Origin of the sequence: Robinsoniella sp. KNHs210, assembly GCF_000686105.1 — a bacterium.
Taxonomy (GTDB): Bacteria; Bacillota; Clostridia; order Lachnospirales; family Lachnospiraceae; genus Robinsoniella; species Robinsoniella peoriensis.
Genome location: NZ_JMLZ01000002.1, coordinates 4,957,501 through 5,188,186, shown reverse-complemented (window position 1 = coordinate 5,188,186; position 230,686 = coordinate 4,957,501). Strand labels below are relative to the sequence as shown.

Below are 230,686 nucleotides of genomic sequence, written 5' to 3'. Positions count from 1 at the left end.
CCCGATTTATAAATACCTGGATCTAAATTCATTTGATTTAAATTATCATAAATACTCTCAGGAATTCAAACTTTAATTATGGTAGCTTTATCTCTATTAATAGACCTATTTGCAAAATCAAAAATATTTCCAAACTCTTTTGCCTGATGTGTAGTACTATCCATTATACCCCTAAAGCTGTTATTTGAAAAAATATCATTAAATTCTTCAGGACTCACCGCCCTATACTGTATTTGTTCCCGCGATGTATCTTTTTTCACTCTGTGTAGATTCACTCATATCCTTTAATTTTTCCATAGATTTTAGCTAATTCTATAAGTTCTAGTCCCAAATTATCTGAATAATCCCATGAATCTATAATTATTCTAGGATATTTTAGAGTTATATTTTTTTGTTTTTCAATTTTCTCTAATTCTTCTAAAATTGTATTTAATTGAAAAATATTTTTACTTGATGCTCTTTTTTTACTACTTAATATCTCATCTTTAACTTTTTGTTGCAATTCTAAATTTTTATTATAAAATATTTCTTCTATCGACATTTTATTAAATCCTCCAAATTATTTATAAACCATTGATTGGCTCCTCCTATATATTGAGAGCCAAAATGCTCTTGTGCGGCTGCTTGACCGGTAATCATGGTCTCGTCCCATATTTCACTTGAAACTGTTGAATTCCTGTCATACTATTCCATTCGTACGGCAAAGCTAAATTTTGTCTATTAGTCAATGGTGAAAACGTTTCAAATAAATATCTTCCTACAGAATTAGCATTTCCTCCATAAAATCTTAAACCATATGTACTTTCTCCAGCTTTTTCTAGCTTTATAGTCCCTACATCAAACGATTCCAAGATCTGTTTTCTAAACAATCTAGGAACATTTTGAGACTTCAAATAATCAGAAGCTTGATTCCCCCCATCATATTTATGTGGTATATTTACCCCTCTTGTTCCTCTAGTCAGCAACCACCAGTTCAACTGGTGCTTTGATATTAGCCCTCATAAGGGCTATGTTACTGCGCGCCCAAAAGGGCGGTATCGCAAGCACATCTACTGGTCCGCTATAAAGCGGTACTTCTAGAATCTTCTTTTCTTGATTCTTCTGCTTGCTCTTTTATATATTTTTGTACCGCTTCATCTGTTATATTACCAATTGTCTCAACGTAATATCCTATCGCCCAAAAGGCTTTATCCCATTTACTCTGCAATTCTGGATGTCTGTCATAACCTCCCAGCGCTATTCCGCCTGCTAAACCAGCTGTTGCTGCTCCTGTTGCTAATGTAGCTATCCCAGCTATGGCAATTAACGAGACGCCATCTGCCACTTTTCCACCAGGTGTAGACGCAAATTCCTTAATCTTTTTTTGCAGATGAAGCTGCACTTCCAACTGAGTTAAAAAACTTTTGGCTCCCGAAATGAATTTTTTACCTGTATTTTTTATATCCTGCCATGCTTCACTATAAAGCCCGCTGGGATCGTGATACAGAACAGGATTTCCTTCTTACCTATATAGACAAATAATCATAAAAACTACCCCGTTACATAGAACAGGGTAGTTAACGTTCGTCGGGAACTATCTTATTAAGGGTAACTACTACTTGTGTTTCATTTTATTTCAGCAATCCCATGCTCTTCACTGACTTTATAAACCAATTATAAAAATAATTACATGCTTCATCCTCTGTCTGAAAAGTTCTTAGATTGCTTTTGATTCCTCTTTCACTATAGTATACCTCCCATATGTTACCTTTCTCTCCCAAGCAATAAAGTTCATTTGGAAGCCCCCCTCCAAAGAAAAGAAATTGTTTAATTGTTTTTGGTCTAATATTTGTTTCAATTCATATCGTTTCATAATTACGGACCTACCCTTCTTATTATTTCATTATCTAATAATTGACTTATTGACTGGTTAAATTCATATTGCATGCCACCACCGGGTTCACCGAACAATGGAGCAATTTTTCCAGCCTGAACTTCTATTGGCTTTATTATTTCATAAATATTGTAAGGCTTTAGATTTGTTCCAGGTGCTAAAGCTCTACTAGCATATGATAATCCTTCAGGTGACGCAAAAGTACCACCCTCAAACCCATATCTATCAATCCTTGTACCAATGTCCAATATCTTTTTTACAGACTCTCCATCAAACCCCCTATTAGGTGGCCATTGTATATTTCCCGCATCATCAATCCATTTTTCAGCACCCGTTATTCCTTCATTTACAACACTGTTAGGATTTATCATTCGCCCCATCAAAGCGCTAGATCCATAGCTTGCTGCGCCTACAGGCATTCCAAGAAATCCACCCGTTAGCGCTCCTGATTGGAAACCTGAAGCTGCTCCATCCATTGCGGCTGAAAAGGACCCATCCCAGCTGCCGGTTTTTTCGCGATTGGCAACAACTGCCGAATACGCACCTGATCCGGCGCCGATTGCCCCGGCTTTTCCACCAGCATAGGCATACCAGTTCGACCCTGCTTCGCCGGGTCAGCATTCAAAAACCGTCCCAGTTTGGCATCATAATATCTCGCCCTCAGATAAATGTATCCCGTTTCTTCATCCCGGTATTCCCCAGCATAGCGGTATGGGCTTCGATCGGATTTGCTGTTGTTGCTCTGCCTGTCTGCCTGTTTTTCTGCTGTTTTCTTCTTCTGGCTATTACCACGCGCCAAAAATCATTACTCTACGATACCCAAACCACATTCAGGTTAGCTATCTGCTGTATCAGATAGCTTTTCCTGCTCAAACCTAGTACTACAGCGAATTCATTGAGTGAGGACTGTGTCTCTCGTCAAATCTATTGCCACCATGGCCACGCCGCTACCCGGTATTAACATGCGTTTCTTCCGTTAACTGGTTCATCTACTCTTAAACAATACAATTTGAACATCTACGCAAACCATTTGCTATTTTTAAAAATGCTTGTAAAAAATAGATCCATATTCTCCTTTTCCATATTAACTTCTTTTTGTAAATTAACCAAAGCCTCCAATAACAATTCTGTTAAATTGGCATAAAATTCTTGACTAGATCCTACTTCACAATTTGTAGCTATTGCAAAATCTATTTTTCCAGCTGGTATATTATTATTAATGTTTATATATCTGCTTACACTATCAAAAATAATTTGTTCGAATTCTTTAGGTAAACCCGCATATATATATTCACTACTTTTATTAATTTTACTATCTTCAAATTTGGATTTGTTTCTATCAATATATTTAATCTTTACTTTTACAGCATTTTTTACATTAGTATTTGGTTGATATTTAATTCCTAATAAGCCGTAATTGTTAGCGTTTTTATGAAGATATAACTCAACAGCTACGCTACATTCCTTAAATCTTTTTTCGCATTGGGTTTCTATATTATATGATTTTGTAAAAGCATCGTAAACTAATATATCTGGAAGTTCATCAACCCAATATCTCATTTCTGCATTTGTATATTTTATTATATTATTCATTTTATCACTCCTTAACCTTAAGAAAGTACTATTTCAACAATATTTACATATATTTTATTTAAGAGTATTCTACTATAATAATGTGTAATCTACACGGCATATAATATTTTATTAATAATCTCAACAATTTTATTTCTTATAACCACCAAAATGTTCTCCATGCAGACCCCCATGCTTTCGGATTATTCATAATAATTTCTGGATGATATACACTAAAAGGTGAAACTTCAAAAAATTTTAGAGCATTTGCATGAGCATTTGCGTATTCCATCCCCGCTTTCATAAGCGTACCTTCTTTTAATTCATGCATATAGAAACTAGCATCAGCACCAGTAATTTTGTTTCCATTCATTAGAGCATTTTTTAATCTTCCAATCATTGCCGTATTTTCTGGAGCATCAAAACCATTACTTGAAATATGGTTTGAAACTTTATCAATACCTTTTTGGGTTACATTTAAAGATTTTCCTGACAGTTTTCCAAATCCCTCTCCACTAGAAATATCCCCATTGTAACCGCCTTTTCCTGTAACAGGACTTTTTGCTATATTTCCCGCCAAGGCATTGGTCCCATAACGAATACCTCCTGATACAGCCCCTCCTACAGCTCCGCCAATACTTCCCTGCATAAACCCGGATGCTGCACCATCTACCAGTGCCTGCCCGGATCCTTCCCAGCTTCCAGTACTAATACGGTTGGTGATTACTCCGGAAACACCACCTATTGCTGCCCCTGATGCCGCTCCTGCTACTGCCCCGGTTAATGCTCCGGATGCTACTGCCCCTGCAAGCCCTGCAGCTGCTCCTCCTGTTACCACTGTGGCTACTGCCGCTACTGCAATAACGGTTGCACCTACCACCACTTTCCCTACTGTCGTAGATGTAAATTCCTTTATCTTCTTTCCCGCCGCTGAAGCCGCACTTCCAATTGCCCGCCCCACAGACTTTACTCCTGATATCAGGTTTCTGCCTGTATTCTTTATTCCTTCCCATGCTTCACTAAAAAACAAGCCGCTGGGATCGTGATACAGAACAGGATTACCACCAGCATAGGCATACCAGTTTGTCCCCTGCTTCGCCGGGTCCGCATTCAAAAACCGTCCCAGTTTGGCATCATAATATCTTGCTCTCAGATAAATGTATCCTGTTTCTTCATCCCGGTATTCCCCAGCATAGCGGTATGGGTTTCGATCGGAATTGCTGTTGTTGCTCTGCCTGTCTTCCTGTTTTTCTGCTGTTTTCTTCTCCTGGTTCTTTTCTTCTTTGGGATTTCCATAAGCATCATAATCATAACGTTCCACTACCTGGTCATCTTTGACCAGCTGTACAACATCCCCATGGGCATTATACAGGTATGTTCCATAATCCGACCAGATCAGACGGTGTCCATGTATATAATTTACCGTCTTTCCTTCCGTGATGTCAACCTGTATTTCACCGCCTGACCAGATATGCCTGGTTATAACTCCATCCACATTCTTTGAGGCACGGTTATTATCCGGATAATAGGAATATTCTGCTGTTTTGCTGCCATCTGTCCAGGAAATCAGGCGGTTCAATGCATCATATGTCTGGATTTCCTCCTTCTCATCTTCCGATTTGGTAAGCTGGTTGCCATTCCGGTCATAGGTGTATGCAATTATTCCATCCGGGGTGGATTTCGTTAATATACGGTCCAGCTGGTCATAAGTATATTCTTCCCATTTAAGCCCATTGCCGGTTCTCTTCTCCATCCGGGTACGGTTTCCATTTTCATCATATTCATAGCTGGTTGTTTCCACTTCCCCGGTATTGGCATGTGTTTCTTCGGTTAACCGGTTCAATCCGTCATATTGATAGGATGTGGTTCCGCCTGCGTCCGTTTTGCTGAGCTGGTTTCCATCTACCGCATATGTATATTTATATTCTGAAATCATCTTTCCGAAAATATCTTTATTTACGACGGATTTGGGCAGACCGGCATCATTATAGACATTTGTTTCTGTAATTCCATTTTCATACTTTGTGGTCAGAAGACGAGACATCTTATCATAGGTATAGGATGCCTTCAACTTCCCGTTTTCACTTACGCTGGTCAGACGGCCCAGAAGATCATAAGTATTTTTGGTATGCCGGAGATTTCCACTGCTGTTAGAAATCTTCATGGACAACACTGCGCCTGTATGGTCATACATATATTCCTTGTCCGTAAAGCTGTCTTTCTCCTGTAGCATCTGTCCCAGGCCATTATAAACAAAGGTGACCGTTTCCTCATTCTCCGTTGTGGAAACCAGCCGTCCCATATTGTCATAGGAAAATGTCTTGGCTATCGTTGTTTTGCCCGGAAACGACTTTGATTCCTTTGTTTTCAGTCCTAAAATATCGTAAACAGCCTGATAGGTTCCTCCATCCTGCTCCTGTGTCTGTACCAGATTCCCCGCATTGTCATAGGTACTGCTTTCCATCTGGCCGGCACCGTCAATCATTTGTACCACTTTATCCTGATAATTATAGTCATATTTCGTGACGGTATATTCGTCATCCCCGTTTTGGTGTACCTCATCCAGCCCGCTTATGGCCAGCGGTACAGACAGCCCCTTGTATTCTCTTAACAGGCGCCCTCTAAAGTCATAGTATCCCTGGACATAGCTTACCGGATTGTCACCGTCATACTGTATGGTTGTTATCCGGTTATTCCATGCATCATATTCATAAGCAGTTTTCCTTGACGAGGGGGCAGAACTGCCTGCGGGGTTACTATAAACCACCTCGGTCAGCATGTTGCCTGCTTTATCATAGGTATATTCCGTCTTTGCAAAAGAATTTCCCTCAAACGGAGTTGTCTGGCTGCTCAGATTTCCTAATGCATCATATGTATAGGTGGTTCGTTTCCCATACGGATCTGTCTCCGTGGCCACCTTTCCATCCCCGGTATAGGTTCTGCTGGTCGAATTTCCGGCAGCATCGGTGGCTCTTATCACTCTTCCTGCAAAGTCCGTGATCTGCGTAGTGACCGCAGTACGTTCCGGATCCAGATAAACCGTGGTAGTGGTAAGCAGGTTTTTTCCGGACTGGCTGTAGCTTAGTTCCTCCATACGTATTCTTTTTGATGCGGTGCTGTCATAAAAAACAGTACTTGTTTTCCGGTCCAGCGCATCATAGGTATATGCGGTATAGGAACCGTCCGGATAACACTCCTTTAATGTATTCCCATACAAATCGTATTCATAAGCCGTCGTATTGCCCATGGCATCTGTTTTTGCAGTCACCTGCCCAGCTTTATTATAGGTAAAACGGGTTCCGGGTCCTTTATAAACATCGTTTTTCAGATCATCCAAAGACGAATCATAGGAAAGTGGTCCCGCCTCAGCTTCTTTATTTCCCATTTCATCATAAGAGAACCGCTCATATGTCCGCTGTTTTCCATCTTCACTGATGATAGCCTTACGGATGATTTCATTATATTTATTATAGACATATTTTGTAACAACGCCGTCCGGGGCAGTTTCTTCTATCGGAAGCCACTTGTCATTGTACTCATAAGCAGTTGTAAATGCATCCCCATTCATATAGACATTCCTGGCAAGGATCTGCCCCTTCTGGTTACGGATATATTCTGTATAATTCTTTTCATCTCCCAGAGGACCGGTTTCAGTCAGTACAACGCCTTTGATCACATGGTCCATGTCGTAGGTGTAAGACGTCACGGCAAAGCCTTCCTCATCAGCGCCTTCCCGGTATACACTTTTTCCATCCAGCGGCGTTGCTTTTTTTAGAAGGTATTTTCCGGAATCGTCATACAGGTAATAAGTGGACGTTCCATTTTTATCCGTACTTTTTGTTATATTATTCTGTTCATCATACTCGGTCAGTTCCGCAGAGCCGTCAGGGTATGCCACTTTTATTACCCGCCCTTTTGCGTCACGGGTATAGGTAGTTACATTTCCATAAGCATCGGTTTCCGATTCCACTTCTCCATACTTGTTTGTTCCATTTGTCAGAGCATACTTTGTCCGGACGGTTTCACCAAGGGCATTCGTAGATGCGGTAAGATTGTAGTGAAAGTCAAACTCCTTCGTAACCGTCCGCCCATTGGAATCTGTTATGACCGTATTACGAAAAACATCATCGTATTTGTACGTATCCACGTTTCCAGCCATGTTTTTAACAGTGTTCACCTTTTTATCGTGTTTTCCGCCTTTTATATAGGTAATTTTTTCAAAAACACTTCCGTCATGGTTTATGATTTTAGAGAGCAGTCCTTCTGAATTATATTGGTATCCTGTAGATTTTCCGTTTGCATCGATAAATTTAGTCAGTTTTCCATCTGTATACTCAAACCGGGCACTTTCCCCAGTCTCCTCATTTTGAATCCTTTTTAGCAGTTTGTCTTTATAATGAAAAGAAACATCGGTACCGGAATCATCCTGTATCCCCACGGTATTTCCACTATCATCCACGCTGTAGGCCATGCGGTTACCTGTTTTGTCTTCCATATACTGGATATGCCCTTTTTCATCAAAGGCAAATACCGCCTGATCCTGTGTTTTCAAAAGAAAGCTTCCGTTTTCCTCTGTCAGTTCACTTCTGGAATCCTGTGCTTCATAATTACCACTGCTGTTTTTCAAAAACGTACACCGGGACCCGTCCGGCATAAAAATAGTTTTCTGATCCGTATCCAGAATAGTCTCCGATTTCATTTTGATATTCTGGCTGAATATAAATCCTTTTCCCAGTACTCCGTCTTCTTCGCTCATAGAATTATAGGAATGAGTAATTTCAAAGGGTCCCATAGCACTTTGTACCGTGATATCCGAAAAGCCCTGTGAATAGTTTCCGGTTGCAGGATTGGCTCCTGATTTGCCAAAGTACCTGGATGCAATCCGTTCTGTGATATGTCCTGTTTCCATTGCCTGAAAGAGGTTTGTCCAGATGGGCTGTCTGGTAAAAGTATAATCCAGACCGGCATCCACTCCAAGGTTGTAAAACCAGACGTATGCCAGTTCCGGAAATTCCACGTTGTGGTGGCCGGCACCGCTGATCTGCATGAACGCATTCTGGCTGGTTGTAAATCTTCGGGTGGTATTTTGAATGAAATCTCCTTTTACATCCAAAAGTCCTCTTGCTATAGTTTGGTCTGTTTGGGAATTATTGTATAAGGTTCCATTGATGATGATAAGGTCATTGTCATCTGACATGGATATCCGGCCATTTTTCTCCAGATACAGGTTTCCATTGACATTCAATACTCCTTTTTCGTTAGATATGTTGCCGGAAACAGTCAGATTGCCATTACATTTCAAGGCACCGCCCATCAGCCTGGCACTTCCAGTGAGATTTGCAGAATCTTTAAGCTCAATTGTATGACCATTTAGTTCCAGGTAGTGAAGATTTGCAAAATCATTTGAAATAATGTCACTAGCCAGACTGATTGTTCCTGCTGTACAATTAAATACAAGTCCTGGACATGATTCAGTTTGTTCGATATTCCTTATATATCCCAGGTTGCTATCCATAATTATATGTTGAAATGAATCTCCTGCAAACACTACTTTTCCATCAGCCGGCCATGAAACATTAAATATACTATTTCCCGTTTGATAGAAATCTCCATACAGTTCCAGAATTCCGCCTTTACAAATCATATTTTCTCTATTATTACTTTCTGTATAAAAATCTCCTTTCACTATGATTTTCAGTTCTCCGGATGTCTTCAGATATGCTGAAGTTTCTGTATAGCTTCCGTCCGACTGCTTTTTTTGTATTCGGAAATCTTCGTCTACTACGATCTGCGCTGAGTCACTCCCAATAACTATCGTACAATCCCGTCCCTCTATTTCCTGAATCCGGTACTCTCCTTTTACATGCAGGGCAGAACCATTGTTCAGGGTAAACTGCGTCCCCAGGTAGTCTCCTTCTATGGTCAGTTTATACCCATTTCCATAACCCTGCACGGCTACTTCTTCCCCTGCAATAATCGTGTCCTGGGTTAGTTCCACTCCCCACAGCGGTGTATCTGCATAGATCTTTCCTGCACGATTAGCTACTACGATACTTTTCAGCCGTCCCCGCATCGTTCCCATCGATACATGCTGTTCTTTTTCTCCTGCAAAGACTATTGTCCCATTAGCCGGCCATACTCCATTAAAAGAGCTGTCACCTATATGATGGAAACCCCCATGCAGCTCCAGGATGGCTCCTGCACAAAGTATATTTTCTCCTTTGCTTTCTGTATAAAAATCTCCCTTCACTATGATTTTTAGTTCTCCGGATGTCTTCAGATATGCTGAAGTTTCTGTATAGCTTCCGTCCGACTGCTTTTTTTGTATTCGGAAATCTTCGTCTACTACGATCTGGGCTGACTCACTCCCAATAACTATCGTACAATCCCGTCCCTCTATTTCCTGAATCCGGTACTCTCCTTTTACATGCAGGGCAGAACCATTGTTCAGGGTAAACTGCGTCCCCAGGTAGTCTCCTTCTATGGTCAGTTTATACCCATTTCCATAACCCTGCACGGCTACTTCTTCCCCTGCAATAATCGTGTCCTGGGTTAGTTCCACTCCCCACAGCGGTGTATCTGCATAGATCTTTCCTGCACGATTAGCTACTACGATACTTTTCAGCCGTCCCCGCATCGTTCCCATCGATACATGCTGTTCTTTTTCTCCTGCAAAGACTATTGTCCCATTAGCTGGCCATACTCCATTAAAAGAGCTGTCACCTATATGATGGAAACCCCCATGCAGCTCCAGGATGGCTCCTGCACAAAGTATATTTTCTCCTTTGCTTTCTGTATAAAAATCTCCCTTCACTATGATTTTTAGTTCTCCGGATGTCTTCAGATATGCTGAAGTTTCTGTATAGCTTCCGTTCGACTGCTTTTTTTGTATTCGGAAATCTTCGTCTACTACGATCTGGGCTGACTCACTCCCAATAACTATCGTACAATCCCGTCCCTCTATTTCCTGAATCCGGTACTCTCCTTTTACATGCAGGGCAGAACCATTGTTCAGGGTAAACTGCGTCCCCAGGTAGTCTCCTTCTATGGTCAGTTTATACCCATTTCCATAACCCTGCACGGCTACTTCTTCCCCTGCAATAATCGTGTCCTGGGTTAGTTCCACTCCCCACAGCGGTGTATCTGCATAGATCTTTCCTGCACGATTAGCTACTACTATACTTTTCAGCCGTCCCCGCATCGTTCCCATAGATACATGCTGTTCTTTTTCTCCTGCAAAGACTATTGTCCCATTAGCCGGCCATACTCCATTAAAAGAGCTGTCACCTATATGATGGAAATCCCCATAAAGTTCAAGAATTACCCCCTTATTTATTAGATTATTCCCATTTATACTCTGAGTATAAAAATCCCCTCTAACCACTATACAAGCATTATTGCCACCAGTTAGATAAGCCGCCGTATCTTCATATTTCCCCTTCTCACTCTCTGACTGAATTCTAAAGGTGCCATCTACCCAAACGATAGAGTTCTGTGCGTTTAAAGATCCAGACTGCATTAAGGCATTACCTGTTATCCTAATTGTGCAATTAGAAAACTGAACATTACTATCAACAATTACATCACCTTGATACAATATTTTTTTATCCCTTATCACTCCACCTGAAGAAAGCACAGTATCTCCATCTATTATTTCGTCATAAATAATATCTTCTGGAATAACTGTTTTAACATACTCTGAAACCTTTTTTACAGAATAATTATTTTCACCAACAGGTTCCGTACTTTCAACCACTGTTTCGGATTCCTTGAGTTGTTCTTGCTCATCAGCCATTTCTGTTTCAAATAATTCTGTTTCTATATTTACACTTGAATATGTACTATTAGATTCTGTTTCTTCTTTTACATTTTCAATTTCAGTAATTTCTTCTGTGTCATATTCAGAAGTTGTATCACTTTCTCGATTAGTATATTCTTCTTTATCAACCCTATCTGTTTCTGATTCTATTTCTGCTTTTGCATCCACCCGCCCATCTACAACTGCCAGTTGATTGGGCTTCGGATTAGCCATCACTTTTAATACAAGCCCCAAATCAGGCACATCTGTAATAAATATCAATACAGCGAGAGCCATACAAATAAATGACTTAAAAATACTTTTTGTCTTTTGTTTTTTCCACATCTCTTTTTCTCCCATATTTATAATATATTTTCTTAATGTAAAATTAAGATATTATATTATAATATAAATACTGAAATCTGCGGCACAGAATGTACTGAAATGCAGCATAAATGTTATGAAAATTAATTGAACCAAATTCTTAAATAAATAAAAATTTGTAGCTTTACCAAGTAGGCTTCTTATGCTTTGTCAGTTTTCGTTTCCAGTTTTCTGCAATCACACATCTGACTTTTTCCATGCCTTCAATCACAAACATTCCTGCATCTCCAAGGTCGCATTTCGGTCCATATCCGTTTTCGCATAACATTGCATTGTCTATGGTGTCCAACAGACCAACAAGATGATAGTTGATGCTCCCACGCCAGACAAACGTATACCGGTTGGCATTTGCTTCTATTTTTGTACCATCAATATAAAGTTCTTTCAGCGTGATCAGCCCTTCCTTTTTCAATCAGCGCAGAAACTGGTAATTCAATTTATCCAACACTTTCACAGTCAATTTTTTACCCTTAAAATCATAAAAGGCATCCCTTCTTGGTTTCTGCTTTTTGGTCAGCCAGATAAAGGCAAGGTTTCTTTCACATAATTCCTCAATACGGTCAACAGCCCTCACCCCCCCGCATGTTTGCATAGGTAACCACAGCATACAGCATGATTGGATTATACCCGGTTCTTCCCTTATCTGAATAACAGGCAAGCAATCCCGAAAAATCTAATTCCTCCATTACTTTTTTCAGGGTATAGACTGGATCGTCATCGGGTAAATGCAATTCGAAGAAACTTTCGTTAGCAATATCAATTAGTTAAGACATTAAGAACCATCTTTTTAAGACAGGGTATGTTTTTATTCATATTCTGTATTTTTTTCTTGAAATCTATTGACATTTCTATAAAAATTTGCGGCTAAGCCACTTAATTGAATTCATTTTAAATTAGGAGGTTGCGCTGATGAACTATTCAACTTCTGTAAAAGATACGCTAATAAAAAAATCCATGACATGGATAAGTATCGATGGCTCTTTGTACAGAATCCCAAAAAAGATTTTACAAGAAAACGGAAACTTGATTTTAAGACGATGTTACAGCTTTTCTTAACAATGGAAAGTAGAAGCTTAAATACTGAATTACTAAAGTTTTTTCACTATTCTCTTGATTCTGCCACAGTTTCGACTTTTAACCAGCAACGTAAAAAATTATTACCAGATGCTCTTTTGTTTCTGTTTCACGAATTTAATCAGGCTTTTCAAGATTATCAGACTTTTGAAGGATTTTGCCTTGCTGCCTGTGACGCTCACTACATATATTCCTATAATGATCTTCCATAAAAAACGATGCAATGCTTATTTTACTAACTAAATGACATTGTTGTCGTTAGCCATCTTTTTCTTTTTTAAATATTTCAGGGGGCAGGTGTGACTCATTCGAGTCACACCTGCCCCCTGTTTAAGACTATCTATTTTCCGACAGACTATCTATTTTCCGACAGACAATCATGAGAGAATCTCACCACAATAAAGCTAACTTGAAAAAGTAAATTCCAGTGCAGAAGTAAATTCCACACCCATTTAAAAGTTATTGATTTTCTAGGAGTTTTATAGGCTGGAAACACATATTTCTGTTATAATAAGAACAACTTCTTAGAAAAAAGTTGATTTCAGGACATGACAAACGGACCACTGGAAGGTAGTGTGCTAGACTAAATTCCACCGGTCACATTGAAAAAATGGGAACGTTTAATTTCTAGTCCGACAGCAGATTTCTAGGTGGTTGTTAACGGTTAAAGCGAATCAGCTTAGGTGTTAGATTGACCTCATCAGGCTCAATGCGCCTAAGCTGAAATGCGTTTAAGGCTTCTTCTCCAAGTGTCTCTACTGCAGCATCATAGGGGGTTCTGCCATTTAGACTTTTTCTCGGAGTTGAGTTAATGTGATTCACAATCAGATTCACATCCCACTGAGTCAGAAATTCAAAGCTGGTCCCTTTGGGGAGTACCATACGAAGCATCGTGTGTGCCTGTTCCAGTCCACCCTTCTGTCCACTACGCATGGGATCACAATAGTAGATGCTGGTTCGCTGGAATTCGTCTATTCCTGTTTCTAGAGCAACAGGATCTCCGAATTCTGAGCCCCTGTCGGTCAAGATATGCTGGAAGACAGATAAAAATTCATAAGTTCCCATCCGCTTTTCTAAACGGTCGAAGACGAGCCGGACAGCTCCTTTTGTGCAACGATTTAGGAGAAAGGCAAGAAAGAGCTTGTCCTTGGTGAAGAAGAAGGTCAACAGGGTCTTGCTGGATTCTCTGGACGAGTGAACCGTATCCATTTCAACATAAGAGGGTAACTGTAGCTCGCAAAAATCACTGTATAATCTTTTCTCAAATACAGCTCTGTTTGTGATCTGTGTTTTGTGGCATTTTCGAGGCTTAAATCCAGGCTTACGTTTCAAATCAATATTTCTGGCTGTGAATAGGCCCTGATCAAGGTAGGTATATAAGGACCGGACAGACATGTCCAGTTCGGGATGATTCGTAATAATCTGGTATGGCGATTGTCCATGCTCGATTAAAGGAGATATAATTTTATCCTTTTTGTGCATTTCATGTTTTGTCATGTTCACACCAGTTCTGGAACCGGAAAGTTTTTCTCTGTATTTTCTATCAGAAAAACGTGCATCATATCTATATTTATGGGCAATCGTACAACGATTGATTTTCTTTGTGCAGCCATTACAGACATAGGGCGCTCTATCTAATCGTATGCACTGTTCCTTTGTAAAATCCCTGCAGGTTTGATTACAGGTAGGACAGGAGGTACATTTTACACCACAAATTATGATCTTCCCGCAGGCATTCGTTTTTTTACATTGGAAACGTTTGACACAAAAGTTACGGGAATTATAGAAGGTACCTTTGTGATACCAGTCTGATAGACGGTGAGCCTTTACTTCTTTGGAAATGGTCGTTGGATCCTTGCAAAGAAAGCGGGCAATGTTCGTAAATGATTCTCCTTTGTTCAGTTCATTTTCGATATAAATGCGGTCTTCAAGGGAAAGGTGTTTCTGGTTTCCTGGAATATATTTACTCATAGATATCCTTCTTTCTACTGCTGTCAGAAAGAAAGATAACCTTATCATTTATATATGAAATAGTAAACCTTTACGGTGCAGGACTAAATTCCACCTCCAAATGTGGGTATGGAATTTAAAATTTCATTTTAGGTCACCACAATAAATGAAAACTGGATATTGGCTTTGCTCTATATCGTGGTATACTAAAGGTGCCGATAAAGTTGTAAGGGGACTGGTGCTATCAAGCCCGTGCGACAGACTGATTTTCAACCTCTTAGTGTACCACTTATTGTTTCCATCGCTTTTTGATGAGGACGCAGGACAGCCAACATTTATGGAAGAGGTTGCATCGGCTTATACTATATCGAGGAGGTATATTTATGGAAGTACTGTATAAGCGGTGTTGTGGAATTGACATTCATAAAAATATGTTAGTAGCCTGTGTTTTTATAAGTGTCAGAAAAAAAGAAATTCGTCAGTTTGGTACAATGACTGATGATATTTTACAGTTAACGCAGTGGTTAAAAGAAGTTGATTGTGAAATGGCTGCTATGGAAAGTACAGGTAGTTACTGGAAGCCTGTATATAACATCTTTGAAGAGGAGCACATTCCAGTTATTGTTGTGAATGCCCAGCATATAAAAGGCGTTCCAGGTCGCAAGACAGATGTGAAAGATGCTGAATGGATTGCTGATTTAGTCCGTCATGGTTTAGTGAAAGCAAGTTTCATTCCAAACCGGGAGCAACGAGAACTCCGTGAAATAACACGCTATCGTCAAGAATTGATTGAAGAGCGTGCACGAGAACTGAACCGAATCCAAACCGTTTTAGAAGGATGTAATTTAAAGTTAAGCTCTGTACTTACGGATGTCAGTGGAAAAAGTAGCATTGCTATCTTAAAAGCTATTGTTTCTGGGGAGACAGATCCTTATGTCCTAAGTCAGTTAGCAGAAGGAAAGGCACGCAACAAATGTACAGAACTACAACGGGCACTACGTGGCAGCATCCATTCACACCAGCAGTTGATGCTGAAACACCAGTTAGAGCATATAGAAACTTTGTCTAAAATAATTGAAGATATAGATTCTGACATAGAGGAAAAAACAAAACCAATGAATAAGCAGATTCAATTATTAGATGAGATACCTGGAGTAGGCAAAAAAAGTGCGGAACGGTTGCTTGCGGAAACAGGAATCGAAATGAATCAGTTTAAAAGTCAATCCAACTTTAGTTCTTGGGCGGGTTTAGTGCCTGAATGTAAAGAAAGTGCAGGAAAAAAGATGAGCACTCGGTTACGTAAGGGGAACCAACATGTAAAATCAGTACTTGTTGAATGCGCACGATCTGCAATTCGAAATAAAAAGAGTTATTTCTACTCACGTTATCAACGAATTGCCTCACGTCGAGGAGGAAAAAGAGCTCTAATTGCAATTGCCCATTCTATGCTCGTTGCAATCTATCATATATTAAAAGACTTACAGCCTTACAGGGAACTTGGATGCGGTTATTATGACACTTGTAATCATGAGAAAATAATACAAAGAAATGTCCGTTCGTTAGAGCGGCTGGGAGTAAAGGTCGTAATTGAATAAGGTATTTGACTCTACAAAGGTAAAAGCCCACCAGAATCGGTAGGCTTTATTGTAATGCTTGTTATGGAACTGTCAGGAGTTACGTTTTCAGGACAGCCCCCATTTTACGACTATTATACAATTCCCTGTGCGTTCATAGCAAAAGCACAATGTCCCTGATGTTTGCTATTAAAAATGAAAATTTGTCTCCCACCTGAATCCAATTATTATCTGACAATTTATTTTTATGCCTGTTATTTCCTTTTCATATTTTTTAGTTGTTATCTAACATCCTATTGTGGTCTCTCACCGGAGTGCTTGACAGACACACCGCCTTTAAGCTTTCTGACCTTTTCATTCAAAAAACAGAAATATTATGGAGTGCACAGTATCATTAAACAAGTAGTGTATGTACACTTGAATTACTTCTTTTCTAAATCACTCTCTTTATTATCATTTAGAGCTTCATCAATACCCACCTGCGCCTTTTCCGCTGCATTTTCGGGAGTATTAGATTTCGTAATAACTTCATTCACTGCTAATGAGATAGCATCTGAAATTTCTGGCCACTTTGCATGTACATCTCTGGCTCTTGCAAAGTTCATCTGCTGGGCAAAAAATTCCATCTGCCCGTCACCTATACACTGCTTTTCAGCCACATCCCTTCGTGCAGATATATAACCAAATTCAGACATATAACTTTTCACTTCTTCTTTCTGCGTCAGAAACTCTACAACCTGTAATGACGCATTTTCATTATTATTATCTATTACACCTAGAATTTCTCCTCCAAGCACAGTAACATGGTCTGCATCTTTAGGAATTGGTGCGACATCCCATTTTAATTCGGGTGCCTGTTTTCTGATCGTAGGTATTTGCCATGATCCATTAATCATCATAGCTATATTTCCGGAAACAAACTGGCTTAGAACATCACCCTGCGTCCAATTAATAACTTCCTTGTTCATAGAGCCATCATTTACTAAATCACTAATTAATGTCAACGCTTTTATTCCAGCTGCATTATTTAAATGAAATGAATCTCCTCCTGCTGACCATAGCCATGGTAAAAAATTAAATGTTCCCTCTTCATTTTGTAAACTGCAAAATGCAATACCAGATATATTCTCATGAGATAGCTCTTTTGCTGCGATCCTTAAATCTTCCCATGTTTCCGGTACAGCAATGCCTGCATTCTGCAGCATCTCTTTATTATAGTACAGTCCCAGACAATTACTCCCAAAGGGTATTCCATATAGCCTGCCATCCAACGTACAAGAAGCCAGCGGTTCTTCATAATATTGCGTTGTATCAAGTTTTCCTGACAAGTCAGCGAAGATACCCATTTGTGCATATGCGGCAAAATCAGAAGTATCAATCAAAATAATATCTGGTAGTTCTGAAGCAACGGTACTCATCGATAATTGCTTCTTAAAATTATCAAAAGGTATATACTTTGAAGTTGCTTCAATCACATCTTGTGTCTGGTTGAATTTATGTAATTCCGTATTTAGTATATCCTGATGCCTTTCATTTTCAAAGTAATACCATACGGATACCATCGTTTTTTCTTTCATTTGAATTTCACTTTCCACCATTTGATCTGAATTATTCTTACATCCTGACACAATCACTGAAGTAAGGGCCGCAGTTATCATCAGCAACATCAATTTTCTTTGCATTTAAATCCCCAAACTTTCTCTATACTATTAATCATATAAGATATATTTAAAAGTATCCGTAATTTCCCCTATTATATCATTTTATCAGACTATTTCCAAGCCATAACATTCCAAAAAAATGCAAAATAAATTGCATTATACCTATGTCTTTAAATAATCATTAATAGGAAAAAGGCCCAATAACAGGGCCTTTTTCGTGCTAAAACTTTAGTATGCTTTTATTTTCATGCTGTCTTTCCATCCCATGTTCTTCAACAGTTTTTTATAAGATGAAATCTTTTTCTCCGGAACCCTGATTACTGCTTTGCTGTAAATTCCTTTTATTGCATTGTCTCCAGCTTTTATCCGTCCTGTTGATTGAAACGTTATGGACTTCAATTTCTTATCTCCATAAAATGCTGCTTTTCCTATGCTGCGCACCGTACTTGGTAATGTGATACCCGTCAGGCTTGTACACTTCTTAAATGCTTTCTCTCCTATCTCTGAAAGGCTGGATGGTTTCATCATTCTGACGCTCTTCAGCGATGTACAGTTATAAAATGCATACTTATCAATCACTTTCACATTTTTTCCAATTACGACACTCTTTAATTTTTTATTGTTTTTGAATGCACTTCTCTGTACCCCAGTTACTTTAAAAGTCTTTCCCATTATCTTTACTGTTGAGTGGACGGTTATATCTGTCCTGGACTTCTGGGTTGTTCCGGTCACTTCTGCACTGTCTTTCCCGGTTATCTTATATTTCAGATATCCTGACGTATACGTCTTGCCTATCTGGGGCTGTTCCGGTACAACCGGCGGTTTTACGGCCAGACCTTCCATTGCTCTTTTTAATCCTTCGGTGGACTGACGCACTTCTTCTGCTGTTGCTTCCTCCTTTTCCCGAATCTGCTTTGCTGCCGCCAGGCTGTCTGTGAATGCCTTTACGGTCTGCTCCGTGTACTTGGCAGTATCGGTTTGCAGTGCTCTTTCGATCACACTTTTCAGTTCACTCTTGTCCGGCTTAATCATTAGACCGCCCATTGCAATTCTCAGATTTTCACTTGCATCTGCTACTTCTGTTTCATCTGCCTGGGTATTTCCATTTACTTCTGCCCCCATACGGTAGGCGTCCATAAATGCCTGATGCCCTGCCATAAAGTATTCTGACAGTTTCGGTATTATTTTTTCAGCTTCTGTAAGTCTTAACTGAAGCTCTTCCTTCGCTCCGAGTCTCACCAGCCCTTCAATTGCCGTTTTCAGTGCTTCTTTAGCCTGCTCTTCCTCATCGGATCCGGCCTCTCTGCTGAGTATAAGATCGGCATTCCTTATGGCTGTTTCTAATTCCCTTACTGACTCATAGGTGTAGAATTCAGTAGAAATGCCTTTTGCAACATCTACCGCAACCTGCAGATTTGTAAATCTGTTAATATAATCCAGTCTGTTTATCTGGAACATCAGGTCACTATAATATCCGTCTAATTCCGCCTGACTGATATCCTCGCTGCTGCCCGCGGACTGAGCACGTTCCAGAGCAGCTTCCAGCTCGGACTTTATCGAAGCATCTGTCTGTGCATACCTTTCATCCATCATTATATTTTCTGTGTATGTAATCAAGGCATCCAGATTCGTACGGTCAGCCAGTTCTTTATAGACTGCTGTTACGGTAACCGCATGCTCCGGCATGGTAAAGGTTGTTTCTTCACTATACTGGTCTTCCACCTCCACATCTTCCGTAACCCACCGGTCAAATTTCATTCCCGGCTCTGCTACATCTGCCAAAATGGTAACTACCTCATCCTTCCGGTAAGCCCCGCTTCCAGTTCCATTTACAACTGCAGCTGTATAAGTAGGAACCGGCGATACCTGGATCTCTATCTCCGCCTGGATTCCCTGTTCATTTTTAATGAGCTCTGTCTCCTCCAGTGTCCCTGGGATAACCTGGGTTCCTTCCTGCTGGGGATCATATGCAGATAAATCCCACGTAACATTCAGTTTTTTCTGAATATCCTGCTCCAGCATAACATCTACCGATTCCGGCAGCTGGTCTTCCGTGATTTCCTCCCCGTATTCCACTTCCAACGGTTCCGGTTTCATGACAGATACCACCTGGTTTGGCACGATCTGTATGTTACAGGTGTCTATAAAGTTTCCATCGTAACTTCTAGCTCTGATCTGAACCGTTCCTAAACCATTTGGTGTCACTACACCTTCTTTACTGACTTTTGCTACAGATAGATCTGTAGAAGACCATGCAATCATTTGATTTGTAGCATTTTCTGGAAGGATCTGTGCACTTAATTGTGCTGTCTGATATGCTTTCACCGTTTCTTCTGTCTTTGCCAGTTTAATTCCCTCTACACGCTGTCCATAATTGCCGTATACTTCAAATTCACTGAGTTGAAGTCCTGGTTTGCCTGCCTCATCATTAGCAGTTCCTATAATTTTAACAAATTTTCCTACCGTATCCTTCGATAATCCTACCGTAACGTGATTAATATTTTGCTCAAAAACATAAGTCGCTTTGTCTACTGCTGTCTTGTATATTTCTCCATCAATACTTACCTGAAATTCAATTTCCTGAGATCTTTTTCCCCATTCTGATGGCAGATATAATTCAAACTGCTCTAAACAATATATATCTTGTAAGTCAATAATTATTTCATTCGGGAAATTCTTTGAACCACAATCTATAAAGCTTTTCTTATTTCCATCCACAATATCATGGACTTTACCATAAGAGATTGCACCTGTTTCTATTGGCTTATTTAAAGCAATGTTTTTCCCTTCTATCTCTTCAGTTTGAGTTCCTATAATTTGCAGCTCTCCAATCTGCGCTCCTTTCGGATCCCCTGTATTTCCATATACTTCTAATTTTATATTTTTGGCTATAACAGGTGTAGAATATTTTATTTCTATTCGATTTTTATTTAAATCATTAGAAAAACTATACTCTGTCTTCTTCGAAAGTTCTGAGTACTTTTCTCCATCCTCTGAACGTAAAATTCTAATCTCCTGTTTACGCGGATTCCAGTCTTTTTTTGGAAGTTCTACTATTATCTCACTTATTTCACAGCGTTCTTCCAGATTTACGTCAATCCAATTTGGTGTTTGTTCGGATGGCGTACTGTTAGCCCACCAGAAAGTCTCACTATTTCCATCTACAGCCATCTCCTTTTCCATATTTTTTGTTTCACTTGATGCAGTAACTGTTTTATTTAATGCTAAATTACTTCCATTTACTTCTATTGATTTAGGCATTATACTGTCTATCATAAAGGAGCCAAACTTATTTTCCTTCACAAACTTTAATTGATCCCCGTCAGAAACTGGCACTTTCACAACAATTTCTTTCCATTTTCCATTCGTTTGATAAAGATCTACTTCTTGCAACTTATTATCATTATGATAAAGGCTTAAAGCGGTGTCAGCATCAGCTTTATATAGAATACCAATATTATTACATTCGATCATATTCTTGAATTCAAGGGTCGCACCTTCTTTTTCATTCTCAATATAAACTTTTGAATCTTGCATTTTAATATCTGCATTAGTAATATTGTCTGCTGCTTCTGCCGGATATTCCTCATCTATAATCATATCTTTTTTCTCATTTGGTTCAATTGCAATTTCATTCCATATATTACTTTCCATACCACGACTCACCGCCGTAACCGTACAATATGAATTCTCTGTTATTGGCACAAATGCCCTATCTCCTATAATACCATCTATCTTCTGTGTATATTCCCCAGATTCTGTACCATAATGTATATTATAGGATTCGGCTCCCAACACTGGTTGCCAAATGACTATTGCTCCGTTAGTAATAGGCATGGATGTTTTTACAGTAGGGGCTGCTGGTCTTACTGATGTTGCAAAACTGTAGGTTCCCGATGAACTTTCTTTTCTTTTTCGCTTGTTCATATCAATTTCTTTATCAGTAGCAGTTACTCTCCAATAATATTTGGTATCCGGTTTCAATAGATCTGATTCAAGCGTATACGCTGGCTGTGTAATTGTATCTCGGCTTAATATAATATTTGCAAAATCAGGATCACTGGCTACTTCCAATTCATAAAATGCTGCCCCTGCATTTTTCTCCCATCTCAATGTCTGTCGTTGCTCAATAGTAGCTCCATTTTCTGGTGATTGTAGTTTAAAATCAGCTGGTACACCATCAATTGTAGTTGTTGTGAACTTATGAGGCATTCCATTCATTTTTCGTACATCATTATCATTTACCGCCTCTATTTTTGAATAGTATGTTGTAGCAGGTTTAAGTTCTTCCTCTAAAAAATAATACAAATATTCTACACTTTGCGACAGTACTTGTTTTGGAGGATCCTGTATCTCAATTGATCTTGCATTATTAAAATCTTGATCTTCTGAAAGATACAATATGTATTTTTTTGCATTTCTTGACTCACTCCATGTAAACTTGGGCGTCAGGGACATATCCTTTGCTTCATTAACAACCTGTAATTGTGTGAATCTTCCAGGCGCCCCTTCTTTTTTACAAACTGTAAATTCATAGTACATATTATTGTAAGCACTTCTTTGACCATATTGATTCTGGGCAATTACCGTCCAATAATATGTCTTTCCTTCATCTAATTCCTCGTCTAGTTTTAAATTTTCACCTTCAATATTTTCTTTTCTGTATATTGGATTTGACATATCTTTATTTTCCGATATCACTAACTTATAAGTTTCAGCTCCTTGAGCTTTCTGCCAAGTAAAGTCAGGGTAATTTGTGACTGCCATACCATCATCAGGACCTTGGAGACAAAAGTCTGAAGGAATGCTTTCTTGTTTCTTTACTACAATCATCCATATATCGTTTGACTCGAAAGTAATATCTGTAGACAAATTTTCTGCTGATTTTTTCTCTGCCGAGGAACTTCTAAATTTTACACCATCTTTTTCTTTATCTGGATCAACTTTTACTTCTTTTGCATTAGTTCCTACCAATTGATATTTATCAATTATAATATCTTCTCCCGCAAATGGATTGTTATCTAATGCAATTTCACAAGATCCTAAATCGCGTCCCCCTATTAAAATTTTAGCCTCGCCTTTTTCTTTATCTACTGATGCAATATAAGGTACATCACCAGAATGCACTACGCGTTCTCCACTCATATTGGCATATACAGCCATTAACCACCACTGTATAGTACGGGCACATATATTCTCTTTACTGTTATCTGTAATCATTGTATCTGAATAACCGTTTGGATAAGAAAAAATGCCACGTATTGCTTCATCAATCCCATCCAACTTATCAATCTCAGACAACACCTCCATTTCCTGACCAGGTCGCTCAACATAACCATAATCAGCATATTCTTCATAATAAATTTTAGGTTTTCCCACTAGGGGTTTATCTGCTACGGATTTATTTAATTTGTCAATATACTTATCTAAATCTTTATATGGCCCAAAATGCCACGCAACTACATCCAATGGAATTTCTTCACCCGAGCAAAAATTTATTAAATCTTGCGTAGCGTAATACCAATCAGGATAAGAAGATGGGCCAATTAACTTTGCATCAGGTATGATATCTTTCAGTGCGTACCATGCTTCACCATACATATGGTTAAAAGTATCACAGTTATTGTCAAACCCGATTCCCCAATTCTCATTCCAAACATTAAACTCGTCAATATCAATATTATTATCTTTGAAATATTGTCCAATATCCTTTACCCATTGTTTCCAAACCTCGTAATTCTTTGGAAATTTTGACTGTGGCAAGCCATTTTGTGAAACCCACGACGGAAAATAACCCATAATCGGATAATATGAGATACCCAATTCACTTAAACGTGCAACACCATCCTTTATTCTATCTAATCGGTTAAGTTCATTCGGCAACACATCCATTAAATTCTTTTCATCATTACTATTTCCATTATTTCCAAGTAAATTTTGAGTATCAATATCATCTCTAATAATTCTCTGCTTAAGGGGCACTATTCTACCATCGGGAATATCTTCATTAGGTATTAAAAGTCCTCCAGTTTTAGGTATCATTTCTCCCTTTGTGTTAGATAAATCAATAGCAACTGTTTTACTTGATGCTTTTACTGAAACCATGCTCAATGGTGAAACAGTAACCATACATAAGACTAATATTATAGATAATATACAGTTTAGTCTTTTCATAATCTTACCAGCCTTCATATTTTCTCCTTCTTTTTCATCATTAATAGTTATACTTTAATATCGTTGATTCATAATTTCCACCTCCTATAATCTAATATCAATTTATTAATTCATATTATAATTATAATCTACTAAACTAATATTCCATACTCTAAATAACTTTAATTGGTTAGATAAAACTAAACTTCTCTCTCTTAGGGGTGACTCCATTATGATATCCGATATATTGTTAAAACAATACAAGATGTTAAAATTGAATTTTTGTTAAGTTGGCATACAAGATATAACTACATTTAAATAGAAACTGCTACACAAAATTTGTGTAGCAGCCCTTTCTTAATTAATTTAGTATGCTTTTATTTTCATGCTGTCTTTCCAGCCTTTGTTCTTCAACAGTTTTTTATAAGCTGAGATTTTTTTCTCCGGAACCCTAATTACTGCTTTGCTGTAAATTCCTTTTATTGCATTGTCTCCAGCTTTTATCCGTCCTGTTGATTGAAACGTTATGGACTTCAATTTCTTATCTCCATAAAATGCTGCTTTTCCTATGCTGCGCACCGTACTTGGTAATGTGATACCCGTCAGGCTTGTACACTTCTTAAATGCTTTCTCTCCTATCTCTGAAAGGCTGGATGGTTTCATCATTCTGACGCTCTTCAGCGATGTACAGTTATAAAATGCATACTTATCAATCACTTTCACATTTTTTCCAATTACGACACTCTTTAATTTTTTATTGTTTTTGAATGCACTTCTCTGTACCCCAGTTACTTTAAAAGTCTTTCCCATTATCTTTACTGTTGAGTGGACGGTTATATCTGTCCTGGACTTCTGGGTTGTTCCGGTCACTTCTGCACTGTCTTTCCCGGTTATCTTATATTTCAGATATCCTGACGTATACGTCTTGCCTATCTGGGGCTGTTCCGGTACAACCGGCGGTTTTACGGCCAGACCTTCCATTGCTCTTTTTAATCCTTCGGTGGACTGACGCACTTCTTCTGCTGTTGCTTCCTCCTTTTCCCGAATCTGCTTTGCTGCCGCCAGGCTGTCTGTGAATGCCTTTACGGTCTGCTCCGTGTACTTGGCAGTATCGGTTTGCAGTGCTCTTTCGATCATTTTTTTCAGTTCACTCTTATCCGGCTTAATCATTAGACCGCCCATTGCAATCCTCAGATTTTCACATGCATCTGCTACTTCTGTTTCATCTGCCTGGGTATTTCCATTTACTTCTGCCGCCATACGGTAGGCGTCCATAAATGCCTGATGCCCTGCCATAAAGTATTCTGACAGTTTCGGTATTATTTTTTCAGCTTCTGTAAGTCTTAACTGAAGCTCTTCCTTCGCTCCGAGTCTTACCAGCCCTTCAATTGCCGTTTTCAGTGCTTCTTTAGCCTGCTCTTCCTCATCGGGTCCGGCCTCTCTGCTGAGTATAAGATCGGCATTCCATATGGCTGTTTCTAATTCCCTTACTGACTCATAAGTGTAGAATTCAGTAGAAATGCCTTTTGCAACATCTACCGCAACCTGCAGATTTGTAAAGCTGCTAATATAATCCAGTCTGTTTATCTGGAACATCAGGTCACTATAATATCCGTCTATTTCCGCCTGGCTGATATCCTCGCTGCTGCCCGCGGACTGAGCACGTTCCAGAGCTGCTTCCAGCTCGGTCTTTATCGAAGCATCTGTCTGTGCATACCTTTCATCCTGCATTATATTTTCTGTGTATGCAATCAAGGCATCCAGATTCGTACGGTCAGCCAGTTCTTTATAGACTGCTGTTACGGTAACCGCATGCTGCGGCATGGTAAAGGTTGTTTCTTCACTATACTGGTCTTCCACCTCCACATCTTCCGTAACCCACCGGTCAAATTTCTTACCCGGCTCTGCTTCATCTGCCAAAATGGTAACCACATCATCCTTCTGGTAATCCCCGCTTCCTGTTCCATTTACAACTGTAGCTGTATAAGTAGGAACCGGCGATACCTGGATCTCTATCTCCGCCTGGATTCCCTGTTCATTTTTAATGAGCTCTGTCTCCTTAAGTGTCCCCGGTATAACCTGGGTTCCTTCCTGCTGAGGATCATATGCAGATAAATCCCACGTAACATTCAGGTTTTTCTGAATATCCTGCTCCAGCATAACATCTACCGATTCCGGCAGCTGGTCTTCTGTGATTTCCTCCCCGTATTCTGCTTCCAAAGGATCCGGTTTTATAATAGATATCACCTGGTTTGGCACTACCTGTATATTACAGGTGTCTTTAAAGTTTCCATCGTAGCTTCTGGCTCTGATCTGAACCGTTCCTAAACCATTTGGTGTTACTACGCCTTCTTTACTGACTTTTGCTACAGTAAGATCTGAAGAAGACCATGCAATCATCTTATTTGAGGCACTTTCCGGTAGAATTTCTGCACTTAATTGTACTGTCTGATATGCTTTTACCGTTTCTTCTGTCTTTGCCAGTTTAATGCCCTCTACACGTTGTCCATAATTGCCGTATACTTCAAATTCACCAATCTGTAGACCGGGTTTTCCAACCTCATCATTAGCAGTTCCTATTATTTTGATAAATCTTCCTGCCGTATCTTGTGGCAATGCAATTGTTACATGATTTGTTCCCTGTTCAAAAGCATACTTTGCTTTATCCACAGCCGTTTTGTAAACATCTCCATCGGAACTTACCAGAAATTCAATTTCCTGAGTTCTTTTTCCCCAATTAGATGGCAGATACAGGTCAAACTGCTCTAATAAATAAATGTTTTCTAAATCAACTATGACTTCATTTGGAAAATTCTTAGATCCACAGTCTATAAAGGTTTTCTTGTCTCCATCTACCGCATCCTGCAAATTGCCATGAGAAATCTGATTTAAACTTAACGGTTTTTTCAGTGCCAGATTCTTGCCATCAATATCAGAGGGTTGTGAATCACTTGCTGCCATTACTTCCAGTTCCCCAACCTGCCCATAATGTTTATCTCCCGTATTGGTATAAATTTCAAGCTTTAAATGCTTTGTCGTTACAATATTGGGAAGCTTAATCTTTACTTCATTTTTGTTCTTAGAATTGTCAAACTCATAGAGGGTTCTTGCTACTTGTTCTGTGAAAGTATCTCCGTCATCCGAGGTCAGGATCCGTATCTCCTGACTCCGTGGTCCCCATCCATTGATAGGTAGTTTGACATTCACCGCAGCTATATTCTGCTCTTCTTCCCATTCAAGGGTCAGCCATCCAGGCTTGTCATCTGTTGCCGATACATTTGATTTCCAGAAGGTCTCTCTGTCTCCATCAATTGCATTTTCCTTTACCCCAAATCCAGGAGTAGAAGAGTCAGCCGTTATGACAGCATTTTTCGATATATTAGTAAGATCCGCTCCAGCAGTCGGTGTTAACTCACTGATCTTGAATCCTGCTGCTTTTCCCTCTTTCACAAATTTCAGCGTATCTTTTTCGGACAGATTCACTGTAATCCTGCTCTTATTCCATTGTCCATCCGACTGGTTCAGCTCTAAATCCCCTACTTTTTCGTCATTTTTGTAAACTGCTACCTCCGTATCTGTATCAGCCTTATAGGCAATAACGATATCACTACAGGCAATTACATCCTTATATTCCGCCGTATCACCTTCCTTTTGGAACTCAAGAAATACATCTTGACCCTCCATGGAAATTTTCGCTCCGGAAATAACATCAGCTGCTTCTGCAGGATATGGCTCTTCCAGCGTCATTTCAGATTTAATACAACTTACCGGAATTTCATTCCATATTTCGCTTTCTATACCATTTCTTACAGCAGTTACTGTACAATAACCTTCTCCTTTAAACGGGATATAAGACCTATCCCCTGTGATTCCTGTGATTTCCTGGGTATATACTCCGGACTGGTTACCAAATTTTATGTTGTAGGAATCTGCCCCCAATACAGGCTGATAAATAATAATTGCGCCGGCTGCATTTGGCTGTGACACTTTTACCAGCGGTGCTGCAGGTTTGTTTGAAGTTTTAAATTTGTAGACTCCGGAAGAGCTTTCCGTTCTTATTCTCTTCGCTGGATCTATTTCCTTATTGGTTGCAGCTACACGCCAATAATAGGTTGTATCCGGTTCTAATATGTTAGGCTCCAATGTGTATGCCGGTACCGTGATGGTATCATGCTTCACTACTATATTACTAAATTCCGCATCGGTTGCGATTTCCAGTTCGAAGAAGAATGCACCCGCATTGTCTTCCCATCGAAGTGTTTCTCTCTGCTCCAGAATAACGTCGTTCTCCGGATATGTAATCTCAAATGCGTCCGGAACACCGTCCGCTGAAGTGGTTGTAAATTCATGAACCTTGCCATTCATCTCCCGGGTGCCATTTTCATTTTCTGCCTCCATACGGGTATAATAAGTAGTACCAGGTTTAAGTTCTTCATCCAAAGTATATTCCCAATAGATAAGTTCCTTGGCCCATGGCTGCCTGTCTTTATCCAGTTCAACATATACGGGATCTGTAACCTTTTTTGTTATTACATCTCCTGAAAAGTCTTGATTTTCAGAGATTTCAATTGTATAGCTATCTGCGTTTCGGCATTCAGACCATGTAAACCTCGGCTGAAGCGGTGTTTCATCGGTATAATTAACAGGTTGATAAATGGTGAATGGACCTGGTACCTCTATATTATCCTTCACGGTGAAGGAATAATACATGTTGTTAAATGGTGTGCGATCTCCATTTTTGTTATGTGCGGTAACTGTCCAGTAATACATCTGATCTGCTGCCAGTGGAGTCTGCACCTTATGTATTTCTTCAATTCCTGCCTTTGCTGCCGGAACCTCCGCTGTATAAACCACATCATTCATCTTTTTATCATGAGCCACTGTGAGTGTGTAAGATTCCGCTCCCTGAGATTTTTCCCATTTTAATTCCGGTGTACTGTTTACCACTGTATTGTCATCCGGAGTTCTTAGATAAAAATCAGAGGGTACAGCCTCTTCGGTCTTAATAACAAGCATATACACATCGTGTCCCATAAAGTCCAGGTTCACCTGTGTACTATTATCTCCTTCTTGCGCAATTGATGCCATCTGACTATCCTGATATTTAATACCTTCGTCTTCGTCCCAGATGCTGTCACGATTCATTGCATACTTCGCATTTGCTGCTCCGCCACCTGTGTCCCCGGATATAGAAGATTTGGTTAGCAAATATTTATCAATTTTTACATCTCCTGTGAAGGGAAGATTTTCAAGATTTAAATTAATTGTCATAGGTGAGGTTACAGAACTATTACGGTTTTGAGCATTTTTATTACTAATCAGCACCTTAGCCTCTCCCTTTTCTTCATCTATGGAAGCGATATAAGGCTCAAATGGTTCACTGTCATTCACCACGCTCTGACCTGTCATAGATCCATAAGCTGCCAACTGCCACCACTCGCACAAGCGATAATTGGGGTTTTCTTCGTCTTGAAACGTTTTCAATAATTCACTCATACCATTTGGAAATTCCCATATACCTCGAATAGCTTCATCTACATCCGAACTGTCTGCCTCTGCCATAATGTTAAATGCAAGGGCTCCGTTTTCCCAATCCCATGCATATTCTTCCAGATAATATTTCGGATTTCCAACGATAGGATACTGTGATACCATGTTATTCAAAGCAGCTACGTTATTTTTGGAATCATTATCAAAATGCCAAGCGAGGATGCCTGCCGGTATTTCCCATTCCGCACAGGCCTTGATCAGTCTGGAAGCCCGACCCTCTGGAGACTCCTGCATGGACGGTCCAATGAGTTTTACATCCTGGAAGATCTCATTCAGGGCATAGAAAGAATTCTTATGCATATTGTTATATGTATTCTCACCACCACCCCCATAAAATCCCCAGTCTTCATTCCATACATTAAATTCATCTATTGGAAGATTATTATCCTTCACATATTGGCCAATATCGCGGATCCACTGCTTATAAACCTCCATATTTTTTGGACTATCCTGTGCACGGCCTGTCTTCGATACCCATGATGGAAAATATCCCATGATTGGATAATACTCGATACCCAACTCACTCATGCGCTCTACTCCATCCTTAATCCGATCCAATCGATTCTGTTCGTTAGGGCTCATATCACGTATATGATCCGGACTAGTATCTTTATCATTATTATTCCAGATTAGATTCTGTGTTTCTATATCATCTCTTATAATACGTGCATTCAACGGGAGAATTCGCCCATCCGTTACATTTTCATTTGGAATCAACAAAAAACCTACTTTGGGAATCATTTCTCCCCTGGTTTTACTGAAATCAATCTGAACATCTCTCGCCTCCGCTGCATGTGCTACAGTGGGTGTGATACCTGAAAGACATCCTAATGTTAAAGTTGCACTTAAAAGAATACTGGTCGCTTTTTTTATCTGCTTTCTCATCTTTTTCTTTCCCTCCTTCTCTATCCTTTCACTGCTCCGCTGGTCATTCCGCTGATTATATATTTTTGCATAAAGATAAAGATTAAAGCAACCGGAATAATTGTTACCACAGCAAAAGCAGTTAAATAGCTCCATTTTGTTCCATACTGTCCCATAAAGTTAAAGATTCCCGCCGTGATTGGGCGTTTCTGCTGGTCTAAGATAAATGTCATACCATATGCCAGATCTCCCCATCCATACAGAAATGAAAAAATAGCACAAACCATTACACCCGGCTTTGCAATAGGAATCAGTACCCGGATAAATCCAGTAAATCGGTTACACCCATCAATATACGCCGCTTCTTCTAATTCTTTTGGAATAGATGCAAAATAATTTTTCAAAATTAGTACTGAAAATGGGATTCCAATAGTTGCATCCGCTATCATAGCAGAAAACGGTGTGTTATATAAATGCATGCCTTTAAACATAATGAACATTGGTGTCAACAGAACAGACACTGGCAGCATCTGGGTTACTAAAAAGCTAAGAAGTATTGTATTCTTCCCTTTAAATCGGTATTTGGCTATTCCATAAGAAGCTGGTACGGATAAAATTACAGAGATAATCATAGCTCCAACGGATATCATTAGACTGTTTCCAAATGAGCGGAACATATTAAAATCACCATTTTCAACCTGTGCCAGATAGGACTTGGAATTTAATACATGTGGGAATATCGTAGGCGGAACCTGGAAAATCTCCTTCTCTGTTTTTAGGGAAGTCACTACAATCCAGAACAGTGGAAATAGTAAGATGCATAAAAAAACTATGGATATTACACATAGGACCACATTATTCTTTCCAGAAATTTTTTTATCATCATCCATTATACTTCCTCCTCCTTTGTCATCTTCAAATAAAATACACCGACAATCAACAATATGACTAAAAGAATATTTGCCACAGCAGACCCTTTACTGTATTTAAACATTTCAAATGATAGTTTATAGGAATATGTAGACAACATGTGCGTTGAATTAACAGGACCGCCACCGGTCATAACATAAACCAGATCAAACACTTTAAATGTATAAATAAATCCCAGGATCAATACCGATTCTATTGTTGGTTTTAAAAGCGGTAATGTTATTTTTAAAAATGACTGTACTTTATTTGCACCATCTATGGATGCACTTTCATATAACTCCTGTGGAATCGTTGTCAACCCTGTGGATAGCAGAATCATATTAAAAGGAATTCCAATCCATACATTTGCACAAATAATAGCAAACATTGCAGTACTGGAAGAAGTCAGCCAATCTATATTTTCTTTTATTAATCCGATGCTATGTAAAATATAATTTAAAATTCCTACATCTGTACCAAATATAAACTTGAATATCAATGCTGTTACGGTAATTGGGATCATCCATGGCATCATTAATAGCCCACGGACAGGTTTGGAAAAGCGAAAATTCTGGTTAAAAAATACAGCCAGTACAAAGCCAATTAGAAACTGCAAGATCAAGCAGCAAACAGTAAACAGTAACGTATTCCACAAAGCCTTACAAAATACTGCATCACTGAATATAGCAAGATAATTATCCAGTCCCGCAAACGGCTTATGCGCTGCTGTCAATGTTTTCATTGTAACATCCTGAAAACTAAGAATTATATTATCTACTATCGGATACCCTACAAAGATGACCATATATAGAAATGCAGGTAAAACAAACAGATATCCGATGTTGTCATATTGAAAAAATGTTTTTATTTTTTTCACTAAACTTACTCCTTTATGCAAAGACTATTTATAAAAGTACAGAGTATACAAAATCAACGTATACCCCGCACCAGTAATAACTATATCATTTTATTTCACTACAACGGAGTCTATCGACGCTTGAGCAGACGCAGCAGCATCCTCAGGTTCCATCTCTCCTGTCATAACCTGATTAAATGCAAGCGAAATTGCATTAGATACTTCCGGCCATTCAGCCAGTGGTCCTCTTGCTTTTGCATATTCCATTTCTTCAGTAAATGTCTTCATGGACTCATCATCCGTAAACTGAGTAGCTGCGATATTTTTATCTGCGGATATGTATCCAAACTCGTTCATCAGATATTTTACTTGCTCCTCATTGGTCGCATATTGCAGGAACTTTAACGCACCCTCTTCATTGCCGCCAGAAATCACTGCGTAATTTTCTCCTCCCAATGCTGAAGCATAATTAGAATCTTTAGGTATCAGGGTAACCTTCCAGTTCAGATCCGGTGCTTCTTGTTTCATTGGTGGAATCTGCCATGGGCCGTTTACCATCATTGCAACATTTCCTGACACAAACTGGTTCATAACATCGCCTTGTGTCCAATTGATACATTCTTTACTCATACTGCCAGAATCAACAAGATCTTTTACATAGGTCAAAGCCTTCACACCACCGTCAGTATCGATATGGTAAGAATCTGTCCCCGTAGACCACAGCCATGGAAGGAAATTAAAGGTTCCTTCTTCATTTTGCAGACTGCAGAAAGCTAAGCCTGTTACGTTGTCTTTTGTTAATGCCTGTGCTGTGGTTTTCAGTTCATCCCAAGTCTCCGGTACTTCACAATTTGCTTCTTTTAACATATCCTCATTGTAATAAAGTCCCAGACAGTTAACACCAAACGGCACTCCATATAATGCACCATCTATCGTACAGGAATCTACTGCTCCTTGATAATAATTCTCCACATCAAATTTTCCTGTCAAATCCGAAAAGATATCCATTGATGCATAAGAAGCATGATCAGGCGAGTCCAGGATTGCAATATCCGGCAGCTCATTTGCTGAAGCGCCAATTGATAACTGCTTTTTAAAGTCTGCAAAAGGAACATATTTTGCCGTTACCTGGATTTCATCCTGTGATTCATTATAATCCTGTATTACTTTATCAAGTGCCTTCTGGTGGTTCTCAGCCTCCCAATAATACCAGATACTTACTTCCTCCGCATTTCCGGTAGCATCTGCCTTGTTATCTGTATCCGCATCAGTACCTTCCATTCCTTCCGTTGCTTCCTTTGTTTCCTCATTTTCAGCCTTGGTTTCTTCCGTAGATGCTTCCGTCTTTTTTTCTGTCGCCGCCGTTTCAGCCTTATCCGAAGAACCGCCGCAGCCGGTTAACATGGATGCCGTTACTAAACTCATACAAATAAATGTGCTGATAATCTTTTTCTTCATAAAATATTCTCTCCTTTTTTTCTAATTACAATCTGTAACTGATGATCTCATTGTATATTAAGTTTCTGAAACTGCATACTCTAAAAAACTGTAAAAGGGTAGGTAAAACTAAACCTTTCTCAATTATTTACTTTTTCTATATATTATTTAAAAAATAATACATCTAACGAAAAAAGTAGAGCAAAACACATGGTTTCACTCTACTTTTTTATTCTTCTATATTCTGCCGGCAGATATCCCGTTAACTTTTTAAACACTCTGCTAAAATATTTTGAATCAGTATAACCTACCTTAAGGGCAACCTCATATGTTTTTAATTTTGTTCCCAGCAGTAATTCTTTTGATTTCTGAATACGGTACTCCTTTATGTAATTATTAAAATTAATCCCCTCTTCTCTTCGGAATAATGTTCCCAGATATTCCGGAGTCAGATTGAGCCTTCTAGCTATTTCTTCTAAAGTAATACCATTACTATAGTACTCATGGACTAACCCTTTTACTTTACATATAACGGAACTGCCAGCCACCACTTTTTTATCGTCAATCATACGTAAAACATCTCCAACTACCTGTTCAAGTTCTTTCTTCATAACAGCTCTGCCAATTTTTTCAGTTAAATCCTGTTGGTTTAGGTTTTGAAAGGGAATAAAATCCAATTCTACCGCAACATTTAATATTCCCCATAGAAATCGCATATAATGTTCTTTGATGATCTTTGGTTCGAGTACCTTACCACTATGATAGTATTCCTCAAAATTTCCTGCGTACTGACGGGTTTTCTCCATATCGCGCATACATAAAGCACTTTTTACATTTTCCATTAAGTCCATAGGAAATGTAATCTCCTCTGTCTTGATAGATTCGATTTGGGGATATGATATAATTACATTATCACCCAAAACAATATTCCAATGCATATATCCCCGAATAGTATCCAGACTCTGCTTTAAACTATATACTCCCATCCCCGTAATCCAACCGATACTTACACTATTACTTTTTTTGTAATTCAATAACATACAATTTTGAAACCATCTTTTCAAATCTATATTATCATCAAATTCATAAACCACAAATGCGAACATCTGATACTCAGGCAATTCAATTTCTTTAAGCTTAACTTCTTTTTGTTCCCTCCAAATATAACACAACTCATTTTTAAGCTGCTCATGACAAGATGCATAACTATTCCCAATATAAACTGGCACTAAGATAAATTTATCATGTGCCGCTATTCCATACTGTTCTTTCAAAAACTGTTCCAGTTCCAAATTTATCTCCTGGTTATGAATCATCAATCCAGTAAATATATTTTCCAATGATCCTAAAGTTTTCGTTTGATTTAACCGCTCCTTTTGTTTCCCCTCCAACTTTGAACTAACTTTATCCAACGCTCCTTTTAGTTCTGAAACTGAGATAGGTTTTAAAAGATACTCGCTTACTCCAAGACTTATTGCTGTCTTTGCATATGAAAATTCCGAGTATGCTGTTAGGAAAATAGCCTCATACTCTATTTTCCTGTCCTTTATAATCCCCAACATTTCTAAACCATCCATATCAGGCATACGAATATCCGAAATAATAAGATCTGGTTTTTCACGTAATATCAGCTCCAACCCCTCTTTTCCATTTTCCGCTTCACCACAAATTATATGGCCTGGATCAATTTTTACTATAAGCTTGGAAAGACCCTCACGTATTCGTATCTCATCTTCAACAATTACTATCTTCATAGTTTTCCTCCATTAGGTTCTGGGTATTTCAATAATCACGCAGGTACCAATATTTAATTTACTTTCAATGCAGACCTTTGCCTTCTCAGGATAATACATATAAAGACGATTAATTGCATTTTGAATACCTATGTGATTTCTTTCTTTGCTTTCCACTATTTCTCCGCTCAAAAACCGATCGATCATTTCCTGGCTCATTCCTTTTCCGTTATCCTCTATGTTGATACGCATCACATCTTTTTCACCTAATATTAAAATTTTGAGCACAGGATGCCGTTTAATGCCTTCAAATCCATGTAAAATAGCATTTTCCACAAATGGTTGAAATAGTAATTTATGAATACTGCAATCCAGAATCTCCTCGTCTGCGTCTACCTTACATTCAAAGCTCCCCTTTAACCTGCTTTTTTGCAGCAGAATATACTTTTTCAGCCATTCTAACTCTTGTCTCAAAGGTACAATTCCGGTACTATTGCTAATACCATATCGCAATATATGTCCTAAAGCATTGATCGTATCACTGATTTCATATTCTTCTTTATCTAAAGCCATCCAGTTAATCGTATCCAGCATATTATATAGAAAATGTGGATTAATCTGAGCCTCCAGAACCTGTATTTCTGCATTTTTCTGTTTCTCCACTGCTTTTCGTTCTTTATCAATAGAAAGCTGCAATTCTTTGATCATACGATTAAACTGGTTTGCTATTAACTCCATTTCCAAAGGGAACTGCTGCTTCACTACTTCTACTCTTGCTGACATTTCTCCATTCTCGGCTCTTTTCATTGCCCGGACAATTTCCCTAATGGAAGCCGTAAGCTTTCCGGATAGTATGTAAACAATAAGAATGATACCAATTACGGATAGCACCATAACAGTAACAGTCCATTTTCTTTGCTGCTGAAGTTGTATCAGCATACTCCCCCGGTCCGAGGCAGTATAAAAATACCAGCCTAATTCCTCATCAAAGCTTTTACTGATACTTAGATTTTCACTTGGGATAACATTGCTGTTTTGTAATAATCTTGCTAGCTTGTCATCCTTCTCTTCCTCGGTCTCATTACTGTCAAGTATCTGCCTTCCCAACTGTTTTTCATCAGGAAAAGATATGATTTTCCCAGCATCATCTATAATAAAAGAAACGGTATTGGATGATTCGCTCGTACCTTCTGCCATATTTTCATTACATATTTTATCTAAAAGATTGGCATCAATGCTTATTATTACAATTCCATTTTTTTTATTAATATCACGATAATCAACTAATCTGTGTCCTATATGGAATAAATAAAATGGTCTGGTTAAATAATTTTGCGCAAGATACGTTGGTAAAATAACAGTCTTATTTTCATCTGACACCCTTTGAAACAAATCCGCTACTTCATTATCACTTCCTGACAACCATGAATTTGCTGTTGTTGCGGCAGTAAGTTTATCGTAAAATATCACATCTCCACTGGCTGTAATAATGGTCACCGACTGTATATCTTCTTTTACATTTGCCATTGCTCTCAGCGTTCTTCTCATTTGATTCCTGCTAACAGCTAAATTATCATTCGCATTAATGCGATCCACCAACTCTACAACACTGTCTTCCGAATAGATTTGATATAGTAAATCTTCATATGATTCAAATATGGTTTTCACACTTTTCTGGGTTTTCGATAAATTTACTTTCGTTAACTCTTCAATATTTTTTTCCATGGCATCAACCGCATTATAGTAAGATAACAGCCCGAGAATAATTATAAGCAGCAGCATCGTTGCACCAAAAACCACAATCAGCTTAAATTTAAAACTTTTGGTATATCGTTTAATGTTTAGAATTATATTTTTCATCTGCAAGCCCTCTCATGTACCCTGCTTACTATTATATAAATACTATGAAGTATATTCAATAAATTTTTTTTATATAATTGGGGGTTATTCTAAGAAAAGGTAGGTAAAGCTAAACTTTTTACTGAATTGAAGTGAGATAATATCATCAAGAGAGCAAACTTCAATATTATGTCACTAAGAATCCATATAGAGTCTTTAGCGTTACGGTACATGATACCATTAGGCAAGTCAAAGAGACTGGTATCTTTTCCACATTAGTTCCTGTATTGGAAGGTTTCACACGGCTAGGGGATAACTGTATGGGATGGTCGTTATACATTTGCTTCATTAACAGATAACGCAAACATGATATCCGGTATGTTTAAAAATTATTATGGGGCATTCTATTTCAGACGATGATCGGCTAAATTTTAAAACCCGCACCGGACAAGACATCACAAAAGGCGAATATACCCAGAAAACAATGGAAGAATTACTTTACGAGGTTAATAAGATATAGATTTTGTCGCCCCTGATATCCTTTGAACCTCTTTTTACTTCCATGTTGTGAATATTCAGACAAAAAGAAAACCCGCAAGCATCATACTTGCGGGATATTTTACGACTATTATACAATTCCCTGTGCATTCATAGCATCTACAATTTTTTCAAATCCTGCGATGTTCGCACCTAATACATAGTTGCCTTCCTGTCCATAACGTTTTGCAGCGTCTGACATATTATGGCAGATATTAACCATGATTCCCTGCAACTTGGAATCCACTTCTTCGAATGACCAGCTCAGTCTTTCGCTGTTCTGTGACATTTCAAGTGCGGAAGTAGCAACACCACCAGCATTTGCTGCCTTACCAGGAGCAAAGATTACGCCGTTTTCCTGAAGGTATTTTGTTGCTTCCAGAGTTGTAGGCATGTTTGCACCTTCGCATACTGCGAAGCAGCCGTTAGCTACTAATGTCTTGGCATCTTCTACATCCAGTTCATTCTGTGTCGCACATGGAAGGGCAATATCAACTTTTGCTGTCCATACGCCTTTGCCTTCATGGTATTCTGCATTTGGTCTGTAGTTTTTGTATTCTGTTAATCTTGCACGTTTTACTTCTTTAATCTCTTTTAATACATCAACGTCAATTCCATCCGGATCATAAACCCAACCGGTAGAATCACTTACTGTTACCACTTTAGCGCCCAGCTGATGTGCTTTCTGGGTTGCGTAGATTGCAACATTTCCGGAACCGGATACTGCTACGGTTTTGCCTGCTAATTCTTTTCCGTTGATCTTTAATAATTCTTCTGTTAAATATAATAAACCATATCCGGTAGCTTCTGTTCTTGCTAAAGATCCACCGTAGGATAAACCTTTACCTGTTAATACGCCTTCGTAAACGCCGCGGATTCTCTTATACTGTCCGAACATGTATCCGATTTCTCTTGCACCTGTTCCAATATCTCCTGCCGGCACATCTGTATCAGCGCCAATATATTTGCAAAGCTCTGTCATAAAGCTCTGGCAGAATGCCATAACTTCTCTGTCTGATTTGCCCTTAGGATCAAAATCACATCCACCTTTACCGCCGCCAATCGGAAGACCTGTCAGTGAGTTCTTGAAAATCTGCTCGAATCCCAGGAATTTGATAATACCTATATTTACGGATGGATGAAGACGAAGACCGCCTTTGTAAGGTCCGATTGCGCTGTTAAACTGCACACGATATCCTGTGTTTACCTGTACCTGTCCCTTGTCGTCTACCCAAGGCACGCGGAATTTGAATTGTCTTTCCGGCTCTACTAGTCTTTCAAGCAATGCGTCTTTTCTGAACTTTTCTTCATTTGCTTCTACTACAACGCGTAAAGATTCCAGAACTTCTTTCACTGCCTGATGGAATTCCGGTTCAGCAGGGTTCTTTTTCACTACCAGTTCAATTACCTCATCAACATATGACATTTTAAATCCTCCTTAGCATAAATGTTTTCCAGCAAAAAACAGACACTCCTCATACCATCTGCCCTTTACATTTTAGTTCCATTTTGTATTATATAATGTACAGAAGCTGATGACAAGTAATTTTTGACATTTCTTTACAATATATTTTGGGACCTTTTCACAAATATGACTTAAGAATCCGGATGGTATCTTCTTCGAATCCCAGAAATTCTTCTGCGAGTTCATATACCATATTGTGCACAACCGGATTATGGTCTACTGTTTTCTTGACCTCAGTAAGCCGTTCTTCTTTCTTTTGTATCATCATGTCAGCTATATGGGAAGTACTTACATTAAATACCGTACCTGCCTGCAGGGATGCCCAGCGTTTTGTCCTGTCACCCAGCTTAAGTGCCGTATCTGATATTCCCTTTTCCCGCAGGCTGTCAGCCGCTTTTTCTTCCAGTCTTGAATACCTGGCTGCCTGCAAATTCAAATCGAGTGCCAGCTCATCATCGTACACCTTGCTCAAAATGGTGTGTATATCAAGAAGTGCCGTTTTACTTTCTTTACAGATTCCATAGAGAATCTCTTGTTCTGCATTCGTAATCATGATTTATCACCTCGCTTTTTCATAGCATGCGTATTAAAATCATAAATTATGCAGATTCTTCTTTTCATGCATTATTTTTGCCCTATTCAAAACAGAGAGATGAGGATCCATCTCTCTGTTTCACCAGCCTGCAGGTTTTCTGCATTCAGACATTACGATCCGTCATTAACAAAATTCTGCCGGGTTTCTAAGCTTTAATCTACATGAACTTTTATTATTTTCTTTACCCCGTTACAGGATACGGTGATTTCAGCTCTTCCTTTTTTAAGTGCTTTTACCACACCTTTTTTGCTTACGGTAACGATCTTACTCTTACTGGATTTAAATATGATCTTTCCGTCTGGCTTTGCTTTTGCGGATATTTTGGCAGTTTTTCCTTTTTTCAGGAATATTTCCATACCGCTTTTCACTTTCAGGCTTGGTTTTTTCACCGTTACTTCACATCTTCTTGTGATGCCGTTTGCTTTTGCGGTGATCGTTACCCTGCCTGATTTTTTGGCTGTAACTTTGCCGTTTTTAACTGCTGCGATTTTTTTATTGCTGGTTTTCCACACAATTCGTTTGCTGGAGCCTGTTATCTTTGCGTTTATTTCTGCTGTTGTTTTTCCTTTTGTATACAGTGTAAGTCTGGATCTGCTAAGCTTTAATGCAGGTTTTTTAACAGTTATAAGACATGTCTTCTGAATGCTGTTTGCCTTTGCCGTAATTGTTACTTTACCTGCTTTTTTCGCAGTTACTATACCGTTTTTCACGGTTGCTATTTTCGAATCACTGGATTTCCAGGTTACTTTTTTACTTGGACCTGTCACTTTTGCAGTTAATTTAACTGTCTTGGTTCCTTTGGTATAAATGGTCACTCTGCTCTTGTTCAGCGTCAGCGTCGGTCCCGGTGTTGGTGCTGGTCTGGATTTTACCGTAATCGTACACACTGCAGTGATTGAGCCCAGATTTGCTTTTACTGCAGCTGTTCCGGGTGCAATTGCTTTCACCATTCCCTTTGTGTCAACAGAGACCGCTTTCTCATTGGACGAACTCCAGGTGACTACTGCTTCTGTTTCATTAGTTAACGGGGTAAGCTGCAGCATATCTCCTGCTTCCATTTCTGCCTTGCCAGTATTCAGGGTCAAAGTTACCTTCACCAGCTTCATTGCATCCTGTAAATCCGCTATTGCCGTCCGGATGTCTTCATCACTGCTGTTTTTATTCTCTGCAGTTTCTTTAGCATCTAAAATTGCATTCTGTAAATCTGCATAGCTGCTCTTTGTATATATGCCATTGTCATTTTTAATAGCCTGTGCTTCTATAATTTTTGCATTTAATCCGGAAGCATCTGCCCTTAATGTGGTAAAGCTCACTATTCCGGGTTCTGACCGGTTTCCGGCTGCATCGTGTGCCGTGATGCTGATTGTGTATTCCGTACCTCGTAAGAGATCCTTTAATTCTACTCTGGTTTCCCCTGTTACTTCTGCAAGTATGCTGTCACCATTTTTCACTTCATATCCTGTCACTCCGATATTGTCGTTGGAAGGATTCCAGCTGATCCATGCCGATGTCTGGGCTATGCGCTCTGCTTTTATATTGGCAGGCGTTGAGGGTGCCTCTTCATCTATCAGTTCGGAAGTTGTAAACGTAACGCTTCCCGGATCTGATTCATTTCCCGCAGCATCGTATGCAATTATATCAATTGTATATTCTGTTGCTGCAGCCAATTCCTTTAACTGGAAACTTGTGCCATCGGTTACGTTAGCTAACAGAGTCTCCTGATTCATTACTTTATAGCCGATTACCCCAACATTATCTGCGGAAGCCGACCAGGAAATTTCTGCTGTATCTGATGTAACATTTTCAGCCTTAACATCCGCTGGTACTGACGGTTTTTCCGTATCCGGTTCCGCTGTCTCTCCAAGAGTGGTAAGGGATACGCTTCCCGGAGCTGATTCGTTTCCGGCTGCATCATATGCCACAACATTTATGACATAATCCGTTCCAGGTTCCAGATTAACCAGTTGTACCTTTGTATCGGTTACCTGATCTTTCAGGATTACATTACCATTTTTAACCCGGTATCCTGCTACTGCTTTGTTATCGGCAGAAGCTGTCCATAAGATCATAGCGGTAGTATCGGTGATATCTTCCGCTCTTACATCGGCAGGTACTGTCGGGCTTTCCGTATCCGGTTTCTCTGCTGTTGTAAATGTTGCGGCGGCAGGATCCGAATGGTTGCCTGCTGCATCATATGCCACAATCGTCAAAGCATAATCTGTTTCCGGTGCTAATTCCTGTAAGGTAACTTTGGTATCTGTTACATCTGCTAATTCTTCACTACCATTTAATACTTTATATCCCCGTACCCCAACATTGTCTGCAGACGCATTCCAGGTAATTGTCGCTGAAGTGTCCGTAATATCGGTTACCTTTATATTTGCAGGTGCTGTTGGTTTCTGGGTATCTTCCAGTTGTTTTGTCTCGAAGGTAACACTTCCCGGCTCTGATTTGTTGCCTGCTGCATCAAATGCAGTTACTGTTATGGTATATTCCGTTGAAGGAATCAATCCATCCAGGCTGGCACTTGTACCTTCCGAGATATTTTTTATAATTTCATTTCCATTTTTTACTTCGTATCCTGTAACGCCTACATTGTCGGCAGATGCATCCCAGCTGATGTTAGCTGATGTACTTGTAATATCCTCTGCCTTTATATTATCAGGAGTGGTTGGTGCCTGGGTATCCGTTTCAGCTGCATCTACATAAGTAATGACAGGTGTAACATATGCAGAAGGACGACTTGCATTCTGACTGCCTTCATTGTTGATCTCAAGCCTGATATAATCCCCCTTTGCAACCTGCATAGCGGAAGGAGCAATTTCCACACCGCTTCCATCATTTGGTATCTGAACTTTTTCACCAACCTGCTCACCGTTTTTGGTAATCGTCAGGAATACATTTGATCCCGTATTCGTTGAAGCAGCAGATGCCTGGCGGAGATATGCGTTTTTCTTATCCCCCATGTCTTTAAATGACATGATGATATTTCCTGACACAGGTGAACGATAAGCTGCTGAATAGCCTTGTGCACGCTGGGCAACTGCCAGAGAATCACAGAATAACCCATTCTTATCTGCCGTTGGCTGTCCTTTGTTTCCCTGCAGACCAATGATAGCGTATTCTTTTCCGTTCCAAGTGGCATACGTAGGATCGAATACAGTCATATTGCTATATGTGTCATTTTCTTTCTGCTGGGCAAACCACACATTCCCCTGCTGTTCCTCCACAAAATCCTTTGCCCAATGATACTCATTTTTAGCAGTGATTGTATAGTCTGCTTCGGAACCGTCTTCCGCAATTACTTTTAAGGTCATGCCATCTTTCACATTTCCTTGGGTTACTTCGGCATCATTCTGATAAAGCTTTTTAACTGCCGTATCATGCACGGTAATTCCAGTAAGTATATCCTCCACAGAGACAGCTGCTTTTTCCGTCATTGGTACATAGACTGCATCATCCCTGATCTCAAAAATAGAATCCTTGATACTATTGTCCGTACTTGCCGTTACCACATATTCAACCGTCTCGTTTCCATCAGATAAAGTCAGCTTGCTGCCGCCTGACACAATATCCTTCCCTGTCAGCTCCTGCTCTCCCCTATCAAATACATGTACTTCTAATTTCTTATCGTAAACTAAATTGCCTAAAAATTGCTCTACAGTTGTGTTCATTGCCAACCCGCTAATCTGACGGTCTGCAATAGTATATACGGATGAAAACAAGCCCATGCTGGCAATATCAGATTCATGTGCCCCAATGTCCGGTATTCCTGTTACCTCATTACCGAAGAAATCCTGTTCTCCGTTATCCTGTATAACTTTTCCGGCATTGATGGCAGGTGAATTTTCAGCCAGCTTATATCCGTCAAATACGGTTTTCTGAGACGGGTCTTCATGGGAATTTATCACACCATTAGTAGCTGACGGCGCTTTTCCCGGATCTTCAAACACTTGTGTTCCTGCCGTTACGTTTACCGCATTCTCATCATCTCCAGGAATATTGGCATAGTTATAATAGAGGTTGTTGCTATAGCTTGCTCTGGTTCCGTTTAAGGTCCAGCTTTCTGTTTTTGCCTGATCACCGGCATAATAGATAATATTATTTTCCACATTCATAACACCTCCGGTCATGCCCGGACGAATAAACGGAACACCTTCTTTTACATAGAAGACGTTGTTGTAAATATGGGCATCCGGCTGGGATGGTGCATTAATCACGCCTGACAGATCATTTTGGCTGATATTATAACGGAAAATATTACGGTACGACTGCTGCAGGCAGAACATTACACACCCGCCGCCGTTATTATGACTGTAGTTATACTGGTAGATGGTTCCATCGCCGGAATCAGCATCCCACGCCTGACCATCCCCGTTAAAATAAGTATCAAACGCTTCATTGTACTGGAATACCGCATCCTTACATTTCCACGGCCAAATTCCCGCTGCCACTTTTCCTTGACCCGTTGCAATATAGTCGGCATCATTTATCTGCCTTGCCGCACCATCTGATACGTTATACTCAATCAACGGGCGGTCACAATACATAGTTGTTATGGCATCTCCCCCGGCTTCTTTCACGTAATTATTCCGGATTTCAACATTTCCGTGACCGTATTTTGCAATGACATCGTCCGGAATTGCCGTACCCGCAAACTTATCAAAGTATGCAGTATAACCAATCGCAATCCCCCAACGATTTACATTGTCCAGGTAACAGTTTTCGATTTTAACATCATTATATCTTGAGATCCCTGTTGCCGCTTCATTTTTCGGTTTCAAGACATTCATCTGGATTCCGCCGTTGTCCATGTGCTTATCGTATACATTTCCGATTACATCATGTATGTTCAGCTGATTTAGGTAAATGTGGTCTACAGTACCCTTGTTCTGGGCAATGGCAGCTACTCCCGTACGTTCCATAACTTTCTGATTGTTATATACGGTTTCAATTTTTGGACCCCTGTTAGTTATTTCCAGGTTATTGATCTCAATATATTCCGAATCATACAGGAGTACCGATGACGAAACATACCCTTTAAAGACATGATTTACATTGTCCAGCATTCCTCCATAGTTCTGGTACCAGATCCCCTGCCCGTTTGTATTAATTACTGGATTGTTTCCATCTCCGTATTTGTCTATGACAATCGGTGACTCCGGGGAGCCAGACTGTTCATAGAGATGCAGGTACCCATTTGTAAATTCCGATCCGGATTCCAGCAGTACCCGGTCTCCGGGCTGTAACGCTAATTCATTTATTTTCTGTAAACTGTAGAAAGCATTCGATTCCGATGTTCCATCATTGCTGTCCTTTCCATTTAACGTGCTGACATAATAGGTAGTTCCTGTCGTGGCCTCCTGATCAGCCGCCGCACTTACTGTTATTCCCGGTGCAATACTGGAAACAATGACAGCCAGTGCCGTAATCATTGATAAAAGCTTCTTTTTCATCGTATTTACACCCCCCTATTCTTCATATCCAAGCCGGATTTCTGCTGCCGATGCGAAAACTTTTCCTGCTTCCTGTGATTTGGAATCTTTTGCCCAAAGCTTTACATATCTGGCGTTTACAGATGGAAATTCTGCATATTTAATTTCGGAGTTATTTTCCCAGCTTCCAGTGGCAGCTTTTGTCCAGTCAGTGCCGTTGGTGCTGACGGATACTTCATACTCTGTTATGATACCATTCACACCTCCGGATTTTCTTGGAACATACTTAAGTCTGCCTACCGACTGTTCTTTTCCCATATCTATCTGGATCCAAGCCTCACTTCTGTCACATCCACTCCAGGCAGTATGCCAGATAGTATTCATATTATTGTCTAATACATATGCCGGATTTCCCTCTGTTATATTGTCTGGCTGGAAGCTTCCTGCTGAAGCAGTCATTCCATCTGTTGCATACTCGGCATAAACTTTTACCACATGGATGTTGTAGGTTTTGGTCTCCTGTTCATTGGCTTTATTTACTACCTTCAAAACCATTTCTTCCGTTACAGCAGTATCCGGCGCAATCTGTTCAGAACCTTTCATCACCTTGCAGTCCGCTCCCCGGGATGCTTTTATATTCTTTAAAAGCTCCGCTGCAGTAGTTCCTTTTGGTACATTGCGGATATCCTGATCCTGTACCTGATAATGATCTGAATATACGTTTAGGGAAACAGGTTCCTCCACACTGGTTTCATGAATTCCAATATCCGGTACAATTCCCGTCAGTTCATTGCCGAAGAAATCCGCAGCCGCATTGTTTGGAACATACACTCCTGCATTTACTGCAGGTGAATCATCAGAAATTTTATATCCTGCAAACGCATTTCTGTCATGGATCTTTCCGCCTTCATTCACTGTTACCGGTGCACTTCCCGGATTTTCAAATTCCGGATCCGCAGTGATCGCGTCTGTTTCCGGAAGTTGTGGCATTCCTTCACTATCGTATCCATAATAGATATTGTTTTCGAAGGTTTTATTGTTGCCCGGATTCCATCCATCCGTGCTTACATTTTTATTGGTACTGACATTATAAAAGATGTTATTTGCCAGATATCCCGTACCGCTTCTTTTTCCTGCGTCGGGGTGATGAACCGCTGTTTCCAGGTCTCCCCCAATATAAAATACATTGTTATAAATTTTCGCCAGCGGATTTCCCTGGAATGTTATAAGGCATTTTAAGTCATCCTGGCTTAAATTATACCGGAAGGTACCATTATAGGCTTCGTTGAGACAAATCAGCATTGCACCGCCTCCATTGTTATGGCTGTAGTTATATTGATATACGGTTCCGTCTGACCAGTCAATGTCCCATGCCTGTCCGTCACCATTGCCTTCACCGACCGTGTCAAATGCTTCATTGTATTGGAAAACTGCATCTTTGCATTTCCATGGCCAGATTGCCGCGCAAAAGGACTGCCAGTATCCCGGATATCCGTCATCCAGGTCAACGCCTGCCGTGTCGGATACATTATTCTGTATCACGGGCTGATATGCGTACATGGCAACAATTGCATCATTTCCTGCATTCTGAACATAATTTCCTTCCAGAACAAGATTGGTATGACCATATTTTTTAACAGTTTCATCTGCCAGAGCTGCTCCGTTAAACTTATCGTGCTGATAAGTATAACCCACAACAATACCTGCTCTTGAAACATCTTTCACATAGCAATTACTGATTTTAACATCCTGATATCTGGCGATACCAGTTGCATTCTCATCTGCCGGTTTCAGAACATTCATCTGGATTCCTCCATTGTTCATATGTTTATCCTGAAGATTCCCGGATATATCGTGGATAAAAAGATCATCCAGATAAATATGCTCCATGGTTCCCCCATCTTTTGCAATTCCTGCCACACCGGTACGGTCCATTCTGCCGGATGCTTTATTTACATTTGTTGAAAAATAGTCAAAATCATTTGATTTATTAGTTATTTCCAAATTGCTGATCTCTACATAATCAACATCGTAAAGCAAAATTGCGGAAGAAACATATCCACTGCTTCTGTGACCGCTGTTATCCATTGCTTTTCCGTAATCCTGGTACCAGATTCCCTCACCGTTACAATTGATCACCGGTTTATTTCCTTCGCCGTAGCTGCTGATGGAAATCGGATTTTCCTGTGTACCTCCTACATTCTGCAAATGAATAAAACCGTTAAATATGGATCCGGATTCCAGTAAAACAGAATCTCCCGGCCCAAGGGTAACATTTTCCAACTTGTCTAAAGTCTCCCATGCTTCCCCTTCTGAAGTACCGCTGTTGCCATTGTCTCCATTCCTACTGCTGATATAGTAGGCCGTGCCCACGCCGGCTGTTTCTGCAGCATTTACATAAGGCATTGTACTAAATGCCTGGGTGCTGCAGACTAGCGCAACTGCCAGCATGAATGATAAAAACTTCTTTTTCATCCTCTTACTCCTTTCTTTCCATAAAATTTTTATTGATAACTATCTTTTCCGTAATCATAACTTCTACTTCATACGGAAAAAATGTTTACCGATCCTTAGTTCGTTACTTGCTGCTTTGTATAGTCGTATATGCTTCCCATATTGCCCTGGATTTCATATCCCGCAGCCTTCTTATTTACTATTTTTTCATAATTGGCTTCTCTGAGGCTCTTATTGATATTATCTTTTACGGTGTCTATCGGGTAAAAATCATTCACATTCCTGTCTGCACACTGGATCAGATACAACGCTCCATTTTCATCAATTACCCGGGTTACTTCTCCTTTTTTCAAATCTGCCGCATAATCTAAAACATCCCCAATAATCCTTCCATAAGCACCAATATCACCGGATAATAATTCCTGATGGGTAAAATAAGGCTTAAGCAGATCATCCGCTTGTACCAGGTCTGACAGTGATTTATCCGCGCTTATTTTGCCCTGTAGTTCATTCAGCTTCTCTTTTAAGTCCTGGTACTGTTCCTCTTCCATTTCCGATGACTGATATTCAATTTTAATATAATCCAGTGTAATGTCATCGTTCTGACGAAATATCTTATCCTTCTGCTGATCATAATAGGCTTTTCTGTCTTCATCCGTAATATCCATTCCTTCATTATTCAGATCTGAGCAGTATTGCTTCTGGATGGAGTCTATGGAATATTCTTTGTATAATTTCAATGAGAAGTTGGAAAGTCCATAGACCGGTTCGCCCTTTTTTATTTTATTGGCTCTGGCATCATTTTCATCTTCCATTCTCTTTTTCAACGCCTGATATCCGGTTTCCTCAATGTATCCTTTTTCTTTTGCCAGATCAAAAACCGCCGCTGTATACTTTAGCTGTTCAATCACCTGGTCAGCAAGTACACGATAGGGTATTTCACCATTAATTTCCTTTTCCCAGGCATCCCCTTTCAGTGTTACTCCCGCTTTTTCATAAAAATACTGACTCACCTGATTGATTTGTTCATTGACCGTATCCTGATATTCTTCTTTGTCAATTTTTTCCCCATTGATTTTTAGCTGAAAACCTGTCCGATTATAAATTATAACAATTGCAAATCCTACAATCAGCAATATAATTGGTATCCCTATCCACAATTTCTTCTTCACGCTATATCCTCCTAGTTATATTCCACAATTTCATTGACACATCTTTGTAAATATTATATCATTTGTATAATACCGTTGCTTGTTAAAACCTGTTTATTTTCAGGCATTTTTTGTATAATCCGGAACAAGGAGATTTTTATGTACAACAATACTTACTCGAACACAAAATCCGCCACTGGATCAGAAACACGATTTGTTTTATCCGACCAGGCTATTATCAGCGCTGTAAAACAGCTCAGAGAAAATTATTATACTTTTGCAAAGCACATCCACAAAAGCATAGAAGTATATCAGCTGACCTCTGGAACCTGCAGCATGGAAATCAAGAACCAGGTCATAAACTGTGAAAAAGATGATATCGTTATCATAATGCCAAATATTGTCCATTCCTTTTATCTTACCTGCAAAGCCCCCTGTACCTTTAACCACATCCATTTTGATCCTTCCTATTTCTCGGAATTGTATCTGAATACTGCAGGAGGCAGCAATCCGGAAGATGCGATTGATATGATATCTTCACTTTTCTATTGCTGTAACGTTTTCTACAAAGCTAAGATTACAGAAAGAATGGCTTATCTGATAGAAAAAATAATTGTCAGCACCCGAGAAGACCATTTTTTCTCCCGTTCTTATTCGAATTTATACATAACTGAATTACTGCTCTCCGTTTTAGAAACACTGGAGAAGGATTTCTCTTTTTCCAAACACTATGCCCCAAGGCAAAACCGCTATGTTTCCTTTACGCTCTCCTATATACACAAACATTATGATACCAAAATATTAATCAGGGACATCTCAGATAAATTGGGTATATCAACCCGTTATCTAAGTGAAATCTTTTTCAGACAGATGAATCTGACCATATCCAATTATATTAATATCTACCGGATTAATCAGGCAATTGATTTGATGACAACTACGGATATGTCCCTTACCATGATTGCCAGCCAAATCGGACTGAAAGATTCCCAGCATTTTTCAAAATTATTTAATAGTATTATTGGGATTACTCCTTATAAGTATAAAAAAATGTTGAAACATAATTTTATTGAATGAAAGCACAAAAAAAGGAACGGCAACTGCCGTTCCTTAAATAAATCATTTTTATTGTGCTGCTTCTGTACTACCTGTCTGTTCCGTGAGGAAATCACTCATTACATACCCGGTACCGCCAGCGTAGCGAACTTCTGACCATCCATTATCCAGTTTTTTAACTCTGGTGACTGTTTCTCCTTCGCTTAGAACTCCCAGTATGTCTGCATCTTCCGTAGAATCTGCCCTAACGTTACATTCTGTATTTGCTGCTACTATTTTATTCACTTCCACACCGGCTTCATTACCGCTTGGAATGTTGGATTCTGTCATCGGAGAACCGATTTCATCCACCAAATTTTTCAAATCTTCATTGGAATCCATTGCCTGCTGGTACTTCTGATTTACATCATCAATTAATTTCTTAATATCAGCATCATTTCCCATATCTTCCACATACTTCTTCGTTGCCTCATCTTTTTTGTAATCTGATACATAGAGGCTTCCATCCGTATTCGTCTCTAAATACAGGCGCACCAGACTTGGTACCATAGTTTCGATATTAGTAACCTTACAATCATAAATTACATAAGCAACATAGGAACCATCTACCGGCCCTTTTTTAGAATAACAAGATACATTATTGTAACTTTCAATCAGACTGTCGTTCTGAATGGACTGCTCTTCCTCAGCAGTTAAGCCAGGAACCAATTTCTTTAATGTTGCCATATCTTTATTTCCCATAGCCGCATAATAAGCTTGTACTGTCTCCAGTACTTTTGGGTCATTCTGTACTAAATCGTTACTTTTATTCTCTGTCTCAGCATTCGATTCTACTATAACTTCTTTTTTGGTTTCACTTTCCGTTGTCTTAACAGCATTTGCCCCATCGCTATTTCCAAGTCCACTGACAAGTTTCACCGCAAATACTGCAATCACCAGAATTAAAATAATTGCTAAGCCGAGTAAGATATATCTTAGATTATCAGATAGCCATTCTCTAAAATTACCCACTATACTTACCTCCATTTTTCTACATCCGTGTTACAATTATTCGGCTGCCACAAGAGCAAAAAAAACGCACCCGGAGGGATTCGAACCCCCGACACGTGGTACCGGAAACCACTGCTCTATCCCCTGAGCTACGAGTGCTGATTCATCTGCAAACCTTCAAACAGCTTTTAAATAACACATGCTTTTCCCTATAAACATTGGATTTTCAAGGTTCGTAGATCCCTTTCACCCTAAAACCCACAAATTCTTTTGATTTTTACACAATGCATGTCTACTAAATTATAAGCATTACTTCTGTGCAAAACAAATATATAAGGTGTAAACAAAGTGTAAATCATACAAAGTATCGTTTATAAGGTGTAAATAAGGTTTACTTTTGCTTACATAAGGTGTAAAATATACTGGTTGCTTACCAATATTTTTAGCACTTACGAAAGCACTTATTACATATTATCATAAAAGATGGAAAAAGTAAAGGATTTGTTATTGAATATGTTTTCCAGCACACATTTTGTCTTTTTATGTCTTCTTTTGTATATATAAGAACCGATAAAAAATGCATGTTTTACCGGCTCTTATCAGCATTCGGAACTTACAGCGCTAAGCGGTGTATCTCCCTGGTATACGTATAGACTTCATTGGAAAGAACCTCTTCCGGTATTACCTGGGTTTCATTTATCTCCCTTACCATTTCCTGCAGTTCTTTCTTGGTAGTCCGTATATTCTTAGGAACTACAATACATTCATGTATGCTGCTTGGAAGAATATAGAAATCATCCTGCAGGCGCTCCCCGATCAAGGTCAGGATCGAGTCATACAAGATACATGCTGCTCCCATTGTCTTTTCTTTATTGGAAAGAACATACATTGGTATTCTGTCATCATCACATTCCTGATCCTCCATAACATCTGAAAATTCTTCTTCCAGTTCACCTTCTTCGATCTCATCCATCACTTCCTCCATGCTTTTAAATTCAAACGGAAGCATCGCAGGCGTATTTTTTCTGGCTGTTTCATATAAGATTTCTTTTGTAATCTTCCACATTTTCAAATGACTGTCATGGATTAATATCGTTCCCGTTCCCAAAGTATCACTTTTCAGGAAATAATAAAATACAATTGCCAAATCCAGATATTGCACATGGGGAACCGTTTTTAACAATTCCGTATTTTTCTTATAGTTAATGACTTTGCATGCAATATTATTTTTCACACGCAGGTAATCCGTGTAGAAATCCGTATCCACGGGCACCTTGATCTTGTTGTTTTGATAGATATTTAGTATACTGTCAATAATCTGAGCCATGGCAGTCCCGCACTGATATTCCTGAAAATAATCATTTAAATATATCGTAGGGGAAATACTCTTTGTAGTTTCCACAATTGACAGACCATCCAGCTGAACATCATTATTCTTTGTAATCTGATGCAGTTCAACGCGCACCTCCTTTCCCAATTGTGTCTGTACATTTTTCTGCACAAAGCAAATAAATTCTTCGTAATTCAATCGAACCACCCTTTCTTAAATTAGTATCGTATAAAAATCAAATGGAAAAATTGATGCGAACGCATCGAGAATAAAACATTTAGAATTTTTATATCACTTATGGTATCATATTTTTTGGTAGGATGCAAGTGATATTTTAGTTTTTTTATTATTAAAGCAGGTGTCCTGAGATCACTCCTGACACCTGCTGCTGGATTCTATCTATAAGTCTGAAAAAAGCCATACTGTGGAAAACTCTTATACGTTTTACTCTTTACTTTTTTATTTGCTACAACATAGAAATAATATTTTTTACCTTTTTTCATATTTTTACCTTTAAATTTCTTCAAGGTATAACTCGTTGACTTTGTTGTAGAAATTTTTTTATATCCTTTTTTTTGTTTATCAGAAGCATAAACAGTGTAATTTGTAGCACCGGTAACTTTTGGCCATGATGCAGTTAAGCCGCCTGATACATTACGAACTTTTACTTCCTGCTGGTTTGCTACATACGTGCTTCCCCAATTACCATAAACTTTTTTCCCGTTATTTAACTGGGTATAAGCTCTGACCTTCACTTTATAGAACGATTTCTGATTCATTTTTATAGTATTATAGCTGCTGCTGCTTACGTTTAATGTCTTTCCGGTCTTTTTATTCTTCATTGTGTAGACAGCAATCTGATAACCCTTAGCATTTTCTGCCCGGTTCCATGCCAATGCTACTTTATTAGAATAGGGATAACTATTTGTAACTTTAATCCCGGTAACTGTTCCTGGCAGAGTATTTGCATAGATATAAGCAGAATAATCATTTCTGGCTACATATCCAGATGATGATACACGTTCTGCGTAAACTCTTAAATAGTTGCTCGTTCCCGTTTTCAAATTTCCGATGGTAACAGATGGGCTATTTGTTGTCGCTGCATAAATCTGTGCAGATCCATCCACTCTATAAACCTGATACCTGGTGGCTCCAGTTACCGGACTCCAGTTTAGTGATATGCTGCTTGTCTTTGCTGCACTTTGATTCAAATTTTCTGTCTTTATTCTGTCAGGTACGGTCACAGCTTCAAAAGATGGAGACCATGCACTATAATCATTAGGCTTTCCATAGATGGATTCATACGCTCTGACTCTGAAATAATAGGTACTTCCCGTACTCAGATTACTCTTATAAATTTCCGGGTAAGAGCTATCATATGTAGCTGCATCACTAAAGTTGCGGTTATCCGTAGAATACTGAACATGATACCTGATATTTTTACCCACAACTGCATTCCATACTACCTTAGCAGAATTCGTATATGCCGATGTCTGCCTCAGCCCTGACGGCGCCGCCGGCGCAGCAAATACACTAATTCCCAACATCATTGCCAATAAAAATGACAACACAACAACAGCAAACAATTTCTTTGTTACAAAAAAACTCTTTTTCTCACTCATGAATCTTCCTCCTTGTGTTTTTATTTATTCCAAAAATGAGAAAGGCAACCACCTTTCTCATCTAAGAATTACACAATATAATTATACTCTGGACAGGTAATCCCCTGTTCTGGTATCAATTTTAATTTTATTCCCCTGTTCAACGAACAACGGTACATAGACAATTGCTCCTGTTTCCACAGTTGCCGGCTTCGTAGCTCCCTGTGCTGTATCGCCTTTGAATCCGGGTTCTGTATCTGTTATCTCTAATTCTACAAATAAAGGTGGCTCTACTGCGAATACTTTTCCGTTAACAGAACATATTTTAACCATTTCGTTTTCTTTTACGAACTTTAAGGAATCACCGATGTCTTCCTGTGCTAATGCGATCTGCTCGTAATTTTCAACATTCATGAAATGGAACAAATCTCCATCTGAGTATAAATACTGCATATCTACACGGTCAATCCTTGCCTGTGGGAATTTTTCAGTTGGTCTGAATGTTTTTTCCACAACACCGCCATTGATAATGTCTTTTAATTTTGTTCGAACAAACGCTGCACCTTTACCTGGTTTTACGTGCTGGAATTCGATAATCTGAACGATGTTATTATCTATCTCTAAAGTTACACCGTTTCTAAAATCTCCTGCTGATATCATATTGATATTCCTCCTTCATATTGACAACACAGGAATCTTGCATATTCCCATAGTTTAGTCTATTTTATAATATAATCCATACTTTTTCAACTATTTTTTACAGTTCCAGCAATTCTTTTGTTGAATGAGTCATATTTTGGCAGCCATTTTCTTTCACAATTACGATATCCTCAATGCGTACACCACCAAATCCAGGAATGTAAATTCCCGGTTCTACCGTCTGTATCACGTTCTCTCTCAGTACTTCGTCACACTTTGGGGAAAGCCTTGGCTCTTCATGAATATACAGGCCCACGCTGTGTCCAAGACCGTGACCAAAGTATTCTCCATATCCGGCTTTTTCGATCACGTCCCTGGCAGCCTTGTCCACCTCGCTGCACTTCATCCCTGCTTTAATGACATCCAGCGCAGCAAGCTGTGCCTCCAAAACGATTTGGTAGATTTCCTTTTGTTTCGGACTTGCTTTTCCTATAACTACGGTTCTTGTCATATCAGAGCAATAGCCTTCATAAATGCAGCCGAAATCCATCGTCAGGAAATCACCCGGCTCGATTGCCTTATTGGAAGGCATGGCATGAGGCATTGCAGAGTGGATACCGGAAGCTGCAATTGTATCAAAACTGGTTCCATATGCACCATGGCTTTTCAGATAAAATTCCAGCTCAGCCGCAGCCTGCAGCTCTGTCATTCCAGGCTTGAGAATTCCTATGATATGAGAAAAAGCTCCGTCTGCAATGGATTGTGCTTTTTCCATACAAGTTAATTCCGTTTCATTTTTAACAATACGAAGTCTGTTCAGCGAATCTCCTATCCCTTCCCAGACCAGCTCTTCACTGCATGCTTCCTTTAATTTCATTACGTCCCCATAAATCATATGATCATTTTCAAAACCAATGCAATTGATTTCGTCTGCCCCGGTTAATTCTCCGATTACTGCCCCGTACCCTTTCTGATTAGAAATTTCAACCACCTCAAAATCCGGCGCCTCTTCCCTGGCCTGTGTAGTATATCGGGAATCCGTTATAAGTACCCGGCGTGCCCGCGTAATATAGAGATAACCTGTTGCACCACGGAAACCACTGAGGTAGCGCATATTGTATCCATCAGACACTAAAACTGCCTCTATCATTTTTTCTTTTAATATTGCATATAACTCCTCACGGAACATTTATATACCTCCATTAATATTTCTTAACTGGACATTATTTTAGTTTGCTCTTTTTATAAAAATGTAATACGATTTTTTCCAAATATCTTTTCAAAACAATTTGAATCTCTTCTTTTGGATGGATTGGTTTTACTAAAATACTGGGAATCCCGGTTCTTTTTGCTCCATATACATCCGTAAACAACTGGTCTCCAACAAAAACGGTATTTTTCGTGGTAGTCCCCATCAGCTGCATTGCCTTTTCATAGTTTTTCCTGGACGGTTTATGGGCATTTTCTATAAAAAGCGCCCCTACTTCCTCTGCAAAAGGCTTCACTCTGGGCAGCTGGTTGTTAGAGATCAGGCAGTACTTCATTCCCATATCACGCAAATGGGTAAAAAATTTCTTCACCCGGTCATCTGCCGGCTCACCATGGGGCACCAGGGTATTATCGATATCAAACAACACCCCCCGGCAGCCCTCACGGTACAATTTATCAAAATCTATTTTATAAGTAGAATCCAGATATTCATCTGGGAAGAATTGTTCAAACATCCATGACCTCGCTTTCTATTTTTCCAGGAAACGAAGCAGATCTTCATACTGTGCTTCCATCTGTTCATATCCATGACGGTAGAAATCATTGAGTACTTTCTTGTCGCTCTCTACTCTGGAGACTGTTTTCCCCTGAGGGCGCACAACAAATATTTTTCCTTCTTCCTCCCATTTTTCAACTTGTGCCAAAATCCTGTTATAATGGTAGGGACGAAGGCAGATTGCCCGTACCAGCTCCGGATATTTCTTAAAATATGCCGCATAAAAATGCATGCTTTTCTTAGACATTGTTTTCCGGTAACCTTTATTTCTGGTGAGAATTACAACATTTTTCTTATTTCCGATCTGCAGTGAATGCAAAATGGGAATGGAATCAGCCAGACCACCATCCAGGTACGGCACACCGTCGATCTCTACCATGGGTGAAACGATAGGAAGGCTGCTTGACGCTCTGCATAGCATCATCAGCCTTGCCCCATCTTTCTTTTCACTTAAATATTCCGCCTTGCCTGTGAGACAATTTGTAACGACGATTTCACAAGACATGTCTGATGCAAAGAATGTATCAAAATCAAAGGGATGATACTCAGAAGGATCCTTTTCAAACAAAAGCTCCATATTAAAGAGACTTTTGTTCTTTAAGAACCCCTTGATACTGATCAGTTTTTCATTATCGTTGCTTCTTACAATACAGTCTTTGGTTCGGCCAATCTGCTTTGATACATAATCAACCGCATTGCAGGAACCTGCGGATACACCAATGACGTGGGGAATATAACATTCCTTCTCCATAAGATAATCTAATGCCCCTGAACTAAATACCCCTCTGACAGATCCTCCTTCTAATATAATTGCCGAATTTTTCATTCTTACCTCCATTCACTCGTACGTACTCCCGTTTCCAGTCAAATGTAGGATGACACCCTGCCTGTTCAGGCACAGGTATCATCCCGAAGCACTCTATATCTGCCTGTATGTACTGAGAAACATCTCCAGTTTATTCATTGCATCTTCTAAAATTTCCATTTTAGGCAGATACACTATGCGGAAATGATCCGGCTGCTGCCAGTTAAATCCTCCGCCATGTACCAGGAGTACTTTTTCTTTTCTAAGAAAATCCAGGGCAAATTGTTCATCATCACTGATGTTAAATTTTTTCACATCCAGTTTCGGGAAAATATAGAAAGCTGCTTTTGGCTTTAATGCCGATACTCCGGGTATGTTATTTAAAGCTTTATATATAAACTCTCTCTGTTCATAGATTCTGCCTCCCGGAAGAAGCATCTGGTCAATTCCCTGTGCATTTGTCAGAGCCGTCTCAATGATTGCCTGAGCCGGTACATTAGAGCAAAGACGCATGGAGGACAGCATATTCAGCCCTTCGATATACCCTTTCACTCCTGTTTTATCGCCGCTTAAGCACATCCATCCTGCACGATACCCCGCTACCTTATGGGATTTAGACAAACCGTTCATGGTTATACAGAACAGATCCGGTGCCAGAGAAGCTATGGATACATGTTCCTGTCCATCCATCACCAGTCTGTCATAAATCTCATCTGCAAAAATAATCAGACTGTGTTCTCTTGCAATGTCTACAATCTGCCGGAGTACTTCAACCGGATACAATGCTCCTGTGGGATTATTGGGATTGATTACAACAATGCCCTTGGTTTTGTCTGTAATCTTTTTCCGGATATCTTCCATGTCCGGATACCAGTCCGACTGTTCGTCGCACAGATAATGAACCGGATGCCCTCCTGCCAGGTTCGCTGCTGCTGTCCACAGCGGATAATCCGGTGACGGCATCAGAATTTCATCTCCGTCATTTAAAAGCCCCTGCATTACCATAACGATTAATTCGCTTACGCCATTGCCGGTATATATATCATTCATACCTACATCCGGTATATTTTTCTTTTTACAATAGTCCATAATTGCTTTTCTTGCACTGATAATTCCTTTTGAATCAGAATATCCTTCCGTATTACGCAGATTCGCCATCATATTCTGAATTACATCATCCGGTGCTTCAAATCCGAAGGGTGCCGGATTGCCTATATTTAATTTCAGAATGTCGATGCCCTGTTCCTCCATGCGGCCTGCCTCATCAACAACCGGACCTCTTACATCATAGCATACGTTATCTAATTTACTGGATTTCTCAAATGTTCTCATATGAACTCCCCTTTCTTTGTCATAGTATATACCAAAGTTCCAAAACCTACAACTGAAAATTTATTTTGGTTCCGGATTCCCGTTTCTCAGTTTCTCGCTAAATGTGTGCCCTAAAGTAACTTTGCCAACGTGGCATACATCCCCTGTCATCATAACTCTGCCATCTTCACAGATTTCTATTTCCAGGGTCCCTCCGGGCATATGCACATAACACTTAGGATCAGTCAAACCCATTTTAAATGCCGCTCCCGCTGCCGCACAGCAGCTGCTTCCGGACGCCAGTGTATAACCGGCTCCTCTTTCATAAATCTCGATCGCAATATTGGTCCGATCCATCACTTTCATAATCTGTGTATTTATCCTGTTGGGGAAATATGGCGCCGCTTCGCTGAAACGCCCGATATGGCAGACCAATTCTTTTGAAATCTCTTCCATAAGAATAATACAATGGGGATTCCCGATGGATACGCAGGTTACCAGATAAGGTGTATCCCGGAATGTCATTTCCTCATTGACAACCTCCCGGCGCTCTCCTGCCACTGGTATTTCGTCACTCCAGAACGACAGTGTTCCCATAGAAATTTTAAGACGGCTCCCTTCTTCATTTAAATAGTAAGCCTCAATCTCCCCGCCAATGGTTTTAAAAATCACATGGTTCTTCTGGATATATCCTGCATCCTTTAAGTATTTAGCAAAAATGCGTACACCGTTTCCGCTTTTTTCTGCTTCGCTTCCATCCGGATTAAAAATACGTACCTGAATACTTTTACCGTCAAAAACAGGCCCCATCAATATTCCATCCGATCCTATGCCGAAGTTGCGGTGACAAATCAGTTTTATGTTCTCTTCATTCAGACATAATTCGTTTTTGTTGGGGTCGAAAACCAGATAATCATTACCAAGCCCATGATATTTTTCTAATATAACATTCATTTCTGATACCTCCATTTAAAATTATAATAACTGAAAATTTATCTACTAAATCCATATGCACTCCCAGATTTCCACAGTACCAGAGCGTGTTTGAAAATTGTGCCTCATCTTACTCTCATTATATCCAGCAGGATTTTAAATTAATATAGAGATAATGCTTCCTATATTGCAAAAAATGCTATATAATGTACACCATAAGATAATACAGACCGATACAGTCATCAGAGGATGACAGACGGGAGATTCTATGTCGGATTATGAAAAAAGAGGTTATCTGGATAGCGAATTCCGCCTGTTCCATTTGACAGATAAGAAGGAGCAGGACTTCCAATTCCATTACCATGACTTTGATAAAATTATTATTTTTATTAACGGAAATGTGGATTATATAATAGAGGGTAAATCCTACCACCTGAAACCTTATGATATTATACTAGTTAACCATAGCGAAATTCACAAACCCAATATTGACCATCAGGTTCCTTATGAGCGTATCATTGTTTATCTGTCTCCAGGTTTTATACATTCTTACAAAACAGATGCTTACGATTTAAGCGAATGTTTTCACCGTTCCAGAAAAAGCCACTCCAATGTTTTGCGCATACATTCCCTGGAAAAAAGTATCCTCTTCCATGCCATCATGAATCTGGAAAATGCTTTTTCAGACAGCGGATATGCAAATGAACTTTACCGGCAGGTACTATTTCTGGAATTTATGATTCATTTAAACAGAGCCGTCTGCGAAAATCATCTGGATTACCTTATAACAAATACCTGCAATGAAAAAATTATTGATATTCTGGATTATATTAACGCCCATCTCTCCGAAATTCTAAGCATAGATGCACTGGCAAACCGTTTTTATATCAGCAAATACCATATGATGCGTTTATTTAAGGAACACACCGGTTATTCTGTGGGCAGTTACATTAACCACAAACGCCTTTTATGTGCCAAAGAAATGCTGACTCTCGGCTATCCGGTTACGCAGATATGCTATGACTGCGGCTTCAAAGACTACTCCACTTTTTCCAGAGCTTTTCGAAAACTGTTTGGGTGTTCTCCTTCTGCATTAAAAGAATCTAAGCATTAAAAGAATCTAAGCCTTAATATATCTAATTCTACTGGCAGTCTGAAAACAAATCGTGTATAATATGAAAAAGCCTTTCTTACAGTAAACGTTCAGATATAAGGGGGAAACCATATGCTCAAAGCTTCTTTGTTCAGGATCAAAAATGTTTCCATAAAAAAAATGTTCCTGATATGCCTTCTTACTTTTATCATATGCCCCCTTGTTTTAATTGCATTGCTGATGAACCAAGAGATGTCTCAGATCATCAGCAGCCAAACACATGAAAACCGTTTGGAGATCCTAAAGCAATCTCAAAAAAACATCAGTGGTGTATTAAGCGAAATTGACCGAATCTCTGTTTCTCTTCTTAGCAATGATTCATTGCAGGAATATTGCGGTACCTATTTAAATGCAGAAAACCCCAGAGAGAATTCTGCTGAATTTTCTTTACGGCAGCAGCAATTAAAAGATCATATCATTCGTTTTACCAACGAACTTGCAGTCTCAAAATCTTATATCCATTCTATATCAGTAACAAGCGATAGTGAAATCATCATACAATACGGAGGTTTTGTTGACCCCCAGGATACCCGTTATTTTGAAAATGCCATTGCCCAAAAGGGCAGAGGCTATTGGACACCGGTTTATCAGATCGATTATGGCTATGAAAGTAAGTTTAATGTTCCTGTTGTTTCCTACATACGATGCGTAAACGATTTAAATGCATTCCGTACTCTCGCGATAGAAAAAATCACAATGAAAGAGCAGACACTCCGCTCCATTTATGCGGTCAAAAATGAAAACCATTATGAAGATGATTTACTTTTTATCATAAATGATACCGGCGAAATAATTTCAGCTGATGATAAAGAATTGCTGAATACAAAAATTTCGGATTATACCCAAATGGAAGATAACATGGAGGCGGATAACGGATATTTTAAAATCAGCAGTACAACCGGCAGTAAGTCCATCTTCTATTCCAACATCGAAAATACCCCGTGGAAGCTTATTCAGGTGATTTCCCGCAAAACCATGGACCTGCCAAAGGTTATGATAAACCAGATCATTATCATTTCTATTTTATTATGTATTTTATTCAGTATCCTTTTTACTTTTATCCAAAACAAATATGTCATAAAGCCCATTGTCCGCTTATCGAAAGAAATGAAAAAAATAGAGGGCGGTGATTTTGAGGTATCGCTTCCCATTTTATCAGAAAACGAAACCGGAATGCTTACTGTACAATTTCTAAATATGGCAAAAGAACTAAAATATCTGTTTGAAACTGTTTATCAGGCAGAAATAAAAGAAAGAGAAGCCGAACTGATGGCCCTTCAAATGCAGATTAACCCGCATTTTCTTTACAATACTCTGGATGCGATCTACTGGCTTGCCTACAAAAACAAAGATTATCAGGTTGGCATGCAGATTGAGGCACTTGCAAATATGTTCCGTCACACACTGAACAGCGGCAATGAACTCACTACCATTCAGGAGGAGCTGCTGCATCTGCAAAATTATATGCAGATACAGAAAATCCGGCTGGGCGAACGTATTACGCTGGAAATTCATACCAGACCTGAATTTGAATACTGTCAGACGCTGAAGTTAATACTCCAGCCTCTGGTTGAAAATGCCGTTATTCACGGACTGGAAGCGAAAAAAGAAGGCGGAGTCATAAAAGTTACTGTTGAACGCATTGGTGATAATATGAGGTATACCATCGTGGATAACGGCCTGGGCACCGATGAAAGTGCAATCAGAGATGCATTAAACTCCCCACAGGCCGATACTGTACAATGTCTGGCACTAAAGAATATACATGACAGGCTGAGAATCAAATATGGAGCAGGATACGGCCTGGAGTTCTATAGTACTGTCAGCCAGGGAACCCGGGTTGAGGTTCTCTTCCCTTATAAATAAAATACCTCTCATTTCTTATTAGCGAAAGGGCGGCAGACGCACCCCCATCCCTATTCGTTTATGTCCGCAGGCGTCAGCGGTGAAATGGAGATTTATATGAAATTATTAATAGTAGATGATGAAATTCAAATCAGAGAAGGAATGAAAGACGGGATCGACTGGGCGAAACTGGGTATCCAAAAGGTGGATGACGCAGATGGTTACAATGCCTGGCATCTGTTTCAAAAAGAAAGATACGAAATTGTACTGTTGGATATCCGTATGCCTGGGATGGACGGAATCGAACTCAGCAAACGGATTATGGATCTGCAGCCAGAAACCCGGATAATGATATTAAGTGGTTATTCAGATTTTAAATATGCTCAGTCTGCCATTCAGATAGGCGTTGTAAACTATGAGCTAAAACCGGTGAACGCAGATAAAGTTATTGATTTTGTACGTCAGTCCGTGCAGACATTCGAGCTGAATAATATAAGAAATCTGCAGCACCAGCAATATCAGAAACTTTCCAAAAACAACCTGATTAAAAAGTTACTGTCCGGCAGCGAAAGTCCGGAGGATGCGTTAAAGTTTAAAGAATATTTCGGATTTTCTTTATCTGACCCGGTCTGTTGCATACTGGCTGAAACAGACGGAGACTTTCAGGGTGCCCCGGAGTACCGCCCGGATACCATTGCTTCTTCTGTTTTTAAGGAATGCAGATGTGCCGTATATCAGGGTACAGAGAATGATACCCTGGTCATATACCGGATTGATCTGTCTCCCAAGGGTCTCCGGGAATACACAGAAATCTGGAAAAACCGGATAGCTTCTAAGATACCTGGTAATCTTTTTATCACCGTAAGCCATGCCGGATGTGCAGAAAAACTGTCTGATCTCTATCTGCAGTGTAAAAGTTTACAGTCATGCAGACTGTACCATGCAGCTCTTTCTGTACTTTATTATGATGATATGGAAATAATCCCTGATGTAATGCAGTTTTCCTTTCAAGCTAAAAAAGAATTCTATCACAGCATAGAAGAAAAAAATTATTTTAGTATAGAAAGAATACTTAATCACGCATTTGGCGAAATGCAGGAAAAAAAATGCTATAGCGTACAGGCCGTTCTACAGTTTTGTAGAGAAGCCATCGAAACAGTAAAGCTTGCCATTCCGGATAGTCCGGCAGAATTCAACGGCGCTTTGTTTAGAAAGCTTCCCCAAAAACTGGAGTTCTACAAAGAGCACCTGCTGAAATACTGCAAATGCATGATCGATCATATCACTGCCTCCCCGGAAAATTCCTACCACACTGCAGTACTGCAGGTGATCGATTACTTAAAATGTAATTATGAACAGCCTGTTACGGTTGAGCAGATGGCAAAACTGGCAAATAAAACACCAAATTATTTTTCCGCTCTTTTTAAAAATACAACCGGACAGCCCTTTCATAAATATCTAACCAGCCTGCGGATTGACATGGCAAAAAAATTAATTTGTGAAAGCAGTCTGAAAGTGTATGAAATCAGTGCAAAAGTAGGATTTCAGGATTATAAATATTTTGCCAAAGTTTTCTATGAGCTGGAAGGATGTTCGATTTCCGAATACCGGCGCAGAAAGACACAACCCGCCAAAAACTAAACAATCATTATATTTTAGGATAAAATCATTGTATTTTTGGATATATTAACTATATTTTTCTTGCTACACTTTATTCATAACTAAATAATCACCACAAAGATAAATGAATGGAGGAATTTATTGTGAGAAAAACCAAAAACTTACTTATCTGTATGCTGGGAATTCTTTTGGCTATGACAATGGCTGCTGGCTGTCAGAAGCAGTCGTCGGGCGGTTCGTCAAAGGAAACCAAGGACTCAAAATCCGCTTCTAAAGATACTGCAAAATCCACTGCATCTGCTGAAACTAACAAAGCTTCTGACCAAAAAATAACAAAAATATCTTTTTATGGGAATCGTACCGGCGAGCCATCCTGGGAACAGATGATTAACGAAACCATAAAACTGCATCCTGAACTGGATGTACAGGTTATTGACATTGACTGGGCTAATATTGACAAAATCCTAAAGACCGGAATCGCAGCAGGAACTCCTCCGGATGTGACACATTACTGGCCTATGCTGATTAAGCCTTATGTGGACGCCGGTCAGGCTTTGGATTTAACTCCTTATCTGGAAGCAAATAATAATGAATGGAAGAATACATTTCCTGCCGAACTCTTAGAACTGGGTAATTTCAATGGAAAATATTATGCCGTTCCTTATCAATCTACCTTTCCGACCATGTATGTAAATGCAGATATCTTTAAAGAATGCGGGATCGAAATTCCAAAAGAATGGAACTGGAAGGAATTTATAGACGTATGCCAGACACTGAAAGACAAAAAAGATATCGCACCTTTTACCGTTGCCAGGGATGTGAACTCCTGGCTGAACCGTTTAGGCGCTGCAGGACTGGCACAGGATGACGGTAAACTGGCTGAATTTACAAACGGAGATCTTGACTTTACCCAGAATTATCTGCCAGAAACAATGAAAAATATAAAAGAATTGTATGACAAAAAACTCTGGTATCCGGGAGAAGGCGCATTAAATGTAACCCGGGACGAATCAAAAACGGCTTTTGTACAGGGAAAAGCGGCAATTATTGCTGAAACAAATCTGATCTATCCAGACCTGATGGGTTCCGTTGATTTTGAGGTTGTTCCAGTATTATGGCCGACTATGGGTAAAAACACGGTGATCGTTGGAGGTACAGACGGCTTTATGATTCCTTCTAACGCTGCTCACCCGGAAGAAGCAATTTCTTTTATCAAAACCTTCTTAAGTCCGGAGATACAGAAGATACGAGCCCAAAGCAGTTATCCGGTGGCAATCAATGGTGTGGAAGTTACAGATCCTGTTGTTACGGAACTGATGAAACAGACAAAATATTTAGTAACATCAGATTACTTGAACATATCTGCAAAAGTGCAGGAATATGGCAATGCCCAGCTAAATGCAAATTATATTTTAAGCAGCGGCGACAAAGCTCTTGAAGACCTGGAAAAACTAAGGCTGCAGTCGAAAGAAGAGTAACCCAGGAGATTTGAAACCGCACAGCGATATTAAAAATATAAGAATAATGAAAGGTACTGCCGGATGGCAAGTTACCCGCAGTCCTTTCATTAAAAAGGGGCGATTCGGATGGGCACACACAAAATAAAACAAAAAAGCAAATTAGAAAGTAAGTTAAAGTTTCTTGGAGCGCTGATGGTACTTCCCTGCCTGTTTTTTATATTGGTTGACCAATACATTCCAATTGGATGGAACATCATACTTTCACTGCAGGAATGGGACGGTTTTAAAAAACTGAAATGGGTATATTTTAAAAATTACATAAATTTTTTTCAAGACAGCGACTCCTTAAAAGCATTATATCATTCTGTTCTGCTGGGCTTTATATCAACTGTTTTCGCAATCCTGTTGGGGTTGATTGTTGCATTTATGATTTATAAACTGCGAAAGTCTGAAGGCTCATTTTTAAGGCTGGTGTTCTTCACCCCTATCATGCTGCCCACGGCTATTGTAGGGCTGCTGTTTACCTTTGTTTTTAATAGCGACATGGGTATCCTGAATCAGCTGTTAAGAGCAGTTGGCGCCGGCAGTATGGCAACAGCATGGCTGGAGAACAAGGGAACTGCCATGGTCTGCATTGCCATTGTAAGCGGATGGAAGCTCTTTGGCGTGACCATGATGCTGGGATACACGGCTATTCAGAATATCCCAAGTTCATTAATCGAATCCAGTTATCTGGACGGTGCAGGTTATTTAAAACAAATCCGCTATATCATACTTCCTCTGATCAAGCCTACAATCCAGTTAGCAGCTATCTTTTCTCTGACTACGGCATTTCGTACTTATGATCTTGTCTGGGCAATGACAATGGGGGGACCCGGAAACCTGACCACTACCGTTCCCATAGAAATGATCAAACGGTCCTTTGTATACAATGAATTTGGCTACTCTGCTGCCACCGGCTGCATCCTTACCGTTGTAGTACTGATCTTCATCTTTATTACCAATAAACTTCTGGGGGGTGAAAGTTATGAATACTAATGCCGGACAGTATAAATTCAAACATCCGGACCGGAAGATTAAATGGATATGCAGAATATTTACCTACCTGCTGGTCATGATATCGGTATATCCCGTTATCTTCGTAGTCATTACATCCTTCAAATCAGATGAAGAATTTTATAAAAATATCTGGGGCTTTGCCGCTAACCCACAATTTTCAAATTATTGGACAGCATGGACAGCCGGACATATTGGAGGCGGTCTGCTGACCAGTGCCATAGTAACCGTAATTTCACTGCTGATTATTTTAGTCGCAGGGACACTAGGCGGATACGCACTGGCAAGACTTAAGGTTCCATTTGGGAAAATCATTTTATTACTTTTAATTATCACCTTTATGCTGCCTTCCGAAGCGGTTATCATGCCATTATATCTAATGCTGTCGAAACTGAAATTAAACAGTTATGTGATGCTGATACTCCCCTACATCGGCTGGAACATTCCCATGACCATAACCATCATGCGAAATTTCTTTTTAAGTATGCCGCAGGAATTAATTGAAGCATCCCGTATAGACGGCTGCTCAGAATTGAAATCCCTGCTCCAAATCAGTATTCCGTTAATGAAGCCGGCTATATCGGTATCCGCAATTTTTGCATTTGTTGGAATCTGGGGTGACTTATTCTGGGCTCAGATTGCGCTTTCTACTACTTCCTCCCTGAAAACCCTGACCATGAGTGCACTTAGTTTTCAGGGACAGTATAATACCTCCTGGGGACCTATGAGTGCAGCGATCTGCATAACAATTATACCGCTGATCGTATTCTTCCTTTTCGTACAGAAGTATTTTGTTCAGGGAATAACAGGCGGCGCAGTAAAAGGGTAAGTAAGGAGGCATTATCTCCCAAAAACAGGGAGCCGGCCATCTGCATCTGGACGGAGTCCATCCATCACCGGCAGGACATGAACTCATTTCCCCACAATGGATGAAATATGCTAAGATAAATAACAATATAAATAACAAATAATAAAAAACTTCATGAACCGCCGGCGGGGAGCCGCCATATGGTTCATGAAGTTTTTTCAAATGTATCGAATATTAAAAATCAAACAATGACAACTGGTTGGACTCCGGCAGTTCTCCCATCAGTCCCAGATCATCCATTAGATCAATAACCGTCTTACTGACCTTCGTACGCTGTCTGAAATCATCCTTGGACAGGAACGGACCGTTTTTGGCAGCTTCTACTACCGCATCCGCCGCTTTATCCCCCAGACCTTCTATGGTACTCAGGGAGGGCATCAGTTTGCCGTCTATGATCTGAAAACGGTGCGCCTGTGCCCGGTAAAGATCAACCGGCATAAATTGAAATCCTCTTGCATACATTTCCTGCACATTTTTCATGTCTTTATACGTATCCTGTTCCTTTTTGGACAGTGTGTCGTATTTCTTTTTGTACTCGGACATGTAATGCTCCAGTTTCTCCCTTCCCTGGCACATCAGCTCATAACTGAATGCTGATGCACGGATACTGAAATACGCCGCATAATATGCCAGCGGATAAAACACCTTACAGTAAGCAATTCGATATGCCATCATGACATATGCCGCCGCATGGGCTTTCGGGAACATGTATTTGATCTTCTTACAGGACCAGATATACCAGTCCGGAACATCATGCTTAATCATTTCCTCTTCCATTTCGGGCTTTAGTCCTTTTCCTTTACGCACACTCTCCATGATTGTAAAAGACAGCTCACTTTCCAGTCCCATATTGATCAGATAAGTCATGATATCATCACGGGTACAGATTGCTGTTGAAATCGTTGCTTTCCCTTCCTGGATCAATGCCTGGGCATTCCCCAGCCACACGTCGGTACCATGAGACAGACCGGAAATACGTACCAGGTCAGAGAAGGTCTTCGGCTTCGTATCACAGAGCATCTGGATAACAAAGTCCGTTCCAAACTCGGGAATTCCAAGGGCACCAAGCGGACACCCGCCGATATCTTCCGGTGAAATGCCAAGGGCTCTGGTGCTGCTGAACAGGGACATTACCTCCTGGTCATCCAGCGGAATCTCCTTGGCATCCAGCCCGGTGAGATCTTCCAGCATTCGTATCATGGTGGGATCGTCGTGTCCCAGTATATCCAGTTTCAATAGGTTATGGTCAATGGAATGATAGTCAAAATGGGTAGTAATGATATCTGTTGTCTGGTCATTTGCGGGATGCTGCACCGGGGTAAATGAATAGATCTCTTCACCAAGAGGCAGTACAATGATACCTCCCGGATGCTGTCCCGTGGTTCTCCGAACGCCTACGCATCCCTGCACGATACGTCCGATTTCACAGTTTCTCTTCCTCTGCCCCCGTTCCTCGTAGTAGTTCTTCACATAGCCGAAGGCTGTTTTCTCCGCAAGGGTACCAATTGTTCCGGCTCGAAAAGTCTGTCCTTTTCCAAATATAACCTCCGTGTAACGATGGGCATTTCCCTGATAGTCACCGGAGAAATTAAGGTCAATATCCGGTTCCTTATTACCTTTGAATCCAAGGAATGTCTCAAAAGGAATATCAAATCCTTCTTTCTTTAACATTGCCCCGCATTTCGGGCATACCATATCAGGCATATCACATCCGGCACCACCCACATAAGGCTTCACTGCATCCGAGTCAAAATCGCTGTAATGGCATTCTTCGCAATAGTAATGGGGTCTTAACGGATTTACTTCTGTAATACCCGCCATGGTGGCAACAAAGGATGATCCAACTGACCCCCTTGAACCTACCAGATATCCGTCTTCATTGGATTTCCATACCAGTTTCTGGGCAATGATATACATAACGGCAAATCCATTACTGATAATGGATTTCAGCTCTCTCTCTAACCGCTCGGATACGACTTCCGGCAAGTCTTCCCCATAGATTTCATGTGCTCTGTTATAGCAGATCTCACGCAGGGTTGAATCCGAATCCTCAATAACCGGCGGACATTTATCCGGTCTTACCGGTGCAATCTTTTCACACATATCTGCGATTTTATTTGTATTTGTTATAACTACTTCTTCCGCCTTTTCACTTCCCAGATAAGCGAATTCTTCCAGCATCTCTTCCGTGGTGCGCAGATACAGCGGTGCCTGGTCATCCGCATCTTTGAATCCTTTTCCCGCCATAATGATTCTGCGGTAAACTTCGTCTGCCGGATCCAGAAAGTGTACGTCACAGGTAGCTACTACCAGTTTGTGAAACTGTTCACCTAATTTCACTATACGGCGGTTAATTTCCATTAATTCTTCCTGGGTACTGATATCTACCTTATCACTGTGGATCATAAACTGATTGTTCCCAAGTGGCTGAATCTCCAGATAATCGTAAAATTCCACCAGCCTTGCAATATCTTTCCGGGACTTATTGTTTAAAACCGCCTGATACAGTTCTCCTGCTTCACATGCCGATCCGATCAGCAGCCCTTCCCGGTGCTCGATAAAAGCACTCTTAGGTATTCTGGGCCGGCGGCTGTAATAATCCAGATGGGAATAAGAAATCAGCTTGTACAGATTTACCCTGCCCGTATTATTCGTAGCCAGTATAATCGCATGGTAAGTATTTAGTTTTTTTACCTGGGCCGGCGTTGTCTTGCCAATGGAATTAACTCCGTTTAAGTCATTCAGCCCGCGCTCTCTTAACATTTCCACAAATTTCACAAAAATCTCAGCCGTACAACCTGCATCATCTACCGCTCTGTGATGGTTTTCCAGCGATATATGAAGTGCTTTCGCCACCGTATCCAGTTTGTAACGGTTTAACTGTGGAAGCAGTATTCTCGCAAGGGCTACTGTGTCCACGCTGGTAAATTCTTTCTCAATGCCAAGCCTTCTGCAGTTCTCTTCTATGAAACTCATATCAAAAGAAGCATTGTGGGCAACCATTACCGCATCCTGGACAAATTCCAGAAACTCCGGCAGTATTTCTTCGATCGTCCTTGCAGGAAGCACCATGTTATCATTAATTCCAGTCAGTTCTTCAATCCTAAATGGAATGGGAACCTGAGGATTGACAAATGCAGAAAACCGATCCCTGATGACTCCATCTACAACTTTAACTGCACCTATTTCTATAATCCGGTTGCTCACAGGGCTGAAACCGGTTGTCTCCAGGTCAAAAACCACATAGGTACCATCCAGGCTCTGGCCTTTAGAGTTTACCACCAGTTCCTGCAAATCATCCACCAGATACGCTTCTACTCCATAGATTACTTTAAAGGGGCAGGGTACCCGCTTTAATTCATCTTTGGTAATATCCGGATGGTCTTTCTGATACTGTGCCTTAAATTCACGGTCGATATCTTCAATGACATGATTGGCATCCGGAAAAGCCTGTACATCACCATGGTCTGTAATGGCTATGGCTTTATGTCCCCATTTATAAGCACGTTTTACAATATCTTTTGCTTCAGAAACACCATCCATATCACTCATTTTTGTGTGGCAGTGGAGTTCCACCCTTTTTTCCGGATAGGTATCCATCCGGCTGGTACGGAAATCCGAAATTTTCTTAATTCCCACAATCGATCCGATCGTTAACTGGCTGTCAAAACGGTCTATGGTGGTAACACCTTTCATTTTTACAAATGCACCCTTTTTTACACCTGCTAAAATTTCCGGCACCTGGTCATTGCGTGCAAACATTTTTACTACAATGGTATCCGTATAATCTGTTACTTCTAAAATCAGGATTGTTTTTTCATTACGGATTTCTCTTGTTTCCAGATTCTGAATCTGCCCCCGGATAACAACCTCTCCCATCTCTTCGATAATCTGATCGATGGTAATCGCCTCTTCCTCAAAGTCCCTTCCGTAAATAACATCCGGATTATCCGACTTCTTATAGCCACCCCGGTAACTGTCACCGCCCTTGCTAAATCCGCCTTTTTTAAACTCTCCCGGTTTCTTTGCTCCGCCATTCCCCTGGTTTGCCGAAGTTTTCTCCTGGTTATTTTTCACTTGCCCGTTCTCTTTTTGAGGAGCCTTGGATACAGCATTTGCCTGTTCCGTCTGATCCGGCCCTGCTTCTCCTGCACCTCCCTGGATTTCCTCTTCATCCCCATTCTCCGGCTGCTTTACTGCCACATTTTTCATAATGGCTTCTACTTCCTGCCGGATACGGATTTCACTGTTCTTCCTGGCTTTACTTTCCACAGGGTCTTTCATCTCTGTCTGAATCTTCAGAGACATGCCGCAGCGTTCACAGAATATCTTTTCCAGGACTCTTACCAGTTCCTCTGATTTTCCTTCCGCCACTACAGAGTTTTCCATCGTGAGCTTCATAGTATCTTCCGCCGGAAACTCACAGGATGCCTGCCGGAACAGATTGTATTCAAAAATGCTGTAGTCTTTTAATTCCAGCAGTATGCTGTCCTTATATATAGGCAGCAGCTTCTCCGGTGTATACTGCTGGGACAGATTAAACCGTTCTATAATTTTGATGGTGATGGGCATCGCTAAAAAGAGCTGGCTTTTTATTGCCTGCTCCACTTCGTTAATATATTTTTTATGAATTAATTTTTCACTCTTTAGATAAACCCGCATAAAATCCTTTGCCGAAGTGACAGATACCTTAGGTACTGTCACCTGGGCAAAAAGGCTTTGTATATTTTCACTTATTTCTAAAGATGGAAATACATCAAAAAACAGCTTTTCCACACTATTCACTCCAGTTTACCAATTCTTCTCTCAATGCATGAAGCAGCTGATCTTCCGGAATCTTCCGAATAATTTCACCTTTTTTGATCAGCAGTCCCTCGCCTTTTCCGCCTGCAATTCCGATATCCGCTTCTTTTGCCTCACCCGGTCCGTTTACCACACATCCCATTACTGCAACTTTTATATTCAGCGGAATATCTTCTACCATATTCTCTACTTTATTGGCAAGACCGATCAGATCGATCTGGGTTCTGCCACAGGTAGGACAGGAAACTACTTCGATCCCTCCCTTTTTCAATCCCAGGGTCCTTAAAATCAGTTTCGCAGATTTAATTTCTTCCAATGGATCACCGGTCAAAGATACTCTTATCGTATCGCCGATTCCCTGTGACAAAATAATGCCAAGACCTACTGCGGATTTAATATTTCCGGAAAGCACCGTACCGGATTCCGTAATTCCCACATGAAGAGGATAATTCGTTTCTTTTGCAATAAGCTCATGGGCTTTTGCGCACATCATTACATCAGACGATTTGATACTGATTACCAGGTTGTCGTAACCCAGTTCCTCAATGATACGGACTTTGTCCAGGGCACTCTCTACAATTCCTTCCGCCGTAACACCATGGTATTTTTCGACCAGTTCCTTTTCTAAAGACCCGCTGTTTACCCCTACACGGATGGGAATTCCAAGTTCCTTTGCCTTCTCTACTACGGCGCGGATGCGGTCACCGCCTCCGATATTCCCCGGATTAATCCGAATCTTATCTGCTCCATATTCCATTGCCGCAATGGCGAGCTTGTAATCAAAATGTATGTCTGCCACCAGAGGGATGGTAATTTCTTTTTTTATCTCCGCAAGAGCTTCTGCGGCTTCCATTGTTGGTACGGCACAGCGGATAATATCACACCCTGCTGCGGTTAATTTTTGAATCTGTGCCACGGTAGCTTTCACATCTTCCGTTTTTGTATTTGTCATAGACTGAATTAAAATAGGATTCCCGCCGCCAATAACCCGGTTCCCTATCTGTATTACTTTTGTATGTTCTCTGTGCATCATATCCTCCTATGCCGCATTTTAAACGGCTATGTTATATACACTGTTAAGGTCATTGATGTTAATTATAACTGATATGAAAAGACATGACAAGATGTAAAAGATAGGGTGAGGTAAATCAGTGTAACAGAAAAGTGTCCTAGAGCTACAGCGAACAGATTCTTGAATTTGGGTTTTGCTGATTAAGACGCTTTGTAAATGATAGGTAGTGTACAGAAAGATGGGAGTGGGAAACTGGCATGGGCTCCGTCAGCTGGCCGCAGAACTGGTATTTTCTAACCTTTCCGAAGCGCCTTTTGGCGGCACGCGGGCATTCACCGAGAAATCCTGATGCATTTCTCGGTTCAGTACCCGCTTAGTATCCGATGGGAGCCAGTCGAATACTATCCGCCAAAAAACACTCCGGAAAGGTAAGTAAATACTCAGCTCAGCTCTGCTCTACGCTTCCTCCGCCCATACCAGTTTCCCACTCCCATCTTTCCGAGATTCAGTTTACTGCCACAAAGCTGGTTTTCTCAGCCTGGTGGAGACCCTTGGGCTGTGGCGAGCTGTTCTTTATTGGATGCTGCGCAGTATGGTTCGGCTGTTTGCGTAAAAGAAGATGAAAGTTTGCTCCTTTTTCTGGTTACAGAATTAAAAACAAATTCCGTTCTCAAGATCAGTTGCTTTACGCCAATCGCGTCCGGCATGCCACAACCCCAGGGTTCCATCATGCTGAGAAAACCAGCTTTGTATCAACGAATGCTATCTCGGAAAGAGAAGGGGGCGGACCATGGCAGGCGTTTGGAAGGCGTATAGCAGATCTGAGCATTTACTTACCTTGCCGGAGTGTTTTTTGGCGGATAGTATTCGACTGGCTCCCATCGGATACTAAGCGGGCACTGAGCTGCGAAATGCATCAGGATTTCGGAGCGAATGCCCGCGTGCCGCCAAAAAGCGCTTCGGGAAGGTTAGAAAATGCCAGTTCTGCGGTAAGCCTTCCAACCGCCTGCCATGGTCCGCCCCCTTCTCTTTCCGCGCACTACCTATATCTACAAAGCGTCCCTTACTCACCTCCCCCCCAATTCAATATGAAACTGTTCACTCTAAAGCAGCACTTCCCTGGTCTCATACCCCTCCAGCTGCGCATTCACTACCCCAAACTCCGTGCTGATACTGGTAATCTGACTCTTCTCACTGTTATTGATGATTACCAGTACCTTGCTCTCCGGGTAATACGCACATTCTGTATACGGATTGGCAGTGACATAATCCGGAATCAATTCCTGGTTTGTTCCATAAAGCAGAAGATTTAAGAACAGTCTCGTATTTTCCAGGCTGTAACGGAAGGATGACAGATAGATACCTTTTCCCTTGCCAAAATCACGTATGGTCAGCGCAGGTACTTTATTTTCTTCAGCCAGCACCCTGTTCTTGCCGTCGGTTAAATAAATCTGACTCTCGCCGGGGATATTAAAGCCAGCAGGAAGAAGACCTTCTATCTTTTCTATGTGATACTCCCACTTTCCATGGCATACTCTTGCCCCCTTATCTTTATCCACTCCTAAGATTTCGGACATGCGGAAAAATGTATCGAAACCCTCCACTGCCGACGGTTCCCGGATTCCAATCAGGGTTCCGCCATGATAAACCCATTTTGTGATCTGTTCAACTACTCTTGCGTCTTTCCAGGCATCGCCGCCGCTCCATGCGCTCCCGGCTTTTCCGGCATTGATCAGAACCTGTACGTCGTCTAACGCTCCGTTTTTAATATCTTCAAAATCCAGGAAGGTTACTTCTACCGGCAAACCCGACAGTGCTTCAATCACATGTATGAGATCGTGTTGTTCTGTCTCATGGAAATGCCCGGAAAGTGTCCAGGACCGAAGCCTGCCCCAGCTATGAAGAACTGCCACTGTGCATTTTAAATGATATACCGGTCCTTCTTCATGTAGTTTTCGGATTCTGCGAAACTCTTTTGTTATCTGCTCTACATAGTCACAAAATTCCGGATAGCCTTCTGTTAAATGCAGATATCCGCCCAAACCGATTCTTTCAATTGGTACGCGAAGGAGGGCGCGCCGTATTTGATTCCAGTATTTTTTCGCTTCCAGGGCGGGATCCCCATCTCCGCTAAAAGTCGGAGCTCCCCCAAGCCCTACCGGAAACAGATATGGATGCAGCCGCAGTTCGTGAGTGACTGACTTTACCCCTGCACATAATCTGGCTTCATATCCAGAGAATACACACTTAATCAATCCGTCAAATCCAAATTCATGAAATCTTTTCCCATAGGGCTCCAGGCCAACCCAGCTGTCATCATAAAAAACATATGCCTGTTTGCCATGGCGGTGTACGATATCTACCAGTTCTTTTCCAAAATGAATAACAAAATCATTGATGAAATTCATGTAATCCAGTTTTCTTGCATTTGGCGGCATATGGGTCACCTGATATGCACCTTTGTTCACAAAATCCTCTGCGCACAGTTGATAGCCGTACTTAGATGCAAATTGCTGCAATGCAAGAGGACTGACTGTAAAATCATAAGACCCCCAGTCTGTGAACAGCGAACGGTTTCTCTCACTGCTGCCCCAGATCCATGCAAAATTATAAAACAAAGAGGTAAACCGCACAACGGTAGTATCCGGATGAGCGGCACACCAGTCTTCCATCCATTGCAGCAGGTACTCCCTGGTTTCCACATACCGGGGATCTACAGGCATTAAATGTTCCTTATTCCAGCCATTGGTAACATGATTATACATGGATATTTCTTCCCAAATGCGGTATGCCAGAAAACTAACCGTATATTTATGATAGGGAACCGCATTTTGAATGGTGAGATTCCCGGCTTCTTTCTCATAGGTCCACAGCCTTCTGGAGACTTCCATGTTGGAGGTACGGTCAAAGACCTGCCAAAACTGCATCGATTCCGGACTGTCATTCACCGAAAACTGTCCCTGGGAAAAATCACTCATGAGATGAAAGGTTACAAACGGTTCCACTGCCGTCTTGGGATTTGTGACTAAAAAGGACTGCTGCAGCTTATCCATATGATTTTTTGCCCACTCATTATGGTCACGAATGATACAAATAGTAGAATAGATTCCATAACCGGCATTTAAAATCGTATCCGACAAGGCGGTTCCGTCACTGTCCCTGATCACATCAGCCCCCCATTTCTTTGCCAGCTTCAATGTCAATTCTTCATACCCGGATTCTCCCGGTAAGGTGAAGCCCCCTGTTAATTCTGCTGTCATTATATGTCCTCCTATTCTAATTTCCATGATGATGCAATGACACGTAAAGCCTTTTACATATATCTGCAGCATTTTTTCTGGATATAAGATTATTAAAATCTGCTTCTTCTGCCGCAATTCCAATTTCACAGGCTGCCTGTATCTCTTCTTCTGCCCAGGATGCCACATTGATCCGGTACTTTTTCTGCACAACCGGCAGGTACTTCCTGCATTTATAACCGGTCATTGCGATGCACAGGAATTCCTGCAAGGTGATCTCTTTTGCGGGAAAAATTTTCTTCTCCTTCACCATAGGGTTTGGAATCATTCCATTTTGGGCAGCACATTCCACTGTTCCCGCATACCACTCATGCCCCACTACATCCTCAAACATATCGTTATATACATTAATGGGAAAGAAATTCATTGTCTGAATGACCATATCCATTGCTTCAGCTCTTGTAAGCCACTCTTCCGGTCTTTTCAGATCCCGAAACATAATGGGACATGCGGTGGGATTATCCATTCCATCCATATTTGAGGGTGGAGCCGACAGATTGGTTTTTCTTGATATCTTCCACTCATCTGTATATTCCGGGATGGAATCATGAGCGCTTTGCTGCCCCGGAAGACAAAGCTGTTCCGCTAATTCTGCTGCCACAAAACCAGCCATTTTATATGCCCCGTAATCATTGCTGTGGGTGAAATCACCGGGGAAATAATAAAATTTCGCTCCTTCCAGTCCCTGTCGGATTACAAACTCTTTACTTTTACCGTGTAAATCCAGAACCGGAACATTCAGCGTTTTTCCAATCTCTTTACAGACACACGCATAGGGAAGCAGCATATCATTATAAGTACCATCCGCACCTCTCCAGGAATTTCTTGCCAATGGAGTTACCAAAATGGGATATGCTTCTTTTTCTCTGATCTCTTCGATATACGTAATCAGATTTTCCCGGTAGCCTTCCTCTGCCCTGAGGTGGTTCAGTTTCTGATCATTATGTCCAAACTGGAACAGGCAGTAATCCCCTTTTTGAATGTGATCTAAAATAATCTGATAATGGCCTTCGCTGCGAAAACTTTCTGTTGTCAGTCCGGAATGGGCATGATTGGAAACTGCTGCTTTACCATCTATAAAAGCCGGAAGCATCTGCCCCCATCCACAATAACTGGTACCCGGCGCATAGGGATACTCCGCACTCTGGTCCGTTACAGTAGAATCCCCTGCTATATAAATAACCGGACTTTGTACCGGATATATAGCGACATTTGTCAGTCTTGGCTCTTTTCCTATAATGGTAATAGCTGCACTGTAATCCTGATAAGCCGCCACCTGGCCTCTTGGAATAATATCACTGATATTTAATAGAAATTCTGTTTCCAATACTTCACCCGCCGACAGTCTTCCCCGATAAAAAAGCTTTCTTCTTCCGAGAAAAATAAGCAGTTCCTCTTCTTCCACTGCCGCTGTAAGTTTCAGCCGTACTTTGTAATTTCCGCTTAGGGGAACATCTGCTTTAAAGGAAAGCGGAATCCTTCTGCTGCCATCTGCACAAAGTTCATTTACGATGCATAACGAATCTGCATAACAGCCGGACACATCCTGCGTAATCCGGGTTATATCCTTATCCCGATACCAGGAAAATGTGTCAAATCCAGTATTTAATTCTGGAATCTGCAGCAAAGGATCCTCCCGCCTGTTTGCTTCTGTCAGAAATCCCCATGTTTTCTCCTTCGTATAGAGATCTTCCGGAGTTACCTGCTGTGCTCCCGCCCCGGCTGCTCCCGGTGCAAAGGTAAACTCATTGCACAAACCGTCTTTCTTATTATGATGTCCCGTCTTATAATGCCCCGTCGCTTCGACAATTTTCATAGTCTAACACCCCCGTCAGAAATGCCAGTGCAAGCCCCTGTCCCCAGCCTTGTATCCAGTCTATGGATATATTGCAATAGCCGTCACGGTCTTTCATAACCGCAGTTCCTCCGGATACATTTAATACCCTTCCATCGGGACTGATATTATTTAATACGCCCTGCAGTGCTTTGTTAATATATTTCAGATGCAGTGGATTCCCCTTTTCCAGCATTGCCGATGCAATTCCGCAGGACGCTGAGATTTCTTCATAGGATTCTTCATCATCCAGTATCGTCCTCCACAGACCATTTTCGGTCTGCAAAAGCTTGATTGCTGCCAGCTGTTCATTCAATGAGCCCACAATATCCAGAAACTGCGGATACAGATAACATTCCGGCAGGTATTTTCCTACCTGGGACATGGTATATGCCGCCCATGCATTTGCTCTCCCCCAGTAAAAACCTGACATATGGTCTTTGGTAATATTGTTATATCCGTGATACCAGAGGCCTGTATCCATGTTCTGCAGATATTTAATATGCCAGTAATACTGGTTCAATGCATCTGCAATCGTCTCTTCTTCTTTTAATTTCACCCCTACCCGCAGCAGAAAAAATGCCGCCATAAACAGTGTATCTGCCCATGCCTGCTCCGGAAAATCATTATTTACAGAAACGGTATGCTGTAAAACCCGATCCGCAAACCGTCTGGCATCACTGCGCAGATATTCTGCTCCTCTCATCACCAGATCCCAGTATTTCTCTTCACCGGTTGCTTCATATAAAGTAATCAGGCAATGCCCCATTGCACAGGTATTGACCGTCCATTTAGGTACCCCAAGTTCTATGTATTCATCAATCCGTTCCTTTAATAAATCCAGATATTCTTCCTTTTTTGTGAATTCATATGCTTTGCTGATTCCATAATAAGCAACCCCGCACGGCCAGTCCCAGGGCATATCCATACGCATCGTACGTGCCACAATCTGATCAATTGCCTCTTCCACCTGTTTTTTATCATACACCAATCCTGCCATATCCATCCTTCTTTCTGCTTTAAAAGGCCGCTGCAGGCTTTTACCCTGCAACAGCCATCCATTTTTTCACGCTTTTTTATTTGTAAGACCCTTCATCTAACAGCTCCTGCTTCTCATCCAGAATTTCCTGATATCCTGCATCCAGATATTCTTCACAAGCAGCCTTATATTTCTCATCAAATTCTTCAGGACTTGAAGTAACCATATCTACATAAACTTCCTGCCACAGGGCGCTCAGATCGGATGCATACTCACTGGAGCTCTCTACCGGTTTTGTAAAAATCGTATTGATTAATCCATATTGTTCAATCTTCTTGGTGTAGTCATAAGACTGCTGGATCAGATCTTCATATCCTGCCGGTGCAAGAGTCTTCATATTTGCTTTTAAATTTTTCTGTTCATCGCCATAACTTGCAACTTCTGCAACCAGACACCAGTAATCTTTATTATTATTGTTAGAAAGTTTGGATTCTCCGTTATAATCAGCTGCCGGTACTGCGATACCATCTTCATCCAGCGTATAATTCTGTCCTTCCACACCATTTTGCAGGTAGAACAAATTATCATCCTGAATCATCCAGTCTAAGAACATCCAGATTGCCGCCCTCTGCTCTTCTGTGGTCTTGGAATTCATGCCCATAACCATTCCATAAGACGGATATTCATAATAATATGGTTTGCTGTCTTTAGGTGCAAAAGCTGCCGGATCTAAAACAGCTACTTTTGCATTTGGATCATTGGTTGTTAAACTGTTAATTACGTCTGTTGTATTGGTCATATAGAAGCCATAAGTTCCTGTTTTACCGGAAACAAAATCGCCAACCACGTCGGGCTCTTCTTTTTTCAGATAAAATTCTGCATCAATGAGCCCCGCATTATATTCTTTGTTCAAAGTTCTAAGATAATTTTCAGTTGGCTTCCAGGTTAGTGCAGGCACATTCAGATCGGAGTATAAGGCTAACTCTGTCTGATCAACCGTTTCCCCACGAAATGCATAATCATAAGTAAAGCTCTTATTTACAAGCCTGTCACCCAGGGTTCCAAGTCCTGCATCCTTCCATGCCTGAGCAACTGCCTCCAGTTCTTCACGGTTTGTGGGCATCTCCATCTTTACCTGATCCAGCCAGTCCTGTCGGATGAGGGTTACCCAGTTATAATAGATCGCGTCCCTGTCTGCGAAGAAAAATATATTTTCTCCATTCATTTCTCCGTAGTCCCGGATGGTGTCCCCTAATTTTTCGGAATAGGTGGGCGCATAATAAGCAATTTCGTCCAGATCCAGCGGCTGCATGGCACCTTCATTATAATAGCTGACTGCCTGAGGCATATCGTAGTGGAAAATAATATCCGGTGCGCTGCCAGCTGCTATCATCTGCATATAGTCCGTTACTTCCGTTGTCCGTCCGATTGCCACATATTGCACATCCACATTATATTTGTCCCCAAATTCAGACTGAATCCACTTAGTATAATAGTTATTCGTTGGATCCCAGCCCTCGAATCCCCTGTCATAAACCGGAATCTTAATCGTTACTTTCTCCGGAAATCCTTTGGAATAATCGGTATATTCACCTTTCGCAGCCTCTGAACCGGCATCTGATCCGTTTTCTGATCCTTTTGCCGAATCCTTTTCTGATTCTTTATTTGTATCTGCCTCATTGGAACCGGCTTCGGTCTTCTGATCTGTCTTTGCATCGGTAGCCGCTGTTTTTTCACCGCCGCATCCGGTGATGGTTCCTAATATCATAGTTCCTGCCAATGTTAGCGCTGCCGCTTTTTGCATTTTTCTTTTCATACTCATTCCTCCTGGTTTTTCTTAATTAAATGTTTATATAGTATCGAGTTTCCTCAATGACCTATCCTTTTACGGCTCCGATCATGGTTCCCTGTACGAAATACTTCTGTACGAAGGGATAAATGCAGATAATCGGAATGGTTGCAAACATAATGCAGGCTGCCTGTAATACTTCCGGATTGGTCATTAATCCCGTAGACCCGCCTTCTGATTTGAAGGATTCAGATGCAGATACAATAAGATAATATAATTTTAACTGCAATGGTCTTAAATCCGTTCTCTGTTTAATATAAAATAATGCATCCTGATAAGCATTCCATCTTCCCACTGCATAAAACAGCGCAATGGTTGCATTAATAGGTTTTGACAATGGTACAACAATGCTCCAAAGTATCCTGACATGCCCGGCACCATCCAGTACCGCCGATTCCACCAGGCTGTCCGGTATGGAGGACTGGAAGAAATTCTTCATAATCAAAAGATTATATGCCGAAAAGGACAGCGGCAAAATCATACACCACCAGGTATCCAGCATATGAAGATTATTCATAAGCAGATATTCCGGAATGGTACCTCCTGCAAAATACATGGTGAACATGCACAGGAAACTCATAACCTTTCTTCCCTTCAGTTCCTTTCTGGTCAATGCATACGCGGCGCAGATGGTCAAAAACATTCCGATGACGGTAAATGTGACCGTTACTACCACGGATACGAACAGTGAACGGATAATGGAAGAATCTGCAAACACCTTCGCATATGCATTTAGATTTATTCCTTTAGGAAGAAGAAATATTTTGTTTGCCGATACGTATGCTTCCGCGCTGATGGATTTAGCAAAAATATGTATAAAGGGTAACACACACGTTAATGAAGATATGGCTAAAATAATATAAAATATGGTATTCCAGGTTACATTCGAAACCCTCGTTTTAAGTCCTTCCCTTTTGCGGGGCAGGGCTGCTGCTGTCTGACTCATATAACTTTCCTCCTTTAAATTAATCCGTCTTCACCCAGCCGTTTTGCAATAAAATCTGCCCCGAGAACCAGCAGAAGTCCAATCACCGACTGGAATAAGCCAAGTGCCGTAGCTTCACTGAATTTATTATTCTCGATACCCCATCGGTAAACCAGTACCGGAATTGTAGTTGTGTATTCCGTTACTTTGGCATTGGACATTGCGAAAATACGTTCAAATGATCCTCCCATTACCTTACCCAGATTCATAATCAAAAGTGTTACGATGGTGCCCCGGATACAGGGCAGGGTAACGTGAAGGCATTGTTTAAACCGCCCCGCTCCATCTACTTTTGCTGCCTCATATAACTCCGGACTGACACTGGTAATCGATGCCAGGTAAATAATCGTTCCCCATCCCATGGACTGCCATACCCCGATCGCAATGTAAGTAATGAGCCACTGGGTGTCTTCCTGTAAGAAGGGAATTCTATGAGCACCCACATTTTCTAAAATCGTATTAATGACACCGCTGTTCAGGCTGAATAACTGGTATCCCACCGCTCCAATGATGATCCAGGATAAAAAATGCGGCAGATATAATAAAGTCTGTGTTACTTTTTTGAAATATTTATTTCGGATTTCATTTAAAATCAAAGCAAGTATGATCGGCATTGGAAAGCCAAAAATCAAATCCAGAATATTCAGATACAGCGTATTAAACACTGCTTTTCCAAAATCCCTTTTCGCAAAAATCTTCTGAAAAACTTCCATTCCAACCCATTCACTGCCGGAAAATCCTTTGGCAACTTTGTAATCTTTAAATGCGATAAACAGCCCAAAATAGGAACCAAATTTAAAGATTAGTATGAAAAGCATTGGTAATAACATTAACAAATATAACTGCCAGTCTTTCTTAAAATAGTACAGCATTCCGTTTTTCCTGCCGGGCACCACAAGTGCCGTTTTCTGATTCTTCTGCTTTGCCGCCACACTCATTTGACTCACTCTCCTATTCACAAATTTGTTCTTCTCTACATGGTTATAATTATACAAAAGAACAAAACCATCTTCTCAGCATACAAAAGCCAAATCTATGCATTTTCAACCATTTATTTAAAAATTATGTCTACTTTTGTCTAAACTTATTTAGAATAAATTTCTTTATCATTCTTTTTCCTATAACCAACTATAGATTTTCCATTTAAAATCTAACTTTTTTGTGCATTTATACATTTAAGAAGATTTTTCTTTTTAAATTATGGTTGAAATATTAACTGTTTATAATGTATAATAGTTTTAATTTATCAAGAATAGGAGTGTGCATAATGTCTAAGCAAGCAAAAACAATTATTGAATACCGCAATTATGAACTGCCGGAAAACTTTCCAATTCTGCTGCTGACGGGTGACCGCTGGCATATCTCAGACATCAAGTCAGGAAGGCTTCATTTCCATAATTGCCTGGAGATCGGGCTCTGCCACTCCGAAAGTGGATTTATGGAATTCGAAGATACGCCATTTTCTTTCCAGGCAGATGATGTTACCATTGTGGCATGCGATATTCCCCACACTACATACAGCTCCCCCGGAACTGCCAGCAGATGGTCCTATCTCTTTGTAGATGTGGAAGAATTCCTCCATCCCTTTTTTCCTATCGATGCCCTTCCCCATGCACAGATCTTAACTGACCTGATTCATAATTTCCGCAGAATCATGCACAAAGATGATTATCCCCATATTTTCTATCTCGTCAACAGCATGATTTCTGAAATGCAGGAGAAGAAAATGAATTACCAGGTCAGTGTCCGGGGATTATTTGTTGCTCTTATAACTGAATTAATGCGGCTGCGTTCGGATTCTGCTTCCAGTCAGGAATTTCAGGCACCGGAAAACATGCTGGTGATCGCCCCTGCACTGGACTACATTAAGACAAATTATATGAATTCCTTTTCCATTGACTATCTCGCAGACCTATGCCACCTAAGCCCTACACACTTTCGCCGGCTGTTTCATGCTATTATGGATACCAGCCCGCTTGAATTTATCAATACCACACGAATACTAAAAGCCAGTTCCATGCTGCGTACCACGGAATATTCGATACTGACCATTTCCGAGCGGGTAGGTTTCCACTCTATTTCCAGCTTTAACAGACATTTTTCCGCACTTTTAGGTATTTCTCCGAAAGAATGGCGCAAGAAGATGTCTGTTCTTAAAAATCAGTCGGTTCTGGAATATACGGGATGGATGTAAGATCCTGCAGTCTATATCCTGGTAATAATCATGGCATCCAACCTTGATATTGATTTTGGAGCACAGTTAAAATTCAGCTGTCCATCCGTGACTTCTACTTCATAAGTCCCAACGGTATAGCTGTTTGCACCATTTTCCACCTTTACTGCCACAGTTCCTTCCAGGTCGCCTTTTACCGTACTTTTATATGCTGAACCTCCTACAATATCTACCTGATAGGTTCCATTTGGCACGTCGACACAAAAAGTATTCCCATCAGGCAATGCAAAATCCTGATAGACATCTGCTGGAATTTCCCCCTGATCACAGATATAGTCTTCTGAGCGCCCTGTAATTATATTTGCTCCATCAGCAAATCCAAACTTTTTCTCTTTCGAATAAGTAATCCCCAATTCATCATTGGTCTTGCTGCCTCCTTTGCCATTTACGGTGATTCCAATCCAGCCTTCTGCTGCCTTGTCATTTGAAATCCCAAAATCAAACCGGTAGAGCACTTCAGCAGCTTTTCTTTTTGTTTTCATTTCCAGCGGCTTTGACATATAAGAGGTTTTTCCATCCACGACTGCTGCTGTCTTATAAAAATACATTGTATCCGTTTCTAAATTTTTATCGGTATACGAATAAACTTCCTGATTCCGGTCTGCCGATACAGTGTCGATCAGCTTATATGTTTTGCCATCTTCTGATCTGTAAATTTCATAACCCGCAATTTCATGTCCACGGACACCATCACTTGCAGGCGTAAAGGTAAAGGTAAGGGAATCAGATGCTGTCTTATCTTCCTGTGCCGTTAACTGAGCTGTGATCAGACCTTCCGATAAGAGATAGCTTAAATTAGCCGGCTGGTTGTATGCCACATTCTGCCATGCTACCCCCTGTCTGTATGCCCTGTTTTCCAGGAGGCACGGGACTACATAATCTGTTTGAATTGTGGATGCATAGATGCGGATCCTGTTCTGGTCGCTGCTGCAGCGGGAAATTATTTCTTCCCTCCAGTCGCCTAAGATATCCGCGGTCAAACCGGTATTTCCTTTGGTTCCGTTGTTTGACAAAATTTGCGTTGAATCAAACAGCGTAACTTCCTGATTGTTTTCGTAGTCCCATTTTGTCAGGTTTACGGCAATCGGTTTGTAAGCACCACTGTCAAACCTGTGGTCCTGAATTTCGCTTAACAGATCTCCATCCCAAAAAATGCTTGCATTGGATGCAGGAGACTTCTCAGCCAGTGTAATTAAATTTTCCAAAGTCGACATTGTGGAATATACACCACCATCCCTGGAATCCCAGGAAGGCTCTTCCTCTGCTGACGAATTGGGAGATGCAATAGACCAGAATTCCGCCCCGGATGCGGTTGGATCAATATCAGCAGCTACACCTCTTCCGGTATCCCGTCCAACATGATATCCCATTAAGATTTTGCCGGTCTCAGCATCATGTATTTCTACATGATAAGAAGCATCATCATGTTCATGGACCGCCATAACTTCCAGCCCCTCATTCCAGTTCACCCAGTCGGATACATGCATGGCATCGCCATGTCCCTGGCCGGTTGAATACTTTACGGTTCCATTGTGATCTATGACCAGCGCACCGTAAATAATCTCATCTTTTCCGTCGTTATCGATATCATTCACACTTAAGCCATGATTTCCCTGAGCTTCATACTGGCTTCCTGCTTCATTGGTGTCAAACTTCCAAAAGGTCTTGATTTTATCCCCAACACCGTCGCCATCCGTATCTGCCAGATTATATGCCGTAAGACAGGTTCTCGTATAATAACCCCGACAGAACACTGCACTTGGTGTAGTTCCATTTAAATATGCCACTGCCGACAGGAACCGGTCTACACGGTTGCCATATCCGTCCCCCCAGGCATTTACATTTCCTCTGCCTGGTTCATAGTCCACAGTATCGATCAGAGATGCATCATCGCAGCTAAACATCGTAAAATATTCAGGTCCTTCCAGAATATATCCCGTTCCGTTCCGATAATCATGAGCCTTGCTTATTTGATCCGTTGGAAGGGAAGCTGCATTGCAGGCACCTACATATGCCTTTTCCACAAGTCCGGCATCCGTACCGTCTGTGCTCTGATAAGAAGTCGTTCCATCTGCTGTCTTAACTGCAATCTCTGCTTTTCCATCCCCGTCAAAATCCCACACCTGGAACTGGGTATAATGAGCACCGGAACGGATATTGACACCCATATCAATCCTCCACAGCAGAGACACTTCCCCGGTTGCAAAATTCACATCATATCCATCCAGGAATGTGGTTCCCGTATATCCTTTTGCAGAATTATCCTGGGCATTGGAAGGATACCATTTTACAACTAATTCCAGCTGTCCATCCCCGTCCAGATCCCCTACGGACATATCATTTGCCGAATAAGTACAGGCAGTTCCATCCGGCATTGTCTGATCTGCCGGGCTGTAAAGCTTTAATTCCAGATATTTATCCTGCCACACAGCAGTGTCCAATACCTTTAATCCAAGCTCCTCATCGGAAGATCCTTCTACCCGGTAGATGTCAGAAGCGGTACCTCCCTCATCCACCAGATTGGTAACAGAGAGATTTTCTGCAATTTTCGTTTCATTTCTGTAAATATCAAACGTAGTTCCTTTCGGGTCTTTTTCAAATGACCGCCAGCTTAAATAGACACCGCTGGTATATTCCTTTCCTGCTGCATCAGAAGCAGTTACAACGGTTTCCCCTCCGTCAGCTCCCGCCAGATTTATGGCAATTGCGCCTCGGTCCGTCAATGTTTCCGCAGGCGAAGCAATTAATTCCCCCGTCACTTCTGTCTTGCAGACCTTTGAAAAATCCCCCGCTCCCCCGGCATTTACTGCCTTTATTTTATAATAATACGGTATATTCGCGGTCAAATCGTCTCCCGTATCTGTAAAACCGGGAACCTGGGTTTCTCCAACTTTTATAAACTCTTTAAACCCTTTTTCATCCTCAGACTTATCAGAACGGTAAACCATATATTTAAAAGCGGTATCCGTACTGTCCCAGGAGAGTTTTATCTCTCCATTTTTAGCACTGTCACATTTTATATTTGCGGGAGGTGCCGGTTTTTTAACCCCAGGATCCAGCATATCTATTTCAATGGTATTGCTTGGTGCTGATTCTGTTCCATCCGTTCCCAGTGCAGTAATATAGTACTGGTAAGTTTCTCCCAGCGAGGCCTTCATGGACCGGCAGGACAATTCATCCGCCTGATACTCCTCTGCCGTAAAAGATTTCACCATGGTAAATTTTTCATCTGCCTGTCCCTTCTGGTAAATCCGGTACGCCGCAGCTTCTCCCACTCCGGTAAAACCTATCAGAAAAGAAGCAGAATTTCCTTCAATGCTCATCTCAGAATAATTTAAACCGGATGGCGCTAATAAAACCGGGGTAATTTCAAGCCCATTAATATAGGGATTTGATCCTCCTACGGTAAGGTTGAGCTGCCCATCCATAACACGCACAGAAGCTGCCATGCTCGCCAGTGCCTGTTTGGTGGAAATACCTCCCGCTGCTTTTCCCTCAGCCGTATAAGACGCCTTAATCGTTGAAGTTCCGGGAAGCAGATCGCCTGCATATACTTTAATCTCATAATCACCATTTGGAAGATCTACGGCAAATTCTCCTTCTCCCAGATTGAAATCATCTGCCATAGCCGAAGAATCGGCATTTCCGTTACCTGCGCGGTTACGGCCATTATTGGGTGCTTTAATCCATCCATAACCCGCTTCTTTTGTATACCCCTGGTTCTGGTTTACGCCGGTCCATCCGTCCATGGTAGGTGAATTATTATAATTAAAATCATATTTATACTGGGCGGATTTTGTTGTGACCGTCAAGTTTTCCGACATTTCACCCAGACCTTTATCATTATAACCGCATACGGCATATACATAATTCCTGCCGCCCTCGCATCCATTATCCGTATATCTGGTGCCTGCAGTAACGGAATACTTTTCCGCATTTGTAAAGTCAATCGTATCCGCGGCTGCCCCCTCTGTCAGTTCCTCCCTGAAAATATAGTACATTTCAGCCCCCCGGGATGCATCCCATTGCATCGAAACACTGGAAGCCCCTATGGTAATTGGCATTAACCCCGTAACAGCCTGGGGAACACTGGCTGACTCCTTCAGATTAATTAAAGACTGCAGGCGGCTGATCGTCGGATCTTCCGGCTGGGATATTTCTGAAATCTCTTTTGCTACACACTGAGCGAACTTATAAGCTCCATAATACTGCAAATGGGTACTGTCTGTTGCTCCCCCTGCATAGGCGCCGGTATATTCTCCCGGTTCCACCCAAAGGAACAGAGATTTTGCCCCTTCAATGCCAAAGCTTTCACACAACGCAATGGATGCTGCACTTAAGTCTGCTAACGGTATATTTTCCTGTGCTGCAATGATCCTCATGACATCCCCATATGCTTTAAAATTTTCATTAAAAGTACCGTCTGCATTGTAACTGTACCTTGCTGCCGGAGTTACCAGAATACAAGACGCTCCTCTTTGGCTGGCTCCATCAATATAATATTGAATCCACTTACCAAAATCCTCCGGAGATACATAGCGGTTTGGTCTGGAGGATGTTGCATCATTGTGCCCCCACTGTACCAGCAGATAATCTCCGGGCTTTACATCCTCTAAAAGGTCGTCCAGCTTCCCTTCTTCAATAAAGGATCTGGAACTCCTTCCACCAATTGCCCTGTTCTCTATGATCACCTGATCTGTTTCATAGCTTCTGGACTGACTGTAATTACAGTCATCGCAAGGACCCTCGCCTATATAATTTCCGAAGAAATTGTGCAGTGCCTCTCCCCATCCTGTCTGTGGATCATAGTAATCCTCATAAGTCTGCACCGTAGAATCCGATGCCAGGAATATGGTGGGCTTATCTCCTGCCGCTTTTTCTGCAGATGCCTCAATCTTCATACTTTCCACATAGACAGACTGCTCTGCTGCCTCTTCTGCAGAAACGGCTTTGCTGTCAGCTAAGAATTTCAGATTCAGCACACCATCAATGAGACAGGTATGAAATGTTACGGTTTTTCTGCTGCCTGCCGGCACTGCTACATCCGAAGCTTTCGTAATATCCTCAGATTCCAGACTGGCGGAATAATCCATATCCGTAGGATTTACCAGTTCCACCGTAACATCATAATCCTTAGCTTCCAGTTTTACATCCAATGTAGAAGTATTTTCATATGTATAAACACCATATCCGGTATTCTCCGTCTCTGTCCACACCTGGCTTGCAATCCGCAGATACGATTGCTCATCTGTAACGTAAGCAGCACTCCCGGTGGTTATAGATGCATTTCTTGGATAATACACATTTCCCTGCCAGCCTGCCGCTTCTTCCGGATATGTGAGGTCTGAAAATCCAAAGCCAGTCTCTTCCGAATAAAGATTTTTACTGGTTACTCCATTGACTGGCTTTGTACCAAACAGAAACGTCCCGGTATTCCCATCTTCCGCTGTACGTATGCCTTGCGTTTCCTGTTCCGGTTCCGGTATGGATGCAGGTATTTCACTCAGTTTCTCTTTTGACTCTACTTTTTCTTCATTCGTTTCTACCGCGGAACGTTCCCCGACCTTCTCTGTCTCCGGTATTTTTTCACGATTTACTTCTGTCTGTTCCATAATCAATTGTTCTTCTGCCGCAGCGGTCCCACCACTATTTTCCGCTGCAAAAGCCACTGCCGCCTGCATATTTGTTACCACCATAGATGCAGCCAGACAGAATGCTGCTGCCGAGGATACCCGGCGCCTTTTTTTACGACTTTCTTTCATCTCTCTTTACCTCCTTTTTGTGCAACTTGATTCTTTTTTAGATCTTGTTGCTGATTTATTATAATATTTTAGCATTTTCTATATATTATTTCTGGTTATCTTTTGTTGGATTCTTTGCATTTTTAACCATTTTGATTCTGTATTTGAGCATATTTGTTTATACAAAAGGATACCCGCCATTTCAGCATAAAAACATGATGCAATCTCATGCAAACCCTCTTGACAAAACCGTGTTATAAGTATATAGTGTGTATTACAAGCATACACACCGTATGCAGAAAGTGATTAGTCCAAATGAAAATATTAATCTCCAACACTACAGACAAACCTCTGTACCAGCAAATTGAAGAACAAATCAAAGACGCCATTTTCAAAGGCGAATTAAAAGAGGGGGATGCCCTGCCCTCTATCCGGGGCTTTGCCAACGACTTAAAGGTAAGCGTCCTTACCATACGCCGTGTTTACGATGAATTGGAAGCCGAAGGCTTTGTTACCAGCCAGGTTGGGATCGGAACATTTATCTCTGCCGGTAATCTGGAACTGCTGCGGGACTCCAAGCGGCGTCTGGTAGAACAGAAAATGCAGGATATGATCATGTCGGCAAAAACCCTGGAAATTTCCAAACAGGAACTGATGGATATGATGGATATCCTATATGACGAAGAGTAAGCAGGAGGATTTATACATGGAAAATGTATTAGAAGTAACCGGATTAAATAAGAATTATAAGAACTTTGCATTAGAAGATGTAACTTTCACACTTCCCTGCGACTGCATTACAGGATTTATCGGAATCAACGGCTCCGGCAAAACAACTACCATCCGATCAATCTTAGGCCTTGCCAATAAAGATGCAGGACACATCAAGGTATTTGGGCTTGATATGGCTGAACACAGCCGGGAAATCAAAAACCGATTAGGCATAGTCCTGGACAGCGGATGCTTCTACGAAGATCTCACCATGTCAGAGATGAAAAGCATCCTGGCACCCGCCTACTCAAAGTGGAACGAAAAGACATACCGGGATTATATGGACCGTTTTTCCCTGAATCCGAAGCAGAAAATAGCGACTCTTTCCAAAGGCATGCATATGAAGTTTGCTCTTACGCTGGCACTTTCCCATGAAGCGGAGCTTCTGATCATGGATGAACCAACCAGTGGACTCGACCCTCTGATCCGCAGTCAGTTTATGAATATTTTAACAGACTTTATGAAGGAAGGCGGAAAGAGTGTATTTTTTTCTACCCATATCACTTCCGACCTGGACCGGATCGCAGATATGCTGATTTTGATTGATGAGGGGCGCATTCTATTTGAAGAAGAGAAAGATATGCTTTTAGAGCAATACCGACTGGTAAAAGGCGATGGCACGCATCTGTCTCCATCGGTAAAAGAGCTGTTTTTGAATTTGGAAGAAACGCGTTTTGGTTTCACCGGAATTACAAAACAAATAGCAGAAATACGCCGGAGCATACCGGATATTCTGGTGGAAAAACCGGGAATAGAGGACATTATGCTGGGATGCATAAAAGGAGGAAAATCAAAATGATTCTGAATCTGCTAAAAAAGGATTGTATAATTATTAAAACCAATCTGCTGCTGATGATGGGTTTTACCATCTTTTTTTCAGTCTTTCTGGTATTACGGACACCCGGACTGGCAGGCGCTCCCCTGTTTATCACGCTGAGTATCTTCTTTCCTATGCTCACAACCAGCTTTGTTTCACAGGCAGACTATAAAGCATATAAAGTGATTCCCCTGCTTTGTGCCTCTCCTTACAGCAGAACCGCTATGGTAGTTGCCCGCTATGTATTTTTATACATGATGTTTTTTTACTGCTGTATTGTTTATATCACCGTCATGTCCATTCTGCAAATGGAGCAGATTCATTTCATGTCGGTATTGACATCCTTTTTGATTTTATCCATCCTTTATGGTATCTGTGAGCCGTTGGAGTATAAGATAGGATTCGAGAAAGTACAATATCTATTCATAATGCTTATTATGGTGATTCCTTTTGGAATTGCTTTTATCATAAAACTCGATCTGCTGTCCAACATTCAAATCACAAAAATGCCGCCAAATTCTGTACTCTATATCCTGATGGCAGCCGCCATTATCATAGTCAATGCCGTATCCATAGTGATTTCTTCCCATATCTTCTCCCGCCGGGAACTATGATAACTATGAAGAGATATATGGAAAAGGAGGACCTGAAATGATATTACACCTGATTAAAAAAGATTATTATATGATCCGATTATATTTTATTGTGAGCCTGGCAATTGCTGCTCTTATCCAGGTGCTCATCCACACTGTGTTTCCTGACCTGCCCGGAACAATTGTATTGCTATACATCGTGATTATGGTTTATCTGCTCGTATGCCAGAATCTCTCCCTTAAGGAGTTCAAATTTGAAAAGGCAGAGTCCCTTTTGTGTTCCGCTCCCTATATGAGATGTGATCTGGTTGTCGCCCGTTACCTTTTCCTGATGCTGCCTTTAATATGCTGTATCATCCTGTACCAGTCCATAGCCCTGATACTTCCGGGAACTGCACCGGTCAGTTTGTTTCATTGCTTTCTGGTAACGGCAATTGCACTGGTACTACTATCCATTTACATTCCCGTCCAATATAAGTTTGGATATGCGAAGACAAAATTTATTCTCACCGGCATGATACTCATCATCGCACTGATTCCCAAGGAAATTGCCGGGCTGATCCAGTCTTTCAACCCGGAAAAACTGTCCGCTATGCCGGTTTTTCCAAAATATCTTCTGGTTACTGTATTGATATCAGCCGCAATGGGTATATCCATATTTTTTTCTCTCCAAATCTATAATTCCAGGGAACTGGAATAAAGGTAACACAAAAAGCGTACTGACACAGAAACCCGGCAGTGAAGCCGCTGTCTCCTTTGTCTGTACGCTTAATTATTGTAATGTCTACTTTGAAATTAATTTTTACACTTACCTGGCATTCCCAACTTCCATTGTCCAGCCATGTGTATCTTCTATTTTTCCTAACTGGATTCCGGTTACGGTATCATACAGCCTCTGGCTGATCGCACCAATTCCACCATCTCCAATCTGGAATACGTCATTCACATAACGCAGATGACCTACCGGAGAAATAACCGCTGCGGTTCCGGTTCCCCATACTTCTTCCAATGCACCTGTCCTGGCTGCTTCTTCCAGTTCATCCACACTAATTCTTCTTTCTTCAACCGGTAGTCCCCACTCTTTGCACAGTTCTATACAGGTATTTCTGGTTACACCCGGAAGAATACTGCCGTTTAATACCGGTGTCACAACCGTTCCGTTTATCTTAAAGAAGATATTCATTGCGCCCACTTCTTCAATATACTTTCTTTCAACTCCATCCAGCCAGAGTACCTGGGAATATCCCTCTTCATGTGCCTTTACCTGTGCCGCCATGGAAGCTACGTAATTGCCGCCTGCTTTGGCTTCACCGATACCGCCCCGAACCGCTCTTACATACTCATCTTCAATCCAGATCTTAACCGGATTCAGTCCTTCCGGATAATAAGCACCTACCGGTGATAAAATGATGATGAATTTGTATGTATTAGATGGACGTACTCCCAGGAAAGGATCTGTTGCGATTACAAATGGCCTTACATAAAGGGATGTACCTTCTTTTGTAGGAATCCACGCCTGGTCTATTTCGACAAGTGTTTTGACACCGTTAATAAAGTCCTCCACCGGAATTTCCGGAATCATCAGTCTTTTGTTGGAGTTAACGGCTCTTTCTGCATTTTTGTCCGGGCGGAATAACAGGATTCTTCCATCTTCTGTTTTATAAGCTTTTAAGCCCTCAAACATCTCCTGTCCATAATGAAATACCATAGCGGATGGATCCAATGTAATAGGCTGATAAGGCATAATCGCAGGATCATGCCATCCCTTTTCCGTACTATATTCCATTACATACATATGATCTGTAAAAATGGTACCAAATACCAACGGATTTTCCGGTCCTGGAATTGGTTTCGGATTCATAGTTTTTTCAATTTTGATATCTAACATTTTTCTCATCCTTCCCTGAAAGCTTTTATCATATTTTTACCCCTGCAGTATACAGGTTCCTCCAGCGATACTGCATTAATAAGTAGTTTGAAAGAAACTTTCAAACTTTTTTCTTCCCATTATTCTACTTTTCTTACAGATTGTCAAGACAAAGCCGGAAATTTCTTAATTTAATGCATGAAATTATGAAAGTGACATTATTTCAATGAATCTGTTTAGTTTTTCTTTCGTTCATACCTGATAAAGGTGTACTCCAGGTCAAAATATGTCTGTTCCTCACTTTCACCTGTCACCTCCCACTCTTCCATTTTATCTAAATCCGGAAAACGGGAATCTGCTACATATTCATGGTCAATCTTCGTTACATGGCCTAAACTGCAGTAAGGAAGCATCTGATGATAAATGCTGTCTCCGCCGATGACGTAGATATCGTCACTGTCGTATTTTTTCAATTCTTCCTGAAGTTCCTCCATACTGTGTACAATTACTGCATCCTTAACTTTATAATCCTTATTGCCGGTTAGTACTATATTTGTTCTGTTTTTTAACGGGAGACCGTTTGGAAAACTCTCCAGTGTCTTTCTTCCCATAACAACTACTTTTCCTGAAGTCGTTTCACGGAAAAATTTCATATCCGCCGGAATGCTCACCAAAAGCTTATTCTCATTTCCAATGCCCCAGTTTTTATCTACTGCTACTATAAAATTCATTTTAAACCTCCTGTGCCCGGTACCGCAGCACCCGCTTTTATCTGAGTGCCGCTGTACTGAGAATTAAATTGCAATCGGAATATTCTTAATCTGCGGTCCGGTTACATAGTCTTCCACATGAAGATCATCTACCGTAAATGCATAGAAATCCTTTACGTCCGGATTCAGCCATACTTTCGGAGCTTCAAAAGTTTCCCGCTGTATCAGCTCTTTAATGATTGGAATATGCCTGTCATAAATATGGGCATCTGCAATTACGTGGACAAACTCTCCTGCATTCATATCACATACCTGCGCCAGCATGTGAACCAGCAGTGCATACTGGCATACATTCCAGTTGTTTGCAGCAAGTACATCCTGAGAGCGCTGGTTTAAAATCGCATTCAGGGTCAGCCTGTCTTCATTTTTTTCTTTTGTCACATTAAAAGTCATGCTGTAAGCACAAGGATAGAGGTTCATCTCATGCAGGTCTGCATGTACATAGATATTAGTCATTATCCTGCGGCTGTAGGGATTATTTTTCAGATCATAAATGACACGGTCCACCTGATCCATCATACCTTCCCTGTATTGGTGTTTAACGCTCATCTGATAGCCGTAAGCTTTCCCGATAGATCCATCTTCATCCGCCCAGCTATCCCAGATATGGCTGTTCAGGTTCTGAATATTATTGGACTTTTTCTGCCAGATCCAAAGCAGTTCATCAAATGCACTTTTCAGTCCAGTTCTTCTCAGGGTAAGTGCCGGAAATTCCTTTCTCAGATCATAGCGGTTCACAACGCCAAATCTTTTGATGGTATATGCAGATGTCCCATCCTCCCAGTGAGGGCGGACTTTTTCCCCTTCTGTGCTGACTCCGTTCTCAATAATATCCTGACACATATCTATAAAAATTTTATCTGCGTAACTCATATTCTAACCTCCTTATTCGTTTGGATATTTCACGCCCCACTGTGCACGCAGGCTATCCATTAATTCCATAATACGTATGGTTTCCTTATGCGGCATCTGCGGGCATTCCAGCTCACCTTTCCCCATGGCATCCATACATGCTTCCACTTCATATTCGTATCCGGTAATCTGCTTTGGGGTTTCGTATTCAGCAATCAGTTTGTGACTGGTGTCGAATACGCGGATTCCCTCACAGTTATTAATATTCTGTACTTCAATATACCCCTTATCACCGTAAATCATACCCCGTCTGTCGGTGGCAACCATCATATTGCTGTGAAGCTGGGCCATTTTTCCATCTTCATAGATCAGTGTAATACTGTTAACCGCATCTACTTTTGATTCTGTTAACACTGCAGTAGAGGACACTTCTTTGATTTTATCCCCAAATACCATTGAAGCAAAATTAATCGGATAGACACCCAGATCCAACAGCGCTCCTCCTGCAAGTGCAGGCTCCTGCATTCTGGGCAGATGCCCTACCACATATCCCAGATTTGCCGTAAGTGATGTTATTTCCCCGATTACCTTACTTTCAATGACCTCATCCAGCGTTTTGCGCATTGGCATATAACGTGTCCAGATCGCCTCCGTTAAAAGCAGATTTTTGCTCTTTGCCATCTCACATAATTCCACTGCCTGTTTTGCATTTACCGTGAATGCTTTTTCACACAATACATGTTTTCCATGCTCCAGGCAGAGCTTTACATGTTCGTAATGGTGGGAATGCGGTGTTGCCACATATACCAGTTCCAGCTCCGGATCCGAAAGCATTTCTTCATATGACCCGAATGCTTTTGTAAAATGATACTGTCCGGCAAATGCTTCTGCTCTCGCATAATCTCTTGCTCCCACGGCGTAAGCTTCTACTTTGTCCATCCCAGCTATTGTTCTGGCCATGGCACCACCAATATTTCCTGCTCCTAAAATCCCCATTTTCATAGTCATTACCTCCTGTTTTTATTTTTCTTGTCCCGTCAGGCTCCTTGCCCGCGGGAATGAGTCAATTGCCTAATTTTATTACACTTGGATCTTCCGCAAATCCGGAAGCATTGTATAAGAATAAGATATCCGTGTAATTTCTTGCATTCATATAGTCCTTAAGGCTTTCATTAAAATACCTCAGGTCTATCATATCCACCTCTGAAAAATCATGAAAAGCAAACGGTACAAAACAATGTGCATATGAATCCTTAATCACCAGCAGCTTCCTGCTGCTTCCCGACTCCGTATTGGCTTCAATAACCGGCTGGTTCCCCCCGAAGAATACAGCATACTTATCCTTTTTTTCCAGAAAGGAACGGTCATACAGATCTCTGCGTATTTCCTGGGAATGATTATAATTCAACACATAGGGAACTTCTTTTTTCGGTATAAATGCCTCTATGGAATCACTCTGTACCCTGCAATTCACCTTAGATTCTATGGTACCCAGAAAATCATTTGAAAGAGTTTCGATACGGTAATCATCCTTAGTCAGAGGCGTAATCCCAATTTCCTTTGCCCATGCCTCATACATGTAAAATGCCGCCAGCGTTTTCCAGTGATGGTCCGTGCGGTAATAGATTTCCTCGTCCTTATGTTCCCTTAATACACTTTCACAGTCAAAGTAGGTATCCCCGGGCAATGCCGCCTTTACTTTTTTAAGATACCCTTTTTCCTCTGCCGGACTAGCAAAAGGCGGAAGCTTTTCTCTCAGGATATCCACGGCATTAGGTACAATCATTGCTTTCACATGACCCGAACCATATTTTTGTTCTGCTGTTTCCATAAATCCTTTTAAAGCCTGGATATTCCTGAGAGCAGTATCCGTAGTGAAACTTCCCGTGTGCTTTTCAATTAGATACCCGTCTTTTGCAAAATAAATATCATTGATTTCCTGTTTAAACGTACCGCGTTCCACCTGCGTCTTTAAACCAATCCAGGCATCCCGCAGCACAAACTGGTCTGTGAGATATTTTTCATAGTCTTTTGTATAGCTTCCATTAAAAATGCGTTCCGGAGATATGTCCGGCTTCTGTGCCAGTTCCCTGTTCTCTTTTTCAGAAAATCCGGTGTCTGACTTCAGAAGTGTCGCAATTGTGAATCCGAATATTAGAATTAAGAATAATATAATGATTATCCAATTTTGTTTTTTGCTCATATTTATACCCATTGCAGGCAGACCTGCAATACTGCCGCAATAAAACAGGTTGAAAGAATCGCATCGTGGCTTCCTTTCTACATCATAATTTTCTTTCAACCTCACTTCTGCCATATCTAAAACCTGAAATATAAGAATGGGTTATAGGTTGCATCCACCAGATATGCCACGGATATGATAAATATCCCCACATAAAACACGCTCTTCAGCAACACGCATACCCACTGCGTGTTTTTCAGGCATGCAAGCCATTTCTCCGCTGTCAGTTTGGGTAACATCGTAGCTCCCAGAATCAGAAGCACCAGCAAAACCCCGTTATTATATAGCAGATAAATGCTTTCCTGGTTGAACAATGCCTGTCCGTGACCGCCAAACAAAGCTCCTATGTAGGAAAAACCTTTTGCCAGATCATCAAACGCAAAGATTACCCAGCCAATCATTACAAAGAACATGGAATATAAAATTCGTATCACTCCAGGCAGCTTTTCTAAAAATCTTCCTAACACGAATTTCTCAAGCAGCAGCAGCAAACCGTAATATACGCCCCACATCACAAAGTTCCAGCTGGCTCCATGCCAGATTCCGGTGAGCAGCCATACAACCAGGATATTGCGCACCTGCTTTAAAGCACCCTTGCGGTTGCCGCCAAGGGGAATATAGACGTATTCCCGAAACCAGGAGCTAAGGGAAATATGCCATCTTCTCCAGAATTCCGTAATACTCTTAGATACATACGGATAGTTAAAGTTCTCCAGAAAATGAAACCCAAACATTTTGCCAAGGCCGATTGCCATATCCGAATAGCCGGAAAAATCATAATAGATCTGGAAAGTATATGCCAGAATTCCAAGCCAGGCTGTTGCAACCGGAATGTCCCCTGCCGGCATCGCTGAAATCGTATCCCAAAGCTTTCCTATATTATTAGCTAACAAAACCTTCTTTCCCACACCAATCATGAAGCGGTGTATTCCAACCACAAATTCATCACTGTTCTCTCTGCGGTCCCGCATCTGCTTTGCAATTGTTTTATACTGCACAATCGGACCGGCAATCAGCTGAGGAAACATAGAAACATAAGTACCATAGTTGATCCAGTTTTTCTGTACCCTGGTAACTCCGCGATATACATCAATAGTATAAGACATAGTCTGGAATGTAAAAAATGAAATCCCAATGGGAAGGGGGATTCCCAGAAGCGGTATGCCGGTTCCAAAAACTCCGTTTACAGAATTTATGATAAAATCTGCATATTTAAAAAATCCTAAAATTCCCAGATTGGCAAAAACTGATATTAACAGAAATTGCTTTGCCTTTTTCAGATTGCCTCTTTCCCTGTATTTACCTATCAGCTGGCCGAAGGTAAAATCCATGGTAATGGAAAAAAGCATTAAGAACACGTATTTAGGCTCACCCCAGGCATAAAAAAAGAGACTGAATAAAAATAATATGGTATTTCGTATCTTCCTGGGCGCTATATAATACAGAATAAGCACCGCCGGCAAGAAACGAAACATGAATAATATACTGCTGAAAACCATCTGCTACTCCTTAATTACCTTATTTTCAAATATTATGGACTTATTAACATTTTTTAATTTTCTAAAAAGGTATTTACAATTATCGCATTTATTATATAATAGAGTAGGGCAAAAGACAAACAATTTTTTAATAAGGTGGTTATATATGGGAGAACAGAAGAAAAGACCGGGGATGCGGCGTAAAAAACCGAATAACGGTCTTGTTATTAATGTACTGACGCTAATCGTGATCGTACTTGTCGTCTTTGAGGGCAAGAGTCTGATTAGCCTTTTTTCGAAAGACAGTCTGGCACAGCGTATTAAGACTGAAGTAGATGAAGTATTAGCCCAGGAAGAACTGGCGCAAAACAAGGGAGCATCAGAAGCACAATCTGAATCGCAGAAAAAAACGCCGGTTACTGAAAAAGCACCTGCACAGACCGAAACACAGGCGCAGACAGACAGCACGGTACCTGCAGCATATCGTGATGTTGTGGTTCCCAAAGCGGCAACGCCTGCAGATGATTCTTATTTCGCTGATGCTGTATTTATCGGCGATTCCCGTATGGAAGGATTTAAAAACCAATCCGGCATTACCAAGGGTTCCTTTCTGACCGCTGTAGGCATGGAATTGGAAGATATTTATGACACGCCTTATATTGCTACTGCCTCCGGTAATATTACCGTATTTGACGCGCTGAAGAAGGCTCCTTACAAGAAGGTCTATATGATGATCGGTACAAACGAACTGGGTACCTATGATTTCAACACCTTCAAAGAAACCTATACCAAGGTTCTTGGAGACATCCAGACGATTCAGCCGGATGCAATTATCTATGTCTATTCCGTTGTATACGTAGAAGAAGACCTGACCGAATTTGACTATGTAAATAATAAGAATGTTGACGCGGCAAATGAGAAAATCTTGGAAATCTGTAAGGAAAAAGGATACCATTACCTCAATTTAAACGAGGTGCTGTCCGATGGCAACGGTTCCCTGATAAAGGGTGCTACTTCTGATGGAGTACATATGTATGAAGAATATCTGAAAATGTGGCTTGACTATACAAAATCCCATTATATCAGTGATACAGGCAGCTCCGGTACAACCGGGAACAGCCCGTCCACAGAAGGTACAGAAACAACACCTGCAACAGAAGCAACAGAAGCAACAGAAGCACAAGATCTAAATCAAGTTTAAAGGAGAATACTATGAAATACTTACGTTTAGTTTTAATTACAATTTTTATGATGCTCACACTCACAGCCTGCTCAGGAGGCAAAGATAAAAATATTGATGTAGATATTAACAAACTGGCAGAAGAAATCCAGAGCCAGGCAATCACCTCTGGCGAGCTTAAACAGGCAACTACAGATATCTTTGCTTCCACCTATTTTGTGGACATGGATAAAATCGAAGAAAGCACTGCCTATTTAAGCGCTGCCACCACAGCATGTGAAGTTGCCATTGTAAAATGTAAAGACAGTGCTTATGTTTCTGAGGTAGAAACACTGTTTAAAAACCGTGCAACAAACCAGTCCAAACTGTTTGCTACTTACAATACCACGGAAGCCGCAAAACTGGATTCCGCAATTGTAAAATCTGCCGGTAACTATGTTGTTTTATGTGTCGTAGATGATACAAAAAAAGCAGAATCTGTATTGTCTGAGTATGGATTCTAGTGCCTCCCGGCGTAAATACGTCGATATATAGTGCCTGATATCTGCGTCAGGTGTGCGTCTGTGAATCGACAGCGTAGCGGGCGTGCAGCTGGCGCGGATAGCGGGTGCTATATAGTGGTGTATTTACGCCGGGATGCTCTAGAGCTCCATACAGACAGTAACGACAGTGACAACGCAGCAGTTGGCAAAATAGGCAGTGCTGTTACTATCATTATTATCCGAATGGAGTACAAGTACTGGAGCGTGTTTTAAAATTTCTTTCTGGCAGGTGTGCGTCACAGTTTGTGGGAGATTTGTCCCGGATGAAGGCGCGCAGCGGGCTACGTAACCTGAATTGAGGTAAATATGCCGCAGAGTGGGGTGTGCAGATGGCGGGAATGAATTTTCAAACACGCCCAAAATAAGGATAGCTATTTATATTTCTCATAGAATTTTTCAGCCGAATTATAATCCAGATTAAATCGTTTCTGCAGTTTTTCAACAATTCGTTCCTGAATAACTCCCTCTTCAAGATTATCCTGAATAAAAACTTCTATACCTGTTTCGCGCCCTTTTTCCATACCGCGTTCTATCCCTTTTTCTATCCCTTTTTCTATCCCCTCTTCCATACCTTCCTTTTTTGCCATATATATGAGATGGTTATAGTCCCTGATCGCTTTTTCTCTTGATTCATATTCAATTCTCTTCCTGTCGTCTGCACTGATGTTCTTTAATATTTGATACGCTTCGTTTATATATTCGTTTTTCTCTGCCATTGCTTTGAAATCCTCCTCACGTTTTCCGTTCAAGAATTTCGCCCATTGTAACAGTTCATTTTCCGGTTCGGATCTATCTCCTAATTTGGGTAATTCCAGTACGTGGAATTCCAGTTTTTCTGAATACAGACTCCCTCGCTTATCTTCTCGCAGATGAAAGCAAGAATACCACTCATCTGAATCCTTTAAAAATTTAAAGTCCAATATACTGATATGGATACATTTCACCAAAACATCATAATTATCTCCACTTATGATCTGGTCCGTGTACATTTTGCAAGTATAAAACAGGGTACGTTCTTCCCAGCATCGGAAAGGCAGCACCTGCATTTCTAGGTCAATCTGGGTCCCGTCATGCATTAATACTCTTACGTCCAGAATTCCAAGCTTCTCCTCCTCGCTTTCCTTACGTAAGTTTGTATTCAACAATACCGTTTCCTGAATCTCTTTTGGATTGAGGTTTAGAAATGCCGCTATTAAACCTTTCCTTGCTTTCTCACTACACATCAATTCCTTAAAACAAAAGTCAACGGTAGGATACATAATAAATGGTTCCATTTTTTTATTTTCTGTCTGATTATTACTTATTTTGGGCGAATTTTTCATAGTAAGTCTCCTTTTACTTAAGGCATATATCCTTTGCAGCGCAAGAAGACTTAAGTATATTATAACGACTTACAGCACGCATGGCAACGCCTTATATTAAATTTAGTGTAGTTTGGAAATGACCTGGCAGAACAGCCAGTAATTAGATATTTTCAATATAAATATATTATCACACTTCATTTTTATTCGCAACATATTTATTTCATAAGTTACACTTTAATATTATTTAAAAAGATTTCTAAAAAGGGTTTTTAACAAATCTCTGCAGATTACCTAAAATATACTATACTAATTTTCAAAAAGCACAGCATTCACAATTTCAGGTCGTGATATGCTGCGCTTTTATTGGAAGGCCGCTAAGTTTATTAAAATGAGGTTTAACTGATTATGGGACGCTTTGTATCTGGATGTAGTGTTCACTATGCTGAGAAAGCCAGCTTTAAGCGTTTCTTAATCAGCTAACCAAATTTTAAACAGACTCCAGCACAACCTGCCTTGTACAGACTGCATCCAGCAAAGCCTCACTATGGCTTACTGCAATGAGTCCTATTTTTCTTCGCCTTGTTTCTTCTAACAGAAAGTTCCATATCTGGCTTTGGGTGATTAGATCCAGCATCGTACTGATCTCGTCTGCCAGCAGAAAACGGGTGCTCTTACCAAGAGCCCTGGCGATACAAAAGCGCTGAAGCTCTCCTCCGGATAATTCCGCCGGAAACCGGTTCATCCAATCTTCTTCTATCCCCAACCCCCGGATGATTGCAGCATCTACCTGGTCACCTTCTTTTATCACTTCACCCATCCTCAGCCTTGGATTAACTGCCTGCTCCGGATGCTGCCATATCATCTGTACAGGGCAGCATCCGCGCATATCAAAAAGAGGCTTATCGTCCAGATAAACTGCACCCGTATCGGGCTTCATGTATCCTGCCAATATTTTGCAGAGCGTTGTTTTTCCAAATCCGCTTGGTGCAACCAGGCCTACCACTTCCTCTTCATGCACCTCCAGATTAAAATCCCGGAAGATCTCCCGACCGTTTTTATCATATCGGAAAGAGATATTTTCTGCCTTGAGTACCAAATTTATGCCCCCTCTCCCACTGCTTTTTCATATTTATCTTCTGTCTTTTTATATTGGATCCGTTCTTTTCTTACGCAGCGAACATACCCGTTCCCGGATTTCTGATAGGGGATTTCTCCCTTGCACTTTTCACTGAAATATTCACATCGCGGACCGAATGGACAGCCTTTTGGCATATCCTTCACGTAAGGCTGAACTCCTTTTATAAACTGAAATCCATTTGCCGGAATGGCACGCCAGAGTGCTTTTGAATATGGATGCCGTAAAGTGTCTTCCCCGCGAAAGTCTGATGCCGGTGCATCTTCAATTGTAGTACCTGCATAAAAAACAACGATACGGTCGGCAACTTCCAATGCAAGCTCCAGATCATGGGTGATGAGCAATACCCCTGCTCCCTGATCAGCCAGTTCCCGAAAATGCTCCATTGCCCGTTTTGCTACAGACAAGTGCAGCCCGGGTGTGGGTTCATCTGCTATTACAAGCTTTGGAGTCCCCATCAGGGCAGTGGAAATCAGCGTCCGCCTTGTCATCCCACCCGATAATTCAAATGGATACAGACTGTCTATGGCAGGATCCAGAGAATAGCGTTTAAATATATCTGCCGTTTTCTTTTTTAATACTTTGTCTTTCTTTCCTTTTCTGATCTGGGGCCCAATCTTCATAAGGGGATCCAGATAGGAAGTACTCTGGGGTACCAGAACAATTTCATCCCCCCTGAGCTTTTTCGTTCTCTCGGGGGTTAACGCTTCCCCCTGATACAGCATCTGGCCTTCCATATGGGCATTGTATGGTAGAATGCCCAATACGCCATGGGCAAGCAGACTTTTACCGGATCCGCTGGATCCTACCACTGCTACCATCTCCCCTTCCCGTATCCGTACATTCAAATCCTTTATTACCGGAAGGTCTATCTGATGAAACCCTCTGTCATATTGTGTAAATGAAATAGAGAGGTTTCTAATCTCCAATATTGTTTTCTTCGTTTCTTCCATGGTTTCCACCCCTTTTATTACAGACAGACCTGTAATACTGCCGCAGGTTAAGCAGGTTGAAAGAAGCACAGTGCGGCTTCCTTTCATCATAAAAATTTCTCTCAACCATTTACTTTGTGCATCCACAGGATTTATTTCTGCTATTCCTGTGCACTTGCCGGATCTATTATTTTTCTAAGGCTCTCTCCCGCCACATCAAACAGTACTACTGTTAAGACCAGCATAGCTCCGGGAAACAGAGCAAGCCACCATTTTCCCGTAACCAGATACTTCATACTTTCTGATAAAATAATTCCGATTGCCGGCTGTTCGTTTGACAGTCCAAATCCAAGAAAGGTAATGCTGGATTCATGCAGTATTGCATGTGGAAATAAAAGAATTAATCCTACCAGAAACTGTGGTACCAGGTGCGGCAGCATATGTTTCACTGCGATTTTAAATTTACTGTGTCCCAGTTTTTCAGCTATTTTAATATACTGGCTTTCTTTTAGCTGCATAACCTCCGCACGTATTACCCGGGCTAGGGAAGTCCAGTGGGTCAGGGCCACCCCTACAATTACGCCGGTTAATCCTTTCCCCAGGGCAACGCAGATCAGGATAAGAAGCAGCATATGTGGAATTCCCATGATTAAGTCAATAAACCAGGTGATTACCGCATCTACTTTTCTTCCAAGGGTGGCCGCCGCTATGCCAAGTACCAATGCCACAAAAGCACTTACCGAAGCCGCACAGACACCAATCAGGATACTCATAGACAACCCCTTTATTGTACGGACAAACATATCCCTGCCAAGCCAGTCTGTGCCAAACAGATACTGAAATCCGGGCATCATATTTTTTCTGGAAAAGTCTGTTTCCTGCGCAGCCTCCCCGCAGAAAATTCCTCCCACAGCCACTGCCACCAGAAAAGTTACCGCTGCCACAAAAATAATCAGCGTCATCTTTCTCTGGTTGATTCTCCTCTTACTTCCATAAGTCATTGCTGTCTCCATTATTTTCGACCCCCTTTCCTAATTCTGGGGTCAATCACCGTGTATAGTACATTTGCAATAAAGTTTCCTCCAAACACAAAGAGAGCACTAATCACGGCAATCCCCATCAGAAGGGGAACATCACTTCCAAGTCCCGCCGTAACGGCCGCCTGTCCAAGTCCCGGATAGGAAAATACCTGTTCTACCAGAACAGAACCTCCGAAAATTTCACTGATGGCTGCAAACTGAAGCGTAATTGCCGGCAGTATAACATTGCGGAATCCGTGATATCTGAAGATACTGAAATTGCTTTCTCCTCTGGCTCTTGCAAATAACACATAATCACTTTCACAAACATCGATCATTTTTTCCCTGGTATGCAGAGCTATATTGGAAATACCGGTAATACTTAAAGTAACTGCCGGCAGAATTGCATGCTGTATTCTGTCCAGGAAGGTAACCCCGCTTGCTTCTACTCCAATGGGAACACTTAATCCGATGGGCAGTACTTTCAGCCAGACGCCGAATATCATCAGCAATACCAATGCCAGCCAGAAAGCAGGTGTACTGGCGACAATCAGTGAATATCCTTTGATTATTTTATCCACTGCCTTTCCTCTGTTCATTCCTGCAACAACCCCTAAAAAGAAACCAAGAACACCTGAAATAACCCATGCCATAATCATTAGAAATAAAGAATTTCCCAGCTTCACCCCAATAACATCCGCTACGCTCTGCCGGTATAAAAGAGAGGTTCCCATATCACCTCTGACAAAATCTTTTGCCCAGGAAAGGTACCGTTCTACCGGAGGCTGGCCTACACCCCAGTACTCCTGTAGTTTTGCAATCTGTTCCTGGCTCATGCTTCCAAGTGCCGCCTGCCCTACATTTGCCTGGAGAGGATCAATAGGCGAGGCGCTGATTAACGCAAATGCAACGATGCTTACCGCAACCAGAAGCAAGATCATCCGTATCAAATTTTTACCTATAAATAAACAATTCCCCTTCAAATCTTTAGTCCTTTCAAAATGCACCAAAGGTTGTCCTGTAAATCCGGAAATATTTTCCGGATTGGCAGGCCAACCTTTTAACTGCTTATTTTATTTTTCTGAATTATTGCCAGCTCCACTGGTCAACATTATTTACGATGGACCATCCATGTCCGTGAGGATGAATTTTCTGATCTGCTACCTTTAATCCATCTCTTACAAAGTAAAGGTGATCTACGTTGCATAACCAGATCCACGGTATATCACCTTCCTGGGTAATTCCATCCGTTCCATCCCACTGAGCTTTCTGCCACAGTTCGTAGGAATCTTCCAGACTGGATGCTTCTAAAGCTTCATCCATATACTTGTCTACCTTTTCATTTGCATATGGTGAATACTGTGCAAGTCCGGTATCCGGCATAGAATGGTAGATATTGTAAAGTTCCATCGGCGTATGTGCGCCCCATCCCCATACAAGAGGCTCTGACTGTGCTCTGTCATAAGCGACATCCCAGCCTACTCCTTCGGTAGTTATATCCATGCCCAATTCTTTCAGCTGATTCTTAGTATCCTCTGCTAATGCCTGACGCACGGAATCTCCGGTACTGTACATTAACGTAAATGCAGCACGGACACCATCCTTTTCACGGATTCCGTCACTGCCTTCTTTCCAGCCGGCGTCATCCAGAATTTTCTTTGCACCTTCCAGATCGTACTGCACCTGGGAATCCGCATTATACCATGGCATTTTATCACATACGCTGTATGCCGGTGTACCGTAACCATTTAATACATTCTGAATCATCTCATCCCGGTCAATACCGATATTTATCGCTTTTCTAATTGCAATATCAGATGTCACATCACTTCCGTAAGTTACACCGTCTTTTTCTTCCGGTTTCGTCGTTGGCAGATTAAAACCTCTGTTATCCACGCTTGCCACCGACAACAGATTATATCCGCTGATCTGCTGGTCTGCATAGGAAGCTGCCGTATGAGCCACATCTACCTGTCCCGCCTGAGCTGCTGCAAGTGCTGCTTCTTCTTCCATAAATAAAACCGTTACCTTCTTAATCTTCGGTGCCTCTCCATAGTAATCCGGATTAGCCTCAAAGATCACCTGCTGACCTTTGTCCCACTGCTTCATAATATAGCGTCCGGATCCGATTGGATTCTGTCCGTAATTTTCATTATAAGCATGTTCCGGAACAATTCCCACGATCGCCATGGTGTAAGGCCAGATTGAAAATGGCTTTTCCATATGGAATTCTACCGTTGTATCATCTACCGCAACCGCCTCTTTTAACATGGTAAAATCGTTAACGGAACTTTTTTCTTTAACATTATTATATGTAAATGCAACATCCTTCGCTGTAAGCTTCTCGCCATCTGTAAACTTTACATCATCACGTATTTTTACGGTCCAGGTCAATCCATCTTCACTGGCTGAGTAATCCGTAGCAAGATCTTTGTCTATTTTCAAATCCGTAGTTGTAACCGTCAATGTGCTCTGAATCAATGGCTCATGTACATGTTCGCCTGCTCCCCAGCCATATGCCGGGTCAAAACCAGACTCTGGTTCCGATGTTGTGGGCATGGTCACTACAACTGAATCCTTGCTGTCTGCCACAGTTTCCGCGGCTTCTGATCCCTTTGCTGACTCTGACAGCGCCTTTGTTTCATTTTCAGGCTTTGTTTCATTCTCTGTTTTTGCTTCACTTGAACTTTCTGTTTTGGCACTTATCTGGGCATTGGTTTCATTTCCGTTACCAGATGCACCGCATCCGGCTGTAAGCCCGATTACCATGCAGCATGCACATACGATACTGACAATTCTTTTCTTCATTTTTTTCCTCCCGTTGTGTTTATGTGTAACCGTAACTGTCTTAAAGCGTATTTGATAATTCATTCCCGCAAAAGCGATCATAACCGACAGAAACGACAAAATCTGATACGTATTTTGCATCATGTAACGAGAGTATATCAGTAAAAAATACCCCCCACAAGCCCGTGTGGGGGATATTTATTGTATATTTTTTAACACATAGCAAATCGTATGGGAATTAATCCGTCATCAAAACCCAAAATTCTTATAACATGTTTGAAAATTGCTTTCCAACAGCTGCTCATCACACTTTTAGGTAATTTGTTCTGCAAATACGAGGCGCAGATGGCTGTGCTGACTATTCCCGGAGCAAATCCCACACAAAACGGGGCGTGCAGATGGCTGGAATGAATTTTCAAACACGCTTTAATTTAGAAAGAAAATATAAATAACAGGGATTGTGATTAGAGAACAAACCGTAGTCAAAATCACACCGGACGACGCTGTTTTTACATCTTTTTGATATTGCTCTGAGAACATTACAACCATGGATGCTGTAGGCATACCTATGGACAATATGATACTTGCTGCAATTACCGGATCCGGAAACAAAAAGCGGGCAATGGGCAGGCACAATAGAGGGTAAACCAGCAGTTTTATCAGTACAATTCCGTACAGCTTCTTTTCCGAAAAAATCTCCCTCATAGAATAACCCGCCAGCAGACTTCCCAGAATCATCATCGAGAGTGGTGTGGTAATGGATCCGATGGTGCCTAATGTCTCTCCAATAACCCCCGGTACGGGGATATCCAGGAGAAAAATAACCAATGCCAGGAAACTTGCCACAACCCCGGGATTCAAAATCTTTTTTATATGGAATCCGCCTTTTTTCATCCGTTCTCCTGTAATCAGGCGAATCCCATAGGTATAGATAAGAATATTAAAAAACATATGTACTACGGTGCAGTAAAAAATTGCGCTTTTACCATAAAGCGCATCTAAAATGGGAAATGCCATAAAAGATGTATTGGAAAAAATCAAAAGTGTCCTGAAAATACCTTCTTTTTCCTTCTGCACCCGAAGCAGCTTCACTGCAAAATAAGAAAAAACCGGCAATAGGGCGTATAAGCACGCCCCTGCCAGGAATATTTTAATAACAACCCCTTTATCACCGATCTGTCCGGTACTTACCGAACTAATAATAAGCGCAGGACATGCAAAACGAAGAATCAGTGTTGTCAGCTTCGAGGTTGTCCTCTCGTCCAGAATGTATTTTTTCTTCAGATAATACCCTAATGCAATTAAAATAAATAACTTTACCAGCGCCGTCACAATTCCTGTGTAATCCATAATGTCCTGCCTGTTCCTATTTTATTTTTTACAGAGCTTTACAATGACATCTGCAAAAATTTTCGTACTCATGACCAGCATGTCGATTTCCATAAACTCATCATCCCCATGCATATGGTTATCCACTTCCGGTACCATGCAGCCAAATGCAACACCACGCTCGAGCCCGTGAACGTAAGTACCTCCGCCGATTGCCAATGGTTTTCCTTTTATTCCGGTATAAGTCTCATAGCTCTCAAGCAGCGTCTGAACAAATACGGAATCACCTGGAACATGATGAGGCGGGGTCATCGGTCCCTCTTCCATTGTAAGCCCTGCTTCTTCCATATTCTTTTTCCCAACCCTTGTAACATTTTCTTCTGTACCGCAAATTGGTACACGACTGTCAAACTGTCCGCTTAAGCTTGTTGGAGAATATTGAAATACACCCAGGTTCATGGTGAGCTTTCCGGATATTTCATCTTCCATATCAACTCCCATGCCCTTTCCATAATAGTCATTATGAGGAAAGAGCTCTGCCAAAGCCCTGATTCTGTCAAATCCCTGGCTGGGTGCTGCTTCAAGTCCCGCCAGCAGCTGCAGCAGCGCAGTCAATGCACTGTTTCCAACCTCTGGCGTGGAGGCATGTCCTGCTACACCCTTAGCAGTTATCACAATCTCTTCTTGGTTTTTCGTAACGGTAAACTTAACCTTTGTCTCATTTTCTGCCTTTTTCGCTGCATCTAACGCCGCCTGTTCCTCTAATCCCAATATAACCGCTTTTGCATTTGCAGGAACTACATTTACCTTATCTCCGCCCTGGATTTTCACAATCTTGGGCAAAGCTTCACAGTCTTCAAAGGCAGCATGAAATTTTTTCGAAAAATGCCCTTTCTCAATATTAATTACCGGATAATCTGCATCCGGGGTAAAACTCATGGGTGCCTCTTTTTCAATTCCATAATAGTACACCAGATCAGAAGAACCACACTCCTCATCCGATCCCAGAATCAACCGTACATTATAATCCAGTTCAATCCCAAGATCTTTGATAGCCTTCATGGCATATAAGGCTGCCATTGCCGGTCCCTTATCATCTGCCGTACCTCTTCCGTATATTTTTCCATCTCTGATCACCGGCTTAAACGGTTCTGTAACAGTCCAGTCTTTTGTCACCGGTACCACATCTAAATGTGCCAGAATATCAAGCTGTTTCTCTTTTTCATTAAAATCCCCGGTCACAACACGATTTTCATAATTCCTGACTGCAAATCCATAAGAATCCATCAGTTCTTTTGCAGCTTCCAGTACTTCTGCCGGCCCTTCCCCATATGGTTTTCCCGGTTCCTCCTGTGTTCTCTGGCTGTCAATTCTGACAAGCTTCATCACATCGTCAATCAGTTGTTCCTTATGTGCATCAATATATGCGTCAATTTGTTCTCTGTACATGATGTACCTCCTTGATAATTTGCATTGCTTTTATTGTACTGCTAAGTTGGGGAAACATCAAGGTGCAACTTGGAGCGTACATGATAAATTTGGGTTTAGCTGAGGAATGACGCTTTGTAGATGTAGGTAGTGTACGGAAAGATGGGTGTGGGAAACTGGCATGGGCTCCGTCAGCTGGCCGCAGAACTGGTATTTTCTAACCTTTCCGAAGCGCTTTTTGGCGGCACGCGGGTATTCACCGAGAAATCCTGATGCATTTCTCGGTTCAGTACCCGCTTAGTATCCGATGGGAGCCAGTCGAATACTATCCGCCAAAAAACACTTCGAAAAGGTAAGTAAATACTCAGCTCTGCTCTACGCTTCCTCCGCCCATACCAGTTTCTCACACCCATCTTTCCGAGATCCAGGCTGTTGACACAAAGCTGGTTTTCTCAGCTGGGTGGAGACCCTTGGGTTGTGACGGTCTGTTCGTTTTTGGATGCAGCAGAGTGTGTTACGGCAGTTCAGTGTGAAAGATGTGATAAGACGAAATTTCACCTGCTTTCCTGATCACAGACTTAACTGGATGTAGGTACTATAACCACAAATATACTTTAGTAGAATTTAGAGACAGTACAGAGTGATAACATCCAGCTGGTTTATTGGTTTATTGGTTTTTAAGTGTTCTATGCCAATAGCGTACAGCATGCCACAACCCCGGGGCCCCACCACGCTGAGAAAACCAGCTTTGTATCAATAAACTGCATCCCGGAAAGAGAAGGGGGCGGACCATGGCAGGCGTTTGGTAGGCGTATAGCAGATCTGAGCATTTACTTACCTTACCGGAGTGTTTTTTGGCGGATAGTATTCGACTGGCTCCCATCGGATACTAAGCGGGCAGTGAGCTGCGAAATGCATCAGGATTTCGCAGCGAATGCCCGCGTGCCGCCAAAAAGCGCTTCGGGAAGGTTAGAAAATGCCAGTTCTGCGGTAAGCCTTCCAAACGCCTGCCATGGTCCGCCCCCTTCTCTTTCCGCGCACTACTTCAATCTACAAAGCGTCCCCTTCCTCAGCAAAACCCAAATTTTAGCTTCATCAGTTTATCTTCTCATAAATAAAAGGGAATATCTCCAGGCTCCTCTTCAAGATCCCCTGCACCTGGGCAATAAACATCCCATAGTTTGTAATCGGTACATTGGCATCTTTGGCACATTGTATCCGGTACTTCATCTCCCGTTCATTCAGAGTACAGCCGCCGCAGTGAATAATCAATTTGTATTTCGATAAATCAGAAGGAAATTCCACTCCGCTTGTAAACTCCAGATTAATTGCTGCTTTCGTGTATTCTTTCAGCCAGGCGGGAATCTTAACGGTTCCGATGTCATTGCACTGTCGATGGTGGGTACATCCCTCCGAAATTAATATAGTGTCTCCATCTTTTAGATTCTCTAACGCTGCCACCCCTTCCACCAAAGTCTTCAGATTTCCTTTATGCCTTGCAAAAAGAATGGAAAATGAAGTGAGCAGAATATCCCGGGGTGTTTCTTTGTCAGCCTGTTTGAAGGCCTGGCTGTCAGTTATTACAAGTTTTGGGGGCTGTGCCAGTTTCTTAAGGGTTTTGGCCAGATCCACATCCTGTACCACCAACGCAGATGCCCTTGCCTCCAGGATATCCCGAATTGTCTGCTGCTGCGGCAGAATCAGCCGGCCCTTTGGAGCCGCTTTATCTACAGGTACTACCAGCACTACCATGTCAAGAGGATCCAGCAAATCCTGCACAATAGGAATTTCCGGCTTATCATGAGGTGCCTGGCTTGCGATCAGTTCTTTTAGCTTATAAATATTTTGTCCGGTAACTGCACTGACTGCTATATAATTGGGACGCCCCAGGCATAATTTATTTATCTCGTCTTCCGATAGACTCTCTGACTTATTAAAAACTACTACATAAGCAATCTGTTTCTCTTCGATCTTTTTCACCAGCGCATAATCCTGGCTGGTCATTCCAAGGGATGCATCCACCACCAAAACGGCAATATCTGTTTTGTTCAGGACCTGATAACTTTTTTGTACACGCAAAGCGCCAAGCTCCCCTTCATCATCGATCCCAGGTGTATCAATCATTACTACCGGTCCCAGGGGAAGCAGTTCCATTGCCTTTGACACCGGATCCGTCGTCGTTCCTTTTACATCCGATACTATTGCCAGGCTCTGGCCGGTGATCCCATTAATGACACTGGATTTTCCTGCATTTCTTCTCCCAAAAATCCCAATATGCACCCGGTCAGCCGAAGGTGTACTGTTTAATCCCATATGTGTCCTCCTAACTTTATCTAAATAGCTTAATCCTAATCTTTATCTAACGAGCTTAATCCCAATCTTTATCTAACGAACTTAATCCTAATCTTTATCTAACGAACTTAATCTCATCAAAACCTGAAGTCTCGTTTTCCTTCTTCTATTTCCTCCAGATTCCGGCATAAGATTTCCCGGATCTTTTCCTTTGGAACATTTCCAATTTCATTTTTGATCAGCTCATAACCAATCCTCCTTGTGTCTTCCGATGCATAATCCAGCAGATACTCTTTCAGAGTCATAAGTGCGTTTGGATGACAGCAGTTCAGTATCTGACCACTCTTACACAGGCTCATAAACCTGTCGCCGGTTCTTCCCTCTCTATAACAGGCTGTACAGAAGCTCGGTATGTACCCTAACCTCATAAGCCAGTTTACGACCTCATCCAAAGTACGATTATCACTCACATCAAACTGGGATGAATTATCGTCTTCTTCTTCCGGGTGGTCATAACCGCCTACACTTGTTCTGGATCCGCCGCTGACCTGAGAAATTCCCAGATGCAATACTTTTTCCCTGCATTTCTGGCTCTCTCTGGTGGAGACAATCATGCCGGTATAAGGCACGCTGATCCTAATACAGGCAACTAGTTTGGCAAAGGTTTCGTCATCAATACCATTATCAAATGCATTCGGGTCAATATCATCTGCATGACGGATTCTGGGCACACTGATGGTATGCGGTCCAACCCCATGCACAGCTTCCAGATGTTCCGCATGCATTAACAATCCTACAAACTCATAGCGAAACAGTTCGAGCCCAAAGAGCACACCGATCCCAACGTCATCAATACCGCCCTCCATTGCACGATCCATAGCCTCCGTATGATAAGTATAATTATGTTTTGGACCTGTGGGATGCAGTTTTTCGTAACTTTCTTTATGATAAGTCTCCTGAAATAATATATAAGTTCCAATTCCCGCATCTTTTAATTTCCGGTAATTTTCCACGGTCGTAGCAGCAATGTTAACATTCACACGGCGGATTTCTCCGTTTTTATGTTTGATACTGTAAATTGTTTTAATGCTTTCCAGCACATATTCTATGGGACAGTTTACCGGATCTTCCCCCGTTTCCAATGCCAGACGCTTATGTCCCATATCCTGCAGTGCCACAACTTCTTTCACAATTTCTTCCTGTGACAGCTGTTTTCTAGCAATATGTTTATTCTTCGCATGGTATGGACAGTAAACACAACCATTCACACAATAATTTGACAGATACAGCGGCGCAAACATAACAATACGGTTGCCATAAAAATCTTTTTTAATCTGTTCCGCCAACGCATAAATTTCCTGATTCTTTTCTTCTATATCACAGTCCAGAAGAAGAATGGCTTCCCGATGGGTAAGGCCTTTTCTCAGTTTCGCTTTTTCAATCACTTCGCTTATCAGTTTTTCATTATGCTTATTTGCCTCTGCGTAAGCCAGCGTGTCTAAAATTTCCTGATGGCTGATAAATTCTTCTGCTTTTAAAGATTTTATATCATACATAATTTTACCTTCTCTCGTATTTTCTATGATTTTATTCCATGAAACGTCAAGTTACCTGAAATCCACATTGTCCCCTCTGGATACAACTACTTCATACCCGATAGAACGCATCCTGCGCTCCATGCACTGTCTGCATTCAGCCGCTTCATCTCCGGTACAGATCTTATTGTCATAAAGGAGGTATTTATCCCGAACGCCCTGTGGTGACAGATTCGGCATCACCACATTGGCACCTGCCAGAATGCCCAGTTCCCTGCCTTTTGGATGAATCGTCCCAAGCGCTGTGGTTGAGGGCAGTAATGCCTTTGGCAGCATCAGCCGCAAAAGTCCCAGCATAAAAAGAGTTAATTCCAGCGTTCCGCTTTTTTCTTTGGCAAAAGGTGTATCGTGATGGGAAATAAACGGTCCGATTCCTACCATCTGCGGCTGCAATTCTTTTAGGAATAACAGATCCTCCACCAGATTCCTGGCAGTCTGACAGGGGGATCCTACCATGAATCCACTTCCCACCTGATACCCAATCTTTTTCAGATCATACAGACAATTCTTTCGTGCCGCTCCGGATAACTTTGCCGGGTGCAGTCTGGCATAATGTTCTTCATTTGCCGTCTCATGACGCAGCAGATAACGGTCCGCCCCTGCATCAAAGAACAATTTGTAGGTCTCATAAGATTTTTCTCCCACAGACAGTGTGATGGCACAATCCGGATACTTATCACGTATACTTCTTATGATATCCGCCATCCGTTCATCGGTATAGTAGCCATCTTCACCGCCCTGCAATACAAACGTACGAAATCCCAGCAGATATCCCGTTTCACAGCAGCCTAAAATTTCATCTTTACTCAATCTGTAACGAATGGCCTTCTTATTGCCGCTTCGGATACCGCAGTAATAGCAGTCGTTCCTGCAGTAATTGGTAAATTCAATCAGTCCCCGGATATAGACATCGTGGTTGTAATATCTGGTTCTGACCTGTCTCGCCTTTTCAAAAAGGTAGTCACTGACCTCCTGATCATAATTCAGAATCAGATAGGTGAATTCTTCCGCACTAAGAACCTGACAGACAGCGAGCCGGTCAATATATTCTTTGCAAATTTTTCTATGTTCCATATATTTTTTTAACACCTCCCTAATCAGACTTTTGAGTAAACGGTCTTGGTACTGACACCGCTTAGCATTCCCAGTTTACCAGACAGTGCACTGATCGCATCCTGCGGAGCATCCAGGATAACACTGATAATTGAAACTTCTTTCGGACGGTAAGGTACCCCCATCCTTCCCACCACATATTCTGCATATTGGTGGAGCAGATGATTCACTTCCTCTGCCGCCCGGTTGTCTTCTACTATAATTGCAATTACTGCAATCCTTGTATCCATATTTCACTTCCTTTCCACACAAAAAAGCCGGTACTAATTACAGCACCGGCTATAGAGCATGTTTAACAAATATACACTGCCGGAAACTGCTGTTCCGCCAGTGTTTTCATTTTGCCTAAATTAATGACTTTGTCTTCATGGCCCTTTCCCCTCAGGTGCTGCCCTTTGGAGTTTGGAGATATAATAATTATACCATGGTGCTATATTATTCACAAGATAAAGTTCCTTTTTCTCGCTACTGGCTGGATTGAGTATTAGTTACAAAGTCACAATATCAGAGTCTGTTTGAGAATGCATAACGCTACCTCCACGTAGTCAGAGTCTGTTTGAGGATGCAGAGCGCTACCTCCACGTAGATGGAACAAATAAAATCAGCATCGGCAGCAGTTCCAGTCTTCCCGCCAGCATATCAAAAGACATCACAAGCTTAGACAGATCGGAAAAAGCCGCATAATTTCCGGTAGGACCTACTACACCCAGTCCGGGACCTACATTGTTTAAGGTTGCCGCGATTGCGGTAAAGTTTGTGGTCATATCCATATTATCCAGGGAAATGATCATCAGGGAGATTACAAAAATAACTGCATAGATGACAAGGAATGCATTTACAGAACGTACAACATCATGTTCGACCAGCCTTCCATCTATTTTAACTTTCTTGATGCTCCTTGGATGGGAAATCATTGTAATCTCCTTTTTTACCCCTTTAAATAAAAGGATTATACGGGATACTTTAATTCCCCCTCCGGTACTGCCTGCACAGGCACCAATAAACATTAACAGCACCAGTATCGTCCGTGCTATTTCCGGCCAGGTCTCATAATCTACCGTGGCATAACCGGTGGTGGTGATAATGGATCCTACCTGGAATGCGCTTTGGTGAAATGCCATAAAGAAAGAAGGAAACATATCCCTGACACTAAAAGCAATCACCAGTATGGACGTACCTATGATTCCAAGATATGCCCATAATTCACCGGTCCGCAGCGCTTCCTTCGGCCGCTTAACCAAAAACAGATAGTAAACATGAAAATTAATTCCAAACAAAATCATGAAAACCGTAACAATTCCCTGCAAATAAGTGGAATAACTGCTTATGCTGTCATTTTTAATGGCAAAACCACCGGTACCCGCAGTACCAAAAGCAATGGTAAGGGCATCAAACAATGGCATTCCCCCTATTAAAAGAAATACAATCTCTACGACGGTCATTCCCAGATATATGCCATATAAAATCATTGCGGTTGTCCGAACCTTAGGTACCAGTTTATTAACAGATGGTCCCGGTGATTCCGCTCTCATTAGATGAATGCCCGAATCACTTTTCGTAGGGATAATTGCCAGTATAAATACCAGCACACCCATCCCCCCTACCCAATGGGTAAAGCTTCGCCAGAACAATGCTGTCTGGGACAAACTTTCCACTTCTGTTAATATGCTGGCTCCGGTTGTGGTAAATCCGGAAACGGTTTCAAAAAATGCGTCCGTCATAGAGGGTATTTCCCCTGATATGACGAAAGGCATGGCACCTAAAATACTCAGTATAATCCAGCTTAGGGCAACAATAACCAGACCTTCCTTTGCGAACATGGTCCTGTCTTTCGGTTTCTTAAATGTCATGGTGAAGCCGATAGCCGCACACAACAGCATAATAGCAGCAAAAGAAAATCCGCTTTTCTCTTTGTATATTATAGATACGATGCATGGGAGTGCCAGGAAGACAGCTTCAAAATAACAGATATATCCCAACATGTATCTAATCATTGCGTAATTCATAGTTCCCTCCGGGCCGCCTTTAACAGCGGCTCAAGAGCGTACACGCTCTATACCTTTCTTTAATTTAGTAAAATATCGCTGATATCGTTCAGCCCCATATTTGTAGTAACAATTACAACCGTATCTCCCATTTTTATTACATCTTTTCCTTTGGGGATAATAATCTGTCCGTTTCTATGAATACAGGCAATTAAAAGACCATTTTTCAGTTCCAGCTCTTCTAATGAAATATTCAGAAGCGGCGCGTTATCTTTTATAATAAACTCCAGTGCCTCTACTTTATTTCCAACCAGCCGGTACAGTGTCTCAACATTACTGCCTATGGAATTTTTCATTGCCCGGACGAAACGGATGATACTTTCTGTCGTAACATATTTGGGATAAACAACACTATCCAGATCCAGCCCATCAATGACTTCATCAAAATTAATGCTGTTGATCTTTGTTACCGTCTTCATCTCGCCTTTACTTCTGGCAAACAACGACAATACAATGTTTACTTCATCCAGGTTGGTAAGCGCGATAAATGCATCCATACGGGCAAGTCCCTCTTCCAGCAATAAATTTTGGTTGATTCCATCTCCGTGAATCACCGTTGCTTTCGGAATCAGCTCACTGAGTACTTCACATCTGTCCCTGCTTTTTTCCACAATTTCCACATCAATTCCCATGCGGAGCAGCTGATTTGCCAGATAATAGGCAATGGAACCTCCTCCGACGATCATTGCTGTATGTGCACGGTTTGTTCCAACCTTAATATGTTTAAAGAAACTATTTGACAATTTTGGCGGCGCAACAATCGATACAATATCTTTTTCATGCAGTACAAAGGTACCGGTAGGAATGATGACTTCGTCCTTACGTTCAACCATACATACCAGAACATTACATCGCAGCTTTGATGTAATTTCCCTTACCTCCATATTATGTAAAACAGAACCTTCACGGATCTTGAACTTCAGCAATTCCACCCTGCCTTTTGCAAAGGGCTCAATTTTAATTGCCGATGGAAATCTCATAACCCGTGCAATTTCCATTGCAGCTTCATACTCGGGATTTATAACCATTGCAAGTCCCAATTCTTCCTTAATAAACCGAATCTCATGATTGTATTCCGGATTTCTTACTCTGGCTATAGTCTGGCAGTTACCTGCCTTTTTCGAAATCAAACAGCAAAGCAGGTTCAGTTCATCCGAACCGGTAACCGCGATCATCAGATCCGCTTCTTCAATTCCCGCCTCTACCTGGGTTAAATAACTGGCACCATTCCCCACCAGTCCTATTACGTCAAATTCATTGGATAAACTCTGCACCACATCATATTTGCGGTCAATTACTGTTACACTGTTTTCTTCCTTACTAAGCTGCTCCGCCAGGGTTGCCCCAACTTTTCCGCAGCCTATAATAATAATCTTCATGTTTTCCTCCAAAGTGTCTTAATAAAATCTTTTTTTCTTTTCGCATAATTTTAATATAAAATTATCATGATTATGTAAAATTTTAATGCGAATTTAGTATTATGCCACCAATTTTAATGTGTTCTTAATACGCATAAAGACATTGTACTCAAAGTGGATGAAATAAGCAATAGGGAAAAGGTTTTTTTAGGATAAACTTATGAATCATTACTTAAAATAAAGAATCCTATGTACAAATAAAAATCTTAGACGTGGAAATGAGAATGCGGCTGGCAATAGCCAGCCTCATTCTCACTCTGTTCACCGCTTCTTATCTGCAATACATATTTTCACAGTAACATTCTGCTACTTTGATACCCCCGCCGTTTCAATCACAAATTTAACACTACTCTCTTTATCATCCGCAGTGCCGGCGAAAGTTTTATACTCCTTTCCGGCATCCAGAACTTTATCCAATCTGTCCAGGACACTCTGAATATCCCCGTCAACCGTATCTTTTAATTTGTCCACTGCCTCTTTATCAAACTTTTTCATGCCCTTATTTAATTCTTTGGCACCATCATACAATTCGCCAACACCAGAAGACAGATCCGTGCCTCCTTTTGCCAAGGCGGCAGTTCCTGTTTTTAACTGCGTACTTCCATCTGCAAGCTTTCCGATTCCATCACTGAGTGTGGCTGCTCCTGCTGACAGCCGGCTGCTTCCCTCTGCTAATTGTTTGGTGCCGTCATACAGTTTTGACGCACCGGTATTTAAATCCTGGCTCTTATCTGTCAGAGCTTTCGTCCCTTCTTTTACCGTTTTTCCGGCCTTTTCCAGATCGGAAGCTCCGGATTTTAATTTTTTCCCTTCCTGTTTAATCCGCGCAGCACCGTCTTTCAGGTTTTTATCTGCTTTGTTTAATTCTGCTGCTCCGGTTCTTAAGTCTTTTCCGGCACCCAATACAGCTGAAGCACCGTCTTTCAGGGCTTTATCGTTGCTACCTAATTCCGCTGTTCCTTCTTTTACCGTTTTACTTCCCGCCTGTACGGCTGCTGCACCGTCCTGGAGCTCTTTGTTATTTTTCTGCAGCTCTGAGATTCCGTTCGTTAATTCCTGGTTGTTTGCCGTCAGATTTTTAGCGCCTTCTGTCAGTCCGTTTAGAGCCTGTGGAAGATCTTTTGTCTGCTCAGACAACAATCCACTTAAACCGCCAAGCTGTTCTAATCCCCCTGCCAGAGATTCCGATCCTTCTGATACTTTCTGAATACCGTTTGCCAGTTCTCTGGCACTCTTCGCCAGCTGGCTGACGCCCTGGCCGTTAATATCATTACTCTGGCTTTGGTTTGGCTGATTTGACTGGTTTGTCTCATTTGACCGGTTAGGCTGTTTCTGGTTTTCCGGTTGCTGATTCTGCTGGGCAACCAGGGAATTCAGGACTGATTTTTGTAATTCAATACTATAGTTTATCTCCTGGATACTTGCATCCAATGCCCCTGAATAAGTTTGATAGGCATCACTAAACTGTGACTTTAAAAGTTCAGGAACGGAAGAAATTTTACTTCTGACATCATTTAAGGTTCGCAGGACTTCTTCATTTTGGGCAATCGATGACTGCAGGCTTGTGATAGCACCTGACTGGTCTGTTCCCACGGAATCAGTCCGGCTGCCCGGATTTCCTGAAGCATTCCCAGATCCGCTTACTAATCCGCTTACTGATCCGCTCATAGACTCCAATACCGACGCCAATTGGTCACTTTTTTGATATAAAGTATCCATATTTTCGGATAACTTAGCCGCATTTTCTCCTGCGCTTTTGATTCCGCCGTTAATTCCCGTTATTCCGTCCGGCAGACCGGATGCGTTTTGCCCCAGCTGCTGAACACCTAAAGCAAGGTTTGTTGCACCTGCCACGTATTTTGCCGCACCCTCTTCCACTTTTCCTGCTCCCGCCACATACTGTGCGGTTCCTGCTGCCAGCTGGTCAGCTCCTGTCACATATCCCAAAATTCCGGATGACAGTTTCTTAGAGCCTTCAACATACTGAATTGCTCCTGCTGCCACCTGTTCTGCCCCATCTGCATACTTTGCGGCTCCATCTGTTAATTTTTTAGCTCCATTCACATACCGGGTAGTTCCATCTGCAAGGGCTCCTGCTCCATTTACATATTGTACGGCTCCGTCAGACAGTGTATTGGCACCCTTTATATACTGGCTTAATCCACTGCTAAGTGTACCAACACCACCGGTATACTGACCAATCCCGTTTTTCAGGTCAGATGCTCCGGTGTGCAGAGTTTCGATCCCATCATTTAACGTATTCAGCCCGGTAATCAGTTCTCCCTTTTTACTGTTCAGGGTTCCGATTCCTTCAGCCAGTTCTCCCATTTTTTCATTTACGGTGCCGGTTCCGTCTTTCAGAACTATGCAGGCATCCTTTAACGTCTTTACTCCTTTCAGAAGATCTCCGCTGCCATTTACCAGCTTTTCCGACGCAGATTTCATATCATTCAGAGAATCCTTCAATTCATCAAGGCTGTCTGTCTTATCCAGTCCAAATTCTGACAGAGTATCTGCTGAAGCAACCGTAGCAGTCATAGCCAGTGTAAAATCGGTTGCATCTGCCGTTACATCAAAGGAATCCGGCAAGTCAATATCTTTTCCAAAGTCAGTATCCTTTAGTTTCAGGGAATCTGACAGCCCGGGGAATCCCATACCGATTACGATATTTTTACTTCCATCTGAGATTACCTTTCCGTTTGTGACCTGAACATTGGTAAAATTGGCAGTCGGAAGAATAATACCGGTCACCATCGTAAATGGCGTATACACTTCTCCGTCTTTAGCTTGATTGATATAAGAAAAATGGATTCTGACCTTTCCGCTCTTTCCCGCCAGATCATCCGGGCTGATTTCTTTCTCATCCAGATAATATGTCACTTTCACTTCTACGGGAAGGGGCTTATCCGTCTCTCCCTGGTAGTAAATATCATTGCCGTTCGCTTCCCAGACAAGGCTGCTGCCATTTTGTTTAAATGTTTCATCACCTTTGACATTTTTAATATTCTGCAGATCTGAGGCATCCTGGATTTCCACATCCGTTCCTGAATTTTTCAGCCAGTCGCTGACAATCACCTTATCGGTACTTCCATCTGCTTTAGCTTTTACATAAACCGTTTCTTCTTTATCAACATCCTGCTTTGCCTCTGTCTGGTTTTCCACTTTTTTTGTTTCCTGTTTACCATCTTTTTTTCCGGCATCCTTATCGGAAGCATATACCACTCCTGCGTCCAGACAGCAGGTACTGCCAGCCACCATAACAGCTAGACCGGCAGCCAATGTTTTCTTTAACACTCTATTCTTATTCATGATTCTTATCCTCCTCACCTTATTTTTGCTTTTTAGGTTTAAATCCAATGGATGTGTTTATAATAACTTTGTCAAACACTACAAACATTGCGGGCAGTACCAGGATAACTACCACCGTACTGATTATGGCACCTCTTGAAAGCAGTGTACAAATCGAACTGATCATATCAATCTTAGAATAAAGTCCTACCCCAAATGTTGCTGCGAAGAAACTGAACCCGCTGATTAATATAGATTTCATGGAAGACTGGTGTGCCGTCCGGATCGCTTCCATTTTCCCTGCTCCCCTGCTTCTCTCCCTCTGATACTTACTGGTCATCAATATAGCATAATCAACTGTAGCTCCCAACTGTATGGTACCAATTACAATACTCGCCACAAAAGGAAGCGTAATACCGGCATAATAGGGAATCGCCATATTTACAAAAATTGCAAATTCAATTACTGATACCAGAATTACCGGGAGCGTAATTGATTTAAACACAATCATAATTATTACAAAGATTGCTGCAATGGAAGCAATATTTACATTTTTCAAATCCACATCGGTTACATCCGCCAAATCTTTGGTGAGGGGTGCTTCTCCTATTACCATAGATTCCGGACTATATCTTTTAACAATCTCATTTACATCAGCAATCTGTTTATTAACTTCATCCGTTGCAGTCTTATAATCCGAGCAGATAAACTGGACCTCATAATGACCACTTTTCAGCATGCTCTTAAGGTCATCCGGAATCATATCGTCCGGCACTCCGGCTCCTACAAAGGAATCCATGCCAAGCGCCCATTTAACGCCTGCCACTTTCTCTATCTCATCCAGCATCTCCTGTTTATCTTTGACATCCAGCCCATTCTTCAGCAGCACCATATATACATTATTCATATGAAATTCATCGCCCAGTTTTTCGTTTGCAACAGAACTTGCCAGATCCCGGGGAAGTGATTTATCAATATTGTAATACACTTTCGTATGTGCATTTCCGTAAGCCGCAGGTATAATCAGAATGAGAAACAGTACCATCCAAATCCGATAATGCCTCGTAATAAATGCTGAAATCTTATCCAGGCTTGGAATCAGGGATTTATGCTTTGTCTTTTCAATGGGCTTATCAAATATTAATATCAGGGAAGGCAGCAGTGTAACACAGCAAATAACGCCAATTACAACACCTTTTGACATTACAACCCCAATATCACGTCCGAGGGAAAATGTCATAAAACAAAGTGCCACAAACCCTGCGATCGTAGTAACGGAACTTCCTGCCACAGATTTGAATGTATTGGATATGGCATGTGCCATTGCACGATTCTTATCTCCTTCAAACCGTATCTTGTTTTCCTCATATGTGTTTAACAGGAAAATGGAATAATCCATGGTAACTCCCAACTGTAACACCGCTGTCAGTGCCTGGGTGATATAGGAGATCTGCCCCAGGAACACATTACTGCCCAGGTTATAAACAATCGCTGCTCCGATACTGAATAAAAATAATACCGGTACAACAAAAGATTCCATAGTCAGGCTTAACACCAACAGGGATAAGAGTGCGGCAATTACCACGTAAACCGGCATTTCCTGCAGAGAGAGATTCTTTATGTCTGTAACCACACCGGACATTCCGCTGATAAAACACTGCTTAGAACAGAGGGTACGCATCTCACTTACCGCTTTCATCGTGTTGTCCGCAGAAGTGGTGTCATCAAACAATGCGATCATCATCGTAGCATTACCCTGGTTAAATGCCTCCCGAATACTGTCCGGCAGCATCTCTATGGGAAAGGTAATATCCATAATGCTGTCATACCAGAGTACATCCTTCACATGATCCACATTTTTAATCTCTTCTTTTAGCTTTACCACATCTTTTGGCTCCATATCTTCCACAATCACCATGGAAAATGCACCCATGCCAAACTCATCTACCATAATATCCTGTCCTTTTACTGTCTCCAGGTGGTTTGGCAGATAGCTCAGGATATCATAATTGATTCTTGTGTTCAGATAACCAATCCCTGCCGGTATCAACAGCAGAAGGGATAGTATAAAAATAGGAATACGAAACTTTACAATCTTTTTGCCAATCTTAATCATCATCCTTTTTACATCTCCTTCTTTCATTTAAATGACCACTAGTCATTTACTTTCAAACATGTTATACTATAAAAGTGACCATTAGTCAATCTTTTGAGTGTAAATTTTACAATTCTTTTAGAAATAGAATTTGTCCCATTGACTTTTAGTCATTTCTATAGAATAATGATTGTAACACTTCTATGCGAAGGAGATGATTTTGATGAGTAAATTAGAGAGTAATAAAAAGCAAAAAAAAGATGCCCTGTTAAACACCGCCTTTGACTTGTTCATCACAAAGGGTATTCAAAAGACATCCATTGCCGATATTGTAGAGAAGGCCGGGGTAGCCAAGGGAACCTTTTATTTGTATTTTACGGATAAATATGACCTGCGCAACAAATTAATTTCCCATAAGGCAAATCAATTGTTAAGTTCCTCCTATGAGGAAATGAAGACAAAGAATTTTGAAGCCTTTGAAGAGCAGATGATCTTCATGGTAGACAATATCATTGACCACCTGGTTGCAGACAAATCCCTGCTGTTTTTAATTGCCAAGCATTTAAGCTGGGGTATCTTCAAAAATGCCATGACAAGAATGGATAACGATTACGATAAAAATGTATATGAGCTCTACGAACAGATTCTGGCAGAATCCGGAAGAACTTTTGAGGAGCCTGAAATCATGATCTATATGATCATTGAACTGGTAAGCGGCAGTATATACAGTCCCATACTATATGACCAGCCTGCTCCTATTGAGGTGATAAAACCCTATATTTATGATGACATCCGACACATTATCGGAAAACACAGCAAATAAAAAAGCGATAAACTACGATCGCTTTTTTATTTCTTATATGATTTCCCAGGGCTGCTGCTTAAGGCTGCACCGGCAATTCTGCCTCCCTGCCATCCAGAATTCTCATGAATTCTTCTCCGGTAATGGTTTCCTGATCATAGAGATGTTTTGCAAGTTCATGCAGCTTGCCAATATTCTCTTCTATAATTTTTCTTGCCTTCCCGTGCTGTTCCCGAACTACCTCCACAACTTTTTTGTCCACCACAGCTGCCGTATCACCAGAACACATAAGAGAAGTATCACCGCCCAGATATTGATTCTGGACAGTTTCCAATGCCACCATGTCAAATTCATCAGACATTCCGAATCTGGTGATCATTGCCCTTGCAAGTTTCGTTGCCTGCTCAATATCGTTGGAAGCTCCTGTAGTGACCGAGTGAAATACCAGTTCCTCTGCCACACGCCCGCCTGTAAAAGTTGCAATTTTATTTTCTATTTCCGCTTTCGTCATCAGGTTGTGTTCCCCTTCATCCACCTGCATGGTGTAGCCAAGGGCACCTGATGTTCTCGGAATAATCGTAATCTTGGTAACCGGAGCCGAGTGGTTCTGTTTTGCAGCAACCAGCGCATGTCCGATTTCATGATAAGAGACTATCAGTTTTTCCTTATCCGACAATACCTTGTTCTTCTTCTGATAACCTGCTATTACTACCTCCACGCTTTCCTCTAACTCTCTCTGGCTGACAAACTTTCTGCCATCCCTGACTGCACGGAGTGCTCCTTCATTGATCATATTGGCAAGTTCTGCACCGGATGCTCCCGATGCCATTCTGGCAATTGCATTAAAGTCCACATCATCCGATATCTTTATCTTCCTGGCATGTACCTTCAGGATATCTTCCCTTCCCTTTAAATCAGGAAGTTCCACCGGAACTCTGCGGTCAAATCGTCCCGGTCTTAAAAGTGCCGGATCCAGCGAATCCGGTCTGTTTGTTGCCGCCAGAATAATAACGCCTTTTCTGCCGTCAAAACCATCCATCTCGGTGAGAAGCTGATTTAAGGTCTGTTCTCTTTCATCATTACCACCCATTCCGCCATTATCACGTTTTTTACCAATCGTATCAATCTCATCGATAAATACGATACATGGTGCTTTTTCATTTGCCTGTTTAAAGAGGTCACGAACCTTTGCCGCCCCCATACCTACAAACATTTCCACAAATTCCGAACCGGAAATTGAGAAAAACGGAACACTGGCTTCCCCGGCAACTGCTTTTGCAAGCAGCGTTTTACCAGTACCCGGAGGTCCTACCAGCAGTGCACCTTTTGGCATGGTTGCACCAATCTCGGTATACTTAGCCGGATTATGCAGGAAATCAACGATTTCTGTCAGAATTTCTTTAGCCTCATCCTCACCTGCCACATCTGCAAATTTAATACCCGTTGTGGACTCTACATACACTTTGGCATTGCTTTTCCCAAAGGACATGGCATTTCCCATTCCACCTCCGGCACCAACCTTTCCCATCATCTTTTTGATAAAGAAAGTTCCAATTCCATAGAGCAGAACAATTGGCAGTATCCAGGTAAGCAGAAAACTCAGAATCGGTGACATCTGCTGAACGATTTCCTGGGAAAACTTGGCTCCGGAACTGTACAGTCTGTCAACCAGCTGAGGATCATTCATAGCACCGGTCCGATAATAATTAGGCTTTTCTGCTTTGTCCGAGAATAATATTTCGTCACTGGAGACTTCCACTTCATTAATCTGCTTGTTATTCATCATTTCCAAAAATGTCCCATAATCCACATCCTGAACTTTGGGAGACAGCAGTTTTGGAAATAAAAGCCCATTTAATAAAAATATGACTATCACTGCTGTCACATAATAAAAAATGAGAGGCTTTTTTGACGGTTTTACTTCTTTCATAATCCTTTCCTCCTTATCTGATATAAAAGACCGAACATCAATCTTTTATCTTAGGTTAATTATTAATATAAAGTCTATCTTAGGTGAAGTATTCTGAATTGTCAACGAAGCAAGTGTAAAATATTCATAAATAATTTAGAAAGTCTATCCTCATACATTCTTTTTTAATACACAAAAGGGATGGATGCCTGTCTGATGTGAAGGCTTCCATCCCGCAGATTCGTTTATAATTATTATTTCTCTCCGGCTAACATTTCATTCAATTGTTCTTCGGAAATCACAGGTATTCCCAGGTCCTGTGCTTTCGTCAGCTTGCTTCCGGCATTTTCTCCAGCCAGAACATAGGATGTTTTTTTCGAAACAGAACCGGAGACTTTTCCGCCGTGCTTCTGAATCAGTTCACTTGCCTCTGTCCTTCCAAGTGTAGGGAGTGTCCCCGTTACCACAAAGGTCATGCCCGCAAACAAATCATCCCCATCTTCCTCTTCTGCAGTCATGTTTACGCCGTATTCCCGCAGTCTCTCCATCACTTCCTGATTTACCGGGTCATCAAAGAATCGGCGGATGGATACGGCACTGATTTCTCCAATATCGGAGACTGCAACCAGCTCCTCTAAAGTAGCCTCTTTTAACCGGTCAATGGAACCAAAATGACGCATCAGCTCCCTTGCCGTTGCCTTGCCTACATTTGCAATCCCCAGTCCGGAGAGCAGGCGCTGTGGTTCATTCTTTTTTGCTTCTTCAATCATCGCCAGTAATTTATCCGTATTTTTCTCTTTTCCGATGATTCCGGCTTCTATCATTTCATCTCTGTGATCTTTAAGCACAAAGATATCTGCGACATTTTTCAGATATCCCTGCCGGACAAGTTCCATAATATAACTTTCGCCAAAGCCTTTTATATCCATGGCATCCCTGCCCACAAAATTAATGATGTGCCGTTCCAGCTGTGCCGGGCAGTTGGCGCCGGTACATTTGATATCCGCCGTATCTTTTTCCCGGACAGCCGGAGAGCCACAGACAGGGCATACATCCGGCAGCACATAACGCATGGCACCTTCCGGCCTTTTTTCCTTTACAACATATTTTATCTTTGGAATAATTTCTCCAGATTTATAAACGACAATGGAATCTCCAATCCTTATGTCCAATTCATCAATAAAGTCCTGATTATGCAGCGTCGCTCTTGCCACACTGGTCCCGCATAGCCTGACGGGTTCAAAGATTGCCGTAGGTGTGATTCTTCCGGTTCTTCCTACCGAGAGTTCAATTTCCTGCAGCACGGTTTCTTTTTCTTCCGGAGGGTATTTATAAGCTACTGCCCACCTTGGCACTTTCGATGTGCTGCCAAGGGTTTCCCTGTCAGAAAGACGGTTAATTTTCACTACCGCTCCGTCAATGTCATAAGCCAGAGATCCCCGCAGCTCACCTATTTTCTCAATGGCTGCCCAGACTTCTTCCCCTGTATGGCAGATCGTATATTGGTCAATTACCTTAATGCCATTACTTTTCAGGTATTCGTACCCTTCTGTGTGGGTTTCAAATGTCCTTCCCTGGGTTTCCTGGATGTTAAAGATAAACATAGAAAGATTCCGCTCTTTCGTCACCTTGCTCTCTAACTGACGCAGGGTTCCCGCTGCACAGTTTCTCGGATTGGCAAACGGCTTCTTACCCAGTATTTCCTGCTTCTCATTCACCTCGTCAAAAGCAGCATTGGTCATGTAGACCTCTCCACGGATTTCCAGATAAGGAATCGGATGTTTCAGTTTTTTCTTCACATCTTTGATTACTTTTGCATTTTCCGTTACATCCTCTCCCTGAGTTACCCCATCCCCTCTGGTAATGGCTGTAGTAAGAACACCATCCGTGTAGCGCAGAGCCATGGACAGACCATCAATCTTCGTTTCAACCACAAATTCAGGCTCCTGAAGCTGCTGCCTCATGTCCTCTACAAACTGGATTACATCTTCTTTGGAAAAGACATCCTGAAGGCTTAACATGGGAACCCTGTGTTTCACAAGTATTCCGGCTTCCCTCTTTGCACTCCCACCTACTTTCTGCGTGGGGGAATCCGGAGTCACCAGCTCCGGATTCTCTGCTTCAATCTTCTTTAATTCCTGCATCAGCTGATCATATTCATAGTCGCTAATTTCCGGTGCATCCATGTTGTAATAACGATCTGCGTGGTAATTGATCTGTTCTTTAAGTTCGTCGATTCTCTGTTTCATAATATGGCCTCTCTTTACTGATTCTTAAACTCTACAGCAATGTGCTTATATATTTATAACTCATTCATCCCCTATATACGGCTTGTGTATTCCGGTCCATTACTGGAATCCTGTATCATCTGATAAAGTTCTTCGATTTCCTTATCGGTCAGTTTACGGTATGTTCCTGCTTTCAAATGTCCCAGGCGGATATTCATAATACGTACACGCACTAACCTGGTCACTTTATACCCCAGCGCTTCGCACATCCTTCGAATCTGACGATTGAGTCCCTGGGTCAGAATAATGCGAAATTGCTTTTCTCCGATCTTCTCCACTTTGCATGGTCTGGTCACGGTATTCAAAATGGGAACTCCTTTTGCCATCTGCCGGACAAATTCATCCGTAACGGGCCTGTTCACCCTGACTTCGTATTCCTTTTCATGATAATTTCCCGCACGCATAATTTTATTCAGGATTTCCCCATTATTTGTCATCAACAGCAAACCTTCCGAATCCTTATCCAGTCTTCCAATAGAAAAAATCCGTTTGGGATAATGCAAAAAATCTTCTATATTATTGCTTCCCCATTTCTTCTCTGAGGTACAGATAATACCTACCGGCTTATTGACAGCCAATAATATCATCTCTTCTTCTCTGCTTACTCTTTTTCCATTGACACGGATATCCTGAATGGGCAAAACTTTCAGACCCATGGCAGCCGTCTGCCCATCCACAGTCACCTTACCGCTTTCGATCAGCCTGTCCGCTTCTCTTCTGGAACACACACCAGATTCAGCCAGAAATTTGTTCAGCCGTACCGGTTCATGTTTATCTTTCCCTGAAAATTCTTCCTGCATCCTATTTTTCATAAATATTCTAAAGCCTGCTTTCTTTCACTTTATTACATATCCTCACTATTATATGGTAATTCTAAATGAACTGCAAGTAAGATTTGAGGTTAGATGGGATGTTTTGTTGAGAAGCAGACGCTTTGTAGATGGGGCAGTGTACGAAAAGATGGGGCGTGGAGGAATTGCATGCCCCATCTTTTTTCAGATTCAGGTTGTCGCTACAAAGCTGGTTTTCTCAACTAAATATGTTCAAACTCAATTTTAAGCACATCCTCTTCATATTTTGCACCAGCCACTTCATAACCCCGCAGTTTTGGCGGAAGTATCAGATTACGCCTTTCATTTTTGATCGTAAGTGCCAGTTCCTCTCCTTTTTGTTCCAGTTCCAATTCCCGTTTATCCACAAATGGGATTGCAATTTTTAAGTAGTATTTCTCCTGCTCTTTTTCCAGGACAAATATATGCTGGACCGCCAGAACTGCCGTCGGATCCGTATCTCCGTATACCATATCCGCAGCTGTTCTGAGTCGCTCTGCCGTTCTCAATTCATGCTTTAAAAACTCCATTTCAAATACCGGAATATCAAAAAAACTCTGTCTGATATCCTGCAGGCTGTTCTGCTGGTTTTCTATCCATTGATTAAAGTATCCCGATAAAGATGACCTGGGATACACCTTATTTACAATGATTGCATCTACATTGTAATCATACATGTGGAGATAAGCAAAATTTCTTTTTGCTTCTTTTACCACGATTTTTTCCGGGGTAGTCACGATACGCAGGCTTAGAACATCCTTATCAGACATCAGATCCTGCAGCTGTTCTATTTTGGAACACAAGATCTCTACTTCATCGAAAAGAGTTTCTTTTGGCATGGGAATCTTGGTTGTTTTTTCTACCAGCGGACCTGCTACTTTGATTGCCTTTCTCTTCATCGGCATTATTTTCCCCAGCAAGTCACCAAACATTTCGGGAAATTTTAACAGTGATATTGTCTCACCGGTAGGTGCACAGTCCACAATCAACACATCATAATTTTGCGCTTCGTATATCTCCAGAATTTTAAACAGAGAGAACAGCTCTTCAAATCCTGGAAAAACCAGCAGTTCCTCTGCTTCTATGCTTTCCCCTGATCTGGATGTCAGCAGCTTTTTCAAATAATCCTTTATATTTCCCCAGGCACGTTCGCTTTCCGCTACGGCATCGATTTCCATTGCAAATAAATGCTCCGTTATTTTCACCGGATCATTGCTGAGTTTACAATCAAAGGAGTCACCCAGGCTGTGTGCCTGGTCTGTGCTCATAATCAGAACCCGTTTTCCACTTTCCGCGATTTTACATGCCGTTGCTGCTGCTATGCTGGTCTTCCCTACACCACCTTTACCCGTATATAATAATATTCTCATGTTCCTTCCCCCTACTCAATGATCACTTTTTTGGTGCGTTTCGTTTTTTCTGATTTCTTCGTAAAATTATCTCCGGTGTACCTATCTGCTTTTTCAGACTCGTTTTCCCGACTCCCATCTCTTTCGTCTTTACAAGATTTCGTCTCTTTTTTTCCAGCCAGATAAATTTCAACCGCACATTCCTTTAACCAATCTCCCGCTCCGGTCCTCCAATTTTTCATCCTGTCATTTAGTTCATCCGGCAACAGCTCCTGAAATGCTTCTATTTCTAATTTCTTTGCCTGAACAATTTTTGTTATAAATGTCTTATTCATCCTCTTCCTCCTTAACAAACTGTATGTGCAGGGACTGGTCTTTCATCTTTGCGGACTGTACATAATGTCCCCGCAGAGTAGATGGCATGGGAATTGCTCTTTTAAAGTTCCCGATCTTCACAATAAGGTCCCGGCCCGCTTCATGCATTACGATTTCCTCTTTTTTCACACACGGCAGATATACCTTTAAAAGATAGCCATTCTCTGTTTTTTCATAGACTTCATTCGGTATGATTCTCTTTACTGCAAACAGATCATCTTCCTGCAGCGCATCTTCACACACCCGGTCCAGTGACGTGAGACCGTTTAAATCGATATCATACCATTTAATGGCATACACCGGGACGCTTTGGAATACCTCTTTTAATTCCTTGATATACTGCTGCTGGATCCCCAGCCATTCATCAAAAAAGGGATTATTAATATCCGTCGGCAAAACCCGGTTAATATAGAGTCCATCCACATTAAAATTATAGAGATTCAAATACATATAATTTCTCTTTGTTTCCTCCACTACCATTTTTTCCGGTATTGCCACAAGCCTTATACTGCTGATCTCCCTGTCCTTCATCAGCTCCTGCAATTCAGCCAGTTTCAAATACATTCTTTCGATATCATTCATAGCCTTTTTATCCGGCAATTGAATTTGAAAAAGCTTTTTCGTTACCGGCCGCATCACTTTAACCGCCACTTTTCCCAGTGGGAACAGTTTTTCCATATACCAGGAAAGAAGTTCCGGAAATTTCAGCAGGGAAAGCGTCTCTCCGGTAGGCGCACAGTCCACTATAATCAACTCGTACTCTTTACGATTATATATTTCCTGAATTTTTAACAGGGAAAATAACTCTTCGATTCCCGGTATCATATCCAGGTCATTCATTATATTTTCTTCCCCGCTTCCTGCTGGGAGCATATTTGCAAAAGCATTCATCATAGATGAAAAATCATGCTCCATTTCATAGGCAGGATCTATTTCCAGAGCAAATAAATGCTCAGCTACCTGCATTTCTTCTTTTCCAAGAGGCTGCTCAAATAAATCGCTTAGATTATGTGCCATGTCCGTACTTACAATTAATGTTTTTTTTCCTTCTTTGGATGCTTTTCTGGCGTGTGCCGCTGCAATGCTGGTCTTACCTACGCCTCCTTTTCCTGTAAAAATCATAATTCTATTCATAAATCTCCTTTCCCGGAAAATAGCTCCCCGGCTCAACTTATATTATTTCATTTTGTATATTCTATTTATTTCTTCGTTCGAATTATTCGAAACTCGAACTATTTATTATTTTTAAACAGAGCCGCAAAGCTCTGTTAAAATACAGTTTAACCAACATTCAATTTCAGACTACTCAATTGCAATCTTTCGGACTTTTTTCTCCTTTGGCTTTTCACCAGTTTTTTCCCTCTGGTTCAATACTGCAAAGATCTTATCTGCCATGCCAAAGAGGGTTCTCTTCTCCTCTTCCGAAAATGCAGCCATCACTCTGGTAAAATAATTTCCCAGTTCCATCATTTCGTGATACATGAAATCTGTTCCTTTTTCACTGAGTGAAATGGTTACAACCCGCTTATCCTGATCACTTCTCTCTCTGCGTACCAGATGCTTTTTTTCAAGACGGCTGATGACTCCGGTAACCGTATTAAGCGGAATGTTCATATATTCTGCTATTTCACTCATATTCACCTGTTTCTGGCGGTAAACGAACAGTAAAGCAAAGATTTCATTCTTCGAGCAGTTTAGAAACAGATCAAACCGCTGTTCCGGATAAAAAACAAATTTGCATTTATCCATTATTTCAAATACCATTTCCTCTACGGATGCCGGAAACTCACTCATAGGTAATCACTCCTTTACTTCGTTTCTCGAAGTATATTTTAATTCTACTCTCGAAGTAATAATTTGTCAAGAATTTTATATTCCAAACTTGTTTTCTGTGCTATAGTATACATAACGACGCTAAAGGAGGCCTCTTTATATGAAAGAAACCATATATACCATCCCCTTAATGGATGCATTTAATGCAAACGACGAATGTCCGTTTTGTTTTATAGAGCGAAACCTGGAACAGCATGCAATTTCTTTTATTCTTGGTTCTGCCTATATGGAAGATGACGTCCGCATGGAAACCGACAAGATCGGATTCTGCCGCCATCATTATAAAATGATGTTTGACTATGGCAACCGCCTTGGGAGTGCTTTAATACTAAGTACCCATTTCCACAAATTGAATGAAGAACTGCAGGCACAGATCAAATCATTTGCTCCCGGTAAATCATCCATGCTAAAACGTATCAAAAAAACAACCATCGAACCGGAAATCCGTAAAACAAACATTGGAGCCTGGATTACAGAAAAAGAAAATGATTGCTACGTTTGTAATCATTTTAATGATAATTATAACCGTTATCTGGATACCTTTTTTGAAATGTTAAAAAATAATCCGGAATTTGTAGAAATAGTGAAAAACAGCAAAGGTTTCTGTCTCCATCATTTTGCAGATGTCATCGAAACTGCGGAAGATAAGCTGAATGATAAACAAAAAAATCTTTATTACCCCATGCTTTTCAAACTCATGGAAGATAGTATGAAGCGTCTGGAGGAAGAAGTAACCTGGTTTACTGCGAAATATGATTACCTGAATAAGGACAAGGACTGGGGCAATTCCCGGGACAGTGTTCAAAGATGTATGCAGAAGCTGGGCGGCGGTTATCCTGCGGATCCCGTTTTCCAAAGCGATAAATAATTATAATTTTGTTTTACTAATATTTAGATATTCAAAAGGGTATTCGGAAAACTCTCCAAATACCCTTTTATCAATTTTCATATTCAATTAAAAAGTTACATTTCACAAACTTTACCGCTCAAGCAGATAGCTGCAGTCCATTTTCAAGCATTCCTGTAGATCAGCTTAATAAAACGTGCGAACCTGTTTTGTCCCAAACTTCTTTTACGTATGGCTCATCGTATAATCATAGATTGCCTGGTACGTATCATTATCATAATGAACACCATCTGCCGTGCCAAATCCATTAGTCTTTAAATACGTATAGGTATCAATATAAAGATTTGGAAAAGCTGCCTTTAGCTGCATATTAAATGGTGTAATATGCTTATTTTTTATAAGATATCCTACGGATGATGCAACCTTGTCATTAACTGGATTTACTGACATCATATAGAATTTTGTATTTGGATAACTTGCAATCAATTCCTGATACACATTGATATACTGTAAAACGGTATTGGATGCGCAGTCATTAACCCCCAGGTTAAATACCACTTTTACATATGGGTTAAAGTCCAGCTTCTTCTTAAGCTGCGTAAGCCCTGAAGACATCAGCCAGTTATAACCTTCGCCTACCTTTGCAATATACTGTGCATTTCCATCTTTGGAACCAATTACATTTTCCATTCCTACGGTTCTGGAATCACCTACAAATACATATGTATTATACTGTTTTACTCCGGAACTTCCGGCATTGTCATTGGGACCCTGATTGGTCTGTCCTGAATTACCATTTCCCGGATTCTGGTTTTCCGGCTCCTGTGGTGCCTTTGTTTTCTTTCCGTCAGCTCCTACATAATACTTCCCTGCCTTGCAGTTCACGGCCATCGTACCATCCTTCTGCAGATAACGTCCATTCACCCAGCGCTTTTTAACCATAGCTCCTAAATTAGAGCTCTTTTTATCAAAATAGTACTTTTTACCGCCAATCGTATGCCAGCCGGTGTACATGGCTCCTGTTGTTTTAGACAAATAATAACGCGTTCCATTTATTGTTTTCCAGCCTCTTACCAGTGCGCCTTTTTTACTGCCTGTCTCATTTAAATAATAATAAGACTTCTTATAATACTTCCAGCCTGTTGTTACATATCCACTCTTATCAAAATAGTAAATTTTATTCTTTATCTTTATCCATTTGTTTTTTGGATAAGTGCCGTTCTTATACTGAAACCATCGTCCTATGTAATTTTGTTTCCAGCTTCCTGATGTACTTTTGACTGTTTTAGCCTTTTTCACAACATTTACAGCAGCTTCCGCTTTTATAGAAGTTACACTGCCTGCAAGTCCAAAAATTAATGCCAGTGTGAGTATTACAACTGAGATTTTGATTTTCTTCATTCTTTACCTCTCATGACCAATCAATTACTTGCTACCTGTAACACTATAACACAAAAAAATAGAAGTCTCAACTATTTTTTAAGAGAAACTTCTATTTTCTTACGATAATATTAAGAAATTGTATACTTTATTGCGCTTCTTTTTTGTTTTTGGAAATTAAATAATATGGTATTGCAACAAACACTGCACCGCCAATCATATTACCAATTGTTACTAAAGAAAGGTTGTAGAAATAACCGCCTATTGTAACTGCAGCATCGCCTTTATTCAGTAAACCTACGCCAATAATACTCATATTCGCTATACTATGTTCGCAGCTGCAAATCATAAATACGTAAATGCACCAAAAAACCATAATCAGCTTAGCTACTTCATTTTTTAATTTAATACTGCACCATACCGCCAGACAAACAAGGATATTACACAATATACCTCTTGTCAGCAGTTCTACCGGTCCAAGTCCCACTTTTGTTGCTGCAGTAGAAGCAAACATTTCCCCAACTGCTCCCTTCGGTACACCGGTCAGCTGAAAAACAAAAACTGATGCGATAGACCCCAGGAAGTTACCAATATAACATATAATCCATAGTTTAATTGTATTACCCCATGTTACAACTTTATTAAGAGATGCAGAGGTCATTACAAAATTATTACCAGTAAATAATTCTGCTCCGGCTGCTACCACCAGACTTAAAGCCGCTGCAAATGAGAAAGCCATTACAGCCTTCATCATCGGATCTCCCGCTTCTTTCAGAGGCGTTCCCATAACAAAGGTTACAAAGGAACCAAATGAAATGAACATTCCAGCTACCATTGAGGAAACAAAATATCCAAGAGGATTATTTTTCAACAACCCATATTTTGCTTTTCCTGAATTACAAACTGCTTGAAATTCTTCCTGAAACATAACAAATACCTCCTCTTTCCTTTAGATCCTCTATATGCAGGAAAGGTCCCCACCTTCCCTGCATATTAAATAATTAGAACAATCCGGAAATCTTTCCTGTCTCGTCTACGTCGATTCTTTCTGCTGCCGGTACTTTTGGAAGTCCTGGCATGGTCATGATCTCTCCTGTGAGGGCTACGATAAAGCCTGCTCCTGCGGAGATCTTTAAGTTACGTACTGTTACTTCAAAGTCTGTCGGTGCGCCAAGCTTTGTCTGGTCATCTGTCAGACTGTACTGTGTCTTAGCAACACAGATCGGGCAGTTCCCGAATCCAAGGTTTTCCAGTTCTTTTGCCTGCTTCTGAGCATTTGCTGTGAGAACGGCTTTCTTTCCGCCATATACTTTCTGTACGATTGCATTTAATTTATCTTCGATACTTCCTTCTAATTCATAAGAATAGTGGAATTCGCTTGGCTCTTCTACCAAACGGATTACTTCTTTTGCAAGAGCTTCGCCGCCTTCGCCGCCTTTTGCCCATACTTCAGAAAGTGCTACGTTTACACCAAGTTCTTTACATTTTGCTTCTACCAGGTCTAATTCAGCCTTGGTATCCGTTGGGAATGCATTGATTGCCACTACGCATGGAAGACCGTATACATTTTTGATGTTGCTTACATGTTTCAGTAAGTTTGGCATACCGTTTTCCAGTGCTTCTAAGTTTTCGTTATTCAAGTCAGCCTTTGGAACGCCGCCATTGTATTTTAATGCACGCACGGTTGCTACGATAACAACTGCGGAAGGGGTAAGCCCTGCCATACGGCATTTGATATCCAGGAATTTCTCTGCTCCAAGGTCAGCGCCGAATCCTGCTTCTGTGATTGCGTAATCACCCAGTTTTAATGCCATCTTTGTTGCAATTACAGAGTTACAGCCATGTGCGATATTGGCAAATGGTCCGCCGTGAACGATTGCAGGCACGTGTTCCAGAGTCTGAACCAGGTTTGGTTTCAGAGCATCTTTTAACAGTGCTGTCATAGCGCCCTGTGCATTTAAGTCGCCTGCGGTTACCGGTTTCTGCTCTGCAATTTTTCCATATGTATATCCAACGATAATCTTGGAAAGTCTCTCTTTTAAATCTGTGATATCTTTTGCCAGACATAATACTGCCATAATTTCAGATGCAACGGTGATATCATATCCATCTTCTCTAGGCATTCCGTTTGTCTTTCCGCCCATTCCGTCTACGATGTTACGAAGCTGGCGGTCATTCATATCCACACATCTTCTCCATGTGATCTTTCTAGGGTCGATGTTTAATGCATTGCCCTGGAAGATATGGTTATCCAGCATCGCTGCCAGTAAGTTGTTGGCTGCACCGATTGCATGGAAATCACCTGTAAAGTGAAGGTTGATGTCTTCCATCGGAACTACCTGTGCATAGCCGCCGCCTGCTGCGCCGCCCTTTACACCGAATACCGGTCCTAAAGATGGCTCACGAAGTGCAACCATAACGTTCTTGCCCAGTTTCTGTAAACCATCAGCCAGACCTACCGTAGTTGTCGTTTTTCCTTCACCTGCCGGAGTCGGGTTGATTGCTGTTACAAGAACTAATTTTCCGTTAGGAGCATCACTTTCTTTTAACAGATTGTAATCAATTTTTGCTTTGTATTTCCCGTATTGCTCAAGATATTTCTCGTCAATACCTGCTTTTGCTGCGATTTCTGTAATTGGGGACATAGTAGTCTCCTGTGCAATTTCGATGTCTGATTTGTAACCCATAGTTAAATATCTCCTTTCATATTAACCGCTTTTGCGGTGATTTACGTTATAAATTATACTACGGTCCCCGTAAGGACATGCGTCTGCCTGCCATTCTTAACCCATAAAAAAAGCAGTTGAATCATTTGCCACTCAGCAAATAACACAGCTGCCCAATATCGGGACTGCCTGCTATACTGCACAAAGAAATAGCATCTGACCATACACATTCTAAATAATATAGAAATAACAATACATCTTTTACGCAGTAGCGGGAGCGATCTTATAACGCGGAAGTCTCCTTCGTTCACCAAAAGCCTCCCCCTTTGGTGACACTTTACGTATAACATCTACTCTACTTGAACATTATTCAATTGTTAATATAGAAAGAAATAAGTCAAGCAGATTTCTTTCGGTACCGGATAGAATTCTAACACCTAAAGTGTATTAAAAAAGGGCAACATCATAGATAACAAATGCTGCCCAGACGGTCGACCTTATCATATAATTTTGATTTCCCTGTGGTACTCCACAACTATCCGTCAGTAATCAAAACCTTTGTTACGATATATATACTATAAAACAAAGTTAAAATTTTGTCAAGAATTTTGTGGATATTTCACATAAAAATGTTACAATTGATCTCCTTTATTGTTATATTCCATTTCAGGTTCAAATAGAACCACCCGGTTGCGGCCTTCAGCTTTTGCCCGGTAAAGAGCTATGTCCGCTTTTTGATAGAGACTGGTAAAGGTTGTGCCGTCTTTGGGGTACATAGCTGCCCCGATACTGGCTGATATTTCGATATCCCCATTGACCCAGCGGGCAACTCTTTTACGGAGGGTTTCCAGGCGTTTTTCAAGAGCATGGCTGTTCCCAACGTTTTTCATACAAATGACAAACTCATCTCCGCCAAGTCTTGCTATCACATCATCCGCCTTTCCGGCACTTTTTAACGTATAGGCAATTTCTTTTAAGACCTGGTCTCCGATGATATGCCCGTAAGAATCATTCAGCATTTTAAAATTATCAATGTCTACCATAACAAATCCATGGTTATGGCGTTTTTCACTTTTCACTAACATCTTTGTTACCTTTTTCACAGCCTCTGCCCTGTTCAGAACACCGGTGAGGTCATCATTTTCCAGCCGGTACTGCAGTTGGAATTCTTCTTTCTTTTTCTCATCAATGTCGTTTAAGGCCACAAATGCAATAATATCCTTAGAGTATGGGTCCTGTATCAGCTGTATGTCGCCTTCTACCCAAAAGTAATTTCCTTCCGGATTCAGACGCCGGAACTCACAATGCAGAGTTTTGATCCCTTCGCAATAGCGTTTCATCAAGTTGGCATAAGAGAACATAATCTTGTAATTTTCCTGATCTTCTTTATATATGAAGTGTTCCCATACATATGCGGCCGCTGCCGTAAAGGAAGTACGCGCACTTTTAGGGATTTCTTCTCCCATAGTCCCCTTGATATACTCCACAGTATCTCTGGTAATATTATAACGGTAATTTATTACGTTTCCCGTCAGCTGGCTTTCATAAGAACGTTTCCACCGCTCATGTTCGATCTCTTTTTCATGAGCTTTGGTCATATCTTCCATGGATATCACTGCAAATCGCCCATCATCGGTAATCGTATAGTCATGGCGCAGCCAGACCTGACGGTTCAGTCTGTGGTTGATTTTCACAATGGTATCAGAGGCTGGGATTCCCGCTTTCATCCTTTTGAAAAACTCACGGTATTCTTCCTGGCTTTCTTCTGCCACCATTCCTTCCGTTATGAAGGTCTCCGGCATGTTTTCAATAACCTGGCGGTCAAAAAACTCCGATGATTTTTCATACAAATATAATATTTCTGTATCCAGTTCATAACGGGCTGCCATTTTCTTCGTGTGTTCCCATACAATCAAACGATATGTTTCTTCCTGCCCATACAATCCTTCGACTGCATCTTTGCGAAGGCTAAAATCCAGGCAGATACACATGATTCTGCTGGTCCGTTCACTGTCGCCTTTACATCGCAGCATAAACCAGCCGGTATCTCCATTCTTTTTCTTCATCCGAACCTCCAGCTCCAGAGTTGCAGCCGGATTGCCGGGACAGAAGCCAGCCATATTACACATTTCTTCCCAGTCTTCTTTTAACACCAGTTCCTTCATTTCAGACGGCATTTCCTGCCGTTTTTCATAACCCAGCATTGCATGAAAAGTAGTATTCACATACGTCAAAGACAGCGCCTCGTCTCCCAGAAACTCACAGACTCCTGCAGGAAGTATGTCAAATTGCGCATAATCAACTGTCTCATTCATCATTTTCGTCACATCTACTTTCTCTGTAAAATGATTCTCAGCAGAGCACTCGTTTATTTTACAGTGATTTTTATTACTTTTTTAACACCGTTACATTTTACGGTAATATTTGCCGAACCCCGTCGAAGCCCGGTTACTACACCTTTCCTGTTTACCGCAGCCACTTTGGGCTTTGAGGATTTATAAGTGATTGTTCCTTTCGGAATGGCATTTACTTTTATCGCATATGTTTTATTTTTCTTTACCTGTGCAGAAGTATTCCGCAGGTTAAGGATTGGGTCTTTTACGATTACTTTGCAGGTTTTCTTCACTTTATTTGCTGTCGCCGTAATATATGCAGTACCTTTTCGAACTGCCGTAACCTTACCCTTTTTGTCAACTTTTGCTATCCGCTTATCACTGCTGCTCCAGTTTATTTTATTACTGGCCCCCCGGATATCCGCTTTTAGAATTACAGTCTTTTTCCCAGAGGTGTAAAGCACCGTAGAGGTTCTGTTCAGGCTGACTTTCGGCTTCTTTACCGTTACTTCGCAAACTGCACTTCGCTTTCCTACTTTTGCCTTTATTTCAGCTTTCCCAACTCCCACTGCAGTAATGACACCATTTTTTACAGTAGCTACCTTTTTTTGATTACTGCTCCATGTAATCTTCCTGGAATCTGTTGTATCCGATGGATAAAAAGTTACTTTTAACTTGCTGGTCATCTTGGGTGTAAGCGTTAGTTTTGCTTTTGTCAAAACAATATGATTCAGCGGGGATTTTACTGTAATCCTGCATTGTGCGGTTAGATTCCCCACCCTGGCAGTAATTACCGTACTTCCAGCACGCAGCCCCATCACTTTTCCATTTTTATCCACAGAAGCAATTTTACTGTTTTTACTTGTCCAGGTTACTTTTTTATCAACCGTAGTATCTTCCGGAGAATAAGACACACGAAGCGTAGATGTTCCATTTTTATTTAAGGTCAGATTTGCTTTATTTAAGAAAATTTCCTCAAGCAGTGTGGTACGCGGATTAGGATTCGGAACAGCTGCATTAGCGGTAAATGCTTTGATCCGTACGCTGTAACCTTCATTATCCCCATCATACCATACATTTCCGTTCTTATTACCCACAAAGCTCTGCCCGGCTTCCGTATGGTTTGTTATATGCATATCACTGTATCTCGTATCCGACTTATCAATGTTCAAAAGTACATTTGTGCCGCTCCGATTGGTAAATGTGATAACTACGGAGAATTTTTCTCCTTTATCCAAATGCACTTTTTCTTTCAGTGGAATGGTATAATATCCGGAATAAGACACATTTCCACTTTGCTCACTGGCATAAACCGGCACGCCGCTTGCAGGATTTGTTTTATCCCTGACATTTCGATAGATCTGTATCTTATAAGATAGATTGGGTGTCTCACTCATAAAAGAGACCGCTTCCAGTATCTCTCCGTTTGCTTTCGCTGAAGCCGTTTGATAGATATTTCCGGCGCTGTATCCATTTTGTATCCTTACATAACCATCGTATATGGTACCGTCATACTGGTAAATATAATCGTAATTATCCGCTGCTTCTCCTTCCATTACAAATGCATAAGAGTCGCTTCTGTTCAAATAGTTATCTTCATAAGAAATCCAGAAATATCCCTTGTCTCCCCAGGCACTGCCATAACTGTTTTTTGCCAGCCAGGCTCCGTTATTCTTTGGCTTACAACCCTCCGGAAAATTTTCCCTGCTGTACGTATCATCCCAGCCTACCAGAGTAACGGCATGATTCATGTCATCATATCCCTGATAGTTATAGGCTGCTGTACTGCGGTTAAAAAACTGCGGCTGGTATACCAGTGAAATATATGATGCACCATAATTTAAGATCCATTGCTTTACGGTTGTCCGATCCTTTGTACCAACCCATCTGGCATTTTGCAGATGCACTTTATCCTGATAGGCAATGGCATTATTTAAAGGACGGATGGATGCCGTATTTTTCGGATAAACAGATACCGATTCGTCCGCAGCTCCTGTCCAGCTGCTCATAGCCATCACTGCCCACTGGGCATTCCCGCCAAAATCCAGATACCCCTTGTCCACATTCTGCCTGAGGTAAATCTGAACCTGATCTCCTGCCGTATTCCCAAATAAATCTGCAGCCCTGTAGTATGTAAAATAACCCAGGTGCTGTTCAGATAAATCCAGTCCGGACGCACTCCATCCATCTTTAATTAAAGAAGCTTCCAGCGTTCCCTGAAATGCAAATGCCCAACAGGCTCCCCAGGGATTCTGATCCTTTACCGAAGTAATATATCCGTTATTTCTGGAATCATAAGCTGATGGAAGCGCCATCCTTGCTCTGGGTGCCGCACCCCTCTCACTCTCCGGAATATTGTAGGGCGTCAATTCTTTTAAATCAGGCTCCAACTCCTTTTGAGCCTCGATTTCATCCTCTGTGAGCGGACGTCCCTTTATATAATCCAATCCCTTGTCTACTTCCCGGGATGCATATACCGTAACCGGAAGCTGAAATAACAAAATCAGCATTCCCAAATAAATAATCCATTTCTTTTTTAACATCTCTATCTCCACTATGTTGCTTTTCCATGTATTCTATGCTAAACTTCTGTACATAATATCTATGCCTTTGATTCATAACAATTGATCTTATTAGTGTGTTATAAAATGTTTCTGCAAGCTGTGTGCCACACATTCCATTCGATTCGCTCCAATTCAGATACTCCGCTGTGATCGGCAGGATATCTGACCCTGGCGGCAGTTTCCAGCTGAATCCCCAAGCGCATCCGTTTGGTTCGTTATCCGCAGAAAAGTGACCTGAATTTGCTGCAAATATGCCGTGCAGTGATACGCAGTTTGCAGAAATGATTTTCATAGACGCACTGGAAAGGAGTGTAATCACCATGAACTTTACGTTTCAGAAAAATCAGATTGCCTTACACAATACTACCAGCCAAAAGATGCTGGCAGAAGTTACTTTTCCGGATATAGACGAAAATACCGTTGAGGTAAACCATACCTTCGTAGATGAATCCCTGCAGGGACAGGGAATTGCCGGTCAGCTCATGCTGGCTCTGGCTGAACACCTCCGCTGTGAAAACAAAAAAGCGGTTCTCACCTGCTCCTACGCCCAGCACTGGTTTTCCAAACACCCGGAATATAACAGCCTTATAAAAGAAGAATAGCATCTTATTAAAATCTGTTCTTTCATCATGTATCATTACACGGATTTATACAAGAACCGTTTCTTTCTCTAAAAACTGTTCAAATTCTTCAGGCGGCAGAGGAGTGGAAAAAAAATATCCCTGAATATAATCACAGTCCAGGCGCTTCAATATCTCATATTGATTCCTGCCTTCCACTCCCTCTGCCACAATTTGAAACTGAAGTCCCTTTGCAATCTCAATTACATTTTTCACGATCAAAAGATAAACTTCGGATTCTGCGATCTTATCCACAAAACTTTTGTCTAATTTAATACTTTCTACCGGAAGTGTTCCGATATAACTCAGGCTGGAATATCCCGTTCCAAAATCATCTATGGCAAAAGATACCCCAAACTCGATTAACCTCCGCATAATATTTATGATATAATCAAATGAATTGATAATAATGCTTTCGGTAACCTCCAGTTGGATCAGCGCCGGATCTATATGATACTTTTGAACTACCTGTGTAACGTCATCATAAAAAGTGCTTTTTGAAAATTGTACCGTAGATACATTTACGTTAATCTGTACAGGGTCCAGCCCCATTTTCTCCCTTTCGGCAATCATTCTGCAGGCCTCTTCCAAAACAAAGACCCCAAGCTGATTAATCAATCCGCTCTGTTCTGCAATGGGAATAAATTCTGATGGTGATATCCAGCCTAATTTTTTATCCTTCACCCGTAAAAGTGCTTCGCACTTGGTATATGTACCGGATTCAATCTCATAAATAGGCTGATAATAAACTTCAAAAGATTGTTCTGCTGCCTTTTCGCGAATAATGCCTGCTATCTGGTTTTTTCTCTCCATCTGTATTTGTTCCGTTTTTCTAAAATACAGCACTTCACTGGATTCTGTGTTCTTTGCCTTTGACAGCATGTATTCCGCATTATGTATCACCATTTCAGGATTCGGAGCATATTGTGGGAAATCAATTAAAACTACATCTATGAAAAGCCGAAAATTCTGTCCGTTTTTATGTGACTCATCCTGAATCGCCTTGACAATCTTCTCCCGGATCAGGTTACACTGTTCCTCACAAGATGCCAGAAATGCAAATTTAGCTCCACCCACGCGATATACACGATGCTTTGGATATATCTCTACACATCTCTCCACAATCAATTTCAGTAATGCATCTCCCTGCTGCCTTCCAAAAACAAGATTGTAATTATTAAAATTCTTCATATTTAAGATACATACACAGCCATTTTTTCCATCTTGGAACAGCATAGACAGATCTTCCATAAAAGACGCCCTATTCTTAATCCCGAGCTGCATATCTTTAAATAAGGTGTCTTTCAACTGATTTTCATAAGCAATACGCTTGGATATATCGTAGCCGGTAAAAATCGCAACCGGTTTTGAGTCTGATCCTAATACTCTTACACTGTCTATGCTTAGATATTTATTTAACTTTTCATTATATATCTCCATTTTCCTGCTGGGATTATCCTCATTCAGATGGGGAATCGGGCAATGACTGCAGGGTTTCTGATTATTCCACAGTGCCTGATAACAAAGATCCTTCTCCTGAATATCCGGCAGCATGTTGCGCAGTTCCTGATTAACAAAACTGATCCTGTAATCTTCCATACCCACCGTATAAGCAGCTGCATGAATACCATCCAGAACAGTCTTCGTCATGCGGATAGACTCTTTTACACTGGTAATATCAACACCAATACATACAAAGCAAAACCCCAGTTTTTCATCCTGATATGCACTATAATCCAACTGCAGCCATTGCTGCAGGCTTTCAATCCACATAACAGATCTGACATTATTTTCCCCCTGCCCGCTTCCCATCGGACAATCCTTACAGACCTCATCACTGCAAAAAAACAGTTTATGGCAGGTGATGTCTTTTTGTAATTCAGGAAACTTCTCCCGCATAACTTTATTCGTATATAAAAACTGATGCGTATCATAACGTATCGCATAGACAAATGCATCCATATTATCTATGATACGGTCAGTATTCCACTGATCCATGTATGCCTTCTCCTTTAAGTATCTGCTTTTATAATAGCTTTTTAATCTGTTATTTAATCTGCTTATTAATCTGCTTTTTTAATCTGCCAGAAGCATAAATAATTATAACATACTTGCCTGCGAATAGGACATACTTTTTCATAAAATCTCTTTTTCTATATCCAGTACTTTATCTGCCCAGTCTCTGTAAAATTTTTCCTCATGGGAAACTAATATGACGCTCCCCTCGAATTTTATCAAAGCATTTTTCAGAGCTTCTTTCGCATCCTGATCCAGATGGTTGGTCGGCTCATCCATGATAAGGAAATTACATGGGGATAAAAGAAGCCTGCAAAGCTTCACTTTAGACTGCTCTCCACCGCTTAAAGTTTTAATTCCCCTTAGCACATGCTCTTCTTTTACTCCACACCGCGCCAGGGCCTTACGCGCCTCCTTATTTTTCATTGACGGATAGCAGTCCGATATAATCTGCAGTGGAGTTCTATTTGGATCTTCCCAACGCAGATCCTGCTCATAATATCCAATCTTTACCTGCTCTAAAAACCGGAAACTGCCTGCTAATTTAGGTATTTTCCCGATCAAAGTCTTTAACAGAGTAGATTTTCCTATACCATTAAATCCTGTGACCACGATCTTCTGGCCACCGTTAACAACAAAGCTAATTTTAGACAGCAGTGGATAATAGTATCCGATTTCCAGATTGGTAACTGAAAGTGCCTTTCCCGGCGATATTTCCGTCTCCTGAAACTGTATTACAGGCTTTGTGGTAAAGTTTGGCGGTGCGATCCGCTCCAGACGGTCTAATTGTTTCTGCCGTCCCCTTGCCATTTTTGCATTCACTCCTGCTTTATTTTTTCGTATATATTCTTCTGTTTTTTCAATTTTCCGCTGCTGGGCATGATACTGCCGGATGTAATCTTCCCTGAGATGCACTTTCTGATCCAGGAACTTCAGGTAACTTCCACTGTACTTACGCACTGTTCCAAACTCGATATCCAAAATCCCCGTGGTGATCTTCTCCAGAAATTCAAAATCATGAGATACCACAACAAATGCCCCCTCAAAACAGTTCAGGAATTCAGACAGCCAATCCACATGCTCTTTATCCAGAAAATTAGTAGGTTCATCAAGCAGCAAAACTTCTGGCTTAGATAATAATAATTTTGCAAGAATTACCTTTGCCCGCTGTCCCCCACTCAATTTTTCTAACGGCTGCTCCATCCCAACCGCATCCAGCCCAAGTCCCGTAGCAACTTTGCCAATCTTACTTCCAATCTCATAGAATTCTTCTGTAATCAATTGCTCCTGATACCTGCCTGCCCGTATCAACAGCTCTTCATTTGCCTCTTCGGCCCCCTCCTGATACAGTTTTTCCATTTTTTCTTCCATGGCATAGAGATCTGCAAACGCCGTCTGCAGATATTTCATAATGGTCATTTCCTGTTTAATTACTGCATACTGGTCAAGATGACCAAGCTGAATACCTGACTGCCACTTTACTTCCCCATGGTCAGGTACCACATCACCAAGCAATATTTTGATCAGGGTACTTTTTCCGGCTCCATTCTGACCGACAACTCCAATGTGTTCCCCTTTAAATAAATGAAACTCCGCATTCTGGTACAATGCTTTTTCTGCAAAACTGTGTGTTAATTCTGTAACGTCTAATAAACTCATATCATTTCCTCTTTTCTATTTCATAATCATAAATACAAAAAAACAGAGAGACTGCACCTGTAAGGTACGGACCCTCTGTTTTGTCAACAAACTATTTTTCTGCAAAACAAAAGGCCATGGACAAAGCAACTTGTCCATGGCCATATCTATCATTCATCTCATACGCCGGCAAATAAGTACACAAACCAAGCATAGCCAGCTGCTACACCTTGAATACTTTATCTGCCGATGAAGAACAGGGCCTAAACCCTCTGATTAACCTCTGCACAATGCTTCACCGAATCAATTTCCAGTTGTACAGAGTTAAGTTTCTCGACTAACTTCACGAATTTGTTACATATCGTAATCATAATGAATTCCTTTCACAGATCATGCCCCTTTGGAAAGACGGCTTCTGTTTGTTCTACAGTATATATACCATATGAATTTGGGAGTGTCAATGAGTATTTAAAATTATTCCGATTTTATGAAAAAAATATCTTGACGAATCCTGTCAGATCAGGTTATAATACCAAAGGTTGTTAAGTAATATATTCATAAGCAATATGATCTTAATGATATGCGGATATGGCGGAATTGGCAGACGCGCCAGATTTAGGTTCTGGTGGGAGACCGTGCAGGTTCAAGTCCTGTTATCCGCAGGCTACACATCTTTTTCAAAGCTTGAGAAAGATAAACCATAACTTGGTTTTGATTTTTAAAATAACCCCGGAGTAATTTTCCGGGGTTATTTTAAATTCATATACCCCGTTACACTTTAGATCCCTTCTGTCCATCCGGTGAATCCATTATCCTGTAATCTGTCAAATAAAAAATTTGACAAATTTACCAAATCATAATATACTAAAAGTGTATTATCAACTATGATAATATATTTGACTCATAGCCCAGATCCCACGTCTGGGCTATACCCGACTATATTCAGTATCAAAAGGCATTTTTTACTTCCAAAGATCATGTTTGCAATGCCTGCTCTTTTAATAATCTTATAAAATCACTGCCTCGAATCAGCTATCTGGCATACTTCCAAAAATTGTTAAAATTTTTTTTAAATTTGAATTGCATTATTTGCCAAAATGTGCTAAAGTAACTATTGTATTAGCGAACAGCTAATATATTTCATAACTCACACTTCGCAGCCCCCACACGCTGCGAAGTACTCCCTAATAGCCGGTATTGTTTGCCAGAGCTATTTTTTTTATGCCTTTTTTAGAAAATTTGTATATTGACATTTATTTCACAAAGGACTATATTGAACATGAAATTAATACAGGCGTTTCCCATCGTCGCAGAGACACCTGCAATAAACACGCGACGGAGAAAAGAGGCAGAAATGATGTTAAAATTGATGAGAGCACCAGCAAAATATGTTCAGGGACAGGACGCACTGTCACAGGTATATGAAGAAACTAAGGATCTGGGAAAATCCTTTTTATTTATTTGCAGCAGAAGCGGCCACAGGAACTGCTATGAGAAGATTGAGAAAAGTTTTTCCGGAAAAGATGCAAAAATATTATTTGAAATCTTCGGGGGCGTCAGCTCTATTGGGGAAATTGAAAAAATGCAAAGTATCGTGAAAGACCAGAGAATCGATTGTGTTGTAGGTGTCGGCGGCGGTTCCGCTATCGATACTGCGAAAGCAACTGCATACTACGAAGGTCTTCCTGTTGTGATTATCCCTACCGTAGCAGCAACCGATGCTCCCTGTACAGGACTTTCTGTTATTTATAATAATGACGGTACTTTTGCAAAATATATATTCTATCCTAAAAATCCAGATGCAGTTCTTGTTGATACCGATGTAATTGCACATGCTCCTGTAAATTTCCTGATTGCCGGAATGGGCGATGCTCTTGGAACTTTCTTTGAGGCAAGAGCCTGTGAGAAAGCTAAAGCACCAAGCCTGGAGAACGGCGGCATCACCAAATCTGCAATGGCTCTTTGTAAACTGTGCTACGAAACCCTTTTAGAAGATGGTTATAAAGCACTGCGTGCCTGCGAAAATGGTGTTGTAACCCCTGCTGTAGAATCTATAATTGAAGCAACTACTTATCTGAGCGGTGTCGGGGCAGATAATGGCGGGCTTGCAGTATCTCATTCTGTATATAATGGTTTTACAGCACTGGAAGAATGTGAAAAAACAATGCACGGTTCTATTGTGGCATTTGGAACCATTGCACAGTTAATATTAGAAAACGCACCGATGGATGAATTAGATGAAGTCATCGACTTCTGTGTAAGCGTTGGACTCCCTGTTACACTGAATGAAATCGGAGTAACCGATATGAATCGCGTTCATATCGCTGCTGAAAAAGCCTGCGCTGACGGTGAAAGCATTCACAATATGATCGGTGATGTGACTCCTGCCCAGCTGTACGATGCATTAATTGCAGCCGATGTATTGGGGAAAGAATATCTGGGAGAATAACATACTGCCAAAGGCCAGACAGCTGTCTGGCTTTTGATCTTTTATACTGCAAATTTCTATATCTTACACTTTATCTTTCCATTCTTATCATTCTATGCTAAAATACCTTATACTTTTATACAGTGTCTTTTTACAGTGTCAAACTACAGACAGGAGCATTTCGTCATATGCAGGCAAAATTTAAAATCATCCTATCCATGGCTGTTTTTGGAACGCTGGGTATTTTTATTAAAAATATACCCCTGTCTTCCGGAGAAATAGCCCTTTTCCGTGCTGTCATCGCCGCAATTTCCATTTTACTATATAAATTTGTAAAAAACGAAAAGATCCCCTTTGACGAAATAAAAAAGGATCTTCTTCTTCTGTTCCTCTCCGGAACCGCAATGGGATTTAACTGGATCTTTCTGTTCCAGTCATATCGCTATACCTCCGTATCCATTGCTACTTTGAGTTATTATTTCGCCCCGGTAATCGTTATGGCTGTCTGCCCCATATTATTTCGTGAAAAACTAAATTTGAAGCAGATCATATGTTTTGTGATGTCAAGCCTCGGTCTGGTGCTTGTTATTGATCCCGGGAAAATTTTACCCGGCAGCAATAGTTTTATTGGCATCTGCTTTGGATTAAGCGCCGCAGTGCTCTATGCCACTGTGATTATTTTAAATAAACTCATTAAAAATGTAACCGGAATTGATCGCACACTGATCCAGTTTTTTGCAGCGATTATCATTCTTTTTCCTTATGTTGGCCTTACAGACGGAATACATTTGTCTGCAGCCGGAACCTATGGAATAATTAATTTGCTGGTTGTGGGCATAGTCCATACGGGAATTACTTACTGCCTCTATTTTTCATCTCTTAAAGACTTAAAAGGACAGGAAGCAGCAATTTTAAGCTATACCGATCCGTTGGTAGCAATTATTGTGTCCGTATCATTTCTGGGTGAAACCATTAGTCTGACGCAGATACTGGGCGGCATACTTATTTTAGGTTTTACTTTACTGAACGAGATTAAATCCCATGATACGTAAATACCCACGAACATAGAAACTGGATTGAAAAACCTCCCGGTACCACTTATAAGGACTTATCCCACTATCCGGATATCCTTCCGGGGGGATGGTTTTTCCTTAAACCAGAAACTGCACCAGGCTCACCTCCATTTATCAGGTACTCTTTCCCGGCTTCAAAACAGCTGAAAAACAATAATCTTCCCGATATCCGGGTTCTTCTATCATTTTCAATACAACCTCTGCCGATTTCCTTCCAAAAGATTCCTTCGGATGAATTATGGTGGTGATCTGCTTTCCCATTCCGGCATATTCCGTGTCTTCAAATCCTGTCACTGCAATGTCTTCAGGAACCCGAATTCCTCTTTCCTCCAGAAAACGAATCAGATAAAAAGCAACCCGGTCATCATTGCAGACAATTGCCGTACAATTCCTTACTTTTTCCCAAATTCTTTCTCCATGGGGCTGTGTAAATAGTTCATTTTCCGTTTCATTTGTATACCATATTACCTGCTCATTTTTTACCGGCAGTTTTAAATTCATCGAAGCTCTCATATATCCTTCATAGCGTTTCATTCCGGTCTGCTCATCCATCTTGCAGATTGCCCCAATATTCCGGTGCCCCTTATCAAACAGATGTTTTACCAGAAGCTCCCCGCCGCCTCTGTCATCCACTGTCACTGCTGATGCTGGAAACTGCGTATGCAAAGTCTGGGTAAATACTACCGGTATATTTGCTGTCAGCCTTTCATACAATCCATCATTAATCATAGGAAGTGCTGATTTTACAGGCTCCATGATGATACCCTGAACTCCTCCGTCAAGAACAGATCGCAGAAATTCTTCTTCTAAAGCTACCTGCTGGGATGTAAGAAATAATTGAATCCCATATCCTCTTGGGCATAACTCATCGTGAATCCCCTTTATTACGGCTGGAAACAAATAATCCTCAACTCTGTTCAAAATAACTCCAATGCATCTGCGTTTCTTTTCCTGATTTCGAAAAGGCGGAATCTGAACCTTTCTGCTCACATAAGTCCCGCTGCCCTGTACCTTATACAATAACCCCTCATTTTCCAGCACTTTAATTGCCTGTCGGGCTGTCTGACGGCTTACCGAGAACTTAACACATAATTCTTCTTCCCCCGGTATTTTTACTCCACCGGGAAATTTTCCGGAATAAATTTCATTCTTAAGCCAGTCCGCCACCTGGGAATATTTAAAATTTGCCATAGAAGATCTCCTTGTAACATTTGTACCTCCATTATACTAGGACAAATTCAGGTTTTCAACATTACAATACGTCATTTCTATTTTAATTAATAAGTAAAATATTTTTTAATTCTTTTATGTTTTTAATTCTTTTATGTTTGTATCTATCTATTCGTTCTGTTTATTATCCCTTTATATCCAAATCCGAATAATCTATTTTAGAAAGAATATAATAAATAAAAACAAAATATTTACTCAGAAAGGGAATTTATGCTAAATATCGGCTCTCACCTATCCTCTGCAAAGGGATTTTTAAACCTTGGTAAAGATGCCTTAAAAATTGATGCGAACACATTTCAGTTCTTTCTTCGAAATCCCAGGGGGACACGGGCAAAAGCCTTGAATCAGGAAGATATTGATTCCCTCCGGAATTTCATGATGGAACATCACTTTGGTCCGATCGTTGCCCATGCACCCTATACCTTAAATGCATGTTCCTCCAATGCGCATACCAGGGAACTGGCACAAGAAATGTTTCATGACGACCTTGCCATCATGAAACATCTTCCCGGCAATTATTATAACTTTCATCCCGGCAGCCATCTGGGTCAGGACAAGGATACAGTAATTTCCTTCATTTCTTCCATGCTAAATAAGGAACTAAAGCCGGGTCAGCCTACCATGGTTCTTCTGGAAACCATGGCCGGTAAAGGAACGGAGATCGGCAGGACATTTCAGGAACTGCGCGAAATTATTGATCAGGTTGATCTGCAGGAACATATCGGAATCTGTTTTGATGCCTGCCACCTTTCCGATTCCGGCTATGATATTGTTCATAATCTGGACGGCATCCTGGATGAGTTTGACCGGATCATCGGACTTGGATACCTTCATGCTTTCCATATAAATGACAGTCAGAATCCTCCGGGAAGCCACAAAGACCGACATGCGTTAATCGGAAATGGCTACATTGGATTGGAAACAATCGTACAAATCATAAATCATCCCCTGCTGCGGCATCTTACGTTTATTTTGGAAACGCCTGCCGATCTGGATGGACACGCCGGGGAGATCCGGCTGCTGCGTTCCTTGTTTCAGGATTAATAACATATTTTATTTTTAATATAGATGCCGGCATCCATCCAGATCATCTGAAGATATACAGATGGATGAAATAAATAGGAAAGTGCCCCGAGGTATGCCGGCATCTGCGGATTATCTTATTTATCTTATTACTTTCCTATATTTTACCAAAGAATACGGACCATATATTTTCTTTTTCCCTACTGTTCGGTAGGCACGTACCTTGTAATAATACGTTTTCTTTTTTGTAAGTCTGCTATCCTTATAGGTTAATGTCTTTCCTTTCTTTATCGTGGCAATGCTATGGTAAGTTCCCTTTTTACTTACAGCCCGCCTGATTTCATATCCGCTTGCTCCGCTCACTTTTTTCCACCGGAGCTTCAGATGCTTTCCGGAGAGATTTGTAACCGAAGACAAGATCACTTTTCCGGGTACCGGTTTTTTTGACTTCACTTTTGAATAACCGCTAAGCACCGTCCTGCTTTTTTCTGTGGCATAAGCACGCACCTTATAATAATATTTCTTGCCGGTCGTCAGCTTTTCATTCACATACGTGGTTTTGCTTCTGCCTTTTACCGCGGCAATCTTTTTGTAAGTTCCATTCTTTTTGGTTGAACGGTAAATCCGATAGCCGTCCGCCCCCGTAACCTTAGACCAGGTAATTTTTACTTTATTGTAACTTTTAGCTTCTATTTTCGTAATCACCGGTGATGCAAGATTCGCCGGCTGAGGCGTTGGCTCCGGTGTCGGCTGCGGCATCGGCTCTGGTTTTGGTTCTGGTGTTGGGTCTGGTGTTGGCTCTGGTGTTGGCTCCGGTACCGGGTCCGGTTTCTTCACCAAATCCGCCTTCGCTTTTATAAGTGCTTCCCTGGCTGCATCTACCGCTTCCTGTGAAATCTTCTGATCCTCTTCTGCTTTCCGTGCCTCATGTAATGCATTTTGAAATGTACTCCAGCTTTCCTCCGTATAGTCTCCCTGTTCTGTAACCTTCTCTGCATCTGCTATGGTTTGCCGAAGTGCTGTTTTATCAGTGATTCCGGCTATTTTATCGATATCACTGAGTTTAAACTTGGCCTGTCTGATATAACAGAGATCTGTTGTCACCCCTCCCTGCCAGCTCTCTGAAAAATCTTTATCCCAATGGCCGTAAGAATTCATGATAAAAGTACCGTCCGGCTGTACGATAATCCCTGCATATCCCGTATCTCCCGACTTTGCATTGTTTGCCCAGTCTTCATCAATTAAAATTCGGTATTGTCCTTCATTTTGTTCCATTAAGTCTTCGTATGTGCCGACCCAGGCTGCCCAGTCACCGGCTTTCCAGTCATTGCCGCCGTCAAATTGCTGGTTGCCGTTGAGATCGTAAATAATTTCCCTAAATGTAATCAGAAGCCGGTTGCTCACCGGATCATAAACAGCCTTGTGCCGTTCACCTGCCAGTGATCCCGGCAGATCCATCGGCCTGCTCCAGGTTTCCCCCTCATCGTCAGAATAGATCAGGGTTGCAGGATTATTATGAGACTGGCTTCTGGCGAGACCTGCAATCCGTTTCCCATCGGGAGATCGGAACATACCGATTTCACACATCTGATACGTACTTTCGATGGAACGGTAATCACTTAGATACGGTTCAGGCTCGCTCCACTGTTCCTTTCCGTTTTCATCAAATGTGAGATAGTTTATACTCTGTCCAGGTCTCTCCTCCGTCATCCGAATACGACGTATTCCATCCAGTAGCATTACCTTCCAGATCCTGGCCCCAGCCCGGACAAGCTGTAATCAGCATTAATCTCTGGGTTCCGTCTTTCAGGTGAAGCTTGTACATGGTAGGCGTTTCCTGTGACCCTTTGAAGGATTCCGGTGTCTCTTTTTCTACCCAGGTATCTCCGGCATCATAGCTGATTTTCAAAACCAGAGGTCCTTTTCCGTGTCCAACCGGATAGGAGGTAACCAATGTTTGATTGTCATCCAGCATGACCATATCCGGCTGGCCTAAATACTGACGGGGTCCGCCCGGATCTTTGTCAATATCAGACAGATACTTTTCATCCAGCTCATATACCGGAAGCTGATTTGTAATGTTTAATTTTTTTGAAACAATAACTGTTACCGTATCACGATATCCCGCCGCCTGATTTTCCACGGCAATCGTTACATTCCCCTTTTTATGTGCCGTTACCAGCCCGTTTTCATCTACTGATGCCGTCTCCGGATCACTGGAAGTGTACACAATCGCCTTATCCTCCTGATCACTAATGAGATTTGTCTGTATGGCAAAATGTTCACCCACATTCAGCTCCTTATAGGTCTCCTGAATGTTCAGGCCTTTTATCTGCATGATTGCAGCGATTTCTTCTGCTGACAGCACTCTGTTAAAAATTTTCAGCTCATCAATTTTACCGGTAAATCCACTACCGCCGATGATATCCGCCGGACATGGAAAATCATGGTTTACGGTCCATCCATTTGTCTGTATCAGAGTACCGTTTATATACATGGATAGCCCGTTCACCTTATCCTGTGTCCATGTCACATGCACCCAGGTATCTGCTGGAAATACATAATTAAAGGTCAGTACGTCCCCACTTCCCGTTCCCACATGTACTCCTGCTTTCTCTCTGTTGTCCGCCAGTCGTACGTCAAAAGAATAATTTCTGTCGTTACTCATCAATACGGAACTGCGCACAGGATCTTTCGTGCTGTTGTTCACCCAGTACCCTACCGTCCAGGTATCCGAAAGACCGGAATCGCCCTGTAAACGGACCGACTTTTCTGCCTCTGTAACAGTCAGCGCTTTTTCCGATCTGCCCGGAGAAAGTACCGCCCCCTGGTTGATGCCGTCTCTGGTCCCCCATTCATCCTTCACCACATTGTTGTCCATATGGTCAAAGGAATAGTATGCTGTCTTCGCACTCTCTTCAATAGTGATTCCTGTCACTGTTACGGAAATTTCTGTACTTTTAGAAGTATCCAGCACAGACGCCGCCGTAATGACAGCCTTTCCCATCTGCCTTGCAGTTAAAACCCCCTGTTCGGATACGGATACCACCGCTTCATCTGAGGAAGACCAATTTAATTTTTTATTGATCACATTGGATGGCAGGATCAATCCATGAAGCTGCAGTGTCCTGCCAATGGATAATTCCACACTGCCGCCTTCCTCAATCGTAACAGCTTCCACCTGATCCGTCCCCGCTTCTTTCAAAGCGAGATACTTGCCGGTAAGTTCCGCTACACCTTCTTTGAAAGTATCCATTTCCTCTGACAAAATTGCTATTTTTTCCGGGCTTAGATAAGTTTTCCCGCTGCCCGCCGTGGTGCTGACTGCATTATACAAAGCATCGATATCTTCCTTCAGGGACGGAATCTCCTGCTCCATATATTTTAACTTGTTTACATCCCGCACGCCTTCTGCCATCTTCTCCAGGCGGACGGAACTTTTCCCGACTGGTTCTGCGGCATCTTTATGATCCGGATAGAAAAGGAAGCAGTCTCCCGGTTCAAAAGCGTTGTGGGTGACATCCGTAAGAGGGTCGGCAACCCATGCATCATATGCCCAGCGCAAAAATCCTGCCGTTCCCATTTTCCCCGCATTAATCATTGACCAGTAGCTCTCTGCCGGAGCGCTCAGTGCATAATTTCCGGGCATATGTTCCGTACACGAATACAGTGTTGTCCGAAATCCTTTTGCTTCTCTTTCCTTTAAAAGCTCTGCAAATTCAGCAGCGTTAGCCTGTGCCGCACTGTCGCCAACATTTAAATCCGTGACACGCAGTGCCAGTTCTTTTTTGTCCGCAAAGTGATCCATAGCCCCGGCTGTCTTTAATGATTCACCATGAATGTTTTTCACGGATGCAATCAAATCAAATGCTTCTTTGCTAAACCCTCGCTCATCAATGCCGATATAGGATTCGTCAAACCATCCTTTTTCCATCAGATGTTCCGTCAGTTTTTGCAGAAAATCCCCCCAAACCTGCACATATCGGGTACTCCCAGGAGTAAAAGCTTCATAGGTTAATGTTCCGTTTTCCCAGTAAGTAAATGAATTATGCCAGGGTGCAATACTGTAAAGCACAATTTTATCCCCAATTCCAAGTCCTTTATTAAATGCGATCCACTTGTCAAAATCGGTATAATCATATTGAAAGCTCCCGTCAGAGTTCCTGCTCCATTTGATCATAGAAGGATAATGCACGTCATTAGCACTGTATGTCTGACCGTCCCACGCCTCTTCTACTATAGAAGCCGTGATTGCATGTCCTCCGATTTCCTTATACTTTCCCATAGCAGGTTCCAGGATTTTCAAATGTTCCGGTGAAAAAGGCTCCACTCCATAATATTCAGCACTGGTGTAAGGATACTGCCATAATTCAATATCAAATCCATCCTTAAATTCTTCTGCATCCGGAAGCTGTACATCCTGGACTTCTATTTCATACTGAAATACCAGCGGATTTTCAACCCCATCTGCCGTAACAGACAGCAATCCTGTATAGTTTCCTGCGGCTTGCCCTTTGGGAATATTAAATTCCACCCATACAGGCTGTACGCTATTAAATGGTATATCAACCGGCCCGGTCTGATACAGGATATCCGAAGCCTCACTCCGGTTGGATTCCGTAGCTTCCGGCACAGGCCGGTCTTTACTGCCATAACCCAGATATGCACCGTTATAGGCTAATGTGGATTTCACAAAGACTGCCCTTATCTGGTCTGCCGGAATAATGTCATCTCCATTAGACAGATCACCGGGGGTAACTGCCACGTTTTTCAGACTGCTGCCATTGGTTAGCAAAGCCAGCTCACTGACAGCCTTATCATTTTTCCATGCCGTGAGTTTCCCCGACATTACATGTCTGTCCAGTATTTCTTCGTAACGGTTCTGGGTATACTGGGTATTGGTGTCCACAATTGTTCCCTCCAGCCGTCGTACCCCGGCAGCCACTGTCACGGATATTTCTTTTGAAATACCGGCTTCTTCACTGGTCATGCGGATCATTGTACTTCCTTCTGACCGGGCGGTTATGACCCCGTCTTTCGAAACCTCCGCCACCTGGCTATCCATACTATCGTATACAAAATCGGTAACTTTCGCATATTCCGGTATGACGGTATAACCAATCTGCCTTGTCTCATCTTCTGTCATTTGAAACTCTGTATCGGTTAATTCAATATCCTCTGGCACATAAGGGGCATGGGTAATCTGAGCATATGCCGCCTGATTTACGATCCTGTTCCCTGTCGCTTCATTCAGCGTTACCGCCTTCAGTACATGCCTGCCTTCCAGCAAATCACTTACAGCATATACGGATTGTGCCTCTGTACGTGTCTCATGATATAAATCTGCCGCCACTACATTTTCATCATCAACAGAAAACTGAACCTTTCCATGAATGGGACTCTTGTTCGAGAATATCTCAACCTTATTTCCCACAAATGGAATTTCATAATAGCATTCCTGTGCCCGTTCATCGGAGGCACCCAGATCAATATAGGCTTCGTCCTCAGAAACCGTCCATTCTTTTCCCTTATAAGAAGTAAAAGAAAACTTATTCCAGAAACCCTCCGTCATTTTTGGCTTCACAGTTAATATCTCCACCTCCATGGCAGCATCTGTGGATTCCTGTGCAAAAACCGGTAATACATCAGAAGTAATTACCATCGAAAATACAAGCAGCATACAAAAAAATCTTTTCCATGAAAATCTCATCATAATTCAACTACCTCTCCTTTAAATACGCTCAAATACAGGAGTTTATCTGAAAAAAGCCCGCCTGCCAGAGATGTCTGTATCAAATATTTTCATTTCCACTCCTACTGATTTGATTTACAGTTGTCAATTCTCAAAAATATTCCTTATCTTTTGTTTTCGCAATCCTATAATGCATGATGTAAAACGCTTTTCCCTCTTCACCCCCTCTTTTCAGCACATTCATTCATTATTAAGCTTTAATCTTTCAGCTTATAGCGATATGCTTACTATTATATATAAAAGATATTATTTTTTCAATTATATTAATTAAAAAATATTTTTTCTTTTATTTTTTAACATGAAAAAACTCATTGCAATTTTTACTTTGCAATGAGCCTCTGTTTCATTTGAATTCAAAATACTTATATACAACACTTTTAATTATGGGTCACCACAGCCCCGCTGCCCCCATACATTTCCACTTTTCCTTCTAATTCCACTTTCAGTACAGTAACCTGTTCATGGCAGTCTTTTTCATTCATATAAATCCACGTAATTCCAGGAATGTGGAACCAGGGCACGCCGCCGTGTACGTCATAGGCAAGCTCTTTTCCGGAGTGAAGTACAGTAATTTTCCGTATTTTATTGCACAATCCTTTTATACTTATATTCTCACGGGGTTTATCCTGCACAAATAAATACAGTGTTTCCCCATCCATGGAAACAGTGCTTCCTCCTGGATAATAGCGGATCATAATCCCTTCTTTCGTTCCAAATACAGCCTCTTCGTGCTCACTGATCCATTTTCCGAGTCCCAAAAGAATTTCTTCCTGTCTGGGATCTACTGTTCCGTCTTCCTTTGGCCCTATGTCCAGGAGCATATTTCCGCCCATGCTGATACATTCACAAAACATCCGTATAATCTGGTTCAGGCTTTTGTAGTGATGATCATCCGGGGCATACCCCCAGGAATCATTTATGGTAGTACAGAACTCCCAGGCCCCTTCCGGTCTGGTAATCGGCAATCCCTGCTCCGGCGTTTTATAATCTCCGTAACCGCATAACCTGGAATTAACCACCAGTTCAGGGTTAAAACTTTTCAGATACTCCTTAAATTCCGGCAGTCCCCATTGGGATGCACTTCTTTCCCAGTCCCCATCAAACCAGATAAGATCCGCCGTCCCATAATTTCCAAGTACTTCTGAGAGCTGGTTTTTATTAAAGTCCAGAAAACACTGCCATGCCTCTTCATCCTGGATTCCGTCAACCGGATTGGAAAACGGATTTACCTTAGACAGATCCTCAGGAATAACACCTCCCTCATAGACAGAAGCATAGTCTGGATGTGACCAGTCCAGCAAAGAATAATACATTCCCACACGTATTCCTCTTTTGCGGATTGCTTTGGCATATTCATCCACAATATCCCGTTTCGCCGGTGTTTTCTTTACCACACTTAAATCACTGTATTTTGTATCAAACAGAGCCACGCCGTCATGATGCTTTGTGGTTAGCACTGCATATTTTGCTCTGCTGCCTGCAATTAAATCTGCCCAGTATTCCCCGTCAAATTTTGAAGCCGTAAAACCGTCCAGCTGTTTCATATAATCCTCATAGGAAATCCGTTTATTATAAAATGACCAGGACTCCGCTATACCGTTAACCGCATATATGCCGTAATGAATAAATATTCCAAGCTTTGCATCCCTAAACCATTGTGGAACCATCGTAATATCCTCCTGTTTTCTTTTGCTTAGTGATTCCCCGTCCCGAACTCACGGTGCCTTTACTGCAAACGTGCCACGCTGGAATTACAAAACGAATCCCGGATAATCCTGGTGAGGGTTTTCGTCGAATCACAGCTGTATTCCCAAAACATCATTCCTGCCAGACCATGCTCTTTTACATAATCCGCCTTACAGCTGATGGATTCCCCATCTTCGTAGCTGATAAACGTATCTCCGTTAAACAGCCATGGTGCTTTTGCTTCATCATCCCAATAGCGCTTAAATCCGTTTTTATCAATATACCGGTCAGCAAGCTCCCCGTAATCCGGCCCATATCCGCCGGTAGACTCCGCCATCTGCATCCATCCGTGATTGGCATCCGGAACCCCTTTCCACATCCGGGAATAAAAGGCTGCCCCAATCACCAGCTTCTCCCCTGGTACACCTGCTTTTAGATAAGCCTGCACTGCCCGGTCCGTACTGACATCCATCAGATCTGCCTGATTGTCATACAGGTTCGTGTGGTGTCCAGTCTCAATGGTAAATCCGCCCCTCAGGTCATAAGTCATAATCTGAACATAATCCAGATATGCTGACGCTTCCCCCATATTAGTACACCGCAGGAAATAGTTTCCCCCTCCGCCGGCAATATTCAGAAGACAATGACGGTCTTCTATCTGATCCAGACTGAGCCGAAGCTCTTTTAGCATAAGTGTAAAATTTTCCTTATCCTCTCCGGAAGATTTAATTCCGCTGATTCCGATACAAGGATACTCCCAGTCAATATCAATCCCGTCCAGCTGGTACCGTTCAACCAAATTCCGTGCGGACCGGGCAAATTGTTTTCTTCCGGCATCTGTTGCCATTGTTTCGGAAAAGCCCCCTGCTCCCCATCCGCCAACGGACAGCACCATTTTTAAATCCGGGCTTTCTTTTCTGATCTTTAAGAGACAGTCCCGATATTCTTCCAGATCACAGATTACATTTCCGTTTTCAATCTTTCCAAAAGAGAGGTTTAAAATGGAAAGCATCTTTGCATCTTCAACCGTAAGCCCGGGTAAATGATTTGTATAAATATAGCCTATTATTTGTTTATCCAATTTATCAATCAGTGAATATCATAGACGCTGCGGACGCGCAGACCGCTGGTCCTGCCGCTAATGACAGTCACTCTCCTTTCTCCTGCATTCATGTCAAAATAATTGTCAGACAGAACCAGATCCTCTTCTTCATTCAAAATTTCCACACTCTTTGCATAAGCATCTGCCGTCACAACAATATCATCGCCTTCTGTACGCAGCGTTAGGCCGGGATCCTGAAAGTGAAAATATTTCGGGTAAGTAAACAGGACGGTTCCCTCCGATATCACAACTCCGTTTTCCTCTGCCTCATAGCTTACATACTCATTCATATAATCCAGATCCGGCAATTCCACTTTATCCATCCAGACCGCAGAAAGTGCTGGAACCTTTATGGTTTCCTCCATCAGGCGAAGAATCGCTGCATCTGCATTTCTTAAAGCCCACCGTACTTTTACGGTACGCTCCGTCAATGTCTCATTTGCTGCATTTAACCGGATTGACTTCTCAAAGTGGAAATGCTGGCGGTTCATATCCGCTTCCTGGGTCATCCAGCTTTCTTCCTCACAGGAAATCATAAACGGTGCAAAGAAACGTTTCGCATAATACAAAAGTGCTTTCCATCTACCGCTTGAATCTATGGCTGACCAGGAAATTACCGGCCAGCAATCATTTAACTGCCAGAACACCGTCCCCATACATCTGCCCCGGTTTCTCCGAAAATGCTCCACGCCATATCGGATCCCATCAGCCTGCAAAAGCTGGGATGCATAAATCAAAGTTGAAAAGCTTGTGGGGTATAAATACATCTGCTGCATATATTTCACAATTTTTCCATTTCCCCCATTATTCCGTTCGTGCTTCTCGCAGACATAAGAAAACAGGTTCAAATCTTTCGGATCATCTGTAATTTCTTCCAGCGTCTTTAAAGAAGGGAGGGACTGAAACCCAAACTCAGAAATATAGCGGAAATAATATTTGCGGTATTCCGAAAAAGGTTTATTTCCATGCCAGACTTCCCAGTAATGCACATCCCCTCTGTCCGGGTCATTTGGATAGTCAAAAGATCCCCCTGAGGAGGGGCTTGCCGGCCAGTAAAAGGTATCCGGATCATGTTCCTTTAAAACTTCTGGAATCATTTTCTCGTACATAAACAGATAGTCCCGGACTTCAGTAGGCTTCGTCACCCAACAGCGCTGTTCCACAAACATTTCCATTTCATTATTACCACACCAGAGCCCCAGGGAAGCATGGTGGCGGATCCTTTTGATATTTGTGATAAATTCTTCCCGGATATTAGCTTCGAACTCCGGGGTGAGTTCATAGACAGAACAGGCAAACATGAAGTCCTCCCACACTACAAGCCCCATCTCATCACAGGCATCAAAAAACCAGTCTTCCGGGTAATAACCGCCCCCCCAGATACGGACTGAATTAAAATTAGCCAGTCTGCACTGTTCTAAAAGGCGGTAAGTGCGCTCACGTGAGGTTCGCCCCACCAGATGATCCTCCGGAATATAATCCGCCCCCATGGCAAAGATTGTCTTTCCGTTTATTTCATGGGCAAAGCTCTCTCCCCACTGATCCTTTTCCCTGCGTACCGTCATGGTCCGCAACCCTATTTTACGCTGCCAGATATCTAACACTTCATCCCTATCATACAGTATCACCTTAATCTCATAGAGAGGCTGTTCTCCGATACCATTTGGCCACCATAGCCGGGGATGATCCACGGTAAACCTATCGGTCTCTGACTCTTCACACAAAATCCTGCCGTCGGGATCGGAAATACGAATCGTATAATGCAGCCCCTCTTGATTGGAATGTTCTGCCCGGATCAGATTCTTATCTGCCGTTCTGTTTGTATTACAGCTATGTCCGTCCCTCTTCTTGTTCTGTTCTGCCTCCACAGAAAACGTTAATACTGCCTGCCCGGATTCATGCTCCTGATGAATCCTTACATTATCAATTGTGGCAGAGTGGATCCCCAGCAGCGATACCGGGCGGAAAATCCCTGCATCGGGGAGACACGCACCCCAGTCCCACCCAAACATGTAATGGGCTTTTCTCAGGTGCATAAATCCCTCTACCGTATCTTCATTTCCAATGTTTCCATACTTTTCATAAGCCTCTGCCAAAAATTGAAGCGGTGAGTGGAATACCACCTTTAATTCATTTTCCCCGGCTTTCAATATATCCTGCACCTCATATTCCCAGATCCGGTGCATGCTGAATGCCTCTCCTGTCTTCTGGCTGTTCACATAGATATCCGCCAGTGTATCCAAACCGTCAAAATGCAGCAGTATCCTTTCACAATCTTTAAAATCCTCCGGTTCATACACAAACCGGCACACATATTCATAGTCCTTGTTCATAAGCTTCTTGGCACGGATCTCATTGTCCTTAAAAAACGGATCCTCCATGTTCCCGTTCCTAAGCAGGTCGGTATAGACACTGCCCGGAACCACCGCTTCCTGGAATGCCTCTCCCAGAGGTCTCATTTTCCAGCCATGATTTAATTCCAGTCTTATCACGCTATTCCTCGTTTCTTTGGATTACTTTTTTTCCGGCTTTCCTATTTCATATCCCGTAAGAAATCGGCAAACCAGAATATCACATGGGAAACTCTGTACAATTCAGATTCCCTGCTGATACTTCTCCACATTTTTTTATATTCACAGAACCAGCATTCCAGCTTTTGTGCAATCACTTTTGCCTGATCCGCACATCCGGTCATTCCCTGAAAGCTGCTCTTATAGATTAGTAATCCCATACTGTTCAGCACTGCAATACCTTCCGCCGCTATCAGGAAATCATGAACCGCCTTCTTCTGTCCGGCATTCATCTCTTTTGCACATTTTTTCAGTTCCAGTTCCTCTGACTTAAGAATTTTATTCTCTTCCTCTGCCTTAAGAATTTCTTTTTCCCTTGACTTAATCCGTTCCATACACCAGGTATCTTCTATTCCGGATTCCGTCAATTCCTGGAACCGCACCGCCATCTCCCAGTCAAATACGGCATGTCTGCACATACGGCTGACGACAGACATCAGTCTTTCGGATCTGTCCTGATACTGCAGAACAGAAATCATACGGTTTATATCTTCAAATGATATTTCTTTTCGGTTCCAGGAAAATGCGGCTCCGTAGATCATGCCCGGCATACTGAAATCAGGATGGTTAATGTGCCCGAAATCACCCCAATCCGTATTCAGCATACCGATTGCCCGGTACTTTTCGCCAAATGCGCACATTCTGCTGATATTCATATAGGCAGATTCCATAAGGTTAATAAACTGATTCCAGCCACCTGCACCCGGGCAAACATACTGGGTAGCCCCGGCTTCTGCCAATGCCTTTGTTCCGTCTTCACACTGATTCCATGCATATCCCCAGTTTAAACAAATGGTTTCTTTTGGAAGTTCCTTCATGAGCTCCGGAAATCCGCAGATTACATCCCCCCAGAACATAGGTCGATATCCTTTGTCCACAAGATACCCGCAAAGCTTCTTCACGTAGTCAATGTACATCCGGTCTATGCCTGCTTCCTCTGCGTAAGTTTTACTTTTTCCTTTTCCCAGGTCAAAGGTTTCATCCGCGCCTATGTTAAACTGCTTCGAGGTAAATAACGGCATATATTCTTCAATCATTTTAACTGCAAGTTCATAACTTTCTTCCATGGTGACATTCAGGGTATGATGCATCTGACGTCCCCGGAAACTGAACGGCATCTTCACAGGATCCGCAAGTTCACAAAGGTGTTCATAAGTTCTTGTGCTGAGAAGCTTATACAAATGTCCGAAAGAAGACAGAGACGGTACCAGTTCCACCCCTGCTTTTCTGCAGTGGGCATCCAGTTCCAGAATATCCTCTGGCGTCAGCGGCGTGTCATCTCTCCACATCTCGCTGAGCCCCTCAAACAAAAAGCTGTGTTCAACGTATAGCTGCAGCTGGTTTATCTTATAAAAGCTTAACGTATCAGCCAGCTTTTTCAACGTTTCCAGTTTAGGTATCCTGCCTCTGGTAACATCATGATAAAATCCCCGAAACTCCATTGCCGGTTCATCTTCGATTTCAACAAGCGGCAATACACAGCCTTCCTGGCGGATTATCTGGCGCAGCGTTTGTATTCCGTAAAGAATTCCATGGTATCCTCCTCCGGTAATCTGGATTCCCTCCTCCCGGATTACCAGAACATAGCTTTGTTCCTTTAGTGAATCCTCTAATTTTAAAACAATTTCTGCTCCCCCATTTGTCCCCTTAGTTCCCCGGCTCAAGCTGTAATCCATTCCGGTAAAATCCAGAATCTCTCTTTTTAAAATATCTGCTGCATAAGATACATCCTGTGGACAGGAAGCGTCCATCTCGATCTTTCCATAATGAGGAAGGGCAAAAGCCCCTTCCTTTTTCATAATTTTCTGTGGTGCCGGTAATATATACATAGACTCCATTGATCCCTCCTTAAACTCCTTCCATTATTTTTACTTCAGGCAAAAAACCCTGGCAATCGGCGCTGTTTCTTTACCGTACTCCTGCAGATGAAGAACATAACCGGTATCTTTTCTGGTAAACTCCACCTCTGCCCCGGTATCCTGCATCGTTATGGATGTCACTGTTCCCTCATAAGGAATCCAGACTTCTGCCCTTACCGGATCCGATTCTTTATCAAAAGTTTCAATTGCATAGACTAAGTTTTCTTTCTTTGTAAATGCAATTCCATCTTTTTTATAAGGAGCACATACTCTGGTCCCATAAATGGCATCTCCATAAACCGAAAGCCATTTTCCCATATCTTCAAGGCATTCCACAGCGCCTCTTGGAAGTCTGCCATCCGGCTGGGGTCCCACATTAATAGCCAGATTTCCTCCCTTTGCCACAATGTCCACCAAAAGTGCTATCACTTCCCGGCAGGTTTTATAACGGTCTTCATAAGCAAAGGAAAAGGAAGTGCCAAGGGTGATACAGCTTTCCCATGGTACGTTCAGGGGTTCCTTGGGAACGCACTGTTCCGGTGTAATATAGTTTTCATAAGGTCCACCCATAGTGCGGTCCGCGCAAAGCATTCCGGGCTGGAATTTCCGGATCTCTTCTATAGTCTCTCCTAATCCGATATCACTGACCCAGCCTGCGTCAAACCACATAATGTCCAGTTTTCCATAACTCGTTGCCAGTTCCTTTATCTGATTCTGGGTGAAATCCACAAACTTTTTCCACTGCTCCGGATGCTCCCGGGGTACATATGACGGTCCTCTGTGCATATAGTTACCCCTTGCATATCCATCACTCCAGTAACTGTCCACATGCCAGTCCGCTTTTGAGAAATATGCGGCGATACCGATTCCTCTCTTTCGGAAGGATTCAAACAGGTGGGCACAGATATCCGCGTATTTATGGGTATGGAACGGACAATCCTCTGCCGTTACTTTATAGTCTGAATAAGCACTGTCCCACATGCAGAAGCCATCATGGTGTTTGGTTGTAAAGATCAGATACCGGATACCTGCTCTTTTCGCCAGATCTGCCCATTTCTCCGGTTCAAAGCGAACCGGATTAAAGGTTTTGTTCAGATTAAAATATTCCTTTTTAAACTCTTCGCCTGTAATCTCCCAGTCAACACCACCCCTGGACCACTCTGCATCGGCATCAGACAGTGCCCAGGACTCCACAAGACCAAGCTGGGAATAAGCTCCCCAGTGCATCATCAGCGCCAGCTTCTGATCCTGAAACCACTGGAGTTTTTGAAGAACCTTTGGATCATCCGGCATGACATATTCCTCTTCTGCACTGTAATTATGTACACCGGCAGCGACTTTGTCTTCTACTGTTTCTTCTGTTTCTTCTATTTCTTTTATTACATCTTTTGCATCCTTTATTTCTATTTCCTTTATGTCTTTTGCATCCATTATGTCATTCGCACCCTTTTTCTCTTTCGCCTGTTTAATGTTTTCTGCGTCCTTAATGTCCTCTGCCTTTTTTTCTGATCTTAACATTTCCTGTAAATGCATATTTTCTTCACTCATGGTGCCTCCTTACTGCTTATCTTTCTATTGTGCTGTTTCCGTTGCTGCTTCCTCCGTTGTCTGCAAGGCTTTTTCACGTATTTTTATATACTCCTGCAGCCCCAGTGTATTCAGCTGCTCTAAATAACTGTCCCATTCCTTATCAATATCTGACTGTCCAGCAATCCATTCTGCTGCCTTTTGGGCAATGAAATCCCGAAGGGAAGTCTGAATATCGGAGAATTCAGCAGTATCATCTAAAGAAACCCAGTAAGATGGAATTGCTTCCGTTAAATAAGGCTCATAAACTTCATCTGCTTTATCCTTTTCCTGATACATCGGCACGTCTTCTTTAAATTTAAATCCCTGCGGCAGGTAATGTGGCAAAGACTGCGGAAACAGATTCGCCCATGAATACTTCTTTTCATCTTCTGGTGAAAGGGTTGCCTTATCAATCGCACGGTATCCATCACCATCTTTAAAAATACATATATCTAAAGGACCGGCTGTCTTCTGTGCAGAGTTCTCATATTCAAATAAATCATCCCACCATCTGATAATTGCCCCTACATCCTTCGCTTTATCCGTAATAACAACCTGCGTCTTTATAACAGAGGCTCCATACGAATCTCTAAGCCATACAGGATTATCCGTATCCGGGCTTTTCAACACAGGAAGGGGTTTAAAATCTGGTTCTTCCCCTGCCAGAAATGGTATAATCTCACTGCTGGCATACATCATAGAACAGCCATACCGATCCTGGGAACCTTTAGCCTTCCACTGGCTTAAATCCTGCGTAAATGCTTCCGGATCAATCAGTCCCTGGGAATATAACTTTTTAAGCCATTTAATACCATTCTTATATTCATCGCTATTGGCTCCGAATATCAGTTTTCCATCTTTCATACTCATTCCGTAATCATCTACCGGCATACCGAAATATCCGCACAGATAACCAATATGTTTATTATTGGGATCAAAAGTCATTGGTATCTCATCATTTGGGTCCCCATTTCCATTAGCATCTTTTTCTTTAAACTCCATCAATACTTTTTCGAACTCATCTGTGGTGGTCGGCATTTCCAGCCCCAGATTATTCAGCCATTTTTCATTGATGTAAGGTTCATAATCTACCAGCGGAGCATCTACTACGTATGGTATAGTATAGATGTGTCCATCCGGAGCTGTCATTGCTTCTCTGACTCCTTCTCTTTCCAGAATCTTCATAATATTTGGCGCATATTTCTCAAAATAGTCTTCCAGGGGAATGAAAATCTTCTGGTCAACACCGTATTTCAGGATGTCGCTATCCTGAAACAGCCATCCACCGATACAGTCCGCATAGTCTCCCGAACTTAATGCCAGAGACAACTTTTCCTTTGCCACCTCATTTGGGAAATACTCTAAGTTCACCTTAATATTCGTCTGCCTTTCCATCTCATCCATCATCCAGTACTCACCATTTTCAGAAGAGTCATCACAGAAGATGGAAAAACTATATGTATCTTTATCAACAATCGGAAGCCCTGTTTCGTAAAATACACCATTTACCTTTCCATCTTCATCCACTTTGTCATTAGCCGGACCGGCTGCTTCTAATGAAGCACTGTTTTTGCTGCATCCTCCCATTCCCATTGCAGTAAGGGCTGCTGCACATACTAAAACTGCCAACACTCTTTTTCTTTTCATACTCATACTCCTTTTCTTTTAGATTTTTATTTTGACTGCCACATACACTTAGCATGTTATGTGTTACCCTTTAACTGACCCAATCATAACTCCCTTTACAAAATACTTCTGGACAAAGGGATACATAATCATGACTGGAATACTGGAAATAATAATCAGCGAATATTTCATAAGTTCAACTAACTGCCGCTGTGCTTCCAGTGCTACCTGGGCTGAAACACTTGTCACCTGCTGGGCAAGGGCCGCCTGATTCTGAATCAGAATGGAACGAAGCACTAACTGCAGCGGGAACTTTGCATCATCTTTCAAATAAAGCAATGCGCTGAAATAAGAGTTCCAATGTCCTACACCATAATACAGCACCATAATTGCAATAATTGATTTGGACAGCGGTAAAGCAATTTTAAAGAAAAACTTTGTCTGGGTACAACCATCCACACTGGCTGCCTCCCACAGTTCCTCCGGCAGATTGCTTTGAAAAAACGTTCTGGCAACAATCATATTGTAGACACTGAGTGCCCCCGGAAGAATTAACGACCACATAGTATCCAGCATATGCAGATTTTTGACAACCAGGTAGGTCGGAATCATACCACCGCTGATAAACATCGTAATCATATAGAACCAGGTCACGATTGTCTTTCCGCCGAACCTGCTTCTGGATAAGGCATAGGCGGTAGGAATCGTCACGACCAGATTGACACAGACACCACATGCTGTGTATACGATTGCATTGATAAATCCCGATACGACTAAAGAATTCTTAAACACTTCCCGGTAACCCGCAAAATTAATTCCTACCGGCAGAAATGTTACCATTCCGCTGGCAACTGCCTTGGGGTCGCTGATGGAGGAAATTATAATAAAGTAAAGGGGATAAGCTACAATGATTAAAATAACTGTCAGTATGATAAACAGGGAAATATCAAAGAACTTATCGGTTGCTGACTGTTGTCTGAATTTCTTCATCAATTAATTCCTCCTCTCTAGTACAAACTAATACCCGAAGACTTACGGGCTATTTTATTTACAGTGATCAGCATCACTGCATTGACCGCCGAATTGAACAGACCAATTGCCGCTGAATAGGAAACATTATTTTCAACAAGACCAACCTGATATGTATAGGTAGAAATAATTTCAGATACGCTCTTATTCAAGTCGTTCTGCAGCAGGAATACTTTTTCAAACCCTACTGAAAGAATACTTCCACAGCTCATAATCAATAGGATAATTGCGGTGGGCATAATACTTGGTAAATCAATATGCCGGATAAGCTGGAATTTATTTGCACCATCCATAATTGCTGCTTCATGCAGGTCCGGGCTGACTGCCGAAAGAGCCGCAAAATAAATAACCGAATTCCACCCCATGCTCTGCCAAATACCGGACCATACATAGATGTGTCTCCAGTAAGACTTGTCTCCCATAAAATTTATCGGTGCAATGCCGAAAAAAGAAAGTATCTTGTTGATAATACCGGCATCCGGTGAAAGAAATAACAACAGCATACCGCACATAACAACCACGGAAATAAAGTTCGGTGCATAGGTAACTGTCTGAATTACCTTACGGTATTTCTTATGCTTAAAAGAATTCAGTCCCAAAGCCAGAAGAATCGGAATGGGGAACCCGGCAACCAGAGAATAGATACTGATTAAGAAGGTATTCTTTATTGTAGATGCAAAATAAGGAGATTCAAAAAACCGGATAAAGTATTTAAACCCAACCCATGGACTTCCCAAAAACCCCAGTCTTGGATTAAAATCCCGAAACGCAATCTGTACTCCATACATGGGAATATAACTGAAGATAAATGTCAGAATTAATCCTGGCAGGACAAACATCCACAAAGAGATGTCCCCCCTTACTGCAGATTTACTTCGTACTTTCTTCACTTTAAGGGGTTTGTTGCTAACCTTATCGTTTTTTTTCATTTTCTGTCTCTCCTTTTCTATTTATTGTTCAATATTATTTAACATAGCTTTTTAACAAAATATATAAATATTATACATTTGATAACTGCTATATCTGCTCTTATTTTACATATGCTATATATATTTGTCAATATAAACAATTCATTTTTGTATTTATTTAACATTTTGCACAATTTAGAAAGAGTTTTTTATTATATAATGTATATTGAAAATGATGTTTTTTAACATATTGTTAAAATCGTTTCTTATTAAACATATCTAATTTACGCAGCAGAATATGAAGTATTATTGAGCCACTCATTAGATAAATGCTGCAATCCTTTACTATGAAGCAGAAATATCATACATAACTAAACAGGAAAAACGATGTACAAAAAATAAGAAGCAGAAAAAGATATCGGATTTTTCCTCATACGAATTATCCGCGATCCTTCTGCTTCTTAAATTTACTTCCAAATGCATTAAAACCTTCTGCTTCCAAAATCTTTTTACTTTCATTTCTTTTATTTTCATTTCTTTTACTTTCAATTCTTTTACTTGGAAACAATGATCCGGCTGCTTAGCAAAAATTGTTATACACATTTTCCTATAAATCTTTTTTTACATTTTTTCTTATTTTTAACATCGGTTTTAACATTTTAAACAAAACCTATTGCGTAACCTCCTGTGATTTGGTAGAATAATAAAAAAAGGTATCTGCTAAAGTCGAGTCGTTTCCGTTCTCACGCAGACATCTTATATGATGTGCGAGGTATATAATATGAAAAAACCAACTATGCAGGATATTGCAGAGGCCGCAGGCGTCTCCCGTGTCACCGTCTGGAAGGTACTGAATAATCATCCGGGCGTTTCCGAAGTTAAGAGCAATCTGATTATAAAGGAAGCTGCCCTGCTTGGCTACCCACTGCCGGAACAGTTTACAAATAATACAGTACATGCAAATCCGGCTCTAATGACCAATACCAGTCACGAGAGTGCTACTATATCCGTCGTAGTGTCCAGACCCGATTCTTCTGTGTTCTGGAGCAATATCATACATGAAATTGCGAAAGAGGTCACACAAGCCGGATGCAGCCTTATGTACACCTACGTCCCTACCGAAATCCCGAAGGATTATATTTTGCCGCCACCACTCACTTCCGGTCAGGTACAGGGGATTATTATTCTAAACGTGTACGATGCAAAGCTCCTGTCCATTTTAAACAGACTTCCAATCCCAAAGGTATTTTTGGATGCCGTAACCAATTTTTCTCTGGATACACTGACTGGAGACATGCTTCTGCTGGAGGGCAAAAGCTCCGTAGAAAAAATTACCGACTATCTGTTTGCCTCAGGGCGCCAAAAGATCGGATTTATCGGAGATATCAACTATGCCCTGACTAACAAACTGCGTTACGAAGGCTACACCGCATCCATAACCAGGCATGCGTCCCATATTGATCCTGCTTACTGCAAAACAGGTACCATTGGAATAGAAACTTATGTAGAAGAAATCCATAATTATTTATCCGGTCTGCGGAAGCTGCCGGATGCCTTTGTGTGTGTCAGTGACTTCGTTGCCCATGTAGTTTACCAGGAGCTGATGCTCATGGGTATCCGGGTCCCGGAAGAGGTGAACCTGACAGGCTATGACAATATTGCCGATTATATTGATATGAAGGATTTCTTAACAACCGTTAACATTAATACATCAGCTCTTGGAAAGCGTCTGATCAGGCAGCTTTTTTACCGGATTGAAAATCCGGACACACCTATTGAGGTTATTTATCTGTATTCTGAGATATTGTATCATTGAATGAAACGGCGTTCAGACAGCGCGTTAGTTTATCATTGTTTTCCGAGAGCGTGTTAGAAAATGCTTTCTGACAATTGTGTGTATACTAAAAGCGGTGATGAAAGCAAAAAATTGGAAAGCCTTGTTGATTGGTTTTCCAATTAATTATTTGGTGTAATATCAGGGATTCCAAAAGTGCCCAAATAAAAAAGTCATTTTTGTAACAATATTTGACGACTTCTTAACGTGTCAGATATGACTAACTTGTACCTGAACTAAAATAGCGGAAACACCTGTATTTACAGACATTTCCGCTATTTTATAGTAATGAGACATCGGGGATTCGAACCCCGGACAACTTGATTAAAAGTCAAGTGCTCTACCAACTGAGCTAATATCCCGTATTTAATTTTTAACCATACTATGGGTTTATATTTCTTACGGCTTTCGCCAAACTGGGCTAGTTGGATTTGAACCAACGAATGCAGCAGTCAAAGTGCTGTGCCTTACCGCTTGGCGATAGCCCAATGTGTGGTTAGGGTGGATAAAGGGATTCGAACCCTCGGCCTCCAGAGCCACAATCTGGCGCGCTAACCAACTGCGCTATATCCACCATATTAATTTTGCTTTCTTTGCAGCAGACATATGATCTCTGCAAAGAAAAACGAGCCTGAAGGGATTCGAACCCCCGACCCACGGCTTAGAAGGCCGTTGCTCTATCCAACTGAGCTACAGACTCAAACAGCGGGTGATGGGAATCGAACCCACGTATCTAGCTTGGAAGGCTAGTGTTCTACCATTGAACTACACCCGCATATCTGCGTTATTTTAGGAACAAGTCGGGGTGACAGGATTCGAACCTGCGACCTCCTGGTCCCAAACCAGGCGCTCTAGCCAAGCTGAGCCACACCCCGATGGTGTCTTGTTTGTTTTTGTTGTTTCGTCTGTTCCCTGACGCAAGACATATTATATTATAGCTCACACCAAATGTCAACAACTTTTTTCAAATATTTTTTTATTTTTTTGAAAAAGCCCGAAAGTGTTGAATATTCGGGCTTTTTCGCCAATTTATTTTTTGGATTTATTTCTTCAAATTGGTCAAATCGAGCTCTTCACCCTAAAAAATTTATTGTAAAATGTGCTTCTCCCTTATTATCAAGTTCCATGATAATATAGCTTGGTTTTCTCCCATCCTGTCTGGGATAGGATAAACTGCCCGGATTTAATGCTATAATATCTTCCTGTATCTCTAAAACCGGCCTGTGTGTATGTCCAAACATTACAATGTCAAATCCTCTTGCTTTTGCCTCTTCTTTGATCGAACGTGTATCCAGTGATACATAATAATAATGTCCATGAGTGAGCAGAATTTTATATTTCCCAAGCTGCAATTCTTCTTCACGTGGTAAATCACTGAAGAAGTCATTATTTCCGCTTACAATATGTACCGGGCAGTCAGCAATCTGCCTGATATAGTCCTCACTGCCCTCAGAATCCCCCAGATGGATTAATTTGTCGATCGGGCTAACTTTTAATAAGACCTCTTTTAAATTGGCATCTCTGCGATGCGTATCACTTACAATCAGGATCTTCATCTGGCACCATGCTCCTCTAAATTTTATTTTTTAATTGTTCTTTCATCGCCCGAAGCGCTTTTCCTCTGTGGCTTAATTCATTTTTCAATTCCATATCCAGTTCTGCCGTCGTACATTTATACCGGGGAAGATAAAATATAGGATCATAGCCAAAACCATTGCTTCCTTTTATCTCATATCCAATCATACCTTCAATGGTTCCTTCCGTAGTCAAAATTTCACCATTTGGAAATGCTGCTGCAATGACACATACAAAACGAGCCGTCCTTTTTTCATCAGGCACACCATTCAGACGCCCGATAAGATTATTATTTTTTATATCATAAGAAGTATCTTCTCCCATATATCTTGCCGAATAGATACCCGGCTCTTTATTCAGGTAATCAATTTCTAACCCTGAATCATCTGCCAGTACAATATCGCCGGTCATTTCCATAATAGTCTTAGCCTTAATAACAGCATTTTCTTGAAATGTTGCTCCGTCTTCTACAATATCGGCTTCAATTCCGGCTTCTTTCAATGAGACTACCTGAACATCCAGATCAGCCAGTATCATTTTTATTTCTTTCATTTTTCCCTGATTACCAGTTGCGAAAATAATTCTCTTACTCACTGTTCCACCCTTTTCCTCATGTTAATTTTTCTTATGTAAATTTACCAAAATTATAACACACCGGGATTGCGTCTGTAAACCAATACCGTTACTGCGCATCCCTGGTGTATACCTTCAGACAGACATTGCAGGAATGCTCTGTTTCTGTTCTTGTCCAGGAATATCCGCTCATACTGATATACCCTTCACCATCGGCAATATCCACGTTCTTAGTTGCTTCATCTGCCTGATATTCCGTTGCAACCGGATACTGCAGACCGGGAGATTTTATTTTTATCATAACTGCATAACGCTGGCCTTTAGCCACTTTCACCGGCTCCTCCAGATCTACGGTATAGTACCCTCCGTTGCCAAATTTACCGCTCTGGGCAGGACTCCAGGAAATCAAGGAGGAAGGCCCGTCAAACTCTTCAATGATATGAATGTCATACTCCGTATCTTTCCCCGTAGCATAGAATCCCACTGCACTCAGAGTTTCATCCTGCTTTGCTTCATATACATTTGCAAAATAGCAGGTATCAGAGCCATACCCGATCTGCCCTACCCAGCCGCACAGGTCTGTCTGGTAAATATGGTCATAATTCCCCGTATTTTCGATCCTGGAATAGGCAACACAATTATTTCCAAGATTGGCATCTTCGTATGAGACATAAAAAATGCCGTCTTCCCCGAAGTCTGCCCCCCAGCTGTTCTGGCAGATAAACGCCCCATCCTTCTTAATATCCGCATTAAATTTGTCCGCCGGATAGTGGTCATCCCATCCAATAATTAAAATATCATGATTAGAGCGGGCATTTCCCACATAACAATACGTATTGTTAATCTTATTAAAAAACACCGATGAACTCACTGTATTCTGAAGATCCATATAAAGGGAAGACTGAACAGCACCATGGTCATAAACTGCCCGTTTTATTGCATCATAATCCTTATCCTTAATCATCTGGATCTCCTGTACATGCTTCACCGGTGTCAGCCCATCCGGTGAAACACCATCTCCATAAGGGTCATCCTGTTCCAGTACAGGTCCCTGCCATCCGGCAAGATACGCCATTGCCATGGTATAATCTCCGCCATCGTTCTGATTCTTTGCAAAATGATTCCGAAGTGATATATGGTCCGCAGAAAATACAAGGTGTTCCCTTGGAAGCAGGGAGGATTCCAGCGCCGAGGACGTGGCTACCGCCCAGCAGGTGCCAAGCTCACCCTGATTTTTAATAACAGGAGCCCTTGCTTCATTCCGGCTGTCATATGACTTTGGCAGCCTTACATTTTCATCCTTGCCCGCCGGCTCTGTATTATCTTCCATGCTGCTGTCCCGGGTATTGGAACCACTTTCCGTTTGCCTGTGTTCCTGCTGCTTTTTGCCGTCTAACAGCGCACGTATCTCCGGCTCCATATATTGAAATGCTCCGTATCCAATCAGCAATACAATTAGAATCACAATGAATGTCTGAATTTTTTTAATCAATGTCTACCCCTTATTTTTTAATCTTAGGCGGTCTGGGTCCCAAGAATTGATAAAAATATGTTTTTATCATTCCATTATAAATCTTTCTGTTCTTATCTGCTTTTTTTCCAATATACTTTTCCGCATCTTCATAAGAGGTAATCAGATATTCTGACCAGGAATCCAGCCGCTTAAAGCTCTCTCCTATCTCCCGGTACAATCCCGGCAGGTTTTCTTTATCTTCAATTCTCTCCCCATACGGTGGATTGGTAATTACAAATCCGTATTTTTTTGGATGATTCAGCTGGGAAACGGCTCTTTGCTGAAAATGAATCAGATGATCCACACCTGCCAGCTTTGCATTTTCTCTGGCTGATTTTATCACGTCACCGTCCATATCATATCCCTGTATATCCACTTCTATCTGATCATTTACATTTTCTCTTGCTTCATCCATTGCATTGTACCAGTGTTTCTTCGTTACCAGGTTGTCCCAGTCTTCCGATAAGAAAGAACGGTTCATCCCGGGAGCTATGTTGGCAGCCATTAAAGCTGCTTCTATTGGAAAGGTACCGCTTCCGCAAAAGGGATCAACCAGTATTCTGCTTTTGTTCCAGGGTGTCAGCATAATCAGTGCAGCCGCAAGTGTCTCTGTAATCGGTGCCTTACTTGTAAGCTGACGGTATCCGCGCTTGTGAAGGGAGACTCCGGATGTATCAATACCAATAGTAGCTTCATCTTTCATAAAAAATACACGTACCGGATAAGCCGGACCTGTTTCTTCAAACCACTGTATGCCATATACGCCTTTTAAACGTTCAACCATGGCTTTTTTCATGATCGACTGTATATCCGTAGGGCTAAACAGCTGGCTCTTAATAGAAGTAGCCTTAGTCACCCAGAATTTGCCATCCTTTGGAATGAAATTTTCCCATGGAAGTTCTTTTGTGCACTCAAACAATTCATCAAAAGACTCAGCATGGACTTTCCCGACTTTTAATAATATACGCTCTGCTGACCTTAAAAATACATTGGCATAGCTCACAGCTTCCATATCTCCTAAAAAGGTAACTCGTCCATCTTCTACCTGACTGACTTCATATCCAAGGTCAATGATCTCACGCTTTAAAACGGCTTCCAGCCCAAAGTGGCAAGGTGCTATTAATTCAATTTGTTTCATTTTTTCTCCTATCTGTCTGCATTTGCAGGTTTCTTATAATGCTTTTTTCTTATAATGCCAGTTGTTTCACGGTATTTCCTTCAAAATCTTTAATTGAAAATACTCCATTTTCTAAAATTCCATACGTTGGCACATTTCCCTCTTTTGGCAATGACACGGAACCCGGGTTTAATAAGGTAAAATGCTTATACTTTTGGGCAACGGGTACATGGGTATGTCCATGAATAAAGATATCCCCTTCTGCCAAAGGAGGCAGATTGTCTTTGTGGAAGACATGACCATGACTGGCATAAATTGTGTTATCCCCCTCCATAATAATACAGTAATCTGCCATTACAGGGAATTCCAAAACCATCTGATCCACTTCTGCCTCACAATTGCCCCTTACTGCATAAATCTCATTTTTCAAAGGATTCAACATGGAGATGACCTCTTTGGGAGCATATTCCTTTGGTAGATCATTTCTTGGTCCATGATAAAGAATATCTCCCAGAAGCACCAGGCGTCCTGCCTTTTCTAATCTGTATGCCTCTAACATCTTTTTACAGTAAAAAGATGATCCGTGTATATCTGACGCAAACATAAGTTTCATTTGCATTTCCTCCATTCTTTTCATCTATCTCCTATATTAATGCCAGTGTCTGCCCCTGTCAATATTTTTACTTCCTTAATATTTTCTAAAATACGAACTATAAGGTATGGCGATAGGATTCCAGGTATCTTCCACGGTAAGCGTGGATTCCACCGATCATTGTCTTTACACGATAGCCTTTTTCCGCAAGTTCCCTGGCTGCAGCCATACTGATGGAACCACGTTCACAATATACGATAATCATCATATCCTGGGGCAGTGTATAACAATTGCCCAAACTTTCATATGGGATATTTACAGCTCCTTTTATATGACGTTCTACGAATTCGTCCGGTGTTCTGAGATCTATAATAAATGCGCTTTTATCCCTGACGTACGTATCCAGTTGTTTCGGTGCAATCATCTCAAAATTCATAAATACATACACTCCTTCCTGACTTAATATATGCAGAAATCTGGAAATGTGTGCAAAAAAACAGAGCCCCGGCCGTATTGTGGCCAAGACTCCATCTCTCTTTAAAACCGGTTGATTTTACTTGCTGTCCCTACCTGATGTCAGATATCCGGTTTTAGTAGTTGCAATCGCTGTATTCATCAGATTCGTGGTGACAGTCTGAAGAAGCATTGCGGCTTGCATTTTTGGAAGTATTGTTGCTTGTAGCGTTCTTAGAAGAATTGCTGTTCTTGTAAGAGTTATAGGAATTCTCGGATTCATTAGTACTGTTGTAAGCACTGTTTTTTTCGCTTGCATCCTTATAAGAATTGCTAGCTTTGTTACTTGCTTTGTTCTTTGATTCTACATTAGATTCATAGTTGTTCGTACTATTTTGAGTCTGGTTTTTAGAATTCATATTCTTTGCCATAGTTTCATTCCCTCCTGAATAATAAATATTTTTATTACAAAATTTATTATCTCAAAAATAGTAAAAAATATGTATTGCATTTTTTTCCAATCTATATTATAATTTGAGATGTAAAAAGAATTTACCCTTCAAAAAATTTTTTTTACAAACCCCTTATTAATTATTTATACTCCCCTCGAAAGACCCAAGTAGCTCCCCTGCTTGGGTCTTTCACTGTCTAAATATTCTCCAAAGAACAGTTCCGGTTCCTATTCTGCCTTTATTTTTTTCCACTTCTTATTGCGAATCATATCGAACACAGAGTCCATAATAAATACTGCCAAAGCGATCATTCCTGCTATTTCAATCGTCTGAAGCAGTGAATTCATCGCCTTTTGCTGTTCCCCTAAAAAGATCTGATAAACCGTCCGGTACATACCGGCTCCCGGCACTATAACCAGAATTCCCGGGATTAAGAATACCGTTACCGGAGCTTTAAATATTCTGGCAAACACATGGGAAATCAATGCGATCACAAGTGCTGCGAGAAAGTTCGCCATTACAATTCCCTTACTGTCTGCATTCAGCAGATACACAAGCCACCCTGCCGCTCCGATCAGTCCACAGTACACCAGATATTTTTTCGGTACCTGTATCACCGTTGAAAACGCTAATATTGCAACAAATGCACTCACTACCTGTACAATCATGCCTTTACACCTCCCATAATAATCATTCCGAATGCCACACCAATAACAATTGCAACGGCCTTTACAAATGCCTCCAGGGCTTTTGCACCGCCTGCAACATAATCCCCCTGAAGCGTATCCCGAATAGCATTCGTAATGGCAGCTCCGGGCACCAGGGGCATAATGGTACCAATAATGATCATGTCCATATTCATAACGGTAAATGGTATTCTGGACAGAAGGATCGCACCCACCGCTATTACAGCAGATGCAGCAACATCTTTAAAAAATGGATTAAAACCAATTTTAATTCCCAGCTTTAACACCAGTACCAGCAGTGCACCATCTATTGCCGCACCTAAAGCGTCCATAGCCGTTCCGCCCAATAAAAGCGCAAAGGCCGATGCAACTACAATAGTAGAAAGGTCCAATACTTTCTGGGAATATTCCCGGGATTCCAGGTGTTTCAGATCATGAAATGCTTCTTTCAGGGTAATTTCCCCGGCACAAAATCTTCTGGATATGGTATTTACAAGAGTAATTTTATTAAGATTTGTCTCCCGGTCTGCAATTCTTCGAATAACGGTCAGCGAATCGATCTGGGGATCATCCAGCGTAACAATCATACCGGTAGTTGTAACGTAAGCTTCTGTGGTCTTTAGGCTGGATACTTTTAAGATACGGTGAATGGTGTCTTCCACACGGTAAATCTCGGCGCCGTTTCGCAGCATGATCTGTCCTGCCAGCACCGCCGTATCCAGTAATAGTTTATAGTCTGTAATCTGTTCCATTTTTGCAATTCCTACTCTTTTTATTTTCAACGCTGTTATTCCAATATTTGCTTACATTCTACAATATTTTTCCCATAAAAGAAAGCTGTTATTAAAATAAAATGAAATTGCATTTCAATGCCCGGAAAAAATTCTTTCCATATAGAAAGCGCCGGTAAACTACCGGCGCCTGATAATCCTTATGCTTCAAATAATTCTGTTGAGAGATAACGCTCTCCGGTATCCGGAAGTAGCGCAACAATGGTTTTTCCTGCATTCTCCGGCTTTTTCGCGAATTCAATTGCAGTGTGAAGAGCTGCTCCGGAAGAAATTCCAACCAGAATACCTTCTTTTTTTGCAATCAGCTTTGCAGCCTCAAATGCTTCTGCATTTTCTACTGTTACAATTTCATCATAGACATTCTGATTCAGGTTCTTGGGTACAAAACCGGCACCAATTCCCTGAATTTTATGAGGTCCGCCGGTACCTTTTGATAAAACCGGTGACGCAGCAGGCTCTACAGCAATGACTTTTATTTCCGGTTTCTTGGATTTTAAGAATACGCCGGTTCCGCTTAATGTTCCGCCGGTACCAACTCCGGCAATAAACATATCTACCGCACCTTCCGTATCTGCCCAGATCTCCGGTCCTGTTGTAGCCGCGTGGATTGCCGGATTGGCTGCATTTTCAAACTGCCCGGGAATAAAGGCATTCGGAATATCTTTTGCAAGTTCTTCCGCTTTTGCAATTGCGCCTTTCATTCCCTTAGCACCTTCCGTCAGCACAATTTCCGCACCGTATCCCAGAAGTAATTTTCTTCTTTCAATACTCATCGTCTCCGGCATGGTAAAGATAGCTTTATAGCCTTTTGCCGCTGCTACGCTGGCAAGCCCGATACCGGTGTTTCCGCTGGTTGGTTCAATAATGGTAGCACCCGGTTTTAAGATACCTTTATTCTCAGCATCTTCCACCATAGCCTTTGCCACTCTGTCTTTTACGCTTCCGGCCGGATTGAAGTATTCTAATTTCACTACCACTTTACCCGCCAGCCCTAAAGCACTTTCAATATTTTTTAATTCCACAAGGGGAGTTTTTCCTACCAATTCTGTAATACTTCCATATATTTTAGCCATTTTAAACATCCTTTCTTAAATGCGTCAGGCTCCTGGTTCCCTTACTTAGCAATTGCCTGAAATGCCTGATCCAAATCATAAATAATATCATCAATGTGTTCCGTACCGATTGATAACCGGATTGTATTTGGTTTAATGCCGGAACCTGCAAGTTCATCTTCTGTCATCTGGGAATGTGTAGTACTTGCCGGATGTATTACTAATGATTTTACATCCGCTACATTGGCAAGTAAAGAGAAAATTTCCAGATGGTCTATGAAATCCTGTGCTTCCTGAGATCCGCCCTTGATTTCAAAAGTAAAGATCGAAGCCCCTCCCTTAGGGAAATAACGCTGATACAGCTCATGATACGGGCTGTCAGAAAGCGCCGGATGATTTACTTTTTCTACCTGGGAATGTTTGCTTAAATAATCAACTACCTTTAAGGCATTTTCTACATGACGTTCTACACGCAGCGATAATGTCTCTAATCCCTGTAAGAAGATAAATGCATGAATCGGGGAAAGTGTAGCTCCGGTATCACGCAATAAAATTGCACGGATCTTGGTCACAAATGCTGCCGGACCAACGACTTTCGTAAAGCTTACTCCATGGTAACTTGGGTTTGGTTCGGTAAGTGACGGAAACTTTCCGGATGCTTCCCAGTCAAATTTTCCGCTGTCAACAATTACCCCTCCAATGGTTGTTCCGTGTCCTCCAATAAATTTCGTTGCAGAGTGTACTACGATATCTGCTCCCAAATCAATAGGGCGTACCAGGTAAGGTGTCGCAAAAGTGCTGTCAACCACTAATGGTATTTTATGCGCATGGGCAATTGCCGCCACCTTTTCAATATCAATCAGGCTTGCATTGGGATTGCCGATGGTCTCTATAAAAACTGCTTTGGTATTTTCCTGAATTGCCGCTTCAAAACTGCCTTCCACATCCGGATCTACAAATGTTGCTGTAATTCCGTATTCCGGAAGGGTATGTTCCAGAAGATTATAGGTTCCGCCGTATATTGTCTTGGCTGCTACGATATGATCGCCTGCATGTGCCAGATTCTGAAATGTATATGTAATTGCTGCAGCTCCGGAAGCTACCGCCAGTGCTGCTACTCCGCCTTCCAGCGCTGCTATACGCTGTTCGAAAATGTCTTGTGTGGTGTTGGTAAGCCTTCCATAGATATTACCTGCATCTGTAAGGTTAAAACGTGCTGCGGCATGTGCGCAGTTCTTGAAAACATAAGAAGATGTCTGATAGATCGGTACTGCCCTTGCATCGGTTACCGGATCCGGATTTTCCTGTCCTACGTGTAATTGAAGTGTCTCAAATTTTAATTCTCTCTTTTCACTCATAATATTTCTCCTCACTTTTCACTATATTCTCATTGTCTGAACGAGTTATGCTGGTGCAGCCTTTCATATGCTGCAGCACGTGGCTTTTACCACAAATTTATTTTCATACTGTGCTTATTTTATGCACTTAGTATTCCAATTAACATTATTTACTTAGTAGGAATTATTTCTGAAAGAATATTACGTATTATAATTATTATATATAGTACATATATTCTTCTTCCCCATTTAATTTCTGATACTCTTCTACTAAATCAGCCAGTGTGGTGCTTTCCAGATAATGATTTACCTGCTGGTTGATCTTCTCCCAAACCAGTTCATTAATCGCCATTTGTACTTTATCCTGCTGCTCATTGGGCGCCACTTCATCTATAATACTGAACTTGCCTTCCAAAGCTGTTAATATATCAGATACCTGCATCTCTTCCGGCTTCATTGCAAGCATATATCCACCCTGCGGCCCTTTGATACTTTTTACTAATCCGGCTTTTCGGAGTGTTGCAAAAACCTGTTCCAGATAATTGACGGATATTTTCTGCCTGTTGGCTACGCTTGCCAGTGATACAGCTTCACTTGTAGAATGCGATGCTAAATCAACCAGCGCCCGCAGGCCATATCTTCCTTTTGTTGAGATTTTCATTTCATCACCTTTTTCCTGTTTTATTTCCTACCAAACCGATATGTTAAATAATATATCTATGTTATACAGGATAATTCTGTAAATGTCAATACCTAATTTTAAAAACATTAAAAAAATAGAACTGCTCTTATCCTGCAGCTCTATTTTGTATTAACGCTAACTGGCTTTTTTGAGCAGATCTTCCAATCTGGTCTCTTTCGCAGCATCCTTGATCAGCTCCCACATTTGATTCCAGACACGCCTTGTAGGACATTTCTCACAATCTATTCCACAATCGGTTGACTTAATCAGGCATTCAACCGGCGCCAGGTTTCCTTCCACTGCAGTCAGAATATCATAAACCATAATTTCACCGGCAGGCTTCGCCAGGCAGTATCCGCCTCTTGCCCCCCGGGTACTGCTCACCAGATTTGCTTTCTTAAGCATACTGATAATCCGCTCCAGATATTTTTCTGAAAGATTTCTCCTGCCCGCAATATTCTTAATACTCTCTAAATGCTCTGAATCAGAATGCATTGCCAGATCCACTGCTATTTCTAAGGCATATATGCCTTTCGTAGATATCTTCATCGGCGGCCCCTGCTCTTAAACAGTGCCACAACAAGCACGATTACTATAATCGGAATAAAGAATCTGGAAAGAATTGCAATTGCGGATCCCAAAATGCTGAGCAATACAACTAAGATTACTACAACTCCCGTAATCACCAGCCACTTTGGTATCCCTGTCTGAAGATTAAAAGAATGAAAACTGCCATTTGGACGCCTGTTATCATTCTCATCCTCCTGAAAAGAAGATCCCTGACTCTGTGCCTGATAACCTGTTCCTTTAGCTTTATTACTAGTCTCAATAATTGTTCGTGCAATCAGTAATGGACTCCCGATCTCGTTTAATATCTGGAATTCCGATTTTCCATTTTCGACTGCGTCTCTGATATATTCATCATAATACCGGATATTCTCTTCCACTTCCCGTGAACTGATCTCTCCTGATAATTGTGAACGCAAAGTATTCAAAAACTCTTGTCTATTCATCTTCGAATGTAAATCCTTTCTGCAGGCAGAAACTGCCTCATTACAAAGTTAGTAGTATTCCCACACTTGACAGCATACATATTGTAAGCTTGCTTACGATATGTCCAAATAAACAGTGTAAAAGTGCTTTCTTCCACACTACCTGTCGTAATTGTTGACATTATAGCATAGGTTTCTACTATTTTACAAGGCATTCTCCGCAAAACTTATCAGAGCGGTTTGTTATTTTCATCTTCAAATAATTCTGTGCTATAATAACGTTCCCCTGTATCCGGGAGAATGGTAACCACTCTTTTTCCGGGTCCCAGCTTTTTGGCAAGGCGCATGGCTGCCGCCACATTGGAACCGCTTGAGATTCCGCATAGCAGCCCTTCTTCTCTGGCAAGGCGTTTTGAAACATCCAGCGCTTCTTCATCTGTCACGATACAGATATCCTCATAGATATCCATGTTCAGATTCTCCGGAATCAGTCCGTCCCCGATTCCCATCTGCAAATGTGTTCCGATGCTTCCGCCTGATAAAATTGCCGCATGTTCCGGCTCAACAGCCCAGATCACAATATCGGGGTTTTGCCGTTTCAAAACTTCCCCAATGCCGGACAGTGTGCCGCCCGTACCCACTCCGGAACAGAAACCATGAATTGGTCCTTCTACTTGTTCTAGTATTTCCACGCCTGTATGGTATTTATGCACCAGCGGGTTATCCGGATTAATAAATTGCTGTGGAATATAGACATTGGGATCTTCTGCTCCGATGCGCAGGGCTGTCTGCAGACACTCTTCAATGCAGGCTCCGATGTCTCCCTCATCATGAACCAGTATTACTTCCGCCCCATACTGTGTTACCAGTTTCCTGCGTTCTTCACTTACAGAATCAGGCATCACAATTTTTACCTTATATCCTTTTACAGCCCCAACCAAAGCCAATCCAATTCCCTGATTTCCACTGGTAGGCTCAACGATAACCGAATCTTTGTGAAGCTTTCCTTTTTTCTCTGCCTCCGCAATCATATTATACGCGGTTCTTGTCTTCACGGATCCCCCCACGTTTACACCTTCGTATTTCACCAGAATCTCGGCGCTGTCCGGCTGAGACAGCCTGTTTAAACGAACCATGGGAGTATGTCCGATCGCTTCCAATACATTATTATAGATCATTTCCTGCGGTTTCCTTTCCATTTCTTTATTTTCAACTCTTTAAACTGGCATCGTTTTCGATACTGAAATTTATGCTGATTAATATCATGATAATCTGTAAAGTCCTGTTTTAGACCTACAATTTTCTAATAGGAAGTATAGCATAGACCATTTGGATTGGCAATATGCTCCGTCCTCCAATCCCATATTTTATCACGCATTCCCGTAAACCATCACCCATTTTTTCTTATCGGGAAAAAAAATCAGCTTCACATTTTTCATAATCCCTTCTGCCACCATCTCACATTGATATTCCATGGAAGAAACCCCGGCAAAGTTCTTCTGCTCGGAGCACAGTACACGAATGTTGCCAATCGTGTGAATTTCTCCTTCTTCATCCTGGTATTTCACTAATCGCGGTATGCTGATTCCTGTTCGGGTAAACCAGCAGTAACATGCTATTTCTATCTGCTTTCCCCGAATTCTTCCCGCATCCGGTGAATCCATATTAATCCCTGTACCAAACGCCATGATAATTCCTCCTTACATTTTCGAACATTTGTTCTGTTTTTGTTATTATATCAGAATCTGTTCTTTAATTAAAGTAGTAATTAAAGGAAAACCGTAACCTAATATCAGCAATATTGTATTCTTTCTCTGATTTTTCATATAAAAATCACATTTACCGTATATAATAGACAATCAAAGCATGTCTGAAAATGCCTTCATCAAAGATATATGAATTTAATTTTAGCAGGACAGAGCGTGCCGATTATTGCAATGATTTATCAGACTCAAAAGGAGGTGTGTATCTTGGAACTTTTATTTCAGAATGAAACGTCTTATGATGATGGATTTGAAAAATTATATTATAATACCTTGTTAGAAAATGATACTCCGGCATTTAAAGCAGTGAAACGTTACCAGCTTTGGGGAATTGGCTTTCTGCTCGTAAGTGTTTTGGCTTTAAGCCAGGCTCCGCATTTAAGAAGCTGGAGCCTGGGTGCTGCCGGAATGTGTGCATTGGTTCTTGGAATTATCTTTATTTATTTTGCAAAAGATTTTTACAAAAGATCCTTTGTTCGTAAGCTTCGCAGGTCAAAACAATCCTGCCTTTGCGGCAAAAAGATGACTTTTCAGATTACCCCCAGTACGCTCACCCAGATCACTCCGGAAGAAACAACGGTTGTGGACTGGTCCGGCATTAAAAGCTGGACATTAATTGAAAATTATTATTTTCTGGAGCATGGCAGCAGATATCTGGCTCTGGGAAAAAATAATTTTACAATCGGCTCAGCCGAGCACTTTCAAATCTTTTTAGACAATAAGTTTAGGAAGGAAAAGCTTAATCTGAAACAATGTTCTTGTTCCCAATAAAAAAAGATCGCTGCAGAAATCATTTCTTATACCGGACTGCATTTCATATCTGGTTTGAAATTTGCTCTGCAACGATCCCTTTTTTTCTAAAATATTCTAAAACTGATTTTCAAATTCTTCCGCAGGTATCGGCCTGCTGATCAGATACCCCTGGATATAATCACACCCGAATTCACGTAGAAGCTGCAATTGCTCTTCTGTTTCCACACCCTCAGCCACAACTTTCATATTCAATGCCTTCGCCATGGAGATAATACTGGATATAATAGTCTGATGACGAGGCTCCTTCAGGTTTTCATTACGGAAAAACATCATATCCAGCTTCAGTATGTCTACGGTAATGTCTTTTAGCAGATTCAGGGAAGAATACCCGGAACCAAAATCATCCATAGAGAAGAAAAAACCGCTTACGCGCATGGTACGCATAACCATTTCCAGAAGTTCTGCATTCTCAACCAGCACTGATTCCGTACACTCTAATTCCAGCAGGCCATTCGGTATATTATATTTTTCCTTTAGCCTGATATAATGTCTGGAAAAATCCCGTTGAAATACACTTATTCTGGAGACATTAACCGATATTTTAATGGGCTCCCGTCCTTCATCCAGCCATTTGCGCAGAAAACGGCAGGCTTCTTCAAACATATAACTGTCCAGATCAATAATAAAACCATTTTTTTCAAACAGCGGAATGAATCTGTTGGGCGGAACCACACCATAACCCGGACGTATCCACCTTGCCAGGGTCTCTGCCCCACTTACCCGTATTCCGTCCTGAATCTCAGCGATAGGCTGAAAATAAGCGCAGAATTCCCGGTTCTCCAAAGCTTTATACATAGCCGATTCCATTTCTTTTTCCGATAGAATCTGCCTGCGCATTTCTTCTGTATAGACTGCATATTTACTGCCTTCTAATACTTTTACACTTTTTTGAGCAAGATTGGCACAATCTATCATATCTTCTATCCCTATGGTCTTCCCGTGTTTTTCTACCAGATAGATCCCCGCAACCATTTCCAGCAGCAGTTTTTTTCCGGCCAGTCCTTTGAATTTTGCCAGTAGCCCTGCATTTTTCTGGAACCGCATCTCCAGCTCATCGATACTGTCATACCAAAGGAGGGAAACAAAGTGATCTGCCGACACCCTGGCAAATATTTCTCCTTCGCGCTGGTCCCGGCTGCTGATCTTTGCCCAATACTGCAGTACTCTGTCTCCAAAATCATAGCCATAGACATTGTTTACTAATTTAAAATTACGCAGATCACAATACCACAGCGCATATTTCTTTTCATTTCTGTTTTCCAAAATTTGTTTAGCTTCTATTTTAAACCTGCTGAAATTAGAACAACCGGTTAGATCATCATATTCTGCCCTGTATTCAAGCTCCCGTCTGTTTCTAGTAGCTTCATCTACATCTGTTATTGTAAACAGAGACCGGTTAACAGAACCATCCTCCGCCCTTAACACGGTAAGAACAATATGACACCACATGAATTGACCGTCCGTTTTTTTCAGACGAACGGTAGTTCCTGCATTCATGGCACCATCCATCACTTTTTTAGAAATCATTCTAGCCTGTTCCCAGTCATTGGGGTGAACATCATCCCGGGTAATAAAGCGCTGGTTTCTGTCGCTCCCTACATTTTTGATTAATGTAAACTGTTTTGCCGGAGGCGATGCATAGTAACTGTCATCCTCTCTGTCATATTCCAGTAATATTGTCCCTGACAATTCCATGATTCGTCGGTAACATTCATCTTCAATCTGTCTGCGTACCTGTATCTGGAGAGTACGGTTTTCTTCCTCACGGATTTTAACAGCATGGATATCCTGAATAAAACACAGGTACATTTCATCATCATTTCCACCGTTCATAGGCACCAGAGAAAACGCCTCCCATTTATAGTTGTCTCCCTGCGCTCTTCCTCTGAATTCTCCATACACCGTTGTTTTGCCTTCCTGCATCGCTTTTCTCACCAGGTCCCAGTTCGTAAACTGTTTAAAACGTACCCCGTCTTCGGGATGAATCCGGTCTTTGACTATAACCTCCAGTTCAGCATGGAGATCTCCCTTCTCCCATTTATGCAAATTTTCTGCGCTCTCATTCAGCATCCGCCTGTAATAATTCTTTGAAACATTCATGACGATCATATCTTTAAAAATATGATGAACGGAATTTAAATAACTGTAAATCAGATTACTTTCCTCCAGATGGTGCATGGCATTAATCTCTGCAAGATACTCTTTACTGCCTATACTTTTATGATTCTGACTGCCGGATTGGCTGCCTGTACCGGATTCCCCTTCATCCTTACATCTGTTTCGGTCCTTTTGTTTGTGTTCCATTCCCTGCTGATAGAATACAAACTGATTGCGTCCCATCTCCTTGGCTGTATAAAGTGCGGCATCCGCACGCATATAAAGTTCGTCAAAGCTGGTTCCGTCCTTTGGATAAACTGCCACACCCATACTGCCGGATACACAGATTCCCTCCTCATAATGCTTTGAAAGCTGCATGACGATATTTCCAAGCTTCTGTTCCAAAAGCGTATTCAGGGGGATATCCCTTAAACAAATTACAAATTCATCCCCGCCCAGACGCCCAACAATATCATTTATACGAACGGAAGTCTTTAAAATATTGGCAATCTCTCTTAAAACCTGGTCTCCAAACTGATGTCCCATCTGATCATTCAAAGATTTAAAGAAATCAATGTCCACCATTATAAAAATATGCCTGCTGGACAGCGGACTGTTATCTAACAGTCCCGATACTTCTTCGATAACCGTCCCCCGGTTCAGCAGTCCCGTCAGGGGATCGATTTGAGAACGATTCTCCAGTTCAATGCTTCTTCTTTTTTCTTTGTCAATATTTCGAAACAGTATCATTGCTTTGACTTCATCTGTATCAAGATCCGGAAGTAAAAATGTGCTGATCTCCGTCCAGAAAAGTTTACCCTGGGAATCCAAAAACCTGCAGTCAATTTTAAGGCTGCAGTCTTTTTTATAATACTTTTCAATCAATCTGCTTCTGGTAAAAAAACGCTCAAACATTTGTCTGTCTTCCTCAAAGACCCACTGTTTTGTCACAAATGCAGCCAGTTCATCATAGGTATCTATTTTTTGCGGAAGTTCTTCCGCCATGGGACCGCCGACATGTTCCACCGTATTCTCATTCAGATTACATTCATAGGACACAATCTCCCCTGCAAGCTGGTTCTCATTATACTTCCGCCATTTTTCATAGGCTGCTTCTTTTTCCCGCTGAACCGTATAATCCTCATATATGATAATGCCCCGCAGCACTTCGCCGTTCACACTATAAGTAAGCCGGTATTTCATCCTATACCAGTTGAGACTGCCCTTTCTGTTTTTTAAACGTACTATAATTTCCCCCATCGGAATACCATCCAGCATCGACTGGAAAAAACGGGATACTTCCGCTTTACTATCTTCAATTACCACCTCCGTATTCAAAATTTCATCCGGCATATTTGTAATAACTTCCGGAAGTCCAAAACTTTGAGCTCCCCTTTTTTCTATGTACAGTGTTCTTGTTTTGATATCAAATACATCCATGATTTTACCGGTCATTGCAAAAGCGATTCTGTTTTCTTCTTCTTTTAATGCCAGTGACTCTTCTGCACTCTTTTGGTTCGTAATATCCGTAATAGCGCAGGTAAGTGTACCACCCTGACCCGGATCATAAGCGGATGCTACTCTCATCCACAACAATTTGCCGGATCTGTGGATATAACGGTGCTCACATTCAAAATCATATATATTTTGCGCAATCTTTTTATGCAGCATACGGACAAGTCTCTGATAATCCCCCGGATAGATTATCTTCTTTGCGTTGTTTAATTCTTCCTGCCCAGCTTCTTCTCCTGTATATCCGAACGTTTTATAATAACGGTCATTTGCCCATAAAATAGTAAATACTTTATCGCATTTCATCCTGCACACGCCGCAGGGGATATTGTTCCCGTAGTTCTTGTTATTTTCTGTCTCCATGGTTCCTCCATATACGGACGCTTCAGTCAATAATTCGTTAATTTGGAATGCTTTTATTATACCTTGCTTTTCTGCAAAATTCAATTATATAGCATGCAGAAAAACCATAATTTTCTGCACGCTATCCCTGCTTTTTCATATAATATACAGATACCATAATATAGAAAAGATGTGATACTTTTGGCAATTCGTATCTTTGTAGACCAGGGACACAATCCCAGCGGCTTCAATGCCGGAGCCGAGGGCAACGGTCTTCGGGAGCAGGATATCACCTACACGGTAGGAGCCTATCTTGCAGATCTACTCGCCGCGGATCCCCGTTTCGAGGTTCGTACCTCCCGCAATTCACCTACTGAAGTTCTCGGTACCAGTAATGCCACCAGCCTTCGTGAACGTGTAAATATGGCAAACAGCTGGCCTGCTGACTATTTTATCAGCATCCACGTCAACTCTAATACAAATCCTGCCATCAACGGTACTGAAGTCTACGTCTATCGCCCGGACTCAGCGCCTTATTATCTGGGACAGGAAATAGTGGATGAAATTGTGCGCCGGGTAGGGACAAAGGATAACGGTGTCCGGATCAATCCCGGCCTGTACGTACTGCGCCGCACAAATATGCCGGCGGTTCTGGTAGAACTGGCTTATATCAGTAACACCAGCGATGCACAGCATTTAAGGGATGACCAGTATCAGTTTGCATATGGCATTTACGTGGGACTTTTGAACTACCTGGGACTTCCCCAGCTGTAATTGTAATAACGTTTTTCAGCTGTTTTTTGTAATATCCGTTCCCTCCCGCTCTTTCATCAACAATTTCTGATCAATTTCAACATTTTTTTCTTTCTTGTCATGTTTTTGTATGATATAGTATAAAGAGTTAAAAATAATCATAAAACAGGGAGGGAATTTTCTTGAACGAAAGAAAGATCATTCAAGTTGAGGACAAGGTACCATTTAAACTGCTTGCTCCTCTGAGTATTCAACACATGTTTGCCATGTTTGGCGCATCTGTGCTTGTTCCATTTATTTTTGGAATCAGCCCCGCAATCGTATTGCTTACCAATGGTATCGGTACTCTGCTATTTATCCTTATTACAAAAGGGAAAGCTCCAGCATATCTCGGATCTAGTTTTGCCTTTCTTGCACCCGCTGGTATTGTAATTGCCAAATGGGGGTACTCATACGCCCTGGGCGGTTTTGTTATCGTCGGTTTATGCGGATGTATCCTGTCGTTTATCATTTACAAATTTGGGACAAAGTGGATTGACATCGTTCTGCCGCCGGCAGCCATGGGTCCTGTGGTAGCCCTGATCGGACTGGAACTGGCTGGAACGGCTGCTTCTAACGCCGGAATTTTATCATCTACATCTTATACTCTGGATCAGGCATCCGGCTTGTATGAGCAGACGGTTACTCCGGTAGCAATGAATAACCTGATTGTATTCTTAATCACATTAGGAGTTGCGGTATTCGGAAATGTACTTTTCAAAAAGTTCCTGGCAGTCATACCAATCCTGATCTCCATTATTGCCGGTTATATTTCAGCCGTCATTTTCAATGTAATTGACCTTGGCACTATTAAGGAAGCACTTGCAACACCCTTTATTTCCCTGCCAAGCTTCCAGCTTCCGCACTTTAAGGCTGAAGCTGTTCTGATACTGCTTCCGGTTATACTGGTAATTGCTTCTGAGCATATCGGGCATCAGGTTGTAACCAGCAAGATCATTGGCCGTGACCTGCTAAAGGATCCGGGACTTCACCGTTCTTTATTTGCCGATAACTTCTCTACCATGTTATCCGGTCTTGTAGGCTCCGTACCTACTACTACTTATGGTGAAAATATCGGTGTAATGGCTATGACAAAAGTATACTCCGTTCGCGTAATCGGCGGTGCTGCCGTGCTCTCGATCCTGTGCTCTTTCATCGGACCGATGTCCGCATTAATCAACACCATTCCAGGACCCGTTATCGGCGGTATTTCATTCCTGCTTTACGGTATGATCGGAACTTCCGGTATCCGTATCATGGTAGATGCCGGTGTAGATTACGGCAAAAGCCGTAACCTGACACTGACTTCCGTAGTCTTTGTCACCGGACTCTCTGGGGCGGCACTTACACTTGGTAACGTAGAATTAAAAGGTATGGTACTTGCATGTATCGTTGGTATGATTTTATCCCTTTTATTCTATATCTTTGATAAGCTGAAGCTGACAAACGACAGAGAAGAAGCCTAGAGCGTGTTTTAAAATTGCTTTCTGGCAGCTGTGCGTCACAGTTTGTGGGAGATTTGTCCCGGATGAAGGGCGCGTAGCGGTATATAAAAATCTCTTTTCCAAAAGGTTAGCCCCAACGGAAAGAGATTTTTATTTAACCGGATTTTTTACAAGAAATTTACCATTGACTTTTGAAAACTTTACATCCATTTCCTATAATTTTTATGGCGGCACAAGAATTATCTTATTCCAGAAACTTTCAAGTGAACTTCCAGGGCTATCCGCCCTTACAAACCATAACAGAGAGGTATCTTTCTATGAAATTTAAATTGACTGCCTTAGAAAAGCAATGGATCTTATATGATGTGGGAAACTCTGCATTTATTCTGCTCGTCTCTACCATCATCCCTATATATTTTAACTATCTCGCTGACAACGCCAATATTTCGTCTGTCAATTATCTTGCTTACTGGGGTTATGCTGCATCCATTTCTACCATTTTAGTTGCCCTGATCGGTCCAATTGCAGGAACGATATCAGACACCAGGAGCTATAAGAAAAAATTCTTTATCCTTTCCATTGGCGTCGGAATTGCAGGCTGTATTATTCTTGGTTTCCTTCACTCCTGGATCTGGTTTCTGGGAATTTTTATTATCACTAAAGTTGGTTATTCTTCAGCAAATATTTTTTATGACTCTATGCTCACCGATATTACGGTATCTGAACGTATGGACAGAGTATCTTCCCATGGCTATGCCTGGGGCTATATCGGAAGCTGCATCCCTTTTATTGCAAGTCTCGGTCTGGTACTGGGTGCAGGCAAGCTGGGACTCACCATGACACAGGCAATGGCTATGGCTTTTTGCATTGTGGCAGTCTGGTGGCTGGTTTCTTCCCTGCCTCTGATTAAAAATTACAGACAGATACATTATGTAGAAAAATCAGGCAATGCTGCAAAAGAAAGTTTTGGAAGGCTTTTTAGAACCCTGAAAGATATGAAACGCCAAAAGCATATTTTTATGTTCCTGCTGGCTTTTTTCTTTTATATCGATGGTGTGTACACCATCATCGATATGGCAACAGCGTATGGTACCTCACTGGGTCTTGATACCACCGGTCTCTTACTGGCTCTTTTACTGACACAGATCGTTGCTTTTCCCTGTGTTCTTATCTTTGCACGGATTGCACAAAAGCAGGATACTACCCGGCTCATATCCATCTGTATAGCAGCATATCTGGGCATCACCCTGTTTGCAATGCAGCTGGATTCCCAGTTAGAGTTCTGGATATTAGCTATATGCGTCGGCATGTTTCAGGGAACGGTACAGGCACTGTCCCGCTCCTTCTTTGCCAAGATTATCCCTCCCGATAAATCCGGCGAATACTTTGGTATTCTGGATATCTGCGGAAAAGGAGCCTCTTTTCTTGGAACCACTCTGGTAAGTATCATCAGCCAGATTACCGGTAAGGTAAATCTGGGTGTGGGTGCCCTGGCAATTATGTTTATCCTTGGGTTCGTTTTTTTCAGACGGGCAGTACGACTTACGAAAGAACTGCAGTCATCCCAGTCAGAACCGGATACCATGACTACCACTTCCTGACAGCATCCGTAATTAATTTCTATTTTTTGTACTTTCTCCCAATTCCACCCTCCATGTGGTCTATGGGGGTCTGTACAAATACAGCGCGTTTCAAAGCATCTAATCCGTATCTTTTTCTGATATGATCTACAGCTGCGTCAAGCTTTTCCAACTTTTCAAAATCGATTGGATCAAACAACTGCATTTGACGGATGTAATCCTGTTCATGTATCCTCCCTGTATGAATACCCAGATGCCGTATCGGCACACCATCCCACAATTCATCAAACAGCCTCGCTGCCGCATGGTAAATTTCCAGCGTGATATCTGTGGCCTCCGGCAAAATACACTGATGGGATTCGTAGTGGAGTTCATAATTTTTAATACCCACTGCCACTATTTCTGCTTTCACACCGTCATGGCGAAGCCTTGCCGCCACAGTTTCCGCAAGTGCCAGCAAAACCATCTTTGCCGTTTTTCCATCCACTACATCAAAGGGTATCGTTGTAGAATTTCCGTAACCCTTATTCGGGGGCGGCACCGGTTCTACTACCGATACATCTATTCCATTTGCAAATCCCCAGATAACCTCCCCATGCTTTTTCAGATGGTCTCTTAAAATCTGCAAATCTGTATGCGCCAGTTCTCCAATTGTCCGTATGCCTAACTGTACTAATTTTCTCGTGGTTGCCCTGCCCACAAAAAATAAATCTGACACCGGCAGCGGCCACATTTTCACAGATATCTCTTCGGGAAAAAGCGTATGTACCATATCCGGCTTTTTAAAATCGGATGCCATCTTCGCCAAAACTTTATTTTTAGAAATACCAACATTTACGGTAAACCCTAATTCCCGGAATACCCGGTCTTTTAAGGAACAGGCTGCTTCTATGGGATCTTTCCAAAATCCCTGAGTACCTGTCATATCTAAAAAAGCTTCATCGATACTGTATTGTTCCACAACCGGAGTGAAATCCCTTAAAATTTTCATTAACGCTGCAGATGCTTTTTCATACAATTCAAAATCAGGAGGAACCAACACCAGCTCCGGGCATTTCACCCGGGCCTCTGAAATAGTTTCTCCTGTTTGTATCCGGTATTTCTTTGCAGGAATGGATTTCGCCAATATAATTCCCCTGCGCTTGCTACTGTCCCCGCCCACAGCAGATGGAATTGTACGCAGATCCTGTACAGCTCCCAAATGCTCTAGACGGTATACGGCTTCCCAACTCAAATATGCGCAGTTTACATCTACGTGAAAGATTAGTTTTTCAAACATATGTTCGCCTCCTGTTTTCATCTTATAAGAACATATATAGGATGTAAACAGGTAAATAATGGATTATCTATAAGAAATCCAAGGTCTGCTGAACATATTCCGAACTGCCTTTCAAACGTGCGGGAATCTGATGCAGAAGTTCCTTTGCCCTGTATTCATCAAAGATCCAGTCCCTGAGCTCCTCGCTTTCCAGTATCAGGGGCATCCGGCTGTGTACGGGTTTCATTGTTTCATTCGCATCCGTGGTTAAAATCACAAAACGTTCCTGTCCTTCATACAGATTATAAAATCCTGCAAGAAACAATATTTTTCCATCCTCTCTCTGAAACGTAAACTTATTCTTATGAGCATCCCATTCATAAAAACGTTTCGCAGGAATCACACATCTTCTGACCAATATGCTTTCCCGGAACATTCTCTTTTCCAAAGCCGTCTCGGATCTGGCATTAAAAATTACACCTTTTTTATCGAATCCCGGAAATCCCCAGGTGAATATTTCTTCAGCAAATTCTTCCTCTCTCCCAAGGATAACAGGTGCAGCAGCTGTGGGACAAATATCTCTGGAACTATATTCTTTCCACAGCTTTGCATCTACCTGACGGACTATTTTTTCCATTTCTCTTGCCGTATCATCATCTATATAATATCTTCCACACATAGGGAAGCCTCCTTTTTCTATATTTTCTTAACCCGGACTTTTTCAACCCGCCTTTCCTTCATCTGCAGCACTGTAATTTCCAGATTCTTATAAGAAAAACAGTCCCCTTCTTTTGGAATTCGGTCAAGTTCCTCCATTACCCAGCCACTGACGGATACCACTTCAAATTCCTGTTCCATATCCAGTTCTTCAAACAGCTTTTCAACATTCATACAGCCAATCACAACGTATTCGTCCTGTCCGGTCTGCTCCATTTCATGAACAACCTTGTCGTGTTCATCCCATATTTCACCAACCAGTTCTTCCAATATATCTTCCAGTGTTACAATACCAACCGTTCCTCCAAACTCATCAATCACAACTGCAATATGGGATTTCGCCGCCTGCAGCTCCTTAAGCAGAATACCTATTTTCTTATTTTTAGTGGTATACAAAGCCGGTCGGATAATGGCAGCCAATTCCTGCTCCGTGTGATAAATATGATTGTGGAAATCCTTCTGATACACAATTCCTTCAATGTGGTCAATGTCTTCTTCATAAACCGGAAGCCTTGAATATCCTGTCCTTGCAAAAACACCTGCGATTTCTTCTTTCGCCGCATCCAGAGGTATGCCAACCACATCCACTCTGGGTGTAAAAATATCAATAGCCTCTATTTCCGTAAATTCAATGGCACTTCGTATGAGCGTACTTTCCTGCTCATCGATTCCGCCTTCCTGCTCTGCTTCGTCTACAATTGTCAGCAGTTCTTCTTCTGTAATTGTTCTGTCCTCTGAATTCTTAAACATCTTCGACAACAGTTTCTTCCACTGGCGGAAAAGAAAGTTAAAAGGCGTTAAAATCCAGACAAAACAATTCAATATGGTGGCTGAAAACATAGCGAATTTTTCCGGTGACTCTTTTGCTATACTCTTTGGGGAAACTTCACCAAAAATCAAAACTACTATAGTCGTAACAATTGTAGATATGCTGGCACCCAGGTCCTCTCCCAATAGTTTTACAAAAAGTACGGTAGCAAGCGATGCCGACGCTATATTTACTATATTATTGCCAATTAAAATGGTAGATAACAAACGGTCATAATCCTGGGACAGCTTTAACACCAGAGCCGCCTTTTTATTCCCTTTTTCCGCCATATTTTTGATTCGAATACGGTTCAGAGAAGAAAAAGCTGTTTCTGTAGCCGAAAAATACGCAGACATTATAATACAAATTACAATAATTATAAGTGACACACTGTTACTATCCATCTAATAAAATCCTCCTTCAGATATGTTCCCTGTTTTCATTAGCTTCACTTCCATCATACAGCTTCCGCCCCATTCTTTCTGTCATAATCATATAAAAATACACAAAAAGACATAGCCTGTACTTCACAAATACAGGTTATGTCCATTTTTATTTTCATATTTACTTATAAACCGATTAAAATAATAAAATAAAGGTCGGTCAGCGTCGCTATCGGCGTCGTCCATTTGTTCTTCCCTCTCTTAATACTGCTGTTATTATTTTGTAATTATGTTATATTATATGCTATGCCAATAAAAAAATCAATAGGCTTTGGTGCCTTTGTACAATATTATCCAGGTATTCCAGATCTTCGTAAAGCTGCTCCATTGGGATATCCTATCATTACTGCCATATCAATCCGGCTCTGTTTCAAGCAGCCGCATCTCTGAAAGATGGAGTGTGGGATAATTACATGTTCCATACCAGGCGGCTGAGCTGCGAAAACCATCTGGATTTCACAGCGAATGTCCGCGGGCCGTCAAAAAGTGCTCCACTCCCTGCATTTTTCTATCTTAATAGTTGGATCGAATCCCTGTTCTTTTCCCATATTAGATAATACCTCACATGGGAATTCCGGACAGACACCGCAATGATCATATTTATTTTTCTCACAGCAGCTCTTCACCTCACAGGTTCCGCCCCAGAAAGGTCCTTCCATATTCAAACATCCTTTGCATGCCACTTTGTCCTTTCTTTCACAGGAATTGCAGCAAACGCCGCATCTTGATTCATGCATAAAAATACCTCCTTAAAATTTTTATTCATTTTCCAAATTTTTTTCTCCATCTGCATCTTTGTCCAGGTATTCACTCATGAATTTCAAAATCCACGCTTCCATGGAAGATGCCATCAGATACTGTTGTTCCAATATTGTTTGTCCTGTCATTGGGATATGGGTACGCTTCTGCGAATTTTCCCCAATCACCTCTTTCAGGTCTGAGATTCCTTCCCGGATATGTTCCAGCAATTCTTCTCTTTTTGCAGGCGCTGCGAAATCCAGGTTCATAATAACAGCATTAAAATCCAGGAAAATACTTACCGACTGCATTGCCGTCTTCTCCATAAGTTTCTCGAAATATGCATCGCCTTCCGGCGTAATCATATAAACAGATTTTTCCGGCATTTTTCCATCCTTCATTACATTTCCTTTAATATACCCCTTGTCCTCCATCTGGACCACTTTCTTGTATATCGATGGCGTACTGATTTTTACCCATCTGGAAATATTGCGGTACTCCACACTTTTCTGCAGATCATATGCACTTTGTGGTCTCTGCTTAATCATTCCTAACACAATTAGATCTATTGCTGCCATTTTTCCTTTCCTCTACCTCTCCGCTATATTTTATACTACTATACTTTATATCACGTGTCAATAAAAACATATTACTTTGCTTATGTTCTATAAACAGCGGACACTGTCCCCAATAATCAGCTCTGTATTCACATAGATCTTAACGGATTCTTCCACATCCCCCTGGATTCGCTCCACCAGCCTGCCGATGGACACATAAGCCTTTCTGTCATGCAAGGCACAAATGCAGGTAGGCTGATAATCCATGAGGGCAGTGTCCGGAATCGTATCAAAACCCACAATTGAAATATCATCGGGTATTTTATAACCGTTATTTTCCAAAGCTTTACTGATCCCGATCGTAACCTCATAATTTTCCGAAAAGATAGCCGTTGGGATATGTTTTTTATCTTCTATGTATCGCTGCATGCCTTCAAAAGCTTCCTGGGTTCCCCCTCCGATATCCACAATTCTTTCATTTCTCCGGCTCTGAAGTCCCTTTTTCTCCATAAACCGGTTAAAAGCTTCCCGGCGTTCGTACATATTATAAAAATTATTTGTATTGCGGAAATAGAGGATATCACGATGCCCGTTTTTATAGAGATAATCCAATCCCATTATGACTCCCTGATGGTTATTCAGCATAATATTGTCTGTATGCAGATCATTAAAATCCTGATCGCAGACCACAAAAGGTATTTTAAAATTCAGGAAGCTGGCATAATCATCCTCTTCCATATAGGCTGCATTCACATAGACACCTGCCACATTATCCCGGATACATTCATCCAGAAACGCTCCAATATCATCTTTTCCCCGGATTACATTTACCAGATCCATCTTATATCCGTATTCCCTCGCCCGCCTGGATGCCTGTTCGAACGTTATGTACGTCCTGGTATTCTCAGAACTGTCCCAATATGGCCGGTCTTCCAAAAAAGCAAGCATGCGGATAATTTTTTCATTTCCACCTGCGGACTCATCCTCCGCTGTCTTACTTTCCAGATAATCCAATACCCTTCTCCTGGTATCTTCATTTACACCCGGACGGTTATTAATTGCCAGGGAAACCGTAGCTGTAGAAAGCCCAAGCTCCTTTGCAATATCCTTAGCCTTCACCCTCATAAAAACCTCCTATGACGCACTAATGCGATTTTAATAAAAAGAAATAACATACATTATTTCACAATTGTCCTTTAAATTTTTAAATAAATTTAAATTCTTTTAAATTTATTGTACCTTTGCACATCAGATTTGTCAACACACAAAGCAAAAAAATGGTTTTTTTAAAAAAAGGACACTTTGTAGACAGGGGAGCACTACTACCCTCCTATACAAAGCGTCCTTAATCATCTAAACATTTCTTTATAAAAAGCCGGATGTTTTTTTCTTCTTCTTCTTTATTTTGCGTATCCCTTCCCAACCGGTCACACAGGCCAAGGAGCGCTACTTCCTGCAGATCTGTTCTTTTCTTCATTCCTTCCAGATCTGCATGGGGCAGCCCTTTCACCACAAACAAAATCTGCATGTGATAGCGCACCAGTCCACATACTGCTTCTATAAAATTATTATCTTCATCGAAAAAGGACAGGAATTCCCTTGCCAGCTGCTCACCTGCCTGGTCATGGTTATAGGAAGTGATTCTGCCCTTTTTCATTCTCGTTGTAGAGGGTTTTCCAATATCGTGAAGCAGGGCCGCCCACATAAAAACTCTGGGATCCCTGCTCCGCTTTCTTACTTTTGCCGCTACATCAATAACCTGCATCGTATGAATCCATACATTTCCTTCCGGATGATATATTGGCGACTGCTCTGTATTGCGGAGTTCATAAAGCATTTGAAAGGGGTAGTCCTTAAACAAACCTCTTTCATACATTTCATTTAAATAAGATGACGGGTTTTCATCTTCTATCATATGGGTCTGCATTTCCAGAAATATTTCTCTCTGGTTCATCCCTGCACCTCTCTGTAGATCACAATAACGCTTACCACACTGCCCGGATGAGAAATGTGAAAATTCTTTACTTCCACAAGTTCATCCCTGATCTGCCCAATCAGCCGGATAGGTCACATATAGAAATCTGGCACTCTGAAGCACCGAAAACTGAATTTTGGAGCCTTTGGGAATGAGTATTATTTCACCCGGGCCCGCTGTTACACTTTTCCCATTGGCAATAATCGTAAGGGAACCTTCGATTACGTAATCTATTTCATCATAATTTAATGTCCAGTCAAAAGTAGTTTTCTCCATCTCCATAATTCCGCATCCAAGTCTGGGACTTTCCGGCAATGTAAACAGATCATGTGTATAGACCTGATCTGTTCCTTTCCCGGTATCAAGACGGTCGGAAGGTTCCACTTTTACCGCCGGAACTTTAACCTTTATTATATTACCGGCTGTCTCTTTTTGATTATCTTTTGTCAGCTGCCCCATCTGTCCTAATTTTTCTGCCAGAATCTGGGCAATCATTTGCTCGATTGATTCTTTATTTATATCCATTGACGGCATTCTCCTTCTATAATCATTCTACTTTGCAGAAGCCTGTCCTGAATGATCCTCTTTTAATGTCCTGTTAGAAATAAAAACAGCTACCATTACCGCTGTAATCCCTCCTACCAGTTTTCCAATAATCATTGGAAAAATCATAGTAGAATTAAATCCTGCGGTAAATCCCAGATGATCACCGAAAACAAAGGCTGCCGATACGGCAAACGCCACATTTAATATCTTTCCCCGGTTGTCCATATCTTTCATCATTCCAAACATAGGAATACTGTTTGCCAGACTGGCTACTAATCCTGCTGCTGCAATGTCATTCATCCCAAGTACTTTTCCAAGCTTCATCAGTGGCTTTTTGAATACTTTGGTAATTACATAAACCAGTGGAAACGCACCTGCCAACACAATTGCGATGTCTGCAACTACGGTAAATCCTTCACTTAAAGGATTCATACCTTTGATCAGGACAATTCCCGTCAACTGCTCGATGATTCCCACACCCAGTCCCAAAGTAATAACCGCCACAACAAATTTACCGAAATAAGTAAATCCTTTTACCATGGCATTTTCAAATTTCCAGAGTCCCAGAGCAATCAGAAGGGCAAAGATAATAATTGGAATCAGATTGCGCAGTACCATTCCAATGGAATACCCTGCTACAAGTCCTCCAACGAAGGAACCAATGGGAATGGTGATGACTCCAGCCAGAACACCCGTCGCCAGATATTTCCGGTCAGACTCTTCAATAATTCCCAGTGCAACCGGAATGGTAAATACAATTGTAGGTCCCAGCATAGCCCCTACAATCAAACCACCAAAATTTCCAGCATTGGGATCTAAAGCCAAGGCTTCTGCAAGTGGCGCTCCACCCATATCATTTGCCAGAATCGATCCGGCAAACATAGCCGGGTCAGCGCCCAGAAATCCAAACAGCGGTACGATAACCGGTTTTAACAGATTCGCAATGACCGGTGCCAGCGCAATAATACCCACCATGGATACTGCCAGGGCGCCAATCGCCATAATACCTTCTTCAAATTTTTCCCCCAGGCCAAACCGGTTGCCGATAATCCGGTCCAGGGCGCCTAATGCGGCGAAAAATACCATAATATAGATAATGATCTCATTGATGCCCATTTTGAACACCTCCATTGTTATTTGCAGATTCCTGGATATCCAGAGAATCTATAATTCCTATTACTGCTGCATCTATCGGAGTTTTTCCATCTCCTACTACCATTCGTGCGGGATTTCCCCGGCAAACCAGTACCATATCACCAACTCCTGCTCCGATTACATCGGCTGCAACAATAAATGACTCATCTTCCTGCCTGGATCTTTTCATGATATCAATGACCAAAAGCTTTTGCCCGTTGATCCCTTCATCTTTTTTCGTTGCCCAGACATTTCCTATTACCTTGCCAATTTCCAAACCCTCACCCCTTAATTTCTTATAACCGCCATATTGTGATTCGAAATGTAATCTCTGGCCAGCGGTGTAATAATCGTATTTTGCCCCAGCAATATAGTGATGCTGCCGGTTCCCCGAACCTTTATCAGGTCCGATTCCCGCAAGAGGCGAAGGCCGCTCAGATCCACATAGTCCTCTGTTTCAGGTCTTGGTTGTATGCGGTTTTCTTTTGCTATTTCTGACGTATAGCTGATCAGTTCTATCCCAAATCTTTGAACAGCAGCTTCATATTCCTGATAGAGATGATATAAAGTCTTGTATGCTGTCTCTTTGTATCTCCGGTATTCCAGACCGGACTCCAGGAGATATACCCGTTTTCCTTCCAGCAATGCCCGTAAGATACATGCAGCCTGCGGTTCTGATGGAATTCCAAGAACCAGATCAGCCATTAATTTTATCGGCATCTGTGCCAATACATAGATATCGCAGCTTTCTGCCTCCGAAAACGGGATGATCTGATACGCAGCTTTCAAAGCTTTTTCTTCGCCCTCAGGCAGTACGCCCAATACCATAGCTGACCTTCCGGCTGCATTTCTCATACAGTCCTGGCCAATTTTACGCTTTAATTCCCGAATCACTTCTTCTATTAAAACTTTCTCATCCATAGGCTCTTTCCCTTCCTTTGAGCATATTCAAACATGGCAAAACACACTCTAGAGCGTGTTTGAAAATTGCTTTCTGACAGATGTGTGTCACAGTTTGTGGTAGATTTGTCCCGGATGAAGGGCGCGTAGCGAGCTACGCAACCTGAATTCGGGGCAAATATGCCGCAAAGTGGGGCGTGCAGATGGCGGGAATGAATTTTAAAACACACTCTAGTGTACAATTCTGCAGAAAGTTCCTTTTTCAAACCCACAGGCATTGGCTTCATCATAATCAATGTGAACATACGTGTCAAAATCTTTACTGACTCTGGCTATAGTATCTTCAAATATAACCGGCCTGCTGCCAAATACCTTTATTTTCAACGCCTGTCCATCTTTGACCTGGAAACGGGCGGCATCTTCCGGAGTAATGTGCATATGGCGCTTTGCTACTATTACGCCTTTATCCTTTACTACCTGCCTGTCCCCATTAGAAAAAATGGCTCCCGGCGTACCCGCGATATCTCCGCTTAAGCGCACCGGCGGTTTTATTCCCAATACCAGTGCGTCAGTCATAGAGATCTCAGCCTGGGTCTCTTTCCTCTCAGGCCCCAGAATTACAACATTTTTTAACGTCCCTTTCGGACCTGTCAGCGAAATGCGTTCCTGGCACACAAACTGCCCTGGCTGGGAAAGATCACGTACTCTGGTAAGCTGATAGCCTTTTCCAAATAACGCGTCCACATCCTCCCTGCATAAATGCACGTGCCTCCCGGAAGCCTCAACTTCCACCATCAGTTTCTGGCGAAGTTCCCTGACAACTGCTTCTACGATATTATCTACAAGTTCATTCATAGTGATACCTCCTGCATATCCCAGGCCTGCCTGCGATACTGCCTTAATAAGTAGTTTGAAAGCGCTTTTCTTCCAAACTGCCTCCTTGCATATTACAATCCTGCCTGCGATATGCTTAAATTAGCATTGTGAAAGTGTACCTCTTTCACACTTTACACATTTGCGGATCTGTTTCTTCATATTTTCCCGTTAGGTATTTGAACATCATGATCCAAAACAGAGAAGAAAGCCTGTTTAAGACCCGGATAATATCTTCCCTTTCCACATCCCCTGATTCCATTTTAAAAGCCCGGTATGCCGCCAATTCAGTTTCTCTGGCTTTTGTACGAAGGCGGTTTAAATATGCCACGATTTCGCCATGCTGATAGGTGGGCAGGAAATGTTTCATCCCATAGTACTGGCTTGGATGATGGGAATGTGCCCGCATTTCATCCGTATTCAGACCCTGCATCAATATTTCACCCACCGGCTCTCCCGAGACTTCACACCGGAGAGTCCACCGTATGGTCTTGATAATTTCTTCCAGATCCTGTGTCATCCTGTGAAGCTGCTTTTTCTCGGTCAATGTCTGAAAAAGAATGATTTCAGATTCCAGAGAATCAATTGCCCCTCTGAACGCAATTCGCGGATGGTCCTTGAAGACAAGCTCTTCTCCTCTTAAATGCGTCATATGCTCTGGTTTTCCATTTATTGCCTGACTGACCGCTGCGGTAACGATTCTGCGGATTTTGTCTCTTGATTCTTCCATGGTTATTAAGCCTCTTCGGAAAAGGTACCTGCCGCTCTTTCAACCTGGTGGGGTAAAATTACATCTACTTCTGTATGCGGGCGGGGTATTACATGCACAGATACCAGTTCTCCCACGCGTTCTGCTGCAGCTGCTCCTGCATCGGTAGCTGCTTTAACTGCTCCTACATCGCCTCTGACCATAACGGTTACCAGACCTGCGCCAATGGATTCTTTACCAACCAGCGTTACATTTGCTGCTTTTACCATCGCATCTGCCGCTTCGATAGCTCCAACCAGACCTTTTGTTTCAATCATACCCAATGCATTTGTATTAGCCATTTCCATTACCTCCGTAATTTTAAATTTAAGATTTCATGTTTTATATTTCTTATTATTTATTTCTATCGTATTATTATTCTACAATTGCTCATATTCATTCATCGTTGTTTCACGGGCTTTAGCGCGTGTTTGAAATGCCTGTATCTGAATCAGATAAGCTCCTTCATAATTTTTTCAACGATGGAGTCTATCATCTCCTGGCTTAGTCCCAGGCTGGATGCCGAAGTGCCATGTCCGCCTGCCGTCTGTGCTTCTCTTCTGATCTCTGCTAACTCTTTTGTTCCAAACGCAACTCTTTTAATATTAATCACATCTAACGGACCAATGTTGTTAGAAGTAGAGCTTCCGCCCACGGCTCCGCAGCCAAGAGTCAGCGCAGGAAACAGTCCTGTCGTCGCTCCGATTCCACCCAGGGCTCCGGGTGTATTTACCAGAAATCTGGATGCCGGAATCTGCAGTGCAAATTTACGCACCAGAGCTTCATCCTCTGCATGCATGGAAAACGTATGCCCTGCACCTTCCATATGCAGAATCTCTATACAGCGTTCTAACACCTTATCTGTATTCTCTTCTACATACATCCCCAATACAGGTGCCAGTTTTTCTCTGGAATAAGGCGCACCATCTCCAACCTTTGTCTCTCTTCCCACCAATACTCTTGCTGTGGAAGGAATTCCGGTCAATCCTGCGTACTGTGCAATTGTAGCTGTGCTTTTTCCTACTATCATTGGATTCATCGTTCCGTTTGCTCTTAAGATGAACTGTCCCAGCTGTTTGGTCTGAGCATCATCCATAATATAGGCACCCTGTTCTTTTAATTCCTTTACAACCTTTTCTTCCATGGACTTCTCCACCACGATAGATTGTTCGGAAGCACAGATTGTCCCGTTATCAAATGTTTTAGAATCCAGAATTCTCTGAACGGCTTTTTTTACATCAGCACTTTTATCAATAAATGCGGGGCCGTTTCCTGCCCCCACCCCAATTGCCGGTGTTCCGGAAGAATATGCGGATTTAACCATTGCGCCGCCGCCGGTAGCCAGAATCAGGGAGGTGTTATCATTGCTCATAAGTTCCTTGGTTGCGTCCATCGTAGGTACACTGATGGCGGAAATGGCACCTTTTGGGCATCCTGCTTTCTGTGCGGCATCTGCTATAATTCGAACGGTTTCTAAAATACATTTTTTTGCACCCGGATGCGGTGAAAATACAATAGCATTACCGCCTTTTAGTGCAATCATCGCCTTGTAAATCACAGTGGATGTTGGATTAGTAGAAGGTATAATTCCGGCAATAACCCCTACTGGTACACCAATATCCCAAACTTTTCTTTCTCTGTCTTCGTGAATAATTCCAATAGTCTTTTCATCTTTAATCCCATCGTACACTACTTTTGAAGCGAACAGGTTCTTAATCACCTTGTCCTGCCAAATGCCAAATCCCGTTTCTTCATTTGCCATTTTTGCCAGATGCTCTGCACTGTTTGTACCTGCATCGCTGATAGCCTTTACAATCCGGTCAATCTGCTGCTGATCCATACGTGCCAGCTCCTTCTGGGCCGCTTTCGCTTCTGCTAAAAGATTCCTCGTCTCCTGGACAGATATCAGGTCTTTATCTCTTAATTCCATTCCTTACTTCCTCCTCTTATTCGTATTCCCTTGGCGCATCAGCTACGGACCGTACTGCCTGGGCAAAAGCGGAACACGCAGCCTTGCATGCGGACTGGCTTCCGGTTAAAAGCCCGCCTCCAAAATTCGTCTCAGAAGGTGGTTCATATAAGGTTACCAGTTTTACATCGGCAGCCTTAAGTGCTGCATCCAGTCCATAGATTGCTTCCAGAGGAGGTGCGATCAGGTAAGCCAGGGCTTCTCCTTCCCGGATTCCTGCTATCTTGGATAAATAAGACCCTGTCCTTGATACAGTATGTGCATAATACACAATGGAATCATCTTCATTTGCACTTACAAAGCAGGCTCCATGCTGCATAAAATTAATAATTGAATTTAATCCGCTTCTCACCTCTGCCGGACTTGGTCCGCCGATAATGCCAATTACTTCCCCTGCCAGTTTGGTAGAGGCATTTCCGGCTCCTGCATACATAGATTTGGCATAGACTACATCCACATCTGCATCCTTTGTTGCCTCATCCAGTGCTGTATAAGTGACATCATCCATATCTGCCGTAATAATTCCCAGACTCTTATGCCTTGGATCTAACCCTAAGGATTGAACCAGGTCATCGCTGACATTAGATATAATCCGTATAGCCAGGATATTCGGCCGCAATTCATCATTTTTCATTTTTACACCCACTGCATATAGCAGACTTATCTGCTATAGCTGCCTTTCTCATTTATTTTAAGTCAATGCCGCTGGCCTTCTTTTCCAGCATTTTCATGATCAGTTCTGCTGCATGAGCACCTGCTTCAACTGCTGTAGTTCCGCCTTTGTGTATATTACTGATTACCGTCCGCTTAGCTTCCGCCAAACCATGTCTTGGCTGATATGCAATATACGCTGACATGGATTCTGCCGTTACAAGCCCCGGTCTTTCTCCTACCAGCATACAGATTACATCAGCATCCGTAACTTCACCAACTGCATCCATGGCGCCAACCCTGGCGTATTTAATAAATAAAATCGGCGGCAGGGTAATTCCATGCATCTGCAGCCCCTGACGAATAGCAGGAATCATATCTTCCACATTTGCTTCAATTGCAGACGAAGACAGTCCGTCACCTACAATAACCAGAACTTTGGGATGGCTTCCACAGGTTTTGCGGATAACATCCAGAGCTTCACTTGGAAATCTTCTTCCCAGATCCGGTCGGGTCAGGTATTGATCCTTATCCTGGCACAGCGTCTGTACAAATACAAAGTCACATTTTTTAATAAACTCTTCTGATACATCACTGAACACAGCATCCTGGGCTGCTGCATGATCCGCACGTACCCGAAGCATAGTCGCTGTCCGGTATCTGGCACCTGCCTTTCCTATCCCAAGTCTGGCTGGGGTTTTGGCTTTCATTGCCAGATATCCTGGTGCATCTTTGGGATCCTTTACCAACAGCTGCTTGCGCAGATCCACTTCGGTAATATCCTCCAGACATCCGCCGGTATCTTGCGGCGCCTGTTTTTTCAAATTTTCTGCTGTGGTCTGTATGACCTCAGACCGCTTGGGTTCCGGTGCTTTTCCAGTATTCAGCATCTGCTCCAGAACCTTCTCTACCATAGACCTTATTTCTTCATCTTTCACGCTTGTTTTCCTCCTTGTAGAAACAAATAATAATTTCATTATCCGATACAGTTTTAAACGCTCTAGAGCGTGTTTTATAATTGCTTTCTGACAGATGTGCGTCACAGTTTGTGGTAGATTTGTCCCGGATGAAGGGCGCGTAGCGGGCTACGCAACCTGAATTCGGGGCAAATATGCCACAAAGTGGGGCGTGCAGATGGCAGGAATGAATTTTAAAACACACTCTAGAACAATGTAGAGGCATCTCCCGCTTTCTTCGTAAGTCTTCCCCGCTCATCCACATAACCCATTTTTAAAAGCCATTCATGGAATGGTTTTATCGCAGTCAGTCCATAGATTTCCCGAAGCGCTGCTGTTTCCTGAAAACCGGTTGTCTGATAATTCAGCATAACGTCATCTCCGTGAGGAATACCCATAAAATAGTTACAGCCTGCAGCAGTCAGTAATACGGATAAATCTTCAATGGTATTCTGATCTGCCTTCATGTGGTTGGTATAGCAGGCATCACAGCCCATGGATATTCCTGTCAATTTCCCCATAAAGTGATCTTCCAGTCCGGCGCGGTTTACCTGGCGACCATCATACAGATATTCCGGCCCTATAAATCCCACTACGGTGTTTACCAGGAACGGTGAAAAATGACGCGCAAATCCATAACACCTGGCTTCCATCGTCACCTGGTCAGTATCATGATGCGCTTCCGATGACAGTTCTGAGCCCTGCCCCGTTTCAAAATACATCACATTGGGTCCCTGTGCCGTTCCCTTGGTCAACGCCATCTGGCGTGCCTCTTCAATCGTAGCCGCATTAAATCCAAAGGCCGTATTTCCCAGCTCGGATCCTGCTATAGACTGGAAAATCAGATCGGTCGGCGCTCCCATTTTAATTGCTTCCATCTGAGTTGTAACATGCGCCAGTACACAGGTCTGGGTTGGTATCTGATACTTCTGTTTGATTTCTTCGAAACGCTTCAGTATCCGGGTTACACTTTCAGCTGAATCATCTACCGGATTCAAACCAAGCAGTGCATCTCCGGCTCCAAAGGTCAGCCCTTCCAAAAGAGATGCCATAATTCCGTCGGGATCATCGGTGGGGTGATTTGGCTGAAGTCTGGATGACAATGTTCCCGCTTCCCCGATAGTCGTATTGCAATGTGCAGTTACCCGGATTTTCCTGGCTCCATAGACCAAATCCAGATTCGACATCAGTTTTGCCACAGCAGCTACCATTTCTGAAGTCAGTCCCCTGGAGATACGCCGGATCTGATCTCCCGTAGTCTCTTCATCCAGAATCCATTCCCGAAATTCGGAGACTGTCATACGTTTAATCTCGTTATAAATAGACTCATTTAAATCGTCCTGAATAATTCTGGTAACCTCATCTGTTTCATAAGGTACCGCCGGATTATTCCGCAAATCTTCCAGCGTAATCTGAGACAGTACAACCTTTGCTGCAACACGCTCCTCTGCCGTCTCTGCAGCAAGTCCCGCAAGCTTGTCCCCGGATTTCTCTTCATTGGCTTTCGCCATTACTTCCTTCAGGGATTTGAAGGCATATACATGCCCAAAAAGTTTTGTTTTTAAAATCATATTTATACCCATTGCATATTACAGGCCTGCCTGTAATACTGCCACAATTAAACCGGTTGAAAGAATCACATCGTGGCATCCTTTCTGCATCGTAATTTTCTTTCAACCTTTCTTCCTGTGCCGCACTTGCTGCGGCTTCCTATCTGTAAGTGTGAAACGGTTTTCTTTCACACTTTTCCCTCCTATACTGCATTTACTGCAGCTTTATATCTGAAAGTGTCAAGTAATTTTCTTTCACACTTTTACTGAGTTTTAAATACCAGTGTTTTTACCACCACCGGAAGCACACAGCCCTCCGCAATCGGCCTCCCGATGTCAATATAATCACCTTCCGACAAGTGTATACTGTCCAGACAGATCACCTCTTTATTCCACTCCAGCAGATGGTACATGGTCTGCCCCAATACCTTAGCCATATCACTTTCTACAATCACAATAACAGGAAGCTTTGCTTCAATCAGCGCTTCTGCCCCCATCAAAATATCTTTTGCATAGATCTGTACTCTGGAAAAAGAAGGGTTCCTTTCTCCATCTATAGCTATTGCAACCTGCGCAAGTTTCTCTTCTACCCGAAACCAGTCCAGCTTTCTTTTAATTGCATCTGCAAGCTTCCCCGGCTGTTCCTCTTCCCGGGTGAGCTTCAGGACCGGAAGGTTTTTCACCGGGAATGCATCACTGGTATACGTGATGGTACTTCCACTGATCTCCGTAGTATGGCTGCCAGCTCCGACTACCGTAGCCCGGATCGTCTCATCACTTTCTATGACTTTGAGCTGCCTGACAAGCAGGGAATCTTTAATGGCTTCTCCCAGTAAAATGCCGATATCGCCAAATTGAAATGGATCTGTAAATTTTTCCGGATGATAAATAGCATCCGCCACACCGCCGGAAAAACTGATACATTGAATCTGATCCTTACACTGGATATTCTTATTTGTGATCATCAGATTAAAATACTCATCTTCTTCTTTTAACCCGACACTTTGCTCCAGCACCTTTACCATCATTTGAAGTATGGGCTTCAGGTTCTGTTTATCTGCCACTGTTCCAACAGCCAGAGGCATTTTTTCTTTTTCAATTATCTGCAAAAGCTTAGGTGCTATATAAGTGATCTTGTGGGTTCGTGCCTCCACTTTAATCAACCGGCCACCAATATCCAGGCAGCCTGTATCAATTGTATCCCCTCTTTGAAACACCGCCAGATTACTGGTTCCGCCGCCAATATCCATATTGACCGCCGTCACATGGTGTTCCTTGGAATACAGGTCTGTCCCTGCTCCCTTACCGGAAATCACACTCTCCAGATCCGGTCCCGCCGTTGCTACCACAAAATCTCCGGCAAACCCGCTAAGGGCATTGACTACTTCTTCTGCATTTTCTTTCCGTGCAGTCTCTCCGGTGATGATAACAGCCCCGGTATCAATCTGCTCTTTTTTAACACCTGCTTTTTGATACTCTTTCTCCACAATCCTGCGTACCTCTTCGAAATTAATCCTCGTCTGGTCTACAAGGGGTGTGAAGTAGATATCACTTTTGTACTGAATCTGTTTTTGTGTGATCACCATCCTGGGAACGGTATAGCTGGTTGCCATATTTTCTACGATAAGCTTTGAAAAAATAAGCTGTGTAGTACTGGTTCCAAGGTCAATTCCCACACTCAGCAATTCTTCTTTCAATTTATACCCACCACATATTGCAGGCTTGCCTGCAATACTGCCACAATAAAGCAGGTTGAAAGAATTCGTGGCATGACTTCCTTCCCGTTTCATAATTTTCTTTCAACCTATACCGCCTCCTTTTCCAAATAATTCATCAAATCCGAAATTCCAATCCCATCCGGTGTATCCACTTCGAAAATAGGGGATGCCCCTGCCTTAACCAGTTCCTTCCTGGCTTTCTCAATTTTCTGTGGTTCCGTCTGGTTTATTTTTGTAATGATACCAATTACTTTTTTTCCGAATATTCCGGCAAAGGCAGGCGGAATTGCCCGGTATTCAGAAGTGGGGTCTGCCACCAGCGCTATCACCTTTGCATCCACAGCAGTCATAATCAGAGCATGGTAAAAATGGCGGTTTTCTAAATACTCGCCCGGAGTATCAATCGAATCCCCGTAACGCTCCACTGCCTGGGTTTTTCGATATTTTATCGTCTGCTCATTCAGTTTCTGGCACAAAGTGGTCTTGCCACAGCCTGTCTGACCGATAAAAATAACTTTTTTCATACACTTTCCCCCTGAATATTGCAAGTAATCCTGGAATATGCCTAAATAAGTAGTGTGAATTTATTCACACTTTCCCCTCTGCCATTTTAAATCCCCATTAAGTCCTGGTAATGGGTGCCCTGGTAAATCCCAGATCCTGCTCCATCGTTCTTAAAATGTCCTTGATCGCCGCTTCTACTGAACTGATATCTCCGGTAAAAACTAACGCTCCGCTAAAGCGGTCTATAAAGCCTAAGGTAATATCGGATGCCTTTGTCGCAATATCAGCTGCTATAATCGCTCCTTCACTGGGCGTTATGGTAAGAATGCCTATGGCATCCATTTCCTCTGGCTCCAGACCAAGCTTGGCGTAAATACCCGGATTCGGTCCCGCGATTACATGTGCCAGCGTAATCTGTTTTCCCGGAACAAATTCCTGAATAATCCGCTGTTTTTCTTCTACTTCCATCAAATGCACCTTCTTTTATAAAGCCTGTTTTAAAATATCCAGAATATCTTTTTTCGAAACCACCCTGGGATTCGTAACAATACATCCATCCGCAAGTGCCCCTTCTGCAATCTGCTCCTCCGCCTTATGAAACTCATCCGGTTTTAGTCCGCATTCCTTAAAGCTCACGGGCATTTTCATCAGCTTTTGCATTTTCTGTATCTGGTGAATCAGATTTTTCACAGCCGACCGGATATTCACCCCTCCAATTCCATACAAAGAAGCAATCGCTGCATATTTTTTTGCAGCTGTCTTATATTCCTTTGTATTATAGTCCTGAATTTCCGCATTATAAGCAATTACATAAGGAAGCAGTATGGCATTTGTCCTGCCATGGGCCACCCCAAACTTACCACCTATATTATGGGCAATTGCATGATTTACACCCAGGGAAGTCATATCAAATGCCAGTCCGGCCATGCAGGAAGCATAGTGCATCTGTTCTCTCGCTTCCATATCCACCGGGCTTTCATAAGATTTCACCAGATACTTCAAGACCGTGACAGCTGCCTTTTCCGCCAAAGCATCCGTAAATGCGTTCGCCTTGGTAGACACATATGCCTCCAACGCATGGGTCAGTACATCCATCCCGGTATCAGCCACAATGGAAGGCGGCAGGCTTTTCACAAGTCCCGGATCCAGTACTGCAATATCCGGCAACAGCGATTTATCAACCAGGGGATATTTCACTCCCTTATCTTTATCTGTAATAACCGCAAAAGAAGTTACTTCTGATCCCGTACCGCTGGTAGTTGGAACCGCAATAAATTCCATGTCCGGCAGATCACCGATCTGTTTGGAAAAGTGCATAATTGCCTTTGCCTCATCAATGGCGGAACCACCGCCCAGCGCAATTACCGTATCCGGCTTATAAGCCATTACTTCCCTGACTCCTTCCACTACAAGTTCCAGTGGGGGATCCGGTACCACATTGCTGAAAATCATATATTCTTTTTCTTTCAGCTGTTCCGTTATCCGATCAACCATCTTTGATTCCACCATAAACGGATCCGTTACGATAAAAATCCGTGATGCGGTAAGATTCTTCAGACAATTCAGGGCATCCGCCCCAAAACACACAGCCGTTTGTATTTTAAATTCCTCCATGTTTCACCATCCCTTCAAAAGCTTTCCTTATTTAGCTATCTTTTGTGAAATGAGACAAGATTATACAATAAAAATAAAAATTGTTGGATTTCTGTGCATTTTTATAACTTTCCGACTCATTAATATTTCCAATATTTTAAATTCCAAACTAATCTTTATAAAAAAACAAAAAAAGATCCACTCAAAAGTGGACCCGCATAAACCATATTCATGTTATTTTTTCAAAGACTTTATAATTATTATTCAAAAAACTGCTGAGCTCGCAAATAGCCCAACAGTCCTGATTTTTGCCTCTTATAGCTGCACCGGATGGTGTTCCTTCAGCGACTGTGCCGCCGCATAAGCAATCTTTGTAGATTTTGTACCATCATATACCGTTACATCCGGCTTACGTCCCTCCCGGATACAAGCAATAAATTCTTTCATTTCCAATACATACGCATCCGCGAAGCGCTCCGGAAAAGAGCCCACACACTCCACTACCGCCCCATTCTTATCATAAATCATTGCCAGATTTTTTGCCGGGACAGGGCTGATACGGATTGAACCCTCGGTACCTACAACTTCCGTTTCTACATGATACCCGTGTGCGGCCGTCCTGCCTACGTGTATCTGTCCAATTGCGCCATTTTTGAACCGGAACATGGCGCAGCCAGTTTCACAATCGCCATTCGCTTCAAACTCCGGATGTTTGAAAGTGCATCCTAACGCATACACCTCAGTTACCTCTTCTCCCAAAAACCAGCGCATTAAGTCGATGTCATGACTTGCCATATCAATATAGATTCCACCGCTGGTACTGCAGAATTTGATGGAACCCTCCACCAGACTTTCCGGATCAATTCCTGTCGCCTTTACCAGATAAGGCTTGCCGATTGCACCTTCTTTTATCTTCTGCATGGCATAGGCATAGGACGGATCATAGCGCCGCATAAAGCCTAAAAAGAATATTTTATCCGGATATTTTTCTACCGCTCTTTCTGCCGCTTTACATTCCTCTTCATTAATACCCAGTGGTTTTTCACAAAACACATGCTTTCCCGCTGCCAATGCCGCTTCGATCTGCCAGCAATGTTCACTGCTGGTAGTGACAATCGCTACGGCATCAATATCTGCACTTTTCAGCATTTCCAGGTAGTCTGTATACACATCCGATACACCCAGTTCATTTTTAGCATACTCTAATTCCGCCTCTGCGACTGAGCATGCTGCCGTTAATTTTGCCCCCGGGATTTTATAGCAAATATTGTTTGCATGTACCTTTCCCAGGCGTCCTAATCCGGCAATCCCGACCTTTACTTCATCCATGGTTTTCCCTTCTTTTTCTATATATTTTAATGATGCTTCCTTGTAGTCCATCATTGTGCAATTAACAGTGAATTGAGCACCCGCTATCTATGTCAGAAGCGCGCCTCCGCTTTGCGGCAGTAACAAACCGGTATCCGGTTCAGCAGACAGCGTACAAATCAGGCTTACGCATCATTTGTATTTCCATGAACCGGCCGGTATTACGGGAACGATTCAGCGTATCTGCCGCAACGCAGGCAGCATAACCATCCCACGCACCCGGGCCATTGCAGCTATTGTTTTCTACCGCTCTCACCCACTCATTTAACTCAATGTCATAAGCTTGAATAAACCTTTGGGACCAATCGGTAAGTATAGGAACGCTGCGCCCTGCATCGGACCGAGTCACAACTGCGTAAGGATCCGGTAAACTGACTGTTCCCTTTTCACATACTACCTGACACTGAATATCATAGCCATAACCATCGGACAATTGTACCTCTACGTCAATGCGGCATCCTGTACCGGTCTCCAGAAGCACGATCTGCGGATTGTCATACCCTTTTACTGAGTAAGAAGATTGCCTTACTTTAAGCACTTGTCCATTTTTATACTCATCGCCCAACAGCCATCGGCAGATATCCAGCTCATGGATTGCTATATTTGACACACCCATCTCGCTGGTAAGTCCCTGAGGCTGATGCATGTTGCGGTGACTGGCATGAATCATAAGAGGATTCCCCAGTTCACCGGATTCCACAATGCGTTTCATTTCCCGGTATCCCGGATCATATCTCCTCATAAATCCAACTTGCACCAGGCGTTTACCAAGTGCCAATTCTGCTTCAATAATTTTTTCACAGTCAGCCGATGTCTGGGCAAGTGGTTTTTCACAAAACACCGGCTTTCCCTGCTTCAGACTCTCAAGAACATAGCCCGCGTGTGAAGTATCCGAAGAAGCAATCAGTACCGCATCCACTTCCCCACTTCCAATCAACTCTTCCCCGGTATCAAATATATGGCTGATATCATATTGCTGTGCGGTATTTTCTGCTGATTCCCGGAAATAATCGGAACAGGCCGCTACTGTGGCTCCGGGAACAAGATTGCGCAAACGGCGAATATGGTCACGTCCAATTGCACCGCATCCGATAACCCCGATTTTTAACATATCAATTCTCCTGACTTTATGAATGATTGATGTTTTATTTTGCAGCCATACGTCTGGCCTTTGCTTCCATTCGTTCACGAGTTACGTCAATAAGTACTGCCAGGATGATAACCAGACCAACAACAATATTCTGGATTGCCGTAGAAGCACTGAGCAGCTGCAGACCATTTCTGATCACAGTAATGATAAGCGCACCGATAATAGTACCGCTCATAGTTCCTTTCCCGCCATTAAAAGATGCGCCTCCGATAATACAGGCAGCAATAGCATCTGTGTCATAAGGCTGAATAGCATTGGCTCCATTGGCGATCCCGCCGCGTCCAATCAGTACAATACCTGCCAAAGCACTCATAAATCCGGATAAAGTATAGCAGAATGTGAGTACATTGGAGCTCTTAATACCAGAGAGGCGGGCTGCTTCAAGGTTTCCCCCTACACAATAGATAGAGCGCCCCAGAACCGTCTTGGAAAGAAATACACCCATAACGGCAAACAACACAATTACTAATATAAAACTTACCGGAAAACCACCCAGCAGTGGTATGGAATTAGGCAGCGTTGCCTCTCCCAGCCATGTAACCTGTACCGGAAATCCGGAAACAATCTTAGAACCTACCACCACCAGGGCAAGCCCCCACAAGACATTTTTCATACCGAGGGTCGATACAAAAGGATGTGGTAAGTGCAGGCGGGTCAGCAGTGTACCATTGATGAAGCCAAAAAACGTACCTGCAACTAAACCTGCAATGATAATTAAAACAGGATTTGTAATCCCGTTTTGTAAAAGCATTCCCATCACACAGGTACAAAAGATGGCATTCGCTCCTACAGAAAGATCAATGCCTGCAGTGATGAGGCACACCAACATACCAGTAGAAATCAATGCATTTACCGATGTTTGCTTAAAGATGTTCATGAAATTCGCAAGCGTTAAGAAGCTTGACGTAGCAAAGCTCAAAATTACACATAATACAAACAGGGCAATCAGGGATCCCAGCTTATTGACCAGGCCCGAATTGGATTTTAATTTTACTTTATTCATCTAAGGTTCCTCCCCACGCAGCTCTCATAATATCCTCCTGATTGAAATGATCACTTTCTCTGTCTAAAGTTCCCGTTACCCGACCACCTCTCATTACCACAACCCGGTCAGACATGCCCAAAATTTCCGGCATTTCAGAAGAAATCATAATTACGCACTTTCCTTCTTTCACAAGATTATTCATTACATTATAAACCTCTATTTTGGCACCAACGTCAATACCTCTTGTCGGTTCATCAAAAATATAAATATCCGCATCGGAATTGATCCATTTTCCAATAACAACCTTTTGCTGGTTTCCGCCTGAAAGCTGACCCGCAATTTCATCTAGCGACGGGGTCTTAATGCGTAACGAAGTAATATTATCTTCTCCCGTCTCCTCAATATGTTTCTCATCCAAAAATAAACCTCTTGCAAAATTTTTCATGTTAGCCATAATCAAATTAGCCCGGATACTTTGTGTCAAAACAAGCCCCTGATTTTTGCGGTCTTCTGTCAAAAATGCAATTCCTGCATTGATTGCCTGTCTTGGGTTTGCGATTTTCATTTCTTTATCATGAATATAAATTTTGCCGCCATCGATGGGATCGGCACCAAATACAGCCCGCATTGTTTCGGTTCGCCCAGCCCCGACGAGTCCTGCGAAGCCCAGAATCTGTCCATCGTATGCTTCAAAGCTGACATCGAATAATACACCGTTTTGTCTCAAATTTTCAACTTTCAGAGCACAGCCGCCTTTTACTCCCATTACTTTGGGAAACTTATTGGCAAGGGAACGTCCTACCATCGCTGTAATTAAGTCATCATTATTTACTTCTGTGATAGGCTTTGTCCAGATATGCTCTCCATCACGTATTACTGCAACACGGTCACATAATTCGAAAAGTTCTTCCAGCTTATGGGATACAAACACAATGCTGATGCCACGGCTGCGCAATTCTCGGCAAATATCCATCAGCTGCTGAACCTCCTTTTCTCCTAATGATGAAGTAGGTTCATCCATTATAATCATCTTAGCCCCAACCGAAAGTGCTTTGGCAATTTCAATCATCTGCTGTACTCCCATGCCCATAGTACCTGCTGCTTTGTCAGGATCGATATCCTGCCCAAGAGATAGCATCACCTCCCGCGCTTTTTTATTCATAGCCTGATAATCCAACAGGCCCTTCTTCCCCCGTATCCACTTATTCATAAAAATATTATCTGTAATGCTCAAAAGCTTTTCAATATTTAATTCCTGATAAACACAGGCAATGCCAGCCTCCGCAGAATCATTCGGATTATGGAAATGTTTCTCTTCCCCTTCCACAAATATACTGCCTTCATCTGCCGAATGTACACCTGTCAGTACTTTTATCAGAGTAGATTTTCCGGCACCATTTTCACCAATCAACCCCAGTATCTCCCCTGGCTTTACAGCCAGGTTCATGTTTTTTAAAGCTACAACACCAGGAAAGCGTTTTGTGACATTTTTTAATTCCACAATATATTCACTCACTGCATACCTCCTTATTCTTCATGCTTAATCAATAGATCGATTTATTTACCAAGCTGAGATTTCAAAGTATCCAATTGTTCCTGTGCATTTTCTTTTGTCACAATTTTACTGCCAGAGTCAATAAACTCTTCTATTTTTTCACCATTTATTGCTTTCACACAAGCTTCAACAGCCTTATATCCCATATCGTAAGCATTTTGTGCAACAGACATTGTTTCTTCACCGCCTAAAATAGCATTACATGCAGACTGAATACCATCAAATCCACAGAAAACAGTATTCGCATATGCCTCATTTCCCTTCGCTGCACGAGCAGCTGCTATAGCCATATCATCATTGTTGCAAACGATCATTGCAACACCGTCCGGGTGATTTTGTATAATAGCTTCCATGGAAGCAAATGCCTTGTCAGCAACTGCATCTGCATATTGGATTTCATCCGATAAAAATGTACCGCCTGCTTCTTCGATACCTGCCTTATAGCCGGTCAGACGTGCTTCTGCAGTAGAATCACCCTGAACTCCAGTAATGGCAATGGCATTTAATTCTGTAAATCCTGCCGCTTTCGCCGCCTCAACAGCTGCCAATCCGCCTGCTTTCGCTGCTTCTTCATTACCGGTTCCTACAAAAGATAATACTTCCGGGGCTTCTATTTTCGTATCTACAGAAATAATCGGCTGCTTAGCACCCGCAATTTTGGAGATTACCATATCCGCCTGTAATGGAGCAATAACAAAACCATCAAATTTCCCTGCTGACAGATTAGTTTCAATGATATTCAACTGCTCATCATAGGAAGTTTCCGACGCTGCACCCTGGATCTCAACATTTACATCCGGATTCTTATCGCTGTATGCCTGGGCACCGGCTAATACGTATCCCCAATACTCAGAAGCAGTAGTTTTCAGGATTACGCTAATGTTAAGTTTATCACCGGTTGCCGATGATACATTTTCGCTCCCGGCAAGATCACTGCCGGCAGCCGTCTCATTGTTGCCAGCTGCCCCTTTGTTGTCAGCTGTTTCATTGTTGTTAGTTGTTTCATTCTTGTTAGTCGTTTCATTGTTGTTAGCTGCAGTAGTACCACCACAAGCAGTAAGGGATAATCCCATAAGCCCCACCATAAAGATACTTAAAATTTTTTTCTTCATACAAAAATCCTCCTTATTTTTTATATAGTTTATTTTTTTGCCGTATGGCATTATGTCCCTTACAAAACCCCATTAATATGCATGAGCATAATATGCACAAGTCATTTTCAAAAAACGCTCAAAATATATGCAAAACATTATATTTTTTAGTATTTATCCAGATTATAACACTACATTTTGGTTAAGTCAATAAGTTTTTTCCAAATTTTTGTGTGCATATTGTCCAGTTTTAATCCTATGTTGTGCATTATCTCTATTTCTCCTTCCACTCTGTATGCACATATTTGCATATTATGCATATGGAATTATGCACATTTCTGAATTACTTTGTGAGGAATTTGTTTCAAAAATACGGGGTGAGCTTACACGGAAGAAAAGGTTAAATATGAAAGAATTGATTCCATAGATGTAATATATCTAAGAAGCACGTCAGGAACAGAAAGTCCGGCGTGTAATTTATAAGAAAGATTATTCATACGTTTGTCGTGATTATTCACATTTTAGTTGACTTAAACTTAAAAATGTATTATTCTTCAATATAGTTAAAATACAGAGAGTCGGATAATAATCTGCAAATTCTCTACTAAAAATCATCTGTTTTTAAATAAACGGTATGATATCCCCGACTCATTGTTTATAGGAGACGTATATATGATTACAACCCAAGAACTTGCCAGGTTAGCCGGCGTAAGTCAATCAACGGTATCAAGAAGCCTTCAGAATTCTTCACGAATCTCTTTGGAAACCAGGATTAAGGTTCAGGAATTAGCAGCACAGCACGGATACACAATAAAAAAAAGGGCGGGCATATCTAATATTTCCGGGAACAATGGGGGAATTGCTATTATTCTGGGCGCTGATAAAATGCATTCCCCCCTTGACCTCTATCTGGAATATTTGTCTAATGAGGTTATCAGGCAAATTGAAAAACAAAATTACTACTGCGTAATCTCATCCTACGATGCAAGTGACCATTCCTTTAATTACATTCAATCAATCATTGAAACAGCCGATATTAAAGGCATTGTTATTATTAATGGCAACTATCACTCTGCACTGGAAGATTATTTAAGCCATTTAAATATTCCTCATATTTACACCCAGTATTTTTCACGTCCTATGAAAAAAAGTTTAAATATAATTGATGTTGACCACTTTACCGGCGGTTTCATCGCCACTAATCACTTATTGGCATTAGGGCATCAGCGTATCGGTACCTTTACCTCCGCCGGAAGTGATTTCAAAGAACGAACAGAAGGATATTGTACTGCACTCGTAAATAACAATCTTGAATGCAATCCTGATTGGATAATTCAAACAGGACTAACTTACGATGACGGATACCAAAACATGCAAAGCAGTTGGAACCAGCTGTGTGACTGCACTGCATTTTTTGCTCAGACAGATATTCTTGGCATTGCTATTATTAATTATCTGACCGATCATGGATATAAAGTTCCTCAGCAATATTCCGTAATTGGCTTTGACGGAATTCCTGAAGGCAATTATTGCCGTCCCAGGCTAACCACTGTTATACAGCCCGTTCTCAAAATTGCGGAAAGAAGCATAGAACATCTTACCTATCTGATAAAGCAGAAAAGTACCAGCGCTGCTCATTTATTCGTACAGCCTGAATTGTATCTGCGTAATTCCACATCACATGTGAAGTAATCAAACGTATAAGTAGCACTTTTCAGACAGTGAAAAAGGCTTTACCCTGAAATAACAATTCATTTAACTATAAATGCCATGGCAAAAAGCTACCGAAGTGCTTTTTGTCATGGCATTTTGGGTCTGGAACAGCAGTCACCGGAAGACTTTTCCGGTATCACATTACAAGTCGTGAACTACCCTGTTGGAAAACACTCCCTTTAATCCTACCATCTCAACTTTCTTTTTAATTTTATTTATATCCATCAGATACAAGCCTCTATCTTTCATCCGTTTAAAATAAACAGAGCCTGAAAAGGTATATTTTCGTTCTATTCCTTCTTCCGTCCCCATTTCTTTTTTTACAAATGCAATCATGTCACCAACCGCCAGACTCTCCGGCAGAATTAAAGTCTCCAGGCCTGATGCTTCTCTTACACTGTTATACCCTGCCAGAATCCCCGTCACAATTGCCTCCGTATGACCAACCAGCAGCCCGGCCTTTTCGCCTGCACAATATAAATTCTCTGCTCCCTCTACTTTCAGACTGTTGTCCCGCGGCGACATTGCCATATATCGGATGGAATTCCCCTTGCCGCCCGCATAGGGATCTTCATATCTGGCATCTTCAAATCCCGGAATCCGCCTGAGTTTATCGATTGGAAAATAAGACGTCATCAACTTGGCATGCCCCGTATCCAATAAAATAATATTTTCCGTAAAATCATCAAGTGCATACTGCTGGCAAGCCTTCTCAGACAAATGATTTTCCCTCAGATCCTCTGGTAAAGGTATTACTGCCACTCCTTTTTCTTCTAACTGGTCAATGATTTCTCCGGAGAGAGACTCTTTAAAAAGCTTACAGGAACCACTCATTGCACCTAGTTTTCCATTTGCCCGCTTTCCCTGTATCTCCGGAATCCCCGCCTCTCCCGTCAGACTGATTCTGCCGCCAAAACTGGGGCATCTTAGAATGCACATGGCACATCCGTTACCAAACTTTCTGCAATTATTCATAGGCCCCGCACTCCCGGTAGCATCAATGAACATCTCGCCGCCAAACTTTCTGCCATCATCCGTCTGTACATTTAAGATCCGTTTCCCATCCATCTGCACTTTAGACATACGCGCCTGAAATTCAATTTTCGTTCCTATCTTTTTTAAAAACCGGTAGATAACTCCGGATATTTTACCAACATCATATAAAGAAGCATGCTCATGACCGGGAAACTCAACATTCTTATGCCTTACGTTTTCATCAATAATACAAAAAATCTCTCCTCCGCCCAGAGCGATCATTTCTTCCGTTGCCGTGTACCGTCCGTTATTTCTCATAATTCCGCCAACCAGTCCTGTACCAAGCAGCATATCCGTTTTTTCCAGCAGCGTAACCTTTGCGCCCTGCAAGACTGCCCCATATGCCGCGGCGCATCCCGCCCAGCCTCCTCCTGCTATTACCACTTCTATACTCATGTTGTCTGCCTCCATTCTTCTGATGAACCTAACTTTTTCCATGCAGTGTGTAAACAGTTTCCTTTCACACTTTTCCGCCTGATTTTCACGGGCTATAAACTCTCATACTTTAATGTATGGACATGTTAGCCTGTTTATTCCTGAAATCGGTTAAATTCCATCCGTCTTACATCCCACCCAGAAAATTCATTCCGGTTCTCCAAAGAAATACCCCTAAATAAAAAAATGTAAGTAAACTCCCTGCACCGCATAAAACCTTACTGATCAAGCCATCAGCCCGGCAGAGATCCAGACTGATTCCCCATTTGAGAGGGTAAAGCAGACGAACATTCTTATAATTAAAAATATCTGCAGCGATATGTGAAAGCATAGAAATGATAAAATAGGGAACCAGAATGGGATAGATAATATATAAAATAAAGCTCAAAATCCCAACCGCCGGTAACGAATGCATAAAAGATCTGTGAGGCCTGCTCTTACCAAAGATACATACCCCCAGAAAAGCAGTCATACCCATCACCAGTCTCACCAGGTTACTGTTACGCATAAAACTCGCTGTTATCCCAAGTTTCCACTGATATTCCATAAAAACAGTGGCGATAACCGCTAACAGCGTAATTGCAATTACTTTGTTTACATCTCTTCTGGCTTCCGAAGTGCTTACGTCTATGTCACTGATTACAGAGCCTACAGATGCCGTCCCGATACACAACACAACCTCTCTGATATTTTCCGGCTGTCCAATCAATAATGCCGCCGCTGTTCCTAATGCCACATGTGTTTTTCCTGTCATACGGTTCTTCTCAACTTTCCTCATTTGTCTTGTAAATCTTAAGTTTTCCCCTGGAACGTGTTTGAAAATTGCATTCTGGCAGCTGTGCGTAACAGTTTGTAGAAGATTTGTCCCGGATGAAGGGCGCGTAGCGGACTACGTAACCTGAATTCGGAGCAAATATGCCGCAAAGTGGGGCGTGCAGATGGCGGGAATGAATTTTCAAACACGTTCCAGGCCTACTTGCGTAATTATACAAAAATCTATCCTTAAACGCAAGCTATTTTTCCGTATGTATGTTCTTATAAAAAGGCCGCTGCAAATTCATTCCAAACACTGACATACGAACTAATTACCATGGGATTATATTTCCCAATCCATGTCAAATAAAGAATCATTTTACAACGACCTGCTCTTCATTTCAATTTATTTACATTTATACTTTTCCGATTCTCTTACAACGTTTCCTGCTGATTTTGGGAAACCATCCTTGCAAATACCAAAACAACAAGCATAAGCACGATTCCAAAAGGAAGTGCAATCCAGGCACTTTGTACAAATCCCGCTAATATATAGGTCAGGAAGGATACAACGGCTGCCGTAACCGCATAGGGAAGCTGTGTTGTCACATGATTCACATGGTTACATCTCGCCCCTGCCGATGCCATAATCGTCGTATCCGAAATCGGAGAACAATGATCTCCGCAAACTGCCCCCGCCATACATGCTGAAATAGAAATAATCATTAATTCCGGATTAGATTTTTCAAATACTGCAACCACAATAGGGATGAGAATACCAAATGTACCCCAGGACGTACCGGTTGCAAAGGCCAGCCCGCATCCAACCAGGAAAATGATTGCCGGCAGAAACTTCATTAAGTCTCCTGCACACTGCGCCATAGCTCCTGCCACAAAATCTGCTGCTCCCAGGCTGTCTGTCATGGCTTTTAAAGTCCATGCAAAGGTAAGTATTAAAATAGCCGGTACCATTGCTTTGAATCCATCCGGCAGACATGCCATACAATCATTGAAATTCAATACTTTTCTAATATTATATAGTATTATTGTAATCACCATTCCAAAAAAACTGCCAAGAGCAAGCCCTACAGAAGCATCACTATTAGAGAATGCAGTAATAAAATCTTTTCCTGCGAAAAATCCGCCTGTATAAATCATACCAATTACACAGCAAACAATTAAAGATAATATAGGAATCATTAAATCCAGAACGCTTCCATGGGGATTGGAAATATCATCTTCATCAAAATTTCCTATTTTGTCTCCTGTTGAAAAAAGATCACCTTTCCGTGCATTTTTTTCATGAACCGCCATAGACCCAAAATCTACTTTCAGCAATACAAGTCCCACCATCATAACAATCGTCAGCAAAGCATAAAAGTTATATGGAATTGCTCTGATAAAGATAGAAAACCCATCTTCACCTTCCACAAAACCTGTAACTGCAGCTGCCCAGGATGAAATAGGTGCGATGATACATATCGGTGCTGCCGTAGCATCAATCAGATACGCCAGCTTTGCCCTGGACACCTGATGCTGGTCAGTAACCGGACGCATTACACTGCCTACTGTCAGACAGTTAAAATAATCATCAATAAAAATTAATACCCCTAAAACAATTGTTGCTAGCTGGGCACCAACTCTCGTCTTTATTTTCTTACCAGCCCATCTTCCAAACGCAGCCGAGCCTCCGGCTCTGTTCATCAGACTGACCATACATCCCAGAATAACCAGGAACACCAAAATTCCCACATTATAGCTATCCGATAACACTTTGATGAATCCATCATTAAAAATGTGTGTCACAGTCCCTTCAAATCCAAATCCGGAAAAGAACAGTCCTCCAACCAAAATACCTAAAAATAATGAACTGTAAACTTCCTTAGTAATCAATGCCAGAACAATTGCTACTACCGGTGGTACCAACGCCCAAAAAGTTGCATACATAGCGGGCTTCGCTGCTCCTTCTTCTGCAGCCAGAACCGTCATGGGAATCAATGCCGTGAATATCAGTAACATGCTGATACCCATAAACAACCTTCGTTTTGAAATCCTCATTCCTATATCCTCTCTTTCCCTCCAAGAAAAAACCATGAATGAAAGTCTCCGTGGGGACATACATTCATGGTCATTTAAGGTCAGATTTCCCTATACCACTTCAGATAGCGCTCCACATATCAGTGACAGTCCGCAACATATTCTGCTGCGTCCCAGAGCTAATTCCATGGACCGGAATATAGCTCTTCGGCGATCTTCCCTTTTCTCCAAAACGGCTGTCCTGCCACTTGTCCCGGAGTACTGATGAATATCGCACCTCTATCATTTCATTTTTATTTCTTGTCTAGTTATATGTTTCTATTTTAACATTTTTTCGACAAAAAGCAAAGATTAAAATTTTGTTTTATTCCTGCTTTATTTCAGATAGCTTCCATTCCGCAAGCAATCAAAATTCTTGCCGCAGCTGCAAAATAAAAAATTGAAATTCTTCTGACAGCCTCCAGAAATCATTATTCCCAGCCAGCTTGTCTACCATATCATTGGTAAACCTCTCAGCCATGTAAAATACAATTGAAATTCTAACATCATCCAAAGATTAGCCGAACAAATACTTTTTCATTTATTCCGCTAATCACTTCTTTAGTGAATTAAGCAAAAAAATAAGTCCTCGCAAAATTTTCATTTTACAAGGACAATCACGTGCGTGAGAAGATTCGAACTCCCGGCCTTTTGGTCCGTAGCCAAACGCTCTATCCAGCTGAGCTACACGCACATATTTAATTGATGATTCTGAATGCCGGCGACCGGAATCGAACCGGTACGGGAGATTAGTCCCGCAGGATTTTAAGTCCTGTGCGTCTGCCAGTTCCGCCACGCCGGCATTTCATGGTATCACTACCAAATGGGACCTACAGGGCTCGAACCTGTGACCCTCTGCTTGTAAGGCAGATGCTCTCCCAGCTGAGCTAAGATCCCATGGGATATGTAATTAATAAATCCTACATCTTTCGATGTAACGACCCAGATCGGACTCGAACCGACGACCTTCGCCGTGACAGGGCGACGCTCTAACCAACTGAGCCACTGGGCCAAACATTAATAACAACAGACAAATGGACCTTCGGGGACTCGAACCCAGGACCGACCGGTTATGAGCCGGTTGCTCTAACCAACTGAGCTAAAGGTCCAAAGAGCCGATGATCGGACTCGAACCGATAACCTGCTGATTACAAATCAGCTGCTCTGCCAATTGAGCCACATCGGCATATGACGTATGTTGTTATTAGTGACTCCAAGGGGATTTGAACCCCTGTTACCGCCGTGAAAGGGCGGTGTCTTAACCGCTTGACCATGGAGCCTTGCTTTACTGCCTTTTATCCTTTTAAATACTTAGCCATTTTGTTAAGTACTTAGCTCCCCGAGTTGGGCTCGAACCAACAACCCTTCGGTTAACAGCCGAATGCTCTACCATTGAGCTATCGAGGATTATACTGCTTTTTTGAAAAGCCATATACCTTCAAAACCACATACAGAAATTCATCAAATATCATCCGTTCTTGCATTACCAACTTCGTTGATTATATCAACTTTATTGACATTATCCTAAACCTTATGGATAAGCCTTCGACCTATTAGTATTAGTCAGCTCCATACATTACTGCACTTCCACCTCTAACCTATCTACCTCGTCGTCTTCAAGGGGTCTTACCGCTTATGCGGGGGATATCTCATCTTGAGGGGGGCTTCACGCTTAGATGCCTTCAGCGTTTATCCCTTCCCGACTTGGCTACCCGGCCATGCTCTTGGTAGAACAACCGGTACACCAGAGGTCAGTCCAACCCGGTCCTCTCGTACTAAGGTCAGCTCCTCTCAAATATCCTGCGCCCACGCCGGATAGGGACCGAACTGTCTCACGACGTTCTGAACCCAGCTCGCGTACCGCTTTAATGGGCGAACAGCCCAACCCTTGGGACCTACTACAGCCCCAGGATGCGATGAGCCGACATCGAGGTGCCAAACCACTCCGTCGATGTGAACTCTTGGGAGTGATAAGCCTGTTATCCCCAGGGTAGCTTTTATCCGTTGAGCGATGGCAATCCCACTTTATACCACCGGATCACTAAGTCCTACTTTCGTACCTGCTCCACCCGTCGGTGTCACAGTCAAGCCTTCTTTTGCCTTTGCACTCTGCGAATGGTTTCCAACCATTCTGAGAAGACCTTTGAGCGCCTCCGATACCCTTTCGGAGGCGACCGCCCCAGTCAAACTCCCCGCCTGACATTGTCCCACCACCGGATCACGGTGGCTGGTTAGAAATCCAATACTGCAAGGGTGGTATCCCAACAATGACTCCTTCACAACTGGCGTTGTGAATTCTTAGTCTCCCACCTATCCTGTACATGCAATACCGAATCCCAGTATCAAGCTGGAGTAAAGCTCCATGGGGTCTTTCCGTCCTGGCGCAGGTAACCAGCATCTTCACTGGTATTTCAATTTCACCGGATGCATTGTCGAGACAGTGCTCAAATCATTACGCCTTTCGTGCGGGTCGGAACTTACCCGACAAGGAATTTCGCTACCTTAGGACCGTTATAGTTACGGCCGCCGTTTACTGGGGCTTAAATTCAATGCTTCGCTTGCGCTGACATCTCCTCTTAACCTTCCAGCACCGGGCAGGCGTCAGCCCATATACTTCACCTTGCGGTTTTGCATAGACCTGTGTTTTTGCTAAACAGTTGCTTGAG

The 230,686-nt window shown here is 41.7% G+C and carries 172 protein-coding genes, 16 tRNA genes, 1 rRNA gene, 4 pseudogenes and 3 riboswitches (1 of these 196 cut by a window edge); of the genes and pseudogenes, 37 read left to right on the top strand and 156 right to left on the bottom strand.

The window, feature by feature from the left end; translation table 11 throughout:
- Nucleotides 1–65 precede the first annotated feature (65 nt).
- The 9 genes and pseudogenes from CD03_RS0129125 to CD03_RS39695 form a co-directional block, all read right to left on the bottom strand.
- On the bottom strand, nucleotides 66–260 hold the full coding sequence (locus tag CD03_RS0129125) for a hypothetical protein (protein ID WP_156043057.1): 195 nt from the start codon (nucleotides 258–260) through the stop codon (nucleotides 66–68).
- An 11-nt stretch (nucleotides 261–271) separates the two neighbouring features.
- The gene (locus CD03_RS0129120; protein WP_027296625.1) at nucleotides 272–541 is read right to left on the bottom strand and encodes a hypothetical protein; all 270 of its coding nucleotides are present in this window, start codon (nucleotides 539–541) and stop codon (nucleotides 272–274) included.
- A gap of 94 nt (nucleotides 542–635) precedes the next feature.
- The gene (locus tag CD03_RS38375) at nucleotides 636–977 is read right to left on the bottom strand and encodes a hypothetical protein (protein WP_197041706.1); all 342 of its coding nucleotides are present in this window, start codon (nucleotides 975–977) and stop codon (nucleotides 636–638) included.
- Nucleotides 978–1,060: 83 nt separating this feature from the next.
- Nucleotides 1,061–1,234 (bottom strand): annotated as a pseudogene (locus tag CD03_RS40250) (transposase); the annotation flags it as partial.
- A gap of 620 nt (nucleotides 1,235–1,854) precedes the next feature.
- Nucleotides 1,855–2,349, bottom strand: coding sequence for a TNT domain-containing protein (locus CD03_RS0129100; protein WP_081820411.1), 495 nt, complete (start codon nucleotides 2,347–2,349; stop codon nucleotides 1,855–1,857).
- Nucleotides 2,310–2,672, bottom strand: a complete 363-nt coding sequence (locus CD03_RS0129095; protein ID WP_027296623.1) for an RHS repeat domain-containing protein — start codon at nucleotides 2,670–2,672, stop codon at nucleotides 2,310–2,312. The genes CD03_RS0129100 and CD03_RS0129095 overlap by 40 nt, the downstream gene beginning before the upstream one ends.
- 218 nt (nucleotides 2,673–2,890) lie before the next feature.
- Nucleotides 2,891–3,466, bottom strand: coding sequence for a hypothetical protein (locus CD03_RS0129090; RefSeq protein ID WP_027296622.1), 576 nt, complete (start codon nucleotides 3,464–3,466; stop codon nucleotides 2,891–2,893).
- Between the two features lie 136 nt (nucleotides 3,467–3,602).
- Complete coding sequence (locus CD03_RS0129085) at nucleotides 3,603–11,588, bottom strand: RHS repeat-associated core domain-containing protein (protein ID WP_027296621.1); 7,986 nt, start codon at nucleotides 11,586–11,588, stop codon at nucleotides 3,603–3,605.
- A gap of 175 nt (nucleotides 11,589–11,763) precedes the next feature.
- Nucleotides 11,764–12,388: pseudogene (locus tag CD03_RS39695) on the bottom strand (transposase); the annotation flags it as partial.
- 198 nt (nucleotides 12,389–12,586) lie between these two features.
- Here CD03_RS39695 and CD03_RS0129070 point away from each other — a divergent pair.
- Nucleotides 12,587–12,913, top strand: a complete 327-nt coding sequence (locus tag CD03_RS0129070; RefSeq protein ID WP_027296618.1) for a hypothetical protein — start codon at nucleotides 12,587–12,589, stop codon at nucleotides 12,911–12,913.
- A 445-nt stretch (nucleotides 12,914–13,358) separates the two neighbouring features.
- Here the strand turns inward: CD03_RS0129070 and CD03_RS0129065 are convergent, their stop codons facing one another.
- The gene (locus tag CD03_RS0129065; RefSeq protein ID WP_027296617.1) at nucleotides 13,359–14,672 is read right to left on the bottom strand and encodes an IS30 family transposase; all 1,314 of its coding nucleotides are present in this window, start codon (nucleotides 14,670–14,672) and stop codon (nucleotides 13,359–13,361) included.
- A 362-nt stretch (nucleotides 14,673–15,034) separates the two neighbouring features.
- Between CD03_RS0129065 and CD03_RS0129060 the strand changes: the two genes are divergently transcribed.
- The gene (locus tag CD03_RS0129060; protein ID WP_027296616.1) at nucleotides 15,035–16,246 is read left to right on the top strand and encodes an IS110 family transposase; all 1,212 of its coding nucleotides are present in this window, start codon (nucleotides 15,035–15,037) and stop codon (nucleotides 16,244–16,246) included.
- A 401-nt stretch (nucleotides 16,247–16,647) separates the two neighbouring features.
- Here CD03_RS0129060 and CD03_RS0129055 read toward each other — a convergent pair whose 3' ends face one another.
- The 13 genes from CD03_RS0129055 to CD03_RS0128995 all read right to left on the bottom strand — a co-directional run bounded on the left by CD03_RS0129055 (nucleotide 16,648) and on the right by CD03_RS0128995 (nucleotide 48,885).
- Nucleotides 16,648–17,907 carry a sugar ABC transporter substrate-binding protein gene (locus tag CD03_RS0129055; RefSeq protein ID WP_027296615.1) on the bottom strand — a complete coding sequence of 420 codons (1,260 nt, stop codon included), beginning with the start codon at nucleotides 17,905–17,907 and terminating at the stop codon, nucleotides 16,648–16,650.
- A gap of 207 nt (nucleotides 17,908–18,114) precedes the next feature.
- A complete protein-coding gene (locus CD03_RS0129050; RefSeq protein WP_027296614.1) occupies nucleotides 18,115–24,078 on the bottom strand; it encodes a discoidin domain-containing protein in 5,964 nt (1,987 codons plus the stop codon).
- A gap of 327 nt (nucleotides 24,079–24,405) precedes the next feature.
- Nucleotides 24,406–30,474 (bottom strand): discoidin domain-containing protein, encoded by a 6,069-nt coding sequence (locus CD03_RS0129045; protein ID WP_027296613.1) that lies wholly within the window; start codon nucleotides 30,472–30,474, stop codon nucleotides 24,406–24,408.
- A gap of 20 nt (nucleotides 30,475–30,494) precedes the next feature.
- Complete coding sequence (locus CD03_RS0129040; protein WP_027296612.1) at nucleotides 30,495–31,343, bottom strand: carbohydrate ABC transporter permease; 849 nt, start codon at nucleotides 31,341–31,343, stop codon at nucleotides 30,495–30,497.
- On the bottom strand, nucleotides 31,343–32,239 hold the full coding sequence (locus CD03_RS0129035) for a carbohydrate ABC transporter permease (protein WP_027296611.1): 897 nt from the start codon (nucleotides 32,237–32,239) through the stop codon (nucleotides 31,343–31,345). The genes CD03_RS0129040 and CD03_RS0129035 overlap by 1 nt, the downstream gene beginning before the upstream one ends.
- A 90-nt stretch (nucleotides 32,240–32,329) precedes the next feature.
- A complete protein-coding gene (locus CD03_RS0129030) occupies nucleotides 32,330–33,676 on the bottom strand; it encodes a sugar ABC transporter substrate-binding protein (RefSeq protein WP_044289742.1) in 1,347 nt (448 codons plus the stop codon).
- Between the two features lie 200 nt (nucleotides 33,677–33,876).
- Nucleotides 33,877–35,409: a response regulator transcription factor gene (locus CD03_RS0129025; RefSeq protein ID WP_027296609.1), complete on the bottom strand. Its 1,533-nt coding sequence runs from the start codon at nucleotides 35,407–35,409 to the stop codon at nucleotides 33,877–33,879.
- A 12-nt stretch (nucleotides 35,410–35,421) separates the two neighbouring features.
- The gene (locus tag CD03_RS0129020) at nucleotides 35,422–37,248 is read right to left on the bottom strand and encodes a cache domain-containing sensor histidine kinase (protein WP_052378035.1); all 1,827 of its coding nucleotides are present in this window, start codon (nucleotides 37,246–37,248) and stop codon (nucleotides 35,422–35,424) included.
- Nucleotides 37,249–37,855: 607 nt separating this feature from the next.
- A complete protein-coding gene (gene gdhA, locus CD03_RS0129015) occupies nucleotides 37,856–39,190 on the bottom strand; it encodes an NADP-specific glutamate dehydrogenase (protein ID WP_027296607.1) in 1,335 nt (444 codons plus the stop codon).
- Between the two features lie 157 nt (nucleotides 39,191–39,347).
- The gene (locus CD03_RS0129010) at nucleotides 39,348–39,782 is read right to left on the bottom strand and encodes a hypothetical protein (RefSeq protein WP_027296606.1); all 435 of its coding nucleotides are present in this window, start codon (nucleotides 39,780–39,782) and stop codon (nucleotides 39,348–39,350) included.
- A gap of 194 nt (nucleotides 39,783–39,976) precedes the next feature.
- Entirely contained in the window at nucleotides 39,977–45,280 is a 5,304-nt protein-coding gene (locus CD03_RS36825) for a fibronectin type III domain-containing protein (RefSeq protein ID WP_063837265.1), read from the bottom strand.
- A gap of 15 nt (nucleotides 45,281–45,295) precedes the next feature.
- Nucleotides 45,296–47,734, bottom strand: coding sequence for a discoidin domain-containing protein (locus tag CD03_RS35190; RefSeq protein ID WP_052378034.1), 2,439 nt, complete (start codon nucleotides 47,732–47,734; stop codon nucleotides 45,296–45,298).
- A gap of 95 nt (nucleotides 47,735–47,829) precedes the next feature.
- Nucleotides 47,830–48,885 (bottom strand): peptidyl-prolyl cis-trans isomerase, encoded by a 1,056-nt coding sequence (locus CD03_RS0128995; RefSeq protein WP_027296605.1) that lies wholly within the window; start codon nucleotides 48,883–48,885, stop codon nucleotides 47,830–47,832.
- Between the two features lie 138 nt (nucleotides 48,886–49,023).
- Here CD03_RS0128995 and CD03_RS0128990 point away from each other — a divergent pair, with 138 nt between their 5' ends.
- Nucleotides 49,024–49,941, top strand: a complete 918-nt coding sequence (locus CD03_RS0128990; protein WP_027296604.1) for an AraC family transcriptional regulator — start codon at nucleotides 49,024–49,026, stop codon at nucleotides 49,939–49,941.
- 48 nt (nucleotides 49,942–49,989) lie between these two features.
- Here CD03_RS0128990 and CD03_RS0128985 read toward each other — a convergent pair whose 3' ends face one another.
- The 10 genes from CD03_RS0128985 to dapF form a co-directional block, all read right to left on the bottom strand.
- Complete coding sequence (locus tag CD03_RS0128985) at nucleotides 49,990–50,931, bottom strand: SH3 domain-containing protein (RefSeq protein ID WP_027296603.1); 942 nt, start codon at nucleotides 50,929–50,931, stop codon at nucleotides 49,990–49,992.
- A gap of 65 nt (nucleotides 50,932–50,996) precedes the next feature.
- Nucleotides 50,997–51,069, bottom strand: a tRNA-Arg gene (locus CD03_RS0128980).
- 454 nt (nucleotides 51,070–51,523) lie between these two features.
- Nucleotides 51,524–52,438, bottom strand: a complete 915-nt coding sequence (locus tag CD03_RS0128975; protein ID WP_027296602.1) for a DUF5688 family protein — start codon at nucleotides 52,436–52,438, stop codon at nucleotides 51,524–51,526.
- 197 nt (nucleotides 52,439–52,635) lie between these two features.
- Nucleotides 52,636–53,862 (bottom strand): fibronectin type III domain-containing protein, encoded by a 1,227-nt coding sequence (locus CD03_RS0128970; RefSeq protein ID WP_027296601.1) that lies wholly within the window; start codon nucleotides 53,860–53,862, stop codon nucleotides 52,636–52,638.
- Nucleotides 53,863–53,943: 81 nt separating this feature from the next.
- Complete coding sequence (efp, locus tag CD03_RS0128965; protein WP_027296600.1) at nucleotides 53,944–54,501, bottom strand: elongation factor P; 558 nt, start codon at nucleotides 54,499–54,501, stop codon at nucleotides 53,944–53,946.
- Between the two features lie 97 nt (nucleotides 54,502–54,598).
- Nucleotides 54,599–55,669, bottom strand: a complete 1,071-nt coding sequence (locus tag CD03_RS0128960; protein WP_027296599.1) for a M24 family metallopeptidase — start codon at nucleotides 55,667–55,669, stop codon at nucleotides 54,599–54,601.
- A 34-nt stretch (nucleotides 55,670–55,703) separates the two neighbouring features.
- Complete coding sequence (locus CD03_RS0128955; protein WP_027296598.1) at nucleotides 55,704–56,204, bottom strand: YqeG family HAD IIIA-type phosphatase; 501 nt, start codon at nucleotides 56,202–56,204, stop codon at nucleotides 55,704–55,706.
- Between the two features lie 15 nt (nucleotides 56,205–56,219).
- Nucleotides 56,220–57,071 (bottom strand): patatin-like phospholipase family protein, encoded by an 852-nt coding sequence (locus CD03_RS0128950; RefSeq protein WP_027296597.1) that lies wholly within the window; start codon nucleotides 57,069–57,071, stop codon nucleotides 56,220–56,222.
- Between the two features lie 93 nt (nucleotides 57,072–57,164).
- Entirely contained in the window at nucleotides 57,165–58,382 is a 1,218-nt protein-coding gene (locus tag CD03_RS0128945; protein ID WP_027296596.1) for an aminotransferase class I/II-fold pyridoxal phosphate-dependent enzyme, read from the bottom strand.
- Between the two features lie 60 nt (nucleotides 58,383–58,442).
- On the bottom strand, nucleotides 58,443–59,315 hold the full coding sequence (gene dapF, locus CD03_RS0128940; RefSeq protein WP_027296595.1) for a diaminopimelate epimerase: 873 nt from the start codon (nucleotides 59,313–59,315) through the stop codon (nucleotides 58,443–58,445).
- Between the two features lie 247 nt (nucleotides 59,316–59,562).
- Between dapF and CD03_RS0128935 the strand changes: the two genes are divergently transcribed.
- The 6 genes from CD03_RS0128935 to CD03_RS0128910 all read left to right on the top strand — a co-directional run bounded on the left by CD03_RS0128935 (nucleotide 59,563) and on the right by CD03_RS0128910 (nucleotide 67,257).
- Entirely contained in the window at nucleotides 59,563–60,408 is an 846-nt protein-coding gene (locus CD03_RS0128935; RefSeq protein ID WP_027296594.1) for an AraC family transcriptional regulator, read from the top strand.
- A gap of 111 nt (nucleotides 60,409–60,519) precedes the next feature.
- Entirely contained in the window at nucleotides 60,520–62,313 is a 1,794-nt protein-coding gene (locus tag CD03_RS0128930) for a cache domain-containing sensor histidine kinase (RefSeq protein WP_027296593.1), read from the top strand.
- A 96-nt stretch (nucleotides 62,314–62,409) separates the two neighbouring features.
- Nucleotides 62,410–63,933, top strand: a complete 1,524-nt coding sequence (locus CD03_RS0128925; protein ID WP_197041705.1) for a response regulator transcription factor — start codon at nucleotides 62,410–62,412, stop codon at nucleotides 63,931–63,933.
- A 122-nt stretch (nucleotides 63,934–64,055) separates the two neighbouring features.
- On the top strand, nucleotides 64,056–65,390 hold the full coding sequence (locus CD03_RS0128920; protein ID WP_027296591.1) for an ABC transporter substrate-binding protein: 1,335 nt from the start codon (nucleotides 64,056–64,058) through the stop codon (nucleotides 65,388–65,390).
- Nucleotides 65,391–65,498: 108 nt separating this feature from the next.
- The gene (locus CD03_RS0128915) at nucleotides 65,499–66,410 is read left to right on the top strand and encodes a carbohydrate ABC transporter permease (RefSeq protein WP_044289741.1); all 912 of its coding nucleotides are present in this window, start codon (nucleotides 65,499–65,501) and stop codon (nucleotides 66,408–66,410) included.
- Nucleotides 66,400–67,257: a carbohydrate ABC transporter permease gene (locus tag CD03_RS0128910; RefSeq protein WP_027296589.1), complete on the top strand. Its 858-nt coding sequence runs from the start codon at nucleotides 66,400–66,402 to the stop codon at nucleotides 67,255–67,257. The genes CD03_RS0128915 and CD03_RS0128910 overlap by 11 nt, the downstream gene beginning before the upstream one ends.
- Before the next feature lie 213 nt (nucleotides 67,258–67,470).
- Here the strand turns inward: CD03_RS0128910 and CD03_RS0128905 are convergent, their stop codons facing one another.
- Nucleotides 67,471–72,072, bottom strand: coding sequence for a PolC-type DNA polymerase III (locus tag CD03_RS0128905; RefSeq protein WP_027296588.1), 4,602 nt, complete (start codon nucleotides 72,070–72,072; stop codon nucleotides 67,471–67,473).
- A gap of 1 nt (nucleotide 72,073) precedes the next feature.
- A complete protein-coding gene (ispG, locus tag CD03_RS0128900; RefSeq protein WP_027296587.1) occupies nucleotides 72,074–73,129 on the bottom strand; it encodes a flavodoxin-dependent (E)-4-hydroxy-3-methylbut-2-enyl-diphosphate synthase in 1,056 nt (351 codons plus the stop codon).
- 208 nt (nucleotides 73,130–73,337) lie between these two features.
- On the opposite strand from ispG, the gene CD03_RS39080 reads away from it, so the two are divergent.
- A complete protein-coding gene (locus tag CD03_RS39080) occupies nucleotides 73,338–73,460 on the top strand; it encodes a hypothetical protein (RefSeq protein ID WP_255348121.1) in 123 nt (40 codons plus the stop codon).
- Nucleotides 73,461–74,214: 754 nt separating this feature from the next.
- Here the strand turns inward: CD03_RS39080 and gnpA are convergent.
- From gnpA to CD03_RS0128860, 6 genes are all read right to left on the bottom strand, one after another.
- Nucleotides 74,215–76,371, bottom strand: coding sequence for a 1,3-beta-galactosyl-N-acetylhexosamine phosphorylase (gene gnpA, locus CD03_RS0128885; protein ID WP_027296585.1), 2,157 nt, complete (start codon nucleotides 76,369–76,371; stop codon nucleotides 74,215–74,217).
- A gap of 16 nt (nucleotides 76,372–76,387) precedes the next feature.
- Nucleotides 76,388–78,226, bottom strand: coding sequence for a rhamnogalacturonan acetylesterase (locus tag CD03_RS36610; RefSeq protein WP_052378033.1), 1,839 nt, complete (start codon nucleotides 78,224–78,226; stop codon nucleotides 76,388–76,390).
- On the bottom strand, nucleotides 78,195–79,244 hold the full coding sequence (locus CD03_RS0128875) for a glycoside hydrolase family 88/105 protein (protein WP_027296584.1): 1,050 nt from the start codon (nucleotides 79,242–79,244) through the stop codon (nucleotides 78,195–78,197). The genes CD03_RS36610 and CD03_RS0128875 overlap by 32 nt, the downstream gene beginning before the upstream one ends.
- 76 nt (nucleotides 79,245–79,320) lie before the next feature.
- A complete protein-coding gene (locus tag CD03_RS0128870; protein WP_027296583.1) occupies nucleotides 79,321–81,039 on the bottom strand; it encodes an ABC transporter substrate-binding protein in 1,719 nt (572 codons plus the stop codon).
- A 61-nt stretch (nucleotides 81,040–81,100) separates the two neighbouring features.
- Nucleotides 81,101–82,018, bottom strand: a complete 918-nt coding sequence (locus CD03_RS0128865) for a carbohydrate ABC transporter permease (RefSeq protein ID WP_044289740.1) — start codon at nucleotides 82,016–82,018, stop codon at nucleotides 81,101–81,103.
- A 14-nt stretch (nucleotides 82,019–82,032) separates the two neighbouring features.
- Complete coding sequence (locus CD03_RS0128860; protein ID WP_027296581.1) at nucleotides 82,033–82,995, bottom strand: ABC transporter permease; 963 nt, start codon at nucleotides 82,993–82,995, stop codon at nucleotides 82,033–82,035.
- A gap of 329 nt (nucleotides 82,996–83,324) precedes the next feature.
- Between CD03_RS0128860 and CD03_RS0128855 the strand changes: the two genes are divergently transcribed.
- Complete coding sequence (locus tag CD03_RS0128855; RefSeq protein ID WP_027296580.1) at nucleotides 83,325–84,251, top strand: helix-turn-helix domain-containing protein; 927 nt, start codon at nucleotides 83,325–83,327, stop codon at nucleotides 84,249–84,251.
- A gap of 11 nt (nucleotides 84,252–84,262) precedes the next feature.
- Here CD03_RS0128855 and CD03_RS36605 read toward each other — a convergent pair whose 3' ends face one another.
- Nucleotides 84,263–90,052, bottom strand: a complete 5,790-nt coding sequence (locus tag CD03_RS36605; RefSeq protein ID WP_052378032.1) for a rhamnogalacturonan lyase family protein — start codon at nucleotides 90,050–90,052, stop codon at nucleotides 84,263–84,265.
- A 294-nt stretch (nucleotides 90,053–90,346) separates the two neighbouring features.
- On the opposite strand from CD03_RS36605, the gene CD03_RS0128845 reads away from it, so the two are divergent.
- Genes CD03_RS0128845 through CD03_RS0128830 form a run of 4 tightly spaced genes read left to right on the top strand, consistent with a single transcriptional unit; the run spans nucleotide 90,347 to nucleotide 92,912 of the window.
- Nucleotides 90,347–90,721, top strand: coding sequence for a GntR family transcriptional regulator (locus CD03_RS0128845; RefSeq protein ID WP_027296579.1), 375 nt, complete (start codon nucleotides 90,347–90,349; stop codon nucleotides 90,719–90,721).
- Between the two features lie 16 nt (nucleotides 90,722–90,737).
- The gene (locus CD03_RS0128840) at nucleotides 90,738–91,601 is read left to right on the top strand and encodes an ABC transporter ATP-binding protein (protein WP_027296578.1); all 864 of its coding nucleotides are present in this window, start codon (nucleotides 90,738–90,740) and stop codon (nucleotides 91,599–91,601) included.
- Entirely contained in the window at nucleotides 91,598–92,233 is a 636-nt protein-coding gene (locus CD03_RS0128835; protein ID WP_027296577.1) for an ABC-2 transporter permease, read from the top strand. The genes CD03_RS0128840 and CD03_RS0128835 overlap by 4 nt, the downstream gene beginning before the upstream one ends.
- A gap of 37 nt (nucleotides 92,234–92,270) precedes the next feature.
- Nucleotides 92,271–92,912, top strand: a complete 642-nt coding sequence (locus CD03_RS0128830; protein WP_027296576.1) for an ABC-2 transporter permease — start codon at nucleotides 92,271–92,273, stop codon at nucleotides 92,910–92,912.
- Nucleotides 92,913–93,020: 108 nt separating this feature from the next.
- On the opposite strand, the gene CD03_RS0128825 is transcribed toward CD03_RS0128830, so the two are convergent.
- The 6 genes from CD03_RS0128825 to CD03_RS0128795 all read right to left on the bottom strand — a co-directional run bounded on the left by CD03_RS0128825 (nucleotide 93,021) and on the right by CD03_RS0128795 (nucleotide 99,442).
- On the bottom strand, nucleotides 93,021–94,100 hold the full coding sequence (locus tag CD03_RS0128825; RefSeq protein WP_027296575.1) for a branched-chain amino acid aminotransferase: 1,080 nt from the start codon (nucleotides 94,098–94,100) through the stop codon (nucleotides 93,021–93,023).
- 215 nt (nucleotides 94,101–94,315) lie between these two features.
- Nucleotides 94,316–94,810 (bottom strand): dihydrofolate reductase, encoded by a 495-nt coding sequence (locus CD03_RS0128815; protein WP_027296574.1) that lies wholly within the window; start codon nucleotides 94,808–94,810, stop codon nucleotides 94,316–94,318.
- Nucleotides 94,811–94,873: 63 nt separating this feature from the next.
- Nucleotides 94,874–95,722 carry a thymidylate synthase gene (gene thyA, locus CD03_RS0128810; RefSeq protein ID WP_027296573.1) on the bottom strand — a complete coding sequence of 283 codons (849 nt, stop codon included), beginning with the start codon at nucleotides 95,720–95,722 and terminating at the stop codon, nucleotides 94,874–94,876.
- 12 nt (nucleotides 95,723–95,734) lie between these two features.
- Nucleotides 95,735–96,703 (bottom strand): Gfo/Idh/MocA family protein, encoded by a 969-nt coding sequence (locus tag CD03_RS0128805; RefSeq protein WP_027296572.1) that lies wholly within the window; start codon nucleotides 96,701–96,703, stop codon nucleotides 95,735–95,737.
- Between the two features lie 61 nt (nucleotides 96,704–96,764).
- On the bottom strand, nucleotides 96,765–98,018 hold the full coding sequence (locus CD03_RS0128800; protein WP_052378031.1) for a DHHW family protein: 1,254 nt from the start codon (nucleotides 98,016–98,018) through the stop codon (nucleotides 96,765–96,767).
- 2 nt (nucleotides 98,019–98,020) lie between these two features.
- Entirely contained in the window at nucleotides 98,021–99,442 is a 1,422-nt protein-coding gene (locus tag CD03_RS0128795) for an MBOAT family O-acyltransferase (protein ID WP_027296570.1), read from the bottom strand.
- A gap of 145 nt (nucleotides 99,443–99,587) precedes the next feature.
- On the opposite strand from CD03_RS0128795, the gene CD03_RS0128790 reads away from it, so the two are divergent.
- Genes CD03_RS0128790 through CD03_RS38140 form a run of 3 tightly spaced genes read left to right on the top strand, consistent with a single transcriptional unit; the run spans nucleotide 99,588 to nucleotide 101,356 of the window.
- A complete protein-coding gene (locus tag CD03_RS0128790; protein ID WP_027296569.1) occupies nucleotides 99,588–100,622 on the top strand; it encodes a GDSL-type esterase/lipase family protein in 1,035 nt (344 codons plus the stop codon).
- An 11-nt stretch (nucleotides 100,623–100,633) separates the two neighbouring features.
- Nucleotides 100,634–101,104, top strand: coding sequence for a DUF4358 domain-containing protein (locus CD03_RS0128785; RefSeq protein WP_027296568.1), 471 nt, complete (start codon nucleotides 100,634–100,636; stop codon nucleotides 101,102–101,104).
- A 60-nt stretch (nucleotides 101,105–101,164) separates the two neighbouring features.
- A complete protein-coding gene (locus CD03_RS38140) occupies nucleotides 101,165–101,356 on the top strand; it encodes a hypothetical protein (protein WP_156043056.1) in 192 nt (63 codons plus the stop codon).
- On the opposite strand, the gene CD03_RS39690 is transcribed toward CD03_RS38140, so the two are convergent.
- The 7 genes from CD03_RS39690 to CD03_RS0128755 all read right to left on the bottom strand — a co-directional run bounded on the left by CD03_RS39690 (nucleotide 101,319) and on the right by CD03_RS0128755 (nucleotide 108,341).
- On the bottom strand, nucleotides 101,319–101,408 hold the full coding sequence (locus tag CD03_RS39690; protein WP_334291706.1) for a DUF6783 domain-containing protein: 90 nt from the start codon (nucleotides 101,406–101,408) through the stop codon (nucleotides 101,319–101,321). The genes CD03_RS38140 and CD03_RS39690 overlap by 38 nt on opposite strands.
- 106 nt (nucleotides 101,409–101,514) lie before the next feature.
- Nucleotides 101,515–102,465: an Rpn family recombination-promoting nuclease/putative transposase gene (locus CD03_RS35175; RefSeq protein WP_052378030.1), complete on the bottom strand. Its 951-nt coding sequence runs from the start codon at nucleotides 102,463–102,465 to the stop codon at nucleotides 101,515–101,517.
- 469 nt (nucleotides 102,466–102,934) lie between these two features.
- Nucleotides 102,935–103,543, bottom strand: coding sequence for an ABC transporter ATP-binding protein (locus tag CD03_RS0128775; protein ID WP_027296567.1), 609 nt, complete (start codon nucleotides 103,541–103,543; stop codon nucleotides 102,935–102,937).
- A 2-nt stretch (nucleotides 103,544–103,545) separates the two neighbouring features.
- Nucleotides 103,546–104,535, bottom strand: a complete 990-nt coding sequence (locus CD03_RS35170; RefSeq protein ID WP_044290457.1) for an oligopeptide/dipeptide ABC transporter ATP-binding protein — start codon at nucleotides 104,533–104,535, stop codon at nucleotides 103,546–103,548.
- Between the two features lie 140 nt (nucleotides 104,536–104,675).
- Complete coding sequence (locus CD03_RS0128765) at nucleotides 104,676–105,527, bottom strand: ABC transporter permease (RefSeq protein WP_176731068.1); 852 nt, start codon at nucleotides 105,525–105,527, stop codon at nucleotides 104,676–104,678.
- A complete protein-coding gene (locus CD03_RS0128760) occupies nucleotides 105,527–106,474 on the bottom strand; it encodes an ABC transporter permease (protein WP_156043089.1) in 948 nt (315 codons plus the stop codon). Before CD03_RS0128760 ends, CD03_RS0128765 begins: the two co-directional genes overlap by 1 nt.
- 145 nt (nucleotides 106,475–106,619) lie before the next feature.
- The gene (locus tag CD03_RS0128755; RefSeq protein ID WP_027296564.1) at nucleotides 106,620–108,341 is read right to left on the bottom strand and encodes an ABC transporter substrate-binding protein; all 1,722 of its coding nucleotides are present in this window, start codon (nucleotides 108,339–108,341) and stop codon (nucleotides 106,620–106,622) included.
- A 305-nt stretch (nucleotides 108,342–108,646) separates the two neighbouring features.
- Here CD03_RS0128755 and CD03_RS40245 point away from each other — a divergent pair, with 305 nt between their 5' ends.
- A complete protein-coding gene (locus CD03_RS40245; protein ID WP_395014915.1) occupies nucleotides 108,647–108,772 on the top strand; it encodes a DUF6783 domain-containing protein in 126 nt (41 codons plus the stop codon).
- Here CD03_RS40245 and CD03_RS0128745 read toward each other — a convergent pair.
- Both CD03_RS0128745 and CD03_RS0128740 read right to left on the bottom strand, forming a co-directional pair.
- Complete coding sequence (locus tag CD03_RS0128745; RefSeq protein ID WP_027296562.1) at nucleotides 108,747–109,670, bottom strand: AEC family transporter; 924 nt, start codon at nucleotides 109,668–109,670, stop codon at nucleotides 108,747–108,749. The genes CD03_RS40245 and CD03_RS0128745 overlap by 26 nt on opposite strands.
- 21 nt (nucleotides 109,671–109,691) lie before the next feature.
- Complete coding sequence (locus CD03_RS0128740; RefSeq protein ID WP_027296561.1) at nucleotides 109,692–111,098, bottom strand: Sapep family Mn(2+)-dependent dipeptidase; 1,407 nt, start codon at nucleotides 111,096–111,098, stop codon at nucleotides 109,692–109,694.
- A gap of 129 nt (nucleotides 111,099–111,227) precedes the next feature.
- Between CD03_RS0128740 and CD03_RS39075 the strand changes: the two genes are divergently transcribed.
- Nucleotides 111,228–111,350, top strand: coding sequence for a hypothetical protein (locus CD03_RS39075; protein ID WP_255348045.1), 123 nt, complete (start codon nucleotides 111,228–111,230; stop codon nucleotides 111,348–111,350).
- A gap of 822 nt (nucleotides 111,351–112,172) precedes the next feature.
- Here the strand turns inward: CD03_RS39075 and hydF are convergent.
- From hydF to CD03_RS0128695, 8 genes are all read right to left on the bottom strand, one after another.
- The gene (hydF, locus tag CD03_RS0128730; protein ID WP_027296560.1) at nucleotides 112,173–113,390 is read right to left on the bottom strand and encodes a [FeFe] hydrogenase H-cluster maturation GTPase HydF; all 1,218 of its coding nucleotides are present in this window, start codon (nucleotides 113,388–113,390) and stop codon (nucleotides 112,173–112,175) included.
- A 116-nt stretch (nucleotides 113,391–113,506) separates the two neighbouring features.
- The gene (hydG, locus tag CD03_RS0128725; RefSeq protein WP_044289739.1) at nucleotides 113,507–114,925 is read right to left on the bottom strand and encodes a [FeFe] hydrogenase H-cluster radical SAM maturase HydG; all 1,419 of its coding nucleotides are present in this window, start codon (nucleotides 114,923–114,925) and stop codon (nucleotides 113,507–113,509) included.
- A 51-nt stretch (nucleotides 114,926–114,976) separates the two neighbouring features.
- A complete protein-coding gene (gene hydE / locus CD03_RS0128720) occupies nucleotides 114,977–116,038 on the bottom strand; it encodes a [FeFe] hydrogenase H-cluster radical SAM maturase HydE (protein WP_027296558.1) in 1,062 nt (353 codons plus the stop codon).
- 23 nt (nucleotides 116,039–116,061) lie between these two features.
- Nucleotides 116,062–116,307 carry a TM1266 family iron-only hydrogenase system putative regulator gene (locus CD03_RS0128715; RefSeq protein WP_027296557.1) on the bottom strand — a complete coding sequence of 82 codons (246 nt, stop codon included), beginning with the start codon at nucleotides 116,305–116,307 and terminating at the stop codon, nucleotides 116,062–116,064.
- A 342-nt stretch (nucleotides 116,308–116,649) separates the two neighbouring features.
- Entirely contained in the window at nucleotides 116,650–118,083 is a 1,434-nt protein-coding gene (locus CD03_RS0128710; protein ID WP_027296556.1) for a TrkH family potassium uptake protein, read from the bottom strand.
- Between the two features lie 59 nt (nucleotides 118,084–118,142).
- Entirely contained in the window at nucleotides 118,143–119,501 is a 1,359-nt protein-coding gene (trkA, locus tag CD03_RS0128705; RefSeq protein ID WP_027296555.1) for a Trk system potassium transporter TrkA, read from the bottom strand.
- 345 nt (nucleotides 119,502–119,846) lie between these two features.
- Nucleotides 119,847–122,849 (bottom strand): hypothetical protein, encoded by a 3,003-nt coding sequence (locus tag CD03_RS36600; RefSeq protein WP_052378029.1) that lies wholly within the window; start codon nucleotides 122,847–122,849, stop codon nucleotides 119,847–119,849.
- 19 nt (nucleotides 122,850–122,868) lie between these two features.
- Nucleotides 122,869–124,944, bottom strand: coding sequence for an efflux RND transporter permease subunit (locus CD03_RS0128695; RefSeq protein WP_027296554.1), 2,076 nt, complete (start codon nucleotides 124,942–124,944; stop codon nucleotides 122,869–122,871).
- Nucleotides 124,945–125,146: 202 nt separating this feature from the next.
- Between CD03_RS0128695 and CD03_RS0128690 the strand changes: the two genes are divergently transcribed.
- A complete protein-coding gene (locus tag CD03_RS0128690) occupies nucleotides 125,147–125,746 on the top strand; it encodes a TetR/AcrR family transcriptional regulator (RefSeq protein WP_027296553.1) in 600 nt (199 codons plus the stop codon).
- 58 nt (nucleotides 125,747–125,804) lie between these two features.
- Here CD03_RS0128690 and ftsH read toward each other — a convergent pair whose 3' ends face one another.
- The 7 genes from ftsH to CD03_RS0128655 all read right to left on the bottom strand — a co-directional run bounded on the left by ftsH (nucleotide 125,805) and on the right by CD03_RS0128655 (nucleotide 134,270).
- The gene (ftsH, locus tag CD03_RS0128685) at nucleotides 125,805–127,655 is read right to left on the bottom strand and encodes an ATP-dependent zinc metalloprotease FtsH (protein WP_044289738.1); all 1,851 of its coding nucleotides are present in this window, start codon (nucleotides 127,653–127,655) and stop codon (nucleotides 125,805–125,807) included.
- A 233-nt stretch (nucleotides 127,656–127,888) separates the two neighbouring features.
- Nucleotides 127,889–129,883, bottom strand: a complete 1,995-nt coding sequence (gene ligA, locus CD03_RS0128680) for an NAD-dependent DNA ligase LigA (RefSeq protein ID WP_027296551.1) — start codon at nucleotides 129,881–129,883, stop codon at nucleotides 127,889–127,891.
- 71 nt (nucleotides 129,884–129,954) lie between these two features.
- A complete protein-coding gene (locus CD03_RS0128675; RefSeq protein WP_027296550.1) occupies nucleotides 129,955–130,734 on the bottom strand; it encodes a pseudouridine synthase in 780 nt (259 codons plus the stop codon).
- Nucleotides 130,735–130,955: 221 nt separating this feature from the next.
- Complete coding sequence (locus tag CD03_RS0128670; protein ID WP_027296549.1) at nucleotides 130,956–132,122, bottom strand: ArsA family ATPase; 1,167 nt, start codon at nucleotides 132,120–132,122, stop codon at nucleotides 130,956–130,958.
- A gap of 11 nt (nucleotides 132,123–132,133) precedes the next feature.
- Nucleotides 132,134–132,436, bottom strand: coding sequence for a hypothetical protein (locus tag CD03_RS35160; protein WP_044289736.1), 303 nt, complete (start codon nucleotides 132,434–132,436; stop codon nucleotides 132,134–132,136).
- Nucleotides 132,429–133,610, bottom strand: coding sequence for an ArsA family ATPase (locus tag CD03_RS0128660; RefSeq protein ID WP_027296548.1), 1,182 nt, complete (start codon nucleotides 133,608–133,610; stop codon nucleotides 132,429–132,431). The genes CD03_RS35160 and CD03_RS0128660 overlap by 8 nt, the downstream gene beginning before the upstream one ends.
- A gap of 168 nt (nucleotides 133,611–133,778) precedes the next feature.
- A complete protein-coding gene (locus tag CD03_RS0128655; RefSeq protein ID WP_027296547.1) occupies nucleotides 133,779–134,270 on the bottom strand; it encodes a MarR family winged helix-turn-helix transcriptional regulator in 492 nt (163 codons plus the stop codon).
- Nucleotides 134,271–134,409: 139 nt separating this feature from the next.
- Here CD03_RS0128655 and CD03_RS0128650 point away from each other — a divergent pair, with 139 nt between their 5' ends.
- On the top strand, nucleotides 134,410–135,177 hold the full coding sequence (locus CD03_RS0128650) for a DUF6062 family protein (protein ID WP_027296546.1): 768 nt from the start codon (nucleotides 134,410–134,412) through the stop codon (nucleotides 135,175–135,177).
- Between the two features lie 204 nt (nucleotides 135,178–135,381).
- Here the strand turns inward: CD03_RS0128650 and CD03_RS0128645 are convergent, their stop codons facing one another.
- The 5 genes from CD03_RS0128645 to CD03_RS0128620 all read right to left on the bottom strand — a co-directional run bounded on the left by CD03_RS0128645 (nucleotide 135,382) and on the right by CD03_RS0128620 (nucleotide 144,078).
- Nucleotides 135,382–136,557, bottom strand: coding sequence for a hypothetical protein (locus tag CD03_RS0128645; protein ID WP_027296545.1), 1,176 nt, complete (start codon nucleotides 136,555–136,557; stop codon nucleotides 135,382–135,384).
- A gap of 127 nt (nucleotides 136,558–136,684) precedes the next feature.
- Nucleotides 136,685–137,464 carry a formate/nitrite transporter family protein gene (locus CD03_RS0128640; protein WP_027296544.1) on the bottom strand — a complete coding sequence of 260 codons (780 nt, stop codon included), beginning with the start codon at nucleotides 137,462–137,464 and terminating at the stop codon, nucleotides 136,685–136,687.
- A gap of 73 nt (nucleotides 137,465–137,537) precedes the next feature.
- On the bottom strand, nucleotides 137,538–139,223 hold the full coding sequence (locus tag CD03_RS0128635; protein WP_027296543.1) for a formate--tetrahydrofolate ligase: 1,686 nt from the start codon (nucleotides 139,221–139,223) through the stop codon (nucleotides 137,538–137,540).
- Nucleotides 139,224–139,469: 246 nt separating this feature from the next.
- Nucleotides 139,470–139,562, bottom strand: a riboswitch (THF riboswitch).
- 114 nt (nucleotides 139,563–139,676) lie between these two features.
- Nucleotides 139,677–139,762: riboswitch (ZMP/ZTP riboswitch) on the bottom strand.
- 72 nt (nucleotides 139,763–139,834) lie between these two features.
- Nucleotides 139,835–141,520, bottom strand: coding sequence for a sensor domain-containing diguanylate cyclase (locus CD03_RS0128625; protein WP_027296541.1), 1,686 nt, complete (start codon nucleotides 141,518–141,520; stop codon nucleotides 139,835–139,837).
- A gap of 50 nt (nucleotides 141,521–141,570) precedes the next feature.
- Entirely contained in the window at nucleotides 141,571–144,078 is a 2,508-nt protein-coding gene (locus CD03_RS0128620; protein WP_027296540.1) for an Ig-like domain-containing protein, read from the bottom strand.
- A gap of 341 nt (nucleotides 144,079–144,419) precedes the next feature.
- Between CD03_RS0128620 and CD03_RS0128615 the strand changes: the two genes are divergently transcribed.
- A complete protein-coding gene (locus CD03_RS0128615; RefSeq protein ID WP_027296539.1) occupies nucleotides 144,420–144,701 on the top strand; it encodes a GNAT family N-acetyltransferase in 282 nt (93 codons plus the stop codon).
- A 45-nt stretch (nucleotides 144,702–144,746) separates the two neighbouring features.
- Here CD03_RS0128615 and CD03_RS0128610 read toward each other — a convergent pair whose 3' ends face one another.
- Both CD03_RS0128610 and CD03_RS0128600 read right to left on the bottom strand, forming a co-directional pair.
- Nucleotides 144,747–146,717, bottom strand: coding sequence for a putative bifunctional diguanylate cyclase/phosphodiesterase (locus CD03_RS0128610; protein ID WP_027296538.1), 1,971 nt, complete (start codon nucleotides 146,715–146,717; stop codon nucleotides 144,747–144,749).
- A 138-nt stretch (nucleotides 146,718–146,855) separates the two neighbouring features.
- Nucleotides 146,856–148,394 carry an ABC-F family ATP-binding cassette domain-containing protein gene (locus CD03_RS0128600; protein WP_027296537.1) on the bottom strand — a complete coding sequence of 513 codons (1,539 nt, stop codon included), beginning with the start codon at nucleotides 148,392–148,394 and terminating at the stop codon, nucleotides 146,856–146,858.
- A gap of 561 nt (nucleotides 148,395–148,955) precedes the next feature.
- On the opposite strand from CD03_RS0128600, the gene CD03_RS0128595 reads away from it, so the two are divergent.
- From CD03_RS0128595 to CD03_RS0128585, 3 genes are all read left to right on the top strand, one after another.
- Nucleotides 148,956–149,035 (top strand) — tRNA-Leu (locus CD03_RS0128595).
- A gap of 695 nt (nucleotides 149,036–149,730) precedes the next feature.
- On the top strand, nucleotides 149,731–150,822 hold the full coding sequence (locus CD03_RS0128590) for a glycerol dehydrogenase (RefSeq protein WP_027296536.1): 1,092 nt from the start codon (nucleotides 149,731–149,733) through the stop codon (nucleotides 150,820–150,822).
- A gap of 167 nt (nucleotides 150,823–150,989) precedes the next feature.
- Nucleotides 150,990–151,853, top strand: coding sequence for a DMT family transporter (locus CD03_RS0128585; RefSeq protein ID WP_027296535.1), 864 nt, complete (start codon nucleotides 150,990–150,992; stop codon nucleotides 151,851–151,853).
- Between the two features lie 135 nt (nucleotides 151,854–151,988).
- Here CD03_RS0128585 and CD03_RS0128580 read toward each other — a convergent pair whose 3' ends face one another.
- Nucleotides 151,989–153,065: a GntR family transcriptional regulator gene (locus tag CD03_RS0128580; protein ID WP_027296534.1), complete on the bottom strand. Its 1,077-nt coding sequence runs from the start codon at nucleotides 153,063–153,065 to the stop codon at nucleotides 151,989–151,991.
- A 249-nt stretch (nucleotides 153,066–153,314) separates the two neighbouring features.
- Here CD03_RS0128580 and CD03_RS0128575 point away from each other — a divergent pair, with 249 nt between their 5' ends.
- On the top strand, nucleotides 153,315–154,148 hold the full coding sequence (locus CD03_RS0128575; protein ID WP_027296533.1) for a deoxyribonuclease IV: 834 nt from the start codon (nucleotides 153,315–153,317) through the stop codon (nucleotides 154,146–154,148).
- A 120-nt stretch (nucleotides 154,149–154,268) separates the two neighbouring features.
- Here the strand turns inward: CD03_RS0128575 and CD03_RS38135 are convergent, their stop codons facing one another.
- The 10 genes from CD03_RS38135 to CD03_RS0128525 all read right to left on the bottom strand — a co-directional run bounded on the left by CD03_RS38135 (nucleotide 154,269) and on the right by CD03_RS0128525 (nucleotide 172,249).
- A complete protein-coding gene (locus CD03_RS38135; RefSeq protein ID WP_052378028.1) occupies nucleotides 154,269–155,837 on the bottom strand; it encodes an FIVAR domain-containing protein in 1,569 nt (522 codons plus the stop codon).
- Nucleotides 155,791–159,840, bottom strand: a complete 4,050-nt coding sequence (locus tag CD03_RS35155; RefSeq protein WP_052378027.1) for a glycoside hydrolase domain-containing protein — start codon at nucleotides 159,838–159,840, stop codon at nucleotides 155,791–155,793. Before CD03_RS35155 ends, CD03_RS38135 begins: the two co-directional genes overlap by 47 nt.
- A gap of 416 nt (nucleotides 159,841–160,256) precedes the next feature.
- The gene (locus CD03_RS0128560; protein WP_255348132.1) at nucleotides 160,257–161,552 is read right to left on the bottom strand and encodes an alpha-L-fucosidase; all 1,296 of its coding nucleotides are present in this window, start codon (nucleotides 161,550–161,552) and stop codon (nucleotides 160,257–160,259) included.
- Nucleotides 161,553–161,605: 53 nt separating this feature from the next.
- Nucleotides 161,606–162,646, bottom strand: a complete 1,041-nt coding sequence (locus CD03_RS0128555; protein WP_044289735.1) for a glycoside hydrolase family 18 protein — start codon at nucleotides 162,644–162,646, stop codon at nucleotides 161,606–161,608.
- 8 nt (nucleotides 162,647–162,654) lie between these two features.
- Complete coding sequence (locus CD03_RS0128550) at nucleotides 162,655–165,159, bottom strand: beta-mannosidase (protein ID WP_027296530.1); 2,505 nt, start codon at nucleotides 165,157–165,159, stop codon at nucleotides 162,655–162,657.
- A 41-nt stretch (nucleotides 165,160–165,200) separates the two neighbouring features.
- Nucleotides 165,201–167,075, bottom strand: a complete 1,875-nt coding sequence (locus tag CD03_RS0128545; RefSeq protein WP_242849168.1) for a beta-N-acetylhexosaminidase — start codon at nucleotides 167,073–167,075, stop codon at nucleotides 165,201–165,203.
- 30 nt (nucleotides 167,076–167,105) lie between these two features.
- On the bottom strand, nucleotides 167,106–168,644 hold the full coding sequence (locus tag CD03_RS0128540) for an alpha-L-fucosidase (protein ID WP_242849167.1): 1,539 nt from the start codon (nucleotides 168,642–168,644) through the stop codon (nucleotides 167,106–167,108).
- A 24-nt stretch (nucleotides 168,645–168,668) separates the two neighbouring features.
- Nucleotides 168,669–170,312 carry an extracellular solute-binding protein gene (locus CD03_RS0128535; RefSeq protein ID WP_027296527.1) on the bottom strand — a complete coding sequence of 548 codons (1,644 nt, stop codon included), beginning with the start codon at nucleotides 170,310–170,312 and terminating at the stop codon, nucleotides 168,669–168,671.
- Nucleotides 170,313–170,375: 63 nt separating this feature from the next.
- Nucleotides 170,376–171,281, bottom strand: coding sequence for a carbohydrate ABC transporter permease (locus CD03_RS0128530; RefSeq protein WP_044289734.1), 906 nt, complete (start codon nucleotides 171,279–171,281; stop codon nucleotides 170,376–170,378).
- A gap of 17 nt (nucleotides 171,282–171,298) precedes the next feature.
- Nucleotides 171,299–172,249 (bottom strand): ABC transporter permease, encoded by a 951-nt coding sequence (locus CD03_RS0128525; RefSeq protein ID WP_027296525.1) that lies wholly within the window; start codon nucleotides 172,247–172,249, stop codon nucleotides 171,299–171,301.
- Between the two features lie 760 nt (nucleotides 172,250–173,009).
- Between CD03_RS0128525 and CD03_RS0128515 the strand changes: the two genes are divergently transcribed.
- Nucleotides 173,010–174,044, top strand: a complete 1,035-nt coding sequence (locus CD03_RS0128515; RefSeq protein ID WP_027296523.1) for a LacI family DNA-binding transcriptional regulator — start codon at nucleotides 173,010–173,012, stop codon at nucleotides 174,042–174,044.
- A gap of 307 nt (nucleotides 174,045–174,351) precedes the next feature.
- Here CD03_RS0128515 and CD03_RS0128510 read toward each other — a convergent pair.
- From CD03_RS0128510 to CD03_RS0128405, 22 genes are all read right to left on the bottom strand, one after another.
- Nucleotides 174,352–174,424 (bottom strand) — tRNA-Lys (locus tag CD03_RS0128510).
- 54 nt (nucleotides 174,425–174,478) lie between these two features.
- Nucleotides 174,479–174,550: transfer RNA gene (locus CD03_RS0128505), tRNA-Gln, on the bottom strand.
- Between the two features lie 12 nt (nucleotides 174,551–174,562).
- A tRNA-His gene (locus CD03_RS0128500) sits at nucleotides 174,563–174,636 on the bottom strand.
- Between the two features lie 52 nt (nucleotides 174,637–174,688).
- Nucleotides 174,689–174,762: transfer RNA gene (locus CD03_RS0128495), tRNA-Arg, on the bottom strand.
- 4 nt (nucleotides 174,763–174,766) lie between these two features.
- Nucleotides 174,767–174,837 (bottom strand) — tRNA-Gly (locus CD03_RS0128490).
- A gap of 25 nt (nucleotides 174,838–174,862) precedes the next feature.
- Nucleotides 174,863–174,937, bottom strand: a tRNA-Pro gene (locus tag CD03_RS0128485).
- A 198-nt stretch (nucleotides 174,938–175,135) separates the two neighbouring features.
- Nucleotides 175,136–175,618 carry a metallophosphoesterase family protein gene (locus tag CD03_RS0128480; protein WP_027296522.1) on the bottom strand — a complete coding sequence of 161 codons (483 nt, stop codon included), beginning with the start codon at nucleotides 175,616–175,618 and terminating at the stop codon, nucleotides 175,136–175,138.
- Between the two features lie 16 nt (nucleotides 175,619–175,634).
- Nucleotides 175,635–176,231, bottom strand: a complete 597-nt coding sequence (locus CD03_RS0128475; RefSeq protein WP_027296521.1) for an XTP/dITP diphosphatase — start codon at nucleotides 176,229–176,231, stop codon at nucleotides 175,635–175,637.
- 88 nt (nucleotides 176,232–176,319) lie between these two features.
- Nucleotides 176,320–177,702 (bottom strand): lectin like domain-containing protein, encoded by a 1,383-nt coding sequence (locus tag CD03_RS0128470; protein WP_027296520.1) that lies wholly within the window; start codon nucleotides 177,700–177,702, stop codon nucleotides 176,320–176,322.
- A gap of 10 nt (nucleotides 177,703–177,712) precedes the next feature.
- Nucleotides 177,713–178,861, bottom strand: a complete 1,149-nt coding sequence (locus CD03_RS0128465) for a THUMP domain-containing class I SAM-dependent RNA methyltransferase (RefSeq protein WP_027296519.1) — start codon at nucleotides 178,859–178,861, stop codon at nucleotides 177,713–177,715.
- Nucleotides 178,862–178,910: 49 nt separating this feature from the next.
- On the bottom strand, nucleotides 178,911–179,453 hold the full coding sequence (gene yfcE, locus CD03_RS0128460) for a phosphodiesterase (protein WP_027296518.1): 543 nt from the start codon (nucleotides 179,451–179,453) through the stop codon (nucleotides 178,911–178,913).
- Between the two features lie 97 nt (nucleotides 179,454–179,550).
- Nucleotides 179,551–179,868 (bottom strand): rhodanese-like domain-containing protein, encoded by a 318-nt coding sequence (locus CD03_RS0128455; protein ID WP_044290453.1) that lies wholly within the window; start codon nucleotides 179,866–179,868, stop codon nucleotides 179,551–179,553.
- Nucleotides 179,869–180,022: 154 nt separating this feature from the next.
- A complete protein-coding gene (locus CD03_RS35150; protein WP_052378025.1) occupies nucleotides 180,023–180,316 on the bottom strand; it encodes a hypothetical protein in 294 nt (97 codons plus the stop codon).
- Between the two features lie 248 nt (nucleotides 180,317–180,564).
- Entirely contained in the window at nucleotides 180,565–181,005 is a 441-nt protein-coding gene (locus CD03_RS0128445) for a threonine/serine exporter family protein (protein ID WP_027296516.1), read from the bottom strand.
- Nucleotides 181,002–181,775: a threonine/serine exporter family protein gene (locus tag CD03_RS0128440; protein ID WP_027296515.1), complete on the bottom strand. Its 774-nt coding sequence runs from the start codon at nucleotides 181,773–181,775 to the stop codon at nucleotides 181,002–181,004. The genes CD03_RS0128445 and CD03_RS0128440 overlap by 4 nt, the downstream gene beginning before the upstream one ends.
- A gap of 179 nt (nucleotides 181,776–181,954) precedes the next feature.
- Entirely contained in the window at nucleotides 181,955–182,887 is a 933-nt protein-coding gene (cysK, locus tag CD03_RS0128435; RefSeq protein ID WP_027296514.1) for a cysteine synthase A, read from the bottom strand.
- Between the two features lie 41 nt (nucleotides 182,888–182,928).
- A complete protein-coding gene (locus CD03_RS0128430; protein WP_027296513.1) occupies nucleotides 182,929–184,224 on the bottom strand; it encodes an O-acetylhomoserine aminocarboxypropyltransferase/cysteine synthase family protein in 1,296 nt (431 codons plus the stop codon).
- 196 nt (nucleotides 184,225–184,420) lie between these two features.
- On the bottom strand, nucleotides 184,421–184,864 hold the full coding sequence (locus CD03_RS0128425) for an RrF2 family transcriptional regulator (RefSeq protein WP_027296512.1): 444 nt from the start codon (nucleotides 184,862–184,864) through the stop codon (nucleotides 184,421–184,423).
- Between the two features lie 156 nt (nucleotides 184,865–185,020).
- A complete protein-coding gene (locus CD03_RS0128420) occupies nucleotides 185,021–185,434 on the bottom strand; it encodes an RrF2 family transcriptional regulator (protein ID WP_027296511.1) in 414 nt (137 codons plus the stop codon).
- Complete coding sequence (locus tag CD03_RS0128415; protein ID WP_027296510.1) at nucleotides 185,431–185,898, bottom strand: DUF1700 domain-containing protein; 468 nt, start codon at nucleotides 185,896–185,898, stop codon at nucleotides 185,431–185,433. The genes CD03_RS0128420 and CD03_RS0128415 overlap by 4 nt, the downstream gene beginning before the upstream one ends.
- Before the next feature lie 209 nt (nucleotides 185,899–186,107).
- Nucleotides 186,108–187,055, bottom strand: coding sequence for a cysteine synthase A (gene cysK, locus CD03_RS0128410; RefSeq protein ID WP_027296509.1), 948 nt, complete (start codon nucleotides 187,053–187,055; stop codon nucleotides 186,108–186,110).
- A gap of 192 nt (nucleotides 187,056–187,247) precedes the next feature.
- Complete coding sequence (locus CD03_RS0128405) at nucleotides 187,248–187,565, bottom strand: hypothetical protein (protein WP_027296508.1); 318 nt, start codon at nucleotides 187,563–187,565, stop codon at nucleotides 187,248–187,250.
- 207 nt (nucleotides 187,566–187,772) lie between these two features.
- On the opposite strand from CD03_RS0128405, the gene CD03_RS0128400 reads away from it, so the two are divergent.
- Complete coding sequence (locus CD03_RS0128400; protein WP_156043054.1) at nucleotides 187,773–188,411, top strand: YcxB family protein; 639 nt, start codon at nucleotides 187,773–187,775, stop codon at nucleotides 188,409–188,411.
- A gap of 96 nt (nucleotides 188,412–188,507) precedes the next feature.
- Here CD03_RS0128400 and CD03_RS36590 read toward each other — a convergent pair whose 3' ends face one another.
- On the bottom strand, nucleotides 188,508–192,425 hold the full coding sequence (locus CD03_RS36590; RefSeq protein ID WP_052378023.1) for an EAL domain-containing protein: 3,918 nt from the start codon (nucleotides 192,423–192,425) through the stop codon (nucleotides 188,508–188,510).
- A 171-nt stretch (nucleotides 192,426–192,596) separates the two neighbouring features.
- Between CD03_RS36590 and CD03_RS0128390 the strand changes: the two genes are divergently transcribed.
- Both CD03_RS0128390 and uraA read left to right on the top strand, forming a co-directional pair.
- Entirely contained in the window at nucleotides 192,597–193,178 is a 582-nt protein-coding gene (locus CD03_RS0128390) for an N-acetylmuramoyl-L-alanine amidase family protein (RefSeq protein ID WP_442969731.1), read from the top strand.
- Nucleotides 193,179–193,339: 161 nt separating this feature from the next.
- Nucleotides 193,340–194,593: pseudogene (uraA, locus tag CD03_RS0128380) on the top strand (uracil permease); the annotation flags it as partial.
- On the opposite strand, the gene CD03_RS40240 reads toward uraA, so the two are convergent.
- Nucleotides 194,541–194,726, bottom strand: coding sequence for a DUF6783 domain-containing protein (locus CD03_RS40240; RefSeq protein WP_442969752.1), 186 nt, complete (start codon nucleotides 194,724–194,726; stop codon nucleotides 194,541–194,543). The pseudogene uraA and the gene CD03_RS40240 overlap by 53 nt on opposite strands.
- Here CD03_RS40240 and CD03_RS40235 point away from each other — a divergent pair.
- Both CD03_RS40235 and CD03_RS35135 read left to right on the top strand, forming a co-directional pair.
- Nucleotides 194,676–194,969 carry a DUF6783 domain-containing protein gene (locus CD03_RS40235; RefSeq protein ID WP_442969751.1) on the top strand — a complete coding sequence of 98 codons (294 nt, stop codon included), beginning with the start codon at nucleotides 194,676–194,678 and terminating at the stop codon, nucleotides 194,967–194,969. The two genes, CD03_RS40240 and CD03_RS40235, sit on opposite strands and share 51 nt — an antisense overlap.
- Nucleotides 194,959–196,242 (top strand): MFS transporter, encoded by a 1,284-nt coding sequence (locus tag CD03_RS35135; RefSeq protein ID WP_044289733.1) that lies wholly within the window; start codon nucleotides 194,959–194,961, stop codon nucleotides 196,240–196,242. The genes CD03_RS40235 and CD03_RS35135 overlap by 11 nt, the downstream gene beginning before the upstream one ends.
- Before the next feature lie 19 nt (nucleotides 196,243–196,261).
- On the opposite strand, the gene CD03_RS0128370 is transcribed toward CD03_RS35135, so the two are convergent.
- The 11 genes from CD03_RS0128370 to CD03_RS0128315 all read right to left on the bottom strand — a co-directional run bounded on the left by CD03_RS0128370 (nucleotide 196,262) and on the right by CD03_RS0128315 (nucleotide 205,318).
- Nucleotides 196,262–197,500, bottom strand: coding sequence for a Y-family DNA polymerase (locus tag CD03_RS0128370; RefSeq protein ID WP_027296504.1), 1,239 nt, complete (start codon nucleotides 197,498–197,500; stop codon nucleotides 196,262–196,264).
- A 67-nt stretch (nucleotides 197,501–197,567) separates the two neighbouring features.
- On the bottom strand, nucleotides 197,568–198,158 hold the full coding sequence (locus CD03_RS0128365; protein WP_027296503.1) for an SOS response-associated peptidase: 591 nt from the start codon (nucleotides 198,156–198,158) through the stop codon (nucleotides 197,568–197,570).
- Nucleotides 198,159–198,175: 17 nt separating this feature from the next.
- Nucleotides 198,176–199,408 (bottom strand): HlyC/CorC family transporter, encoded by a 1,233-nt coding sequence (locus CD03_RS0128360; RefSeq protein ID WP_027296502.1) that lies wholly within the window; start codon nucleotides 199,406–199,408, stop codon nucleotides 198,176–198,178.
- A 518-nt stretch (nucleotides 199,409–199,926) separates the two neighbouring features.
- On the bottom strand, nucleotides 199,927–200,184 hold the full coding sequence (locus CD03_RS0128355) for a DUF3795 domain-containing protein (RefSeq protein ID WP_027296501.1): 258 nt from the start codon (nucleotides 200,182–200,184) through the stop codon (nucleotides 199,927–199,929).
- Nucleotides 200,185–200,205: 21 nt separating this feature from the next.
- Nucleotides 200,206–200,763: a PadR family transcriptional regulator gene (locus tag CD03_RS0128350; protein WP_027296500.1), complete on the bottom strand. Its 558-nt coding sequence runs from the start codon at nucleotides 200,761–200,763 to the stop codon at nucleotides 200,206–200,208.
- Between the two features lie 87 nt (nucleotides 200,764–200,850).
- Nucleotides 200,851–201,867: a LacI family DNA-binding transcriptional regulator gene (locus CD03_RS0128345; RefSeq protein WP_027296499.1), complete on the bottom strand. Its 1,017-nt coding sequence runs from the start codon at nucleotides 201,865–201,867 to the stop codon at nucleotides 200,851–200,853.
- Between the two features lie 220 nt (nucleotides 201,868–202,087).
- A complete protein-coding gene (locus tag CD03_RS0128340; RefSeq protein ID WP_027296498.1) occupies nucleotides 202,088–202,696 on the bottom strand; it encodes an HD domain-containing protein in 609 nt (202 codons plus the stop codon).
- Between the two features lie 81 nt (nucleotides 202,697–202,777).
- Nucleotides 202,778–203,242, bottom strand: a complete 465-nt coding sequence (locus tag CD03_RS0128330; RefSeq protein WP_044289732.1) for a cupin domain-containing protein — start codon at nucleotides 203,240–203,242, stop codon at nucleotides 202,778–202,780.
- Nucleotides 203,243–203,269: 27 nt separating this feature from the next.
- Nucleotides 203,270–204,379, bottom strand: a complete 1,110-nt coding sequence (eutH, locus tag CD03_RS0128325; protein ID WP_027296496.1) for an ethanolamine utilization protein EutH — start codon at nucleotides 204,377–204,379, stop codon at nucleotides 203,270–203,272.
- Nucleotides 204,366–204,674: a EutN/CcmL family microcompartment protein gene (locus CD03_RS35130; protein WP_044289731.1), complete on the bottom strand. Its 309-nt coding sequence runs from the start codon at nucleotides 204,672–204,674 to the stop codon at nucleotides 204,366–204,368. Before CD03_RS35130 ends, eutH begins: the two co-directional genes overlap by 14 nt.
- An 11-nt stretch (nucleotides 204,675–204,685) precedes the next feature.
- Nucleotides 204,686–205,318: a hypothetical protein gene (locus CD03_RS0128315; RefSeq protein WP_027296495.1), complete on the bottom strand. Its 633-nt coding sequence runs from the start codon at nucleotides 205,316–205,318 to the stop codon at nucleotides 204,686–204,688.
- An 80-nt stretch (nucleotides 205,319–205,398) separates the two neighbouring features.
- On the opposite strand from CD03_RS0128315, the gene CD03_RS40230 reads away from it, so the two are divergent.
- Nucleotides 205,399–205,464, top strand: coding sequence for a DUF6783 domain-containing protein (locus CD03_RS40230; protein ID WP_442969750.1), 66 nt, complete (start codon nucleotides 205,399–205,401; stop codon nucleotides 205,462–205,464).
- A gap of 64 nt (nucleotides 205,465–205,528) precedes the next feature.
- Here CD03_RS40230 and eutD read toward each other — a convergent pair whose 3' ends face one another.
- The 17 genes from eutD to CD03_RS0128235 all read right to left on the bottom strand — a co-directional run bounded on the left by eutD (nucleotide 205,529) and on the right by CD03_RS0128235 (nucleotide 222,029).
- Nucleotides 205,529–206,152, bottom strand: a complete 624-nt coding sequence (eutD, locus tag CD03_RS0128310) for an ethanolamine utilization phosphate acetyltransferase EutD (RefSeq protein WP_027296494.1) — start codon at nucleotides 206,150–206,152, stop codon at nucleotides 205,529–205,531.
- Nucleotides 206,153–206,297: 145 nt separating this feature from the next.
- Nucleotides 206,298–206,900, bottom strand: a complete 603-nt coding sequence (locus tag CD03_RS35125) for a hypothetical protein (RefSeq protein WP_052378022.1) — start codon at nucleotides 206,898–206,900, stop codon at nucleotides 206,298–206,300.
- 5 nt (nucleotides 206,901–206,905) lie between these two features.
- Entirely contained in the window at nucleotides 206,906–207,220 is a 315-nt protein-coding gene (locus tag CD03_RS0128300; RefSeq protein ID WP_027296493.1) for a BMC domain-containing protein, read from the bottom strand.
- Nucleotides 207,221–207,369: 149 nt separating this feature from the next.
- Nucleotides 207,370–208,848 (bottom strand): acetaldehyde dehydrogenase (acetylating), encoded by a 1,479-nt coding sequence (locus tag CD03_RS0128295; RefSeq protein ID WP_027296492.1) that lies wholly within the window; start codon nucleotides 208,846–208,848, stop codon nucleotides 207,370–207,372.
- Between the two features lie 16 nt (nucleotides 208,849–208,864).
- Nucleotides 208,865–209,521, bottom strand: coding sequence for an ethanolamine utilization microcompartment protein EutL (gene eutL, locus CD03_RS0128290; protein WP_027296491.1), 657 nt, complete (start codon nucleotides 209,519–209,521; stop codon nucleotides 208,865–208,867).
- A 52-nt stretch (nucleotides 209,522–209,573) separates the two neighbouring features.
- Nucleotides 209,574–210,476, bottom strand: coding sequence for an ethanolamine ammonia-lyase subunit EutC (eutC, locus tag CD03_RS0128285; RefSeq protein WP_027296490.1), 903 nt, complete (start codon nucleotides 210,474–210,476; stop codon nucleotides 209,574–209,576).
- Nucleotides 210,466–210,720 (bottom strand): DUF6783 domain-containing protein, encoded by a 255-nt coding sequence (locus CD03_RS39675; protein WP_334291689.1) that lies wholly within the window; start codon nucleotides 210,718–210,720, stop codon nucleotides 210,466–210,468. Before CD03_RS39675 ends, eutC begins: the two co-directional genes overlap by 11 nt.
- Entirely contained in the window at nucleotides 210,701–212,065 is a 1,365-nt protein-coding gene (locus CD03_RS0128280; protein ID WP_027296489.1) for an ethanolamine ammonia-lyase subunit EutB, read from the bottom strand. Before CD03_RS0128280 ends, CD03_RS39675 begins: the two co-directional genes overlap by 20 nt.
- 242 nt (nucleotides 212,066–212,307) lie before the next feature.
- Nucleotides 212,308–213,834, bottom strand: a complete 1,527-nt coding sequence (eutA, locus tag CD03_RS0128275) for an ethanolamine ammonia-lyase reactivating factor EutA (RefSeq protein ID WP_330373738.1) — start codon at nucleotides 213,832–213,834, stop codon at nucleotides 212,308–212,310.
- Nucleotides 213,835–213,848: 14 nt separating this feature from the next.
- Nucleotides 213,849–214,286 carry a EutP/PduV family microcompartment system protein gene (locus CD03_RS0128270; RefSeq protein ID WP_027296487.1) on the bottom strand — a complete coding sequence of 146 codons (438 nt, stop codon included), beginning with the start codon at nucleotides 214,284–214,286 and terminating at the stop codon, nucleotides 213,849–213,851.
- A 97-nt stretch (nucleotides 214,287–214,383) separates the two neighbouring features.
- Nucleotides 214,384–214,734: a BMC domain-containing protein gene (locus CD03_RS0128265; protein WP_044289730.1), complete on the bottom strand. Its 351-nt coding sequence runs from the start codon at nucleotides 214,732–214,734 to the stop codon at nucleotides 214,384–214,386.
- A gap of 15 nt (nucleotides 214,735–214,749) precedes the next feature.
- Nucleotides 214,750–215,880 (bottom strand): 1-propanol dehydrogenase PduQ, encoded by a 1,131-nt coding sequence (locus CD03_RS0128260; RefSeq protein ID WP_027296485.1) that lies wholly within the window; start codon nucleotides 215,878–215,880, stop codon nucleotides 214,750–214,752.
- 294 nt (nucleotides 215,881–216,174) lie between these two features.
- The gene (locus tag CD03_RS0128255) at nucleotides 216,175–217,242 is read right to left on the bottom strand and encodes a Gfo/Idh/MocA family protein (protein ID WP_330377425.1); all 1,068 of its coding nucleotides are present in this window, start codon (nucleotides 217,240–217,242) and stop codon (nucleotides 216,175–216,177) included.
- Between the two features lie 85 nt (nucleotides 217,243–217,327).
- Nucleotides 217,328–218,338 (bottom strand): Gfo/Idh/MocA family oxidoreductase, encoded by a 1,011-nt coding sequence (locus tag CD03_RS0128250; protein WP_044289729.1) that lies wholly within the window; start codon nucleotides 218,336–218,338, stop codon nucleotides 217,328–217,330.
- Between the two features lie 34 nt (nucleotides 218,339–218,372).
- Nucleotides 218,373–219,380 carry an ABC transporter permease gene (locus CD03_RS0128245; RefSeq protein WP_027296482.1) on the bottom strand — a complete coding sequence of 336 codons (1,008 nt, stop codon included), beginning with the start codon at nucleotides 219,378–219,380 and terminating at the stop codon, nucleotides 218,373–218,375.
- Nucleotides 219,373–220,878 (bottom strand): sugar ABC transporter ATP-binding protein, encoded by a 1,506-nt coding sequence (locus tag CD03_RS0128240; protein WP_027296481.1) that lies wholly within the window; start codon nucleotides 220,876–220,878, stop codon nucleotides 219,373–219,375. The genes CD03_RS0128245 and CD03_RS0128240 overlap by 8 nt, the downstream gene beginning before the upstream one ends.
- A gap of 41 nt (nucleotides 220,879–220,919) precedes the next feature.
- Nucleotides 220,920–222,029, bottom strand: a complete 1,110-nt coding sequence (locus CD03_RS0128235) for a sugar ABC transporter substrate-binding protein (RefSeq protein ID WP_027296480.1) — start codon at nucleotides 222,027–222,029, stop codon at nucleotides 220,920–220,922.
- 651 nt (nucleotides 222,030–222,680) lie between these two features.
- Between CD03_RS0128235 and CD03_RS0128230 the strand changes: the two genes are divergently transcribed.
- The gene (locus CD03_RS0128230; protein ID WP_027296479.1) at nucleotides 222,681–223,700 is read left to right on the top strand and encodes a LacI family DNA-binding transcriptional regulator; all 1,020 of its coding nucleotides are present in this window, start codon (nucleotides 222,681–222,683) and stop codon (nucleotides 223,698–223,700) included.
- A 162-nt stretch (nucleotides 223,701–223,862) separates the two neighbouring features.
- Here CD03_RS0128230 and CD03_RS0128225 read toward each other — a convergent pair whose 3' ends face one another.
- Nucleotides 223,863–225,152 carry an FAD-dependent oxidoreductase gene (locus tag CD03_RS0128225; RefSeq protein WP_044289727.1) on the bottom strand — a complete coding sequence of 430 codons (1,290 nt, stop codon included), beginning with the start codon at nucleotides 225,150–225,152 and terminating at the stop codon, nucleotides 223,863–223,865.
- Nucleotides 225,153–225,318: 166 nt separating this feature from the next.
- Complete coding sequence (locus CD03_RS35120; protein ID WP_052378021.1) at nucleotides 225,319–225,945, bottom strand: metal-dependent hydrolase; 627 nt, start codon at nucleotides 225,943–225,945, stop codon at nucleotides 225,319–225,321.
- Here CD03_RS35120 and CD03_RS40225 point away from each other — a divergent pair.
- Nucleotides 225,827–226,093 carry a DUF6783 domain-containing protein gene (locus CD03_RS40225; RefSeq protein WP_395019288.1) on the top strand — a complete coding sequence of 89 codons (267 nt, stop codon included), beginning with the start codon at nucleotides 225,827–225,829 and terminating at the stop codon, nucleotides 226,091–226,093. The two genes, CD03_RS35120 and CD03_RS40225, sit on opposite strands and share 119 nt — an antisense overlap.
- Here CD03_RS40225 and CD03_RS39670 read toward each other — a convergent pair.
- Nucleotides 226,007–226,183: pseudogene (locus CD03_RS39670) on the bottom strand (DUF6783 domain-containing protein); the annotation flags it as partial. The gene CD03_RS40225 and the pseudogene CD03_RS39670 overlap by 87 nt on opposite strands.
- Here CD03_RS39670 and CD03_RS40220 point away from each other — a divergent pair.
- Nucleotides 226,124–226,264, top strand: a complete 141-nt coding sequence (locus tag CD03_RS40220; RefSeq protein ID WP_394910356.1) for a hypothetical protein — start codon at nucleotides 226,124–226,126, stop codon at nucleotides 226,262–226,264. The pseudogene CD03_RS39670 and the gene CD03_RS40220 overlap by 60 nt on opposite strands.
- Nucleotides 226,265–226,379: 115 nt before the next feature.
- Here CD03_RS40220 and CD03_RS0128215 read toward each other — a convergent pair whose 3' ends face one another.
- The 11 genes from CD03_RS0128215 to CD03_RS0128165 form a co-directional block, all read right to left on the bottom strand.
- Nucleotides 226,380–228,002: a Na+/H+ antiporter NhaC family protein gene (locus CD03_RS0128215; RefSeq protein ID WP_027296477.1), complete on the bottom strand. Its 1,623-nt coding sequence runs from the start codon at nucleotides 228,000–228,002 to the stop codon at nucleotides 226,380–226,382.
- A gap of 97 nt (nucleotides 228,003–228,099) precedes the next feature.
- Nucleotides 228,100–228,271, bottom strand: a riboswitch (Lysine riboswitch).
- Between the two features lie 116 nt (nucleotides 228,272–228,387).
- Nucleotides 228,388–228,534 (bottom strand): hypothetical protein, encoded by a 147-nt coding sequence (locus CD03_RS38365; RefSeq protein WP_197041704.1) that lies wholly within the window; start codon nucleotides 228,532–228,534, stop codon nucleotides 228,388–228,390.
- A 106-nt stretch (nucleotides 228,535–228,640) separates the two neighbouring features.
- Nucleotides 228,641–228,714, bottom strand: a tRNA-Arg gene (locus CD03_RS0128205).
- A 22-nt stretch (nucleotides 228,715–228,736) separates the two neighbouring features.
- Nucleotides 228,737–228,822: transfer RNA gene (locus CD03_RS0128200), tRNA-Leu, on the bottom strand.
- A 22-nt stretch (nucleotides 228,823–228,844) separates the two neighbouring features.
- A tRNA-Val gene (locus CD03_RS0128195) sits at nucleotides 228,845–228,917 on the bottom strand.
- A gap of 41 nt (nucleotides 228,918–228,958) precedes the next feature.
- Nucleotides 228,959–229,032, bottom strand: a tRNA-Asp gene (locus CD03_RS0128190).
- A 23-nt stretch (nucleotides 229,033–229,055) separates the two neighbouring features.
- Nucleotides 229,056–229,129, bottom strand: a tRNA-Ile gene (locus CD03_RS0128185).
- Between the two features lie 4 nt (nucleotides 229,130–229,133).
- Nucleotides 229,134–229,206, bottom strand: a tRNA-Thr gene (locus CD03_RS0128180).
- 22 nt (nucleotides 229,207–229,228) lie between these two features.
- A tRNA-Glu gene (locus tag CD03_RS0128175) sits at nucleotides 229,229–229,300 on the bottom strand.
- Nucleotides 229,301–229,355: 55 nt separating this feature from the next.
- Nucleotides 229,356–229,427: transfer RNA gene (locus CD03_RS0128170), tRNA-Asn, on the bottom strand.
- A gap of 126 nt (nucleotides 229,428–229,553) precedes the next feature.
- Nucleotides 229,554–230,686, bottom strand: a 23S ribosomal RNA gene (locus CD03_RS0128165); it runs 1,754 nt beyond the window's last position.

Excerpts from the sequence above, each read along its gene's own strand:
- CD03_RS0129120 (WP_027296625.1), bottom strand. The coding sequence starts at position 541 with ATGTCGATAGAAGAAATATTTTATAATAAAAATTTAGAATTGCAACAA.
- CD03_RS0129100 (WP_081820411.1), bottom strand. The coding sequence starts at position 2,349 with ATGGATGGAGCAGCTTCAGGTTTCCAATCAGGAGCGCTAACGGGTGGA.
- CD03_RS0129090 (WP_027296622.1), bottom strand. The coding sequence starts at position 3,466 with ATGAATAATATAATAAAATATACAAATGCAGAAATGAGATATTGGGTT.
- CD03_RS0129085 (WP_027296621.1), bottom strand. The coding sequence starts at position 11,588 with ATGTGGAAAAAACAAAAGACAAAAAGTATTTTTAAGTCATTTATTTGT.
- CD03_RS0129070 (WP_027296618.1), top strand. The coding sequence starts at position 12,587 with ATGGATAAGTATCGATGGCTCTTTGTACAGAATCCCAAAAAAGATTTT.
- CD03_RS0129065 (WP_027296617.1), bottom strand. The coding sequence starts at position 14,672 with ATGAGTAAATATATTCCAGGAAACCAGAAACACCTTTCCCTTGAAGAC.
- CD03_RS0129060 (WP_027296616.1), top strand. The coding sequence starts at position 15,035 with ATGGAAGTACTGTATAAGCGGTGTTGTGGAATTGACATTCATAAAAAT.
- CD03_RS0129055 (WP_027296615.1), bottom strand. The coding sequence starts at position 17,907 with ATGCAAAGAAAATTGATGTTGCTGATGATAACTGCGGCCCTTACTTCA.
- CD03_RS0129050 (WP_027296614.1), bottom strand. The coding sequence starts at position 24,078 with ATGAAGGCTGGTAAGATTATGAAAAGACTAAACTGTATATTATCTATA.
- CD03_RS0129045 (WP_027296613.1), bottom strand. The coding sequence starts at position 30,474 with ATGAGAAAGCAGATAAAAAAAGCGACCAGTATTCTTTTAAGTGCAACT.
- CD03_RS0129040 (WP_027296612.1), bottom strand. The coding sequence starts at position 31,343 with ATGGATGATGATAAAAAAATTTCTGGAAAGAATAATGTGGTCCTATGT.
- CD03_RS0129030 (WP_044289742.1), bottom strand. The coding sequence starts at position 33,676 with ATGAAGAAAAAGATTATCAGCACATTTATTTGTATGAGTTTAGTAACG.
- CD03_RS0129025 (WP_027296609.1), bottom strand. The coding sequence starts at position 35,409 with ATGAAGATAGTAATTGTTGAAGATGAGATACGAATACGTGAGGGTCTT.
- CD03_RS0129020 (WP_052378035.1), bottom strand. The coding sequence starts at position 37,248 with ATGAAAAATATAATTCTAAACATTAAACGATATACCAAAAGTTTTAAA.
- gdhA (WP_027296607.1), bottom strand. The coding sequence starts at position 39,190 with ATGTCATATGTTGATGAGGTAATTGAACTGGTAGTGAAAAAGAACCCT.
- CD03_RS0129010 (WP_027296606.1), bottom strand. The coding sequence starts at position 39,782 with ATGATTACGAATGCAGAACAAGAGATTCTCTATGGAATCTGTAAAGAA.
- CD03_RS36825 (WP_063837265.1), bottom strand. The coding sequence starts at position 45,280 with ATGAAAAAGAAGCTTTTATCAATGATTACGGCACTGGCTGTCATTGTT.
- CD03_RS35190 (WP_052378034.1), bottom strand. The coding sequence starts at position 47,734 with ATGAAAAAGAAGTTTTTATCATTCATGCTGGCAGTTGCGCTAGTCTGC.
- CD03_RS0128990 (WP_027296604.1), top strand. The coding sequence starts at position 49,024 with ATGTACAACAATACTTACTCGAACACAAAATCCGCCACTGGATCAGAA.
- CD03_RS0128970 (WP_027296601.1), bottom strand. The coding sequence starts at position 53,862 with ATGAGTGAGAAAAAGAGTTTTTTTGTAACAAAGAAATTGTTTGCTGTT.
- efp (WP_027296600.1), bottom strand. The coding sequence starts at position 54,501 with ATGATATCAGCAGGAGATTTTAGAAACGGTGTAACTTTAGAGATAGAT.
- CD03_RS0128960 (WP_027296599.1), bottom strand. The coding sequence starts at position 55,669 with ATGTTCCGTGAGGAGTTATATGCAATATTAAAAGAAAAAATGATAGAG.
- CD03_RS0128955 (WP_027296598.1), bottom strand. The coding sequence starts at position 56,204 with ATGTTTGAACAATTCTTCCCAGATGAATATCTGGATTCTACTTATAAA.
- CD03_RS0128950 (WP_027296597.1), bottom strand. The coding sequence starts at position 57,071 with ATGAAAAATTCGGCAATTATATTAGAAGGAGGATCTGTCAGAGGGGTA.
- CD03_RS0128945 (WP_027296596.1), bottom strand. The coding sequence starts at position 58,382 with ATGAGAACATTTGAGAAATCCAGTAAATTAGATAACGTATGCTATGAT.
- dapF (WP_027296595.1), bottom strand. The coding sequence starts at position 59,315 with ATGAATGTTATATTAGAAAAATATCATGGGCTTGGTAATGATTATCTG.
- CD03_RS0128935 (WP_027296594.1), top strand. The coding sequence starts at position 59,563 with ATGTCGGATTATGAAAAAAGAGGTTATCTGGATAGCGAATTCCGCCTG.
- CD03_RS0128930 (WP_027296593.1), top strand. The coding sequence starts at position 60,520 with ATGCTCAAAGCTTCTTTGTTCAGGATCAAAAATGTTTCCATAAAAAAA.
- CD03_RS0128925 (WP_197041705.1), top strand. The coding sequence starts at position 62,410 with ATGAAATTATTAATAGTAGATGATGAAATTCAAATCAGAGAAGGAATG.
- CD03_RS0128915 (WP_044289741.1), top strand. The coding sequence starts at position 65,499 with ATGGGCACACACAAAATAAAACAAAAAAGCAAATTAGAAAGTAAGTTA.
- CD03_RS0128910 (WP_027296589.1), top strand. The coding sequence starts at position 66,400 with ATGAATACTAATGCCGGACAGTATAAATTCAAACATCCGGACCGGAAG.
- ispG (WP_027296587.1), bottom strand. The coding sequence starts at position 73,129 with ATGCACAGAGAACATACAAAAGTAATACAGATAGGGAACCGGGTTATT.
- gnpA (WP_027296585.1), bottom strand. The coding sequence starts at position 76,371 with ATGACAGCAGAATTAACAGGGGGCTTCACCTTACCGGGAGAATCCGGG.
- CD03_RS36610 (WP_052378033.1), bottom strand. The coding sequence starts at position 78,226 with ATGAAAATTGTCGAAGCGACGGGGCATTATAAGACGGGACATCATAAT.
- CD03_RS0128875 (WP_027296584.1), bottom strand. The coding sequence starts at position 79,244 with ATGGCAGGATTGGTGTATGATAAAAAACAGGTGGAAGAGGCAATTGAT.
- CD03_RS0128870 (WP_027296583.1), bottom strand. The coding sequence starts at position 81,039 with ATGAAAAGAAAAATGCAAAAAGCGGCAGCGCTAACATTGGCAGGAACT.
- CD03_RS0128865 (WP_044289740.1), bottom strand. The coding sequence starts at position 82,018 with ATGAGTCAGACAGCAGCAGCCCTGCCCCGCAAAAGGGAAGGACTTAAA.
- CD03_RS0128860 (WP_027296581.1), bottom strand. The coding sequence starts at position 82,995 with ATGAGTGTGGCGGCAAAGCAGAAGAATCAGAAAACGGCACTTGTGGTG.
- CD03_RS0128855 (WP_027296580.1), top strand. The coding sequence starts at position 83,325 with ATGTCTAAGCAAGCAAAAACAATTATTGAATACCGCAATTATGAACTG.
- CD03_RS36605 (WP_052378032.1), bottom strand. The coding sequence starts at position 90,052 with ATGAAAGAAAGTCGTAAAAAAAGGCGCCGGGTATCCTCGGCAGCAGCA.
- CD03_RS0128845 (WP_027296579.1), top strand. The coding sequence starts at position 90,347 with ATGAAAATATTAATCTCCAACACTACAGACAAACCTCTGTACCAGCAA.
- CD03_RS0128840 (WP_027296578.1), top strand. The coding sequence starts at position 90,738 with ATGGAAAATGTATTAGAAGTAACCGGATTAAATAAGAATTATAAGAAC.
- CD03_RS0128835 (WP_027296577.1), top strand. The coding sequence starts at position 91,598 with ATGATTCTGAATCTGCTAAAAAAGGATTGTATAATTATTAAAACCAAT.
- CD03_RS0128830 (WP_027296576.1), top strand. The coding sequence starts at position 92,271 with ATGATATTACACCTGATTAAAAAAGATTATTATATGATCCGATTATAT.
- CD03_RS0128825 (WP_027296575.1), bottom strand. The coding sequence starts at position 94,100 with ATGTTAGATATCAAAATTGAAAAAACTATGAATCCGAAACCAATTCCA.
- CD03_RS0128815 (WP_027296574.1), bottom strand. The coding sequence starts at position 94,810 with ATGAATTTTATAGTAGCAGTAGATAAAAACTGGGGCATTGGAAATGAG.
- thyA (WP_027296573.1), bottom strand. The coding sequence starts at position 95,722 with ATGAGTTACGCAGATAAAATTTTTATAGATATGTGTCAGGATATTATT.
- CD03_RS0128805 (WP_027296572.1), bottom strand. The coding sequence starts at position 96,703 with ATGAAAATGGGGATTTTAGGAGCAGGAAATATTGGTGGTGCCATGGCC.
- CD03_RS0128800 (WP_052378031.1), bottom strand. The coding sequence starts at position 98,018 with ATGGCAGAAGTGAGGTTGAAAGAAAATTATGATGTAGAAAGGAAGCCA.
- CD03_RS0128795 (WP_027296570.1), bottom strand. The coding sequence starts at position 99,442 with ATGGTTTTCAGCAGTATATTATTCATGTTTCGTTTCTTGCCGGCGGTG.
- CD03_RS0128790 (WP_027296569.1), top strand. The coding sequence starts at position 99,588 with ATGGGAGAACAGAAGAAAAGACCGGGGATGCGGCGTAAAAAACCGAAT.
- CD03_RS0128785 (WP_027296568.1), top strand. The coding sequence starts at position 100,634 with ATGAAATACTTACGTTTAGTTTTAATTACAATTTTTATGATGCTCACA.
- CD03_RS35175 (WP_052378030.1), bottom strand. The coding sequence starts at position 102,465 with ATGAAAAATTCGCCCAAAATAAGTAATAATCAGACAGAAAATAAAAAA.
- CD03_RS35170 (WP_044290457.1), bottom strand. The coding sequence starts at position 104,535 with ATGGAAGAAACGAAGAAAACAATATTGGAGATTAGAAACCTCTCTATT.
- CD03_RS0128765 (WP_176731068.1), bottom strand. The coding sequence starts at position 105,527 with ATGGAGACAGCAATGACTTATGGAAGTAAGAGGAGAATCAACCAGAGA.
- CD03_RS0128760 (WP_156043089.1), bottom strand. The coding sequence starts at position 106,474 with ATGATCTTGCTTCTGGTTGCGGTAAGCATCGTTGCATTTGCGTTAATC.
- CD03_RS0128755 (WP_027296564.1), bottom strand. The coding sequence starts at position 108,341 with ATGAAGAAAAGAATTGTCAGTATCGTATGTGCATGCTGCATGGTAATC.
- CD03_RS0128745 (WP_027296562.1), bottom strand. The coding sequence starts at position 109,670 with ATGGATTACACAGGAATTGTGACGGCGCTGGTAAAGTTATTTATTTTA.
- CD03_RS0128740 (WP_027296561.1), bottom strand. The coding sequence starts at position 111,098 with ATGTACAGAGAACAAATTGACGCATATATTGATGCACATAAGGAACAA.
- hydF (WP_027296560.1), bottom strand. The coding sequence starts at position 113,390 with ATGGGATTAAACAGTACACCTTCGGCTGACCGGGTGCATATTGGGATT.
- hydG (WP_044289739.1), bottom strand. The coding sequence starts at position 114,925 with ATGTATGATATAAAATCTTTAAAAGCAGAAGAATTTATCAGCCATCAG.
- hydE (WP_027296558.1), bottom strand. The coding sequence starts at position 116,038 with ATGGAACATAGAAAAATTTGCAAAGAATATATTGACCGGCTCGCTGTC.
- CD03_RS0128715 (WP_027296557.1), bottom strand. The coding sequence starts at position 116,307 with ATGGATACAAGGATTGCAGTAATTGCAATTATAGTAGAAGACAACCGG.
- CD03_RS0128710 (WP_027296556.1), bottom strand. The coding sequence starts at position 118,083 with ATGAATTACGCAATGATTAGATACATGTTGGGATATATCTGTTATTTT.
- trkA (WP_027296555.1), bottom strand. The coding sequence starts at position 119,501 with ATGAAGATTATTATTATAGGCTGCGGAAAAGTTGGGGCAACCCTGGCG.
- CD03_RS36600 (WP_052378029.1), bottom strand. The coding sequence starts at position 122,849 with ATGAATAAGAATAGAGTGTTAAAGAAAACATTGGCTGCCGGTCTAGCT.
- CD03_RS0128695 (WP_027296554.1), bottom strand. The coding sequence starts at position 124,944 with ATGATTAAGATTGGCAAAAAGATTGTAAAGTTTCGTATTCCTATTTTT.
- CD03_RS0128690 (WP_027296553.1), top strand. The coding sequence starts at position 125,147 with ATGAGTAAATTAGAGAGTAATAAAAAGCAAAAAAAAGATGCCCTGTTA.
- ftsH (WP_044289738.1), bottom strand. The coding sequence starts at position 127,655 with ATGAAAGAAGTAAAACCGTCAAAAAAGCCTCTCATTTTTTATTATGTG.
- ligA (WP_027296551.1), bottom strand. The coding sequence starts at position 129,883 with ATGAAACAGAGAATCGACGAACTTAAAGAACAGATCAATTACCACGCA.
- CD03_RS0128675 (WP_027296550.1), bottom strand. The coding sequence starts at position 130,734 with ATGAAAAATAGGATGCAGGAAGAATTTTCAGGGAAAGATAAACATGAA.
- CD03_RS0128670 (WP_027296549.1), bottom strand. The coding sequence starts at position 132,122 with ATGAGAATATTATTATATACGGGTAAAGGTGGTGTAGGGAAGACCAGC.
- CD03_RS35160 (WP_044289736.1), bottom strand. The coding sequence starts at position 132,436 with ATGAATAAGACATTTATAACAAAAATTGTTCAGGCAAAGAAATTAGAA.
- CD03_RS0128660 (WP_027296548.1), bottom strand. The coding sequence starts at position 133,610 with ATGAATAGAATTATGATTTTTACAGGAAAAGGAGGCGTAGGTAAGACC.
- CD03_RS0128655 (WP_027296547.1), bottom strand. The coding sequence starts at position 134,270 with ATGAGTGAGTTTCCGGCATCCGTAGAGGAAATGGTATTTGAAATAATG.
- CD03_RS0128650 (WP_027296546.1), top strand. The coding sequence starts at position 134,410 with ATGAAAGAAACCATATATACCATCCCCTTAATGGATGCATTTAATGCA.
- CD03_RS0128645 (WP_027296545.1), bottom strand. The coding sequence starts at position 136,557 with ATGAAGAAAATCAAAATCTCAGTTGTAATACTCACACTGGCATTAATT.
- CD03_RS0128640 (WP_027296544.1), bottom strand. The coding sequence starts at position 137,464 with ATGTTTCAGGAAGAATTTCAAGCAGTTTGTAATTCAGGAAAAGCAAAA.
- CD03_RS0128635 (WP_027296543.1), bottom strand. The coding sequence starts at position 139,223 with ATGGGTTACAAATCAGACATCGAAATTGCACAGGAGACTACTATGTCC.
- CD03_RS0128625 (WP_027296541.1), bottom strand. The coding sequence starts at position 141,520 with ATGATGAATGAGACAGTTGATTATGCGCAATTTGACATACTTCCTGCA.
- CD03_RS0128620 (WP_027296540.1), bottom strand. The coding sequence starts at position 144,078 with ATGTTAAAAAAGAAATGGATTATTTATTTGGGAATGCTGATTTTGTTA.
- CD03_RS0128615 (WP_027296539.1), top strand. The coding sequence starts at position 144,420 with ATGAACTTTACGTTTCAGAAAAATCAGATTGCCTTACACAATACTACC.
- CD03_RS0128610 (WP_027296538.1), bottom strand. The coding sequence starts at position 146,717 with ATGGATCAGTGGAATACTGACCGTATCATAGATAATATGGATGCATTT.
- CD03_RS0128600 (WP_027296537.1), bottom strand. The coding sequence starts at position 148,394 with ATGAGTTTATTAGACGTTACAGAATTAACACACAGTTTTGCAGAAAAA.
- CD03_RS0128590 (WP_027296536.1), top strand. The coding sequence starts at position 149,731 with ATGTTAAAATTGATGAGAGCACCAGCAAAATATGTTCAGGGACAGGAC.
- CD03_RS0128585 (WP_027296535.1), top strand. The coding sequence starts at position 150,990 with ATGCAGGCAAAATTTAAAATCATCCTATCCATGGCTGTTTTTGGAACG.
- CD03_RS0128580 (WP_027296534.1), bottom strand. The coding sequence starts at position 153,065 with ATGGCAAATTTTAAATATTCCCAGGTGGCGGACTGGCTTAAGAATGAA.
- CD03_RS0128575 (WP_027296533.1), top strand. The coding sequence starts at position 153,315 with ATGCTAAATATCGGCTCTCACCTATCCTCTGCAAAGGGATTTTTAAAC.
- CD03_RS38135 (WP_052378028.1), bottom strand. The coding sequence starts at position 155,837 with ATGACGGAGGAGAGACCTGGACAGAGTATAAACTATCTCACATTTGAT.
- CD03_RS35155 (WP_052378027.1), bottom strand. The coding sequence starts at position 159,840 with ATGATGAGATTTTCATGGAAAAGATTTTTTTGTATGCTGCTTGTATTT.
- CD03_RS0128545 (WP_242849168.1), bottom strand. The coding sequence starts at position 167,075 with ATGGAGTCTATGTATATATTACCGGCACCACAGAAAATTATGAAAAAG.
- CD03_RS0128540 (WP_242849167.1), bottom strand. The coding sequence starts at position 168,644 with ATGAGTGAAGAAAATATGCATTTACAGGAAATGTTAAGATCAGAAAAA.
- CD03_RS0128535 (WP_027296527.1), bottom strand. The coding sequence starts at position 170,312 with ATGAAAAGAAAAAGAGTGTTGGCAGTTTTAGTATGTGCAGCAGCCCTT.
- CD03_RS0128530 (WP_044289734.1), bottom strand. The coding sequence starts at position 171,281 with ATGAAGAAATTCAGACAACAGTCAGCAACCGATAAGTTCTTTGATATT.
- CD03_RS0128525 (WP_027296525.1), bottom strand. The coding sequence starts at position 172,249 with ATGAAAAAAAACGATAAGGTTAGCAACAAACCCCTTAAAGTGAAGAAA.
- CD03_RS0128515 (WP_027296523.1), top strand. The coding sequence starts at position 173,010 with ATGAAAAAACCAACTATGCAGGATATTGCAGAGGCCGCAGGCGTCTCC.
- CD03_RS0128480 (WP_027296522.1), bottom strand. The coding sequence starts at position 175,618 with ATGAAGATCCTGATTGTAAGTGATACGCATCGCAGAGATGCCAATTTA.
- CD03_RS0128465 (WP_027296519.1), bottom strand. The coding sequence starts at position 178,861 with ATGAAACAAATTGAATTAATAGCACCTTGCCACTTTGGGCTGGAAGCC.
- yfcE (WP_027296518.1), bottom strand. The coding sequence starts at position 179,453 with ATGAAACTTATGTTTGCGTCAGATATACACGGATCATCTTTTTACTGT.
- CD03_RS0128455 (WP_044290453.1), bottom strand. The coding sequence starts at position 179,868 with ATGAATTTTGAGATGATTGCACCGAAACAACTGGATACGTACGTCAGG.
- CD03_RS35150 (WP_052378025.1), bottom strand. The coding sequence starts at position 180,316 with ATGGCAAAGAATATGAATTCTAAAAACCAGACTCAAAATAGTACGAAC.
- CD03_RS0128445 (WP_027296516.1), bottom strand. The coding sequence starts at position 181,005 with ATGATTGTACAGGTAGTGAGTGCATTTGTTGCAATATTAGCGTTTTCA.
- CD03_RS0128440 (WP_027296515.1), bottom strand. The coding sequence starts at position 181,775 with ATGGAACAGATTACAGACTATAAACTATTACTGGATACGGCGGTGCTG.
- cysK (WP_027296514.1), bottom strand. The coding sequence starts at position 182,887 with ATGGCTAAAATATATGGAAGTATTACAGAATTGGTAGGAAAAACTCCC.
- CD03_RS0128430 (WP_027296513.1), bottom strand. The coding sequence starts at position 184,224 with ATGAGTGAAAAGAGAGAATTAAAATTTGAGACACTTCAATTACACGTA.
- CD03_RS0128425 (WP_027296512.1), bottom strand. The coding sequence starts at position 184,864 with ATGAAAATCTCAACAAAAGGAAGATATGGCCTGCGGGCGCTGGTTGAT.
- CD03_RS0128420 (WP_027296511.1), bottom strand. The coding sequence starts at position 185,434 with ATGAAGATATCTACGAAAGGCATATATGCCTTAGAAATAGCAGTGGAT.
- CD03_RS0128415 (WP_027296510.1), bottom strand. The coding sequence starts at position 185,898 with ATGAATAGACAAGAGTTTTTGAATACTTTGCGTTCACAATTATCAGGA.
- cysK (WP_027296509.1), bottom strand. The coding sequence starts at position 187,055 with ATGATCTATAATAATGTATTGGAAGCGATCGGACATACTCCCATGGTT.
- CD03_RS0128405 (WP_027296508.1), bottom strand. The coding sequence starts at position 187,565 with ATGGCGTTTGGTACAGGGATTAATATGGATTCACCGGATGCGGGAAGA.
- CD03_RS0128400 (WP_156043054.1), top strand. The coding sequence starts at position 187,773 with ATGAATTTAATTTTAGCAGGACAGAGCGTGCCGATTATTGCAATGATT.
- CD03_RS36590 (WP_052378023.1), bottom strand. The coding sequence starts at position 192,425 with ATGGAGACAGAAAATAACAAGAACTACGGGAACAATATCCCCTGCGGC.
- CD03_RS35135 (WP_044289733.1), top strand. The coding sequence starts at position 194,959 with ATGAAATTTAAATTGACTGCCTTAGAAAAGCAATGGATCTTATATGAT.
- CD03_RS0128370 (WP_027296504.1), bottom strand. The coding sequence starts at position 197,500 with ATGTTTGAAAAACTAATCTTTCACGTAGATGTAAACTGCGCATATTTG.
- CD03_RS0128365 (WP_027296503.1), bottom strand. The coding sequence starts at position 198,158 with ATGTGTGGAAGATATTATATAGATGATGATACGGCAAGAGAAATGGAA.
- CD03_RS0128360 (WP_027296502.1), bottom strand. The coding sequence starts at position 199,408 with ATGGATAGTAACAGTGTGTCACTTATAATTATTGTAATTTGTATTATA.
- CD03_RS0128355 (WP_027296501.1), bottom strand. The coding sequence starts at position 200,184 with ATGCATGAATCAAGATGCGGCGTTTGCTGCAATTCCTGTGAAAGAAAG.
- CD03_RS0128350 (WP_027296500.1), bottom strand. The coding sequence starts at position 200,763 with ATGGCAGCAATAGATCTAATTGTGTTAGGAATGATTAAGCAGAGACCA.
- CD03_RS0128345 (WP_027296499.1), bottom strand. The coding sequence starts at position 201,867 with ATGAGGGTGAAGGCTAAGGATATTGCAAAGGAGCTTGGGCTTTCTACA.
- CD03_RS0128340 (WP_027296498.1), bottom strand. The coding sequence starts at position 202,696 with ATGAACCAGAGAGAAATATTTCTGGAAATGCAGACCCATATGATAGAA.
- CD03_RS0128330 (WP_044289732.1), bottom strand. The coding sequence starts at position 203,242 with ATGGATATAAATAAAGAATCAATCGAGCAAATGATTGCCCAGATTCTG.
- eutH (WP_027296496.1), bottom strand. The coding sequence starts at position 204,379 with ATGGGCATCAATGAGATCATTATCTATATTATGGTATTTTTCGCCGCA.
- CD03_RS0128315 (WP_027296495.1), bottom strand. The coding sequence starts at position 205,318 with ATGGATGAGAAAGTTTTAATAGAAGAAGTGATTCGGGAATTAAAGCGT.
- eutD (WP_027296494.1), bottom strand. The coding sequence starts at position 206,152 with ATGAATGAACTTGTAGATAATATCGTAGAAGCAGTTGTCAGGGAACTT.
- CD03_RS35125 (WP_052378022.1), bottom strand. The coding sequence starts at position 206,900 with ATGGAAGAATCAAGAGACAAAATCCGCAGAATCGTTACCGCAGCGGTC.
- CD03_RS0128300 (WP_027296493.1), bottom strand. The coding sequence starts at position 207,220 with ATGGCTAATACAAATGCATTGGGTATGATTGAAACAAAAGGTCTGGTT.
- CD03_RS0128295 (WP_027296492.1), bottom strand. The coding sequence starts at position 208,848 with ATGGAATTAAGAGATAAAGACCTGATATCTGTCCAGGAGACGAGGAAT.
- eutL (WP_027296491.1), bottom strand. The coding sequence starts at position 209,521 with ATGAAAAATGATGAATTGCGGCCGAATATCCTGGCTATACGGATTATA.
- CD03_RS39675 (WP_334291689.1), bottom strand. The coding sequence starts at position 210,720 with ATGCCTCTACATTGTTCTAGAGTGTGTTTTAAAATTCATTCCTGCCAT.
- CD03_RS0128280 (WP_027296489.1), bottom strand. The coding sequence starts at position 212,065 with ATGATTTTAAAAACAAAACTTTTTGGGCATGTATATGCCTTCAAATCC.
- eutA (WP_330373738.1), bottom strand. The coding sequence starts at position 213,834 with ATGAAACGGGAAGGAAGTCATGCCACGAATTCTTTCAACCTGCTTTAT.
- CD03_RS0128270 (WP_027296487.1), bottom strand. The coding sequence starts at position 214,286 with ATGAAAAAAGTTATTTTTATCGGTCAGACAGGCTGTGGCAAGACCACT.
- CD03_RS0128265 (WP_044289730.1), bottom strand. The coding sequence starts at position 214,734 with ATGGAAGTAGAAGAAAAACAGCGGATTATTCAGGAATTTGTTCCGGGA.
- CD03_RS0128260 (WP_027296485.1), bottom strand. The coding sequence starts at position 215,880 with ATGGAGGAATTTAAAATACAAACGGCTGTGTGTTTTGGGGCGGATGCC.
- CD03_RS0128255 (WP_330377425.1), bottom strand. The coding sequence starts at position 217,242 with ATGATGGACTACAAGGAAGCATCATTAAAATATATAGAAAAAGAAGGG.
- CD03_RS0128250 (WP_044289729.1), bottom strand. The coding sequence starts at position 218,338 with ATGTTAAAAATCGGGGTTATCGGATGCGGTGCAATTGGACGTGACCAT.
- CD03_RS0128245 (WP_027296482.1), bottom strand. The coding sequence starts at position 219,380 with ATGAATAAAGTAAAATTAAAATCCAATTCGGGCCTGGTCAATAAGCTG.
- CD03_RS0128235 (WP_027296480.1), bottom strand. The coding sequence starts at position 222,029 with ATGAAGAAAAAAATTTTAAGTATCTTTATGGTGGGGCTTATGGGATTA.
- CD03_RS0128230 (WP_027296479.1), top strand. The coding sequence starts at position 222,681 with ATGATTACAACCCAAGAACTTGCCAGGTTAGCCGGCGTAAGTCAATCA.
- CD03_RS0128225 (WP_044289727.1), bottom strand. The coding sequence starts at position 225,152 with ATGAGTATAGAAGTGGTAATAGCAGGAGGAGGCTGGGCGGGATGCGCC.
- CD03_RS35120 (WP_052378021.1), bottom strand. The coding sequence starts at position 225,945 with ATGACAGGAAAAACACATGTGGCATTAGGAACAGCGGCGGCATTATTG.
- CD03_RS0128215 (WP_027296477.1), bottom strand. The coding sequence starts at position 228,002 with ATGAGGATTTCAAAACGAAGGTTGTTTATGGGTATCAGCATGTTACTG.